This window comes from Paenibacillus dendrobii (assembly GCF_009807035.1).
Classification (GTDB): Bacteria; Bacillota; Bacilli; order Paenibacillales; family Paenibacillaceae; genus Paenibacillus_AQ; species Paenibacillus_AQ dendrobii.
This window is the reverse complement of the sequence record NZ_WUBI01000001.1, coordinates 346029-576714: the sequence shown is the minus strand read 5'-3', so window position 1 is coordinate 576714 and position 230686 is coordinate 346029. Positions and strand designations below refer to the sequence as shown.

General features: G+C 47.5%; 205 protein-coding genes, 1 pseudogene and 2 riboswitches (2 of these 208 only partly in view). Of the genes and pseudogenes, 67 read left to right on the top strand and 139 right to left on the bottom strand.

Features of this window, described 5'->3' with window-relative positions; all coding sequences use genetic code 11:
• A protein-coding gene (locus GRF59_RS02475; RefSeq protein WP_160498085.1) for a helix-turn-helix domain-containing protein crosses the window boundary here: on the bottom strand, nucleotides 1–278 show its 5' portion. Its footprint begins 256 nt before the window's first position; only the first 278 of its 534 coding nucleotides appear in the window; the start codon lies at nucleotides 276–278; its stop codon lies beyond the left edge, outside the window.
• Between the two features lie 838 nt (nucleotides 279–1116).
• Between GRF59_RS02475 and GRF59_RS02470 the strand changes: the two genes are divergently transcribed.
• The 4 genes from GRF59_RS02470 to GRF59_RS02455 all read left to right on the top strand — a co-directional run bounded on the left by GRF59_RS02470 (nucleotide 1117) and on the right by GRF59_RS02455 (nucleotide 4109).
• Nucleotides 1117–2010: a response regulator gene (locus GRF59_RS02470; protein ID WP_160496081.1), complete on the top strand. Its 894-nt coding sequence runs from the start codon at nucleotides 1117–1119 to the stop codon at nucleotides 2008–2010.
• A 411-nt stretch (nucleotides 2011–2421) separates the two neighbouring features.
• The gene (locus GRF59_RS02465; protein WP_160496080.1) at nucleotides 2422–2769 is read left to right on the top strand and encodes a winged helix-turn-helix transcriptional regulator; all 348 of its coding nucleotides are present in this window, start codon (nucleotides 2422–2424) and stop codon (nucleotides 2767–2769) included.
• 281 nt (nucleotides 2770–3050) lie between these two features.
• A complete protein-coding gene (locus tag GRF59_RS02460; protein WP_160496079.1) occupies nucleotides 3051–3797 on the top strand; it encodes an SDR family NAD(P)-dependent oxidoreductase in 747 nt (248 codons plus the stop codon).
• A 135-nt stretch (nucleotides 3798–3932) separates the two neighbouring features.
• Nucleotides 3933–4109 (top strand): hypothetical protein, encoded by a 177-nt coding sequence (locus GRF59_RS02455; RefSeq protein ID WP_160496078.1) that lies wholly within the window; start codon nucleotides 3933–3935, stop codon nucleotides 4107–4109.
• Between the two features lie 553 nt (nucleotides 4110–4662).
• Here GRF59_RS02455 and glpX read toward each other — a convergent pair.
• The 4 genes from glpX to GRF59_RS02435 all read right to left on the bottom strand — a co-directional run bounded on the left by glpX (nucleotide 4663) and on the right by GRF59_RS02435 (nucleotide 8318).
• Entirely contained in the window at nucleotides 4663–5637 is a 975-nt protein-coding gene (gene glpX / locus GRF59_RS02450) for a class II fructose-bisphosphatase (protein WP_160496077.1), read from the bottom strand.
• A gap of 56 nt (nucleotides 5638–5693) precedes the next feature.
• On the bottom strand, nucleotides 5694–6497 hold the full coding sequence (locus GRF59_RS02445; RefSeq protein WP_160496076.1) for a pyruvate, water dikinase regulatory protein: 804 nt from the start codon (nucleotides 6495–6497) through the stop codon (nucleotides 5694–5696).
• 13 nt (nucleotides 6498–6510) lie between these two features.
• Entirely contained in the window at nucleotides 6511–7128 is a 618-nt protein-coding gene (locus GRF59_RS02440) for a helix-turn-helix transcriptional regulator (RefSeq protein WP_160496075.1), read from the bottom strand.
• A gap of 218 nt (nucleotides 7129–7346) precedes the next feature.
• Complete coding sequence (locus GRF59_RS02435) at nucleotides 7347–8318, bottom strand: alpha-L-fucosidase (RefSeq protein ID WP_160496074.1); 972 nt, start codon at nucleotides 8316–8318, stop codon at nucleotides 7347–7349.
• Between the two features lie 328 nt (nucleotides 8319–8646).
• Here GRF59_RS02435 and GRF59_RS02430 point away from each other — a divergent pair, with 328 nt between their 5' ends.
• Together GRF59_RS02430 and GRF59_RS02425 are read left to right on the top strand one after the other, a co-directional pair.
• Complete coding sequence (locus GRF59_RS02430; protein WP_160496073.1) at nucleotides 8647–8877, top strand: hypothetical protein; 231 nt, start codon at nucleotides 8647–8649, stop codon at nucleotides 8875–8877.
• Between the two features lie 20 nt (nucleotides 8878–8897).
• Entirely contained in the window at nucleotides 8898–9206 is a 309-nt protein-coding gene (locus GRF59_RS02425) for a hypothetical protein (protein ID WP_160496072.1), read from the top strand.
• Nucleotides 9207–9293: 87 nt separating this feature from the next.
• On the opposite strand, the gene GRF59_RS02420 is transcribed toward GRF59_RS02425, so the two are convergent.
• From GRF59_RS02420 to GRF59_RS02385, 8 genes are all read right to left on the bottom strand, one after another.
• On the bottom strand, nucleotides 9294–10571 hold the full coding sequence (locus tag GRF59_RS02420) for a Gfo/Idh/MocA family protein (RefSeq protein WP_160496071.1): 1278 nt from the start codon (nucleotides 10569–10571) through the stop codon (nucleotides 9294–9296).
• Nucleotides 10572–10607: 36 nt separating this feature from the next.
• The gene (locus tag GRF59_RS02415; protein WP_160498084.1) at nucleotides 10608–12233 is read right to left on the bottom strand and encodes a type 2 periplasmic-binding domain-containing protein; all 1626 of its coding nucleotides are present in this window, start codon (nucleotides 12231–12233) and stop codon (nucleotides 10608–10610) included.
• A 47-nt stretch (nucleotides 12234–12280) separates the two neighbouring features.
• Entirely contained in the window at nucleotides 12281–13165 is an 885-nt protein-coding gene (locus tag GRF59_RS02410) for a carbohydrate ABC transporter permease (protein WP_160496070.1), read from the bottom strand.
• A 12-nt stretch (nucleotides 13166–13177) separates the two neighbouring features.
• A complete protein-coding gene (locus GRF59_RS02405) occupies nucleotides 13178–14143 on the bottom strand; it encodes an ABC transporter permease (protein ID WP_341479997.1) in 966 nt (321 codons plus the stop codon).
• A gap of 684 nt (nucleotides 14144–14827) precedes the next feature.
• Nucleotides 14828–15883, bottom strand: a complete 1056-nt coding sequence (locus GRF59_RS02400; protein ID WP_160496068.1) for a LacI family DNA-binding transcriptional regulator — start codon at nucleotides 15881–15883, stop codon at nucleotides 14828–14830.
• Nucleotides 15884–16046: 163 nt separating this feature from the next.
• On the bottom strand, nucleotides 16047–16766 hold the full coding sequence (locus GRF59_RS02395; RefSeq protein WP_160496067.1) for a YebC/PmpR family DNA-binding transcriptional regulator: 720 nt from the start codon (nucleotides 16764–16766) through the stop codon (nucleotides 16047–16049).
• Nucleotides 16767–16952: 186 nt separating this feature from the next.
• On the bottom strand, nucleotides 16953–19142 hold the full coding sequence (locus tag GRF59_RS02390) for a sialidase family protein (protein WP_160496066.1): 2190 nt from the start codon (nucleotides 19140–19142) through the stop codon (nucleotides 16953–16955).
• Nucleotides 19143–19411: 269 nt separating this feature from the next.
• Nucleotides 19412–20656, bottom strand: coding sequence for an MFS transporter (locus GRF59_RS02385; RefSeq protein ID WP_160496065.1), 1245 nt, complete (start codon nucleotides 20654–20656; stop codon nucleotides 19412–19414).
• 656 nt (nucleotides 20657–21312) lie between these two features.
• Here GRF59_RS02385 and GRF59_RS02380 point away from each other — a divergent pair.
• Together GRF59_RS02380 and GRF59_RS02375 are read left to right on the top strand one after the other, a co-directional pair.
• Nucleotides 21313–22668, top strand: coding sequence for a lytic polysaccharide monooxygenase (locus GRF59_RS02380; RefSeq protein ID WP_160496064.1), 1356 nt, complete (start codon nucleotides 21313–21315; stop codon nucleotides 22666–22668).
• Nucleotides 22669–22844: 176 nt separating this feature from the next.
• Complete coding sequence (locus GRF59_RS02375; protein WP_237391759.1) at nucleotides 22845–24152, top strand: lytic polysaccharide monooxygenase; 1308 nt, start codon at nucleotides 22845–22847, stop codon at nucleotides 24150–24152.
• 81 nt (nucleotides 24153–24233) lie between these two features.
• Here GRF59_RS02375 and GRF59_RS02370 read toward each other — a convergent pair whose 3' ends face one another.
• Both GRF59_RS02370 and GRF59_RS02365 read right to left on the bottom strand, forming a co-directional pair.
• Entirely contained in the window at nucleotides 24234–24557 is a 324-nt protein-coding gene (locus tag GRF59_RS02370; RefSeq protein ID WP_160496062.1) for a 2Fe-2S iron-sulfur cluster-binding protein, read from the bottom strand.
• 105 nt (nucleotides 24558–24662) lie between these two features.
• Nucleotides 24663–26057 carry an MFS transporter gene (locus tag GRF59_RS02365; RefSeq protein ID WP_160496061.1) on the bottom strand — a complete coding sequence of 465 codons (1395 nt, stop codon included), beginning with the start codon at nucleotides 26055–26057 and terminating at the stop codon, nucleotides 24663–24665.
• Nucleotides 26058–26300: 243 nt separating this feature from the next.
• Between GRF59_RS02365 and GRF59_RS02360 the strand changes: the two genes are divergently transcribed.
• From GRF59_RS02360 to GRF59_RS02350, 3 genes are all read left to right on the top strand, one after another.
• Nucleotides 26301–27155, top strand: a complete 855-nt coding sequence (locus tag GRF59_RS02360; RefSeq protein ID WP_160496060.1) for an SDR family oxidoreductase — start codon at nucleotides 26301–26303, stop codon at nucleotides 27153–27155.
• On the top strand, nucleotides 27156–28028 hold the full coding sequence (locus GRF59_RS02355) for an aminoglycoside 6-adenylyltransferase (RefSeq protein ID WP_160496059.1): 873 nt from the start codon (nucleotides 27156–27158) through the stop codon (nucleotides 28026–28028).
• Nucleotides 28029–28090: 62 nt separating this feature from the next.
• A complete protein-coding gene (locus tag GRF59_RS02350) occupies nucleotides 28091–28474 on the top strand; it encodes a RidA family protein (RefSeq protein ID WP_160496058.1) in 384 nt (127 codons plus the stop codon).
• A gap of 72 nt (nucleotides 28475–28546) precedes the next feature.
• Here the strand turns inward: GRF59_RS02350 and GRF59_RS02345 are convergent, their stop codons facing one another.
• From GRF59_RS02345 to GRF59_RS02315, 7 genes are all read right to left on the bottom strand, one after another.
• Entirely contained in the window at nucleotides 28547–28870 is a 324-nt protein-coding gene (locus GRF59_RS02345; protein WP_160496057.1) for an SCP2 sterol-binding domain-containing protein, read from the bottom strand.
• Nucleotides 28871–28887: 17 nt separating this feature from the next.
• Complete coding sequence (locus GRF59_RS02340) at nucleotides 28888–29325, bottom strand: PaaI family thioesterase (protein WP_160496056.1); 438 nt, start codon at nucleotides 29323–29325, stop codon at nucleotides 28888–28890.
• A 73-nt stretch (nucleotides 29326–29398) separates the two neighbouring features.
• Complete coding sequence (locus tag GRF59_RS02335) at nucleotides 29399–31093, bottom strand: AMP-binding protein (RefSeq protein ID WP_160496055.1); 1695 nt, start codon at nucleotides 31091–31093, stop codon at nucleotides 29399–29401.
• Between the two features lie 23 nt (nucleotides 31094–31116).
• Entirely contained in the window at nucleotides 31117–32898 is a 1782-nt protein-coding gene (locus GRF59_RS02330) for an acyl-CoA dehydrogenase family protein (RefSeq protein WP_160496054.1), read from the bottom strand.
• Nucleotides 32899–32977: 79 nt separating this feature from the next.
• On the bottom strand, nucleotides 32978–34162 hold the full coding sequence (locus GRF59_RS02325; protein WP_160496053.1) for an acetyl-CoA C-acetyltransferase: 1185 nt from the start codon (nucleotides 34160–34162) through the stop codon (nucleotides 32978–32980).
• A gap of 24 nt (nucleotides 34163–34186) precedes the next feature.
• Nucleotides 34187–36589 carry a 3-hydroxyacyl-CoA dehydrogenase/enoyl-CoA hydratase family protein gene (locus GRF59_RS02320; RefSeq protein ID WP_160496052.1) on the bottom strand — a complete coding sequence of 801 codons (2403 nt, stop codon included), beginning with the start codon at nucleotides 36587–36589 and terminating at the stop codon, nucleotides 34187–34189.
• Nucleotides 36586–38763, bottom strand: coding sequence for a heterodisulfide reductase-related iron-sulfur binding cluster (locus GRF59_RS02315; protein ID WP_202128579.1), 2178 nt, complete (start codon nucleotides 38761–38763; stop codon nucleotides 36586–36588). The genes GRF59_RS02320 and GRF59_RS02315 overlap by 4 nt, the downstream gene beginning before the upstream one ends.
• 237 nt (nucleotides 38764–39000) lie before the next feature.
• Here GRF59_RS02315 and GRF59_RS02310 point away from each other — a divergent pair, with 237 nt between their 5' ends.
• The 3 genes from GRF59_RS02310 (at nucleotide 39001) to GRF59_RS02300 (ending at nucleotide 41445) form a co-directional block, all read left to right on the top strand.
• A complete protein-coding gene (locus GRF59_RS02310; protein ID WP_160496051.1) occupies nucleotides 39001–39582 on the top strand; it encodes a TetR/AcrR family transcriptional regulator in 582 nt (193 codons plus the stop codon).
• 31 nt (nucleotides 39583–39613) lie between these two features.
• Entirely contained in the window at nucleotides 39614–40381 is a 768-nt protein-coding gene (locus tag GRF59_RS02305; RefSeq protein WP_160496050.1) for an electron transfer flavoprotein subunit beta/FixA family protein, read from the top strand.
• Nucleotides 40382–40470: 89 nt separating this feature from the next.
• Complete coding sequence (locus tag GRF59_RS02300; RefSeq protein WP_160496049.1) at nucleotides 40471–41445, top strand: electron transfer flavoprotein subunit alpha/FixB family protein; 975 nt, start codon at nucleotides 40471–40473, stop codon at nucleotides 41443–41445.
• 214 nt (nucleotides 41446–41659) lie between these two features.
• Here GRF59_RS02300 and GRF59_RS02295 read toward each other — a convergent pair whose 3' ends face one another.
• Nucleotides 41660–42478: a Cof-type HAD-IIB family hydrolase gene (locus GRF59_RS02295; protein WP_160496048.1), complete on the bottom strand. Its 819-nt coding sequence runs from the start codon at nucleotides 42476–42478 to the stop codon at nucleotides 41660–41662.
• Nucleotides 42479–42870: 392 nt separating this feature from the next.
• Between GRF59_RS02295 and GRF59_RS02290 the strand changes: the two genes are divergently transcribed.
• The 6 genes from GRF59_RS02290 to GRF59_RS02265 all read left to right on the top strand — a co-directional run bounded on the left by GRF59_RS02290 (nucleotide 42871) and on the right by GRF59_RS02265 (nucleotide 48770).
• On the top strand, nucleotides 42871–43512 hold the full coding sequence (locus GRF59_RS02290) for an FMN-dependent NADH-azoreductase (protein ID WP_160496047.1): 642 nt from the start codon (nucleotides 42871–42873) through the stop codon (nucleotides 43510–43512).
• A gap of 202 nt (nucleotides 43513–43714) precedes the next feature.
• Nucleotides 43715–43758: riboswitch (PreQ1 riboswitch) on the top strand.
• A 128-nt stretch (nucleotides 43759–43886) separates the two neighbouring features.
• Nucleotides 43887–44555, top strand: a complete 669-nt coding sequence (gene queC, locus GRF59_RS02285; RefSeq protein ID WP_160496046.1) for a 7-cyano-7-deazaguanine synthase QueC — start codon at nucleotides 43887–43889, stop codon at nucleotides 44553–44555.
• Entirely contained in the window at nucleotides 44552–45043 is a 492-nt protein-coding gene (queD, locus tag GRF59_RS02280) for a 6-carboxytetrahydropterin synthase QueD (protein ID WP_160496045.1), read from the top strand. Before queC ends, queD begins: the two co-directional genes overlap by 4 nt.
• On the top strand, nucleotides 45040–45801 hold the full coding sequence (gene queE, locus GRF59_RS02275; RefSeq protein ID WP_160496044.1) for a 7-carboxy-7-deazaguanine synthase QueE: 762 nt from the start codon (nucleotides 45040–45042) through the stop codon (nucleotides 45799–45801). The genes queD and queE overlap by 4 nt, the downstream gene beginning before the upstream one ends.
• Before the next feature lie 32 nt (nucleotides 45802–45833).
• Complete coding sequence (gene queF / locus GRF59_RS02270) at nucleotides 45834–46328, top strand: preQ(1) synthase (RefSeq protein ID WP_160496043.1); 495 nt, start codon at nucleotides 45834–45836, stop codon at nucleotides 46326–46328.
• A 258-nt stretch (nucleotides 46329–46586) separates the two neighbouring features.
• Nucleotides 46587–48770 carry a glycosyltransferase gene (locus GRF59_RS02265; RefSeq protein WP_160498082.1) on the top strand — a complete coding sequence of 728 codons (2184 nt, stop codon included), beginning with the start codon at nucleotides 46587–46589 and terminating at the stop codon, nucleotides 48768–48770.
• Between the two features lie 30 nt (nucleotides 48771–48800).
• Here the strand turns inward: GRF59_RS02265 and GRF59_RS02260 are convergent, their stop codons facing one another.
• Nucleotides 48801–49340, bottom strand: a complete 540-nt coding sequence (locus tag GRF59_RS02260) for a dihydrofolate reductase family protein (RefSeq protein WP_160496042.1) — start codon at nucleotides 49338–49340, stop codon at nucleotides 48801–48803.
• Nucleotides 49341–49444: 104 nt separating this feature from the next.
• On the opposite strand from GRF59_RS02260, the gene GRF59_RS02255 reads away from it, so the two are divergent.
• A complete protein-coding gene (locus tag GRF59_RS02255; RefSeq protein ID WP_160496041.1) occupies nucleotides 49445–50383 on the top strand; it encodes a helix-turn-helix transcriptional regulator in 939 nt (312 codons plus the stop codon).
• A 55-nt stretch (nucleotides 50384–50438) separates the two neighbouring features.
• Here GRF59_RS02255 and GRF59_RS02250 read toward each other — a convergent pair whose 3' ends face one another.
• On the bottom strand, nucleotides 50439–52190 hold the full coding sequence (locus GRF59_RS02250; protein WP_237391595.1) for an RNA polymerase sigma factor: 1752 nt from the start codon (nucleotides 52188–52190) through the stop codon (nucleotides 50439–50441).
• 162 nt (nucleotides 52191–52352) lie between these two features.
• Between GRF59_RS02250 and GRF59_RS02245 the strand changes: the two genes are divergently transcribed.
• The gene (locus tag GRF59_RS02245) at nucleotides 52353–52682 is read left to right on the top strand and encodes a hypothetical protein (RefSeq protein ID WP_160496040.1); all 330 of its coding nucleotides are present in this window, start codon (nucleotides 52353–52355) and stop codon (nucleotides 52680–52682) included.
• A 63-nt stretch (nucleotides 52683–52745) separates the two neighbouring features.
• Here GRF59_RS02245 and GRF59_RS02240 read toward each other — a convergent pair whose 3' ends face one another.
• The 6 genes and pseudogenes from GRF59_RS02240 to GRF59_RS02215 form a co-directional block, all read right to left on the bottom strand.
• Nucleotides 52746–54140 carry a protoporphyrinogen oxidase gene (locus GRF59_RS02240; protein ID WP_160496039.1) on the bottom strand — a complete coding sequence of 465 codons (1395 nt, stop codon included), beginning with the start codon at nucleotides 54138–54140 and terminating at the stop codon, nucleotides 52746–52748.
• Between the two features lie 275 nt (nucleotides 54141–54415).
• Nucleotides 54416–54751 (bottom strand): annotated as a pseudogene (locus GRF59_RS02235) (potassium channel family protein); the annotation flags it as partial.
• 116 nt (nucleotides 54752–54867) lie between these two features.
• On the bottom strand, nucleotides 54868–55386 hold the full coding sequence (locus GRF59_RS02230; RefSeq protein WP_160496037.1) for a hypothetical protein: 519 nt from the start codon (nucleotides 55384–55386) through the stop codon (nucleotides 54868–54870).
• Nucleotides 55387–55433: 47 nt separating this feature from the next.
• Nucleotides 55434–56720 carry an arsenic transporter gene (locus GRF59_RS02225; protein WP_160496036.1) on the bottom strand — a complete coding sequence of 429 codons (1287 nt, stop codon included), beginning with the start codon at nucleotides 56718–56720 and terminating at the stop codon, nucleotides 55434–55436.
• Nucleotides 56721–56767: 47 nt separating this feature from the next.
• Nucleotides 56768–57094, bottom strand: coding sequence for an ArsR/SmtB family transcription factor (locus GRF59_RS02220; protein WP_160496035.1), 327 nt, complete (start codon nucleotides 57092–57094; stop codon nucleotides 56768–56770).
• 251 nt (nucleotides 57095–57345) lie between these two features.
• The gene (locus tag GRF59_RS02215) at nucleotides 57346–59748 is read right to left on the bottom strand and encodes a YcdB/YcdC domain-containing protein (RefSeq protein WP_160496034.1); all 2403 of its coding nucleotides are present in this window, start codon (nucleotides 59746–59748) and stop codon (nucleotides 57346–57348) included.
• 131 nt (nucleotides 59749–59879) lie between these two features.
• Between GRF59_RS02215 and GRF59_RS02210 the strand changes: the two genes are divergently transcribed.
• Nucleotides 59880–60095, top strand: coding sequence for a hypothetical protein (locus GRF59_RS02210; protein ID WP_160496033.1), 216 nt, complete (start codon nucleotides 59880–59882; stop codon nucleotides 60093–60095).
• Here the strand turns inward: GRF59_RS02210 and pdxR are convergent.
• Nucleotides 60060–61532 (bottom strand): MocR-like pyridoxine biosynthesis transcription factor PdxR, encoded by a 1473-nt coding sequence (pdxR, locus tag GRF59_RS02205; protein WP_160496032.1) that lies wholly within the window; start codon nucleotides 61530–61532, stop codon nucleotides 60060–60062. The genes GRF59_RS02210 and pdxR overlap by 36 nt on opposite strands.
• A gap of 157 nt (nucleotides 61533–61689) precedes the next feature.
• Between pdxR and GRF59_RS02200 the strand changes: the two genes are divergently transcribed.
• Complete coding sequence (locus GRF59_RS02200; protein WP_160496031.1) at nucleotides 61690–62958, top strand: MFS transporter; 1269 nt, start codon at nucleotides 61690–61692, stop codon at nucleotides 62956–62958.
• 109 nt (nucleotides 62959–63067) lie between these two features.
• On the opposite strand, the gene GRF59_RS02195 is transcribed toward GRF59_RS02200, so the two are convergent.
• Entirely contained in the window at nucleotides 63068–63832 is a 765-nt protein-coding gene (locus GRF59_RS02195) for an SDR family oxidoreductase (RefSeq protein WP_160496030.1), read from the bottom strand.
• Between the two features lie 140 nt (nucleotides 63833–63972).
• On the opposite strand from GRF59_RS02195, the gene GRF59_RS02190 reads away from it, so the two are divergent.
• Entirely contained in the window at nucleotides 63973–64524 is a 552-nt protein-coding gene (locus GRF59_RS02190; RefSeq protein WP_160496029.1) for a TetR/AcrR family transcriptional regulator, read from the top strand.
• 71 nt (nucleotides 64525–64595) lie between these two features.
• Here GRF59_RS02190 and GRF59_RS02185 read toward each other — a convergent pair whose 3' ends face one another.
• Nucleotides 64596–65618 carry a DUF1835 domain-containing protein gene (locus GRF59_RS02185; RefSeq protein WP_160496028.1) on the bottom strand — a complete coding sequence of 341 codons (1023 nt, stop codon included), beginning with the start codon at nucleotides 65616–65618 and terminating at the stop codon, nucleotides 64596–64598.
• 589 nt (nucleotides 65619–66207) lie between these two features.
• Between GRF59_RS02185 and GRF59_RS02180 the strand changes: the two genes are divergently transcribed.
• The gene (locus tag GRF59_RS02180) at nucleotides 66208–67389 is read left to right on the top strand and encodes an MGDG synthase family glycosyltransferase (protein ID WP_160496027.1); all 1182 of its coding nucleotides are present in this window, start codon (nucleotides 66208–66210) and stop codon (nucleotides 67387–67389) included.
• A 177-nt stretch (nucleotides 67390–67566) separates the two neighbouring features.
• Here the strand turns inward: GRF59_RS02180 and mnmH are convergent, their stop codons facing one another.
• From mnmH to GRF59_RS02155, 5 genes are all read right to left on the bottom strand, one after another.
• Complete coding sequence (gene mnmH, locus GRF59_RS02175; RefSeq protein WP_160496026.1) at nucleotides 67567–68646, bottom strand: tRNA 2-selenouridine(34) synthase MnmH; 1080 nt, start codon at nucleotides 68644–68646, stop codon at nucleotides 67567–67569.
• An 11-nt stretch (nucleotides 68647–68657) separates the two neighbouring features.
• Nucleotides 68658–69710, bottom strand: a complete 1053-nt coding sequence (gene selD, locus GRF59_RS02170) for a selenide, water dikinase SelD (protein WP_160496025.1) — start codon at nucleotides 69708–69710, stop codon at nucleotides 68658–68660.
• Nucleotides 69711–69944: 234 nt separating this feature from the next.
• Nucleotides 69945–70997 (bottom strand): M15 family metallopeptidase, encoded by a 1053-nt coding sequence (locus GRF59_RS02165; RefSeq protein WP_237391594.1) that lies wholly within the window; start codon nucleotides 70995–70997, stop codon nucleotides 69945–69947.
• Between the two features lie 154 nt (nucleotides 70998–71151).
• Complete coding sequence (locus GRF59_RS02160; RefSeq protein ID WP_160496024.1) at nucleotides 71152–71694, bottom strand: NADPH-dependent FMN reductase; 543 nt, start codon at nucleotides 71692–71694, stop codon at nucleotides 71152–71154.
• Nucleotides 71695–71861: 167 nt separating this feature from the next.
• Entirely contained in the window at nucleotides 71862–72281 is a 420-nt protein-coding gene (locus GRF59_RS02155; RefSeq protein WP_160496023.1) for a globin domain-containing protein, read from the bottom strand.
• Between the two features lie 451 nt (nucleotides 72282–72732).
• Between GRF59_RS02155 and GRF59_RS02150 the strand changes: the two genes are divergently transcribed.
• From GRF59_RS02150 to GRF59_RS02140, 3 genes are all read left to right on the top strand, one after another.
• On the top strand, nucleotides 72733–73806 hold the full coding sequence (locus GRF59_RS02150) for an Mrp/NBP35 family ATP-binding protein (protein ID WP_202128472.1): 1074 nt from the start codon (nucleotides 72733–72735) through the stop codon (nucleotides 73804–73806).
• A gap of 20 nt (nucleotides 73807–73826) precedes the next feature.
• Entirely contained in the window at nucleotides 73827–74066 is a 240-nt protein-coding gene (locus tag GRF59_RS02145; protein WP_160496022.1) for a DUF362 domain-containing protein, read from the top strand.
• Nucleotides 74067–74187: 121 nt separating this feature from the next.
• Nucleotides 74188–74832 (top strand): helix-turn-helix transcriptional regulator, encoded by a 645-nt coding sequence (locus GRF59_RS02140; protein ID WP_160496021.1) that lies wholly within the window; start codon nucleotides 74188–74190, stop codon nucleotides 74830–74832.
• A 48-nt stretch (nucleotides 74833–74880) separates the two neighbouring features.
• On the opposite strand, the gene GRF59_RS02135 is transcribed toward GRF59_RS02140, so the two are convergent.
• Genes GRF59_RS02135 through GRF59_RS02125 form a run of 3 tightly spaced genes read right to left on the bottom strand, consistent with a single transcriptional unit; the run spans nucleotide 74881 to nucleotide 76038 of the window.
• A complete protein-coding gene (locus GRF59_RS02135) occupies nucleotides 74881–75216 on the bottom strand; it encodes an ArsR/SmtB family transcription factor (protein WP_160496020.1) in 336 nt (111 codons plus the stop codon).
• 2 nt (nucleotides 75217–75218) lie between these two features.
• Complete coding sequence (locus tag GRF59_RS02130; RefSeq protein ID WP_160496019.1) at nucleotides 75219–75644, bottom strand: SRPBCC family protein; 426 nt, start codon at nucleotides 75642–75644, stop codon at nucleotides 75219–75221.
• A gap of 19 nt (nucleotides 75645–75663) precedes the next feature.
• Complete coding sequence (locus GRF59_RS02125) at nucleotides 75664–76038, bottom strand: hypothetical protein (protein WP_237391593.1); 375 nt, start codon at nucleotides 76036–76038, stop codon at nucleotides 75664–75666.
• Nucleotides 76039–76313: 275 nt separating this feature from the next.
• On the opposite strand from GRF59_RS02125, the gene GRF59_RS02120 reads away from it, so the two are divergent.
• Nucleotides 76314–83015 carry a DUF7507 domain-containing protein gene (locus tag GRF59_RS02120; protein WP_480242648.1) on the top strand — a complete coding sequence of 2234 codons (6702 nt, stop codon included), beginning with the start codon at nucleotides 76314–76316 and terminating at the stop codon, nucleotides 83013–83015.
• Entirely contained in the window at nucleotides 83012–84691 is a 1680-nt protein-coding gene (locus GRF59_RS02115) for a COG1361 family protein (RefSeq protein WP_237391592.1), read from the top strand. Before GRF59_RS02120 ends, GRF59_RS02115 begins: the two co-directional genes overlap by 4 nt.
• 73 nt (nucleotides 84692–84764) lie before the next feature.
• On the opposite strand, the gene GRF59_RS02110 is transcribed toward GRF59_RS02115, so the two are convergent.
• Genes GRF59_RS02110 through GRF59_RS02100 form a run of 3 tightly spaced genes read right to left on the bottom strand, consistent with a single transcriptional unit; the run spans nucleotide 84765 to nucleotide 87575 of the window.
• Nucleotides 84765–85637 carry a sugar phosphate isomerase/epimerase family protein gene (locus GRF59_RS02110; protein ID WP_160496016.1) on the bottom strand — a complete coding sequence of 291 codons (873 nt, stop codon included), beginning with the start codon at nucleotides 85635–85637 and terminating at the stop codon, nucleotides 84765–84767.
• A 25-nt stretch (nucleotides 85638–85662) separates the two neighbouring features.
• On the bottom strand, nucleotides 85663–86520 hold the full coding sequence (locus GRF59_RS02105) for a sugar phosphate isomerase/epimerase family protein (RefSeq protein ID WP_160496015.1): 858 nt from the start codon (nucleotides 86518–86520) through the stop codon (nucleotides 85663–85665).
• Entirely contained in the window at nucleotides 86517–87575 is a 1059-nt protein-coding gene (locus GRF59_RS02100) for a Gfo/Idh/MocA family protein (RefSeq protein ID WP_160496014.1), read from the bottom strand. Before GRF59_RS02100 ends, GRF59_RS02105 begins: the two co-directional genes overlap by 4 nt.
• Nucleotides 87576–87734: 159 nt before the next feature.
• Between GRF59_RS02100 and GRF59_RS02095 the strand changes: the two genes are divergently transcribed.
• On the top strand, nucleotides 87735–88580 hold the full coding sequence (locus GRF59_RS02095) for an AraC family transcriptional regulator (protein WP_237391591.1): 846 nt from the start codon (nucleotides 87735–87737) through the stop codon (nucleotides 88578–88580).
• A 193-nt stretch (nucleotides 88581–88773) separates the two neighbouring features.
• Entirely contained in the window at nucleotides 88774–89097 is a 324-nt protein-coding gene (locus GRF59_RS02090; RefSeq protein ID WP_160498077.1) for a DUF4190 domain-containing protein, read from the top strand.
• 177 nt (nucleotides 89098–89274) lie between these two features.
• Here the strand turns inward: GRF59_RS02090 and GRF59_RS02085 are convergent, their stop codons facing one another.
• From GRF59_RS02085 to GRF59_RS02060, 6 genes are all read right to left on the bottom strand, one after another.
• Nucleotides 89275–90576, bottom strand: coding sequence for a pyrimidine-nucleoside phosphorylase (locus tag GRF59_RS02085; RefSeq protein ID WP_160496012.1), 1302 nt, complete (start codon nucleotides 90574–90576; stop codon nucleotides 89275–89277).
• An 87-nt stretch (nucleotides 90577–90663) separates the two neighbouring features.
• Entirely contained in the window at nucleotides 90664–91371 is a 708-nt protein-coding gene (gene deoD / locus GRF59_RS02080; protein WP_160496011.1) for a purine-nucleoside phosphorylase, read from the bottom strand.
• A 39-nt stretch (nucleotides 91372–91410) separates the two neighbouring features.
• On the bottom strand, nucleotides 91411–92595 hold the full coding sequence (gene deoB, locus GRF59_RS02075) for a phosphopentomutase (RefSeq protein WP_160498076.1): 1185 nt from the start codon (nucleotides 92593–92595) through the stop codon (nucleotides 91411–91413).
• Nucleotides 92596–92635: 40 nt separating this feature from the next.
• Nucleotides 92636–93814, bottom strand: a complete 1179-nt coding sequence (locus tag GRF59_RS02070) for a NupC/NupG family nucleoside CNT transporter (RefSeq protein WP_160496010.1) — start codon at nucleotides 93812–93814, stop codon at nucleotides 92636–92638.
• Nucleotides 93815–93939: 125 nt separating this feature from the next.
• Nucleotides 93940–94611, bottom strand: a complete 672-nt coding sequence (deoC, locus tag GRF59_RS02065) for a deoxyribose-phosphate aldolase (protein ID WP_237391589.1) — start codon at nucleotides 94609–94611, stop codon at nucleotides 93940–93942.
• A 254-nt stretch (nucleotides 94612–94865) separates the two neighbouring features.
• A complete protein-coding gene (locus tag GRF59_RS02060; protein ID WP_160496008.1) occupies nucleotides 94866–95801 on the bottom strand; it encodes a sugar-binding transcriptional regulator in 936 nt (311 codons plus the stop codon).
• 219 nt (nucleotides 95802–96020) lie between these two features.
• Here GRF59_RS02060 and coaA point away from each other — a divergent pair, with 219 nt between their 5' ends.
• On the top strand, nucleotides 96021–96944 hold the full coding sequence (coaA, locus tag GRF59_RS02055) for a type I pantothenate kinase (RefSeq protein WP_160496007.1): 924 nt from the start codon (nucleotides 96021–96023) through the stop codon (nucleotides 96942–96944).
• Between the two features lie 28 nt (nucleotides 96945–96972).
• Here the strand turns inward: coaA and GRF59_RS02050 are convergent, their stop codons facing one another.
• From GRF59_RS02050 to GRF59_RS02005, 10 genes are all read right to left on the bottom strand, one after another.
• On the bottom strand, nucleotides 96973–99063 hold the full coding sequence (locus tag GRF59_RS02050; RefSeq protein WP_160496006.1) for an MMPL family transporter: 2091 nt from the start codon (nucleotides 99061–99063) through the stop codon (nucleotides 96973–96975).
• A gap of 12 nt (nucleotides 99064–99075) precedes the next feature.
• Nucleotides 99076–100224: an NAD(P)/FAD-dependent oxidoreductase gene (locus GRF59_RS02045; RefSeq protein ID WP_160496005.1), complete on the bottom strand. Its 1149-nt coding sequence runs from the start codon at nucleotides 100222–100224 to the stop codon at nucleotides 99076–99078.
• A gap of 24 nt (nucleotides 100225–100248) precedes the next feature.
• On the bottom strand, nucleotides 100249–100983 hold the full coding sequence (locus GRF59_RS02040) for a methyltransferase domain-containing protein (RefSeq protein ID WP_160496004.1): 735 nt from the start codon (nucleotides 100981–100983) through the stop codon (nucleotides 100249–100251).
• Nucleotides 100973–102133, bottom strand: a complete 1161-nt coding sequence (locus GRF59_RS02035; protein ID WP_160496003.1) for a type III polyketide synthase — start codon at nucleotides 102131–102133, stop codon at nucleotides 100973–100975. Before GRF59_RS02035 ends, GRF59_RS02040 begins: the two co-directional genes overlap by 11 nt.
• A 280-nt stretch (nucleotides 102134–102413) precedes the next feature.
• A complete protein-coding gene (locus tag GRF59_RS02030) occupies nucleotides 102414–103553 on the bottom strand; it encodes an FtsW/RodA/SpoVE family cell cycle protein (protein ID WP_160496002.1) in 1140 nt (379 codons plus the stop codon).
• A 13-nt stretch (nucleotides 103554–103566) separates the two neighbouring features.
• Nucleotides 103567–104703 (bottom strand): putative lipid II flippase FtsW, encoded by a 1137-nt coding sequence (gene ftsW / locus GRF59_RS02025; RefSeq protein ID WP_341479994.1) that lies wholly within the window; start codon nucleotides 104701–104703, stop codon nucleotides 103567–103569.
• A gap of 33 nt (nucleotides 104704–104736) precedes the next feature.
• Nucleotides 104737–105249, bottom strand: coding sequence for a hypothetical protein (locus GRF59_RS02020; RefSeq protein WP_237391587.1), 513 nt, complete (start codon nucleotides 105247–105249; stop codon nucleotides 104737–104739).
• 111 nt (nucleotides 105250–105360) lie between these two features.
• The gene (locus tag GRF59_RS02015) at nucleotides 105361–106752 is read right to left on the bottom strand and encodes a sensor histidine kinase (RefSeq protein ID WP_160495999.1); all 1392 of its coding nucleotides are present in this window, start codon (nucleotides 106750–106752) and stop codon (nucleotides 105361–105363) included.
• Between the two features lie 3 nt (nucleotides 106753–106755).
• Nucleotides 106756–107460: a response regulator gene (locus tag GRF59_RS02010; RefSeq protein ID WP_160495998.1), complete on the bottom strand. Its 705-nt coding sequence runs from the start codon at nucleotides 107458–107460 to the stop codon at nucleotides 106756–106758.
• A 610-nt stretch (nucleotides 107461–108070) separates the two neighbouring features.
• Nucleotides 108071–109765, bottom strand: coding sequence for a M3 family oligoendopeptidase (locus GRF59_RS02005; protein ID WP_160495997.1), 1695 nt, complete (start codon nucleotides 109763–109765; stop codon nucleotides 108071–108073).
• A gap of 415 nt (nucleotides 109766–110180) precedes the next feature.
• Between GRF59_RS02005 and GRF59_RS02000 the strand changes: the two genes are divergently transcribed.
• Together GRF59_RS02000 and def are read left to right on the top strand one after the other, a co-directional pair.
• Nucleotides 110181–110420: a helix-turn-helix domain-containing protein gene (locus GRF59_RS02000; protein ID WP_160495996.1), complete on the top strand. Its 240-nt coding sequence runs from the start codon at nucleotides 110181–110183 to the stop codon at nucleotides 110418–110420.
• A 25-nt stretch (nucleotides 110421–110445) separates the two neighbouring features.
• On the top strand, nucleotides 110446–110958 hold the full coding sequence (gene def / locus GRF59_RS01995; RefSeq protein WP_160495995.1) for a peptide deformylase: 513 nt from the start codon (nucleotides 110446–110448) through the stop codon (nucleotides 110956–110958).
• Nucleotides 110959–111043: 85 nt separating this feature from the next.
• On the opposite strand, the gene GRF59_RS01990 is transcribed toward def, so the two are convergent.
• From GRF59_RS01990 to GRF59_RS01965, 6 genes are all read right to left on the bottom strand, one after another.
• Nucleotides 111044–111952 carry an aldo/keto reductase gene (locus GRF59_RS01990; protein ID WP_160495994.1) on the bottom strand — a complete coding sequence of 303 codons (909 nt, stop codon included), beginning with the start codon at nucleotides 111950–111952 and terminating at the stop codon, nucleotides 111044–111046.
• Between the two features lie 41 nt (nucleotides 111953–111993).
• Nucleotides 111994–113241: a DUF445 domain-containing protein gene (locus tag GRF59_RS01985; RefSeq protein ID WP_160495993.1), complete on the bottom strand. Its 1248-nt coding sequence runs from the start codon at nucleotides 113239–113241 to the stop codon at nucleotides 111994–111996.
• Nucleotides 113242–113345: 104 nt separating this feature from the next.
• Nucleotides 113346–113915: a nitroreductase family protein gene (locus tag GRF59_RS01980; protein WP_160495992.1), complete on the bottom strand. Its 570-nt coding sequence runs from the start codon at nucleotides 113913–113915 to the stop codon at nucleotides 113346–113348.
• Nucleotides 113916–113965: 50 nt separating this feature from the next.
• On the bottom strand, nucleotides 113966–114430 hold the full coding sequence (lspA, locus tag GRF59_RS01975; RefSeq protein WP_160495991.1) for a signal peptidase II: 465 nt from the start codon (nucleotides 114428–114430) through the stop codon (nucleotides 113966–113968).
• An 86-nt stretch (nucleotides 114431–114516) separates the two neighbouring features.
• Nucleotides 114517–114783: a metal-sensitive transcriptional regulator gene (locus GRF59_RS01970; RefSeq protein WP_160495990.1), complete on the bottom strand. Its 267-nt coding sequence runs from the start codon at nucleotides 114781–114783 to the stop codon at nucleotides 114517–114519.
• Between the two features lie 44 nt (nucleotides 114784–114827).
• Nucleotides 114828–115094: a hypothetical protein gene (locus GRF59_RS01965; RefSeq protein ID WP_160495989.1), complete on the bottom strand. Its 267-nt coding sequence runs from the start codon at nucleotides 115092–115094 to the stop codon at nucleotides 114828–114830.
• Between the two features lie 178 nt (nucleotides 115095–115272).
• On the opposite strand from GRF59_RS01965, the gene GRF59_RS01960 reads away from it, so the two are divergent.
• From GRF59_RS01960 to GRF59_RS01950, 3 genes are all read left to right on the top strand, one after another.
• Nucleotides 115273–116505, top strand: a complete 1233-nt coding sequence (locus GRF59_RS01960) for an aminopeptidase (RefSeq protein WP_160495988.1) — start codon at nucleotides 115273–115275, stop codon at nucleotides 116503–116505.
• Between the two features lie 293 nt (nucleotides 116506–116798).
• Nucleotides 116799–118028: an aminopeptidase gene (locus GRF59_RS01955; RefSeq protein WP_160495987.1), complete on the top strand. Its 1230-nt coding sequence runs from the start codon at nucleotides 116799–116801 to the stop codon at nucleotides 118026–118028.
• 127 nt (nucleotides 118029–118155) lie between these two features.
• On the top strand, nucleotides 118156–118917 hold the full coding sequence (locus GRF59_RS01950) for an SDR family oxidoreductase (protein ID WP_160498075.1): 762 nt from the start codon (nucleotides 118156–118158) through the stop codon (nucleotides 118915–118917).
• A gap of 6 nt (nucleotides 118918–118923) precedes the next feature.
• Here the strand turns inward: GRF59_RS01950 and GRF59_RS01945 are convergent, their stop codons facing one another.
• Genes GRF59_RS01945 through GRF59_RS01935 form a run of 3 tightly spaced genes read right to left on the bottom strand, consistent with a single transcriptional unit; the run spans nucleotide 118924 to nucleotide 121452 of the window.
• Complete coding sequence (locus tag GRF59_RS01945) at nucleotides 118924–119811, bottom strand: hypothetical protein (protein ID WP_160495986.1); 888 nt, start codon at nucleotides 119809–119811, stop codon at nucleotides 118924–118926.
• A gap of 17 nt (nucleotides 119812–119828) precedes the next feature.
• On the bottom strand, nucleotides 119829–120518 hold the full coding sequence (locus GRF59_RS01940; RefSeq protein ID WP_160495985.1) for an AlkZ-related protein: 690 nt from the start codon (nucleotides 120516–120518) through the stop codon (nucleotides 119829–119831).
• Nucleotides 120505–121452 carry a helix-turn-helix transcriptional regulator gene (locus GRF59_RS01935; protein ID WP_237391757.1) on the bottom strand — a complete coding sequence of 316 codons (948 nt, stop codon included), beginning with the start codon at nucleotides 121450–121452 and terminating at the stop codon, nucleotides 120505–120507. The genes GRF59_RS01940 and GRF59_RS01935 overlap by 14 nt, the downstream gene beginning before the upstream one ends.
• 295 nt (nucleotides 121453–121747) lie before the next feature.
• Here GRF59_RS01935 and GRF59_RS01930 point away from each other — a divergent pair, with 295 nt between their 5' ends.
• Nucleotides 121748–122230 carry a double zinc ribbon domain-containing protein gene (locus GRF59_RS01930; protein WP_160495983.1) on the top strand — a complete coding sequence of 161 codons (483 nt, stop codon included), beginning with the start codon at nucleotides 121748–121750 and terminating at the stop codon, nucleotides 122228–122230.
• 52 nt (nucleotides 122231–122282) lie between these two features.
• On the opposite strand, the gene GRF59_RS01925 is transcribed toward GRF59_RS01930, so the two are convergent.
• Nucleotides 122283–123293, bottom strand: a complete 1011-nt coding sequence (locus GRF59_RS01925) for an aldose 1-epimerase (protein ID WP_160495982.1) — start codon at nucleotides 123291–123293, stop codon at nucleotides 122283–122285.
• Nucleotides 123294–123410: 117 nt separating this feature from the next.
• Entirely contained in the window at nucleotides 123411–125729 is a 2319-nt protein-coding gene (locus GRF59_RS01920; protein WP_160498074.1) for a histidine kinase, read from the bottom strand.
• A gap of 300 nt (nucleotides 125730–126029) precedes the next feature.
• Between GRF59_RS01920 and GRF59_RS01915 the strand changes: the two genes are divergently transcribed.
• On the top strand, nucleotides 126030–126617 hold the full coding sequence (locus GRF59_RS01915) for an RNA polymerase sigma factor (protein WP_160495981.1): 588 nt from the start codon (nucleotides 126030–126032) through the stop codon (nucleotides 126615–126617).
• Complete coding sequence (locus GRF59_RS01910) at nucleotides 126598–127413, top strand: hypothetical protein (protein ID WP_160495980.1); 816 nt, start codon at nucleotides 126598–126600, stop codon at nucleotides 127411–127413. The genes GRF59_RS01915 and GRF59_RS01910 overlap by 20 nt, the downstream gene beginning before the upstream one ends.
• A 47-nt stretch (nucleotides 127414–127460) precedes the next feature.
• On the opposite strand, the gene GRF59_RS01905 is transcribed toward GRF59_RS01910, so the two are convergent.
• Nucleotides 127461–127976 (bottom strand): hypothetical protein, encoded by a 516-nt coding sequence (locus GRF59_RS01905; protein WP_160495979.1) that lies wholly within the window; start codon nucleotides 127974–127976, stop codon nucleotides 127461–127463.
• 175 nt (nucleotides 127977–128151) lie between these two features.
• Between GRF59_RS01905 and GRF59_RS01900 the strand changes: the two genes are divergently transcribed.
• Nucleotides 128152–128724 carry a nucleotidyltransferase family protein gene (locus GRF59_RS01900; RefSeq protein WP_202128467.1) on the top strand — a complete coding sequence of 191 codons (573 nt, stop codon included), beginning with the start codon at nucleotides 128152–128154 and terminating at the stop codon, nucleotides 128722–128724.
• Nucleotides 128725–128796: 72 nt separating this feature from the next.
• Here the strand turns inward: GRF59_RS01900 and GRF59_RS01895 are convergent, their stop codons facing one another.
• The 9 genes from GRF59_RS01895 to GRF59_RS01855 form a co-directional block, all read right to left on the bottom strand.
• Nucleotides 128797–129762: an ABC transporter ATP-binding protein gene (locus GRF59_RS01895; RefSeq protein WP_160495977.1), complete on the bottom strand. Its 966-nt coding sequence runs from the start codon at nucleotides 129760–129762 to the stop codon at nucleotides 128797–128799.
• Nucleotides 129755–130738: an ABC transporter ATP-binding protein gene (locus GRF59_RS01890; protein WP_160495976.1), complete on the bottom strand. Its 984-nt coding sequence runs from the start codon at nucleotides 130736–130738 to the stop codon at nucleotides 129755–129757. Before GRF59_RS01890 ends, GRF59_RS01895 begins: the two co-directional genes overlap by 8 nt.
• 14 nt (nucleotides 130739–130752) lie before the next feature.
• Nucleotides 130753–131682 (bottom strand): oligopeptide ABC transporter permease, encoded by a 930-nt coding sequence (gene opp4C, locus GRF59_RS01885; protein ID WP_160495975.1) that lies wholly within the window; start codon nucleotides 131680–131682, stop codon nucleotides 130753–130755.
• Nucleotides 131683–131700: 18 nt separating this feature from the next.
• Entirely contained in the window at nucleotides 131701–132657 is a 957-nt protein-coding gene (locus GRF59_RS01880) for an ABC transporter permease (protein WP_160495974.1), read from the bottom strand.
• A gap of 75 nt (nucleotides 132658–132732) precedes the next feature.
• Nucleotides 132733–134481, bottom strand: a complete 1749-nt coding sequence (locus tag GRF59_RS01875) for an ABC transporter substrate-binding protein (RefSeq protein WP_160495973.1) — start codon at nucleotides 134479–134481, stop codon at nucleotides 132733–132735.
• Between the two features lie 230 nt (nucleotides 134482–134711).
• The gene (locus GRF59_RS01870; protein WP_237391586.1) at nucleotides 134712–135461 is read right to left on the bottom strand and encodes an ArsR/SmtB family transcription factor; all 750 of its coding nucleotides are present in this window, start codon (nucleotides 135459–135461) and stop codon (nucleotides 134712–134714) included.
• Between the two features lie 303 nt (nucleotides 135462–135764).
• The gene (locus GRF59_RS01865; RefSeq protein ID WP_160495971.1) at nucleotides 135765–137057 is read right to left on the bottom strand and encodes a hemolysin family protein; all 1293 of its coding nucleotides are present in this window, start codon (nucleotides 137055–137057) and stop codon (nucleotides 135765–135767) included.
• A gap of 368 nt (nucleotides 137058–137425) precedes the next feature.
• The gene (gene gerQ, locus GRF59_RS01860; RefSeq protein WP_202128466.1) at nucleotides 137426–137893 is read right to left on the bottom strand and encodes a spore coat protein GerQ; all 468 of its coding nucleotides are present in this window, start codon (nucleotides 137891–137893) and stop codon (nucleotides 137426–137428) included.
• A gap of 96 nt (nucleotides 137894–137989) precedes the next feature.
• Nucleotides 137990–138412, bottom strand: a complete 423-nt coding sequence (locus GRF59_RS01855) for a cell wall hydrolase (RefSeq protein WP_160495970.1) — start codon at nucleotides 138410–138412, stop codon at nucleotides 137990–137992.
• Nucleotides 138413–138646: 234 nt separating this feature from the next.
• On the opposite strand from GRF59_RS01855, the gene GRF59_RS01850 reads away from it, so the two are divergent.
• From GRF59_RS01850 to GRF59_RS01840, 3 genes are all read left to right on the top strand, one after another.
• Complete coding sequence (locus GRF59_RS01850; RefSeq protein ID WP_160495969.1) at nucleotides 138647–139597, top strand: carbohydrate ABC transporter permease; 951 nt, start codon at nucleotides 138647–138649, stop codon at nucleotides 139595–139597.
• Between the two features lie 2 nt (nucleotides 139598–139599).
• Entirely contained in the window at nucleotides 139600–140418 is an 819-nt protein-coding gene (locus tag GRF59_RS01845) for a carbohydrate ABC transporter permease (protein WP_423802944.1), read from the top strand.
• A gap of 134 nt (nucleotides 140419–140552) precedes the next feature.
• Nucleotides 140553–141929 carry an ABC transporter substrate-binding protein gene (locus GRF59_RS01840; RefSeq protein WP_160495967.1) on the top strand — a complete coding sequence of 459 codons (1377 nt, stop codon included), beginning with the start codon at nucleotides 140553–140555 and terminating at the stop codon, nucleotides 141927–141929.
• Between the two features lie 89 nt (nucleotides 141930–142018).
• On the opposite strand, the gene GRF59_RS01835 is transcribed toward GRF59_RS01840, so the two are convergent.
• The 11 genes from GRF59_RS01835 to GRF59_RS01790 all read right to left on the bottom strand — a co-directional run bounded on the left by GRF59_RS01835 (nucleotide 142019) and on the right by GRF59_RS01790 (nucleotide 153016).
• Nucleotides 142019–143125, bottom strand: coding sequence for a hypothetical protein (locus GRF59_RS01835; protein WP_160495966.1), 1107 nt, complete (start codon nucleotides 143123–143125; stop codon nucleotides 142019–142021).
• Nucleotides 143126–143292: 167 nt separating this feature from the next.
• Nucleotides 143293–145083, bottom strand: coding sequence for a hypothetical protein (locus tag GRF59_RS01830; RefSeq protein WP_160495965.1), 1791 nt, complete (start codon nucleotides 145081–145083; stop codon nucleotides 143293–143295).
• Between the two features lie 325 nt (nucleotides 145084–145408).
• Nucleotides 145409–146158, bottom strand: a complete 750-nt coding sequence (locus GRF59_RS01825) for an SDR family NAD(P)-dependent oxidoreductase (RefSeq protein WP_160495964.1) — start codon at nucleotides 146156–146158, stop codon at nucleotides 145409–145411.
• A gap of 133 nt (nucleotides 146159–146291) precedes the next feature.
• Complete coding sequence (locus GRF59_RS01820) at nucleotides 146292–146729, bottom strand: DUF2500 domain-containing protein (protein WP_160495963.1); 438 nt, start codon at nucleotides 146727–146729, stop codon at nucleotides 146292–146294.
• Between the two features lie 148 nt (nucleotides 146730–146877).
• A complete protein-coding gene (locus GRF59_RS29290; RefSeq protein ID WP_202128465.1) occupies nucleotides 146878–147054 on the bottom strand; it encodes a hypothetical protein in 177 nt (58 codons plus the stop codon).
• Nucleotides 147055–147221: 167 nt separating this feature from the next.
• Nucleotides 147222–148514: a VPS10 domain-containing protein gene (locus tag GRF59_RS01815; RefSeq protein WP_160495962.1), complete on the bottom strand. Its 1293-nt coding sequence runs from the start codon at nucleotides 148512–148514 to the stop codon at nucleotides 147222–147224.
• A gap of 158 nt (nucleotides 148515–148672) precedes the next feature.
• Nucleotides 148673–150076 (bottom strand): branched-chain amino acid transporter BcaP, encoded by a 1404-nt coding sequence (gene bcaP / locus GRF59_RS01810; protein WP_160495961.1) that lies wholly within the window; start codon nucleotides 150074–150076, stop codon nucleotides 148673–148675.
• A gap of 214 nt (nucleotides 150077–150290) precedes the next feature.
• A complete protein-coding gene (locus GRF59_RS01805) occupies nucleotides 150291–150896 on the bottom strand; it encodes a nitroreductase family protein (RefSeq protein ID WP_160495960.1) in 606 nt (201 codons plus the stop codon).
• A 291-nt stretch (nucleotides 150897–151187) separates the two neighbouring features.
• Nucleotides 151188–151865 (bottom strand): SOS response-associated peptidase, encoded by a 678-nt coding sequence (locus GRF59_RS01800; protein WP_160495959.1) that lies wholly within the window; start codon nucleotides 151863–151865, stop codon nucleotides 151188–151190.
• Nucleotides 151866–151891: 26 nt separating this feature from the next.
• Nucleotides 151892–152038, bottom strand: coding sequence for a hypothetical protein (locus GRF59_RS30205; RefSeq protein WP_423802943.1), 147 nt, complete (start codon nucleotides 152036–152038; stop codon nucleotides 151892–151894).
• 75 nt (nucleotides 152039–152113) lie between these two features.
• Complete coding sequence (locus GRF59_RS01790; RefSeq protein WP_160498071.1) at nucleotides 152114–153016, bottom strand: tyrosine-type recombinase/integrase; 903 nt, start codon at nucleotides 153014–153016, stop codon at nucleotides 152114–152116.
• Nucleotides 153017–153438: 422 nt separating this feature from the next.
• On the opposite strand from GRF59_RS01790, the gene GRF59_RS01785 reads away from it, so the two are divergent.
• The 3 genes from GRF59_RS01785 (at nucleotide 153439) to GRF59_RS01775 (ending at nucleotide 155468) form a co-directional block, all read left to right on the top strand.
• Nucleotides 153439–153978, top strand: a complete 540-nt coding sequence (locus tag GRF59_RS01785) for an NADPH-dependent FMN reductase (RefSeq protein WP_160495958.1) — start codon at nucleotides 153439–153441, stop codon at nucleotides 153976–153978.
• Between the two features lie 199 nt (nucleotides 153979–154177).
• The gene (cdaS, locus tag GRF59_RS01780; RefSeq protein WP_160495957.1) at nucleotides 154178–154798 is read left to right on the top strand and encodes a sporulation-specific diadenylate cyclase CdaS; all 621 of its coding nucleotides are present in this window, start codon (nucleotides 154178–154180) and stop codon (nucleotides 154796–154798) included.
• A gap of 49 nt (nucleotides 154799–154847) precedes the next feature.
• Entirely contained in the window at nucleotides 154848–155468 is a 621-nt protein-coding gene (locus GRF59_RS01775; RefSeq protein ID WP_160495956.1) for a diadenylate cyclase, read from the top strand.
• Nucleotides 155469–155596: 128 nt separating this feature from the next.
• Here the strand turns inward: GRF59_RS01775 and GRF59_RS01770 are convergent, their stop codons facing one another.
• Nucleotides 155597–156289: a cyclic nucleotide-binding domain-containing protein gene (locus tag GRF59_RS01770; RefSeq protein ID WP_160495955.1), complete on the bottom strand. Its 693-nt coding sequence runs from the start codon at nucleotides 156287–156289 to the stop codon at nucleotides 155597–155599.
• A gap of 87 nt (nucleotides 156290–156376) precedes the next feature.
• Here GRF59_RS01770 and GRF59_RS01765 point away from each other — a divergent pair, with 87 nt between their 5' ends.
• Both GRF59_RS01765 and GRF59_RS01760 read left to right on the top strand, forming a co-directional pair.
• Entirely contained in the window at nucleotides 156377–157117 is a 741-nt protein-coding gene (locus GRF59_RS01765) for an HAD-IIB family hydrolase (protein ID WP_160495954.1), read from the top strand.
• Nucleotides 157118–157215: 98 nt separating this feature from the next.
• Nucleotides 157216–157758, top strand: a complete 543-nt coding sequence (locus GRF59_RS01760; protein ID WP_160495953.1) for a DUF1697 domain-containing protein — start codon at nucleotides 157216–157218, stop codon at nucleotides 157756–157758.
• A gap of 164 nt (nucleotides 157759–157922) precedes the next feature.
• Here the strand turns inward: GRF59_RS01760 and GRF59_RS01755 are convergent, their stop codons facing one another.
• From GRF59_RS01755 to GRF59_RS01745, 3 genes are all read right to left on the bottom strand, one after another.
• Nucleotides 157923–158756, bottom strand: a complete 834-nt coding sequence (locus tag GRF59_RS01755; RefSeq protein WP_160495952.1) for a carbohydrate ABC transporter permease — start codon at nucleotides 158754–158756, stop codon at nucleotides 157923–157925.
• Between the two features lie 82 nt (nucleotides 158757–158838).
• Nucleotides 158839–159729: a carbohydrate ABC transporter permease gene (locus GRF59_RS01750; protein WP_160495951.1), complete on the bottom strand. Its 891-nt coding sequence runs from the start codon at nucleotides 159727–159729 to the stop codon at nucleotides 158839–158841.
• 91 nt (nucleotides 159730–159820) lie between these two features.
• Nucleotides 159821–161212 carry an ABC transporter substrate-binding protein gene (locus GRF59_RS01745; protein WP_423802942.1) on the bottom strand — a complete coding sequence of 464 codons (1392 nt, stop codon included), beginning with the start codon at nucleotides 161210–161212 and terminating at the stop codon, nucleotides 159821–159823.
• Nucleotides 161213–161899: 687 nt separating this feature from the next.
• Between GRF59_RS01745 and GRF59_RS29930 the strand changes: the two genes are divergently transcribed.
• A complete protein-coding gene (locus GRF59_RS29930) occupies nucleotides 161900–166798 on the top strand; it encodes a S8 family serine peptidase (protein ID WP_160495949.1) in 4899 nt (1632 codons plus the stop codon).
• A gap of 95 nt (nucleotides 166799–166893) precedes the next feature.
• Here GRF59_RS29930 and GRF59_RS01735 read toward each other — a convergent pair whose 3' ends face one another.
• The 5 genes from GRF59_RS01735 to GRF59_RS01715 all read right to left on the bottom strand — a co-directional run bounded on the left by GRF59_RS01735 (nucleotide 166894) and on the right by GRF59_RS01715 (nucleotide 171306).
• On the bottom strand, nucleotides 166894–167241 hold the full coding sequence (locus GRF59_RS01735; RefSeq protein WP_160495948.1) for a hypothetical protein: 348 nt from the start codon (nucleotides 167239–167241) through the stop codon (nucleotides 166894–166896).
• A 128-nt stretch (nucleotides 167242–167369) separates the two neighbouring features.
• Complete coding sequence (locus GRF59_RS01730) at nucleotides 167370–167693, bottom strand: thioredoxin family protein (protein ID WP_160495947.1); 324 nt, start codon at nucleotides 167691–167693, stop codon at nucleotides 167370–167372.
• Between the two features lie 280 nt (nucleotides 167694–167973).
• A complete protein-coding gene (locus tag GRF59_RS01725; RefSeq protein ID WP_160495946.1) occupies nucleotides 167974–169584 on the bottom strand; it encodes an amidohydrolase in 1611 nt (536 codons plus the stop codon).
• A gap of 186 nt (nucleotides 169585–169770) precedes the next feature.
• Nucleotides 169771–170661, bottom strand: coding sequence for an aldo/keto reductase (locus GRF59_RS01720; RefSeq protein WP_160495945.1), 891 nt, complete (start codon nucleotides 170659–170661; stop codon nucleotides 169771–169773).
• Between the two features lie 138 nt (nucleotides 170662–170799).
• A complete protein-coding gene (locus tag GRF59_RS01715) occupies nucleotides 170800–171306 on the bottom strand; it encodes a GNAT family N-acetyltransferase (protein ID WP_160495944.1) in 507 nt (168 codons plus the stop codon).
• Between the two features lie 173 nt (nucleotides 171307–171479).
• On the opposite strand from GRF59_RS01715, the gene xerS reads away from it, so the two are divergent.
• Complete coding sequence (gene xerS / locus GRF59_RS01710; protein WP_160495943.1) at nucleotides 171480–172559, top strand: tyrosine recombinase XerS; 1080 nt, start codon at nucleotides 171480–171482, stop codon at nucleotides 172557–172559.
• 84 nt (nucleotides 172560–172643) lie between these two features.
• Here xerS and mobB read toward each other — a convergent pair whose 3' ends face one another.
• The 8 genes from mobB to GRF59_RS01670 all read right to left on the bottom strand — a co-directional run bounded on the left by mobB (nucleotide 172644) and on the right by GRF59_RS01670 (nucleotide 178739).
• The gene (gene mobB, locus GRF59_RS01705) at nucleotides 172644–173153 is read right to left on the bottom strand and encodes a molybdopterin-guanine dinucleotide biosynthesis protein B (RefSeq protein WP_160495942.1); all 510 of its coding nucleotides are present in this window, start codon (nucleotides 173151–173153) and stop codon (nucleotides 172644–172646) included.
• A 35-nt stretch (nucleotides 173154–173188) separates the two neighbouring features.
• Nucleotides 173189–174463, bottom strand: coding sequence for a molybdopterin molybdotransferase MoeA (locus GRF59_RS01700; RefSeq protein ID WP_160495941.1), 1275 nt, complete (start codon nucleotides 174461–174463; stop codon nucleotides 173189–173191).
• 125 nt (nucleotides 174464–174588) lie between these two features.
• A complete protein-coding gene (locus GRF59_RS01695; RefSeq protein ID WP_160495940.1) occupies nucleotides 174589–175359 on the bottom strand; it encodes a DUF4247 domain-containing protein in 771 nt (256 codons plus the stop codon).
• Nucleotides 175360–175369: 10 nt separating this feature from the next.
• Nucleotides 175370–175876, bottom strand: coding sequence for a DUF4178 domain-containing protein (locus tag GRF59_RS01690; RefSeq protein ID WP_160495939.1), 507 nt, complete (start codon nucleotides 175874–175876; stop codon nucleotides 175370–175372).
• 49 nt (nucleotides 175877–175925) lie between these two features.
• Nucleotides 175926–176330, bottom strand: coding sequence for a DUF350 domain-containing protein (locus tag GRF59_RS01685; protein WP_160495938.1), 405 nt, complete (start codon nucleotides 176328–176330; stop codon nucleotides 175926–175928).
• A 116-nt stretch (nucleotides 176331–176446) separates the two neighbouring features.
• The gene (locus tag GRF59_RS01680; RefSeq protein WP_160495937.1) at nucleotides 176447–177115 is read right to left on the bottom strand and encodes a PspA/IM30 family protein; all 669 of its coding nucleotides are present in this window, start codon (nucleotides 177113–177115) and stop codon (nucleotides 176447–176449) included.
• 95 nt (nucleotides 177116–177210) lie between these two features.
• Nucleotides 177211–177561 (bottom strand): prenylated flavin chaperone LpdD, encoded by a 351-nt coding sequence (lpdD, locus tag GRF59_RS01675; RefSeq protein WP_160495936.1) that lies wholly within the window; start codon nucleotides 177559–177561, stop codon nucleotides 177211–177213.
• A 155-nt stretch (nucleotides 177562–177716) separates the two neighbouring features.
• Entirely contained in the window at nucleotides 177717–178739 is a 1023-nt protein-coding gene (locus GRF59_RS01670; RefSeq protein WP_160495935.1) for an NADH:flavin oxidoreductase/NADH oxidase, read from the bottom strand.
• A 203-nt stretch (nucleotides 178740–178942) separates the two neighbouring features.
• On the opposite strand from GRF59_RS01670, the gene GRF59_RS01665 reads away from it, so the two are divergent.
• Nucleotides 178943–179770, top strand: a complete 828-nt coding sequence (locus GRF59_RS01665; protein WP_237391585.1) for a polysaccharide deacetylase family protein — start codon at nucleotides 178943–178945, stop codon at nucleotides 179768–179770.
• 98 nt (nucleotides 179771–179868) lie between these two features.
• Here GRF59_RS01665 and GRF59_RS01660 read toward each other — a convergent pair whose 3' ends face one another.
• The 4 genes from GRF59_RS01660 to GRF59_RS01645 all read right to left on the bottom strand — a co-directional run bounded on the left by GRF59_RS01660 (nucleotide 179869) and on the right by GRF59_RS01645 (nucleotide 183226).
• The gene (locus GRF59_RS01660; RefSeq protein ID WP_160495934.1) at nucleotides 179869–180531 is read right to left on the bottom strand and encodes a 3D domain-containing protein; all 663 of its coding nucleotides are present in this window, start codon (nucleotides 180529–180531) and stop codon (nucleotides 179869–179871) included.
• Nucleotides 180532–180539: 8 nt separating this feature from the next.
• Nucleotides 180540–180693, bottom strand: a riboswitch (cyclic di-AMP (ydaO/yuaA leader).
• A 276-nt stretch (nucleotides 180694–180969) separates the two neighbouring features.
• Nucleotides 180970–181692 (bottom strand): amino acid ABC transporter ATP-binding protein, encoded by a 723-nt coding sequence (locus tag GRF59_RS01655; protein WP_160495933.1) that lies wholly within the window; start codon nucleotides 181690–181692, stop codon nucleotides 180970–180972.
• Entirely contained in the window at nucleotides 181679–182338 is a 660-nt protein-coding gene (locus GRF59_RS01650; protein ID WP_160495932.1) for an amino acid ABC transporter permease, read from the bottom strand. The genes GRF59_RS01655 and GRF59_RS01650 overlap by 14 nt, the downstream gene beginning before the upstream one ends.
• 81 nt (nucleotides 182339–182419) lie before the next feature.
• On the bottom strand, nucleotides 182420–183226 hold the full coding sequence (locus tag GRF59_RS01645) for a transporter substrate-binding domain-containing protein (RefSeq protein ID WP_160495931.1): 807 nt from the start codon (nucleotides 183224–183226) through the stop codon (nucleotides 182420–182422).
• 627 nt (nucleotides 183227–183853) lie between these two features.
• Here GRF59_RS01645 and GRF59_RS01640 point away from each other — a divergent pair.
• Nucleotides 183854–185602, top strand: a complete 1749-nt coding sequence (locus GRF59_RS01640) for an alpha-glycosidase (protein ID WP_160495930.1) — start codon at nucleotides 183854–183856, stop codon at nucleotides 185600–185602.
• Between the two features lie 57 nt (nucleotides 185603–185659).
• On the opposite strand, the gene glgA is transcribed toward GRF59_RS01640, so the two are convergent.
• On the bottom strand, nucleotides 185660–187096 hold the full coding sequence (glgA, locus tag GRF59_RS01635) for a glycogen synthase GlgA (protein ID WP_160495929.1): 1437 nt from the start codon (nucleotides 187094–187096) through the stop codon (nucleotides 185660–185662).
• A 14-nt stretch (nucleotides 187097–187110) separates the two neighbouring features.
• Nucleotides 187111–189141: a 1,4-alpha-glucan branching protein GlgB gene (glgB, locus tag GRF59_RS01630; RefSeq protein WP_160495928.1), complete on the bottom strand. Its 2031-nt coding sequence runs from the start codon at nucleotides 189139–189141 to the stop codon at nucleotides 187111–187113.
• A 192-nt stretch (nucleotides 189142–189333) separates the two neighbouring features.
• Here glgB and GRF59_RS01625 point away from each other — a divergent pair, with 192 nt between their 5' ends.
• On the top strand, nucleotides 189334–190554 hold the full coding sequence (locus GRF59_RS01625) for a glucose-1-phosphate adenylyltransferase (protein ID WP_160495927.1): 1221 nt from the start codon (nucleotides 189334–189336) through the stop codon (nucleotides 190552–190554).
• Nucleotides 190555–190637: 83 nt separating this feature from the next.
• On the opposite strand, the gene GRF59_RS01620 is transcribed toward GRF59_RS01625, so the two are convergent.
• The 5 genes from GRF59_RS01620 to GRF59_RS01600 all read right to left on the bottom strand — a co-directional run bounded on the left by GRF59_RS01620 (nucleotide 190638) and on the right by GRF59_RS01600 (nucleotide 196121).
• The gene (locus GRF59_RS01620; protein WP_160495926.1) at nucleotides 190638–192083 is read right to left on the bottom strand and encodes a HAMP domain-containing sensor histidine kinase; all 1446 of its coding nucleotides are present in this window, start codon (nucleotides 192081–192083) and stop codon (nucleotides 190638–190640) included.
• Nucleotides 192080–192778, bottom strand: a complete 699-nt coding sequence (locus GRF59_RS01615) for a response regulator (RefSeq protein WP_160495925.1) — start codon at nucleotides 192776–192778, stop codon at nucleotides 192080–192082. Before GRF59_RS01615 ends, GRF59_RS01620 begins: the two co-directional genes overlap by 4 nt.
• Nucleotides 192771–194105: a hypothetical protein gene (locus tag GRF59_RS01610; RefSeq protein WP_160495924.1), complete on the bottom strand. Its 1335-nt coding sequence runs from the start codon at nucleotides 194103–194105 to the stop codon at nucleotides 192771–192773. Before GRF59_RS01610 ends, GRF59_RS01615 begins: the two co-directional genes overlap by 8 nt.
• Before the next feature lie 37 nt (nucleotides 194106–194142).
• Nucleotides 194143–194868 carry a phosphonate ABC transporter ATP-binding protein gene (locus tag GRF59_RS01605; RefSeq protein ID WP_160495923.1) on the bottom strand — a complete coding sequence of 242 codons (726 nt, stop codon included), beginning with the start codon at nucleotides 194866–194868 and terminating at the stop codon, nucleotides 194143–194145.
• Between the two features lie 65 nt (nucleotides 194869–194933).
• Nucleotides 194934–196121, bottom strand: a complete 1188-nt coding sequence (locus GRF59_RS01600; protein ID WP_341479992.1) for an MFS transporter — start codon at nucleotides 196119–196121, stop codon at nucleotides 194934–194936.
• 120 nt (nucleotides 196122–196241) lie between these two features.
• Here GRF59_RS01600 and GRF59_RS01595 point away from each other — a divergent pair, with 120 nt between their 5' ends.
• Nucleotides 196242–197159: an ArsR/SmtB family transcription factor gene (locus GRF59_RS01595; RefSeq protein ID WP_160495922.1), complete on the top strand. Its 918-nt coding sequence runs from the start codon at nucleotides 196242–196244 to the stop codon at nucleotides 197157–197159.
• A 13-nt stretch (nucleotides 197160–197172) separates the two neighbouring features.
• A complete protein-coding gene (locus tag GRF59_RS01590) occupies nucleotides 197173–197940 on the top strand; it encodes an HAD family hydrolase (protein WP_160495921.1) in 768 nt (255 codons plus the stop codon).
• A 140-nt stretch (nucleotides 197941–198080) separates the two neighbouring features.
• Here the strand turns inward: GRF59_RS01590 and GRF59_RS01585 are convergent, their stop codons facing one another.
• Nucleotides 198081–200402: a DNA topoisomerase 3 gene (locus GRF59_RS01585; RefSeq protein WP_160495920.1), complete on the bottom strand. Its 2322-nt coding sequence runs from the start codon at nucleotides 200400–200402 to the stop codon at nucleotides 198081–198083.
• 358 nt (nucleotides 200403–200760) lie between these two features.
• Here GRF59_RS01585 and GRF59_RS29285 point away from each other — a divergent pair, with 358 nt between their 5' ends.
• The 5 genes from GRF59_RS29285 (at nucleotide 200761) to GRF59_RS01555 (ending at nucleotide 209300) form a co-directional block, all read left to right on the top strand.
• The gene (locus GRF59_RS29285; protein ID WP_202128463.1) at nucleotides 200761–202530 is read left to right on the top strand and encodes a DUF6385 domain-containing protein; all 1770 of its coding nucleotides are present in this window, start codon (nucleotides 200761–200763) and stop codon (nucleotides 202528–202530) included.
• Nucleotides 202531–202644: 114 nt separating this feature from the next.
• Nucleotides 202645–204693: a glycosyltransferase gene (locus GRF59_RS01570; protein ID WP_160495919.1), complete on the top strand. Its 2049-nt coding sequence runs from the start codon at nucleotides 202645–202647 to the stop codon at nucleotides 204691–204693.
• On the top strand, nucleotides 204644–206257 hold the full coding sequence (locus GRF59_RS01565; RefSeq protein ID WP_160495918.1) for a glycosyltransferase: 1614 nt from the start codon (nucleotides 204644–204646) through the stop codon (nucleotides 206255–206257). Before GRF59_RS01570 ends, GRF59_RS01565 begins: the two co-directional genes overlap by 50 nt.
• Before the next feature lie 16 nt (nucleotides 206258–206273).
• The gene (locus GRF59_RS01560) at nucleotides 206274–208217 is read left to right on the top strand and encodes a tetratricopeptide repeat protein (RefSeq protein ID WP_160495917.1); all 1944 of its coding nucleotides are present in this window, start codon (nucleotides 206274–206276) and stop codon (nucleotides 208215–208217) included.
• Between the two features lie 24 nt (nucleotides 208218–208241).
• Nucleotides 208242–209300: a glycosyltransferase gene (locus tag GRF59_RS01555; protein WP_160495916.1), complete on the top strand. Its 1059-nt coding sequence runs from the start codon at nucleotides 208242–208244 to the stop codon at nucleotides 209298–209300.
• Between the two features lie 36 nt (nucleotides 209301–209336).
• Here the strand turns inward: GRF59_RS01555 and GRF59_RS01550 are convergent, their stop codons facing one another.
• Genes GRF59_RS01550 through GRF59_RS01535 form a run of 4 tightly spaced genes read right to left on the bottom strand, consistent with a single transcriptional unit; the run spans nucleotide 209337 to nucleotide 213144 of the window.
• Complete coding sequence (locus GRF59_RS01550) at nucleotides 209337–210104, bottom strand: class I SAM-dependent methyltransferase (protein ID WP_341479991.1); 768 nt, start codon at nucleotides 210102–210104, stop codon at nucleotides 209337–209339.
• A 7-nt stretch (nucleotides 210105–210111) separates the two neighbouring features.
• Nucleotides 210112–211242, bottom strand: a complete 1131-nt coding sequence (locus GRF59_RS01545; protein ID WP_160495914.1) for a glycosyltransferase family 4 protein — start codon at nucleotides 211240–211242, stop codon at nucleotides 210112–210114.
• Nucleotides 211239–211979, bottom strand: coding sequence for a glycosyltransferase (locus GRF59_RS01540; protein ID WP_160495913.1), 741 nt, complete (start codon nucleotides 211977–211979; stop codon nucleotides 211239–211241). Before GRF59_RS01540 ends, GRF59_RS01545 begins: the two co-directional genes overlap by 4 nt.
• Entirely contained in the window at nucleotides 211963–213144 is a 1182-nt protein-coding gene (locus GRF59_RS01535) for a hypothetical protein (RefSeq protein ID WP_160495912.1), read from the bottom strand. Before GRF59_RS01535 ends, GRF59_RS01540 begins: the two co-directional genes overlap by 17 nt.
• 183 nt (nucleotides 213145–213327) lie before the next feature.
• Between GRF59_RS01535 and GRF59_RS01530 the strand changes: the two genes are divergently transcribed.
• Entirely contained in the window at nucleotides 213328–214119 is a 792-nt protein-coding gene (locus GRF59_RS01530) for a hypothetical protein (protein WP_160495911.1), read from the top strand.
• Nucleotides 214120–214206: 87 nt separating this feature from the next.
• On the opposite strand, the gene GRF59_RS01525 is transcribed toward GRF59_RS01530, so the two are convergent.
• The 7 genes from GRF59_RS01525 to pdhA all read right to left on the bottom strand — a co-directional run bounded on the left by GRF59_RS01525 (nucleotide 214207) and on the right by pdhA (nucleotide 222423).
• Nucleotides 214207–215694: a glutamate synthase subunit beta gene (locus GRF59_RS01525; RefSeq protein WP_160495910.1), complete on the bottom strand. Its 1488-nt coding sequence runs from the start codon at nucleotides 215692–215694 to the stop codon at nucleotides 214207–214209.
• Nucleotides 215695–215863: 169 nt separating this feature from the next.
• Nucleotides 215864–216349, bottom strand: coding sequence for a dihydrofolate reductase (locus tag GRF59_RS01520; protein ID WP_160495909.1), 486 nt, complete (start codon nucleotides 216347–216349; stop codon nucleotides 215864–215866).
• Nucleotides 216350–216390: 41 nt separating this feature from the next.
• Entirely contained in the window at nucleotides 216391–217185 is a 795-nt protein-coding gene (thyA, locus tag GRF59_RS01515) for a thymidylate synthase (RefSeq protein WP_160495908.1), read from the bottom strand.
• Nucleotides 217186–217529: 344 nt separating this feature from the next.
• Nucleotides 217530–218951, bottom strand: coding sequence for a dihydrolipoyl dehydrogenase (gene lpdA, locus GRF59_RS01510; protein ID WP_160495907.1), 1422 nt, complete (start codon nucleotides 218949–218951; stop codon nucleotides 217530–217532).
• A gap of 3 nt (nucleotides 218952–218954) precedes the next feature.
• Nucleotides 218955–220280, bottom strand: coding sequence for a 2-oxo acid dehydrogenase subunit E2 (locus tag GRF59_RS01505; RefSeq protein ID WP_160495906.1), 1326 nt, complete (start codon nucleotides 220278–220280; stop codon nucleotides 218955–218957).
• A 32-nt stretch (nucleotides 220281–220312) separates the two neighbouring features.
• On the bottom strand, nucleotides 220313–221293 hold the full coding sequence (locus tag GRF59_RS01500; protein WP_160495905.1) for an alpha-ketoacid dehydrogenase subunit beta: 981 nt from the start codon (nucleotides 221291–221293) through the stop codon (nucleotides 220313–220315).
• A gap of 62 nt (nucleotides 221294–221355) precedes the next feature.
• Entirely contained in the window at nucleotides 221356–222423 is a 1068-nt protein-coding gene (pdhA, locus tag GRF59_RS01495; RefSeq protein ID WP_160495904.1) for a pyruvate dehydrogenase (acetyl-transferring) E1 component subunit alpha, read from the bottom strand.
• Nucleotides 222424–222679: 256 nt separating this feature from the next.
• On the opposite strand from pdhA, the gene GRF59_RS01490 reads away from it, so the two are divergent.
• Nucleotides 222680–223411: an alpha/beta hydrolase gene (locus tag GRF59_RS01490; RefSeq protein ID WP_160495903.1), complete on the top strand. Its 732-nt coding sequence runs from the start codon at nucleotides 222680–222682 to the stop codon at nucleotides 223409–223411.
• A 189-nt stretch (nucleotides 223412–223600) separates the two neighbouring features.
• Here GRF59_RS01490 and GRF59_RS01485 read toward each other — a convergent pair whose 3' ends face one another.
• A complete protein-coding gene (locus GRF59_RS01485) occupies nucleotides 223601–224065 on the bottom strand; it encodes a low molecular weight protein-tyrosine-phosphatase (RefSeq protein ID WP_160495902.1) in 465 nt (154 codons plus the stop codon).
• A 23-nt stretch (nucleotides 224066–224088) separates the two neighbouring features.
• A complete protein-coding gene (locus tag GRF59_RS01480) occupies nucleotides 224089–224757 on the bottom strand; it encodes a trimeric intracellular cation channel family protein (protein ID WP_160495901.1) in 669 nt (222 codons plus the stop codon).
• 141 nt (nucleotides 224758–224898) lie between these two features.
• Between GRF59_RS01480 and GRF59_RS01475 the strand changes: the two genes are divergently transcribed.
• Together GRF59_RS01475 and GRF59_RS01470 are read left to right on the top strand one after the other, a co-directional pair.
• Complete coding sequence (locus GRF59_RS01475) at nucleotides 224899–225540, top strand: thiamine diphosphokinase (protein WP_160495900.1); 642 nt, start codon at nucleotides 224899–224901, stop codon at nucleotides 225538–225540.
• A 299-nt stretch (nucleotides 225541–225839) separates the two neighbouring features.
• Entirely contained in the window at nucleotides 225840–226364 is a 525-nt protein-coding gene (locus tag GRF59_RS01470; protein ID WP_160495899.1) for a C40 family peptidase, read from the top strand.
• A 66-nt stretch (nucleotides 226365–226430) separates the two neighbouring features.
• On the opposite strand, the gene GRF59_RS01465 is transcribed toward GRF59_RS01470, so the two are convergent.
• The 4 genes from GRF59_RS01465 to GRF59_RS01450 form a co-directional block, all read right to left on the bottom strand.
• A complete protein-coding gene (locus GRF59_RS01465; RefSeq protein WP_341479990.1) occupies nucleotides 226431–227183 on the bottom strand; it encodes a response regulator transcription factor in 753 nt (250 codons plus the stop codon).
• A gap of 106 nt (nucleotides 227184–227289) precedes the next feature.
• Nucleotides 227290–228321: a thiazole biosynthesis adenylyltransferase ThiF gene (locus GRF59_RS01460; RefSeq protein WP_160495897.1), complete on the bottom strand. Its 1032-nt coding sequence runs from the start codon at nucleotides 228319–228321 to the stop codon at nucleotides 227290–227292.
• Between the two features lie 76 nt (nucleotides 228322–228397).
• On the bottom strand, nucleotides 228398–229951 hold the full coding sequence (locus GRF59_RS01455; RefSeq protein WP_160495896.1) for an ABC-F family ATP-binding cassette domain-containing protein: 1554 nt from the start codon (nucleotides 229949–229951) through the stop codon (nucleotides 228398–228400).
• Nucleotides 229952–230225: 274 nt separating this feature from the next.
• Nucleotides 230226–230686: the final stretch of a hypothetical protein gene (locus tag GRF59_RS01450; protein ID WP_160495895.1), read on the bottom strand. It continues 538 nt past the right edge of the window; 461 of the gene's 999 nt are visible here — the last part of the coding sequence; its start codon lies off the right edge, out of view; the stop codon is at nucleotides 230226–230228.

Here is a 230686-nt window from a genome sequence, read left to right as displayed (position 1 = left end):
TTAAAGATCGGCTCAATGATCCAATTTTTATGCTCACTGGCAAATCGCAGTCCTTGGCCAGCCCGGTAAATATTTACGGAGCTTTCTGATGTGAACAAAGTCATAAGGGGTAACGATATACCCTTGGATATCTTCCAAAGGATTCCAACGGTTGGGTTTGTTTCACCACGTTCAATGTTCCCCAGGGTGAGCTTGCTTACTCCAGTTAGCTCTGATAATTCTTCTAAGCTCAATTTTTTTTCTTTTCGAATTTTTTTAAGAGCTGCACCAACTTGCATTACAATTTGTTTTGTATCATCAATTTCCACTGAAACTCCACCTTTTACATAGCACTTTATGGCTAAGTATATTACCTTTTGTATTTCTTTTCAAAATGAGTACAAAAGAACAAGGGATTAGAAGAAGTAACGTGAGTAATCCAATGGATGAGTCGATTGTAATTTATATCTTAAAGAAGGTCGAAATGCTCTTCTTGACCTCTGTTAAAGGCAAAAAGGGGACCCAATTCCAGCATGTTTGAATGCTTATCCAGGCGACCGTGAGACTTAGCATTCGTTTGACCGACCGTTCGATACTGGCGGAATCGCCCCCTAATCATGTCCATTAACAGGAGGAGGGGAAAGACGCTACTTTGGGTTGTGTGGAGAGTATCCCAAGAAGTTCCAGCCAACAGGAATGACGTTTTCTAGTTGAATCACTCCATCAATTCGAAATTCGACCAAGCGCTCCAATTTTATGGGCTTTTTTTGTGCTTGAAATTAAGAGACTAAGTTCTTGTTTTATAAAGGATTTCTCCTATGACAAACAAATAGCTGAGGTGGGGTGTTATAAAAATATTTGTCGGAGGACTAGAACATAGTCCCATTAGAGCCCGCGCCCAGCGCGGGTTTTCTGTTTTAAGGCACCAAGTTCTGATAATCATCTAAACACTTGCTGAGGCGTAGTAAGGCTTATCTAATAAGATCATAGGCTGCAATAAAGTGGAATTTTTTATGAGAATGACGACATAAAAGGCAACTGTTCAAAGCTCCATTACCGGCATGACTAGAGGAACGCTGGCCAGACTCTCCATGCCCCTGCTAATTTCCAATCCATACCCGTCTGGAGGCGACGAACATGTGGAAGATTTTATTGGTAGAAGATAAGGTGTTCGTTGGGCGCAAGCTCATTCAATGGGTATTATTCGGATACACTGTCTCTGGAGAAGCCTCAAAAGGCAGAGAAGCGTTAGAGTTGATGGCAGAGGACATGCCTGACCTTGTTATCACAGATATTATGATGCCCGGTATGGATGGGATTGAACTGCTGAGAAATGCCCGGTCTAACGAGATGATAAGCCGGTTTGTTATGCTTACTTGTATGAATGAGTTCAAATATGCCCAGCAGGCGCTTGAGTATAGGGCGAGCGGATATATTCTCAACTTTTCCATGAGTATGCAATCCATGCACGATATCCTTGCTAAGGTCGCCAAAGAACTGACTGCTGCTAACGAGCAGAGACAGCAGGTGCTTTCGGAAAAATTCAACGTGTTCTATAAACAAATCCTCGATAGGATTAAGGCGGACAGACTGGAAGAGGAGGCTCTTCCGGGTGAGTTCACGGAGTACGAGACTGAATCCGGCTTATCCCGGCAGATCCCTGTCCTCAAGGGTGCAACTGTCGCCAACCCGGTCCAACTTCCTGCAGTCTTATCGCTAGCAGACTCTTTGCAATTGCCTTTAGCCGGTTTTAACCGCGTTTTTCTGGTATCTCTGATCGGAAACTATTCTTTGACTCCGGAGGAACTTCTGAAGCAGAGTATGATTGAGGCTAAACCAGGGATGTGGACGGGTTCCTATACGTCAGGCAGCGTAACTTCTTTATTCTTCTGGTTTCCCAGTGAGCCTGCGCTTGATTTGGAGAAGCTTCGTCTCCTGCCGGGGAAAGGCATTTACAGTCGGCCGTTCTCTCCTTGCCATTTAACCACTCACTGGAAGAGGCAGCTTAATCAGGTAAACCAGCTATGGTAAAATAGAGGTTATTAAGAGACCTATCCAAGCAGCAGTAAATGTAAATAGAAGTGGCAAAATAGTAAGGAGGTAAGGGCTCTAATGCCTTTACCTCCATTTTAGCTTTTGTCAAAATACAAAGCGTCTGATAAAGCGATTGCCCAAATTGTTGCTGAGAACCTGCCTGAATGACCCAGGACCTTGCGTGTTTTGGAGCAAAGGCTATGAGGGCACGTCGTAAGGAAGCTGTCGAGGTTATCCTTCAGGATATGACCAGCTACTGTATGATCTGAATATATAACTGTTTTAGAACTGTTCTTAAGCACCAACAAATGCTATCATGAATTGGAGTGGTAATTAATAGTGTACATGCTTTTTAATTATATAGTAGCTATAAAGTAATAAATAGAACCGGGGGCTGTTATTACTAATATGAAAACATATTATTGTGACCTTGAGGTTACGTTGGACATTATCGGAGGGAAGTGGAAGGGGCTTGTTTTGTATTATTTGATTAAAGGTCCAAAGCGCACGAGCGAGTTAAAGAGACTGATACCAGGTATTACTCAAAAAATGCTTATTCAAACGCTTCGAGACCTGGAAACGAGTGGACTGATACATAGAAAAGTGTATAAACAAGTCCCCCCGAAAGTCGAATATTCAACTACTGAACTTGGTCAATCTCTTGAATCTATTTTGAAAGATCTTTGCAACTGGGGTGGAAAATATGCAGAGGAAACATACGCACAGGATGAGTTCGAAATTTTGCACACGGATTAAAAATAGTATAAAACGAAAACCCCAGGGATATCATGCTTGGGGTTTTCGTTTATATAAATGGCTATAGAAGAGATTTAGCCCAACAACCTTACAATTGTTTCCTTTTAGTTACTATATAACAAAAAAGTACGTACTTCTTTTTCAGATATGTTTGATACATAATGTCATTTGTACGGTGGAATTACATCTTACACAAGTAAAATCGCTGCGTTGTTATGGTTTGGTTACTATAGCGGTACTAATATAGGCCATACGGCCTCAAGAGGGAGAGGACAGAAATCATGGGGAATTTCAATGGTAAGGTCGTGATCGTCACTGGAGGGACAAGCGGTATCGGACTTGCTACGGCACAACGTTTTGTGGAGGAAGGGGCGCATGTCTTCATAACTGGACGCAGACAAAACGAGCTGGACACAGCGGTGAAATTGATTGGGGAACGGGTCACTGGCGTTCAAGGTGACATATCAAATCTAAACGATCTGGACAAACTATTTGAAACGGTGAGACAGGAGAAAGGGCATCTGGACATTCTTTTCGCTAATGCCGGACTTGGCAGCATCCTGCCCTTGGGCCATATTACAGAAGAGCAATACCAGATCACATTCGATGTAAACGTAAAGGGTACTCTGTTCACCATCCAGAAGGCCCTGCCGCTGTTTCCGGACCAGACTGGTTCCATCATTCTTACGGGTTCGACGGCATCTACGATCGGCGACGCAGGGTTTAGCGTGTACGGAGGAACCAAAGCGGCGCTCCGCCAGATGGCGAGAAACTGGATTACGGACTTAAAGGGGACCGGAATACGAATTAATGTACTGAGCCCAGGAATGATCCATACGCCGGCTTACGACGATTTGTTTGGAGAGGCGTTGGATCAAGTCCTTGAATCCGCTAAGGATACCGTTCCATTGAGCCGCCTTGGTAAAGCAGAGGAGATCGCCAGTGCAGTGATGTTCCTTGCCTCGGAGGAAAGCAGCTATGTCAACGGCATCGAACTATTCGTAGATGGTGGATTGGCACAAATCTAAGCATTCGTTAAAGGCCGCTTAATCAGCGGCCTTTTTATTTGAATAAGTGAATATTATTCTATTTTGTTTAATTACAAAGTCGATATGGGTTAATAAATGGAAGTGATACATAAAATTTGGTGGGGAGGGGGGATTATGGGGCAAATGATAAGCTGTCTAGGCGTCTCTGCTCTGATTTCAAAATTGCATTTGGATCACGGTACGTTTATTGCTAAAAAAAGAAAAGTCGTGATTTACATATGTACAAAATACGAGTTTTGTGAAAATGTATTAGCGGAATTAACGAGAAAAGCAAGAATTCTCGCTCGCTAATCAAATTTTCACTAAATTAGATGTTTCGCATTGTTTTCTATATCTCTTCATTTATCTTTCCTAACTAAGTATTCTAATTAAGTATTCCTCGTATTTATTAATTCACCTTAGTTAATGTTTAATTAGTTATTTTTGATTCAACTTCATTGATCAAACAATAATCGACCTGATCGACTCTAAAAACTGCTCACATTTAATACATTTCCTTAATAATTTACTGATTAAAATTATTTTTATACATTATTCTGTATTTTATTCATTCAAATCACGGCATTAATACTTTTTAAGTGGTATAAATATTCATTTCTTAAATATATGCTCTTTGTTTATCCAAAAATAAATTGCTTGGATGTTATCATATTCTCATGTGAATTTAATCACATTATTTTCGAACCATTTACCATTTATTCGTTTTAAAGTCTCCTATTTATCAATAAGGATTTTCTGAAGATTGTATTGCACTAAAAAAGAAGCAGGATTTGATGTACATTCATTGATGTACTTTCAAACCGCGCTTCAATATCATTAATCCGAATGTAGTTATCTCCCTTATTTACATGGCTGCTTCAGCCGGAATCTCTCTTGAAATCGGCATCTTGTGAATGGTGCGCAAGAAGCTGATCGTCTGGTTCTGCGAATGCATGATGACAGAATGCGTCTCAGCCTTCTGATTCGGCAGGTAACGTACACCATTCAGAAGTTCTCCAGGTGTCACGCCGGAAGCTACAAACAGCACGTTATCATGTCCTACCATGTCTTCCATTGTCAGCAGACGGCGTGGATCTTCGATCCCCATCCGCTTGCAGCGTTCGAATTCTTCAATCCCGTCCGGCAGCAAACGCCCCTGCATTTCGCCGCCCATACATTTCAGCGCAGCAGCAGCCAGTACGCCTTCCGGCGCCCCGCCGGATCCTATGTACATATCGACGTCACTGTCACTCGCTGCATCAATGGCTCCCATTACGTCGCCATGGCTCAGCAGTTTGATCCGAACGCCGGCATTGCGGAGTGCAGCAATCTGTTCCTGGTGACGTTCCCGATCCAGAATAGAGATCGTCATATCGGACAACGGTTTATTCAGAATGCTGGAGGCTTTGGCAAGGGTTGTTTCAATAGGATCATTCAGAGACAAATGTCCTGCAAGCGCCGGTCCTACAGCCAGCTTCTCCATGTAGATATCCGGCGCATGCAGCAGATTGCCTTCCGGCGCGGCAGCGATAACCGAAATGGCATCATTGAGGCCGGCTGCCACGGTTTCCGTACCCTCCAGAGGATCGACGGCGATATCGATCTTCGGACCGCGGCGGTTGCCGACCTTTTCCCCGATATATAACATGGGCGCTTCGTCCATTTCGCCTTCGCCGATGACGACCGTGCCATCCATAGCTACGGAGTTTAATCTGCTCCGGATCGCCGTGGTTGCGGCCTGATCTGCGCTGTTTTTATCTCCTCTTCCCGTCCAACGGGCAGAATCGAGCGCGGCTTTTTCCGTAATACGTACCAACTCCAAAGCTATATGATGTTCCATTTCAAATCTCCCTCCATTTTGTTCAAGTATATAATCTATTTATCTCACTTCAATTTTTATAAATATTGCATGATCAGTCCTGCCGTTTCCTCAATCGCTTTATCCGTCACATCGATCACAGGGCAGCCTAAGGATTCGTATAAAGTCTGTGCGTACTCCAGCTCTTTTTCAACCCGCTCAAGTGAGGCATAATTGGCTTCTACCGGGAGTCCGAGGGCTTTGAGCCGTTCATATCGAATTTTCACCAACTGCTGGGCATCGATGTTCAGACCGAAGATTTTTCCGCTCTTGACCTCCCGCAACTGCGCAGGCGGCGTCAGTTCGGGAACGACCGGATAATTGACGACCTTTTTGCCTTTATGCGCCAGGAAGATCGACAGCGGGGTCTTGGATACTCGGGATACGCCTAGCAGGATAATATCCGCTTTGAGGATCGCTCCAACATCTTTGCCGTCATCGTTATTGACCGCGAACTCAACGGCATCAATCCTCCGGAAGTAATCCTCATCGAGTCTATGCAGCAGCCCCGGCAGGCGCTTGGGGGTATCGTTGAACGTATCGATGACGGCCTGCATCATGGGTCCCATGATATCGACCGTGCGGACATTTAGCCGTATGGATTCTTCCTTCATCGCTTCCCGCAGCTCCGGTTGTACGATCGTGTAAATGACCATGCCGCCGCGTCCGGATACTTCCTCCATGAGACGCGTAATTTCATCTTCATGCCGAACATTCATAATCCGTTTGATTTCCGTGTTCGTCAGCTCGAACTGCCGAAGTGTTGCCAAAGCCACCGCTTCAGCCGTTTCGCCAATGGCGTCCGAGCAAATGGCTATAACACGATTTGATGCCTGTATCATCCCATTCCTCCCATTAATTCTCTGCTAGCATCTCAAGTAACTTTCTGATGATATTGGTTTTGGAAATCCGACCGACCACATTTACGTCCCCATCGTGTCCGGAAGGTGCCGGTACGACAACAGGCAAACTGTCGATTTGATGCGTAATAATCTTTCGAGCCGCATCCAGGACGGAGTCCTCGGGGGAAACTGTCACCACATTGGCTCTGCGTGTCATGATAAAACTTACAGGCATCGCTGATGCCGCGGCATTTCCGAGCGTAACCTTCAGCATATCTTTGCGGGACACAATGCCTACAAGCTTGCCTTCTTCGTCCGTCACGATGAGATGTCCAACATTTTCCAGAAACAATGTCACTACCGCATCATGGATGGTTGTCGTTTCACGAACGATGACAGGCACGGCATGAATATCGCCAACTTTCATTTCAAACAGGTTTTGTTTATCTTCTTCCCCCATTTTCTTGCGTGTCCCCGGAAAATAGCCTACTTTCGGCTTCGCATCGATATAATCGAGGCTTACCAGGATCGACAGGTCCGAACGGATGGTTGGGCGGGTCAAATTCAGCATTTCAGCAATTTGTTCGCTCGTGATGGGAGCATGCTTTTTTACGATATCCAGAATTTCCAATTGCCGAGAAGTCAGCTTAATAAGGAATTCCTCCTCTCCGATGCAATATTACTGTCTGTATAATACGTCATATAAAACGATTAATCAATATATAATACGTCTTATATATGAATTAATTAAATGCATTTGGACGATTCAAGCACAAAAAAGCTCTCTATCCGTTATTAAAATAACAGCAGAAAGCTTTATATTGATCATGATTCAAGTGTGATTGGCCACTACTCCCGATACATCCAATGCTCCGGAATATGGGTTATTTCTTCAGGCTGCCGGTATCGTTCCCCAATCTCTTGAAAGCGATCCAGCACGTTAGGATCAAGCAGTCCTTGCCGGTTAGGAGCCCCATTTAGCAAAAAGGATACATTATGACGTCTCATTTCATCGAGTTTATCCAATACCCAGTCGGACGTTCTAAGTTCCATCGCCGTATCAGTCGTTCTCCAGAACCAGGTTTTCGTTAAAATATTGCAGCTTGCGCCCGGTCCGGCGAACGCCTCATCGACTTCTTGGCCTGCCGCATTTTCGTAAAAGACGATGTCCGTATGATTCAGATTGGATTCGCAGCTAATGTTCATCAGCAGGCATCCGGGTTGTAGACGCTTCACCAACTCATCGATTTCCTCGAAAGGCAAATCCTCGTAGTTCGGTCCGCCCCAATGCGCGTTCCAGCCGTCAATGATGAGGAAGGGAATACGGCCGTAACCCGTCAACAGCTCTTCCAGTTGATTTTTAATGAACGCCTTGTCCTCGGGAGTGCATTTCTTGCGGTTGATTTGATGGTGCAGATCCAGCATCGAAAAATACAAACCCGCTTCAATGCCTTCCTCGCGAAATGCCGCCAAATACTCGCTTACGACATCTCGGGTATTGGCCGCATTTTTGATGCAGTGTTCCGTATGCTTACTTGGCCACAAACCAAACCCTTCATGATGCTTGGCCGTCAGGGCCGCAAACTTCATGCCTGCCGATTTTGCTGCCTTGGCCCACTGCTTGCAGTCTAAATCCGCCGGGTTCCAATTTATAGGGTCGAATATGTATCTGCGGGGCTCATCGTTATTTTCATGCCCGTATTCCCAGTCTTCGATTTCGTGATCGGCGAACTGGAACGTCGCGCTGTTGAAATGAATGAACATCCCGAAGCGCTGATTCACGAACCATAGCTGCCTTTGTACAAGTTCTTCCGGATTCATTGTTAATCACTCCTGATTATTTGCAAATTTATTCGCTAATGTGTGGAGATAATTCCTTTAGCAATGAAAATATCGTATCATATTGAACGTTTTATGTATTTGCCGAAGTGTACTATTATTTATCATTTTATCCGCTCAGATATAGGTTAATTAAGGTGATAAGCTTGTTATAAAAAAGTTATCGGAAACGACTCCTTACATTGGTGATTTCATGCCATTATTTGTATAATTCAGCCTGAGCCGTTCCACGAGCTGGATATGAATATTTTTGTCGATTAAGTAAATCATATGAATTAATCAAAACGATGACAGGGGAGAAATCAACTTGATGTATACAGTATTGATCGCCATTGCTGTAATCGCCTGCGCAATCTCGCTATACATGTCCGTGTCCATCATGCGTAAACAACGAAAACAAAGATACGATCATATCAGTCCCACGGTCGCCAAGCATCCGCTGATCGCCAATCCCATCGTCATCCTCTATCTGGCCTTTCCGATCCTGGTCGTCATTGGCGGATTGATCTGGTGGTATCTCGAGGTCAAAGGATTAACTTAAATCGTTAGGAGTGTTTGTTCTTGGATAAAAAGACGTACTATATATCGGTACAATCCAGATACATTTCAGAACGCCAGGATGAGGCTCCCTATGAACTGGTCGTCAAGGCAACGCCGGAAGAGATTCAGCAGCTTCGAGACCTGTTCAGCTCCATGTATCACTTCGATATGGAGACCTATTTCCGCATGCACTATCCCGGCATCCCCGAGCACTACGACAACGATAACGACCTGTATGAGCGTGATCTAAAAGATATCTATCACATGTTGTACGATATCGGCACGAAGGAAACGAGAGAACATATCGCTTCCATGAACGTTCTGGAATAAAGCAGCTCCTACATGGCACAAAAAGATCTGTCTTCCCGTTTCCGGAATGAAGACAGATCTTTTTTCGATTCTTGCAGCGCGGCTTTTTTATTCTGCTTGAACAGCTCCTGCAGGAGCCAATTGCCGCATATAATCATTGAGTTCGATAGCCTGCCCGCCGTTTAACCGAGAGGATTCTGCGGCGAAAGCGATCATGTGGCTTCGGACGGAAGCGGATGCCGAGCTCTTACTCTCATCCTGACCGTTGTAGCCGCGCACCTGGTTCAGGAAATCGCGTACGATGCCACTGTCCCCGCCGCCATGTCCGCTCGTCTGAGCGGGAATATCGATCGTCGTTTTTTGATGCGTCAAAAAATCGTACAATGTGATCTTGTCCTCTTCTCCGCGAAGCTCGCCCTGCGTGCCCATGATCTGGATTCTCCGTTCCTGCTCATAGGTAAAGCCGCACATGCTGAACATGGCTGTCGCCCCGCCTTCGAATTCCATATTCACGACCTGATGGTCCACGACATTGTTGTCGCTGCGGAATACGCAGCGTCCATAGTCCGTATCCCGCAAGCCCTGTATGATATTTTGTCTCGTCAATTCCGGAGTAAAGTGGCCTGCCCAGCCCTTATATTGATCGCTGAGATAGAAACGGGGAGCGGAATATGCGCAAGTTGACTCGACGGCACAATCCAGGCAGCGGTCACCGGAGCCTTGGGGCGCTTGTTCTTCACGAAAATATTTCAGCGAACCAAACGAGCTGACCCGAAGGCAAGGACGGTCCATGAGCCAAGAGAGCACATCCATATCATGACAAGATTTGGCCAGAATCATCGGACTCGAAGTGTTGGAATTGTTCCAGTTTCCACGCACAAAGCTGTGAGCGATATGCCAGTATCCCACGTTCTCGTTCAATTGAATGGACACGACTTCGCCAATGCGTCCTTCCTGAATAACCTGCTTGATCTTGCTCCAAAAAGGCGTGTACCGCAGTACATGGCAAATGGTGAGTAAACGATTTTGTTCCCGGGCCATTCGTTCCATATCGATGCATTCAGCAGGAGTCGGCGACATCGGCTTTTCCAGCATCACATGGTAATGCTGCTTCAAAGCCAGCATCGTGGGCTCATAATGCATTTGGTCCTGTGTGCAGATCATCGCGATCTCGGCAAGCCGGGGCTGCTCAAGCAGCTGCTCCCAGGATGCAAAGCATCGTTCGGGAGGAATGTCATGGTCCTCGGCAAATCGCGCTCGGCGAATCGGATCGGCTTCCGCAACGGCTACGAACGTAAGCTCATGCGGGTAATCCAGCGCGTAGCGGGCATACCCTTTCGCGCCCCTGGCTCCCGCTCCGACTAATACAGCTGTCATTGGATTCATATGTTCTTTTCCCTACCTTTTCTATTGATTGTCTGTTCAGTCCGCCTTGGCAAATCGTTCCGCAGCAGACGCATAAATTGCGACATAGCGATCAACGCCCATTTTCTGAAGCGCGGCCACATATTTATCCCAGTTGTCGAACGACTCATTGCCCGTAATGAATTTATCCTTCATCTCCAACACGTAGGCATCGATGTCCGTTTGAATCGTGGTCAATTCGCTTTGCTCTTCCTGGGTGAAGTTGAACGGAGGCCAGATTTGATCTTGTGCCAAGGCATACGGCTCTGCTTTTTTCGCATTTTCGATCGAAGTCGGCATTCCTTCCGCACCCTTGAAGTATTTCTGTTTCACAAAACCCGGGTAATACCCGCCCAGCCACACCAGGTATTGTCCGACCGCCTGATCCAGCGTGAGACCGTTCGGATTGTTTTTAATATCCTCGGTATATTCCACATTACCGTCGGCATCTTCCACATAAGTCTCGTCCTTCCAGCCCATGAAGAACAGCTTGATTCCCTCATCACTGTAGAAGTAATCCATCCAGCGCATCATCGCCTCCGGATTTTTCGCCTTATCCGTCAGTACGAACATGCCGATGTTCCCGAGCGGAGATCCAAAGGCGTTGTAGCTCTGATCGCCATGCGGTCCTTTGAGCACATTCAGCCCTACGTATCCTTTTTGGTTATAAATCGCGACCGGATCAACGCTATCCGAGATACCGAGCAGACCTTGCATCCCTTTGGAGTCCACTTCCGTGCTTTTCACCGATACGATATCCTGCTCCAGCAGTCCGTCTTTATACAGCTTGTTGACGAATTGAAGCAATTCCTTGTAGCGGGGATCAGCGGGAATGAAGCGAACCTTTCCGGTTTCCGGATCGGTATCCACGTTGATGTTCGACGTGCCATGTGTATTCAGCCCGAAGGAACCTCGAAGATAATTGACGATGCCGGCTGTTCCGACCGCGCCCCAGCCAATTTCATCCTTTTGGCCGTTGCCGTTCGGATCATTGTCCTTGAATGCTTTCAGCATGCTATAAAAATCGTCCAGCGATTCCGGCTGCTTGAGCCCCAGATTATCCAGCCACTCCTGCTTCACCCAAGGCGTACCGTACAGAACGGATTTGAACTCCGGATCATAGATCGTCGGCAAACCGTAAATGTTGCCGTCCGGCATCGTGATGCCCTTGGCGATGATCGGATACTTTTCCATGAGAGCCTTGAAGTTCGGAGCATACTTGTCAATCAGGTCATTCAACGGAATGAAGGCGCCCTGTTTGCCATACTTCAGCAGATCGGACCTGGAGAATGCAGAAGCATAAAATAGCTCCGGATAATCGTTACCGGCAAGAAGCAAATTGCGTTTTTCCTTCAAGGCATCCGTCTGGACTGTATCCCACTGAACATGAATGTTGGTCTTCGTCTCGTAGTCGTTCCAGATTCGGATATTGTTCCAATCTGCATTGGCGAAAAATTTGGCGGCGAAAGCATTCACCGTCATTTTCTCGTTCACGATCGGAAACCCGGTTGCGTTGATTTGCGCCTCATCGGCCGCTTTGGCCTTCCCATCTCCAGATTCTGCCGTCTTACCGGAGCTGCATCCCGCCAGAACGGAAACTGTAACGAGACAGGACAGCAGCATCTTCCCCCTTTTGCTACTCATCATCTTGCATTCCTCCCTTTTCATATCATCATCTATCCATTCAAGGGCTACCCTTTGATGGCTCCAATCATGACGCCTTTCACGAAATACCGCTGCAGGAACGGATACAGGATGAGCACGGGAATATTGGCCACGACCAGCACGGCATATTTGATCCCCTCCACCTCACGCTGCTGCTTGATCGCCGATTCGGTCGACATTTTGACCATATCGCTCGTCTGTCCCTGAATGAGTATTTCACGCAGGATCAGCTGGAGCGGGAATTTGCTTTTATCCGACAGATACAGCAATGCATTGAAGAATGCGTTCCAGTGGCTCACGGCATAAAAGAGAATCATGACCGCGATAATCGGCATCGACAGCGGCAAAATAATGCGGCGTAGAATCTGGATGTTGGTGCACCCGTCGATCGTTGCCGCCTCCTGCAGCTCGTAAGGAATGGACTGCTGGAAAAAGGTCCGCATGATGATAATGTTGTAGATTGATACGGCATTCGGAATGATCATGACCCACAGGGTGTTCAGCATTCCCAGATCCTTGATCAGCAAATAGGTTGGTATCAGACCGCCTCCGAAAAACATCGTGAAGACGAATATTGCCATAATGGCATTACGGCCCACGAAATCTTTCCGGGACAGCGGGTATGCGCCCAGGATCGTCATGACCAGATTGATCAGCGTACCGATGGAAGTGTACAAAAGCGTGTTGGAGTAACCGGTCAGGATGTCATGGTTCTGAAAAATTTTCGCATAAGAGTTCAGGTTCACTCCCTTGGGCCACAGCAGCATCTCGCCGCGCAGCACGGTCTGCGGATCGCTAAAAGAAGCGCTGAGCACAAATACGAGCGGGTACAGCACAATGACGGTAATCACACTTAACACGATATAGATCATGACATTGAAAACGCGATCTCCACGGGATTCCAATAGCATGCGGCTTCCTCCTTACCATAGACTCGTTTCACTCATGCGTTTAGAAACCCAGTTCACGGTGATCAATAGAATGAAGTTAATGACGGAATTGAATAATCCGATGGCTGCGGAGAAGCTGTATTCGGCACCTTGGATACCTGCCCGGTATACGTAAGTGGCGATGATGTCGGAGGTATCCATGTTAAGGTTGTTTTGCATCAGGAGCACCTTTTCGAATCCGATGCCCATGATGCTGCCGATATTCAAAATGAGCAGGATGATAATGGTTGGCCGAATGCCCGGCAAGTTGATATGCCATATCCGCCGTATTCTCCCTGCTCCGTCCACCCGCGCCGCTTCGTGCAGCTGATGGTCAACGCCCGCAAGCGCCGCCAGGTATATAATCGAGCTCCAGCCCATTGTCTGCCATACATCGGAAAGAACATACAATGATTTGAACCACGCCGGCTCCGCCATGAAGTTGATCGGAGACCCTCCGAACATCGTAATGAAGTGATTCGCGATGCCGTAGCGGGGCGACAAAAAAATCATCATCATGCCGACCACGACGACCGTGGACAAAAAATGCGGCGCGTACGTAACGGTTTGCACGAATTTTTTGAACTTGGCCGATTTGGCTTCATTCATGAGGAGTGCCAGGATGATCGGGATGGGAAAACCTAATGCCAGACTGTAAAGACCGAGTCCCAACGTATTCTTGATCAGTCGCCAAAAGAAATAGCTGTGAAAGAAACGTTCGAAATGTTCGGTACCTACCCATGGACTACCGGTAATTCCTTTGGTCGCAATGAAATCCTTAAAAGCAATTTGAATGCCGTACATGGGCACATAATGAAAAAGAACATAGTACGCGATGACCGGAAGAATGAGCAGATACAGCTGCCAGTTGCGCGTAATGCGGCTCCATTTCAATTTCTTAGAGCCTCGCTTGACTTCCGGAGCAACATGGGCTAGTGCTGAAACCTTGATATTGGACACCAGGATCCCCTCCTTGATTCGAGCAGTGCATGTGAAGCCATCTTGCATATAAATTGAACTAAAGATAAGGAAAGTACTTCGCCAGTGTTCCGGATGAATGAAAGGAGAAGCAAGGTTAAACGCTAGTTCATTTTATATCGTTGATATCGTTCTTTAACGAATCACTCCCTTCACGGAATAAAGTTTAAGATAACGTGAATTCGCGAATCTCTATGTTATGTTAATTGACAAATTGCAATGTGAAATCTACATCATTTAGTTCGGAAAAAATCACATCTATTTTGGATTTATATTTGGATAGAGTTCAAAGTATTAGACGATGAATAGAGGATTAATGTACTGGAATGAAGGGCTGCAGATAGAGTAGGTAGTTATGCCTTAATTCAAAGACAACACGTATGTAAGCGCAGTCATAATGTGAACCGAAATGAAAACTTTTCAATAATACCTCGCCAAATTTTTGGATTAAAACGCCAAAACCATTTAATTTTTCTCATCATAATATAGAATAATTTGGATTGTCAAACATTATTTTTGGATCGTTTTGGATAAATCGCATTCATATTTGGTTCTGATACGACAAATAACCTGACACCAATGAAGGTTGTCAGGCATTTATATAGTATAAATAAGAATTTTGTGTTAGTATTCATTACATCAAGATTTGGCGTGATAATATTTTCTTTATGGGGTCTGCTGTTTCTCCGGTCGCTCATAATCGGATGATTCTCGGATGATCAATTCGTAAGGAAGCAGGATTTTGGGGAGTGCAGGATAGTCTCCATTCAAATAATCAATCATGAATTGCGCAGCCACTTTGCCGATTTCATATTTGGGAACATGGACGGAGGATAGCGGAGGATTCGTGTACTGCGCAAACGAAATATCGTCCATTCCGACAAAAGCAATGTCCTGTGGTATGCGCGCTTTCTGTTCGACGACCGCACGCATGGCGGGAATCGCCAGCATGTCGCTTGCGCAAAGGATGGCCGTTGGCCATTCCTCCTTCGGACGAGTGCTCAGAAGCTCGGTAAGCCTGCTGTAGCTAAGGTTCACATTCCAGCCGGTGTCGATGATCCACTCATCCGGGAGAGGAAGATCGGCTTCCAGCATTGCAAATTTATATCCGACGAAGCGTTCATCGTTGTCCATTTTTCTCGAATAGGCAGGGCCTCCGATAAAACTGATCCGGCGGTGTCCGCGCTCGAGTAAATGACGGACTGCGGCCCTGGCGGAGAAGATCCGGTCGCAGTCCACCACGGGCACTGTCAGCCGATCATCGTTCAGACTGACGCCAAGAACGGCAATCTTCTCTTTTTCAAGCAGCTCAATCAGCTCCGGATCATACCAGCTGATGACCACGATGCCTTTGATCCCCGTTTCCCTGATAAGGTTTTTGATCCGATCGGCATCACTGACTTCATCCGACGTACGAACGATCGCAGGAGGGTGACCCAGCTCGTCCATCCGGTCATGAAATCCGGCCAGCACCTCGGTAAAATAAGGATGATTCTCAATCAGCTGCTGCGGGACGACAATTGCGATATGTTTGGGAGCTCCACTAGCGGGAGAACTCGCATAGGTTTCCTCCTGAAGGCGGTACCCGAGTTCCCTTGCCGCTGCCCGTATTCTCTGCTTGGTTTCTTCGTTCACCGGCCGGTTCATATCATTGCTGATTGCGCGGGAAACGGTTGATATGGATACGCCAACCCGCTCGGCAATGTCCTTCAGCTTCGCCATGGCTTACCCTCTCCTCTCTTTTTTTGGTTTGTTTGGCTCCAAAAAGTTTACTCCGCATGATCATATCATATATTGTATAAATCTGACATGTGAATTACGGAACCTGCATAGAAAAAAAGGAAGCTGCTCATAGCAGCCTCCTTTTTGAAGCGTTCAATTCCAATTAATCTTCGAACTCAACGTTATGATATACCTGCTGAACATCTTCCAGATCCTCAAGCGTGTCGATCAATTTCTCGAACTGCGCCTGGGCATCTTCAGGAATGGTCAGGTAGTTCTGCGCCAGCATGGTCAGTTCCGCGACCGTAAACTCGGTTACGCCTGCTGCTTTGAAAGCATCCTGAACCGTTTGGAATTGATCCGGCTCAGCATAAACGATGACCGATTCGTCCTCTTCCACGATGTCGCGTACGTCTACGTCCGCTTCCATCATCAGCTCTAGCACTTCGTCGGCCGTTTTGCCTTCGATGCCGATCACTGCTGTCTGATCGAACATATAAGCGACGGAGCCGCTGACTCCTAGATTCCCTCCGTTTTTGCTGAACGTGGAACGTACTTCGGAAGCCGTCCGGTTCACGTTGTTGGTCAATGCATCCACGATGACCATCGAACCGTTCGGTCCGAAACCTTCGTAGCGGAGTTCGTCGTATACTTCATCGGAGTTGCCTCTCGCTTTTTCCAATGCGCGGTCGATAATCGCTTTCGGCACATTGTAAGTTTTGGCGCGTTCCAGAACGACCTTCAGTGCGCGGTTGGATTCCGGATCAGGCTCGCCTTGCTTGGCAACCACATAGATTTCACGGCCAAACTTGGCATATATGCGACTTGTATTTGCGTCTTTCGAAGCTTTCTTTTCCTTGATATTATTCCATTTACGACCCATATTTTCCGCTCTCTTTCGCTATTGATTCGTTACCTCGGTCTTATAAATACACTGGTATATTATAGCTCGAAATAGGCAGATGAACAAGTTTATGCCGTAGTTTGTAGTATTATGGCGTTTTCGAACCTTTCGAATCAACAGCAAAAGCCGCCTTGCATTTCTGCAAAGCGGCTTTTGTCCATAGGCTTATGGAGCTTCTACCCATGCTTTATTAAAGATGGCTAGAGCGATTTTTTGAGAAGCCGGTTTTTCATAGAAAACGTAGATGGTCTTGTTCGAACTGACGCCGATATCCGAGTAGCCGTTCGAACCTGCGTAAATTTCTTTGGATTTATACCATGTCGCACCGTCGTCATTGCTCATGCGGATCGTCATATGTGTGCGCGACGATGAATTTGCCGCGTTGGTGAACAGTATCGTTGAATCATCGTAGCGCTGAATGCTGGCTTCGTTAACCGGATCGATCAGAACCTGATCGGAATGAGGTGTACTCCAGGCACCCGTAACGCCGCTTGAAGTGGATATCGCACGGTAATTGCTGCCCGGATTTCTCATATTCGCCATCAGGCTGCCGTCCGAAAGCTCTACCATCATGTTTTCGTGAATTTTCGTGAATCCGGAAGGATTAGGTACTTTGGTACCCGCCTGCCAGGTCAGGCCGCCGTCATTGCTGTAGATCGTTGCTACGGTGCTGTTCGTCCAGTTCGGCGTCGTGAAATAGATCGGAACCATCAGCGTTCCATCCTTCAGTTGAATACCGTGGCCCGGCCCCATGCCGGCCCCGGACAGATTGGCGAAGTAATTCGGGTTGGCAGGATCCTTGTAGGCGTTCAGCACGCTGGTAATGTCTCTTGCCGCGTCCCACGTAACGCCATTATCATGGCTGGTGCGAATGAAGTACTGGCAATTGCCCCACTTCCAGCGGCTCCACAGCAGATGGACGGTACTGCCCGTATTTTCCGCCAGCAGCATCGGATTCATTTCTGCAAATCCCTGTGATTTCCCAGGTGCCAGAATCACGTTGTCAGAGAAAGTTTTACCGCCGTCCGTACTGCGTCTGAGCACGAGATCCGTTGGTGTTTGGTCGCCACCCGAACGTCCTTCGACAACGGTCAGAACCGTGCCGTCAGTCATGACCGCGATGCTAGGAATCCGGTACTGGGCGTACCCTTTCCCGTCGTTGATATCGAACAGAATGGTATCTTGAAATGTGCTGCTGATTTGCTTGATCTGATTATCGGAGAGCGGATTGGAATACAGATTAATGAAGTCCAGCTCGCCATTATAGAACCACTGGCTGCCGCCGTTGTCGACGTTTTTGCCGACCCACATGCCGCTGAGATTCGTTACGTTCGTAAAAAATGCGATAGACGGCGAAGTTACCTTCTCATATCCGTCAATATAAATTTTGCTGCCCGTGCTTCCTACATTCAGAATGGCCGTGTGCCAGTTCCCGTCGTTATAGGTACCTGCGGCGCTGATGCGGGTCGCATACGCATTATTTTCCCTGTTTTCAAAATACACTGTCCCGTTGTTCATCGTAAACGAGATATTACTGGACGGGTCCGATGTATCGGATGCGCTCAGGAAGGTTTTGGCCTGTGCCGTGCTGGTCGTTTTGAATTTCACGGCAATGGCTCCTTGACTTAGCCCCGAGACGACGCTTAAATCGCCCGTTTTGTCCAAGAAATCGCTTGTGCCGTTAAACGACTGATGGATTGTGTATGTCGCCACGAGGTCCGGAAGGGTTCCCGCAAGCTGCTGGGCTTCCGTGTCTGTAAGTGCGCGGTTATATACTTTTACATAGTCCATTTCGCCTCCGTAGAACCATTGGCTGCCGCCGTTATCAACGTTTTTGCCGACCCACATGCCGTTCAGATTGGTTACGTTCAACATGAACGCTGTTGAATCAGATGTGCCTTTTATGCTTCCATCCACATACATTTTTGTTCCTGAGCTGTTCACGGTTAGCACCGCGGTATGCCAGCTCCCGTCATTGTAAGCCCCTGATGCGCTGATTTGGGTGGCGTAAACGCCGTTCTCCCTATTCTCAAAGTAAACAGTCCCGTTGTTCATCGTAAATGAAAGATTGCTGGACGGGTCTGACGTATCCGAAGCGCTAAGAAAGGTTTTGGCCTGCGCCGTACTGGTTGTTTTGAACTTAACCGCAACCGAACCTTGGCTTAAGCCGGAAACCGTGCCCAGATCCGCTGTCTTATCAACAAATTCACTCATCCCGTTAAAAGCACGGTTTAGCGTGTAATCCAAAACTAGACCATCCGAAAGAGAAGCTTTGGCAGTTTGTGCCAAACCGACGATACTGCTTGCCAACAGACTGGCGCCTAACACGATACGCAACATATGACCGCATTTCATTTTGGACAGGACTCCTCTACGTGTTTTATAGGGTATGAATAAATGTAACAGTTCCTCCTCTCTCAAATATAAATAGAGCGCTTACAAAATGTAATATAAGCTACTTCTACCGATCATTAAATACCTCATTTTTTACTTTTAAGGCAGTATTTTGACCTCATTTGACCACACTGTGAGGAGGTTGCCTCAAATTCCTCACCTACATACAAAAACCCATCCGTTGTATCCGAATGGGTTAAAATTCGTTGAATCGTATCATGGACCGTGACTCATGCGCTAATATTGGCTCCAGCGTTAGATGTTGTCTCATCTTTAGATAGGAAAAAGCGGGTTCCCGCGGCTGAAAATGATTTGACGACCAATATCGCGCATACGATGATTCCGATTCCTGCGGCAATGCTGCATACCCATTGTACCGAAAACATGTCGGAAAGAACACCGACCGCAAGCGTCAGCACGATGGTAATGATGCTTTGTGTCATATCAGATAAGCTTCCAAAGCGCCCCATGATCGCCGCGGGCACATGTCTTTGAAAGAAGGTCGCATAACCGGAGCTGCCGAAAGACATCGAAAAACCTAGCACCATAAAGGCCGCCGTTGCGGACAGAATTCCGGAAGAAAGATAGAACCAGAGATAGCATACGGTTGTCATCGTAATACCTGCGCCGATAAACATGCGGTAGGATACTCGTTTCGCTAGCAGCGTCGCAATAAAAGAGCCTGCAAGCGAGCCAACGCCCGTCAGACTAAGCAGATTCCCATAATCTTTTTCGGAAAGCTGCAAATGCATCCTGATATACGTCGCTTCCTGCGAATCGATGGAAAACCCGATCAGCATCGTAACCTGGATGAGTATGAAAATACTTGTAAAAAAGGCGGATGTCTTCGCAAAACGAAAAACGACGAGCCTGTCATCCACCAGCGTGCGTAAACGTACCGGTTCGCTTAGTTTCTCATGATCTTCATCCACGTCTGGCAGAAGTGATATCAAATATGCACACACCAGAAAGCTTGCCGCATTAAACAAAATGCTGAAGGACGTATTCGTCAGATTAATAATCAAACCCGAAATGGCCGGCCCGAGCAAAAATGCGCCGGAGTTCGTCATGCTCATGATGGAGTTAAAGCGTTGACGCCGGTTATCCGGTATCAGCTTGGTGATATATACATTGGAAGCAGGCCCGAAAAAGGAACCCGCGACGCTCACCAAAAAAGTTACCGCATAAATCATCCAGATGGACGGCAGCCACGGAATCGTCGCAATCAACAATCCCCGGATGATATCGACGCCGATCATGAGTTTGCGGATATTCACACGGTCAATCAAGCTTCCGGACCATATATTGGTCAGCAGCATGGCCACAGGTTTTACGATAAAATACCCAGCTACCGCAGCTGCGGAGCCCGTCATCTGAATGATAAGCAGATTGATCGCTACAAAGTAAATCCAGCTGCCCAGATTGGAAAAACCAATTCCAAAAATCAGTAAAGCAAATCTGTTCCTCTCTTTCATCGATTACCTCATCCTTGTTGATTAGTTGATATGTATCATTCAGTTTACATAACTATTTTTCTGTTAACTATCATCCAATGATCTTTTTCTTTCAGAGCATGGTTCAGAAGGTATTTCTCCTCTGAAGCGAATCCCCTATCCCAGATGAACGACATTGTATTAAGCATGTAGAAAAAAACGTTTTCTTGTAAATCATGAAAAGTCTCCAAAACAAATTTTCATCTGATTAGGATATTGAATCGTCATTTATTATAGGAAATCGTTGATTAATATAATTGTAGAGGATAGAAATATACGTTATTTTAATATTATATCAATGTTAATTTTTACAATAAATAGATTTACATGTGGCATTTTGGTGAATTTTGAATTTATTGATGATCTACCCAATCATCAAGGGATGGTTAACATCTCTTCTACTTTCCCTACTTTAAATTATTCAAAACCGATCTTTATGTAAACGCTTTTATTGGTAATTATATAAGCTCTTTAAGAGTTTATATAGATGAACATCCATGAATTGACACAAACATATCGGACGGTCGGAATTACTCGATAGGAGTTTATTAAGGGAGGTGTTGCGATCGGTATTGGCGGGTTCATGATTGGCTTTAATCGCGCATTCATTTTTTTGAAAAATTCGAGGAGGTATTAGAATGACAGCACTTCGTTTACCAAACCAAAGATTTTCGAGATGGTTGATCGCTGGCGGTATGCTTATTTTTATGGCAGCCCTGATGCTGCTTATCGCCGACCGGGCTTCTGCCCACGGTTATGTTGAATCTCCAGGAAGCCGCGCTTATCTGTGTAAAACAGGCGTCAATTCCAACTGCGGCCAAGTTATGTACGAACCACAAAGTCTCGAAGCACCAAAAGGATTCCCGGCAGCGGGTCCTGCGGATGGAAAAATCGCAAGTGCAAACGGAGCTTTCCCTACGATGGACGAGCAGTCTTCCACCCGCTGGTCCAAAGTCAGCATGTCTCCAGGTACGAAAACCTTCACATGGAATTTGACAGCCAGACACTCCACAACTAGCTGGAAATATTACATCACGAAGCAAAACTGGAATCAAAATGCCCCTCTCACCCGTGATTCCTTCGATCTCACTCCATTCTGTTCGGTGAATTATACTGGTCAACCGCCAGCATCTTACTCCGACACTTGTACCGTTCCTAGCAGAACCGGATATCAAGTGATTCTCGCTGTATGGGAAATTGCAGATACGGCTAATGCATTCTACAACGTAATTGACGTTGATTTTGGTGGCGGTGGCGGTACTCCTACCGATACTTCCGCTCCTACAGCACCTACTAGCCTGGCAGCTTCCAACGTAACCAGCACCGGAGCGTCTCTCTCTTGGGGAGCTTCAACTGACAACGTTGGTGTTACCGGCTACAAAGTCTACAACGGTTCCACGCTGGTAACGACTACCGGAGGATCTGCCCTTAGCTATAATGTAACCGGCCTGACAGCCAATACTTCTTACACATTCACGGTTAAGGCAGTGGATGCAGCAGGTAATACCTCGGCTGCAAGTAACGCAGTCACATTCACGACGGCATCTGTACCATCCACAGATACGCAGGCTCCTACCGCTCCAACAGGTCTTCAAGTAAGCGGTACACCAACTTCCTCGTCCATTTCACTTGCTTGGAATGCAGCCACTGATAATGTGGGCGTAACGGGCTACCGTGTTTATAAAGGAACAACGCTTGCCGGCACAGTTTCCGGAACCACACTGAACTACACCGCTTCCGGTTTAACTGCAAATACGGCTTATACGTTTACAGTTCGTGCCATTGATGCAGCGGGCAATGAATCCGCCAACAGCAACGCAGTAACGGCGACTACCGCTCAAGCATCGGCAGCCGCTCCATGGGCACCAGGCGTTGCTTACACAACAGGTACCCTTGTGAGTTATAACGGTTCAACTTATGAATGCCGCCAGCCGCATACGTCCATCGTTGGTTGGGAGCCATCGAACGTTCCGGCGCTCTGGCTGTTGAAATAAGTCAAACCCTACGTTTAGATCAAAAAATCAAAGGTTATATGAGATCATATGGCAGAGTTACGGGCTAGCAATCCTTTAACTCTGCCAGAAATATATTCATAGATTATGATGTTAGGAGGAGAATTATGACAACCTATTTCACACTACAGTCCCGGGGGCTAAAGAAGGTGGCAGCGATGGCCGCATTTGCAGGCCTGGTACTGCTGATGTTCCTCATCGCAGATAAAGCCTCAGCACATGGCTATATCGAATCACCTGGCAGCCGTGGTTATCTGTGCGCAGAAGGCGTCAACAAGAACTGTGGCGCTATCATTTACGAACCTCAAAGTCTTGAAGCCTATAAAGGGTTTCCTCAAAATGGGCCAGCCGACGGCAAGATCGCCAGTGCCAGCGGTTTGTTCCCTGAGCTTGATCAGCAGTCGTCAACGCGCTGGAGCAAAGTCAATATGACACCAGGCACGACAACATTCAAATGGACAATAGAAGCTCGGCATGCTACGACAAGCTGGAAATACTACATCACCAAACAAAACTGGGATCCGAATCAGCCACTCAGCCGGGCACAATTCGATTTGACTCCATTCTGTTCCGTCGATTACAAAGGCAAGCAGCCTGGAGCCACATACACGGATACATGTACGGTTCCGAGCCGTACGGGATACCAGGTTATTCTGGCTGTCTGGGAAATAGCCGATACGGCGAATGCATTCTATAACGTTATTGATGCCGATTTTGGCGGTGGAGGAAGCAATCCGGCCGATACTACAGCTCCAACTGCTCCATCCAATCTTACGGCTGCAAGCATTACCGCTTCTGGAGCAACTCTTTCCTGGGGTGCTTCTAGCGATAATGTTGGCGTAACGGGATATAAAGTCTATAACGGCTCTACTCTGGTTACGACAACAAGCGGCTCTACACTGAGCTATAACGTAACCGGGTTGTCAGCCAGTACGGCTTACACGTTTACGGTAAAAGCGGTGGATGCAGCGGGCAATACGTCAGCAGCCAGCAATGCGGCTACGTTTACGACGTCCAGTCCTCCGCCAGTCGATACTACGGCTCCAACAGCACCTGGCAATCTTCAAGTCAGCGGAACGCCAACCTCCTCTACGATTTCGCTCATTTGGAATGCAGCCACAGATAATGTCGGGGTCACCGGTTATCAAATTTTCCGGGGAACGACATTGGCTGGCAGCGTATCGGGTACAACCCTGAATTATACGGCGACAGGTCTTGCAGCCAATACGGCATATACCTTCACGGTTCAAGCCGTTGATGCTGCCGGCAACAAATCCGCAAGCAGCAACGCGGTGACTGCAACAACAGCGCAAGCTCCAGCAGCTTCTGCTTGGGCTCCTAATGTGGCTTATACGACGGGCACGCTCGTAACATACAACGGCGCAACGTATGAATGCCGCCAGCCGCATACCTCGCTTATCGGATGGGAACCTACGAATGTTCCAGCACTCTGGCAATTGAAATAGATCAAGCAAAAAGCGGCATGCCTTCTCTTCTAAGAGATCGCTTGCCGCTTTTTTTTGTGCGTTTTTTTGTTATGGAGGTGATTATTCCTCTGGTCTTTTGCCCGCATCCATGCCAGTCTCGGATACGGTCATGACCGGCTTTACCGTTAGATCGCTATGTACACGAATCTGGCAGGATAGGCGAATGTTCGGTTCGGCTATTCCTTTTTTCTCAAGAATTTCCGCTTCCGCTTCCCCCATCGGTTCGGCATCGCCTTCCAGAATTTCCACCCGGCAAGTCGTACATCTCGCGTTGCCGCCGCAGCGGTGCAAAATATCGACGCCGTTATCTTCGAGTGCCAGCACCAGCTTCTTTCCCTCTTCGATCTCGATCGGTCCGCGGCCTTCAACAAGAATTGTTGGCATCATTTCTCCTCCTCTGCTGCATCAATGATTCGTTTAGAGTTGATCTTATCAACTACTCATTATTACCTGTTCGAGCCAAAAGTTCAAGCTTGTGTGCCTTTCGTCTTATGATGATGCTGAAACACGCGAGCGCTGTGGTCTCTCCTTGGGCAAATAACGACCGGATATCGCTACAGCAAGACATAATACACAGCAAATGCCAAAAAGCACGCGCAGCGGCATTCCGAAGCTTTCGGCAGCATGCGTTTGGCTCCCCATCGTTCCGACCAGCAAGGTCGCAAGTCCGATTCCGATGATTTGTCCGAGATAGCGAACCAAAGCCAGCAGACTGCCAGCCAGACTGCTCTTCTCGGCCGGAGCTGCGCTCATGACTTCAGCATTGTTAGTCGCGTGGAACAACCCCGTTCCAATGCCGAATACGGCGAGATGCAGGCCTATGCTCCAGGCCGAAATGGAGGGCATGAACACGACAAAAAGCATGGATGCCGCGCAAAGCACTGCACCGGCATTAATGGGAAAGTTCCCGCCGTATTTGTCCCTGAACCAGCCTGCAAAAGGAGCCACGATGCCCATGACCAGCGGCTGCAGCATCAGTATCGCCCCTGTCCACCAAGCGGAGAAGCCAAGCTCGCTCTGCAGGTAGAAGGTAACCGGGATCAGCGTTGCCGTCTGCGCGAGATTGATAATCAACGAAGAGGTATTCCCGAACCAAACTTTCCGGTGACTGAACAGCTCGCGGTCAATGATGCCATAATCGATTCTTTGCGCTTGAATGACTAGCAGGCACAGCAGCAGGATGCCGCTGCCTCCTTCCAGCCATACCTTCCATGAATGTGATCCGTCTTTGACTGCCTCGGCAGCCAGCATCAGCAGGCATACGCCCGCTCCCAATAAAATGGTGCCCAGGTAATCAAAAGGACTTTTAGCTGCAGTCTGCCCGCTCCGCGGAAACCACTTGAAACCGAGCCAGCAGGCAACAAGTGAAATCGGTACATTAATCCAGAACAGCCACGTCCAGTCAACAACCTCCAGCAGCAAACCGCCGAGCGCCGGGCCCGATAACGTTCCGACCGAAATGACGATTGCGTTGTAGCCAAGCGCCCTACCCCGCTCATGGTCGGGAAAAGCATGCCTGACCATGGCTTGGCTATTGGCCATAATCATGGTTGCTCCAATCCCCTGCAGACAGCGGGAAAGCAGCAGAAGCATGAAGCTGTGAGAAAGAGCAATACATAAAGAACCGATGCCGAAGATTAAAAATCCGTAGCTGTATACCTTTCTTCGTTCCATGCGGTCTGACATTTTCCCCATGAAAGGCAGCAGGACTACCATCGTCAGCAGGTACACCGTGGCCACCCACTGAATTTGCGCAAGAGATACCGAAAATTGGCTCGCCATCACGGGCAGGGATACATTCACAATGCCGACATCGAGCGTTGAGATCAGCGTTCCCATGTTAACGACCTGCAGTATCCCCCATTTGTTGCGTATACCGGACAATCAGATTCATCCTTTCCTGATGATGTGGGTCATTCACCTTCAAAACATGGTTGTCGACCGAACAACCAAGCGTTCGCAGGAAACTTTTTCATGTTTGAATTTATTGTACTGAACCCGATCCGGCTTGAAAAGAATTCATTTCAACGATTATCCTTCACAATGCTATACACTTGTTTTGAATTTCAGTATAGTTAAACCATGTATTCTATTTATTTCCAGTCCAGAAATCAGGGAGGTCTTCATATGGAGCCATTTTCGAGTGATTTGCTGAAGGATAAAGTCGTATTAGTTACAGGGGGAGCTACAGGACTCGGCCGTGCTATGGGAGAGAAGTTTCTGAAGCTTGGAGCGAAGCTTGCGATCACCGGACGCCGGGAAGAAGTATTGCAGCAAACATCTAGCGATCTTTCTGCAAGCGGTTACAGTGTGTTTTATAAACCCTGCGATGTCCGTGATCCTGCCCAAATCAGCGCTCTCGTGGATGCTGTAGAGCAGCATTATGGTGCCGTGGACATACTGGTCAACAATGCGGCCGGCAACTTTATCAGCCCAACAGAAAGACTCTCTACCCGCGCTGTAGACGCCGTCCTTGGTATTGTACTGCATGGTACGTTCTATGCTACCCTTGAAATAGGAAAACGCTGGATCGAGCAAAAACGCTCCGGCACCATGTTGAACATCGTAACGACCTATGCATCCAGCGGTTCTGGTTATGTTGTGCCATCTGCCGCTGCGAAGGCCGGCGTGCTTGCCCTCACCCGGTCGCTTGCGGTTGAATGGGCTCCGTATGGCATTCGCCAGGTTGCGATTGCCCCTGGACCTTTTCCAACAGAAGGCGCTTGGTCGCGGTTATCACCTACACCGGAGCTGGAAGAAAAAATGCTGGACCGCATTCCAATGAAAAGAGTCGGGGACAAAGAAGAGCTTGCGAATCTCGCAGCCTTTCTGATCTCGGATTATGCATCTTATATTAATGGTGAAGTGGTTACGATCGATGGCGGTGAATGGCTTCAGGGAGCGGGACAGTTTAATGATTTGCGTCAAGTAACCGATGAACAGTGGGATGTCCTCGCTCAGATGACCCGGAAAGGAAAATAAATGAGAACAAAGCAGGAAATGTTGGAGTTAATTTTGAATGTGGCGGGAAAAGACGAGCGGATCCGTGCGGTGGCCATGAACGGCTCCCGCACCAATCCACGCGCACCCGTTGATCCATTTCAGGATTATGATATCGTCTATCTGGTATCCGAAATGGATTCGTTTCTTCGAGATCCGCATTGGGTGGACGTGTTCGGTGAACGGATTATTATGCAGACGCCGGAAGATATGAATTTATTCCCTCCATCGCTCGGCGGACGCTTTACGTATTTGATGTTATTTACAGATGGAAACCGGATCGATCTTATGCTTGCCCCTGTCGAAGATCAAGAAGCCTACTGTCAAGAGGATAAGCTGACCCTTGTTCTTCTCGATAAAGATCAATCTCTCCCGCATGTACCTGCACCCACGGACGAGGATTATTGGATACAACGTCCTTCCAGCGAATTTTTTGCCGATTGCTGCAATGAATTTTGGTGGGTCTCAACTTATGTGGCCAAAGGTCTATGGAGACAGGAAATCCTGTACGCCCAGGATCATCTGCATCAGGTAATGCGGCCGATGCTGATCAAAATGCTCGAATGGCAGGTTGGAATCCAAACGGATTTCTCGGTGAGTGCGGGTAAAAATGGCAAGTATCTGCAGAAATATATGTCGGAACCTCAATGGAACGAGCTCCTCTCGACCTTTTGCAAGGGAGACTATGAAGAGGTATGGAGAGCATTGTTCGCCATGTGCAGGTTGTTTCGCAGCAGCGCATTTTTCGTCGCGGATCACTTCGGATTTGCGTATCCTCAACAGGATGATCAACGAGTAACTGCTTATTTGAAGCATGTGCACGCACTTTCGCCTCATGCCGAAACAATCTTTTAAATTCTCCGTTTATGCTATATAATTCAGCAATCATTTACTCAAGTTCATAAAGGAGAATCATGATGAATCGAAAGCAGGTATTTACGGGCTCACCCTGGGAATCACAGGTAGGTTATTGCCGTGCCATTCGCATTGGAAATCGAATTGAAGTTGCGGGAACAACCGCTATACAAGAGGGCGAGGTCATCGGTGCAGGAAGTCCCTACGAGCAAACAAAATTCATTCTGCAAACCATTGAGAAGGCGCTCAAAGAATTAGGATCTGATATGACTCATGTCGTCAGAACCCGCATGTTTGTTACAGATATTTCAAAGTGGGAAGAAGTCGGAAAGGCTCACGGGGAATTCTTCAAAGAAATTCAGCCTGCTGCTACCATGGTGGAAGTTAAAGCTCTGATAGATCCTCTGCTAATGGTTGAAATTGAAGCTGAGGCGATCATCGATTAACCACAAATTTCATGTAAAAGAAAAGCCCGATTTCTCTGTTGTAAACACAGAAATCGGGTTTTATCGTTCAAATTATACGTACTGTTTCAATACTTCCTGCAGCTTGAGCGCGAGCCCTAGCTTGCCATCGACCTTGAGCGAGCCTGTCATAAACGCCATTGTCGTATTCAAATCATCCGCCAGCAGCTTGTGGAAAGTCTTCTCCGACAATGTTAAGATGCAGTCTGCTGTACCTCCAGTTTCCTCAGAGACAATCACTCTGGCATTCTCGAATGCAACTTGGTATGTGCCGATTTCATGGATATGAAACCGATAAATGGCATGGAGTGTTTCGATTGGCCCGGGCCTTGCATTCATCCGATCTGCGAGCTGCTGAAGCTCCTCCTTGATGGACATGCGCCACCTCCTTTTTCTCAGGCTCCCGGTATGGGTTTATCAATTACACGGAAGGTTCCGGTGCCAAAAGCCAGCAAATCACCATTCTCCTTCCGGGCATAAGCTTGTGCCGTTATCAGCTTCCGGGAGCTGTGAATGAGTTCTGCTGAGACGAGTACGCGTCCTTCAGACGTCGGTGCCACATAGTTCATGTTCAGCCCAACGGTTACGACGCTGACGCCGGGGCGTGCCAGCATGACAATGAGTCCCATGGCAGAATCGATCACAGAAGCATGCATCCCTCCGTGCAGAATTCCGATCAAATTCAGATGATGCGGCTGAATGTCGAACGCAACAACCACTTTCTTTTCATCGATTTCAACAATTTCGCAGCCGATAAAGTCCCAGAAGGTATTCTTAGCGGCCCGCTCCAGGAGCTCCAGCTCCGGGATATTTCCGCCCGATGCGTGATCCATAGGCTAAATCTCCTTTACTCCTCAAATATGGTCTCCCTTCTGCAGAACATAATTGAGATTTTACAAACCTACCTTACAAATCTACTTTGGATTGATTCACGAGCTTTTCATTTTCCTCTTCAATCAACTTCCGCCGGAGCACTTTACCAACCAATGTTTTGGGAAGGGATTCACGGAATTCGTAAATTTTAGGTACTTTATAGACAGCCAGACGTTCTTTACACCAGCTTTTCAGCTCTTTTTCAGTGACGATAGAACCTTTGCGCAGGACAATGTAAGCCTTTACATTTTCGCCCCGGTAAGGATCATTAATTCCGGCCACAACCGCTTCTTCCACATCCGGATGCTCAAACAACACCTCTTCGACTTCGCGCGGATAGATGTTGTAGCCCCCGGCAATAATCAAATCTTTGCGCCGGTCGAGAATGTAGAAAAAGCCTTCATCGTCCATACGCGCTAAATCGCCAGTGAATAACCAGCCGTCTCTTAGCGTACGTTCGGTTTCCTCCGGACGGTTCCAGTAGCCTTTCATCACCTGCGGACCTTTGACGACCAACTCGCCGATATCACCAAGAGGCATTTCGTCACCCGTCTCTGGATGTACGACCTTAGCCACCGTATCGGGAAACGGTATACCGATGGATCCGGTCTTTCTCTTTTCCCAAATATTATTGGCATGCGTCACAGGTGATGCCTCCGTTAACCCATAGCCTTCGATCAGCTTGCCGCCCGTCATCTTCTCGAAACGTTCCTGAACCTCCACCGGTAGCGGAGCGGCTCCGCTGATACAAATTTGGATGGACGACAGATCAAAACGACTGACCTCCGGATGATGAATAACGGCAATATACATGGTTGGCGCCCCCGGGAAAACGGTTGGCTTTTTCTTGTGGATTGTTTTCAGCACCTCATCGATTTGAAAGCGTGGGATCAAGAGGAGCGTTCCGGCGATATACATCGCCTGATTGAGCAGAACCGTAAGTCCGAATACATGGAAAAACGGCAGTGCAGCGAGATAGGTTTCCTTGGCGATTTCTGAGCGGTAAAACCAAAGCTGTGCTTGAATGGTGTTGGACACCAGATTCATATGCGTTAACATGACGCCCTTAGCAAATCCGGTTGTTCCTCCAGTGTACTGGATGAGTGCGAGATCCTTTTCGGCATCCACCGGCACCTCAAATGACTTTTCGCTGGAGTTTTTGAGAAACTGTACAAATGATAAAACACGCTCATTATATTCTACATTAGCGGCCATGCCGTCTTTTTTGGCTTTAATCGGGTAGAGCAAGTTTTTCGGAAATGGCAGGTAATCCTTCAAGGATGTGACGATGATCCGCTCTAACGGATGATTCTCCATCGCTTTGTTGACCCGATCTACCAGCGCATCCAAGGTCACGATGATTTTCGCGCCCGAGTCTGTGAGCTGGTGTTCGATCTCGCGCGGGACATACAGCGGATTCGTCATCACTGCTATACCGCCGACAAGGAGTGTGCCGTAATAGGCAATCACTCCTTGTGGACAATTGGGCAGCATGACGGCAATCCGATCCCCTTTGCGAACGCCCATCTGGTGCAGGGCATTCGCAAAACGGTAGACATCTTTGAGCAAACTGGAATAGGTTATTTTCTTCCCCAGAAAATCAAGTGCGATATGCTGGGGATATAACGTTGCTGAATCAACTAAAAATCGGGCCAAATTTTGCTTGGGATAATCGTAACTGTGCGGGACCTCATCAGGATATTGATCTAACCATGGATTATTCGTCATCCAGGCCACCCCATCTCACAATATTACAAAACGTAGGATTCTGCGTCGATCACCTTCGCTGCAATTTCGCGCTTGATGCCTAGCACGTCAACCGGCGATTTACGGACCAGCTTTTTCAGAACGGACAGTTGGGTTCGGAGCGTGTCTCCGGATTCCATGGCTGCCAGCACTTCCTTGGCCCAGTTTTCGATTTTCACGAATTCTTCATGAACGAATACGGTCGTCATTTGAATGGCAAGATTCCCTTTGTCTTCGCCGGAACGGTCCATGATCTTCTGCGTGCGAAGCAGCGCGCTTTCCATCGCAAATACGGAAATCATCATGTCGGCCAGATCGCTTAAGATTTCCTGCTGCTCTTCGAGCTTCATTTGGTACTTCTGTACGGCCTGAGCGCCGCACATCAGGAAGATTTTCTTGGACATTTTGAGAAGATGCGTTTCCTGTTCCAGCGTACCGTCAAACAACTGGTTTGGAATCGGCTCCATCAGTTCGTTTTGCAGAGCCATCGCTTTTTGCATCAATGGAAGCTCGCCTTTCATGGCTTTCTTGACGAGGGAACCCGGAATCAGCAGGCGGTTGATTTCGTTCGTACCTTCGAAAATCCGGTTGATGCGGGAATCGCGGTAATTGCGTTCCACGCGGTATTCCTGCGTAAAGCCGTATCCCCCATGGATCTGGACACCTTCGTCAACGATGAAATCGAGCACTTCGGAGCCGAAGACTTTATTGATCGAACATTCGAGCTGGTATTCGGCAATCGCTTTCGCGGATTGGTATCCGACCTGCGGGCTGCTATGATCCACTTCGGCAAGGCCTACATCGAAAAGCCCTGCGGTACGGTAAACCATGCTTTCGAGCACGAAAGCCTTCGTGTTCATGTCCGCCAGCTTTTTGCCTAGAAGCGGGAAGGAAGAAATTTTGCGTCCGAACTGGGTCCGTTCATTGGCGTATCCGGCGGCGAGAGCAATCGTGTCTTTAGATGCTCCCACGCAGCCTGCAGCCAGTTTGAAGCGCCCAATGTTCAGGATGTTAAACGCAATGAGATGCCCTTTTCCGACTTCCCATAACAGATTCTCTACAGGAACCTTCACATCCTCCAGGATCAACTGGCAAGTCGAGGAGCCTTTAATGCCCATCTTCTTCTCTTCCGGTCCAATGCTTACGCCCTCCATCGTGCGTTCAACGATAAAGGTACTGAAATCTTTGCCGTTTACTTTGGCATAAACGATAAATAGGTCCGCGAAACCAGCATTCGTGATGAACTGCTTTGTTCCGTTCAAGACATAATATTCACCGTCATCGGATAAAGTTGCTGTTGTTTTGGCGCCTAGGGCATCCGATCCGGAGGAAGGTTCTGTCAAGCAGTAGGCTGCGATCTTTTCGCCGGTGGCCAGGAGAGGCAGATACTTCTGTTTCTGCTCTTCCGTCCCGAAGTACACGATCGGAAGGGTTCCGATCCCGACATGAGCTCCAATGGAGAGCGCAAATGCGGAAGCTTTCGTCAAATTCTCATTGATCAGCGTGGAGCTGACCTTATCCAGTCCCAGACCACCATAAGCTTCGGGCACATCAGCGCCAAGCAGTCCGAGTTCTCCGGCTTTACGCATTTTTTCTACCGTCAGTTCATAATTCAGTTTCTCGATTTCTTCATCATGGGGAACGATTTCTCCCGCTACGAAGTCAGCCGTCGTTTCCGCGATCATGCGGTGTTCTTCGGTAAAATCCTCCGGGGTCACGATCTGACTGAAATCGGTATCTTCAATAATGTAACTGCCGCCAATCACTTTGTTCATTGTTGTGCTCATGCTCTATCTCTCCTTATTAAAGGTTATTAAAATAAACTTCGAGGAATGTTACATTTGATATCGGCAAGCAAAACAACGTTTACTCGGGATGGACTTCAAACACCCCGGCGGCTCCCATACCGCCGCCGATGCACATGGACACGACCCCGTAACCACCGCCGCGGCGCCGGAGCTCGTTGATAAGTGTCGTCGTCAGTTTGGTACCTGTGCAGCCCAGCGGGTGACCCAGCGCGATCGCGCCGCCGTTGACGTTAACTTTCTCTTGATCGATGCCAAGTTCGCGGATGATATGCACGCATTGGGAGGCGAAAGCTTCGTTGATCTCAAACAGCTCCACATCATCCTGCGTGATGCCTGCCATCTGAAGTGCCTTGGGGATCGCCTTCACCGGACCGACGCCCATAATCTCCGGCTCCACGCCGCTGAGCGCGAATGAACGAAAGGTAGCCAAGGGCTTCAAGCCTAGTTCATCAGCTTTTTCCCTGCTCATGACTACAACCGCAGCAGCCCCGTCACTGGTCTGGGATGAGTTGCCGGCCGTTACCGTTCCGCCTAATTTGAATGAAGGTTTCAGTTTTCCGAGAACTTCTTCCGTCGTATCCGCTCTAACACCTTCATCCATTTGAAAGGCAAAGGATTTGGTATGCACTTTTCCTTTGTCGTCCACCTGTTTCAGTTCCACTTGTACCGGGATAATCTCGTCGTTGAATTTCCCTTCAGCGATTGCCCTTGCGGCTTTCTCGTGGGAACGGGTCGCGAAGCGGTCCTGATCCTCGCGAGAAATGCCAAAGCGTTCCGCTACTTCCTCTGCGGTATGCCCCATGCCCATGTAAACTTCAGGCATATCAGCAACAAGACGCGGATTCGGCGATACTTTAAAGCCGGTCATCGGCACATGGCTCATGCTCTCCACACCACCTGCGATCAGGACATCCGCAGACCCGAGCATGACGCGCTCTGCCGCGAATGCAATCGCCTGCAGGCCTGAGGAACAGAAACGGTTGATAGTAAGCGCCGGTACGGTGACCGGGAATCCGGCATACAGCGACATGATGCGGGCAAAGTTCAGTCCCTGTTCCCCTTCGGGCATGGCGCAGCCGATGATAATGTCTTCCACATCTTCTTTATTCAGGCCCGGCGCGCGGTCAATGACCGCTTCCAGGACGGCTTTTCCGAGATCATCCGCCCGGGTTTGGGCCAAGCTGCCTTTTTTGGCCCTGCCTATGGCGGTACGGGCCATGGATACGATTACTGCTTCTCTCATTTCGATTCACCCTCCCCTGGGATGTTAGTTTCGCAGTGCTTTGCCTTTGGTCAGCATATGATGCATGCGCTGCTGCGTCTTTGGTTCCCCGCACAGACTGAGGAACGCCTCGCGCTCCAGATCGAGCATATATTGCTCAGTGACAAGGGATCCAGCTGGAACATCGCCGCCTGCCAGCACATGCGCTAATTTTTTCGCGATCAGCAGATCATGATCACTGATATATCCGCCTCGCTTCATATCAATCGCGCCGAGCTGCAGTACGGCTTTACCTTCAGAGCCGACTACACGGATTTTTTCTTCCGGAATCGGCTTATAATCGGTATTTGCCAACCCGAGCACCGATTGTTTGGCTTCATAAATGGCGAAGTCCTGATTCGAAACAACACGGTCGGATGGACGGAGATATCCGAGCTTCTTGGCATCATAACCGCTGCTGGACACCGTAGCCGTTCCAACGGTTTGGAATACATGATTGATGAAGGGCTGCAGATCAACGCCATCCAAGCTCACCTGCTGGCTTGAACGGAGTGCAAATTCCTTACAACCTCCACCTGCAGGAATCAGACCTACGCCAACCTCCACAAGGCCGTAGTAGGTTTCTGCGGAAGCCACCACATGGTCGGCAGGCATGCACGCTTCAACACCTCCACCAAGGCACATCCGATGTGGAGCTGCCACAACTGGCTTTTCAAATCGTTTGACCTTATACATCGTGTTCTGGAATAAATGAATGATATCGTTGATTTCATCCCACTCTTCATCCTGGGCTTCCATCAATAAGAGCATGATGTTGGCGCCTACGCAGAAATTCCGTCCCTGGTTGGCAATGACCATGCCTTTGTAGTTCCTTCTGACTTCATCCAGGCTCTGCGTGATCATGCTCAGGATGTCTTCACCGATCGCGTTATTCGGCGAATGAAACTCCAGGCAAGTCACTCCATCTCCCAGATCAATGAGACTTGCACCGCTGTTGCCTTTGATGATTTTGTTTTGCTCTTTCAGGCTGCGCAGGTTGATGATTTCCGGGGCGAATTCCACCTCTTTATACTTGGAAGAGCCGACATGGATGGAATACAGCTTCCCTTCTTCATTGTTGTAGAAGGATGTATTGCCTGCCGCGATCCAATCCTTCACCCAAGCCGGAACGGTTAATCCTTCAGCTTCCATGCGCTCTACCGAACGTTTCAAACCGATGGCGTCCCATGTCTCGAACGGTCCGAGCTCCCATGAGAAGCCCCATTTCATCGCCTCATCGATCTCTTGGATGGAATCCGAGATTTCACCAACCTTTTCCGCAGAGTAGATCAGCACCTGCTTCAAAATATTCCAGGCCAGATCGGAGTAGCGATCCTTCGCTCCGAGCAATGCCTTCGTTTTCTCCTTGGCTCCTTTCGCCAGCTTGGCGGCTTCCAGCGAAGCCGATTTAGGCTTCTTCTGTGTCACATATTCCATGGTCGTCAGGTCAAGCGCGAGAATCTCGCTGCCGCCTGCGCTTTTTTTCTTCAAATAAAATCCTTGACCCGACTTTTCCCCGAGCCAGCCTTTTTCCACCATACTTTTCATGGCTAGGGGCACGGTAAAGATCCGCTGCTCATGTTCATCCGTGACATTGTGATATACGTTGTCCGCGACATGCACGAACGTATCGAGCCCTACGAGATCCAGCGTGCGGAAGGTGGCACTCTTCGGACGGCCCATCGCCGGACCGGTCACCGCATCCACTTCCTCGACGGTATAGCCGTTCTCCGTCATTTCTTTCAGCGTCACCAGCAAACCATAGGTTCCAATGCGGTTGCCGATGAAGTTCGGCGTGTCCTTGGCAAGTACAACGCCTTTGCCAAGGAGCTTTTCGCAAAAGCCCTTCATGAAGGTAACAAGCTCGGGATCCGTCTGCTGCCCGGGTATGATTTCGAGAAGCTTCATATATCTTGGCGGGTTAAAAAAGTGTGTGCCCATAAAATGTTTCTTGAACTCATCGCCACACGTGGCCACCATCGCATTGATCGATATACCGGAGGTATTGGAGCTGACGATCGTTCCCGGCTTCCACACGCCCTCAATCTGTTGAAGAAGGCCCTTCTTCACGTCCAGATTTTCCACCACGACCTCAATAATCCAGTCCACCTGGGCCAGCTGGGACAGATGGTCTTCCAGGTTGCCTGGCGTGATGCGGTCAGCAAATGAGTTGTCAAAAAGCGGAGCCGGTTTGGTCTTGGCCAGCTTGGCTATGGCATTGGCTGCAAGCCTGTTCCTTACAGCCGGATTCTCAAGGGTCAAACCTTTGGCTGTTTCTTCGTCCGTCAGCTGTTTGGGCACCATATCCAGCAGTAAGCACGGAATTCCGACGTTGGCCAGATGGGCCGCAATGCCGGACCCCATGATTCCGGAACCGATAACGGCCGCTTTGCGAATGGATTTGTTCATTTTGTGCTTGCCTCCATTTCTAGTCCTTTATTGTGAGCGGAATGGTCGCCGAATACGGATATCTCGAGTATTTCAGCGATGTCCTTCGCTTTCACACGGTCTTCGACTTCCTTCATTTTCGTCCCGTCCTCCATCATGGTCAGGCAGTAAGGACAGGCGCTGCTAATGATGCTTGGATTCACTTCAAGAGCCTGCTCGGTGCGTGCCAAGTTCACGCGTTTGCCGGAAGTCTCTTCCATCCACATCATGCCTCCGCCGGCACCGCAGCACATAGCGTTCTCCCGCGAGCGTTTCATTTCGACGAGTTCCACCCCGGGGATGGCTTTCAGGACATTGCGCGGCTGGTCGTACACATTGTTATACCGGCCGAGATAGCAGGAATCGTGGTACGTGATGCGTTCTTTCACTTCATATTGAGGAGTCAGCTTGCCCTCCCGGATGATTTGGTCCAGGAGCTGCGTATGGTGAAGCACCTCTACGCCCTCCAAGCCGAAATCCGGGTACTCGTTTTTGAATGTATTAAAAGTGTGGGGACACGCGGTAACGATTTTTTGGACGCCGTATTTCTCGAAAATTTCGATATTCTCCATGCATAGCTGCTGGAATAGCATTTCATTGCCCATCCGGCGCGGCGTATCGCCCGAATTCTTCTCCTCGTTGCCGAGAATGGCGTAATTGACGCCCGATTCGTTCAGCAGTCTGGCGAATGCTCTGGAGATTTTGCGGCTGCGGAGGTCGTAGGAACCCATCGAGCCGACAAAGAACAAATATTCAAAGGTCGGGTTATCCTTGACCGTCGGCACCTTGATGCCTTCCACTTCACCGCTCCAATTGGCGCGGTCGTTGCGATTCAAGCCCCACGGATTGCTTTGTCTCTCGATATTTTGCAGGGCGCGCTGGCCTTCAGGCGGAACGCTGCCCTCCATCAGCACGAGATGTCTGCGAAGATCAATGATTTTGTCCACATGCTCATTGCCGACCGGGCACTGGTCTTCGCAATTGCGGCAGGTCGTGCAGGACCAGATTTCTTCCTCGGTCATGATGTCGCCGATCAGATTCAGTTCCTGCGGATCTTTCTCCTGGTGCGTCCAGGTGGACTTTTGCCAGGCGAGGGTCGGCTTAATGTCCGTGATTCCGTCAGCGTTCCAGTCAGGTTCATTGCTAGAGGAAGATAATGCATGGGCGCCGCTAGTCGGGAAAGCGAATTCAGGCACGAACGGCGATTTGCCGGTGACTGCGGTTCCTTTTTCCGTTAAATGGTCCCGAAGCTTGACGATCAGGTGCATGGGAGACAGCACTTTGCCGGTACTCGATGCCGGGCATACGTTGGTGCAGCGGCCGCATTCTACGCAAGCGTAAAAGTCGATCATCTGCTTTTGCGTAAAGTCTTCGATCTTGCCGACGCCGAAGGACTCCGCTTCTTCATCCTCCAAATCTAGTTTGCTAAGTTTGCCGACGGGCTCGGAGCGGCCCAGGTAAATATTGACCGGAGCGGAAATCAGGTGAAAATGCTTGGATTGAGGTACATAGACAAGGAATGAGAGCAGAATGAGCAAATGCGCCCACCAGAATACGTAGAAAAGAACTTGTGCAACCGTAGCGGGCATGCCGCCGAACAAAGCAGCTATTATAGAAGAGATTGGCGCGTACCCCGTTGTTTCCTGGCCCTGCCACACTCTTTCGAAGCCCAGGGACAACACAACGGACAGCATGAGGAAAAAGATAAAGAAGATCACGAGGCTCGGCTTCCAGCCTTTTTTCAGTCTTGCGAGCTTCTCGCCGTACCGGCGGTATGCTGCATAGCCGATAGCAACCAGAATGAGGAAAACGGTAATTTCCTGCAGCAGTCCGAATACCTCATAAGCAGGAAGCGGCAAATGGCTTCCGTTCGTCAGCCCTTTAATGATGAGGTCCAAAGCGCCGAACTGCAGAATGATAAAACCATAAAAAACGACAAAGTGCATCATGCCGCTTTTCAAATCTTTAAACAGCTTTTTCTGCCCGAATACCTGTGAAAGAAATTCACCCCACTTCCCTTCGCGCTGCTTTCGGAAATCTGTCGGCTTGCCTAGCTTAACGTAGAGGATCCGATGGTACACGGCTTTGTAAAAGAGGTAAATTCCGTAACCTGCTACAGCAATGAACAAGAGTAAGTTAACCAATTGCCACACCATTTGCGATCCGTCCTTTCGTGAATTCAAAGGATTTTTGTAGCTTTTCCGCAATAGAAAGCGATTACATATGGATCTTAAAATCAAGATTCTGCAAAAATCGACCCTTCGCTGACCTTCACAAAATCCTCATCACAAATCTTGTCTGAATCATTGACAATTGACATCGTTTACCATAAGATTAAGAAAAATGAATGAGCATTCATTCAGTTAATTGAATTCTATCACTGGGGTGGCCTGATGACAAGTAGAAAATTGGAAAAATATGAGTTAATTTTGGATGCTGCGTTAAAAGTCATTGCGGAGAACGGATTTCACGGTTCCCAAATTTCCAAGATCGCCAAGGAGGCTGGTGTCGCAGACGGTACGATATATCTATATTTTAAAAACAAGGAAGATATCCTTATTTCCTTGTTTCAGGAACGGCTGGGAAATCTGGTCGCGATGTTCCACAGCAGCGTCAAGGAAACCAGTACGGCCGATGAAGCGCTGCGTAAGGTATGCGAGATCCATTTTACCGAGCTGGAAAATAACGTGAATCTCGCTTACGTCACGCAGATTGAACTCAGACAGAGCCAATTGGAGCTCCGCAAGGCCATCGGTCTTGTGGTGAAGCCTTATATTCAGCTGATTGAGCATATTGTGGAAAGAGGGATTTCGGAAGGCTCCTTCCGGAAAGACCTTGATGTCAAATTGACGCGTCACCTGATTTTCGGCGCCATGGATGAGGTAGTTACCTCTTGGCTGATCTCGGACCGGAAGTATTCGCTCTCCGCCCAGGTCGACAAGACGGTTGAATTCTTCCTGAAAGGCTTGAAATAATCCAATTCCATTATTGAGAGGAGCTTGGCACATGAATATCTTTGTACTTCTGAAGCAAACCTTCGATACTGAGGAAAGAATCGTCATTAAGGATGGAGAAATCTCCGATGACGGCGTGAAATATGTGATGAATCCTTATGATGAGTATGCTGTAGAGGAAGCGCTGCTTCAAAGAGACCAGCACGGCGGCATGATTACCGTAGTCGGCGTGGGACCTGACCGGACGGCTGAAGCGCTGCGGACTGCCCTGGCCATGGGGGCGGACGAAGCGGTACTGATCAGCAATGATGGTCTTGCTACGGATGAGTACACGGTATCCCGCCTGCTTGCGGCTTATTTCGGTCAACAGTCATATGATTTGATTATTGGCGGCAACTTCTCAGTGGACAGCGGCGGCGGTCAAGTCGCGGTAAGACTTTCACAGCTGCTCGATATTCCGCATACATCCTCCATCACGAAGATGACGATCAACGGGCAGCAGGTTACCGTAGAACGCGACGCCGAAGGCGACACGGAAACGCTGGAGCTCTCCCTCCCTGCCGTGTTTACGGCGCAGCAAGGCCTGAATGAACCTCGTTATCCATCCCTGCCGGGCATCATGAAGGCCAAGAAAAAGCCTTTCCATCGGATAGCGGTTGCCGATCTTGGCGTGAGCGATAGCGAAGCGGCAGCAAAAACGAAGCGTATCGCCCTCTCCCTTCCGCCGCAGCGTCAGTCCGGACGGATTCTGCAAGGGGATTACGCCCAGCAGGCTGCGGAGCTGGTTCACTTGCTGCGTACGGAAGCCAAATTGATCTAAGCCGGAATACGGCAGTACGGCAGCATGATGAACCGGCATTCAAACGTCTTACAATTCATGGGTCTTCATATACAAGGAGGAATCTGAAAATGGGTAAAACGTATGTGGTGGTAGCGGAGGTTCGGGGTGGTAGCCTGCGTCAAGTTGCTTTGGAAGCGCTTCAGGCAGTTTCAATCGCCAAACACGATGGGGACAGCACGGCTGCCGTACTGATCGGTTCTCAAATTACGCCGCTGGCCTCTGAACTGGCAAACTACGTGGAGGGTCAAGTCTATTCGATCGATCACCCCGATCTCGAAATTTATAATCCTGAAGCCTATTTGAATGTAATGAAAACCGTTTTTGAACGCGTGACCCCGGATGTGGTCGTGCTCGGCCATACCGCGCTTGGACGCGATCTGGGTCCGGCCATTGCCGCCCATCTGGATGCCGGCCAGATTTCAGACGTGACCGCGATTGAGAAAAGCGGTGATGACGTCATCTACACCAGACCGTTGTACGCGGGCAAAGCCTTTGAGCAAAAACAGTTTACGGGTGGTACGCAGGTCGTCACCATACGCCCGAACAATATCGATCCGGCAGCAGCTTCCTCCTCTCCGGCCGAAATCGTCGAACTGGAATATGCGCCTGCCGGCTCCCTTCGTTCGATCGTCAAAGACATCGTTCGCAAAACCTCTGGCAAGGTCGATCTGACGGAAGCCAAAATTGTCGTGTCCGGCGGCCGTGGCGTCAAAAGCGCGGACGGCTTCAAACCGCTGGAAGAGCTTGCCGATGTCCTGCACGGCGCTGTCGGCGCTTCCCGCGCGGCCTGCGATGCAGGCTACTGCGATTATTCGATGCAGATCGGCCAAACCGGTAAAGTGGTGACGCCCGAAATCTATATCGCCTGCGGCATCAGCGGTGCGATTCAGCATTTGGCCGGCATGAGCCAATCCAGGGTTATCATCGCGATCAACAAGGATCCGGAAGCACCAATCTTCAAGGTTGCGGACTACGGCATCGTTGGGGACCTGTTCGAAGTCGTGCCTTTGCTCACCCAGGAATTCCGCAAGGTGCTGGTATAAGAACACAACAAAAGGAACGCTCTGTCAGAGCGTTCCTTTTGTTGTTTCACGCAAGCGATGAATCACTTCAGATGCCGATAAATCAGCTCAACCTTATGACTCTCTCTCGAAATCACACTGGCAGAGCAACAATTCAAGAAACCGTTACGTCAATCATTCAAATGAAGTCTTCCTGCCTCCTCAAACCTTCACCCGCAAGCGCCTCCCAAGAATGTTATGCCTCTTGATAAGCAAGCACAAATTTTTCGATCACCTTCGCTACCCCATCATTCATATTGGTGTCCGTCACGTAATCGGCGGCATCCTTAATCTCATCGCGGGCATTGCCCATGGCTACGCCTAATCCGGCAAAGCGGATCATCGCCAAATCATTGAAGCTGTCGCCCATGGCGATCACTTCCTCCTGAAGTATCCCCAAATGACGAATGAGCTGGTGCAGGCTCGTCCCTTTGTCCACGCCAGCCTCCGTGAATTCCAGGAAAAACGGCTTCGAGCGCATGACGCTCAGTTCACCGGCCAGTTCCTCCTGAAGCTTCTTCTCTGCCTCCACCACTTTTTCCGGCGCATCCACCATGAGCACTTTGACGACCGGCTCCTGCACGGCCTGCACGAAGCTGTCGACCTCGCGGATGCTCATGCCCGTCAGTCCCGATTCGATATCTGTGTATTCATTGCGATCTTCGGTTACGATATGATCTCCCAAGTAAGTCAACATGGACAGCTTTTCCCGCTGGCTGATCTCGAACAGCTGTTGCACCGTGTCCACGGACAACGTGCTGCTGAATATTTCCTCACCTGTACGGCAGTTAATGATTTTGGCACCATTGAACGAAAGAATGAAGCTTCCGAATTTCTCCAGCTCCAGCTCCTTCGCGATTTCCTTCATTCCGAATGTAGGGCGGCCCGATGCCAATACGACCTTGACGCCTTCCTTCTGCGCGGTCATAAGAGCTTCCTTCGTGCGCGGCGAAATGCTCTGGTCATCGCGAAGCAGCGTATCATCCAAATCGAGAACGATCATTTTATATTTCATATACGTAACACCCTTTTCTATATGTCTAATGCAAATCTTGATTCTATAAAACTACTATATCACATTGGTGCAATAAGAAATGATACCCTGCCCCCGGGTCCATCTTGACGATTACGAAACGATCGGTTGACGACCGTTTTGCAAGGGAATTCCACGAACTTCGATCCATCGTTCACACGATAAAATCCAAACATTTTGTGAAAATATTTGCAAATGGATCAAAAAAGTTATTTATTTAGGGTTGCGGAATTTTCGAAAGTTGCTTACAATTCAACTATGCAACAATCGTTGTTGCGTAAAAAACTAAAACCCAACACAAGAGATCGCAAAACGGATATAATAATTGGCTGTTCGCATCATCTTCGTGTTCAATCATTGGAGGAAAATACAGCATGAACGTATTAGTCGTAAAAGCAAACAACCGCCCTGCATCGGAGGCCATTTCGAGCAAAATGTACGAAACATTCATGGAGGCCGTTAAAGGCGCCGAAAACCTGAATGTTACTACGTACGATGTATTTGCAGAAGATACGCCTTACTTTGGACAAGACCTGTTCAACGCATTCGGCAAACTGCAAAGCGGCGCAGAATTGACTGACGTGGAAAGCCGCATCTTGGCTGCCAAACAAAAAGCCATGGATGCTCTGACTGCAGCCGACGTTGTGGTATTCGCATTCCCTCTCTGGAACCTGACCATTCCGGCTAAACTGCAAACTTTCATCGATTATGTATACGCAGCCGGTTTTGCGTTCAAATATGATGCGGAAGGCAACATGATTCAATTGATGAAAGACAAAAAAGCGATCTTCCTGAACGCTCGCGGTGGATTCTACTCCGCTCCAGAAGCAGCTCCAATGGAGATGGCTGTCAATTATATGCGCAACGTCTTTGGCGGTGTATTCGGTATGGAAATCATCGGCGAAGTGATTATCGAAGGACATAATGCTCAGCGCGATAAAGCCGACCAATTCATTCAAGAAGGCCTTCGTCAAGTGTCTGAAATTGCCAACAAATTGGTACTTCAACAAGCATAATAACGAAGATCGCAGGCAACTAAACCAACACCAAACACCCTTAGGATCTGAACCCCTGTTCGGAACCCGAGGGTGTTTTTTTGGAGCATCACTGCATGGAAGAATGGGCCTTGGGTATTCACTTCTTCCGGAGCCGGTGTTATAATAGGCCCTGCGCCATACGCGCCAACAGAAGAAAGTCCGGATGCGGCCCATGCCGCCACCGGGAGAGGTTCGCGAACTCCCTCTATAAAAAACTAAGACTGCCCTTTATGGTCTTGTTTCCGACTGGGCTTGTTTTTTTACGGAAAGTTCATGAACCCTCTCTCTTCGAAGGTAGAAGCGGATATCGAATTCGCTTGTACAACACAATTTGAAGATGGAGAGGTTTTTTTATGCTTAAAAACGAAAAAGCGGTTGTCGTGTTCAGCGGCGGCCAAGACAGCACTACCTGCCTGTTCTGGGCAAAACAGCAATTCGGCGAAGTTGAGACGGTAACTTTTGACTACGGTCAGCGGCACCGGCTCGAAATCGAGTGTGCGCAATCGATCGCGAAGGAACTCGGCGTGAAGAACACCATTCTGGACATGAGCCTTCTCAATCAGCTTGCACCCAATGCTTTGACCCGCAGCGATATCGAGATTACGCAGGAGGAAGGCGAGCTTCCCAGCACGTTTGTTGAAGGACGCAATCATTTATTCCTTAGCTTTGCTGCCGTTTTGGCCAAAGTTTCCGGAGCAAGGCATCTGGTCACGGGTGTTTGCGAGACCGATTTCAGCGGTTATCCCGACTGCCGGGATTCCTTCGTGAAATCGCTGAATGTGACATTAAATCTGGCCATGGATTATAATTTCGTGATCCATACCCCGCTGATGTGGCTGGATAAAGCGGAAACCTGGGCGATGGCGCATGATTTGGGTGCGTTCGAATTTGTCCGTGAGCGTACGCTTACCTGCTATAACGGCATCATCGGCGACGGCTGCGGCGAATGTCCTTCCTGCCAGCTGCGGCGGCATGGACTGGAAATGTTCCTGCAAGGCCAGTCCCAGGAGATCGGACGATGAACGGGACGCCGGGAGCTTTCCGCATCGTAGACCGCTTGCAGCAGTTTGGCGAGGATATCACCGCCGCAGATCTAAAATATAAGCATTACCGCGTCATGGTCAGCAAGGAGTTCACGTTTGATGCCGCCCATCACCTGCACGCCTATGAAGGTAAATGCAAAAATCTCCATGGACATACGTACAAAGCCGTCTTCGGCATCAGCGCATATCCGAATGAGATCGGCATTGCGGCGGACTTCGGACTTGTGAAAGATATTTGGAAGCGAGACATTGAACCCTTCCTGGACCATCGTTACCTGAACGAGACGCTTCCACTCATGAACACAACGGCGGAGAACATGGTCATCTGGCTCTATGAGCAAATGGAAACAGCTCTCTCTTCAGAGCCTTATGCGAGTCAGATTGATCAAGGCCGCACGGAATTCGTGCGTCTGTATGAAACGCCAACCAGCTATGCTGAGTTTCGCCGGGAGTGGGTGGAATTATGAACGTGGTATCCAAGGATTCGTTAAATGCAACTCCCTTGATCCCGGTACTGGAAATTTTCGGACCCACGGTTCAAGGCGAAGGCATGGTCATCGGCCAAAAAACGATGTTCGTTCGTACCGCTGGCTGCGATTATCGCTGTTCCTGGTGCGATTCTGCCTTTACTTGGGACGGCAGCGGCGTAAAGGACATCCGGAAAATGAATGCTGATGACATATGGCGTGAGCTGAAAAGGATCGGTGGAGACCGGTTTTCACATGTTACGCTTTCCGGCGGAAACCCGCTTCTCCTCCCTCAGCTCTCTTCACTTGTCGCTCTGTTAAAAGCTTCAGGCATTCGTATGGCTGTGGAAACGCAAGGTTCGCGCTGGCAGGAATGGATTATGGATATTGAAGAAGTAACCGTGTCTCCAAAGCCGCCTAGCTCCGGTATGACAACCGATTGGAATCGACTCGACGACATGGTAGGCAGACTTGGTAATCGCCCTGAACCTTATGTATACAGCTTGAAAGTAGTCGTTTTCGATGACCGTGATCTGGATTATGCCAAATCCGTCCACAGCCGTTATCCCGAAGCACCGATGTACCTGCAAGTAGGTAATCCGGATGTGACGCGGATGGACAAGAACAACCATGCAGCCGAACTGCTTATGCAATATGAGGCACTGATCGAGAAGGTTGTCGAGTCAGATACATTGAACCAAGTGCGGGTCCTTCCGCAGCTGCACACGTTAGTGTGGGGAAACAAACGCGGCGTCTAAGACGCCAACCACCGAAGGAGGCTATATCCGAAATGACCAGACAACCCGATGAAATGAAGGATTTAACGCTTCTCGGCAACCAGGGAACTAAATATGTGTTTCAATACGCACCCGAAGTGCTCGAGAGCTTTGACAATAAGCATGCTTACCGGGACTATTTTGTAAAATTGAACTTCCCGGAATTTACGAGCCTTTGTCCAATTACGGGACAACCGGATTTCGCCACACTGTATATCAGCTACATCCCGGATGTGAAGATGGTCGAAAGCAAGTCGCTCAAACTCTATCTCTTCAGCTTCCGCAACCATGGCGATTTCCACGAGGACTGCATGAACATCATCATGAATGACCTTATTAAGCTTATGGAGCCGCGTTACATCGAGGTATGGGGCAAATTCACGCCACGCGGCGGAATCTCCATCGATCCATACTGCAATTACGGAAAGCCCGGTACCAAATTCGAGCAGATGGCCGAGCAACGCCTGATGAATCATGACTTGTATCCCGAGAAAATTGATAACCGTTAATATATTACTTATAACCAAAAAGCCGCTGAATCAGCGGCTTTTTGATTGTTCTTACGATCGGCGGTTTGCGAAGACAATTAATCTGCATACCAGTACGTAAAAACTATAATCGAACGCGGCATATATCCCCTTTTTTATGATCCCGAAATGGTGATTTACCCAAGCGGATATCCGCAGAGATACATATTTTGAACATAGACAATCGCTTAGGGAGGAGAATACCGCTTGAATAAATCAAGGAACAGAACCCGGAAGCCAATGATTAAAGCAGCAACTCCCCCGATTCCCAAGCCAAGACAAAGCAAAAAAGTGATTCCGAAAAAACGGCTGCATGTTCAGTCTCCGCTTCCGGATCCAGTTGACTCCCCGTATGTTCCCGATCAATCCGAGTTAGAAACGAATACAGTCGTATCCTTGAACGAGAATACGGAAGAAACCGAAACATCACGAATGCAGTCCCATGCCGAGGAATCCGGTTTGTATGACGTTTTCCGATTTCCGGTGATTGACTGGGAATCTAGTTGGCAAAGACCTCAGCAGTTCTCGCAGCAGTTTGCCCTCCATGGTCACCGTGTTTTTTATATGACAACGGGAGTCGCCGTGCTTCAGAAGGAGCATGCCACGTATGAAGAGGTATCCCGTCATGTCAAAATCAAACGGATCGAGCCTAACGTTTGGCTCATTACGCTCTGCGCAAACCGGCGTCTGGATTTGTACAGGGATCAAATGAGCGCAGCTGATATCCAATATTTGAAGTGGTCGACTGACTACGTCATGGACCGGTTTCACATTGAACATTTGGTATCCATCGTTGACCTGCCTTTCTGGACTCCTCTCGTAACTGCCATGGAGAACCACAAGCTCCTGTATGACTGCATGGATGAACTTCCTGACTTTTCTACCAATGACAAGTCAATACTCAAGCAGGAAGAACGTTTAGCCCGCGAGGCTGATCTCGTCTTGGCCTCATCTCAACTCTTATACGGACGGATGAACTTCCTCCATTCTTCCGTGCTTTTGCTTCGCAATGGCACCGATAACGAGGCCGTCGGATTAGCCTCCCTTGCAAGAACAACAGAGGATTTTGAGCAAGCGATTGAAAGATCCCTTCAAGATGATGATCCGGAGCAGATCGATGCGAGAAAACAATGTGCTGCGCAACATACATGGGAAATGAGGTACCAAGAGCTGCATCAGGTCATATTCGAGAAGTTGTTTCCCAAAGTGAGCATCGTCCTGCTCACCTATAATAACTGGCCATATACTCGGCAGTGTTTGCTCAGCCTGCAAAAGCCTCACCGTTACCCCAACCTGGAGATTATTATCATTGATAACGGTTCTACGGATGAAACGTTGCATCATTTGTCCGAACTCGATCCAGACCTTTTCAGGATTATCTATTCATCCTCGAATCTCGGGTTTGCTGCAGGTACTTCTCTGGGTTGCCGCAAGGCTACCGGCGAATATATCATTCTGCTGAATAATGACACGATCCCACCGGATGGAAGTTGGATTCGGCGATTAATCCGGCCCTTGGAACAAAATCAGGAGATCGGCATGACCGGACCGATGTCCAATCACGTCGGCAATGATCAGACGGTCGACCATTTTGCCGGCAATCCCATTGAAGGAGCCAATCCTCACTGGCTTCAGGATTTTTACGACTTGAACAAAGGATCCTATCGCTATACAGATGTATTGGGCTTTTTCTGTGTAGCAATGAAACGGAGCGTTTTCGAAAAGGTTGGAGGATTGGACAGTAATTACGGCATAGGCATGTTCGAGGATGATGACTACTGCGAGCAGGTCAAGCGAGCCGGGTTCAAACTGGCAGTGATTGAGGATGCCTTTGTATACCATCACGGCAGCTCTACCATTAAGAAGTTTACTTCTGATGAGCATGATACGTTATGGAAGAGCAGCAAAGCCTACTATGAACGGAAATGGAACAAACCATGGCAGATGCCCAAACGTCCTGATAACCTTTTTATCGGAGCAGACACTCCTGAAGAAATCGCTGCCCGCTTGAATAAGAATGATCATCCTTGCACACTTGTACTGGGAGGAGTGGATTGGTCCAGGCAGAATACGCGCTGGCAGCAAATAGTTAAGCAGTTAGCGGCTGATCAAGAGCGGATCATCATCGTGTACCTGAATAAATATCATCATCATGATATGATTGGTATCCGCAAAGCAGGTCCGCATCTGTACCTTACCAACAGATTAGATCTGTTTGCCCACGTTCCTTTCGAAAGTACGTTATATTGCGGTGAAACCAATGTTTTAGACGGTGTTCAGTCTCAGCGGAATGTCATTGACGCATGTTCCTATCATGCGCATCAACTGAGTGAATTAAGATCGAAATTGACGGCTCCTGCAGTATTTGAGGAACTTCAAGTTGCTTTTCTCGTTCGCCAGATTATGGAGACAACTCTCCTGTAGACCTCAAAAGGTATTCACCCGATCATATTTCTATACTTTATAGTGCAGCATCACAATATCCCCCCGCTGCTCAACGTCCCGTAGTTCGAATGTGCTTGGCAGCGTACCTTCCGGGAAGAGAGGTATTCCACGCCCTAGCACCTTCGGAATCACGGCAATGATTGCTTCATCCAGCAGCCCCTCCTTCATGAAGGCTTGGACCATCTGACCTCCACCGACAAGCCATACTGCATCTTCCGATTGGGCTTTCAAGCGCGGAACGAGCTCAGTCAGTGCTTCGTCCGTAAAAGTCGCATGCGATGTATTTCCGAATCTGGACGGATGTCGAGTTGTGACATAACAAGGTATATCTGCATAGGGAAAATCCTTAGAAAGTTTCAGCACGATATCATATGTCAGCCTGCCCATGATCACCGTCCCAACCGTGCCGTAAAAATCCGCATAACCATTGTCTCCTCCATCTCCTTTGACGTCATTGAGCCATTCCACCGAATCATCCGGTAGCGCAATATACCCATCAAGACTCATGGCGATATACAGCACGACTTTGCTGGTTTGTTCACTTTTCATCGTTAACCACTCCTTTCAGTTTCTATGGTACAATATATTTATGACATTCTCTGTCGTAGTTATCGGTGCCAGGAAAAAATTCTGATCACACAAGGAGTCCAAAAATGAACGAACGCAGAATAGCTCTCATGCGAATGTTGGATTCACGTAAAAAATACACGGCAAGAGAACTTGCCGAGCGTTTTGATGTGTCTGTCAGGACCATACAGAGAGATCTGGATTACCTACAGCAAATAGGATTGCCCCTATACACCGAAACCGGGCCGCATGGCGGTTACAGGGCACTGCCCAATCGGCTGCTCCCTCCCCTTCATCTTGCCCGTGACGAAGCTATGGGACTCTTCTTAATGCTAAAGTTCCTGGAGAATATTCCCGACATCCCCTTCGGTTCGGTTCGCGAGCATGTATCCGAGCAGTATTATGCTGAACTTCCCCCGGACGTCCAGGACAACATCGATCAATTGAAAAACTATGTATCTTTTAACATGCAGCCCGCATTCGCTGAAGCACCTTTTACCTCTCTTATTTTGGAAGCATCATTGCATACACGGCGTGTCAAAATGACGTACCGTTCCGCCTCCGGTAATACATGTTCTGAAGTCCATCCGATCGGACTTTACTTTGATCACGGCAACTGGTATATGCCAGCGCATAGCAGAGACAGGATCATTTTATACCGCGCGGATCGAATCATCGAAATGACGATGCTTGGAGAAACCATGTCCAATCTACCCACGCTTGTGGAATGGCTGGCCGCAGAGGATCCCCGTAAGGGAGTACCCGCGAAAATAAAATTCACGGAATTCGGCGTCCGTCTGGCTGAATCAGATCCTTTATTCCGAAATATTTCTCAGCTGGTATGGCAAGGGAGTGTGCCACCCGAGGAATTCGCATATGTAGCCAGACTCTTATTGAAATATGGGCCCGAAGCTGAAGTCATTTATCCGCTGGAACTGCGAGATCGGGTCAAGCAGCTTCTCCAAGACAGCCTGAATCCGTATCTAAGCGAAACAATCGCCAACATTGAAACAGAAGAGATTTGATCCTAAGGACCAAATCTCTTCTTCTTTTAGTTAATGTCATTAATTATAAATAGTATTAATTCAACGTCTTCAAGATTTGTTCCAGCTGCTGAACTCCTTTAATCTCAAGGCTCTTTGCCTGTTCCAAGAGCGTAATTGCCTGCGATGCGTATTCCTTTCCGTTGGGTTCACCACCAGTCGGATATGGGAATAACGCGTGCAGCTTACGAAATACTTCTGCAGTTTGCCTATAGGTTTCTGCGGCTTCTACCAGCAATTCAACCATATTGGCATGCGGATCTTCTGTAAGATTCCACGACGATGCGACTTCGCTTAAGAACTGGGCTGCATATTTCTTGCTGTCTCCGAAAACAGCGATATTGTACGCATTACCGTTAGGTTCGACCTTTTTGTTGCGGAAAGCCTCACACCACGCATCGTAAGCCGAAATCCCTTTGACTGCCCCAGCCGGTACATGTGCTTGGAGTTCATTGCCTTTGTAATGTTCGATAATCATATGAAAAGCTTCGCGCAGCTGATCTTTGAACGTGATATGTAAAGATGCATCTACTGCGAGAACAAAAATCTCTTCCAAAACCCCTCTGCCCAGATTATGATAATCGAGTGTATCCTTGCGGCCACATTCATTGATAAAAAGCACGCGCCGTTCATCATCATATCCATACACCATTCCAAACTCCGGAATGCAAAGATCCCAAGCCATTACCGGATATCCCCGATCCAAGGCATGATGAATAACGTCCAATGCTTCCGGAAGTGCATGGTGGATATCCCTTTTTTGTATGGCTTTAATGCTCTTTGCAGAGTCCTCCAATAAGTTTGCATTTACTCCAATCACTGGCGTCATCCCGTCCACAACCCGTGCGGTCAATCCCAAATTGCGAAGACCTCTCGGGAAGACATCTGCAAAATCATACGCAGTCGGTCCGGCAATATGCACATTCTCCGGAAGTATGTTCATCCGAAAAGCTAATCCGGTAAGGCCCATCACCATGGCCGGAGACACATTTTTCCCCGCAGCCTTCGCTAATGCATGCAGTACATTTCCTGCCGTCGACCAGGACTCCCCTTTTTCCTGTATAGGATCCTCCGATAAAATAACTTTGCTCATGATTCCCCAATCCCTTCTTGTCCGAATGTAGGAGTCAACGGTTACGCGGATTCGTTCCTGAATCACTTTTTTGCGGGAGCGGGACAGGATTTGATAGACATTTGCGGAAGACAGACTGAATTCCTTGGCGATTTCTTGGGGCGACAGTTGATTGAAGAAATGGGATTCGAAAATCTGCCGTTCCCGCGGTTTCAGACAGGAGATAATGTCGAGCAGCATGCGTTGTGTTTCCAAGCGCATCAGTCTCTCTTCCGGAATTTCATCTTGCAAAGATTTCTTCTCCATGGAAAGGCTGACACGTTCGAGGACGTAATCCAGCTGGTCCCACATCTCCGGGTGATCATGATTATGCGAAGCGGGAGCCCCCAACGTGGTAAAGCTCGTTTCCTGCCTCTGTCCTTCCCTTCTGAATCGGGACATCGCCTGATTGCGCACAATCCTGTGCATCCAAGGCAAGAAACGCTCGACATCCACGAGCTTGCCCAGATGCAGAAAGGCTCGGATCAGTGCATCCTGAACGATATCCTCCGCAGCGTGGACTTCCTGCACCATACTGCGGGCATAACCGAACACTTTGGAGCGATGCCGGCGAACAAGCTCGCCGAAGGCCTCCTGACTTCCGGTCTGTGCCTTCACAACCAATTCAGAGTCATCCATCGCTTCCCAGTCCACCATGCTTTCCTGCAAGTGACTCAAATCGATCCCCCTCTCATAACGTTGACTTACTACATAGACTTCGAAAAGATTTCTTTTCTGACAAAATTGAAGGATTTTTTTCGAAATATTTTGATGTATGGATCATTCCTTGATTACAATAGAATTATCATCTTAATTTCATCTAAATGGAGGTGAGAACGAATGATCCGATACTCGAGAGCTTCATTCTACATCGGATCGGCAGCAGCCGTGCTTTCTATTTTTCTATGGTGTATGCTGCATTTCTTCAACCCATATACGGACCGTTTTGAATCTGCAGCGGCGATCCGTACTTTTTTCCTCCTGTTTCTTCCTGCTTGCGCGGCCTTGGTCTCCGTATTGATGTCACGAAAATGGTTGATGCTTGCCGCGTTCATATGGTCACTTCCTGCAAGCTTATATCTGGCGTTGACACCTGGCGTTTTCGCGCTTTTCGGTGCAACATCCATTGCCTACATTATCTCTTATCTGTTTATGCGGGCCAAGAAATAAAACGGAGCTTCATTAATGGTATTAAAAAGGCCCGGACATGTTTGTCCGGACCTTTCTTGTGCGTTAGTCTGTGATAAGATTCAGTATTTTCGCGGCTGTTTCTTCCCCGTTGGCGATACAATCTGGAATACCGACTCCATAATAGGAGCATCCGGCTAACAGCACATTCGGAAAATGCTCTTCCATCTTTCTCTCGAGCGTCTTAACAATCTGGTGGTGCGTGATGTGGTAATTCGGCATCACTTCGTGCCATTTGGTTACATCATAGGATATCGGCTGACTCGTAATGCCCAAGCTCGCTTGAATATCTCCCATGCCCACTTGCAGCAATTCCTCTTCCGAGAGCTTCACCAGCTCTTCATAATGCGGATTGATGCTCTTGTAAAAGAGTCTGACCAGTAGCCTGCCGTTCGTGGATGTATGCTCCCATTTCCGACTGGTCCATGTGCAAGCATTGCATTTTACATCTTCGCTATTTGACGTAATAAATCCCGTACCGTCTGCCGGTAGCTCGCGATCAGGAACGTCAAAAGCCATATATACGCTGATAAGCGAGCTGTTCTTAAACTGGTCAAATTCCGCATCCAAATCAGCATTTCCAAGAAGTTTCTGGGCGGATGCGGATAACGTGCTGATGACAACCATGTCTGCATCCAGCGTTCTTCCGTCCATGAGAGTGACTTCATATCTGTCGTTGTCCAAGCGTTTCAGGAACTCAGCCGCAACGCCATGGATAATGTCGGAATCCGCCAGATTCCTCTCCAGCCCCTCAATCAGCTCGGAGACGCCGTCCTGAAATGACAAAAATTTCTTGCCTCCGCCGCTTTGAAATTTAGCTTTGTTTTCGGACATCCCTTTGATAATGCTGCCATATTCGTTCTTGTAATCAATAAGATAAGGAAGCGTGGAAGCAATCGTCAGATCGCTCAGCTTGCCCGAGTAAACCCCGGATAACACAGGCCCAATCTGCTTTTCGACGAATTCTTTTCCAAGAAAAGCTTCAAGAAAATCGCCGACAGAATCGTCTTTGGTAAAATGTTCATTAGGAGTATACAGGTCTTTGAGCGCTTCGACCTTGCCCTCTGCCGATACCAGCTCTGTCGTTGCCAGTGATTCAACACTCGTGGGAATGCCGAATACTGCATCCTTTGGAATTTGCTTCAGCTTTCCGTCCGAATAAATATACGATACACCCGTCGCATTATAAACCACGTTATCCTTCAGCCCTAATTCCTCGATCAGTTCGAGCGCATTCGTCTTGCGCGTCACGATCGAATCCGCCCCAGTCTCCATGGTGAATTCCCCGTCATGCACCGTTCTGATTTTACCGCCCAGCCGTTCGCTGGCCTCGACAACCGTGATATGTATCTCTTTACCGCTTTCGCGTGCATTTTTTTGCAAATAATAAGCAGTCGACAAGCCTGTAACGCCGCCGCCGATCACAACAACCTTTTTCAATTTCTGTGCACCTGCTTCCCGTCGTAATGTTCAATGGTTTTATTATATCACAGGAAAATTACCGCTTTGAAATGCCCATATGTGACGTTAATCTGACAAAAAAAGAAGAAACGGATATACCCGCCATTAGGCAGCATACCGTTTCCGTTTCATATCCCCAAAGGATGCGATGTACGCGGTTGAACCTCATCTTATTCCGAATCCGTGAGAGTCCGCGTTTTCTTTTTGTTTTTCCCTGGCTTATCGCCCTTATCGTTCTTTTTCTTATCCTTTTCTTCTTCATCTTCCCTTTGGCTGCTTTTTACAACGCCGTAAGCGATATATCCCATGAGTCCCATGAACAGGCCTGTACCCACGACGATATAGATCATCGTAAAGATTTTGCCGAACGTGGTTTGAGGTACGAAATTCGGATGACCCACGGTGCTGAGCGTAGAAATGCAAAAATACAGTGCGTCAACAACCGACAACCCTTCCTCACGGGTATAAAATAAGGTGCCTGACAGAAGCACGAATACAATCGATACAAACAACACCTGAAAGTTCTTATGCTTGAATGCATGAAAAAGACCGCTTAGAAGACGTTTTAAGGTCAGCAGAAATGAAATCATGGCAGCATGTTCACACTCTTTCTATGTAAAATTCATTTCAGCATTAGGGAAATGGCGCATTATAAGATTATGCAATTCCCGGCACTTTTTCCGGAGATGATCAGAATCTCATGAACTCAGCTCTCCGGATGATTAAACGGAAACGTAAGCTTTTGCTTCAAAATCATCGTCCCCGTCTTCTGGTCAGTCAGTTCAATCCATGCCTCATTCCCATCCCCAAGAGATCGCACGGGAACTTGCGTCCAGAGAACAAGCCGGTTATTTTCCGTGAAAAAGGTCGTTTCTTGTTCAACATGCCCAACTTTCAGATTGCTAGTCATGTCACCGAAAACAACTCCCTGACTGTCCGCTCCGATGAAGGCAATGCCTACTTGAGGATGCCGCGGGAGATCCAGATCCAAGATCACATTAATCGCATGATCGTCTATCCCATACGTAATGGATCCCAGATCATTTTTCAAAGTGCTCGCATCGGCAGTTCTAATGGTGTCAACCTCATTCAAGATTTTATACGCACTCGTTTCAGCTGAATTATCGGTTTGGTCTTGCACAGGCGCAGCCATGCTATAGCCGAGTATAAATACCGCGATGACCGAAGCACCCCAAAACACAGACGTGCCCTTCCGCTTCATCATGGATATACCTCCTGACGTTAGGTGATCGTTAAACCAAATTTATCCATTCAAAGGACGAGATACAAACCAATCAACGTAATCAATAACGTAGGAATCGTCAAAATGATACCTGTCCTGAAATACGTTCCCCATGTTACCTTGACCCCTTTGGAGGAAAGCACATGCAGCCACAGCAGCGTCGCAAGCGATCCGATCGGCGTAATTTTCGGTCCAAGATCCGAACCGATCACATTGGCATATATCAATGCTTCCTTGACCGCTCCGGTGACATGTGCCGCATCAATAGCCAGCGCATCGATCATCACGGTCGGCAAGTTGTTCATGATGGAAGACAAAAACGCGGCGATAAAGCCCATGGAAATCGTTGCTGCAAAGACGCCATGCTGCGCTGCACCCCGGATCACATGCGCAAGCATATCGGTTAACCCAACGTTACGAAGGCCGTACACGACGACATACATTCCAATGGAAAAGAACACGATGGCCCATGGCGCACCCCTCAGTACTTCCTTAACGGGAATCGCGCTGCTCCGACTAGACATGAACAGGAACAAGATAGCGATCACGCCAGCAACAATGGATACCGGAATATTCAGAAATTCGCTGACAAAGTACCCGATCAGCAGCAGAGCAAGCACGATCCATGACAGCCTGAACAGCTTCGGGTCCTTGATGGCTTCTGACGGTTTCTTGAGCTGCATCGTATCAAACCGTTTGGGAATGCTACGCCGGAAATAGAGATATAATACCGTGATACTGGCTAGTAATGCGAAAAGATCCGGTAGAATCATTTTTCCCGCGTATTGCATAAAGCTGATCCCGAAAAAATCGGCAGAGACGATGTTCACCAGATTGCTGACGACCAGCGGCAGCGAGGTGGTGTCTGCGATGAAGCCGCTGGCGATGATGAAAGGAAACACCTTCTTCTCATCGAGATTCAGCGCTCGGACCATCGCCAGAACGATAGGCGTCAGAATCAGTGCAGCCCCGTCATTAGCGAAAAATGCGGAAACAACTGCACCAAGCACCGATACATATACAAACATCCGAATGCCATTGCCTCGTGCAGCAGCCGCCATATGCAGCGCGGCCCATTCAAAAAATCCGATCCGATCCAAAATAAGAGAGATGAGGATAATGGCCACGAACGCCAATGTCGCATTCCAAACGATACCGGTCACATCCAACACATCATGAATGTTTACGACTCCGGCGATCAGAGCAAGCACTGCTCCCCCGCATGCGGACCAGCCAATCGACAGCCGCTTCGGCTGCCAAATGACAAAAGTTAATGTTACGATAAAAATAAGAACGGCAAGAATGACTGATAACAAAAGACAACCTCCAATTTCTGTCCCCCATGATTGTATATAACTAGAGATTAATTACAACACTGTCCTGGTTCCTTCTTATTCAGCAAGGATAATGTACCCGCCGTACCGGGCATATAATCAAGCACCGCTTGAATATATGGCTTATCCTGGATTCGCAGCGAATAATACACCCATTGCCCTCTTCTAGATTCATTCACGATACCATGCGATTTCAGCTTTCTCATATGCTGGCTAATTCCAGGCTGGGATATGGATAATACGTCTACAAGCTCGCAGACGCACCATTCCCGGTCTTTCAGCAAACAAAGAATCGTAAGCCTCGTCTTATCACCCAGAAGCTTTAGTTTCTCAGCAGCCTCCGCAATCTCATCCATGTTCTGCCCCCCTATGTTGTCATTTCATTATAAAGTATATAAGCATATAATTATATGATATATTCATTCAAATCATAAATCAATAGAAATAACAATTTAACAACCCACCAGCATGACTGCATCAAATGTTGGAAACATTCGAAAAATTAAAAAAGAGCCCCCATAAGAAGGCTCTGGTAATCCATTCAGATCGTTCAAAAGGGTCGATTCGCAGAATGAAGTCGCTCAGCCGCCATAAGTGGTTGCGATTGTCATCCGGATATCGGAGTATCCACTTTCCCTTGAATATGGGCAAGGCGTACAAGGATTTGCGCTGCTTCGGCTTTGGTAACCGTTTTCGCAGGTTCGAACTTTCCGCCATCGGCCGTCATCAGACCGAGTCTGATCACAAGCTCCACGGCTCCCTTATTCTGTATAGAAGCCGCATCCGATAAGCTCATGACTTTCGGATCTGCATCATAATACTTGGCCAACCGGTCGTAATGGAGGACCTTCACGATCGTTTCTGCCAGTTTTTCGCGCGAGAGTGCCTGCTCTGGATGAAGCAAGTCGTACGGGCTGCTCTGAAGCCATCCGCGATCGGTGAACATCTGAACGGCCTCCGCATAAGGACTGTCCGCAAGTACATCCTTATACTGCTTACCGAGGCGTCCATTGTCGTAATACATATGGTTTGGATACGTTGCCTTGGCAATCATGACCAGTAAGTCTCCATAAGCAAGCTCGGCGTCCGGATGAAGCAATCCATCGCTGCCTGGTGATAACACATTGTACTCCAGAAGCGTGGCTAAGTCTTTGCTGGCTTGATGCGACGCGGCATCTGCAGGGAGATCTCCCTTATTGCCCTTCTCGGTCGTATTCCACATGCCGTAAGCCTCCGCTTTGCCAGTCACGGCGTTCAGGAACGGAAGGCCCCGGTCTCCTTTAAAGGTCGGAATGTAACTGAGCGTCACAGTCGGTTCTAAATATTTGCTCTCCGTAAAATAGCCGCCATCAGACGTATATCTAAGCTCTGCTCCCAAAGAATCTTGATAAGTTTTGGTCGCGTCGGCGGACTTTATTTTCACGGACAAAGCATCCAGTGCTGTCTCGTCCTCCAGCGGTAATGGCAGTCCAGCACTATAACTGCGGAGTTTTCCATCGCCTTCCAGTACAACCGTTACCTGATTGTTATATACGGGTACATCCTTATGAAACTGTTGAAAGACGTATCGGTAGAGTGTTTTGCCTTCCGACTTTTGTGCGCCTGATTCATTGGATATCTTGAGATTCTTGGCCGCTTCCGGATAATAACTATTTACGAGTGCGATCGCCTTATCCCGAGCTTGGGTTTCGGTGATAAGTGCAGACTTGTTTTTGGCGCTATTATCGTCATTACTCTTCGCGCCATCGATGCTATTCATCACCATTGGATAGGAATTGATATTATAATTGATGAGCTGACCGGTGTCTGCCTCGACGACCATGTTGATGCTTTCACCCCCATAGCCCACGGAGTTGCGTTTGTTCCAGTTCAAATTCCATACCTGGTTACCCTCTGTGTTCCAATAACCGGAAAGAAAAGAGGACAACGAATAATCCTTGCTTGACGGGGCTATTTGGGCGTACAATTCTACCGTTTCCTTCGAACTTAGCGTCTTTCCTGCGTGAGGAATAAAAGACTTCGAAGTCGAGGTTGGGAAAGCAGCGTATTCCAGCACTTTAGGTACCGTGTTTTCCGTATCAGACCCTGAAGTCAGTCTTTTTCCTGTGTTGGCATCGACTGATGACAAGTAAGGCGAAGGTATGTATTCAAGACGCCAGTCTTTTTTTGATTTCGATGGATACATTTGATCATTAAAAGAAACATAGGCCAAAGTAAGGGATAAATCCTTTTTATAGGCGTCTACGGCTTGGGAAGAGGAGATACCCGGCTTGCCCGAGGGATATTTCTTGCCGAAGGTCATCCGGTTGTAGTTGATGATTCTCCCTTTCCCGTCGACATCGATATTGAGATTCTCCCCATCCGAAGGAATGCCGTTTACTTTGACATTATAACTAAAATTGTACATGACAGGTCCAAATAGCGTTTTGCCAGAGTTATACGACGTTTCGACAGATACAAGATCGCCAACAGAAACGGAAGATGCCGCTTTTGCGATGAAATCCTTCCCGATTGCTTCGGCTTGATCTTTCGAAATTTCCGGCGGATAGTAAGCATTGTCATCTCCAGTTAGGTAAAAAGGCTGGTTGTAGCTGAGTACGTCCCCTGTGATGGCATCTACGCCCGTGTTGATCGAATACGAGGAATTCCCCTTCGTGAACGTCCAATTTAACGTCCAGATGGATTGGTGTCCTGTCATATTTTCGCTTTCCGAGTAACTGGTTTCTTCAAGCTTGGCATCTTTTAACACAGGGAACAAAGCGAGCATTTTCTCAGCTGCCTGCTCTTTAGTTATTTTTGCCTTATCTTCCGAAGCATGCCCCTTGTCTGCCGAGCTTCCTCCGACCTGAACTGTTGGCGCAGTCGCTACCAAGCTGCCCGATTCGGCTGCCGCCCATACCGGAATCTGCAGAATACTGAGTCCAAGCGTGCCTGCAAGTACGGTTTTGATCATCTTCTTCGCGGATTTAACCCGGTAGGCTTGTCCGCCGGTTAATTTGCTTTCGTTCATTTTCCAACCTCCCAATTACCATATTAAACCAAAATAATTATAGCATACCATTACATTTTACGCGGATTACTTGAGTTCATGTTTAAAATGTTTTATGCTGTAACCGTAACTTCAGTAAAGGGGAGATTCTCATGAAAAAAACAAAGCATAAACCAGCAAAAACCGCACAGTCAAGCCATCCTACACCTGTTCTTGGAGGACGTGTAACATGGAGCCGCAAACCGATGACTCAGGTCGTCGCCAACAAAAAAGCGGAGCAGCGCCGCGCGTGGTGCCGGAAAGGCACAGACGACGGCGCTATTTTTTTGCCATTATCGCCCATACATTTCCTTCAGCAAACCGCCTAATCGATGGATCCCCCGTTCGATCTCTTCCATGCTTAACGATGCATAAGTCAGCCGCAGCTTTCCGCCCCCTTCTCCAAAAACGGAACCGGGATAAAAAGTGATTCCGTGCCTGATCGCCTGTTCGATCCAAGTCTTCTCGGTAAAGTCGGCCGCCGTTTCCTCTTTTAACCTCAGCCACAAATAATATCCGCCTGCAGGCGCATGGGGTGCCACTAGCTCAATATAATCTCCCGCTTCCCGTTGAATGGCCTGTAGCATCCGCTCTCTTCTCCGTGCTAATTCTCTTCTCACCTTATTCAAATGTGCGTCAAAGGCTTCATCTGTTAAAAACCGTTGTGCCAGTTGCTCTCCCATATGGCTTGAACTGTATCCTGTACGGTTTTTGGTTTGTGCCAGCTTGTCAATAACTTGCAAAGGTGCAGCGACGTATCCAATTCTCATACCCGGTGTGGCAAATTTCGAGAGTGTACTTATGTAAATAACATGCTGGCCATTTTCGTCCAGCGATTGGATGGAAGGCAGCGGCTTGTCTTCCTCCTCGAGATGAAGCAGACTGTAGGGATCGTCTTCGACAATGGGGATATTCAGCTGTTTGCATATCTTTAAAAGCTTTTGCCGCCGTTCGATCGACAAGCTGATACCGGTCGGATTCTGGTAGGTAGGGTTAGTAAATACCATTCTTACACCAAACTGCTGATACAGCATGGGCAGCTGTTCGGGTATCAAACCCTCTTCATCCACCTCCAGCTTAACCATTCGAAGTCCCTCTTCCGCGAATACCTGCATGGAATACAGATAAGATGGCCCTTCAACTGCAATCGCATCTCCCGGCTGCAACAGTGTGCGGGCTATTAAGGAGAGAGCATGTTTTACGCCATTGGTAATCAGGATGTTCCCAGGATTCGCTCGAATGTTCATCCGTTCCGCCAAAAAATGAGAGAGGGTTTCCCTAAGCTGTGCATCCCCGCGCCAGTCACTAAAATAACTAAAAGGTACATCAAAGCTTAGACATTGTGATGCATGTTCAAGCATTTCTTGCGGCATTAAATCCGGAGACAATTCACCACGGATCATATGAATGACATTTCCTTCAGGCAGACTTTCATGGATAAGATGGCGTAAGGATTCCGACATGTCGAACACTTTCCTGCGGATGCTCCGATGCCAATATGGATGACTTACAGGCTTTGTTTCCCACAAATAACCGCTAACGCGGGTACCGCTTCCCTGACGGGATTCAATGAGTCCTGAGGAGCGAAGCTCGTCATATGCAGTCGTTACCGTGCTTCGGTTTACAGACAGTAGACGGGCCAGTTCCCGCTCCGTTGGCAGCCTGGTTCCAGATAGAAGGACGCCGCTTCGTATCTGGCCTTCATAATACTCATAGATTTGCCTATATATCGGTAATTCGCTGGACATCTCGGGCTTCCAATTCATCGTTCCCCCTCCTCTGCTAACATTATATGCGCAAATGAAATTGGCTGGGGTAAAATTCTTCCAATTGGCTGGATGAGGCTATGTATAATCATTGTATACTGACGAAAAAAGAGATTAGCTGCATTAGATACGAGCAAACGGGGAGAGGAATGATGCGATGCTGTGGAAAGAGAGAAAATATGCCTGGTTTTTGCTTGCTTTTTTATGGTGCTTCGGATTCGCCGGGTCGTTGAGCCGATTCGTTATTTCTTACTATCAAGGTGAGATTACCGCAAGCCTTGGGGTAGGGAGGAATTTTCTCGGGACAACCTGGTCAACGGCCACCTTTATCGGTGCATTATGCGCACCTCTTGGCGGGCTGCTCGTTGACCGCTATGGTGTCAAAAAAGTCATGTTGCTTGTCAGCAGTTTCCAGATCCTTTCGATCACCGCCGTGATCACGATGCGTAATGAGCTTGGCTATTTTATTGGTAACGGGTTATTTGCCGGTTTTGTCGGCCTCGGCGCATCGACAAGCTATGTGCTGATCACGGGATGGTTCAAGCATCACCGGGCCAAAGCGCTCGCTGTACTCGGTAGCTCAACTTCTCTGGGTTTTGCGGTCATGGTACCGATCCTTGCCAATTGGCAAGGACTAAACTGGATCAAGGTATATGAGATCCTCCTGCTCGTCAGCCTGATTTTCATACCCTGCATTGTATTTATACTACGCGAACATACAGACAGAGAGATTGTCGCAGATGAAAAAGATGCCATGAATGAAGCTCCTACTCACGACTCTGCTGCCAAACCGCTTCTGAAATGGCTGAACACCGTACGCATATTCACCAACATGCTGCGGCATCCGGTATACCTGATCGTTGCTTTCGGAATATTCACATGTGGAATCAGTATGGGAACAGTGGAAATGAACCTGGTTGCGATTCACCAGACCGCCCATGTCTCGACCGGCATGATCTCATCGGCGATGAGTCTGCTCGGGCTGCTTGAGGTATTTGGCGGCATTACGTTTTCTATCCTTCTGGACCATACATCAAGAACCAAGGCGTTGGCCATTTTATATCTTTTGCGGACCGCAGCATTCACGTTTCTTATTCTTCATTTTCCGGTATCACCGATTTTATTCTCACTCCTCTTCGGTGCCACGTATGTCGGAGCCGTGCCAGGCGCTATTCTCGTCGCAAGGGAATCCCTCGCGGACGGGGACAAAAATATGGGACTGCATACGGGAATTCTCCTGCTGGTGCATCAGCTTGGAGGCGTGCTAGCCGCGCTGGCCGGAGGATTCAATTTCGATTTGGCACATAATTATCAGTTGCTGATCGGCTTCAATCTTTTACTGAGCTTGAGCGTGAGTACTTTATACTTCAAAGTTCAATCAAGGCACAAAAGAAGCGAAGCTGCAGCGGAATCCTTGGCTCAATAACGAATTTCGCACAATTGCAAACAGGGCTTCTTCTCTAGACTGTGATAGCAGTTAGAGAGAGAGCCCTGTATTCGTTCAAGTACCTTTCACGATACTTAAGACGTTATCATTAATATGCAGTCCAGCCGGCATCGGCTGTAATGACCGTACCATTCACGAAGCTTGAGTCGTCAGATGCGAGGAACAAGGCCACTTTGGCAATTTCGGATGGCTGACCGTTTCTAGGATTGAATCCAGCACCGGACATGGCTTTTTTCAGACCACGGCTTTCCATGTTCATATCGCCTGCATCTGCCATAATATTCGTTTCCACCCCGCCTGGAGCGATGGCATTACAACGGATACCCGCATCTGCGTATTGGAAGCCTACATTTTTGGTTAGACCCACAACCGCGTGTTTGGATGCCGTATATGCCGCACCCGCACGGGAACCATACAAGCCGCCGACGGAAGCTGTGTTTACGATCACGCCTTTACCCTGCTTGATCATGATAGGCAATGCTTTGCGAATCGCGCGCATTGGTCCGGTTGCATTGATGGAAATAACTCTTTCCCACAGCTCGTCCGTTACATCTGTAACCGGTGTCATTTTATCCATGATACCTGCGTTGTTCACCAACACGTCCAGGGAACCATAGGTATTTACGGCAGTATCGATCATGTTCTGCACGTCTTCTTCTTTGGCAACGTTTGCGAGAACGCCGACCGCGCTTCCGCCGTTATCTTTTACCTCAGCCACAACCTGATCCAACGTAGCTTGCGAGATGTCTGCTAATACCAGTTTGGCGCCTTCACGCCCGAAAAGCAGCGCCATTTCCTTGCCCATACCGGAGCCTGCGCCTGTAATAACTGCTACTTTGTCTTGAAGTTTCATCGTTTGTACCTCCCGCGGCTTTGAATTAGACAACATAGTGTCTATAATAATTGTAACGCTTGTACTTCACAGGCACAAACATCATTTTGCACCGAAATGTCTATTTCGAGACCAAGAGCTATTCAAGGGAGACGACAACAATGAATCCGCGAGTTCAAAAAACGAGAAGCTCCATCATGAACGCTTTCCTTAATCTGATGACCGAGAAAAAATATGAATCCATCACCATTCGCGATATTGTGCAGCGAGCAGGAATCAACCGCTCCACGTTCTATCTTCATTTCCTGGATAAAGAAGATCTGATGGAGCATAATTCAACCTATGTTCTGGGCAAGCTGCGTGAAGCGATGCAGTACCCTGCCTTCAATTTCGAAAAAGCACTCATGGAATACAACGAACGGCAGCAGCCAATATCCTCTCTCCTCACCATTTTCTTGCATATTGAGGAGTACTTCAAGTTCTATTCCGTGATGCTAAACGAGAAGCAGTTTCCCAAGCAATTGGATGAAATGATCAAGGAGGAGCTGTACAAGTTCTCGATTAACGAGATCCGTTGCGCTTACAATGCAGGCGGTCTCATCGGCCTTATCCGATACTGGATTTCCTCCGAAATGCGGGAATCCCCGGAACATATGGCAAAATGGGTCACTCATGTCCTTCTCTTCCCTCATGAAAATCACCCCGATGAATAAAGCTAGAGTGATACACCAGAAAGGCACATAACAGTTTGGATACTTTCAGGCGTTACGTGCTTTTCTTCTAGCTACATGTCCCGAAGTCTCACGCTGTACATACTGTAGTTGGTTGGCAACCCTTTATGCTCAAGCAAGCCGCTATCGATCAGATGCCATATCCGGTATTCAAGGTACTGAAAACTATCGCATAATTTCCGTTCAAATAAACGTCCGAGCAGGATGTGAGCTTTCACAAAACCGTCTCCTCCCTGTTCTTGATTCTCTTTTTGCAACATCCGGATGGTCTGCAGAATTGCTTCGTCGAACGCATTTTCCTCTAGATCCACAATCTTTCCATCCTCCCAAGTCCGCAGTGTACCCGTCGTCTCGGACAGAATTTCCCACTCCTTAATCAGCATGTTCTTGGTTTGTTCATCGATCGGAGGAAGCGAAGCGATCTCCTTCAACATTTCTTGCAAAGCTTCAAGCGGCACTTGGTTTAGCGATAGGGGTTCTGTATCGAAATGATGATCGATCTCTGTATAAATTTGGGACACATTCACGATATGAACATCGTTTAATTTGCCTCGAAGGGCATATAGAGCCAACCGGAGCGATACCTGCTCGTGAGCATTGTTTCCGCTCCATAAGTAAATCCGAAGGTGATCCGGGATGCCGTTCAACTGTTTCATGATATGAAGCATTTGATGCTCCAAGCTGACGAAGGGGAAACGCTCGCCCACGATATGTCCGCTCAACCAATTTTGGCGCTCCAGGTAGCTTTCATGGTTATGTATTCGAAAAATAGGTCCATAGGAAAAGTTATCCTCCCACGCCAACACGTTACTGCTTGCGTTTTGTCCGACTGTACTCCTGGCGACTTTGAGAGAGCCTGCCGCTGAGCAGTTAAACGCGACATGCACATGCGTCAACAGATCCTTAATCTCTTGCACTTGGTTGAGGTAACGATCCATATACCGCAGCATACTATCCGCCAGATCATATTGTTTAACCGTTCTTGCCGATTGTTCAGCTTGTTCGACTAATTCCATCAACACCGGAATAGCATAATGCGAATCCAGCTTAGCCAATCTGTTTTTTCTACTTTCCATGTTTATCCTCCTAGGTTCAGGACCAGGTTCATTTCTATTGATCACGAATTTTTACACTCTCCAAATACAGCGCATACGGTATGCCGTTAAAATCAAGTAGACCGCTGCAGATCAAGTTCCATATTGATCCTGCATACAACTGCCGTGATCAAATGATATTACGATCAAATAATTCTGCAACGACAACTCCGGCTATCAATTCATCAATGATTATTATCGGTTTAACAACATTTGCCCTCTTATGCATACATAAATTTCCTGTTATTCTATTACTAGTATAATATCATTCCGCCATCAATCTCATGGCAAAAATAAACTTCAAAAAACCTGCATGGATATTCTTTGGAATATCGTCTAATTACATAGAACAGCAATTTCGATAAAAGTTCCCCGACCTTGGTCCAGCACGAAACCAGTCCGCGGTCCGTTTTGAGAATTCGCAATCCATCATACACTTAACAATATAGGAAAACGTGACCGTACATAGGGTAAACTCCCGACATACTTAACAGGATAAACCATCCCGTTAGAACATAAGCTGCCTTCCTGACGAAGGAGCATCCAATATAAAGATAGAAGGTGAACATGTATGCGCAAGAAAAGAGTTTTGATCTTATCGGAAGGCTTTGGTAGCGGGCACACCCAGGCGGGTTACGCCCTGGCTGCAGGCATGAAGAGAATGAACCCGAATATTCAGACTAAAGTGATCGAACTGGGTTCCTTTTTGAATCCGACTGTTGCCCCCTGGATTCTCTCTGCTTACCGCCTGACCATTCACACGAATCCCGGGCTCGTCGGTCTGCTGTACCGCAAACAGCATGATAAGCCACTCAGCAAATTAACGACGATGGCTCTTCACCGGATTTTCTATCATCATACAGCGGAAGTCATCGAACATTTAAAACCGGATCTGATCGTGAGTACACATCCGATTCCGACCAATATCATCTCCAGATTAAAGTCTGCAGGACTAGATGTCCCGCTCTACACCATCATAACGGACTATGACGCCCACGCCTCATGGATCAATGCCCAAGTTGACCGTTTTCTGGTGTCAACCGATAGTGTGCGCAATCTCCTGCTTAACCGCGGCGTATATGCGCGTAATATTCAGGTAACCGGCATTCCGGTGCATCCGGACTTCTGGTCAACCGAAGATAAGACTTCCGTAAGAAGAACGCTTAAAATCAAAGACATGCCTACGGTATTCATTATGGGCGGCGGTTGGGGATTGGTCTCGAACAACCAGCTCATACAGCAGCTCCTCCGGTGGAAAGAACAAGTGCAGCTCGTATTCTGTCTCGGAAGCAATCAAAAGCTTTTGGACAAAATGAGACATGATCCAAAATTCCAGCATGGGAACATCGTTCTGATGGGTCACACAAGCGAGATCAGCAAATGGATGGATGCCTCCGATTTGCTAATCACCAAACCTGGCGGGATGACTTGCACAGAAGCTCTGGCGAAAGGCCTGCCCATGCTGTTCTGCGAATCTCTCCCCGGACAGGAAGAAATGAACCGTGAATATTTCGTCAACCGCGGATACGGCGAGGCACTGCAGAACGAAAACATCTTGGAAGATTGGCTGCGCAAGCTTGCCCGCGGTGAGAAAATCCGAATCGAACGCGGCTTCCAGCCCTCTCATTTCGACTACCCTGGAAGAGATGGCTACAACCCCAGCCGCTGTGCTTCTGAGGTCGTCAAACTGCTGGATTATTCGGAGCAACAGGCGAGCATTCTAAGCACTCATGGTATTCCTGTGGGTATATAATGTGTCATGAACTTAAAGCTCCTGATGAGAAAGAAGAAACCCTGACATTAAACATGATCAGGGTTTCTTTTTTTGTAGATTGGATAACATTGTTAACAAGATAAATATCTAGATATAAAAATAGCTGTCGATTGTTCTCGACAGCCTTGGAAGAGCCACTACGGCCCTCCCTTTATCTTATACGCCGGTTCGTACCTTGCTAACCTCTTTGTTCTGATCAAGCCATTCTTTAATTTGCTTCTCAACACAAGCAACAGCTTCATCGAGCATGTCGAATTGAATGGTTGGGATCTTGGCGAATTCATCTCCATAGGCGCTGGAGGTGTGGGTATATCTCGGGTCATAATAATATTCGAGAAGCAGCTCCACGGCCCTTCCGTATTGTCGGGTCAGCATGCTTGCTTCTATTTCAAGGGCAATCGGAGTATGAATCCGGGATTTGATTTGTTGAAATGCATCCATGCTCTCTTCCGCATGCTCTACCGGCTGATAATCGTTCAGTATGTTGCTTACCCGCAGTGAAGTTGGTGCTTTCAGCATGATGTGAGTTCCCTGTTCTTTTTTATTGACAAGAAATTCAGGCAAAACCACTTTGCCTATTCGCTTACTTTCCGCTTCTATCAGAATAAAAGGTTCATTCTTGTAACGAAGCATATCTTCCAGAAGCAATGAATCAAACGTCTTCTGGTTATGGCTCTTCATGCCAATCTCTCCGAAAATGGAGCCGCGATGTCCTGCAAGCCCCTCCAGATCGACGACTGGATAACCCTTCTCCTTCAGCCTTTTGAGAATTTCGGTTTTCCCGGTTCCCGTATTGCCATGAAGCACATATACCTCAGGTGCGAAATCCATCGTTTCCAACGTTTCGACAACCCATTTCCGGAAAGCACGATACCCACCGTCGAGTCGATGAACATGAATGCCCATCAAGGACAACACGGTAGCTGTCGTTCTGCTCCGCATCCCTCCGCGCCAACAGAACACCGTTTTATTCCCCGGAATTTCCGCGAAGCGTTTGACAAAAGCAGGCAGCTTCGCAGACATAATCTCAAGGCCTCTCTCTTTGGCCGTCTGCGTGCTGACCTGTTTATACAGGGTACCGATCTCAGCACGTTCTTCATCCGTGAAAAACGGAATATTGATGCTGCCCGGTATCGTCGAATCCGCGAATTCGGATGGCGACCGGACATCGATGACAGTCATTTCATTCTTGTTACGAAGCTCATTCAGCTTCTCTATGGATATGTCTTGAAACATAGGGCACTCCCTTACTCAATCACAATTTGTCCGGCGCCGCTGGAAGTAACCTCACCGATAATTTTGGCCTCTACACCAGCGGCTACCAGTTCCTGATGCAATGCCTCAGCTTCCGCTCCGCTCACTGAAATCAGCAAACCACCGGAAGTAACGGCATCGCATAGAATCCACCGATCAACCTGATCCATCTGTTCGGGGAAATGTACGCTGTCTTCAACATGCGCATAATTGTTCTTCGATCCCCCAGGCACCAGCCCCTGCTCAGCCAATTCGCGTACGCGCGGAAGAACGGGTACATCATCCTTGCGGATCCGGATTTCTACGCCGCTTCCCTTAGCCATCTCTAGCGAATGACCCATCAATCCAAAGCCGGTCACGTCCGTGCATGCATGAACATCATAGCTTTCCATGACCTCGGCAGCAGTTTTATTTAACGTGGACATCACTTGAGTTACGCGTGCAATTTCCTCCGTTGTAAGCTTGTCATTTTTAATGGACGTCGTCATGATGCCAACGCCAATCGGCTTAGTCAATATGATCTTATCTCCTACTTTGGCTCCTGCATTGCTTCGAACTTTATCAGGATGGACAAGACCTGTAACGGCTAAACCGAATTTGGGCTCCTTGTCATCAATGGAATGCCCACCGACCAGCGTCGCGCCGGCTTCCTTGACTTTATCGCCAGCTCCGCGCAAAATTTCGGACAAAATCCTTTTATCCAGCGTGGAAATTGGAAATGCCACAATATTTAATACCGTTAATGGTTTAGCTCCCATCGCATAAATGTCGCTGATCGCATTTGCCGCGGCAATTTGTCCGAAGGAATAAGGATCATCCACGATCGGCGTGAAAAAATCGAGTGTTTGTACCAAAGCCAGCTCATCATTCAGCTTGTATACTCCCGCATCGTCGCTTGTGTCGAGTCCAACCAACAGATTGGGATTCGGTTCTGCCGGAGGGAGATTGCGAAGGACCTGGCTCAGATCGGCAGGGCCGATTTTACAACCGCAGCCCCCTTTGCTGGATAAAGAGGTTAATTTGACATGGAGTTCAGAATCCATCATTCTGCACGACCTTTCATGGGTTAATTCCACATAGTTAATGATGTTAATTTTAGTTGTTCTTCTCTATAAAGCGTACACATGAGCCGGATAAAAGGCAAATTTTCCATAGGAGAAACCCGCCTCTCTCACAGCAAAGAACAGGATACCCGAATACACACATCATGATATGTGCAGCCGAAGATCCTGCCTTCAATACTTATATTGACTTTACAATATTATACCGTAATCTTCGCTCTATTTGGAGACTGGAACCGTATTTCCGAAATATTGCTCTAGCGTGATGGAGCGGCTGGACACAGCTTGTGCGATTTTAGTTCCTACGTAGCGAAGATGCCACGGCTCGTATTTATAGCCTGTAATCGAGTCCTTGCCATCCGGATAACGAATAATGAATCCGTACTCCTGCACATGCTTGGCCAACCACTTGGCCTCCTTGGTTCCAGCGAAACAGCTCTCAGCCGCACATTTGCCAGTGCTGCCCGCGACGTCGATGGTAAGTCCCGTCTGATGCTCGCTGTGCCCCGGACGCGCGCTGTACGTATCGGCAGCCTTCACGCCGTCACGTTTAACGTAGTTGTTGTACAATGTCGTTTGGCGGGATTCGGAACGGTAACCGGATACGCCAGCCAAACTAACGCCATCTTTCTTCGCACCGGCAAACAGCTTTTCAAGGGCAGTTGCCGCTTCTCTACGCATTTTGCGTTTGTCGATCTTTTCCGAGAAGGTAAATGGAACATTAGGATATACCAGATCCGGCGGTACATATCCTGCAGGAAGTCTATAGGTTTTATTCACTAGAACCGTTGTACTTTCCGGATTAGCCACGACGTGCTCTACATTATACGTGTTGACAAACTCCGCTTTGCCGCCGGTTTTACTGGATCCTTTGGAAGAATTGGTTTCTGATTTGGATCCTGCGGATGGGTTGGACACGTTTTTGTTACTCGCAGGTCGTTCTGCAGGGGCTTTCGTTGGCTTATTGCCTGACGAATTTTGGCTTGCGGAACTTGTTTTCTCCCCTGTTTGGGATTCCGGCTTATCCACCCCTTCCGTTACCGGCTCAGTGTCTTCTGACTTGCTTACCGAGTCTTTATCTGCGGTCTCTGTCGTGTTTTCCTGAACAGTAGCAGGCTTCTCTTGTATATTTTTCTGCTGTGATAATGCAGGTGTCTTCTCCACACTAGACTCTTCGGCAGCCGGCGTCCGATTTTTATCCCATGCCCAGAAGGCTCCCCCTACTATGAGAACAGCCACTATAAAAGTGACCACATATTTACGCATTTGCATTCCCCTCTCCCCCATGATGAATCAAAAGAATAACATGCTCACCATTCAATTCTTTGAAACTATGAATCTATCATTATCATTATACGACAAAAAAAGACCTGATCAAATGATTGATCAGATCTTTCCATCAAATTTCGACAATATGTATCTCTTTTTATTCTGCGGTCTTCAAACGTTTTTGCATAAACACCAGCTCTGCCGCAAGCCGTTCGATCCGCTCCAGAACGTCCGGGTCCTTAATTTCCTTAAACTCATTAAAATGGTCGTCATGTACGTATACATAACCTGGAGCGACATAAGATCTGAAGAAACCCGCAATAGGCTTCAATTGATTCTCAATAACCAGGTAATGTTGATAGGTTCCGCCAGTTGCCACAAAGCCGATAACTTTTTGCTGCAGCGCTGAGGGCGGGATGAGATCAAATAAATTTTTTAGTACGCCAGACATGGACGCTTGATATATCGGTGTGCCAATCAAACAAAAATCGCTTGAAGCGACGCTGTCGATTACTTTTTTAGTATCCCCCGTATATGCAGATGGATCACGTCCGTCACAAAACTGAACATCATATTCCTTCATATCCAGCAGTTCCGTTTCTATTTCCGGGTCGAGTTTTTTGACTTCTTCCAATACCTTTTGTACGACAATGGCCGTTTTATTCCCAATGATCGCACCTGATATTCCAACCAGCTTCATGAAGGCAGTCTCCTTTTCTGATGTAATTTGCTTGACTTTTGTCGGTAAATGGGAGATTCCTTCAGCGGTTGTCTGCCATTTCAGTCTGGATGCAAAAACTGCATCTGTTTCCCTTTTCCCGTCAAATCACAGCTCGATTACGTTTATCCTTAATTACAAGCCGACATTTAGATATCAGCCTCGTGTTCATCGGTATTCACAAAAAAGTATGCGGTCATCGCCAAACGTTCCATCATCTGCTCACGCAACATTTTATCCTCAATCACTTCGTCCATCGCCTGCTGCATACAGCTCAGCCATGCCGTTGCACGATCAGGAGTGATCGGAAACCGGATATGTCTTGCTCTCATGCGCGGATGACCTTCTCTCATCGTGTACAGCTGGGGTCCGCCAAAATATTGCGTTAAGAACATTTCCTGTTTCTCCATGACCGGATAGATATCCTCCGGAAACAATGGTGCCAGCAGCGGATGCTCCACAACTCTCGGATAAAAGGCTTCGACAAGTGCGCGAATCGTTGGTGCACCGCCCACCTGCTCATAGTATGATACCGGTCGTTCAGCGTTCGGATTTTTTTCAGTACTCAACGAGAAAATGAGCCTCCCTTCTTAAATTCACTTCTTATGAATTGTCATTTATATAGATTGAACGCAGTCTGTGATCGTCTTCGCTCGCTCTAATGGATATAAAATGAAACTAACTTCTGGCGCAATTATAGTATACATTTTCTTTAGCTCATTTTATTTAGTAAACATAAATGTATATTAATTATTATAATCCTGGAAACGCTTTGTCAAGAGCCAAGCGCGAATATTGTTTAACTTTTTATACATATATGTTGACTATATGCGATGCGTGTTCTACAATTACCGTGTCATAATTTGTACGGACGGAGCTGTTAGGATGGCTCTAATTGCCTTTATTCACTTGGCTTCCGCATCATAAACATGGTAAAGTCATTTTGATGCCGTGAAGATTGTACATTAATTATGGTCATACTGTATTTACAGATAGATAGAGAATTGAAGGTGAGAAATTTTGACAAAGGATGATTTGGTTGCAGCTATTGCCCATATCCAAGATGATGAACATCAACTGCCGCTGACTGAGATTGGTTTGATCCGGGATATTACCACGAACAAGGATCACGCCGCTCTAAGCGTACTGCTCGCTCCAAACTTAGCGTCACGAGAACAAGAACTACAGGAGCAGATCACCAGCGCGCTGCAAAAGTCAGGAATTACCGATGTTCATATACGCTTCAAACATATTTCAAATGAAGAAAAAAATGATATTATAGCTATAAAGCTAAATAAAACGGTACGCCGTGCTCCAACGTTGATGAATTCACCTTTGGTAGCCGGGGATTCCGGAGTCACTTTCATTGCCATTGCCAGTGGTAAAGGCGGAGTCGGGAAATCCACCGTAACTGTCAACCTCGCGGCTGCTTTAGTTAAGCAAGGAAAACGCGTGGGTATTATCGATGCTGATATTTACGGATATAGTATACCGGAGATGTTGGGAATTAAGGAACTCCCCCAGAAGCAGGGGAATCGTATCGCTCCAGTTGAAAGCCAAGGAATTAAAGTCATTTCGACCGGATTTTTCGTACAAGGTAACAAGCCTGTCGTCTGGCGCGGACCGATGCTGGGCAAAATGCTCGGCACCTTCCTGAACGAAGTAGAATGGGGCCCATTGGATTATATGATCCTGGATCTCCCCCCAGGAACGGGCGATGTGGCATTGGACGTCCATAACCGGATTCCGCAATGCGCGGAAATTCTGGTAACGACGCCCCATCCTACGGCGAACCATGTTGCTGCACGTGCCGGTGAAATGGCCATTCAAACCAATCATCCCATTCTCGGCGTGATCGAGAACATGTCCTATTTTACAGATCCTACGGGGGAGAAGCACTATCTCTTCGGACGCGGTGGCGGTCAAAAACTGGCTGATGAACTGAATACGAAGCTGCTTGCTGAAGTACCTATCCAGTCTTCGGATGCACCGGAAGGTTCTGGCTCCAGCCCTACCCTGTTCAGAGAAAGCAGCGAGCAGTGGCACATCTTTATGGAATTGGCAGCAAGCATTGTTTCAAAAAAGGTTGACTAAATCGAAAGGGTGAAAAGAACATGTCTTACATTATTACTTCGGCTTGTATTGATGAGAAAGCGGCCGATTGCGTTGATGTTTGTCCAGTAGATTGCATCGAGGAAGGTTCAGACCAGTACTTTATCGACACAGACATTTGCATCGAATGCGGCGCTTGCGAGGTTGCTTGCCCGGTTGGTGCAGTGTATTACGATACGGATCTACCTGAAGAAGAAAAGAGCTTTATTGCCAAAGCTGAAAACTTCTTCAAATCTAAATAATAGGTTACTCCATCGAATCATTCCGAGTCGTGACAGCCTGTTGATATCCATGTCGGCAGGCTTGTTTTATACTCGGGCAAAGACTTTATGAAATAAACGGCAGAACAGGCGGTGATGAAACATGGACCAACAACTGGATATATCGACCAGGGACAAAATCCTGCAGCTGCTGAAAACGAAAGGTGATCTCAGTGCCAAAGAAATCACCGAATTTATCGGTATCACCAGCATGGCGGTTCGCAGGCATATCAACACCCTTGAGAAAGATGGATTAATTGAATCGAAAACGATTCGTCAGCCGATGGGACGCCCTACTGCTATTTATCATTTAACGGAACAGGCTGAGACCTTTTTTCCTAATAAATATCATACCTTGACACTTGACTTACTTGGCGAGCTTGAACTAGATGCCGGTTCAGACATGGTGGATCGGTTGTTTGAACGCCGGGGAGAATCGCTCCGTAAGAATCATGCAGCCAAAATGCATGGAAAGTCTTTTGCCGAGAAGGTCGAAGTATTGGCAGAGATTCAGAATGAAAACGGCTATATGGTCGAGCTTCAAAAAAACAATGAACATGAATACACGTTAATGGAATACAACTGCCCGATCTCTCAGATCGCCAAAAAGTACAATCACGCCTGCACCTGTGAAATGAATATGTTCGAATCCCTGCTGGGTGCGGAAGTCGGTCGTACGGAATGCCTGGCCAAGGGCGATAAAAAATGCGTCTATACGATTAAAAACAAAAAGGAACTCTCGCATTAATCCGGAAATATTCCGGACATTCGATGCAGAGTTCCTTTTTTTGAATCTCTATTTAGCTGCCTCAGCCGATTCAACCAAGTGCTGCAAAGCTGCCATTTTATTCTCCCAGAAGCGGTCGAAGTACGAATACCACTGCTGCAGTTCACTAAGAGGTTCAGGATCCAGGCGAAAGCGGTTTTCCCGCCCTACCTTTCTCTCCTTCACCAGGCCCGCCTCGGATAAAATCCGCAGATGCTTGGACACCGCAGTCCGGCTCATCGGAAAATGACCGCTTATCGTCGTTATCGGCATTTCCCCATCGGCAAGCAGCTTCAGCATCCTGCGGCGGCTAGGATCTGCGATGGCTTGGAACACATCATGCTTCTTGACTTGAGGTTCGCCCATAATTACGCCTCCACGTATTCGCCCAGCTTCTGATGCAGGCCAGCCCATCCCTGATCCATAACGCCTCGCACGGCGGGATGCGGTTGACCGAACTCTGTGACCATATCCTCGTTCCATCCCGAATGAATGATGGTTACCTCCGTTTTACCATCCAATTCCTTCAGTTCAAATGTAAGCGTCCAGTCCTTCCCCCAAGTAAAAGACAGCAGCCGCGGCGGACCCACTTCCGTCACCTTACACGATGACATTCCATATGGACCTGCATTGATATGAAATTCATATCCGACAATCGGTTCAAAATCATTGGGCATGAACCATGCTTCCAGTCCTTCCGAAGTGGCAACCGCATTCCATACTTTTTGGATTGGTGCGTTGAAAATTCCTGTATGCCGGATGTCCGGCAGTGTATTATTGCTTGAAACGCTCATGAATGTATCCTCCCATTAATTAGCTTTTTTTGGATTGAATCCGATTCTTGTGCCGAAAACGCAGCGCTGACCATTTGTGGTCCACAGCCACGTTGCTAACCGGACGATAGGGAACCAAGGATTCTACGAGCTTCCATAAGCTGTCCCGGTTAATATCCGTTTTTATTTTGGAGGATCGCTTTGGATACGTGATCCAGAATACCCCGTCTTCAGCAAGTGTTGGTACGACTTTCGGTACCCATTCCCTAACTTGCTCGGCATCATGAACGAAAAGTAGAACAAAGTCAGCTTTTGGGTTCGAATCGCCCTCTTCCGGTTCTATGCCTAGAGAAAAACCTTCCGGAGCATTCAGCACGACCCCGTGTCCCTGTTTATAATGCAATTTCTTTAACAATTCAGTGTCTGGCATGTCATCTTCCTTCCTGCAGAAACGAAACCATTTGGTTACGCTTATTATTATATACAACCAAATGGTTTTATATCAAGCGTTTTTTACTTCCAATCATTTCCGAGGAATACTGTGAAATAACGATTATTTTTGCGATAACCTGGTCTCCCCGACTAATTTGCAAAAACGGCTCATAGGCTGAATATGGGGTATTTTTGATTTATATTTATAGCCTGCATTATGCCGTCTTGCCGCGATATTAGTGCTAAGGAGGTGAAATTATTCCTCTTATCGTCAGAGCAACATTTAATGCTACAGGTGCCGTTACGTTTACGGGAAATACGTTGGGTTTAAGCCGTTCAGACACCGCGGGTGTTCCTGGCACGCAGGACAGCATTGGTGGATTCATAACGACCAATACAGCCGCCCAGTACGGTACGTATCCAGCCGGAACGACAAGCTCTTACAACAATGACAGCTCATCGGCCCAACTGATTTTGCCCACGGGAAGCACGGTTTTATACGCCGAACTGATCTGGGGCGGATCCTACATTATTACTGGATCGATTAATCTCAGCAGCTTTATTAATAATCCGGTTACCTTTACGACTCCAGCGGGTACTTTCTCGGTCACTCCCGATCCGGCAACAGCGAATTCGATTGATTTCGGCAATAATATGACCGCTTATGTACGATCAGCCAATGTTACGACCCTCATTCAGCAAGGAGGCGGCGGCACTTATACGACCGGGAATGTCGTAGGTACCATCGTCATCCCGAATGATCCGACAGGAAATCACGCCGGTTGGACGCTAGGGGTCATTTATCAAAATCCTTCTCTTCCGTTTCGAAATATGTCCATCCGCGCAGGCGCGGTTTTGGTGCAGGCTACCTCCAGTGCGGTTACCACCACACTTACCGGATTCGCCACACCTATATCGGGTGCGCTTGGAGGAAGAGCCTTATTCAGTGCACAGGAAGGTGATGCGAACAGAACGGGGGATCAGGCGCTTTTCGGCCCTACATCGGCAACGGCCGTAGCCCTTTCCGGTCCCAACAATTTTGCAGCCAATTTCTTTGCTTCCCAGATCAATAATGATTCAGGCAATCTCGACACGACGGGTACCTTCGGTACGCGCAATCAGACCAATGGAGCACCCGGCACCAATATCGTCGGAGGCCGTCAAGGCTGGGATATTACCAACGTGGATGTATCGGCCCGCCTTGTCAACAATCAATCCTCCGCCGTTTTGATTCTAACGACCTCTGGTGATGCGTATTGCGTGAATGGAAACGCCATCCAGGTGGATATCAATGCTCCGAAAATCAATGTCGTTAAAAGTTCGAGCACAAGCAGTGCAATTGTAGGGGATACGATCACCTACACCGTTTCGGTAAACAATACAGGTACCGCAAGCGCAAACAGTGTCGTATTGTCGGACGCCCTTCCAACCGGTCTGACGTTTGTTTCAGGAAGCGTAACCGTAGCCGGCGTAGCCAAGCCGACGTATGACATCGTTGCCGGAGCTCCACTGGGAACGTTGGCGTTCGCTTCCTCCATTGTCGTTACATATAAAGCCACCGTCACATCCATGCCGGCTACCAGAACGCTTGTCAATACCGCAAAATCCGCTTTCACTTTTCAAAGCGTTGCCGGGGGTGACACAATTACCGGGGTCATCCCCTCCAATTCGGTAACCGTCACCGTATATGCACCAAGCTTGACGTTAACGAAAAGTGCAAATAAGACGAACGCAACGGTAGGGACAGCGCTGACTTACACCGTTCTGATCAACAACTCAGGGAATATTGGGGCTGCAGTAACGTTTAGCGATAATATTCCCACAGGCAGTACCTTCATCACCGGCAGTTTTACGGTCAACGGAACCTCCATTCCGGGAGCCAATCCCGCTGCGGGAGTCGCTATTGGCACGGTCGCGGCCGGAGCGACGGTACCGGTTACTTTTTCGGTCACGGTCAATAATCTGCCATCCCCTTCCCAACTCGTAGACACGGCGGTCGCTGCCTATACCTTCCAACCGCCTGATGGACGCACGATTTCAGGTTCTGCCAGCTCAAATACGCTCTCGGTTCCTGTTACACTGCCCAATGTCACGGTTGTGAAGAGCTCGTCCGTAACCGATGTGGCTGTCGGAGAGACGATGACATACACCTCTGTCGTCACGAACAGCGGGACCGAAGGAATATCGAATGCCATATTAACGGATATCATCCCAACAGGCACTACCTTTGTCTCGGGAAGCGTGACCGTAGGAGGAACCGCGCTTCCATCTGCGAATCCGGCAAGCGGCATTACCGTAGGAAGCCTGCTTGCAGGAAGCTCCGTCTCGGTAGCATTTCAAGTCAGTGTCACTTCCTTACCTAGTCCTTCTTCGCTGTCCAACAGCTCGAAGGTGTCCTACAACTCTGGAACCTTTGTCGGCACTTCCCTGTCCAATACCGTAACAACTCCCGTATATCAACCGGTAATTGCGATTACGAAAAGCGCCACGACCTCCAATGCGACCGTCGGTGACACCATTCAGTACACGTTTCTGGTCAAAAATACCGGCAATCTGGCTGCACAGGTCACCCTCACCGACAATATTCCAGCAGGTACCTCCTTTGTGGCAAACAGCGTAACCGTACAGGGAACAACCATTACCGGTGCTTCACCGATAACGGGTATTTCTGTTGGGACCGTTGCCGTTGGAGCCACCATAACCGTCACTTTCCAAGTCGTGCTAAACACGCTGCCCACGCCTGCTACACTGATTAATACAGCAAACAGTACCTATTCGTACCAGCTGCCTAGCGGAAGGAGCCTGACGGGAACCAGTTCCTCCAATACAATTACCATTCAGGCTTCCGCACCAAATGTCACCGTTGTAAAAAGTGCAAATTCGAGTGCAGCAGCCGTAAATGATGTTGTGACTTACACGCTCGCCATTAGAAACAATGGGATTGGAGCCGTTAACAACGTCGTCGTTTCCGATAATATTCCTGCAGGAACCACGTTTGTAGCCGGCAGTGTAACACTTGGCGGGGTAGTGCTAGCAAACGCCAATCCGCTAAATGGTGTTCAGATCGGCAATCTGGCAGCATCCGCTAACGTGTCCGTCACCTTTCAGGTACTTGTGTCTTCCTTGCCGAATCCTGCTCAACTGATTAATCAGGCCAGTGTCGCCTTCAACTCCGGAACCTTCATGGGAACTTCCATATCGAACACGGTCACCATTCCGGTTTACCAAGCGATTATTTCCATCATCAAAAGCGCCAGTACGACTAACGCAACAGTGGGTGACACGCTGACCTATTCTTTTTTAATCAGTAATACAGGCAATATTCCGGCGAACGTGACTTTGACAGATAATATACCTGCAGGAAGCTCATTTATAGATAACAGTGTCTTGGTTAATAACGTCCCTTCACCTGGATTGAATCCCATTACTGGCATTCCGGTAACGGTAGCTAATGGAACAACAGCCTCCGTGAGTTTTGTCGTGAATGTCACCTCCCTCCCGGCTTCTAGGCAGCTTGTTGATCAGGCGGCTGCCGTTTCTACATTTACGCTTCCCGGAGGCAGGCAGGTATCCGTCAATTCAGTATCCAATACGATCACGATTCCGGTTGCTATCCCTAACGTCAGCGTCGTCAAAACCGTATCGGCCATCGATGCCGTAATCGGAGACACCCTGACATTCACAAGCGTCGTAACCAATAACGGAGCATCCAATGTCAACAATGTGAGCTTAACTGATGCATTGCCTTCCAACGTGTCTTTTATTACCGGAAGCGTAATTGTGAACGGCGTATCGCGCCCGGCCGCAGTTCCGTCCGGCATTTCAATAGGTACCCTGGCCCCTGGCGCTGCGGCTACCATTACATTCGAGGTGAGGATAACCATGGCGATTCCTTCACAGATTAACAACCAGTCAACTGTTAGCTTTACATCGGGCACATTTTCGGGTTCCGCTTCGTCCAACACAACAACGACACCCGTGACGCAGCCGCAAATATCATTATCAAAAAGTGCCAGTACAACCAATGCATCCGTGGGAGATCCCGTCAACTACACCGTCACTATCAGCAATACCGGCAACCTGGCGGCGAACGTCATCTTCACGGACAACATTCCAAGTGGAACCACGTTTACTCCGAACAGCGTCGTTATTAACGGCTTTCCGTTCCCGGGTGAATCCCCCGCAACCGGGATTAGTCTGGGGAGCCTAGCACCCGGTGCGACCACCGTCATCTCTTTCTCCGTCGTCATTACCACGCTGCCTAATCCGCAGACGCTGAGTAACCAGGCGACAGCGAACTATACTTTTACGCCGCCAGACGGCAGAACGTTAACGGGATCAGCCGTTTCCAATACCGTGACGATACAGGTATCTGCTCCCAACGTTACCGTCGTCAAAGCGACTCCATCTACCGCTGCCACCGTTGGAGATACGATTGTGTATGCAGTCACGATGACGAACGCAGGCATTGAAGCGGTTAGTAATGTGCAGATGAGTGATCCCATACCTGCGGGTGCCACGTTCGTGTCCGGCAGCGTGACGATCAACGGCACGCCAGTGCCCACGGCGAACCCCGCTACGGGCATCACCATCGGCTCCATCGCTGCTGGCGCCTCCGTGAACGTGGTCTTTAGCATTCTCGTAACTTCCGTCCCTACGCCTGCAACGCTGGATAATACCGCAACGGTGACATTCACTTCGGGAGTTTTCTCGGGATTGACCAATTCCAATACGGTCAGCACTCCTGTGTATCAGCCCGTGATCGCCATCACCAAAAGTGCCAACACATCCAATGCTACGGTAGGCGACACGGTAAGCTACACGTTTAGCATCATCAATTCGGGCAATTACGGATCGCAAGTGACCATCACCGATAACATTCCTGCAGGAACTACGTTCGTACCGAACAGTGTGCTCGTAAACGGTACTCCGCAGGCTGGGGCAGATCCAACTACTGGTATTAATGCTGGGGTGGTAAGCCCGGGACAGCCTACGACCGTTATCTTTTCAGTGACAATCGACACGCTGCCTTCGCCGCAACAGCTGGTGAACCAGGGTATCGGAGCTATCGCCTTTACGCTGCCCGATGGAAGGACGATTAACAGAACGGCTTCTTCAAACGTTATCACGATCTCGGTTTCGTCACCGAACATTGCTGTGGTTAAGAGCACTCCATCCACCGCTCTCTCCGTTGGGGATACCATTACTTATACCACCACCATTACGAACAACGGCATCGCAGCCGTAAGCAATGTCCTCTTCACCGATCCGATTCCTCCGGGAGCTGCGCTAGTAAACGGGTCCGTCACGGTGAATGGAACGCCGCGCCCGGGAGCGAATCCGGCAAGCGGCATTATTATCGGCTCCATCGCGCCTGGCAGCGTTGTTACCGTTGTGTTTAACGCTTTGGTTACTTCCCTGCCGGCATCCACTACGCTTAGCAACCAGGCATCCGTGAGCTTTACGTCCGGCGCGTTCTCAAGTGTCACGTTCTCCAATACGGTGACTACGCCTGTCTACCAGCCGATCTATACCGCGTTAAAAAGCGCTAATACCGGGAATGCAACCGTGGGAGACACGGTCGTCTACACGATCAGCATATCGAACACGGGCAATTTCGGGGCAGCCGTTACGTTATCCGATACCATACCGGCCGGAACAACGTTCCAGCCTAACAGTGTACTGCTAAACGGTCAGCCTCTTCCCGGAGCCGATCCATCGACAGGCATTCCGCTTGGCGTCGTCGCCACCAGTGCGGTAGTGATGTTTTCGGTCGTCGTCAACTCCGTACCACCAGGACAGGTGCTGAATAACCAGGCTTCTGCAACTTACACGTTCACGCTTCCGGATGGCCGCATCATTAACGGTTCCTTTACCTCCAATAATGTTACTATTCCGGTTTCTTCGCCGAACGTGACGTTGGTAAAAACAAGTACACTTTCGGATGCCTCCTTGGGCACGGTTATTCCTTATTCGATCACCGTCACGAATAATGGAATTGCAAATGTTACGAATGTCGTTTTCTCAGACATGATTCCGTCTCAGACCACATTCGTTCCGGGAAGCGTCACAATTAACGGCAGCCCTGTACCAGCAGCGAACCCTTCTGCAGGCATCTCGCTCGGCACCATTGCCCCAGGCGCTACAACAACGGTCGCTTTCAACGTGACGGTGGTAAGTGTCCCTATCACCGGCCAGCTGGCCAACTCAGCATCGGCAAGCTTTACATCGGGCGTCTTCTCGGGCTCCTCCACCTCCAATGTGCTCGTTCTCCCAATTTATCAAGCGGTGATTGGAGCAGTGAAAACAGCGAACACAACCAATGCCACCATCGGTGATACCATTGTCTACACTGTTACTCTTACGAATACCGGTAATCTTCCGGCTCAAGCTACCGTCATCGATCCGATTCCCGCAGGAGCGGTTTTTGTGCCGAACAGCATTCTTGTTAATGGCGTTCCTCAGCCTGGCGCGGATCCGACGACAGGAATCAATGCGGGAAGCATACCCCCAGGGGCCACGATAACCGTCAGCGTAACGATGCAGGTCAGCGTGCAGACCCTGCCGCCGCAACAGCAGCTCGTCAACCAGGCAACGGTGAACTTCACTTTCCAACATCCGGATGGGGAAATTCTTTCCGGAACTTCGCTTTCGAACGTGTTAACGATTCCGGTCTCTTCGCCGAATGTATCCGTCGTGAAGAGCACCTCTTCCATTGATGCGGTTGTCGGGGATATTATCACGTATACCATTGGGGTGACCAACAACGGAATTGAATCTGTCAATAATGTAGTTCTGGTCGACCAGGTACCTGCAGGTTCCGTATTCGTCGCAGGAAGCGTGACGGTTGACGGAGTTCCAAGACCGGCGGGTAATCCTAATTCGGGTATCCAAATAGGTATACTTGCCGCTGGGGCTACCACAACCGTTACATTCCAGGTGCAGGTTATCGCATTATGAACCAGGATTTAAGGTCTGAATTCATTCTCAGAAATCAAACGATGGTCCGATTTCAGATCGGGGCAGCGGATGGGGTCGCTTATTCGAATATAGTGGATACCCCCTGGGTAGGTCCGATACTCCAATTAACCAAGGGAGCAAGCGAACAGCAACAGATAACCCTGAACCAGCCCGTTACGTTTTCTTTGACAGTAACCAATGAAGGCAACCGAGACGCCCAGATGACGCTTTTTGATATACTGCCGGAAGGGTTGGCCTATATCCCGAACAGCATTATACTGAACGGTGCTCCGCTGCCCGGGGCTGACCCTGCGTCAGGCATTCAAGTGGGCCTTGTGCGCAGTCTTTCATCGATTCAAGTTGTCTTTCAGGCGATTCTTGTCTCCATTCCAGCTTCTTTGGATCTCATCAATCAAGCAACCGGCACCTATTCTTTTCAGTCTTTGGAGGGGCGAACGATCACGGGTTCTATTACATCCAATGAAGTGAAATTGTCGGTTCTCCCCTTCTATGTCTCGGTTGTGGCCGATATCAGCACGAATCAAACGTTCGCGGGCGATGTGATCACCTACATGCTGACCATCACCAACCTGGGGAATGTTCCATTGCAAAATCTGGTAATATATATTCCATTACCGCCTGGCGTCACATTCGTTCCGGGAAGCGTCATGATCGGCGATGTCTATTATCCCTCCATTGATCCGGCGGACGGAATACCTATCGGAACCTTGCTTCCTGGGGCAACCATTGTCATTCGAGTTCAACTTCGTATCGGAAAAGTGACGGGAAGCAACCCATTTACCGTGCAAGGCATTCTGTCTTATTCGATCGATGGAGTCCAGTATAACGAACCAGCCAATCCGTTACTGGTCACCGTCATTCAACCGGAAGTAACCCTTCATAAAACCGTTGATAAAAACCGGGCAGCCCCAGGATGCGTGCTCCATTATACAAGTCAGATCCAGAATAACGGCAGTTTTGCAGTAGATGCGAGCTTTAAGGATACCCTGCCCTCTGAGCTTGAATTCATTCCCGGCAGCCTAATGATAAACGGGACACCCAATCATGGCACCAACCCGGCAGAAGGGTTCTTTCTGGGTACCATCAGGCCTGGAACGATGACTGAAATTTCCTTTGATACGGTAGTGCTTGTGTTCAAAGGAAGTTTGCCTGTTCGGGCCATTAATCAAGCATCCGCTTCTTTTACCTTCCGTCTTCCGGACGGGCGCGTGGTTCAGCAGACGGTTTTATCCGATCCAGCTTCGGTCAACTTGGTCACGCCAGATATCCATGTTAACGCCGTACCCACCCATTATGTGGTGGAACCGGGCGAACACTTATCATTTAAACTTACAATTATCAATCGTGGTTCACTCGCGGCTCAACTCAAACTCATCGGATGGATTCAGAATAAACCGGTGTTTGCGCAAGGCGTTGTGAAAATAAACGACATGCCTGTTCCTTATGATCTAGGATTTGATCTTGGCGTCGTAGATCCGGCTCAGCAGTTGACAGTAACTTACACTTCCTATGCGAGCGCCGATTTGCACCATACGATCGAAGAAGTGACCGGTAGCTTCCTCTTCACCTTCCATTCTCAAGTGGATGAATGCAGCTATAATGGTGAAGCGAGATCCGATTATATTACGATTGTCGTGGATTCCGGTGAAGAATAAGTATAAAAAAACAGTGGCATGTGTAACGGATATATTCCGTACACGGCCACTGTTTTTTAATTCGATAAGGATATTATGCTTTGAATTGCTTCAAAAACTGAACAGCTTTGGAGATGTCCGCTTCTGGATCTTCTCCCACTTCACGCTCAATCGTCAGATAACCCGTATATCCAATGTCCTTCAGAGCGTTCAGATACTGTGTCCAGTTCACGCCGCCTTCACCCAGAGGAACCTCGGCGAAATATTGACCCTCTCCTGGCACGAAAGTGTTATTCTCATTCACAGGAGCTTCATATCCAAGGGATTCATAAATATAATGGGCTGGAACTTCGCGCAGACGTACGCCATCTTTCGCATGGGTATGCACGATGTAATCCTTCAGGTTGTAAACGCCTTGGGCAGGATCGTCACCAGTAACCATGACCATATTGGCCGGGTCGAAGTTAACCGATACGCCCTTGGAGCCAAGTCCATCAAGGAACTGCTTCAGTCTGGCCGAAGGTTCAGGACCAGTCTCAATGGCGAAGAAAGCATTCATGCTCGTCGCATAAGCCGCAAGCTCCTCACAAGCATCATGCATGTTCTGGTAAATTTCACTGTTCGTGTTTTCCGGTACAATCCCAATATGGGTTGTCACCACAGGTGTTCCCAGTTCAACCGCCAGATCTAGGATTCGCTTGGATTTCTCAATCTTTTCCGCGTTCACGTTCTTATCCTGGAATCCGTAACCACCCAGATCACCCACAAGTGCGGAAATTTCAAGTCCCAGTGACGCGATATATTCTCTCAGCTCTTTGCGCTGCGCTCCAGACAGGTTTGCCGGGTCCATCTCGCCGCTGACAGCATAGATTTGAACGCCATCCGCCCCAACTTTTTTGGCACGCTGCAGTCCTTCTCTAACGCCTACACGGAAGCTGTCTACAATAACGCCGATTTTGTTGTTCATGTTTATATCTCCCTTCTATTCTTCTTTAGATTTCGTTCCAGATACGTTTCACGTTTTCTATCCCGATACGAGTTCCTTGATAAGCATCTTCCATGCCTTCGAATTCAATCGACAGATAACCGTCATAACCGAACTCTTTGATGGCCCGGATGGATTCGCGCAGATTGATGTCGCCATGACCGGAAATGGCACCTCTCAGATAATTGCCGCTGGCGGTTTTGAACCAGCCTTCTCCCGGATCCTGGGAAGCGGGGCGAAGATAGAAATCTTTAATATGAACGATGGATGCAAAAGGCAAGTTCTTTTGCACTGCAACGACCGGATCTTCATCAACGCACATAAAGTTACCTACATCAAGTGTGGTCTTAAAGTTGGAACGATCTACGGCCTGTACCAGCGTTTGCACGCGGTCACTGGCTTGAATGTAATAACCGTGGTTCTCTAAGCTTGTAGTGATTCCATACTGCGCTGCGTAATCCGCAATTTGACGGCAGGCATCTGCCAAACGAGCAACCTCGCTGGTGAACTGCTTTATGGATGTATCTTTACGTCCGGCCACATCGTGGCGCATCAGCTTCACACCCAGACGCGCTGCAATGTCGACTTCTTTTTTGACGCGTTCGATTTCATTGGCTACTTCCTCATCGCTGTCCACGCCAAAATTCGCATAGATCGCGTAGTTCGAGATCTCAATCCCGACTTCTTTCGCCTTGGCTACGATTTGATCCACCAGCTCGGGATTATCAGTCAACGTATAACCAACCGGTACGATTTCCACATGCTCCCCGCCCATTTCGGCGATTTTTTCGATCGCTTCGAGAACGGTAATTTCTCCGGCATGGATAGGACGGAACAGACTGTATGTGCTTACTCCGATTTTCATAACTGGATTTCCACTCCTTTTTCTGCGGATTCATAAATGGCGGTCAAGATCTTCATAAGCTCCAAACCATCTTCCACAGGGCTTATCGGTTCTCTGTTGTTCTCGATGTTAAGAATGAACTGATCGATTTCATTTTGGAATGCCGCTGCGAAGTTGAATCCTTTATTGTCGATCTGCGGTTCAATATTCATCATAACGTCGTTTTTTTCCGTCACGATAATCAGTGCAGGGTCAATTTCAAATCCGCCTTTGGTTCCGAAAATTTTGACAGCCGATTCATCCTGTTTGGCATGCAGCGAGAAGCTGACATCCACCATGAGCGAAGCACCGTTTTCAAAACGGATCAGCGCATTAGCCAAATCTTCGACCGTATTCTTGCTCGCATCGTAATCTGCCGCTTGGTAGAAAGACAGATGTTTCACGTTCGAGCGATTGCCAAGCTTATGATATACGTTGCCTGTAACCGATTTCACTTTCGGTCTGCCGAGCATGTACCAGCATAGATCAATCACGTGTACGCCAATATCGATCAGCGGTCCGCCGCCTGAGCGTTCTTTATCCGCAAACCAGCCGCCCGGATTGCCTAGACGACGCAGAATGGATGCTTTGGCATAATAGAGCTCTCCGAATTCGTCCTTTTCGATGAAGCTTTGCAGTAATCCAATATTCGGATCGTAACGGCGGACAAAGCCGACTTGCAGCAGCTTCTTACTGTCGCGAACGGTTTTCTGGATCTCAAGCGCTTCTTCTACGCTGCGGCAAAGTGGTTTTTCGACCAGTACATGCTTGCCTGCCTTGATCGCTGCGATGCTGATTTCCGCATGCGTGTTGTTCCAGGTGCAGATGCTCACTGCTTCCACTTCCGGATTCGCAAGCAGTTCATTGTAATCGGTATATGTTTGCTTGGCACCGTATTTCTGTGCTGCCGCCTTAGCTCTCTCTTCTTTCAAATCGCAAATCGCTACGATTTCTGCATTTGGGTTGTTCTGATACGAATTCATGTGTGATTCTGATATGGAACCTGCACCGATAATACCCACTTTAATTTTGCTCATTCGTATTCAACTCTCCTTTATGTCATCCTTTTGTGTTTCTTCATATTGAATTATAATATGAATAAGAAAGTCTGCCATGAAGAGCATTGCTCATTATTTAGACTATTGTGCGATTTAGAGGTGACAGATATGGAAAGACCCCTTGCCTTGCAAGAACCCATGGATATGCCTAACCGCTTCTTCCCGATCAAAGTCCATTACTGCACATCGGACGAATACGGTAAGACGCTGTTTAATCATCATTGGCATAATCACATAGAATTCCTTTATTTTACAAAAGGCTCCGCTATGATCGAATTAAACTCCATCCCTTATGAAGTGACCGAGGGGGATCTGGTGGTCGTCAACAGCAATGATCTTCATTATGGCGTCAGTCAATGTGACGATTTGGTCTATTATGCGATGATCGTGGACATCAAACTGCTGCATAGCCACTCCGTGGATGCCATAGAAACCAAGTTCATCACCCCGATTACGCAGAATCGGATTTTGTTCGCGAGCAAAATTACCGGTGATTCCGAGATCATAAGCTGCGTTTCTTCGCTGATTCAGGAATTAAGCCAGCGCGAACTCGGCTACGAATTGTCGATCAAATCGTACTTGTACCGTATTCTGACCATTCTGCTGCGCCGATATGGAACGAATAAAATGACTACAGAAGATGACCAGCTGCGACTGAAAAATCTCGAAAGATTCACGCCGGTTTTCCAGTATATCGAGGAACGTTACCAAGAGGATCTGACGATAGATCTGCTGTCTGGACTAGCCGGGCTCAGCAGATTCCATTTCAGCCGATTATTCAAGGAGCTGACCGGACGTACCGTAACGGATTACATCAATACTCTTCGAATCAACAAGTCGGAGTATCTGCTGCGCAACTCGCGCATGAACATTTCGGAGATTGCTTTATCTACGGGTTTTAAAGATATATATTACTTCAGCAGGTCCTTTAAGAAGTATAAACATGTTTCGCCATCCGAACTGCGCAAGAGCTTTCAAGGTTAGTCATCATTCGCGCTTCCTCCTCACCCTCTAAAAATTTTGTCGATATAAATTGGAATTTTGCATAGTCAATCTCCTTTTTTCTGGGTATAATAGTCCTGAATGTTTGATATCTTTTATACATAAAGTATGTTATTTGAGGAGGAACAGACCTTTGGATCCATATTCATCGGGACAATTTAACCAGTTTCAGCAAATGCCGCCTGTGCAGCCGCCTAAGACGAACGGGAAAGCTATCGGAGCGCTCGTTCTTGGAATTCTTAGCTTGGTGATTCCTTATGTAGGCTTTATTCTCGGCATTATCGCGATCGTACTTGCCAGCCTTTCCTTCAAGGAGATCAAGAGAAGAAATGAAGGCGGACGCGGGCTTGCCATTGGCGGTTTGGTGTGCGGAATCTGTGGCACGGCTTTATACGGTATCATGCTCGTACTCGTTGTCATCGCACTTATCTTTGTAGGAGCTTCTTATGACAGTTACTATGATGCACTTTCAACGATTCCGGATCTGAGAACAGCCTAATGATTCAAAGCTTGAACCATACGAATAAAAGGATTGAAGCATTTAGCTTCAATCCTTTTTCGTTCACTTCAGGTATTTTTAATGTCACGCCGAGGATTTCATTTACGATAGCCTAAAAAAATCCGTCCGCTCAAGAGATGAGCGGACGGATTTTCGTAAACCCTTTATATGTGAAGGTTATTCCGTGATGATGCCGTGTACCAGTACAGGCGCTTCGGCGTGATCGGCGATGCGGATGTTTTCATATATTTTGTTCATTACATCATCCACATTTTCGCGGTTCGCATGAATAGTGACAAGCGATTCGCCTTTTTTCACGGAATCACCGATTTTTTTGTTGAGCATGAGGCCCACAGCCAAATCGATTTCAGAGTCTTTCGTTGCGCGGCCGGCACCCAGCCACATCGCTGCTGTTCCGATCTCGTCCGCAACGATTTCAGATACAACGCCGTCTTCCTTCGCAGGAACCTCGATCAAATACTTCGCTTGTGGAAGCTTCTCCGGATGATCCACCACGTCAGGATTTCCACCCTGATTTTGAATGAATTCCTTGAATTTCTCCAGCGCTTTACCGTTACGGATCACTTCCTTCAGCATTTCTTCCGCTTCTTCCAGGGAATCAGCCTTATTGGCCAAGAACACCATTTGGCGGCCGAGTGCGAAGCACAGCTCTTCCAGATCCTTCGGTCCTTTGCCTTTCAACGTGTCGATTGCTTCCTTCACTTCCAGGGAGTTACCGATCGCAAGACCAAGCGGCTGGCTCATGTCCGAGATAACCGCCATCGTTTTACGGCCAACATTGTTGCCGATGCTAACCATGGCATGCGCCAGTTCTTTGGCATCGTCGACAGTTTTCATGAACGCGCCGGCACCTGTCTTAACATCAAGCACGATTGCATCGGAACCTGCAGCGATCTTTTTGCTCATAATCGAGCTTGCGATCAGGGAGATGGAATCAACTGTACCCGTTACGTCACGTAGCGCATACAGCTTTTTGTCCGCAGGAGTCAGGTTTCCGGTTTGGCCGATGACCGCGATTTTATGTTTGTTCACCAGGTTAACGAATTCTTCGCGCTCGATTTCCACATGGAAGCCTTCGATGGATTCGAGTTTGTCGATTGTTCCGCCAGTGTGTCCCAGACCGCGTCCGGACATTTTCGCCACAGGAATATCAAGTGCAGCTACCAGAGGAGCAAGCACCAGTGTCGTCGTATCGCCTACGCCACCCGTGGAGTGCTTATCTACTTTAACTCCTTCGATTTCGGACAAATCGATCGTGTCACCGGAGTTGACGATAGCCATCGTCAGATCCGCGCGCTCACGCTGTGTCATGTCTTTGAAGAAAATTGCCATTGCCAAGGCACTGACCTGATAGTCAGGAATATCTCCTTTTGTATAGCCTTCTATGATGAAATTAATTTCTTCTGTTGTCAGTTCTCCGCCGTCACGTTTCTTTTCAATCAAGTCGACCATTCTCATAGATGCAATGCCTCACTTTCAAATTTAAATGAATTCTAATCAGGGCTCAAAACTGAAAAATGTTCTTGCTATGAGCCCACATAAGTATTACAGGGTAATTGCGGTTTCGAGAGCCACTTCCATCATGTCGTTGAATGTGGTTTGACGTTCTTCCGCACTTGTCTCTTCGCCTGTCAGCAAGTGGTCACTTACCGTGAGTAGGGTCAGTGCATTGACGCCGAATTTAGCAGCCAATGTGTACAGAGCTGTCGTTTCCATCTCAATACCCAGAATGCCATGCTGCATCAGCTTTTCAACGACGGATTTGTCATCACGATAGAAGATATCCGAACTGAATACGTTGCCGACATGCAGTTTAAGACCTTTTTCCACGCCTTTATCATAAGCAGTTTTCAGCAGGTTGAAGCTTGCAATCGGAGAGAAATCATATCCATCAAAATAATGGCGGTTTGCACCAGAATCCGTACAGGAAGCTTGAGCCAAGATCACGTCACGCACATGAACGTCTTTTTGCATGCCGCCGCATGTACCAACACGCATCAGGTTCTTAACGCCATATTGGCTGATCATTTCATTGACATAGATGCTGATGGACGGGATGCCCATGCCGGTACCTTGAACAGAGATGCGTTTTCCTTTGTAAGTACCCGTGAATCCAAGCATGCCTCTGACTTCGTTATAGCAGGTTACGTCCTGCAAATAGGTTTCTGCGATGTATTTCGCCCGGAGCGGATCTCCAGGTAAAAGAATTGTTTCTGCGATATCTCCAGCTTTTGCTCCAATATGAGTGCTCATTGATTGTCCTCCTGACAGGTTATAGGGATGATGGATGATTTATTTCAAATCTTTAAGGAAGCTAGTGCCGTATTTCGGCATTTGTACGCCGAAGTTATCAGCAACCGTAGCGCCAAGATCCGCGAATGTATTACGCAGCGCAAGCTCGCTTCCACCGTTTTTGAAACGTGGAGAGTATGCGAGCAGCGGCACATATTCACGCGTATGATCCGTACCGCGATAGGTTGGATCGTTGCCATGGTCGGCCGTGATGATCAGAAGATCCTCGTCCGTCATTTTCGCGAAGACTTCAGGCAGACGCGCATCATAATCTTCCAAAGCCTGAGCGTAGCCTTGCGGGTCACGGCGGTGGCCGTACAACGCGTCAAAGTCGACCAGATTCAGGAAGCTGAGGCCTGTGAAATCTTCATCCATGGTGGCTATCAATTTATCCATTCCGTCCATGTTGGATGCAGTACGGATGGCTTTGGTAACGCCTTCCCCATCATAGATATCGGAAATTTTACCGAGCGCGATCACATCGAAGTTAGCATCCTTCAGCTCACTCATAACTGTTCTGTCAAAAGGCTTGAGTGCATAGTCATGACGGTTCGCTGTACGCTTGAATGCTCCAGGCTCACCGACATAAGGACGTGCGATAATACGTCCAAGCATGTACGGATCATCCAAAGTGATTTCACGGCAGAATTCGCAAATTTCATACAGCTCTTTCAGTGGAATCACATCTTCGTGAGCCGCGATCTGAAGTACGGAGTCCGCGGATGTATACACGATCAGTGCTCCTGTCTTCATCTGCTCCTCGCCCAGCTCGTCCAGAATTTCCGTACCGCTGGCCGGCTTGTTACCGATGACTTTGCGTCCGGTTTTCTCTTCGATACGCTGGATCAGCTCATCAGGAAAACCATCCGGGAACACGCGGAATGGCGTGTCGATGTAGAGCCCCATGATTTCCCAGTGTCCGGTCATGGTATCCTTACCCGCTGATTTCTCTTGCATCTTGGTGTAGTAAGCCAGCGGCTGTTCCGCCTTGTTGATTCCTTGGATTTCGCGGATGTTGGAAAGGCCGAGCTTACCCATGTTCGGCATCTTCAGGCCGCCGCGCTCTCTTGCGATATGTCCGAATGTATCCACATCAAAATCGTCAAACTGAGCGGCATCCGGAGCTTCACCGATACCAACCGAGTCCATTACTATCAAGTGTACACGTTTAAATTCTGCCATTATTTATCACTCCTCCGTTTAGAGTATAACTCATGCTAAGCGATTATAGAAACAGGCCGGCGAGTGTTGCGGACAACACGCTGACAAGTGTTGCGCCATAGAGCAGCTTAAGTCCAAAACGAGCAACCACGTTACCCTGCTTCTCGTGCAAACCTTTGACAGCACCGGCGATAATGCCGATGGAGGAGAAGTTCGCGAACGATACGAGGAAGATCGATACGATACCTGTAGCACGTGGTGACAAAGACATCTTGCCAAGTTCCAGCATGGCCACGAATTCATTGGATACCATTTTGGTAGCCATAATGCTGCCTGCATCCACGGCCTCTTTCCAAGGCACGCCCATCACAAAAGCAAATGGTGCAAAGACATAGCCGAGAATTTGCTGGAACGATATACCGAAGATTCCGTTGAAAATGCCGTTGATCATTGCGATCAATGCGACGAAACCGATCAGCATGGCGGCTACCGTAATCGCTACCTTAAAGCCATCCATAATGTATTCGCCAAGCATTTCAAAGAATGACTGCTTCTCCTGCTCTTCCTGAACTTCCAGTTTGTCTTCTTCAGGAGTCACTTTGTACGGATTCAAGATCGAAGAAATAATGAAGCCGCCGAACAGGTTCAGCACCAATGCGGTCACGACATATTTCGGATCGATCATGGTCATGTAGGCGCCAACGATGGACATCGAAACTGTAGACATCGCTGAAGCGCAAAGCGTATATAAACGATGCTTTGGCAGCAAACCGATTTGTTTTTTCACCGAAATGAAGACTTCAGATTGGCCCAAGATGGCAGATGCTACGGCATTGTAAGATTCGAGCTTGCCCATGCCGTTGACTTTACTGAGCACCAAACCGATGAAACGAATGATAATCGGGAGTACCTTAACGTACTGCAAAATCCCGATCAGAGCTGAAATGAAGATAATTGGCAGCAGCACATTCAGGAAGAATGGAGTTTGTCCTTCATTGGCAATACCACCAAACACAAAGTTGATACCTTCGGCTGCGTACGTCAGCAAATTCGTGAAGATATCCGAGAATCCCTTGATCAGCACGGTTCCGACAACCGTATTCAGCAAGAAGAACGCCAAAATCAGTTGCAGAACGATCATGATGATAATCGGGCGATAGCGAATACCGCGTTTGTTATTGCTGGCCACATAAGACAGTGCAAACACGACGAGTAACCCTAATATCGCAATCAAAAATTTCATGGCTGTCTCCCCAAGATGTAGTTTGTTTTGAAAATCTTTCATAAAGCGCTTCCAGAGTATTGATAGAAAAGCGGAAACGGCATATATGCGTCTCCAGCTTTTACTGAGGCAGTCACTTTAACAACTTAATAAGAAGCCGTAGATTGGCCGCCTTCCATAATTTTCACACCTGAGCTTGCGCCGATTCGTGTCGCGCCTGCTTCGATCATTTGATTCATATCTTCTAGGCTCCGTACACCGCCGGAAGCTTTGACACCAACATTGGGGCCTACCGTTTGACGCATCAAACGAACATCTTCAGGTGTCGCGCCGCCCGTTGAGAATCCTGTGGAGGTCTTCACAAAATCAGCCCCGGCCTTTACGGACAAACGGCTCGCGCGTTCCTTCTCTTCGTCTGTCAGAAGACAAGTTTCAATGATCACTTTTACAAGTGCTTTACCTGCAGCAGCATCGACCACAGCCTTAATGTCTTTCTCCACGACATCATCCTGCTTGTCCTTTAATGCACCGATGTTGATGACCATATCGACTTCCGTTGCACCGTTTTCGATGGCATTGGTTGCTTCAAAAGCTTTAACTGCCGAAGTTGTTGCTCCCAGAGGGAATCCGATTACGGTACATACTTTCACCTTGGTTCCGTTTAATTGTTCAGCAGCGTATTTTACCCAAGTCGGGTTTACGCATACGGAAGCAAACTCGTATTTCTTCGCTTCTTCCGTTAATTTGGCAATTTCATGTTGTGTTGCATCTGCACGCAGCAGTGTATGATCGATCATACCCGCAAGATTTGTCATCATGTCATCTCCTTCAAGAATCGGTTACCTTTTATTAATCCATTTCTCATGAAATGAAAAGGTTTTTATTGTATAGAATGCCTAAAGCAATCTTGCCTTGAGTTCATTCTACGTGATTGCAGAAATATCATATCACTCGCGTGAACATATGTAAATACACCAATGAAATTATGTTCAACGACAATTTTTGAAGCATTCATCTGCTTATTTTGCACAAAAAAAATCTGCCATATGTGTCTATGACAGATTTTGCACATTCAAGCTAAAAGAGCTTGTGCCGTAAATTGGTCCGTTACCAAGATGTTCGCGTACTTACCCGCTAGCGCAGCCTGGATCGCTTCAACCTTGCGCTGTCCGCCAGCCACAAGGATCGATTTCTCCTTCTTGCGCAGCTCATGCAGGTCGATACCGACCGTCCGGTTATTGATTTCGTCGCTGCAGATCTTTCCTTCTTGATCAAAAAATCTGGAGCAGATATCCCCAGCGCCATATTTCTTTAACAGTTTCTGCTCCTCTTCGTTAAAATAACCCAGACGGAACAACAGCGCGTCTTCTTTCACTGTTCCTACCGTAAACACGGCAACGTTAGCCTGCTTCCCGAGTTCGATAATGCGGTTAATATGCCTGTCTTCCTCCACGATTCGTTTCAGCGCGATGTTATCGAAGATAACCGGCAACGGCAAATATCTGGCAACCGTTTGAAAAGCTTCCGCGAACAAGTTCACCGTCTCCGCAGCGTAGGTATTCACGTGGGAGTGGCTGACACCCCCCTTGAGCTGCACCACCTCTACCCCTTTTACGGTTTTGGGCTGCAGCTGCTGGGCTACCGCATGCATCGTTGTTCCCCAAGTCACGCCGATAATGTCTTTATCCTGTATCGTCTCATGTAGATATTCTGCGGTTTGTTTCGTAATATGCTTTTTGATTTCTTCATACGTATTGAGCGGCGAATAACATACCTGTGCCGTATCCAGTCCGTATTTGTTCTGTAGCTGCTGCGAGAGAATATTCAAATCCTCATGCGGATCAACAATATCGATTCTGACATATCCCTGTTCCTTCGCAAACTGCAGCAGTCTGGATACGGTGGGCCTTGATACGCCAAGCCGCTGAGCTATATCCTGTTGGCTGAAATCGGATTGATAGTACAGTCTCGCCGCTTCAATCGATAAGCGTTGTTTTTCGTTGTCCATCTTGTATACTCACCCGTCTCTATGTCTATAATCGGTACTCTGTTTATTAGCAATTCCGGATCGCCGGCTAAATTCCTGCCTTTTGCAAGATATGCTTTTTCCGGGGCTGTTTATTTGATAAGATAGTAACTGCGGAATTTTCCGTTATGAATAGTATATCAAAAAAAAGAACCTGCGGGTTGCGTCAGGTTTTCAGCCTGGATAGAAAGCGAGCCTATCATGAACAATACATATTCTCCTTATTTTGAATTTGACCGAACAGCCTGGGCCTTGTCTCGCGATCTCCCTTCTTTGTCCTTATCGGAAGAGGAGTTCGAGAAATTAAAGGGACTGAACGAAAAAATTGCAATAGAGGAAGCCACTGAAGTCTATCTTCCGCTTGCAAGGCTCTTACATTTGTATGTAACTGCTTTCCAGAATCTTCAATCGAAGATGAATTCTTTCCTCAACATGCCGGCACCAAAGGCGCCTTTCGTCATTGGCATTGCAGGCAGCGTTGCAGTGGGAAAAAGCACTACGGCGAGACTGCTTCAAAACCTGCTATCCCGCTGGAATGAGCATTCCAAAGTCGACCTGGTGACAACTGACGGTTTTCTGTATCCCAACAAGGTGCTTGAGGCCAAGGGCATCATGAATAAAAAAGGTTTTCCGGAGAGCTATGACATTAATAAGCTCATGCATTTCATCAGCAGCATCAAATCCGGTGAACCTGCTCTGAAAGTGCCTGTATATTCCCACTTGGCTTATGATATTCTGGATGATCAGGCTCTGATGGTTGATCAACCGGATATCCTGATCCTGGAAGGCATCAACGTGCTTCAGGTTAATACGCAGGAACCTTTTTTCGTAAGCGATTTTTTCGATTTTTCAATATACATCGACGCAAACGAAGAGGATATCCGCGAATGGTATATTGAAAGATTCCTAATGCTGAGGGATACTGCTTTCCAGGATCCACGTTCATATTTCCATAAATACGCCTCCCTTACTGAACAAGAAGCCATTCATACGGCGACAAGGATCTGGCGGGATATCAATGCCAAAAACTTGAATGAAAATATTATGCCTACCAAGGAACGTGCCAAACTCATCATTCAAAAAGGTGCCAACCATATGATCGAACAGGTATTGCTGCGGAAGTAGCGTGATTCTAGAATACCGCGTCTGGCTCTCAGGAAGAACGAAGCCAGCGCGGTATCCACCAATTCACGTTCCCCAGAAGCTTCATCAACGAAGGAACAAGCAGCAGCCGAATAAGAGTCGCATCGATGAATACCGCAGCTGCAATGCCCGCCCCCAGCTGCCTCACACCTTCTACTTCCCCGAACGCAAACGGTAATGTCACTGCAATAAGAATGGCAGCCGCCGAAGTGATCAATTTTCCCGTTACAGCCATTCCATGACGTATCGCATGGTCAGAATTCCCCGTATCGTCGAAAGCTTCCGACATCCGCGACAGCAAAAACACCCCGTAGTCCATACTTACGCCAAATACCAGCCCAAAAACAAATACTGGCACCATAATAGCTATATCTTCTGAAGGTATGCCTGTGAGACACGTTTGAAAAACAAGCACTAATATACCAAAGGATGCTCCGATACTCAGCATATTCATGACCAATGCCTTGATGGGAATCAGAATTGACCGAAAAGCGGCAAACAATACAATCAAGTTAGAAAAGATAATGAATCCAAGCATGAGGGGCAGAACTTCGGTGATCGCATCCTTTACTTCCTGGCGGGACTTGGCTTCACCCCCCAGTAAAATATTCGCTCCTGAAGTTTCAGCGCTTTTTTCCGCTGCTCTCAACCATTCGTTAACTCTCGCGGAATCAGGATTTCCTCTGAGCAAGACTTGAAACATAGCGATACTCGGGGATAAACCTCTAACATATTCCATGTTTCGCAGTGGACTTACGCGAATGACCTCAGGATCATCCTTGATTTTTCCAAGCCATGAATTTGCTTTTTCTTTTTCTTGAATCGTCAAAAATTTCCCCATGGCTTGAACCACAACTAGAATTTCCGAAGTTCCTTCATGGTGAAAATATTGCCGAATCGCTGCATCAGCCTGTCTGGATTCCGTGTTGGGCGGTAGCGAGTCTGCATCCGGAACGGCGGTTGTCATGTGTAATGCCGGGATGAGCAGCAAGATGACGATAAAACCCGCACCTGCCAGCATGCGAATGGGTCTTCGCATAACCTTATCCGCCCAGGTTGACCATAGCCTGAAACTCAAGCTGGGAAACATGTTTCTTCTTGCCTTATTCTGCAGCACTGGAGCCAATAGCACGAGAAGTGCCGGGACCAAGCTCAAGTTAATGACGACCGCTAATGCTACAACGACCATTGAGCTGAGCGAGGCGCTTTCAAACATGGGCATCGGAATGAAACCAACGGCAATTAATCCACAAATAACACAGGCAGCGGAAAAAAACACGGCTCTGCCGGACGTGGACATGGTGGCTCGCAGGGCGCTTGCCGTGCTTCCCCTACCCAGTTCTTCCCGAAAGCGATTCGTGATAATAAAGGCAAAATCCAGACTTAATGCAAGTCCCGTCATAGGAATGACGTTCAAGATAAAATTGGACTGATCCAGATCATACCATCGGCTGATGATCACCATCATTCCCATCGCTGAAGTAACGGTGAGTAGTCCTGTAATGACCGGAATGAATGCGTATAAGATGCCGCCAAACGTCAGCAGTAATATGATGAACGCAGCAGGGATTCCCACGCGCTCCGCCATTTTGAAATCATGCATACTCGCGCGATTTACATCATCCTGTATAATTGATGCCCCGGTAAGCTGAATTTTCACCCCGGCGGTTTCCGACAGCAAACTTCGTATCTGCTTGACTAATGGCGCCTGCTGATAAGAAGGCTTGTTCAATGCAAGTACAGCGTACGCTGCTTGATCGCGTAAAAGGTCCCGGTGCTGTAGAGGCGATATAATCCGATTCACTCCGTCGAGGTTTCTTATAGCGTTAAGATTAGCTTCGATTACCGATAAAAATTCCGCACTCGTCGTATTGTTATGACGCTCAAACAGTACAAATACAGGATCTTCAGGTATCAATAGATGCTCATTCGCAATCTGCTGTACACGGCTTGCCGAACCATCCGCGTTCAATCCCGGCCCACGTACAACCGACGGAAGTTCAGCGGAGAATGACCCGAAGAAAATAAAAAACGCCGCCCAGCAGGCTACAATCACTACCGGATGGCGATATATAAGTGAAGCAAGCAATCGGTATACCATAACATCTTCCCCTTAAGGCAGCGGAGATTTCCCGTTCAATCGGGTTGCCTGGACCATATATTCAGCAAGCTGCGGAAATACTTTGGTCCCTGCTGTCCATAACCGGGGGATCACCGGCATGCTGCCAAGCGCCTGCAGCAAATGCCCCCACCGCAATATCGCATCATATTCCCTGCTCATATCCAAAAGATAAGCGTCCTTCCAAGATTCCATACTCCGATCCCCACGGAGAAATTGATCCCCGTAAGAAGCACATATTCTGGCCGAACGGAGTGCTGCCGACATCCCGTCCCCGAAAAGCGGAGGAATCATGGCTCCTGCATCGCCAACCTGAGGAATGATGCTCCATGCACTCGGTTTTCCGGATAAGTAAACCGGGGCGGCCGAGACTTGAGTATCAGGAATGAGTATCCCATCCTGAAGTCTGTTCCACAGTTTTGCGTTCTCCGCCGCAGCTGAGAGCAGCAATTCTGATACGGAGCTTCCTTTGCCTCTTGCCCAATCCAGCGGAAGTAGAGCCGCAATGTTCGCCCTTCCATTCTCAACCGGCGAAATACCTACATAGCCTCCACGAACAAAGTAAAGCTCTACGGTCTGGTCCAGACCGATTCCTGTAAAATGAGCTTTGAAACCGATATATGCACGCCTTCGCTTGTCATTTACAACCTGAGGCTCCCCCATGAGATCCCCGCGAGGATGAACCCCCCAAGCGGCATATACGCTCCGGGAGTGCAGAATTTCCGAAGCTCCTCCGGTTCGTGTCCCAATACGGAATCCTTTTATTTCGGCAGCAACACTGGAAACGGCCGTACCGGTCCGTACTTCCACGCCTGCTTCTTCGGCAGCCTGCAGCATAACGGAATCCAATGCGTATCTGCTTAATCCCCAAGCCGGTTTACTCAGTTCAGCTTCGACGGCTCCCCCATGCCTGAATATAATCCGAGATTTGAGAATACGTGCCGGCTGAAGTGCTTCCAGTTGTTCCATGACTCCCAGTTCGCGGAACATCTCTTGGGTCTCAGGAGAAAGGAACTCTCCGCAGGCTTTGTGGCGCGGAAACATTTGACGGTCGAGCAACACGGTATTCCAACCTAGGTTTGCAAGGCGGATAGCCAGACTGCTTCCGGACAGGCCACCCCCAATGATCACTGCGTCCGGCATCCAATCCCCTCCAATCCGGCACCTTTAATGTTCGTTGTGCTCATTATTTTTGGATATCACGACGCTGTATCGAAACAACGGCTTCCAAGAATACTCCAGCATGTAGTCACCATAAAAGCTCAGAGCCTGACTTAATCTTTTCCAATCCGACGATTGAAATCCCTTGGCCACCGATAAGGGGCCGTCATGACGAATATATCGATTGGTGGAAATAAGATGCGCGGTGAGCCATACGGCGGACCAAGAAATCCAGTGGCGGTGAATATCGCTGATGACAATACCGTACCGGGAAGAACGCAGCATATGGCCTGTGACTTCCGGAAGCTCGCTATCGCTGAAATGGTGCAGGAATTGGGAGGATATAAGCATATCTGCTGCATGCTCCTCAATATCAAACACGTTTTGCCGAATAGCCTCGACTCTGGGGTCATCCTTAAAAATCCTTCGGGCTTCATTGCATGCTTCTTCGGTCATGTCTACCAGCGTGATTCGAGCTTCGATCCCTACCCGGTCTGCCCAACGCAGGATATGGCGATTGATCTCTCCGGATCCCGCCCCTATATCCATCAGATGCAGTTTTGGGGGCTGGCCGGTACGGATCCATAACTCTTTGATGCCGTATAGCAGCGGTCCAGCCGCACCAAATATCCGGTTCAACCTGCGGAGATGACGAAGCGCTTCCGATAATTCTTCTCCGCCTGAGCTGAAATCGTCCATATATTCATCTTTTACCGAGCGTCTGTTCAGTTCATTGAACATATGCTGCATCCTTACCGGCTAAAAAAGGTTTCCCTGCGGTTTGGATATACGAAAAGTTGAGCAATTCTGCGGTCAGTCCGGGTCCGAACGCAAGAGAGATCCCTTTTGCCCGTTCCGTCCCTTGCTTTATCAGATGTTCTCTCATACTCTTCAGAACAAACAAGATCGTAGCTGAAGATAAATTGCCATAGTGCTTCAGGATATCCCGACTGAATGTAACCTGGTCGTCCTTAAGCTCGAACATCTCCTGTACAGCATCAACGATGCCTCTCCCACCTGGGTGCACAGCCCATAAAGCAGGCAAAGATTGTTCACCCAGCAGCAGCTCGACTTCTTCTCTAAGAAAAGTTTTTAGCAGCTTCGGAATGGCAGGCGAAAGATAGAGATCAAACCCATGATCCCCCACCTTCCAGATCATCTCTTCCTCAGAATCCGGAATAATTACGGAATGTCCCTCTCCCAGCATAAATACATGTTCTCTTCCATCCGAAACACGACTGACGACACAGGCTGACGCCCCATCGCCGAAGAAAGAAGCACCAAACAGCGCTTCGCGTGAAGCCGGGGGTTGAAAATGTATCGTACACAACTCGACGCAGACGACGAGCACGGTGGAAGGGTTGCTTTCGACGATATCCTTAGCTAGTTGAACGGCTCTTAAGCCGGCGCTGCAACCTTGAAATATCAGTGGCATTCGGCATATCCGTCGGGATAATCCGAGTTCCTTAGCGAGTACGGTATCCAAGCCCGGCAGGAACTGCCCGGTACAACTGACGGTGACGAGATGTGTGACACTGGATGGACTTAGTCCCGCTTCCGCCATGGCCTCCCTTGCCGCCTCGACGGCGAGTGGAACAGATTCCCTTTGGTACACCTCCATGCGCTCGGAAGTCGTCGGTACCACGGCTCCTTCATGGTCGGGCAAATAACGGCATGCTCCTGCCTGTTCCAAAAAATCAGGTTCGCAAGTGTACCGCGTTTCCACACCACATTGTTTGAAGATCCTTCTGGCCCAGCGCACGACATCCGAATCCTTTTTGCAGGATTGCTCTATTCTCTGAAACACTTCATTTTGCTCAAGCCTGTTCGGCGGGATGCTTGTACCAATTCCGATAATTCCCGCTCTCCCCTTAAATATATGATCCTCCATCGCTTATCCCACCTCGCTTTCCTCGTTATCCCTATTTAAAGTACCTCACGAAATCAGATCATTAAAATCAAATCATGAAAAAGAAGACATCGTGAGACAAGTCTATTCCTGAATAACCGTAATTATGCAAGAATCTAGTAAAATTCATGGACGGCTTTAGCAGGAAGCCAAAATACTAACACGTATTCACTGAGGTGCCTTCAAGGTATATTGGCAAAAGAAAAGCACCTGCTTACGATGCAAAGAAAAAGCCACCCGATGCCGGGTGGCTTAAATCGCTTCATATTGTTACGGAGTCACCTAAAACCACATCATCCCTATGAGCGTGTACGCTCAGAATCAGTCCCACGGCTATCATATTGGTTAACAAGGAACTTCCTCCATAACTGATAAACGGCAATGAAATGCCCGTCAAAGGTAAAATCCCAATATGCATTCCGATATTAACAGAGACCTGAAAGACCAGCATGCCCATCAAACCGATAACGAGATATGTACCGGACAACTCTTTGCTCTCCATAGATATATGGATCATGCGATACATGAGCAGCAAATAAAGCAGCAACAGCACGGCAGAACCTATAAATCCAAATTCTTCTCCAATAACCACATAGATTGAATCAGAATACACGTAAGGAATAAAACCTCTTCGGACATAGACCCCGTCGCTGCCGCTCAATCCTCCCGTACCGATCGCCTTCATTGCATTTTTCACATGCCATGATTTATCGGGATCGTTGGTTGGATCAAGGAAAGCCTGAATTCTCGCCATCTGATGGGGCTCCACGATCTTGGACAACAGTTCGAAATTGGCATAGTAAAGCCATAATACCATGCCAATGATCAGAATCACGATACTGATGAATAATATCATATACCATGACCGGATATTGCCGATCCACAGCATGCTTAGCAGGATACCTACAAAAACGAGAGACGTTCCTAGATCCGGCTGCTGCATGATGAGAATGAATGGTATCGCAAAAACAAGGCCAACTGGCAGCAAATCTTGAATAACTTGGAGCTTCCGTCCCTTCCGCTGACCCAATAAGTGAGCAATCAGCAGAATCGTGAATATTTTAGCCAATTCGGAGGGCTGGAGTTGAAAGTGACCTATATTCAGCCAACGGGACGCCCCGTTAATATTTTCTCCGGCAAACCTAACCAGAACGAGCATCACGATGCCGATACCATACAAAACGTAAGACAACCTGCCTAAGAGAATCCGATAATCCATCAAGGAGAGTATCAGCATAGGAATACAAAATGCAACGAAAAGAACGATATTGCTGATGTGAAGCCCTTCCAAATGCGTGCCTTCTGTGGCTCTGTATATCGCGACTGTTCCAATGGAAACCAGACAGACCAAGACCATCAGAGTTGATTTATCCAGCTTTGAAATGAGGCGAATATTAAACATAAGATGAAAACCTCTATTTTGTTGAATTTCTTTCTTGACGCCTTTTAGGGTTTGAACGTGAAATGTTAAGCAGGATGCCGGTACTAGCCAAGCATAAAATGAGCGATGAACCCCCATAGCTGATAAAGGGAAGCGGTACGCCCGTGATGGGCAAAGCGCCGATGGCGGCTCCGACATTCAGCAGGAATTGCACAAATATCATGGTCACGATTCCTATTCCGAACATAAATGCGAATGGATCGCCACTCCTAATTGCAGCGGTAAAGCCCCGCCAAATGAAAAGAAAAAACACGATGATAAGCAGAGATGTGCCGATAAACCCCAGTTCTTCACCAATGACAGCAAAAATAAAATCGGTATGCGCCTCAGGCAGATAGAACAGCTTTTGAATGCTATGGCCGATTCCTGTTCCGGATAGTCCTCCATGCTTAAACGCATCAAGAGACTGGATCAGTTGATACCCCGAACCTTTCGGATCATCCATCGGGCTTAGAAAAGAATGGATCCGCTGAAGACGGTAGCTTTTGCTGAATGCAAGATACAAGAACACCGGAATCAGCGCCGTGCCCAGCAGAAACATGTGGCGAAGATCCACATCGCCGACCAGCAAAATGGTCACGGCAATTCCGGACAAGATTAGAACTGTGCCGAAATCCGGCTGCTTCAGGACAAGCAGCAGAATGAGGCCTACCACCGTCATAACAGGCATCAGGCCTCTGCGGAAATCACGGATTTGCTTCCCTTTTTTGCTTATGATCGCAGACAAATAAACGATAAGGGTTAGTTTAGAAAATTCAGACGGCTGCAAGGTAAAACCTGCCACAGTAAACCAGCGTTTCGCTCCATTGATATTTCCGCTCCCTATCAAAACGAAAGCGAGCATCCACAGCGAGATCAGCAGCAGTACTGGCGAAGCCTTCTTCCAGCGCGTAAGGGGTACAGACATACAAGTGAACATCACAAATAAACCAATAGACGCGGAAACGCTTTGTTTCATGACGTAATGCCATGGAGTATTATACTTAGCGATCGCTACTGGATAACTTGCGCTAAATATCATCATCAGACCAAATCCAACTAAGAAAAAAGTCATAAAAAGAAGAAGAAAATCCGGGCGGCCTCTTGTTTTATGGTTCAATCTATCAGACACCTCCCGGTATAGAGAGTTACATGTACAGGCGCTCTATTTCAGGTTCAGTTCCGTCTTGCCTTGATACACCTTCTTGGAAAGCAGTCTTAGCCCGTCTTCCCGCCACCCGTAAACATCCAGACCACTACCCGCTTCTCCCAAGGACCAACCAAGAGCCAGCTCTGAACGGCCGTCGTGGTTGATATCCAAGATCCCGGCATAATCCAGACCGTATCCGAAACCTTCGACCTCCGATATCTTGTGCCACTGTTCCTGATGCTGTCTGAATAGCGCTGCTTTGAGCAATTTGCCCGTCTCATTCTTTTCTTCATATACAATGACCGCTTCCTCGATACCATCCCCGTCAAGGTCTCCATAAGAGATGTCATTCCTCTGTTTTTCCTGCTTAGGCGACAGAATTTGGGCCTTATGAGGCAGCAGTTTCATCAGATCGTGACTGACATTTCCGTTTTGAAGGCTTATTTCCGGTGCAGGAGATTCAATTAAATCCACGGGAGTTGCTGGAACTCCGCATCCTCCAAGCAGCAATAGTATTAATGTTGACATCAATTGGATACCCTTGAATTTTCTCGACATTTTCGCTCCAACTCCCCGCCCGCAAGCTCATTTACTATCATATCTTCCAACACACATAAAGTGGTTATGAAATAGTTAAAATTACTCTCCCCCTATCGGTAGACAGATTCGGACTATCGTTCCGCTGTCTGCCGAACTGGTTATACTCAATTGGCCGTGATGAAGTTTCACAATCTGATCCGATATGGCCAGGCCTAAACCGCTGCCGGGAGCATGCGGATCACCTTTGTAAAACTTTTGCAGTACATTTGCCAACTGATCTTTCGATATTCCTGAACCCGTATCCGTAACGCTAATAACGACTTGCTTGGGTTCGGTGCGGGCATGTACCGTAATACGGCCAGAGGCATCCGTGAATTTAAGAGAATTATCAATCAAATTAATCAATACTTGCTTTAAGCGGTTCTCGTCTGCTTGTATGACAGGAAGACCTCCATCTGCCTGCATATCGAGAGTAACTCCTTGCCGTAATGCTCTAGGAGCAAGCTGCCTGCCAATGTGATTCAACAAATCGGTCAAATTCACCGGGGCGAAATGCAGGGTAATTCTGCCGCTATCCAATTTGGAGAAGTCCAGCAGTTCATCCACCATTCGGCTTAACCTGTCACTTTCGGATTCAATGATTTCAAGACCTTCATGAAACAAGTCCGTATCAACGGACCCATTTGATTTCATCGTTATGACCCAACCTTTGATCGATGTTAACGGTGTCCGCAGTTCATGCGACACGGATGAAATAAAATCATTTTTAAGCTGTTCGCTTTTCACGATTCTGACGGCCATTTTATTTAACGTATCTCCTAAAGAACCCAGCTCATCCCGGTAACGCTTCTGGACATGGATGCGGAAATCTCCTTCAGTCATCCTGTCTGCGACCTGTTTAAGATCCCTAATAGATCTGGTAATGGTAGCCGATAGGAATATCCCAAGTGTGGTAACGATCGCAACAACAGCGAGACCCACGCCGATCAGCAAGATCATAATTTGATTCACTGTTGCTATGGTACCGTTCAATGAAGTAACGAATCTGACTGCCCCAACAGTGAGATGGTGAGCCTCTAAGGGATAAGAAACCGACAGAACAGCTTCATGAGTGAAAGGGTCTTTTCCTCTCCATGTCCCCGGTTCTCCGGATATCGCTGACTGCACATCGGCATATTGATTCATGGTCATCCCGGGTTCGAATCCGGCCGAGTCCCGCAAGAGCCGGCCCGATGGATGAATGATCTGCACTTGTGCATCAGAATGATAGCCAAATCCTTTCAGCAACCGATCCGATTGCTCTTCCAGGTCCTCATCCGTAAAATACTGCTGAAAAAAAGAAGCGGATAACTCCGCTTGGTTCATCAGGATTCGCTCCATATTATGAAAATAATAATATCGGACAGAAACGATAAGAAAGATTTCAAGAATGAGCACCGTTAGAGAGATGACCACAAAATAACTTCCGACGAGCCTTTTTCGTATGCCCATTGTCTAACCGTCCCTCCTCCATCGGTATCCAAGTCCCCATACCGTCTCGATCCAATACGGTTTGGAGTCGTCATCTTCTATCTTTTCTCGTAACTTTCGCACATGGACATCTACTGTCTTGGAATCTCCAACATAATCCTCTCCCCATACGAGATTCAACAATTCGTTCCTGGATAGCGCCGTATCGGGATGCTCCATGAAGGTTCTGATCATTTGGAATTCCTTTGGCGTTAAATCGATAGGGACATGGTGTTTGAACACTTTATTAGAACTCACATCCATCCGAATCGGACCAGATTCCAGCGTATGTCTTTGGTGGCCCAAGGAAATATCCGTACGCCTCAATATGGCTTTAATCCTTGCAACAAGCTCTAGCGGATTAAACGGTTTGACAATATAATCGTCGGCACCAATTTCGAGTCCTTTGATTCTGTCCATATCCTGGCCAGATGCTGTTAAGAATACAATAATGACCTTAGAGTCCTCTTTTCTCAGCTCTTGGCAGATTTCGAATCCATTGGCATCAGGGAGCATGATATCCAAAACGATGATATCCGGCCGATTGGCCCTATAGCTTCGTAACGCTTCCTCTCCATAAGCCGCTTCATGCACTACAAAGCCGTTATTGATCAGATTTATCGATATAAAACGTCTGATATTGGCATCATCTTCAACAATAAGTACTCCATTACAATTCACAGTATCCACGATTCCACCTCCATAAGCTAAGCGAATTAACGGCAATTCCGAATGAAATTTATGCTACACCCTTCCTCTAACTTGGATCGGCCGAAAATAAAAAAACTCTTCCGGTTAAGAAAGAGTTGTGACGTTCGATTTATGGGATTGCCATGCATGCTAGAATTATCCGGCTAACATATAACGCCGCAGTACATCAAGATGGGCGCAAAGCAAGAAAACACAGGAGGTCCCATGGAACATAGTTCTTTCCTTTATCAAAATATATTCGTACTACTGACATATCTTTTCGTCTCGCACTACCTTCCATGGATAACACCCCCTTTTATAAAATATAAACCCTCTAGCAATCCTAGAGGGCATTCATAACGCCAGGAAAACATCTTTCGGTTCCATGATCGAGTTAAGGTACCATTCATCTTAAAGAGAACTTGACCACTATATGAAGAGCCTTGCAGTAGGAGTCCGCCTATAGAGGAAGTATATAATTTCTTAGACATCGTAATCCTTGACCATAGGTTTGTCAATAAGTTTCACTTTACACCTTCCATTAATCCAGCTGCAAAAAAACCGCCTGCCTTAGCATCAAGGACAGACGGTTTTTTTCAAAGTACTGCTATTAAAGGGCCTTATCGTCTATTTGATTCAGCCATCCTTCAATTTCCCCGATGACGGAAGCGACGCATCCATCCTCGAAAGGAGATTTGAGTCCGGCATACTCGACGAGTCCCGTGAACGATTTGCTGCCTCCTGCCTGGCACAACTTCAAGTAGTCGGCCCAAGCGGATTTCCAGTCTTCGTTCATGCGTTTCCAGAACTGGAATGCACAAAGCTGTGCAAGCGTGTAGTCGATGTAGTAGAACGGCGATTGGAAAATATGACCTTGCTTCTGCCAGAAGCCGCCGCGTTCCAAATAATCATTGTCACCATGATTGCGGTGAGGAAGATATTTCTTCTCGATATCGCGCCATGCCTGCTTCCGCTCCGCTGGCGTGGCATCCGGGTTCTCATATACAAAATGCTGGAACTCATCCACCGATACACCATAAGGCACGAACAGAAGCGCACTGCTCAGGTGAACGAATTTATACTTGTCCGTATCTTCCTCGAAGAACAAGTTCATCCACGGCCAAGTGAAGAATTCCATGCTCATGGAATGAATTTCGGCCGATTCGTTCGTTGGGAAATGGTATTCGGGAACTTCGAATTGTTTGCTGGAATATACCTGGAAGGCATGCCCCGCTTCGTGAGTAAGCACATCAATGTCACCGGAGGTTCCGTTAAAGTTAGAGAAAATGAACGGAGCCCCGTATTTGCTGATAAACGTGCAGTATCCTCCGCCCTGCTTGCCTTTTTTGCTGACCAGATCCATCAGGCCGTTTTCGACCATGAACGAGAAGAACTCATTCATTTCAGGAGACAGCTCGGAGTACATTTTTACTCCCTGCTCCAGAATAAAGTCCGGGTCTCCCTTCGGCGTGGCATTACCGGTTTTGAAGCTGAAATTTTCGTCGTAGAAATAGAGCTGGTCCACGCCTATGCGTTCACGTTGGCGTTCTTTCAGCTTGGTGGCTGCCGGGACGATATACTCCTGAACTTGTTTGCGGAAATTGGCTACCATATCGGCATTGTAGTCCGTACGGTTCATCCGTGCATAGCCCATTTCAACGAAGTTTTTATAACCGAGCTTTTTGGCCATACGCGTACGGGTTTTCACGAGTTCATCGTAAATACGGTCAAAATCAGCTTCATGCTCAGCCATGAATTGATATCTTGCCTCAGAAGCTCTGCGGCGCAGATCACGGTCCGTTGAGAGTTCAAACGGTGTCAACTGGGTCAAGGTACGGTCTTCTCCCTCAAACGGGATCTTCGCAGATGCAATCAGCTGCGTGTATTCCGTTGCGAGCTTGTTTTCCAGTTGAAGATCTTCAATGATCTCCGGACTAAAGGACTTGAGTGCCATTTCGGCGAGCATGAACAGCTGCGTTCCCCACTTGCTCTCGAGCTCTTTTCTGAATTTGGAATTGACCAATACACGGTAATAATCCGTTATGTACTCCTGGTAGACCGGACGAACCTCGTCCATGTAGTCCTGCTCCGCTTTATAAAATTCATCGTTGGTATCGATGGAATGACGGATTAACGCGATCTCAGACATGGACTCCACTTCGCTCCGCAGGCGATTGATTTCGCTCATGGCCTGTTCCTGATCCGCAAGAGTTTCGGCCGTTTCGAATGATTGCACAAGCTTCTGGAACTGCTCCTTGATGAGCTGAATATCCGGACGCTCATATTTGTATTCGTTGAATTTCATGTCATGACACTTCCTTTCAAAACTAGGATTATGCTTATTATACATGGAGATGGGAAGAAGATTCTACCACCGTTCAAAAAAATTTGACGTTTATTTTGTTAAATTGATTAACCGGCTATCCATAAGATAATCACGACGGCAATTTGAACGCTGAAAAATAAAGCAAGCACGAATAAAAGAGTCAACGCAAAACATTTTCCCGAAAACAGAAAATATTTTTTCCATTTTAACCTTGTCATCCGTCCAACCCCCAGAATCATACATTACATACTATTAAATACTTTCCAGCTTCATTTCGTCAATTTAGGAATTGATATTTATTTTGTTCATTGATATATTAAAGCGGTACATTATTTTTTTAGGCATTGCCTAATATTCTGTGAAATTCATAGTGTGGAAAGGTGACGTGAACCCAATGCTTGTCTGGATGCTTAGACAGGTCATGGCACAAAAAGGCATATGGTCAGGTGCCGAATTGGCGCGGCTGCTCAAGGAAAAAGCAGGGTATGACCTATCCCCTCCTTCAATCAGCGCCCTGCTCCGGGGGCAACCGAAACAAATGAAAGCCAATACTTTAGATGCGTTGTGCACAGCCCTGGAATGTACGCCGGGTGAATTATGGGTACATACGCCGCCCCATATTCAAGGCGGATAATACAATGTCAGAGGAGGCATGAATCATGGCAGAGAAAGAGATACTCCCTTTTGGAGATCCAGTCCTCAGAAAAAAGGCTAAGCCCGTTGAAGAACTGACCCCCAAAATGCTGAGGATTCTGGATGATATGGTGGATACCCTTTATGCAGAGGAAGGCCGTGCAGGTTTAGCTGCCCCGCAGATCGGCATTTTGCGCAGGATGATTGTCATGGATTGTGGCGAAGGACTCATTGAGTTGATCAATCCGGAAATTCTGGAAATCCAAGGCGAGCAAATCGGGCCAGAGGCATGTCTTTCCTACCCGGGATTTACCGGTATCGTGGAGCGTGCGGATTATGTGAAGATAAAAACGTTAACCAGATCCGGCGAATGGATGGAACTTGAGGGCCACGATTACTTAGCTCGCTGCATCCAGCACGAAATCGATCATTTAAATGGTATTTTATTCATTGACCATGTCAAAGAAGGACAGCTATATAGAGAGCAAACCAAACAGAAGGCGGACCTGATTCAGGCACTCAAACTATCGCTGAAATAAGCGTCCTTTCTATATAAGAAACACCGCCCTGCTATAGCAGAACGGTGTTTCTCTCATTTCCGGGTTAGGGGACGTAACGGCCATCTTAACGATGTGCCGTGTAGACATTGGCGCGACTGATACTCCGAATCATATTCAATTCTTCCGGGCTGAGCTTCGGCGACTCGGAAGCTTCAGCGTTGTGAACCAACTGCTTTAAAGAACTCGCTCCCGGTATGGCTGCTGCCACCACAGGCTGTCCTAACGAATAACGGATGGCCGTCTGCGACATGCTTCGTTCAGGTTGAACGAGTGATTCCAACTTCCCTCTGATTTGCTGCAGCTCCTCAGGGGAGTAATCCAGGTAACCCTTTCCTACTTTCCCTGCCCCCGCCTCCGCTAGTACTCCGGATGCCACGGGTCCGCGAGCAATCACGCTGATTTCTTTTTCCGCAAGCAGCGGTAGCACCTCTTCCTCGGGTCTTCGATCAAGAATGCTGTATTGGCTCATGACGGACACGATATGCGAACGTTTGACATACTCACGGATGACGTTAGGACGAATGGAAGATATGCCGTAATTTCGGATAACTCCTTCCTGCTTCAACGCCTCGAATGCTTCAATGGTCTCATCAATCGGGTCGTCCAGCGTACCTCCATGGAGCTGATACAAATCGATATAATCCGTTTGCAGCCGCTTCAGGCTTTCCTTTACTGCGGACATGATATAAGCTTTGGACGGATCCCAGCTTAAGCCTTCTTTCCCGGGAATACGGCGGTTACCGACTTTTGTAGCAAGAATGACGTCACAACGCCGTCCTTTTACGGCTTTGCCGACAAGCTCCTCATTAAGGCCCCCATCGTACAGATCGGCCGTATCCAAAAAATTAATTCCGCGATCCAGCGCCTCGTGAACCAGACGGGCAGCCTCTTTTTCCTCCGTTCCCAGGGACATGCAGCCCAGACCGATTTCGCTGACATACAGATCCGATGTTCCAAGACGATTTTTTTTCATGATCAAACTCCTCTCCGCGTTTTAAAACAAACTGATTTCCATTAAGCAATGAGCATATGAACGACTGTCAGTACAAGTCCGATCAAAAAGCCGCAAATGGCCCCGTTTACCCGAATCCATTGCAAATCGCCGCCGACCTTATCCTCAAGCATCTGGACCAGCGATTGGTCATCCAGCTGATCCAAATTATCACGAACCAATAGACCGATTCGGTAATAGTTAGCTTCGACCGCTTTGACGACCAGAGACAAAATTCCTTGCTCCCAGCGTTCCACCATATCTTCCTTGCCCCGAAGAAGGTCGGACAACCAGCGATACGCCTTAATGACGCCGCGTCCTCCATTCTTCTGCTCTTGCTCAAGCATCAGAAGCACGCGTGCCCTTATCTCTTCAAGCTTGCGAAGCATCCATTGTTCGGAGCTGGGATCACCCAACTTGTTCCCGATCAGCATTTTTAAGCGCTCGGCCACCTCTGGATTCTCTGTAAAGTCAGATACCTGCTGGCGTACTTCGGACAGAATGCGCTGCCGGAATGGACTGTCTTCATACGACATTTCGTGTATAGAGGATAGAATCAAATTTTTCAAAATATTTCCGAGCTTATCCTCGCTCAAAAAACCAAGCATCGCTTGCAGCGCAAAGCCCTTCATGCCGCTAAGCTGAATCTCCTGTAACTTATTGCTTGCGAGTTGTCCAAGCATATATTCATTCTCCGGACGACTCACCCATTTGCCGGCGAAGCTCAGAACATAATTCAACGCCTTCTCATCCAGCTGACTGTGAAAGGCTTGACGGGAAGCGGCATTCAGAAGTGGTGACAAGTCCTGGCTTTGCACAAACTTCACTAAGGCCTGTTGTACGGATGGCGTCATCTGTTCCAGTGGAACCTGGCGTACGACGTCGCTTAGCGAATTCACGATTTTCAACCGGTTTTCCTTCTTGCTTACGAGCTTCAGTATACCGGTGGACAAGCCTTTGAACAGCTTTAACTGGCGAAGTCTTTTTGTAATGCTGTCCTTGTTCAGAAGCTCTGTTTCTAATGCAGAAACAAGCGAGTTGACGATTTTATTGCGGTTTTGCAGCAGCAAAGACGTATGGGGAATCGGTATTCCCATGGGATGACGGAATAGTGCGGTAACTGCAAACCAGTCGGCAAAACCTCCGACGAGTCCCGCTTCAAACCCTCCCTGCAGCAGGCGAACCGCAAGATTTTGCGGCAAAAACAGGGTAATCAGAAAGCCTGCCCCCATGACCGCAAGGGAAGTCCCTGCCAAATATCTGGTTTTCATGTTGAATCCCTCCGCTATGTATATAACCACATTCTATCCAAGATTGAACTGAAAATGATCTCCGTGGAATCGAATGAATAGAAAAACTCCCGATCGACCGGGAGCTACAGATCATATTTCGGCTCATAAACCGTGAACTTCTCCTCTGCAGGAGTTCTGGGCTTGCCTTCGGGCGTTTCATCGAAAAATCCAAGATGGATGAATCCTGCAATTCGTTCTCCGGGCTGCACCCCCAGCATCTCCATCACATTCGGATCATAGATATGCATATTCGTTTTCCAGACTGAACCCAGACCCCGTTCCCAGGCAAGCAGCTGAAAATTCTGAATCATGGAGCTGACTGCGCCGTAATCTTCATCTCGCTGTTTTTGATTATCGCTATCCGTCATGACAATAATCAGGTAAGCGTCGGGCTCATTAAAGTACTTGATCCGATTCTCAAACATATCTTCCGGGTAATGCTGGGCCATCTCGAGCGCAAACAGCTGCTTGGAAGCTGTAGGCACAAAAATAAACCTCCACGGCTCACGCAGCTTATGATTGGGTGCATATACCGCATCATTAAGCAGCTCAAGAACGAGCTCCTGCGGAACGGGAATATTTTTATACCCCATCTTAATGGACCTTCTTTCCCTGATGATTCGAGACAAGGCCGATGTCTTGTTGTTATTCATAATTTCCTTTCCTCTTCAGATGAAGATTAAACGTTAGTTCATTGTATCGCTCATTTAAAAGAATAAGACCGTCTCTCACACCAACTGCGAAGCAGCATGCCCACAACGAGAAGCACCACTCCGGCATTAATGGCTATGTCCGCAACATTCATGATTCCGGAACCTGAGCCCCATACGATAAAGTCGGTGACCTTGCCGTAAATGAGCCGGTCGAGCGCATTCCCGATGGCACCTCCGGCAAGAAAACCCGCGGCCAGATCCATGACGATTCCGCTGAGTGCGCCTTTAATCCGGTAATACACAATCACTCCTACCACAACGATTGCCAAATAAGCGAACCACTTGCCATAGCCTTGGAAAGAACTAAAGGCTGCTCCTGTGTTTTGATAATGTTCAAAATGAAGATAGGGATCAAAAACGCTTCGGTGTTCACCGACCGACATATGATCTCGCACCCACCACTTTGAGCCTTGATCGATGAGCACGACGATCAGCGTCAATATATAAAACAGCAAATCTCTCCCTCCTTTTCCCTCTGCACCTATAGCAGTACCGGCAGAGATGCATGACTCCCTGTCCTATTTAAAAAACTGACGCGCCATTAACGGCTTTTGATCAAAAGCTCCACCGCTTCTTTTACAAGTGCGCCGGTATCATTCCCTTTGGCATGCTCCTCCAAAATACATTGTTCCAAGTTCATGGCAACGATATATGCCATCGCCTTATCCGTCGCGCTTCGCACGGCAGACAGCTGAGCCACGACGTCCTTGCAGTTTTTTCCTTCTTCCATCATGTTCAGTACGCCGCGGACCTGCCCTTCCAGCCGCTTCAGGCGTCGAACGACATTATCATCATAATTCATGTTCATTCATCCTCTCCTGGCCCCTTCAGGCTTCACATTTGCAAGGGTATTTACTGTTCCATGGTTTCAAGCGCGGCATCGACCAATGCGTCAAACAAATCGTCATTTTCTTCGAGCTGCTCATCCGCCTTCAGGAACTCTTCCTCATTACCGGACTCGCCAGCGAAATTCAAGCTGTAATCCCATTCCTTTCCCTTCTTGCTGAACAGCGTAATTTCATACTCAGCCTTGTGTCCCGACAACGTAAAGGTCACATGCCCGAGGTAATGCTTGTCCTCATCCTGCTTCATATCTGCTTTAACTATTTGAAAATCCATGTAAACATATCTCCTTTACTTCTATCTCGATGATTATATAGTATACCATGTGCGGTATTCTTTCCATCCAGTGCGCACACATTTTCAATATGTCGTCCAATTTAGTACAATACTATTCGGGGATGGGTTGAATCCCGCATCCAAAATGCATGATTAATTATACTGGAGGTTTAAGTCCATGGCAGATTTTCAGGAAAATCTAAACAAATACGCCGATCTGGCTGTTAGAGTCGGTGCTAATGTCCAACAAGGTCAAATTCTCGTCGTCAACGCACCCGTTGAGTCGGCAGAATTCGTACGCATGATTACAGAAAAAGCCTACAAAGCCGGTGCCAGCGAAGTTCGCGTGAACTGGAACGATGAGAAAATCACTCGGCTGAAATACGAGCATGCGGCAGATGACGTATTCTCCGAAGCACCGAAATGGTATGCAGGCGAAATGACGGAGCTCGTAGAAAAAGGAGCAGCCGTGCTTCATGTGCTTGCCGAAAATCCAGATCTGCTGAAAGGCATCAAACAAGAACGCATCGTCGCGAATCAAAAAGCCAGAGGACAAGCAATGACCAAATATCGCGCTTATCAGCAAGCTGACAAATTCAGCTGGTGTCTGATCGCCGTCCCTTCTCCGGAGTGGGCAGATAAAGTATTCCCGGATGCCCCGCAGGAAGAACGCGTACAGAAGCTATGGGATGCCATTTTCCATACCGTTCGCGTGGATCAGGTCAACCCGGTTGAAGCTTGGACCAAACATCTGGAAACCTTGGACCACAAATCAAAAGTGCTGAACGAAAAGAAATACAAGAAGCTGCATTACATAGCTCCGGGCACGGATCTGACGATCGAACTGCCTGAAGGTCATATCTGGGCTGCCGGTGAAAGCTTTAACCAAAACGGACACAGCTTTGTTGCCAACATGCCGACGGAAGAAGTCTTTACGGCTCCACTGAAAACAGGAGTTAACGGCTATGTCAGCAGCACCAAGCCTCTCAGCTACGGCGGCAACATCATTGACCGCTTTACCATCACTTTTGAAAATGGTCGAATTGTCGGTGTCAAAGCCGAAGAAGGACAAAAAGTGCTTGAGCATCTGGTCGAAATGGATGAAGGTTCACACTATCTGGGCGAGGTTGCCTTAGTGCCTCATCAATCGCCGATCTCGGATTCCAATATCCTGTACTTCAATACTCTGTTCGACGAAAATGCATCCAATCATCTGGCCATCGGCAGTGCCTATGCCTTCTGTCTCGAAGGCGGCAAAGACATGAGTCAAGAGCAGCTTACACAGCATGGTCTGAATACCAGCGTAACGCATGTCGACTTTATGATCGGTTCCGGAGAAATGGATATTTTCGGAGTGACAACAGATGGTAAAGAAGAACCTGTATTTAAACAAGGAAACTGGGCATTTTAAATTCTGACTTCAAAAAACCATCAATGCATGTACTTTAGCTTCTGCATAAGATGCAACCCTTGGAGTCATGTAGAGTCTTTCCTGCAGATGCGGGAAAGACTCTATTTCTAGATATCGAATAGCATAACCCAAGAAAAACAGCCGATTAAACTCATTCATATGACGATCAGGAGATAAGTTTAAGTACTATTTGACCCCTGGTTGATTTACAATAGTAAAATAACCCATAACGATCTAATGAATGGGTACACACTCTTTTACATAATCCAATCGCTATTCAGGAGGAATGAACCATGTTAACTTTTGAAGAGAAATTAAATAACTACGCTGAACTGGCAGTTAAAATCGGTGCCAATGTCCAGCCGGGTCAAACCCTGGTTGTCAGCGCTGCCATTGACGCTGCGGAACTTGTGCGACTGATTGTGAAAAAGGCTTATGAAGTCGGAGCCAATATGGTTAAGGTCAATTACACCGATGAAGCCGTTACACGCCTCCGGTATGACTTGGCACCGGAAGAATCCTTCCTGATTCCTCCAACCGCTCAAGCGCGTGAGTGGACCGAGCTGGCTGAACAGAACGCGGCGTTTTTGACCGTAATCTCCTCCAACCCGGATCTCTTGAAAGGTGTCAGCCCGGAGCGGATCGCCAATAACCAAAGAACCTTCGGAACAGCTATGGCTAAATATCGCCAGTATCAACAATCCGACAAAATGAGCTGGACAGGCATTGCTTTCCCTTCCCCGGATTGGGCTTCCAAGGTATTTCCGGACGCACCCAAAGAAGAGCAAGTTGCGAAACTGTGGGATGCCATTTTCTACGCCGTACGCGCAGACCAGGAGAATCCTATTGGAGCATGGCATAAACATATTGAAACGCTTCAATCCAAATCCGATGTGCTGAATAACAAGAAATATCGTAAGCTTCACTTCGTGGCCACCGGAACCGATCTCACGATTGAACTTCCGGAAGGTCATATTTGGGCACAAGCAGGCAGTGTAAATGAACAAGGAACCACTTTCGTTGCCAATATTCCTACGGAGGAAGTGTTTACGGCTCCGCTCAAAACCGGCGTTAACGGCTATGTAAGCAGCACCAAACCGCTGAGTTACGGCGGAAACATTATTGACCGTTTCAAGCTCACCTTCGAGAATGGGCGTATCGTAGACTTTACTGCCGAGGAAGGTCAGGATACCCTTGCCCGCCTCATTGGCATGGATGAAGGCTCCCATTATCTCGGGGAAGTGGCGCTCGTTCCGTTCCACTCCCCGATATCGCAAAGCAATATCTTGTTCCTGACGACCCTCTTTGACGAAAATGCTTCTTGTCATTTAGCTATAGGCAGCTCCTATGCATTCAATCTTCAAGGCGGAAAGACCATGTCTAAGGAAGAACTGGACGCCCATGGCATGAATGCCAGCATTACGCACGTCGATTTCATGATGGGCTCTCCTGAAATGAATATTACCGGCATTACCCATGACGGCAAGGAAGAAGCCATTTTCGTGAACGGAGATTGGGCTTAATATAGTTTCGATTTGAATAGCAAAAACCGAGCCATAGGCTCGGTTTTTCTGTTCCATTCGTTGACGCTGATCCGAAACCAGTGATACCATTAGACCAATTTATGATTGAAGGAGTGAAGAAGAATTGATCCCCATTGATTTATCGGGTAAAACCGCTCTTATCACCGGCTCTACCGGTCAACTCGGCCGGGTTATGGCGCGTACTCTTGCCCTTGCAGGTGCAGATATAGTTCTGCATTATCATGGTAATGAGGCAAAGGCAGTCCAGCTGAAGTCTGAGATTGAAGCTCAGGGCAGAGCATGTGTCACGGTCCAAGCAGATATCACTAATTTCCAAGCCGTACAGCATTTGCGTGATCAAGCCATCAGTACCATGGGCAAGGTGGATATTATCGTTGCCAACGCCGTCATCCAGTATGAATGGACCAGTATCCTGGAACAGCCCATTGAGGATTACCGGAGCCAGTTCGAATCCTGCGTTCTACAGAGCGTCCACCTGGCCAAAGCTTTCGCACCGGACATGATTGAACGAAGACACGGACGTATCATCGGCATCAATACGGAATGTGCGATGCAGAACTTCCCCGGACAATCTGCCTATACTGCCGGAAAGAGAGGCATGGATGGCATCTACCGCGTACTGGCCAAGGAGATTGGCGAGCATGGCATCACCGTCAATCAGGTCGCACCAGGATGGACCATTAGTGAGAAGGATCGGGAAAACCATAGCGAAATTCAGGAAACCTACTCACAGCATGTTCCTCTTAAACGCCGCGGGACAGATCAGGAAATAGCTAATACCGTGCTTTTCCTTGCTTCTGATTTGGCCAGTTATATTACGGGAGCCTATATACCGGTCAGCGGCGGCAATGTAATGCCCGCCATTTAGTAAGCCTCAGGGTCGCCCGTAAGCCTGTAGCGTAATGAGATGGTCTAGCGTTATCAGGCTGCGCCACTCGGCTTCATTTCCTGGACTTAACGCGGGAAAACTCATCCCCCACCCTCCGTCCCCTTGCTGATGCCGGATCAAGTATTCCAAGTGGAGCCGTACATCTTCATCTTTGATCCATTTTTTCGCGTAGCTGCCGGGAGCAGGAGCCCACTCCAATACCTTATGTACATATCCTTCCGCTCCCGGATCCAGCTCGATCGTCCCTGGCGACTGCAGCCACTCATCCACTTGCGATATGATCTCCGATGCTCTTTGCCGATCGGGCGTATGTTCAAGAAATGTAATGCAATGAATCAGATCATGATAGTCCGACTTGTCCGCAAACGGTATGCTTCTCCAGACAAAATCAACGCATTTCGTGAACCACTCTTCCCCTTCCCATCCCGTGATCACTTGCTGTTTATATAAAAGAGCGAGGATTCTTCCCGTCGGATTCAAAGACCCGCTATGGTCTTCGTCCGTCGTCCACCAGGGAGCATGAGGATATTCATTTACGCAAGTCGTGGCTCGCGGCAGACCACCTTCCGCTTTCGCTATCGTTCTCAAGTAATTCAATACGCCGGTTAACATTTCTGCATCCCATAAGCCAACTTCATCCATAATCATCAACGCATATTCCGTGGCGATCGGTTGGCTTTCCGGCGTACGCATATCCGGCTCAAGCGCATTTCCGAACCCGCCATCCTGATTTTGATATGGACGAAGCGCATTCAATACGGACACCGCAGTCCCATTCGCAAAATGATATTCATATCGTCTGCGATCGAGAAGCCTGCCGTTGGCATAAATAAAATCCCTTGCTTGCATCCATTGAGATTGGCTAAGTTTCATAAGATCTCCTCCTAGGCTTAAACTTGAAATACCTTTTTGAAAAAGGCGATGGACTTGTCACTGCAGTTGTCCTGTAATCTGGCCATTATTTCATTGCAAGCTTCTTCCTTGGTACATTCGGCAGCCTTTAACCCATGTTGACTCATCCAGTGCGTCGCAGTTTCATAAGCTGTGCTGTTCCATCCATTCGGCTCGCCGTCTGCATTCACCCTTTCTTGAACACCGGAAATGACTATGAGGAGAGAGTCCTGCAGCTCTATGACCGCTTGATCAAATGCCTTCTTGTCCTCTTTGGCTTTCATCTGCGCGCGTTCTCTCAATACACGGGTATCAATCCCCTGATCGATGTTAATCAGTTGATAAAGCTGCCATGCCGTTCTGGACAACATGCCATCTCGATATAACTTCTCCGCATCTATTCCTAAACCCAGACAAGCATGGACCCAAGGAAACCATTCTGTCGATATCAGAACCGCCTTTTTCCTAAAAAACTTCCCGTAAGCTGCCTTTCCCTCCACCGGAAAACGCACTCGCCAACTCCAAGGATCTTGTTCCGTACCGCTATACCAACTTTCCTTCGAGGTTATGCTTTCAAGAGACGGATAATCCGGAATGATTGAAGCGAGCGGAAGAATGCCAATACGATGGATATAATTCGACGCTTCTTCAAAATGTCTGACGAAGATTTCTTTTTCATTTGCACTCATTACATGGCTCTCCTCTGTCTCTGGCATATTCATAACGGTTAAGCAGTTCGTGTGCTCTTACACGGATGGAGTCGCGTAATTCATCCGGCTTGATGACCTCGGCTTCCCGTCCCAGCGAGAAAAACAACTGCACGACCCAGTCCCACTCGCTTTCCGGAAGATGAAAATCCGCGATCCAGCAATCTTCACTTACCGCCTCGATACATTCTCCAATATGCTCGTCTCGCTCGACCTTAAGCATCCCTTTATAAGTAAGTTCTGCCCGGATATGAACGGTTGAAACTGAATTCCCGCACTGCTCAGGCTCTTCATAATCCTCCGGAGCCGCGACTTCGGCGATGTCGCTTATGCGGTCAATGCGCAGCCGTCTTTTTTCGCGATGCGTATACGATATGCAGTCACAATACCAGAAACCATGTGCAGCAAAAATCTTGATGGGTCTGATGATCAGATTTCGTCTGTGATTCATGGATTGATAGAATACAGAAATCCATTGCTCTTGCGCCGTCAACCCCAGCAGCATCTCCAAATGGGGCAGATGATAGACTCGTTTCGGAACCTCAACCTCCATACTCTTCAACAGCGGATCAATGCTTTGGGCCGTATCCTGCGGAAGAACGCTCCGGATTTTGTCCATCACCGTCCACCTTTCCCCGTTAAACGGAGTATCCGTGTAGCCTGTCAGTCCCTGCAAAGCAAACAGTACGCAAAGGGCTTCCCTGGAACTAAGCTGAAGCGGCGGCAGCTGAAAGCCTGCCATCAGAGTGTAGCCTCCGTTAGGACCGCTAACCGCTCCTAGAGGAACGCCAATCTCTGACAGTGTCTGAATATCGCGCAAAATCGTGCGCCTTGATACCTCCAATTTATCTGACAGTGCGGAAGCCGTTTGGCTGCCATGCTGCAGTGCCATCACGATTGCCATCAGGCGGTCCATCTTTTTCAAACCGTCGTCCCCTTTCTTGTGGTAACCCCATTATAACAATCCATTGGTGACATCTTATATGTCACTGATTATTTGATGGACAGGATTTTTTCAATAAAACGAAATGGGGCAAAAAACAGGTATTCCCCTCTTCTATGTACTCGGTTATAATGCCATAAGATAAGCCATACACTATTACTACCATGAGGTATCCATAAGCAAAAGAGCCTGGATGACCCTATGCCCGGCTTTCTTTGGCGTCATGAAAAAGATGGATACAGAACGGATGAAGGAGGAGAACCCCGTTATGTCCAACTTTTTAAACAAGCTTAAACAGGGTGTGTCAGATGCGGGCAAAAAAGCCCAGCAAACCGTGGAATCCACGACATTAAAGTTCCAGGTGTCATCCAAAGAAAAGGATATCGAAAAAAACTATACTGAAATCGGACGCATCGTGTACCGATCCCTTGAGACGGAGTCCAGCTTTATTCCGAACGCGGAGTTTCAAAAGTACAGGGAGTCCATTCTTGGCCTTGAACTCGAGATCGAGGAACTGAACAAGAAGATTCAGCATCTGCAGAATCTCAAAGAATGCGGATGTGGAAAAATGCTGCCGGCAGACGCATCCTACTGTCCTTTCTGCGGACAACAGTTTCAAACCGTCGTCGTGCAGCCCGCAGCCGTGCAAGCTTCTCACACAGACAAAGCGGCTTTCTGTCCGCGCTGTGGCGAGCCGGCAGCCCATGGCGATCATTTCTGCCGCGGGTGCGGCTTCCAATTAAGCGAGTAAGATGAAAAACCGCCTTTCCTTCCTGGATAGGCGGTTTTTCGTATTCATCCTATTATTGCTTGCGTTTGATGGCGTAGAACGAACTGGTTTCTTCCCATCTCTCGCCAGGTTCAAGCCCTATAAGGCCAATTTCCTCCGCATTCATTCCGGAGATATTCGGTGCGTTCACCAAATTGATCTGCGGCTCCGGACAGAAGAACTTGCCTCCGGCGCCATTGTTCCATATCATCCAGTGTTTGTAGGCTGTGCCAACATCATAGACGAATACATCGCCTGTACGTTGATCCGTCAGTTCCATCCGGTTGCGTCCATCCTGGGGTACTGCCGTATAATGGTTATCCATCGATTCGAAATATGGACTTACGCCCGTGGTCTTCATCTGCTCTTCCGCAGGACTCAGCGGTTGGAAAGCACCTGTAGGCAGCATCCGCTCGCTCATTTCCCGGCGCTGGCCGATCGTGACTTTAAAGGAATAATCGGATGCCTGGCTGCCAGGTACGAAAGGAGCGTTGATTGTTGTATGGAACGCCAGCAGATTCGGCATGCGCTCTTTGCCATCGTTTGTCACCGTGACTTGCTGCTGAAGACCTTTCCCGCTCAGTGTATAACGAAGCGTTATCGTGAACTCAAACGGGAAATACTGTTTATACAGATGTCCGTCCCGTACCTGCTGGGAAAGGACAACCACGCTCTCATACTCATCGCCCTTGAAGTAATCGACCTTCCATGGCAGTTTGTGCATAAATCCATGAAGATGATTGCCGCGGTCCGTTTCGTTCACGGGAAGCTCGTAAGTCTTGCCCTCCCATAAAAACTTTCCTCCATCAAAACGATTCGGCGGAAACAAAACCGGAATACCGTAAACCCCGGGATTGCCTTTGAAATCCTCCATTTCATCTGCCTCCGGTTCACGCAAATACCGGTAACCGTTCTCAAGATCACGAAACAGGATCAAATTAGCGCCCAGTTCGGGCAGAACTGCCGCTTCATATTGACCGTGCTTAAGCCAAACCGCATGTTCCCCATTAAAATCGCCATTGTATGCTGCAAATTGTGTCTCCATGATTGCCTCCTCTTCAGGTATCGTAAAACCTATGCTTGTAATAATATAACATGTTACGCAGGCCTGCGAAAACGATATTAAAACAAACTCCTGCACTTCTCTATGAAGAATTACGACCTATGACGGCTGCGTATTTTCCGGATTGGAAACAAGGAGCACGTCCAGATCACGCGCCAGACGGATCAGCTCGCGGACCACCTTACGGCGTCGGAGCGTTTGACCATATACCGCCTGCCCAACGATGATTTGCGTTGCTTGCACCGCGTTGGTCTTGCTCATGACATGACCGGGAACTTCTTTCCAACCGTCTAACGTCGTCACTTCAAAAGAGCCTCCGAAACTCTCCGTAAGTTTGCGGCAGGCATCTATTTTCGAAAGTTCTTCTTCCGTCGCTGCATGTTTTGTTTGTATATAGCTGACATACCAAGTGGCTTTCAAGCGGTACGCTATGCGGAATCCCCGTCGGATCAAACGCTCGCTGTTAGAGCCGGGCAAAATGCATACATAAATCGCTTCCTCTTTTCTCCAAGGCCCCCTCAGTGAAAACTTCCTTTCCCAGGCTTCCAGTCTCTCATCGACATCATCAGCAATTTCACGCAGAGCAAGCTCGCGTAACGCGATCAAATTACCGGTTTTGAAAAATGAACTTAGTGCCTGCTCCACTTTCTCTGCGGCATAGATCTTGCCGTCTCTCATTCGCTGTTGGAGTGACTGAGGGGTAATGTCGATCAGTTCAACCTCATCTGCCATGGAAAGGATATAGTCAGGAACCGTTTCGCGCACGCGTATGCCGGTTATTTGTTCTACAGCATCATTCAGGCTTTCCAGATGTTGAACATTGACCGTCGTGATTACCGAAATCCCATGCTCTAACAGATAAGCAATATCTTCATATCTTTTCTTGTGGATACTGCCGGGGACATTGCTGTGCGGGAGCTCATCCACCAGAACCAGCTCAGGATCTCGTGAGATGATAGCTGCCGTATCCATTTCTCGCAGTACCGTACCTTTGTATGGGATTTGTAGCGCAGGCACCGAATCAAGATCCTCCACTTGGGAGGCAGTCTCCGCACGTCCATGTGTTTCCAGCCAGCCAATGACTACATCGATACCCTTATGCAGACTTTCATTCCCCTCCATGAGCATCGTGTACGTCTTGCCAACGCCCGGAGCAGAGCCGATATAGATTTTAAACCGTCCACGTTTAATACGTTCTACCTTCTTCTCGATCTCTTCCTGGCTGAGCCGGTGGTACCACTCGCTCTCATCCCGCTGTTGTCTGCGTGTCGGCAAGATTCTCGGTTCGCCTTGGGCCGTGCGATCGGCTACCCAGAAAATATCGATGCCTTTTGCCCGTTTCAATATTCCATCCGTCACGGACCCCTGCCAAAATTCCTCCCAGCGGCTTTTTTTGGAATGACCAAGCACGATGCGCGTCACTTTTTTCTCCACTGCATACCGGATTAACATATCGGGAAATTGCCGGGTTGAACGCAGAGAAAGCTCTTCCATCATGGCATCCGTCTTCTTCGCCATCTTTTGCAGGGAACGCTTGAAGGCTGAAGCTTCTTTCGTAAGCTTTCTCTTTTCAAGCATAAAAATAACAACCAGCAAATCCCCGTTCAACCGCTTCGCGATCTGCTGCCCTCTGCGGATGTAAATCGAACCATTCCAGTGGTACTGTGCCGAAACCAAGATCCGTTCAGAAGCACCGGACGGTCCGAGCAAGCCTTGTTCTTCCCTATGTTTCTCCAAGGTGGTGTTGACATCCTCCGCCACCAATCGCAGAGACAATTCGCGGAGCACGGCCAGATCCTTGCGGGTGAACAGCCCCTTGTCCATGCTCAGCTCTAAATGCCCCTCCTCCAATCTGTTAATCAACGTCTCCGGGGTAACATCGATCAGTCTCACTTCATCGGCGATGTTCAACGTTTCAAGCGGTACCGTTTCCCGTGCCTGCATTCCCGTCCATTTCCTGGCCAGGTCATGAACGCCTTCAAGCTCATATACATTCAGCGTCGCAATGACGCTAATCCCTTTTTCAAGCAAATATTCAATATCCTCCAGACGGTTTGGAAAACGGGCCTCTCTGCGATTCCGGTGCGCCAGCCCATCCACAAGGACCACTTCCGGATTTCGTGCGATCAGTCCTTCCAGATTAAGATCCTTGGTTTCTTTGCCCTGATCCATCCAATGAATGCTTGGTACACGCTCCAGATCAGCCAGCTGCTTGACCGTTTCCGGACGCTGGAGCGTGGATACCGCACATATGACCACATCGATCCCCTGGCTTTGCAAAATCTGACCTTCCCTCAGCATATGATAGGTTTTGCCGCTGCCGCTGACAGCCCCAATGATAATTTTGAGGTTGCCCCGCTGAAGCTTTCTAATATCATCCAAAATCTGCTCTGGTGTTTTTCTTTTATATCCATCCATGATTTCCGTCTCCCCTACATCCAGCTCTTGAGGTGAATCGTAAGCCGGAATGGCATTTAAGTAAAATCCGTCATGCATGATTTGTGGCATGTAGTACGGAATATTCCGAAATATCGACTTTTTGCCAAGGGAAAAACATATATTTGGAACGTTAACTCGTTATTGCTTGATTTATCGCATCTTTATCGCCTGTTCCTCAAAAAAAATTAATGCCAAATATTAGGCCATGTATCCAGAAATATTGTAAAATAGAATGTAAGTGAAAAAACAGAAGACGGGGGTTTCGGGAAGGGGAATACCATGTCCAATATGATCAGACTGCTAGCAACAGCAGATTTCAGCGATATCAGTCAGGATCTGCAGGAAGAGATATATTATGAATATTATGATTTTGCATATGGCATGATTTTCTATATTATTAAAGATCACGCGGCAACCGAAGATATCATACAGGATTCGTTCATTAAAGTCATCAAGAACAAGCCCGTTTTCGAGAACGAGGGCAAACTGAGAGCATGGCTCAAAGTCGTCACCAAAAATACCACCATTAATTATTTGAGAAAAAATAAAAACTACCGTAACCAATTGGATGTTGAAGGTGTTTTTATGTATAAAGAGGAAATTCCTCAATCTCCCGTATCGGTAGAAAATACGGTAGAAACCAAGCTAATCGAAGAATCTATCATGGAATACCTGCAGCTTTTAAAGCCTGAATACAGAGTTTTACTCCAATATCGCTGGAAGCAAGGGCTGACATACAAAGAAATATCAAATTTGTTGGACCTGAGTGAAGATGTCGTCAAGCAACGTCTCTTCCGCGCTCGGGAGAGTATCAAAAAAATGCTGTTTAAAGAGTGGGGGATTAAGGATGAAAAGCGAAAAATATGAAGAGTGGTTTAATGTCGCTTTCGACCGCGCTGTTTCTTCATCCTCGTTAACGTCCGATGAAAGCAAACGAGCATCCTGGAAAAAGGTTCAAGAGCAGCTCGAACAAGTGAACCATAAACGGAAACGAAGACGCCGTATTCAACTTAGCGGTATCGTGGCTGCTTCTTTTTTGGCCGGAGCCATACTGTTTAGTCCACCGGGTGTGACAAAGGCGATCTCTCCTATCGTAAAATCCGTTGTTGATTTGGGCGATGGAATGATCAGCATTATTATCAGAAACGGTGACACGCCGCAAAGTCTGGTAACACCGAAAACGGAGAATCCTGAGAAGACCCTGGGCCAGGAAAACGAAAATGATAATTTTGCCCGTTTGGAGTGGTCTGAAGAAAGGAAAAGCGAAAGCTCACCTCTGCAATTGGAGGACGCAAAATCCAAACTATCGTTTGCTCTACCTGATATAACACAGGTACCTCCCGAATATCGTTTTGACAGTTACACTATTTCTTACCCATCCGAGAATGGAAGCAAATTTGACCGGATCTCGCTGAAATACGTCGATAAAGAGAAACATAATCTTTGGATTGACATGATGAAATTAAAAACATATCAGTCCACCATGACAACCGTTCCCAAAGATACGGAAATGATACAGTTGGGCGATGATGAGTTATACTTTAGCCCTGGGGTATATAATCAGCTAATAGGAATGCATCAGACGGTTATGATTCAAATTGGCAGTGATCTGCCGAAGGATGAATTGGTTCGGGTGTATAAAGATTTCCTGAAAATCCAATAGATATAATTAAAGCGGCAAACTGAGTCAGTTTGCCGCTTTTGTTATGATTAATATGCCAATACCATGCCTGAATATTCAATGCTTTGCTCATAAAGTCCGCCTTTATTGATCGAATGCGTGCAGGCAACTCGATAATAGAAGCCTTTCACCCCGGTAAACATGGCATCCCCAAATACATAATCGGATGAACTATTTGTAAATGTAGTGCTGGATACATCAACCCAGCTTGTCCCGGTGTATCGTTGAAGCGTTACATAGGCTTTAATCGTATCTACAGGTGATGATGCTCTGGTATCTGCATTTACGCTTAGCTGGCCATTGCCAACTGCTGAAATATACGCGCCCCCTGCTGCTAGATATTTAAAATTACCGGTGATACTAAGAGTGTTGAATTCTTGAGGTGGAGGTGGTGTCAGAGCGCCAGGCTCGTTCACTGCAGAAGAAGTAGAAACAATGTCGTCGGCTGCGATGGATTCGGCTCCTGCTCCGGTAGCCAGCATCATGCTGAGTACGGAGACAGCAGCGGTCATGGTTAAAAGTTTACGATAATTAGAATTCTTCATACTTTCACCTGTCCTTTAATTGGGTAATATTGGAATACACTACTTATAACGTTTCAGAAGCAGACAAGTTGCGACATATTCAAAGATTTTTTTTGTTTATTCGCTTTATTTCATTCTCCTCTCGCTCTTACATGTTGTAAAATAATAAGAATATATGTTCCAGGGAGGGATACATTTGATTCTAAAAAACGAAAAAGACATCATTCAACTCGTTCGAGATGATGCCTGGATGATGGATATTCTTCATGCCGCCAAAACTTTAAAGCTACCGGATTGGTGGGTGTGCGCAGGTTTTGTTCGTTCGAAAATATGGGATGTGCTGCATGGTTTTACTGAGCGTACCCCGCTTCCAGATGTAGATGTCGTTTATTTTGATCCCGGATGCTGTGATGAAGCCATTGAGAAGGAACTTGAAAGGGCTCTGTTCTCCATTAATCCCCATATCCCTTGGTCGGTAAAGAATGAAGCCCGCATGCATCTCATTAACAATATGCCTCCTTTTACTTCATCCGTGGATGCCATTGCGAACTTTTCCGAAACAGCGACGTCCCTAGGAGTGACCTTGGATGAAAACGACGAGCTTAAACTGACCGCACCGCATGGAGTTCAAGATGCGATCCATATGATCGTAAAGCCTACCCCCTACTTTCTCGAGACTCAAGAACATGCACAAATCTATGAACGACGTATCTCGAAAAAGAATTGGAGTACTACCTGGCCTAACGTGAGAATCGTACATATTCAATAGACAATCGATAAATACGGCAAAAAGGCATGGTCTCATTGGACCATGCCTTTTTCATATGAACCCGCAAGTTAATTATACCAAATGACAGGCTACAAAATGGCCTGCACCCGCATCGCGGAAAACGGGTACTTCTTCCTTGCATCTCGCAACCGCAAACGGGCAGCGTGTGTGGAATTTGCAACCACTTGGCGGATCGGCAGGGTTTGGAATGTCTCCCTTTAAGACAATCCGTTCCCGCTTCAGCTTTGGAATCGGAATCGGGACGGCCGACAATAACGCTTTGGTGTATGGGTGCAGCGGATTTTTGAAAAGTTCATCCCTTGACGCGGTCTCCATCATGGAACCCAGATACATGACCCCGATCCGGGAACAGAGATGCTCTACCACGCTGAGATCATGAGAAATGAACAAGTACGCAAGCTCCCGCGTTTCCTGAAGCTTGCGGAATAGATTTATAATCTGGGCTTGAATGGATACGTCCAAGGCAGATACGGGTTCATCCGCAATGATCAGATCCGGATTCAAAACCAGCGCACGCGCAATGCCGATCCGCTGACGCTGGCCTCCCGAAAATTCATGTGGAAAACGATCAATATGATACGATGATAAACCACATGATTGCAAGACATCAAGTACTCGGTCGCGGATCTCCTCTTTCGGCACAAGACCATGATCCAGAAGCGCTTCACCTATAGCATCCCCTACCCGAACTCGCGGATTAAGGGAACTGTACGGATCTTGGAATATCAACTGCATGCTTGGACGAATCTTGCGAAGCTCTTGGGGAGACAATGTATACAGATCCACGCCTTTGAACTTTATCTCGCCCTCTGTCTTTTCAGTCAGCCGGACGATCGTCTTGCCAACGGTGCTTTTCCCACTTCCCGACTCCCCCACAAGTCCGAACGTTTCACCCTTTTGAATCGAAATGCTGATATCATCGACTGCTTTCACATGGCCGATGGTCCGGTTTAGCAACCCTTTATGAATCGGAAAGTATTTTTTCAAATGATTGACTTCAAGCAAAGTTTCAGCCATGAACAAGCGCCTCCTCATACAACCAGCAAGCGGCTTTCTGCTGCAAAGCGACTTCCTTCAGTTTGGGCTGTTGGGTTCTGCAAATGTCCATGCAGTGCTCGCAGCGGTCATGGAAATAGCAGGATTCCGTCAGTTCAAGCGGATTAGGTACCTGCCCTGGAATGGAGTACAGCTCATCCTGGCGTTGATTTAGTACCGGTTTCGATTTCAGCAAGCCTTGCGTATACGGGTGTTGGGGTGACTCGAACAGTTTGACGACCTCACCCTCTTCAACGATTTTCCCCGCATACATGACGATAACATAATCCGCCATCTCGGCCACAACGCCGAGATCGTGAGTGATCAACATGATGGACATGTTGGACTGTTCCTTAAACTGGCGGAGCATATCCAGAATCTGTGCCTGAATTGTCACATCGAGCGCGGTAGTCGGTTCATCGGCAATGAGCAGTTTGGGATTGCTGGAGATAGCAATCGCTATCATGATTCGCTGCAGCATCCCTCCGCTCAACTCATGCGGGTAGGAATCCACGATTTGTTTCGCTCTGGAAATCCCCACCTGCTCAATGAGCTGAATCGCCCGCTCACGCGCTTCCTTCTTACTTAATTTCTGATGTATGATCAGTGGCTCCATAATTTGCTCTCCGATTTTCAGCACCGGATTCAACGAAGACATCGGTTCCTGAAAAATCATTGATATATCGTTTCCGCGGATCGTCCGCAATTCATTTTTGGTTAATTGTAGCAAGTCTTTGCCGTCAAAATGGATTTGGCCGTTGACTACCTTGCCGCCCGGCTCTTCCACAAGCCCCATGATGGACATCGCAGTCACACTCTTGCCGCAACCCGATTCCCCGACAATGCAGACGATTTCCCCCTCACGAACACGCAGGCTGACATCGTCAACAGCCTTGACCTTTCCGCTTTCGGTGTTGAAATACGTGCTGAGATGGTCTATTTGAATGAGATCTTTCATCGGAAGACTTTCACCTACCTCTTCTGTTTAGGATCAAGAACATCCCGCAGCCCATCACCGAAAATATTAATCGCAATCACGGTTGCGAAAATAGAGAAGCCCGGAGGAATCCAGAGCCAAGGATGTTCCTGAAAATCGATCAGGTTATTCGCAGCATCGATCATATTGCCCCAGGTGGGAGTTGGCGCCATGACGCCCAGACCGAAGAAGCTAAGCACCGACTCGCTGAGAATCGAGCCGCCGATATTCAATGTGGCAATGACAATGAGCAATGGGACGATATTGGGAAGCAGATGGTTAAACAATTTGCGACGGTCGTTAAGTCCAAGAACAACCGCAGCCTGCATGAATTCGCGCTCACGCAAGCTCAGCATCTGTCCACGGACCATCCGCGCAAGCCCCGGCCAGTTCACAAAACCCAGCATGAACATGACGATATACATTCTGTATTCTGTGGGCACCTTCCAGTCCGATAATAACGCCCCGAAAATAAACAGCAGCGGCAGTCCTGGAATGGTCAGCAGTAAATCCGCAATTCGCATGATGACTTGATCGGCAACCCCCCGGTAATAGCCGGCGATAGCTCCGAGAAGCGCTCCGATAAACACAGACAGTACCATGGACGCGAGTCCAACCGTCAACGAAATGCGGCCAGCCTGCAGCACGCGCGTCAGAACGTCCCTTCCAAGCGCATCGGTCCCAAGCCAATGCTTGATGTTCGGCGCCTTATTCATCACAGCCATGTTCACCTTATTGTCTGTGTATGGCGAAAAGAAAGGCCCGACAAAACAAGCCAAAAACATGATAATAACAACCACTAGTCCTGAAATGGCAAGTTTATTCTTCATAAGCCTGCGCATCGATTGCCCAAACAGGGAAGAAGATTTCGTACGGGGCTTCGTCCCCCCGACCGCCCCAGGCAGCGGAGTGCTGTTCAGTGACATGAAATATTTCCCCTTTCTTTAATGCAGCCGCACGCGCGGATCGGCAATATGATACAACACGTCGGAAATGAGCGTTCCAATGACTGTCAGTACGGCAAGCAGCATGGTAAAGCCCATTAATAGAGGATAATCCCGCAGACCGAAGGATTGCATGTACAGTTGGCCGATCCCCGGCCAGTTAAAAATCTTCTCAATAATCAGAGAACCGCCGAACAAAGCCGGAAGCTCGAATCCCACCAGTGTAATCGCAGGCAGCAGCGCGTTGCGCAGGGCATGCCTGAACAGGACTTTGCCTTCTTTTAATCCTTTGGCACGGGCCGTGCGGATATAATCCTGTTTGATGACATCAATCATATTACTGCGGAAGTAACGCGTCAGAGAACCTACCCCGAGCAGCGTCATAACCACGACCGGCAGTGTCATGTGCTTGATGACTTCTTTGGCGTAAGCCCAGCCTACGGCGTTGCTTCCCGTGGTTAGCATGCCTCCGGGCGGGAGCCATTTCAGGTCCACTGCGAAAATCTTAATCAGAAATAAGCCTATGAAAAAGGATGGCAGCGACATCGCCGCAAAAATCAAAACCATGACAAGCGTGTCAAACCATGAATACTGCTTATAGGCTGACACGACTCCGATAATCACGGCAATGAGCCAAGTCAAAAACGTAGATACGGCCGCCAGTAAAAATGAATTCCAAATATATTCGTTGAACAGCGTTAATACCGGCTTTTGCTGCGCCAGGGAGTAGCCAAAATCGCCGTGCAATGCATTTTTCATCCATATGCCATAACGTTCCAGCATGGGCTTGTTCAAGCCGTAAATCTCTCTGAGCTCCGCTTTGCGTTCAGGAGTCAGCTTGATATTGTTGCTGATAAAATCCCCCGGCGTCAGCGCATACAAACTAAATATCAGCAGTGATGCTGCCAGCAGGATGATCAACATGTAACTGATCCGTTTTGTTAAATAAGCACTCATCATTAGCCTCCTAATCGCATTGTCCCCCGTCCGCAGTAAAGCTGCTTTCGGACGAGGGACGACATGTGTGCTGGATTATTGTGCCGGCTTCAGCGACCAGTCCGGAAGACTGTTTGCCAGACCAACAAACGGGCTAACGGCCAGTTGATCGATCCGTCCATTATAGCCATAGACGGTCTTCTTATAGCTGGTAAAGATAATCGGAAGTTCATCGTTCAGAAGCTGGTAGATCTCTTTGTATATTTGTTTGCGTTCTTCAATGTCCGAAGTGGCCAAACCTTTTTCATACAGCTCTTTCAGTTTCGGATTGTCGTATCCCTTAATCTCACCATCCAGGAACTGTACCAGTCCGTCTGAAGGATCCGTCAGCATCGGCGTCGAGAAGGATACGAGGTCGTAATCTCCGCTTTCCACTTTAGATACCAGCGAGTTAAAGTCTGCAAACACTTCTGGCTCGAATTTCACGCCGATTGCCTGGAAGTTTTCCTTCGCGACCGCAATGAAGATATCCGTTTGTTTGCTCTTCGAACCCAGGAAGTGTATCACTAGCTGTTTACCGTCTTTCTCGCGGATACCGCCCGCCCCTTCTTTCCATCCGGCTTCATCCAAAAGCTGTTTTGCTTTTTCCGTATCGAATTTGTAAGGGTTGATTCCGTCTTCCGTATACGACCAAGAAATCGGGGATGATGGAATGTTGGCAACCGAACCCGCACCTTGGTTAGCATCTACAAAAATGCTTTGACGGTCCAGTCCATAGGTCAGAGCCTGACGGACCTTTTTGTCCTTTAATGCTTCATGTTCCAGATTCACTTGCAGATATCCATAAGTGCTTGGCGTATATGGAATGATGTTTACGAATCCAAGGCTTTTCAGTTTATCGATATTTTCTGTCGTGGCACTGAATGAAGCGTAATCCACCTCACCCGTTTCGAGATACTGCCAGGTGTCGCCCTCAGCGGTTTTGTAGATGAAATGTTCTGTTTTCGGTTTGCCTTTGTAGTAGTTCTCGTTCGCCACAAAGCGTACTTCCTGCCCCGGAACGAATTTCTCAAGTTTATAAGGTCCGTTGCCTACCGGGTTCGAATGAAGTTTTTTGATATATTCCAGTTGGCCAAACTTATAATCTTTACCGTAGTAGGCTTTGGACAAGACTTTATCGCCTAACATAACGAGTGCGGTAGCGTTTGGTTTATCCAGCGTCACGGATATCGTCAGCGGATCGATCACTTTAATGCCGTCGACGCTCTGGGCCTTGCCTTCTTTATAAGCTTGAGCTCCCTTTACGGGAAGCGTTGGAATCATGGAGTCGCCGTCATAGGACTTGTCGAACAAAATGGTCCATGTGAATGCCACGTCATCTGCGGTCAATGGCGATCCATCGCTGAATTTCAAATCCTTGCGGAGATGATATGTATAAGTTAACTGGTCATCCGAAACATCCCATTTCTCCGCCAAGTCCGGGATTGGCAACCCCTTCTCATCTACGGTTACCAAAGAACTGAACAGAAGGGAATTCACGTTGCCGTCATAACCGCTCTGGGTAAAATATGGCGTAAACGCCCCGCTCGGATCTGTCAAACCAACGATGATCGTATCCGTACGCTGCTTTGCTGCCGATGGAAGCTTAGCCATATCCGCTGCGCTATAAGGTTCGGTAAGTCCCGAATCCCCTGCAGGAGTCGAAGCCGGCTTATCTTGTGAGCCTTGCTCGGTTTGAGTTGTGCTCGTGCCCGATGATGCTGTTTCTTTGGAATCGGAGCAAGCAGAAAGGAGCAAAGAACCAACAATCATTAATGATGTTAATAAGTAAACGCCTTTTTTCATGAAAAACCTAACCTCCCAATTTTTCGCCTTATCTCACATATCCGATAAGTTAAGTATGATTTGACTCGTTTTTTATTAATTATAGGGAGCAATTGGAGTTCTGTAAATAGAGAACTGCAAAATATTTTCAGAATTAAATTCACTGTTCTTGTTCCATAAAAAAAAGACCCCCTGATTGCATCCAAGCAATAAGGAGGTTCCATACATTCAAATAATATGAAATACGGCAACTATTCTGCTTCAATATAACGAAATAACCGGTCTTGCAGCTGATTCAGCGCTCTATTTCTCAAACTGTATTCCGTCAGGTTCTCGCCTTCAAAATGCGCATACAAAACCCCGGCGCTCCGAAGCTTGGAAATGTGATCATGGGTAATGCCTTTGGAAATTTTCAGGTGTCCGACAATCTCCGTAAACGTTCGGGGGCCTTGATGCAGGAATCTCAGAATTTTGAGCCTATTCTTTTCGCCGAGACTGCGAAGCAAACGAAGATCATGCGTTGGAATCAGGTCCTTGTCCCCCAAATAAATGCGCGCGTTATAATGGCAGATGATTTGGTTCCCGTATTGGTTCACGATATTCAGAGGCTGAAAATGATACTGCGGCACCAATAACAACTCGTTGATCCCTGGGAGGGGTTTAAAAAGCATTCCATTGGTCGTCTCATCCACAAATGCTTCTCCCGAATTGTCTGAAAGTTGAGAAAGCCTTGCTTCCTTCTCTTGTTCCAAAGCATGGAGTATCGCAGGATCCACATCCTTAAAATATTGTTCATTCCACTGTTGGAACATGGCTAAAATTCTGTTTCGGAAGGATTCGATCTCTTCCTGAGGGAATTCATTCCCATTCGTTGCGTACAGTTCGATCAGATCATGAGTACTTAAATGCTCCAGCCAGATAAGAAAACCATCGACCCCCAGTCCCTCCGGAACGAGAAACGCGAGCAGATAGGCGAATCTCCAGTCTCCATTGACTAGCATATCGTCCAGAGTCCGCGCGAATTCGGGTGTAAGACTTTCTTTCGTCTCTTGGGCCCAACAGGGAGCTAGATCTATTTTCTTATGAGACTTACGGCATATGTATGAATGTAGGCTATTCATGAATTCATGAACGGGTTCAAACTTTAGATCTATGGAATAACTCAATCTGCATCTTCTCCCTTCTATCTGTTTCACTGTCTCCATTATAGCGTGAACACTTTAAAGCATTCCACTCTTTTCAAATGAGGCAAAACGAAAAGACACGATGCAACATGCACCGTGCCTCTTTTTATATATTATACTTTATGCGCCCGCTTCCTCCACCATTAATTGCGGTTTCAGCAGCTTGATCCTTGCTATGCGCTTGTGATCCGTTTCTTCCACTATGAAAATATGACCATCGAGCTCCGCCGATTGACCCTTTTGAGGAGGGATGGCTTCGATACGGGAATACAACCAACCGCCGACGGTGTCGTAATCAGTCGTATCGAGCTCAAGTCCAAACCGGTCGTTCACTTCATCAATGAGCATTAATCCGTCAATCGAATATTCATTCTCATGAATCTTTTCAATGCCAGGACGTTCCTCATCAAACTCATCCTGGATTTCGCCGACGATTTCTTCCATAATGTCTTCCAGGGTAACAAGCCCGGATGTGCCGCCATATTCATCAATCAGGATGGCAATCTGGGTCTTGCCCCGCTGCATCAGCTTCAGCAGTGCGCTGATCTGAATGGATTCCGGTACAGCTAGGATTGGACGAATCAAAGTATTGTATTCAGTCGCAGTGGAACGCAGCAAATCTTTGATATGAATAAATCCGATAATGTGATCTTTATCGCCATCGCAAACCGGGTAACGGGTTCTCATGCCTTCATAGGCAATTTCGAGATTCTCTTCGCGTGACATCTGCGTGTTCAGACAAATCATTTCCGTACGGGGGATCATGATCTCGCGGCCGGTCGTTTCGGCAAAATCGAAAATATTATCAACTAGTGCTAGCTCCGTATTATCAATGAGTCCGTTTTTATTGCTTTCCTTCATCAATACCCGAATTTCTTCCTCAGTATGGGCGGAATCGGATTCCGATGCGGGAGCGATGCGCAACATGCGCAGCAATGCATTGGCGAGTCCGTTGAGCACCCAGATGAAAGGATACATTAGCTTGTTAAAATACACCATTGGAGCCGCTGACATCAACACAACGGATTCCGCTTTACGGATCGCCATGGATTTAGGTGCGAGTTCTCCAAGCACGATGTGCAAAATGGTTATCAGGATGAAAGCGATGACGACGGCAATGCCGTGTACAGCAGCTTCTCCAAAGCCCAAGGCATGAATCAGAGGTCGAACCAAACTTGCTATGGCAGGTTCTCCAAGCCATCCAAGTCCGAGCGATGCAAGCGTGATGCCAAGCTGGCAAGCAGACAAATAGGCATCCAGGTTATTTACGATCTTTTGCGCGAATAAAGCGCCTTTGCGTCCTTCGTCAACCAACGTTTCCACGCGGCTGCTCCGGATTTTCACCATAGCGAATTCCGCAGAAACAAAAAAGCCATTCAGTATTACCAATACCACTACCCAAATCAAATTCATCAAACTCGGTAAGGGGTCAGTCAATCGTCTTCCTATTCACCGTATTTCTTAACCGGCAAATAGGTACACCTCCTTCGTATAGTAAAGTTGTAAGACATGCCAAGCATGTATGAAGGAATCAGCATCAACTTCCCAATGGATCCATCTCCTGTCTCTGTGTATTATTTTGGTACATATCTTTAATTATATAATTATACACTACACAGTCAAACGGCAAGGTATGACTGTATATTACAGCGACCCGTTGTTTTTTTAAGCAAACATCCGGTTAACAGGCTAAAAGAGCCGTCCCCTGTCATTTATGACAGCAAAGACGGCCATTTCGGCTTTTTATAGCAAATTATTTATTAATGCTGTGAACTATGTTGTTAACGTCCCTGTCCAGGATTTCCGATAACACCTGGATATTGGTAAATCAGCGGTTCGTTAAATGTAATGTAATCCAGATTGAGCGTCAGCAAAATAATGCGCTGGCCAGTCGATCTTTCGGAGATAATAATGTGATCGCGACCTGCGGCTTCAATCACGCCGGTGAATATTTTTGCATTCCACTGGGAGTTATTTTCATAGGTCATGTAAAAGGTTCCCGTCTTACCCAGATTCAGTCGCAGGATATTCTCGATGTAGGATTGCTCGAATTGCTGCTGTGGCGGGGCTTGCACAACCGTCCCCATTGGACCCATCGGACTGCCGCTGGTCACTTGCGGAGGGATCGTCCCCTGGCCGCCCATGCTTCCCATCGTCATGCTTCCAGGCATGCCCATGCCGCCACCGGATATACCAGGATATCCATTTCCCATATTATAACTGGCCGGGCGAAAATGTTGAGGCATCATTCGTTAAAAACCTCCTTATAAGTACGTTTCCAATCAAACTTACGTAATTAAGGTGTGTTTCATACGTCTTTCCATTCCAATGAAACATGGTTTTACTCAGTATACATTCGGGCAATCCGCACTCGTGGGACTAAAGAAGCAATGTGCCTTAAACCGTCCCGTATTCTCCTGGTTATACCAGGTTGCCGGGCATTCGGCTGTGGGACGGAAAAACCATAATGCATTCGAAGCCGGCCAATACCGTTCGCCATTGATGGCGCGTTGTGCGAGCCTGATATCCGAATCCCTAGCCTTTTGATAGAAATACCCCTTCTGCGGGGCTTCAAAACCGCCTGGACTTTGGAAGACCATATCCTGAATACTGCGGATATTGTTGAAATCCAAACAATTTCCCAAGATACGGTTCACACCGACGTTTCCAACCATCAGCATGCCAAGATTTCCTTCTCCCTCGGCTTCAGCCCTCATCAAACGAGCGAGCAGTCTGGTTTGCTCCGAGTTCGTTTTGATAACAGCCAAGATCCTACCTCCCTGCATGATTGATTTTCATTATAAGTGTATGTGCATTCGCCCAGTTGAGTGACAACAAATCTTGCATACTTGTACTTTATTGCGACAGAATTTATGCTCTCTTGACAATTTGACTAAAATGGAATGAAAGCTTTACACCCGTCTGACTCCCCCAAAACACCTGGACCTTATACTGATGACGATTGATAAACATTCATCCGTAAAGCGAGGTCGTTCATCCCCATGGAGAAAAACATTTCACTTGTTTCCCCGCTCCCGCGGGAAAGTTCCCGACAGGAAGGCATTGCTTCGCTTCGGACAAGCCGCTGGAAGGAAAGAGCTTTAGCCTATTTCTTTTTGGCACCTTCGTTGATCCTGTTCGGAATATTCCTCTTTTTTCCGCTGCTCAAATCCGTCTACCTTAGTATGTTTTTAACAGACCCGCAAGGCAGAGTCGCTTCCTTCGCAGGAGCAGACAATTTTACAAATATCCTGACCTCTGAAGTTTTTTACAACAGCCTGTGGATTACAGTCAAATTCATACTTCTCACCGTACCGACCGGCGTCGTCGCCGCACTCTTGCTGGCTGCCATTTCGATTCCGAAACTTAGGCTCACTAAGCTGTTTCAATTCTTCTTCTCTCTGCCGATGGCCGTATCCGTAGGTACTGGTTCCATCATCTGGATGGTGTTGTACCATCCAACCTTAAGTATCCTCAATTATGCTCTAAGTCTCATCGGGATTTCCCCCATCGCCTGGTTGACCGATCCCAAATGGGCGTTGCTGTCCGTGGCTTTGATGACTGTATGGCTCAACCTCGGATTTAACTACATTGTCATGCTGAGCGGCATGCAAAGCGTGCCGGAGGATCTGTACGAGAGCTCCAAAATAGACGGTTCAGGTCCATTTCGTACCTTTTTCCGCATTACGCTTCCTTTAATCTCTCCTTCACTGTTTTTCATCGGAGTCGTATCGATCATCAGTGCATTTCAATCCTTCGCCCAAATTAATATTCTGACCAAAGGCGGGCCTATGAACAGTACCGATGTGCTCGTGTACAACATCTACCAGGATGCGTTTATCAATTACCGGTTTGGTATCGGCAGTGCGCAGGCTTTGATCCTGTTCGTGCTGATTACGCTGCTGACGATTGTCCAATTTAAATTCGGCGAAAAGAAGGTGCATTACCAGTGAGCATTCGAGCTGTCAATCAGACCATCCTTTATGTCCTGTTGAGTGTTGCTGCGCTACTGATACTCTTTCCCCTTCTTTTTACCTTATCATCCGCTTTTATGAGCAGCGCCGAATCGGCTACGTATCCTCCAAAGCTGATCCCATCCGGAATGCATTGGGACAACTTTCTTCAAGTGGTGGAGACGGTTCCCGTCATTCGGTTTATAACGAATAGTTTTGTCGTTTCCGCCGCCATTATGGTGGGGCAATTAATCACGGCCAGCATGGCTGCATATGCTTTCGCTTTTCTGCGATTTCCGGGTAAAGCCATGATCTTTTCACTATTCCTGTCCACCATGATGATTCCATGGGAAGTCACGATGATTCCTAATTACCTTACTGTCCGAAGCTGGCACTGGCTTGATTCCTATCAAGGCTTGATCGTACCTTTTCTGGCCTCTGCGTTCGGAACGTTCCTTCTAAGACAATACTTTCTTCAACTTCCGAAGGAGCTTTTCGAAGCCGCGAAAGTCGATGGTTGCGGACAAATCCGTACTTTCATTCAATTGGTTCTGCCGCTGTCCACGCCGTCATTGGCTACGCTCGCCGTATATTCGTTTCTGACCAACTGGAGCAATTATTTGTGGCCGCTCTTAATCACGAATAAAGAAAGCATGCGTACGGTGCAGATTGGCATCGGCATGCTCCAATTTGAGGAAGTAACTGCCTGGAATGTGGTGATGGCCGGTATTGTCATCATGCTTCTTCCTTCGCTTATTCTGTTGATTGCAGGTCTGAAACCTTTGGTTCGCGGCATTACGGCTGGAGCATTAAAAGGTTAATAACATTAATGATTAAAGTTATTAATTTAATTCTCAGCATTGTTATTCGTGTTGTCATTACAGACTCCGCTTGTCGCGGCAGCTTGTAATTTCATCATAAAAATCAATAAATCAAAAGGGAGAGAAGAGAAAAAATGAAACCATTTGGAAAGAAAACATTGGCCATGCTCCTGCTGTCCTGCATGATGCTGGTCGCCGCGGGCTGCGGCTCAAACGGCTCGCCTACCCAAGAGGACACTGCTTCTGCAGCTCCGGAAACTTCATCCAAACAAGAAGAACCGGTCAAAGTGGTCTGGTGGCATTCCATGAGCGGGGATGTCGGCAAAGCGGCCCAGCAATTGGTCGATGAGTTTAATGCCGAGCATAAAGATATTGTCGTACAAGCGGAATATCAAGGAAAATACGACGAAAGCTTGAATAAGCTTAAAGCTTCTCTGGGCTCTGATAGCGGTCCCTCCCTGATCCAGGTCTACGAAATCGGCAGCCGCTTCATGATCGACAGCAAGGCGATTACGCCGGTTCAGCAATTTATTGATGCAGACAAATATGATACTTCCAGGCTCGAACCTAATATTCTGAACTACTATACATTCGATAACAAGCTCTACTCCATGCCTTTTAATACTTCAAACCCTATTCTTTACTACAACAAAGATGCTTTTAAAGCAGCTGGGCTTGATCCCGAAAAGCCTCCAGCGACCTATGAAGAGGTTGCCGAAGCTGCCAAGAAACTGACCAAGTCCGGACAAGCAGGCGGTTCATTTGCCATCTATGGCTGGTTCATGGAGCAGCTGTTTGCCAATCAAGGGGCCGAGCTTCTCGACAACGGCAATGGACGCACGCAAGCAGCCACCTCTTCCCTTCTAGGAAGCGATGCCGGTGTTAAGACGCTGGACTGGTGGAAGAGAATGGTCGAGGAGAAATCCATGCTTAATTTGGGGCGCAAAACCGATGATACCTCCAAAGCTTTTGCTGCCGGCCAAATCGCCATGACTCTGGATTCCACCGCATCCCTGCGCAGTATTGTTAAATCTGCCGAAGGCAAGTTCGAAGTCGGTACAGGCTTCCTGCCTAAAGCAGACGCGAATGTCAAAGGCGGTGTCATTGTAGGCGGAGCTAGTAACTGGATTCTGAATAACCGTCCAGAAGCTGAGCAAAAAGCCGCTTGGGAATTCATAAAGTTCTTGGCTGAACCCAAATCCCAAGCCGAGTGGCACATCAACACAGGTTACTTCCCGATCACGCAAAAGGCATATGACGAGCCAATCGTTAAAGAAAATATGACTAAATATCCTCAGTTCCAAACCGCTGTGGATCAGCTTCACCAAACGACTCCAAGCCTTGCGACGCAAGGAGCCGTGATGGGCGTGTTCCCTGAAGCCAGACAACTGACGGAAACGGCAATCGAGGAAGTCCTGAACAACAAAAAATCATCCAAACAAGCGCTGGATGATGCTGCCAAAGCCATTACAAGTAAAATCGAAGAATACAATAAAACGGTTAGCAAATAAACAGCATCTCTAACACCCCTTTTCATCCATTTCAAAAAGGGGTGTTTTATTTTATGCAAATTAAGTTAACATAACTGGTGTTATGTCAATTATTCTTCTGTTAAAGCACTTGTATTCGTCAATTCATCAATCTGATTGATGATCAAGCTTGCAAGAACCTTTAATGATTTCGGATCCATAGCGGCGTCATATTCTTCCCATACCTCATCACGGATCCGTTTCACATCGGATAACAAAGCGATAGAATTTTTCATAAAGGAAGTATATCTGGCGCGGATTTCTGCAATTTCATCGGCAAATGCCTCATCTGTACCTTCTTTGATCGCCAATTCATACACGTCGAGAATGCGATCGCCTTCGCGGCTAGGAAAATGCTCATGCGGAGCTGTGCTGTCGAAGATCGCCAGACTTAGCTCCGGAAAAATGAGCATATCCAGACTGTTCGGATCAAAGCCGCAGTGGTAAATTTCCGTATCAATACCTCTTGTTTCCGCTTCCTTTGCCAGCTTTTTGAACATGGTGGATTTACCCGAGCCCGGACGTCCCTTCACAAAAATACGCGTTCTTAACGAGTCCGTTAGATTGGGAACGTAATCAACTGCCCCCTGCCATGTTGCAGCACCCAAGAAACGCCGGGTAATTTTCGCCCCTTTGGAACGTACAGGAATCAGATATTCATCCGCAAAATCAGAGGTAATACGGTTCGCTGCTTCCCGATCCAGATTATCGATGTAGAACTTCTCCCATTCGTCGTGTATGCGGAGTGTTCTTAAGAAAGATTCATACGCATTTTTATAAAGTCCGGCCATTTCCTGCTCTTGCTCCACCGTTCCTGCTTCCGCTTCTTCCAAAATCTCACTGCGGAGAGCCTCGCTTATGTCCACAATACGAATTTCCGTTCCATCCAGTACCGGATCCGCGCTCCAAGCATTTCCGTCTACGATTCCAATTCGTGCTTCCTCCAGAATAATCCCTTCAAGCCGTTCGTTATCCAGCGTTTCATGTATATAGTGCTTGGTCCAGACGTTATCTCTCCATGCTTCTGCCAACTTGCCGAGCAGCTCAGACGTTCCCGATCCACTCCGCCCGTTGATCACGAATACGGTGTCCAAGCCACTTAACACGGAGTCATACAGCGTATATAACCCCTCAGCTGTATTACCACGTGCAAAATAATGCTTAACTTGACCTGCCATTCGAATTCACGCTCCTTCATCATCCTCACTTGCTAACACTTTATGTTATGCACGCTCTCTTTTCTGTGTGAATGCCCAGCTGGCCGAAGGCTCTAAGGATAATAAAAACAACCCCTAACCATCTCCAATGGAGGTGGCAGGGGCTATTAATCTTTCTTCCAAATTACTTAGGGTTTGGCATTTTTCCAATAATTATAAGCATGCACTACATTACCGGTATAAGATGAGGAATCCTTCAGCAGATCAGGCAGCTTCGCCAATTCCCCCTCCATGTACTCCTCTCCCTCTTCAAAAAAGGTAATATGGTTTCCTTCATGGCTCTCCTTCATCTCCACAGAGATTAGGATCGGTTTGCCGAGTTCATCCGCAAAGGCGATTTCTTCCTTCGATACGCTGACAATACCATTGGAACCGTTGGCACTATCACGGAAAGCCATTAATGACACATGATCCATGCGATCGATCATCCATTTGCTAAGCGATATATCTTCGCCTGGGACCTTGTATTTATCCAACCAAACCGCGAGATCCATGCTAGCCTGCAAGCTGGAGTCCTTTTTCAGCTCCGTGACGAACGCATCCAAGTTGGATGTCCACTGTGAGATAACCCCATCGGGATCTGCTTTCCATTCTGGCAGCACATATGGCTCGATGTCCAGGTGAATGCCGTGAAAGCGCTCGTCTCCCTCGGCAGCGCGGTTATATTCTTTAACGTACTTGACCAATTTGAGCATTTTCGTCCGGTTTTCCTGCAGAGCCCAGATGGGATGGCCTCCCATGGCATGTACTTCTATTCCTGCCGCAGAGGCTTGTTTAACAAATGACCTGTAAGCACTGAATGGCTGCTGCAGATCTAGTCGGACATACAACCAGTTTAGCTTCTTTTCTTTGGCAAAATCGAGTATTTCCTGACTGTTCTGCAGTACTTCATTTGCTTCCCATATATAGGTGCCTCTGACGGTTTGATCCCGGATGACCGGATCTGCATCCGGGACCCTATCACCCGCTCCCGGGCCCGGATCCGGGTCCGGATCAGGTTTTGATCCAGGCGTCTCCCCACCCGGGTCGGAACCTTCTCCCCCGCTGTCGCCAGGCATGTTCTCCCAATTACGGAAATCATGAACGGCAAGTCCCGCAAATGATGAATATGAACTCAGTTGTCCTGATAATCTGTTCAAAGATTCATCCATCTGTTCTTTCCCGCGTCCATAAAAGCTTGTATATGCTTCACCAGGCATTTCCTTGGTGTTGACGGCCACCAGGACTTGTTTGCCCAGCCTGTCGGCAAGTTCGAGTTCATCCTGCGAAAGTGTAATGATACCATGCTCGGAATCCACTTCATTGCGGTATGCGAGCACAGTCACATGATCATAGGAATTCATCAGCCATTCGTTCAAGCTGCCTCCCTCTGAAGTTAGGGTTTGGTCAAACCAAAAAGGAATGTCGATTCCGAGTTCCAGCGAGCTGCCGGAAGTCTTGTCGAGAAAAGCCTTCAAGTTGTTCTCCCAGGATGTGATGACTGCACTCTGATCCGTCTCCCACTGGGGGAGGACATATGGTTCTATATCGAGATGGATGCCGTCGAACCGGTTTTCCTCCGGCACGCTGGCATTGTAATTGATCGTCCAATCTGCAAGTCCGAGCATTCGTTCCCGATGTTCCTCCAGTGCCCACCCAGGATCGCCCCCCAAAGCATGAACAGCGATTTTCTCCTCGTGTGCATGCTGTATAAACGTTTCATAGGTTGCATTAGGTAAATCCCGATTGATTTGCAAGTAGATTAGATTAATGCCTTCCTGCTGGGCAAAATCAAGCAGCTTTACTCCACCATCCTCGATCATTTCGGTTTGCCACACCCAGGTCGCTTTGACTCCATGCGCGGGTGACTGAAAACCCACCAGAAGCGCAGCGGCCACAAATAACAAACCTGCAAGCCATCGAGAATTTTTGACAATCATAATTTCCCTCCATTCCTATGCGAGGACTTAGGCAGCCCTCAATTCTATAAAAAGAGCCAAAATGATGTGCAGTGCTCATCTCATTTCTTTTTGATATATTGAGATTCGCGCATTTGTTTTAGCTCAATTTATATCGTAAACGGAGTTATTATAGCATTGATCTAAAAAAAAGAGATGAGCCCATGTCCTTATAGGACGGTCTCACCTCCATTTTCGAAACGCCGCACTGCACAAAAGGAACTATTCCCCATTTGGAATATTTATCCTATTCAATCGTGATAGAGAAATTATGGAAGGCTTTAGTGCCAACTGCTCAGGAGTAAAGTTACGGTTCGTAAATCATTTTGCGGGTCATCCCGCCATCGACCACCAGATGTGTCCCGGTTACGAAGGTATTGTCCGGATCTGCCAAATACAGGCAAGCCTTTGCGATATCATTCGGTCTTCCAACTCTCCCGGCAGGATGCTGCTCATGGTCCGCCGGCTTCAGGGATTCATATTGCTTCGTTTCGATCCATCCCGGACTGATACAGTTCACCCGGATTCCATCCGTACCAAGCGATACGGCCATGGCATGGGTAAGCGCCACAATGGCTCCCTTGGAGGCTGCGTAAGCTTCAGTATCCGGTTCAGACATCAGGGCACGCGTAGACGCCATATTAATAACCGCACCGGATCCGCCTTGCTTTTTCATGTAGCGTGCAGCTTCACGTGTCGCAAGAAAACAGCTTCGCACATTGGTATTTATAATATCATCCCATTCCTGAGCTGTTAGTTCATAGGGAGATTTCCAGCGGGATATACCCGCATTGTTAATCAGAACATCAATTTTACCGTATTCCTCCTCGGCAGATTTCATTAATTGCTTAATCTCTTCCTCTTGGCGGACATCACAGGGAATAAAGATCGCCTGTCCCCCTTCATTCCTGATTTCCGCCGCGGATGCGGCTCCTTGTTCTTCATTCACGTCACTCATGACCAGCAAAGCACCTTTTTCGGCAAAAGCCTTGGCTACTCCCAAACCAATGCCCTGCGCAGCTCCGGTAACGACAACAACAAGATTTTCATAAGACATTTCCATTCCTCCTTGTTCAAATCCGCTGTCTCTACTTTAAATTCACCCGGTGTCTCTAATCAAGAAACATTTACATTTCATGAATAACAGAAAGACCACATCCTGAAGGATGTGGTCAAAGATTCGGTAATAACTAGAATCGTTCATAATCGCGATAGCGGGTTGCAGACTGTACTTCCCGCGCAATACGCATATTCCGTTCAAATCCTTTGAACCGGGTTCCCTGAAACGTGAGCTTCCCGGAATCACCCTCGGCACATATCCCGTACTGCTGCCCGTCTACATTAAATTCCATGCGGTCGCCGCTCTCTACCTCGAAAGTAATAAAATATGTCGTATTCGTATGACTGGACATATGATCGTTTGGTTCATGATGGTGATGCTGCTTAATCTCCGTGCGTTTACTGACAATCCGGGAGTCCACGGTGAGAACAGGCTGTTTATTATTCCGCCCCCATTGCAACAATCCTCTGCCGGCAGACAAAACGATGATTCCAATAATGACTACAAAAAAGATCGGCATGACTTTACCGAAGAAGTCAAACATCCAAAATGACGGTTCTCCTGGCATGCTTCTCCCCCCTCTTTTGACATTGGCTAAGGCGATGGATTGATCTTAAGCGGGCATGTTCATAACATGTATATGCAGCAGGAATGACAAAAAAACCTCCACTTCGCTTTTCAGCTTGTGGAGGTTTCAGGATGAGCCGTTCAGGGTCTTACGCATGGACCTGGTCCAGCAAATAACGCGTTTCATCCTGCTCTCTGTCCAAAAGTCCTTGGGCACCCCAGCATTCCCTGCATTTCTCTTCTGTATCACAGGTACATGCATGCTCGCAGTTGTAGCAAAATTGGAGCAGGTATTCCGTCGTTTTGTCCTCTGTAACCTTTGTCATGATTCTCACTCCCGTTGTTTTTTTATGCTCTCCTTACACTCTTAGAATAGCACACCTCAAGGATGTACATTGTGATTTAATTCACATTTTATTTAAATTTTTAGGATTTTAACGTTCTATATTAACCATAAAACAGAAAAAGCGGAGAACCTGAGTTCTCCACCCTGTCATAATACACGCCACGTGACTCCGCCATCAATGGTCTGGAGCAGGCGTGAACTTTTTTGCTCATTGTTCTGAACCAGCATCCATCCTACTTTAGAGGAAGAAAACTGCAGCTTTACTACTTCAGGATACTCCTGAAGTTTATCCTTGATGATCTCGTTATCGGATACGATACCCCATGTTTTACCTTGATCCACCGTGTGGTAAAGTAAGCTTCCAATGAGTGCCCACCCTTCGGTAGGGCTGATAAAGTTGGGTCTAAGAGTCTGATTTAACCCTTCGCTTTTGGCTAGTCCAAAATTGGCAAAGTTCCAGGTAACACCGCTATCGTTCGTAAAATAACCGTTATACTTAATCGTGTCGCCTATCTTGCATCCAATCGATATCCAGCCGTTTTTGCGTTCCGTATCAAAAAATTGCGGACTGTCCGATACATAGGATACGCAGTTTTTAAATTTCTCCCTGTTAAAAAAGGAAGGGCCGGACGTCCATTTTCCCCCTCCATCCGAAGTACGGTAGAGCTTCGGTTCACCCAATTCCTGAACAGCTGCAAACCCGGTCATGGAATCTACAAAGTTGATCCCGAGCATATATCCCAAATGGGGGATTGGACTGGTTAGATTTGATTTATTCGGATTGAATTCTGTATTTTGCATCACGATCTTCCAGGCTGAGCCTCCATCATCCGTCCGATAAAGTACCTTGAGCTCTTTGCCGGGAGTAGAATCCTCGGAAGTCATCAGCCAGCCGCGTTGCGGCGAACTGAAGGTAAGAGCGGATATTTTATTCTTTTGGGGGATGGATGCGATATCCCAGGATTCTCCTCCATCGTTCGTATGAAGAATAATCGTTTCAGACATTCCAGACGGATCGCGGACTATCCAGCCGTTCATCGGGTCCGTAAAATAAATATTCTTTCCGTAACGCGGATTAGACGGAAACTGCACATTTGCCGAAGGAGAAATGTTCACCCACGTTTGACCGTTATCCTCTGTTAAATATAGCCGGAGTTCATTACGGGTAAGTCCCCAGGCAATCCCTTTCGTCTCGCTTAAGAGCTGGAAATCCGCCAATTTGGTTTGAATCTGATACTTGCCTGAATCCTTGCTGCTTTGCTTAACGGTATCCGGAGTGACCATGGTCAGAGTCTGCCCCTGATCAGCCGTAGCCTCCGCAGAATCCTGAATGGCAGGAGCCGCATCGGGCATTACGGTTTCTTCCTCACTGGAAGAGCAAGCACTCAAGAATACACTGAATAATAAAGTGATTCCTACAAGCTGTTTGTACCATTTCATTCAAGTTCCTCCTCTCCTGAGGACAGCTTGTCCCTTCAAAAGAAAACCCTCCAATTCAAATAATATAACATAATCAGGGGTTAGCGCCAGTTCAAGCCGGAGAAAGGAATGAAATGCTAAGAGAATCCGCACATAAAGTTTACATAACTTTCATTATGTTATGATAATTTATCTATATTGGATACATTGTTCAAAGCGCTATGCTTTTTCCCATACGCGATGTATATAATCAATCCGATCAACATCCATATCACAAAGCCAATCCAGGTAATAGCCTGTAAATTCATCATTAAGTACACACATGCAGCAGCGCTCAGCAGCGGCAAAAATGGCACCCATGGTACCCTAAACCCTTGTTTGACCTTGCCTGCATCGTTTCTCCTCAGAGCAATAATGCCAACGGACACCACGGCAAAAGCAAACAATGTACCGATGCTCGTCAAATTCGCCAGCTTATTCAGAGGCACGAAACCCGTCAGAAGCGCGATGAGCGTCCCGGTAACCCAAGTGCTTTGCGTTGGTGTTTGGGATTTGCCGCTTACTTTAGACAGTTTCTTTGTCAAGAGCCCATCGCGGGAAATCGCGAATAACAGACGCGTCATTCCAAACAACATAACCAGCAGCACGGTTGTCATGCCGGCAATGGCTCCTATGGATATCAGTCCGGCAAGCAGATTCTGATCCACGAATCGGAGTGCAAATGCAACCGGATCTCCGACGTTCAGTGAAGTGTAGGGCACGATTCCTGTCAACACCAACGATACGGTAATATATAGCACCGTGCAGATGGCCAGTGATGATATGATGCCGATCGGCAGATCTCGCTGGGGTCTTTTCACTTCTTCCGCGGCTGTTGCGACTGCATCAAAACCGATGTAAGCAAAAAATACCGTTGCCGCCCCGTTAACGACTCCGCCGAAGCCAAAGGGCAAAAATGGTGACCAATTCGAAGGTTTGACATAAAATGCCCCCACTCCAATAAAGAGCAATACGACAATCAATTTAACGATGACCATCACCCCGTTAAATCTTGCGGTTTCTTTGATTCCTCTGTTCAGCAAATAAGTAATCACATAAATGATGATCACGGCTGGCAAATTAATAACCGAACCTTTCGAAGCATCATAAGCTCCTGAAAGCGCAGCCGGCAGATGCAATCCGAACCCGTCTAACAACCCGTTAAAATAAGAGGACCATCCACTGGCGACGGCTGCTGCAGCTACTCCGTATTCAAGGATCAAATCCCAGCCCAGAATCCATGCGATGATTTCACCAAATGCAACATAACTATACGCGTATGCACTCCCCGATACGGGCACACTGGAAGCAAATTCCGAATAACAGATTGCCGATAGCACGCAGGTCAGCGCCGCAATCACGAATGAAATCATCAGACCCGGCCCGGCGTGGACCGCTGCTGCAACACCTGTCAGGACGAAGATTCCCGTTCCGATGATGGCCCCTACGCCCAGCGCCGTTAAATCTAATGCGCTCAGTGTTCTTCTGAGCTTTCCAGCCGTTTCATCCACGCTTTCAACCGTTTTTTTACGAAAAATATCCATGTTGTTCTCTCCTCGTTGTTGTTTCTTTTCGCTTTAAACGGTTAAAGCTATTTAGTTTATAGGGTATCCATTATGAACTCGAATGTATTTTAATGTCAATCTGCAATCGCTGGTAATCTTTCACATTCCATCATGGTTTACGCCAAAAAAGCGCCTAATTCCCCGTGAGGGTTTAGACGCTGATGTAATCGGAGTTTCAGATGACCTTCGAGAACTATTTAAATACCTTCACGCGCTGCTCAATTGCCATGAATTCTTTTTCCCCTGCGGGAGCCGTCGGTTTGCCGAATGGCATTTGGGCAATCAGCTTCCAGGATGAGGGGAGATTCCATTCCTTTTGCACCTGTTCGTCAATGAGAGGATTATAGTGCTGAAGCGAAGCCCCGAATCCTTCTTGCTCAAGCAACGTCCACACAATCAGCTGGATCATGCCTGAAGTTTGGTTGGACCAGACGGGAAAATTATCCTTATACAGTGCAAATTGATCCTGTAGGTTCTTCACGATATCCATGTCTTCAAGAAACAGTACCGTTCCATAACCGCTTTTGAACGATTCGATCTTCTGATCGGTATTTTTGAACGCTTCTTCGTTATTGACGACCTTGCGAAGCGTTTCCTTCGTAAGATCCCACAGCTTGTCATGGTTTGCCCCAAGCAGCAGAACGACGCGGGAGGTTTGTGAGTTGAAGGAAGAAGGAACGTACTTAACCGTTTCTTCAATGATTTGCTGAATACGCTCATCGGAACTAACATTTTCTTTGCTGATGCCATAAATGGAACGTCTTTGCTTAAGGGCTTCGATTACGCTGCTGTTCGACATCCGGTTACTACCTCCGTATTCTATGCGAATGATGATTTCTGAAATTAGGACCTGATCAAAGGCCACTAGCTCTTAAGCTCCCCCACTTCTTTTCAAATATGCCTTGTTGGCCTGTGTGATTTGCTTCCAGTAAAAAACGGTTCTGCAATCGCTCCGGAGAGCGAACAGAACCGTTGAATGAACATGTTTTGATTTTCTAATGAGCAAAACTTCGCGCCTTTGCGCTATCCGCTTGCTGTAGATGATAAGGAATTTCTTCATTATATACGGTCATTATGTTCGAAATACGATTTACTGCTTCACCCAGGCGGTCCGCAAGTCCATTTCCCGGATACATTCCGAGTCATCATGATCGTCATTGCCGATCAGCGGCGTAACCGGATAAAAATCCATATCGCTATCGGAATAGGTCTGAAGGAGCGAGCTTAACGAATGAAAAGCCGTGTTTTCCTCGTTCAGCCAGTCTTTAATAGCATCCTGCGGCAGAATGGCCGGCATGCGCGTTTCCTCAAAATTGCCGATGAGACGATTGGCATCCGTCATCACGAGCGTACAGGTCCGAAGGGGATCCCCCTTGTAGTCTCTCCAAATTTCATACAGCCCTGCCACGCCGAACATCTCGCGATTTTTCAACACGACGCGCACCGGATGCATTTTCTTGCCTTCTTTTTTCCAATAGTATAGCCCGTTGCACGGAATGACGCAGCGCTGCCGTTCAATCATTTTCCGGTAGGACGGGTTCTCTTTGACAGTCTGCAGGTCGGCATTGACCGCATCCTTTCCCCAGTAGGGAATGAATCCCCAGCGGAACTCATCCAGCACCCGCTCGCCGTTCTGCTGAAGCAATACCGGAGCCGATTGGGTCGGACTGATATTGTAACGGTTCTTGTAATAGTACATCACACGGTCAACTTGAAAATGCTCCAGCACGACCGGCAGGTCGGCCGTCATTGAATAACGCTGGCACATGCAGCATCACCCTCCTCTATGTGACGTTAATGTTCGCTTAAAGGAGGAAAATTATGCATAGCTGGCCCTATTCTGCTTCTTCTTCCGGTTATTCCTCGGTTTCTTATTCCATCTTTGCGCTTGGCAATCCGGGAGAATTCTCCGTCGAGAAACTTTTTGATCTGGCTGCTCATATATTCTTCTTCATCCAAGGTCTGATGATGCTTATAAGACTTGTCTGCACCCTTTGTTGAGATAAAGTAGGTAAATTAGAACGGAAGAATAACCTCAAGCCGTGATATCGCCTCTTCCTTCTCCCGGCTCGTCACGTGCGTATAAACCGTTGTGGTCTGAATCGACGAATGGCCGAGCAGTTCCTGCACCGTTCGAAGATCCGCGCCCTTGCGAAGCAGCATGGTAGCAAAAGAATGGCGGAGCTTATGGCTGGAATACGGCAGTCGCTGACGCTCCGGCAAATCCGATTGATAGCGATCAAACGTGTCCGCGGCGATTTGCTGGATGTTGCGAATAGACAAACGTTGTCCTTTTTGCGATATGAAAAACGCATCTTCCTTTTTGCGCCAAGGCGTGATCCGCTCATCGATGGCCCGCTCCAGCATGACGCCTACCGCTGTCGGTACCGGAAGCGTTCGCCACTTCCTGCCTTTGCCGAACACATCAAGCGTGTGCCGCTCCCGATTATAATCAGTCAGGTTCAACGTATGAACCTCCCCAACGCGAAGACCCATATAAGCCATCAGTAAAAAAACGGCCAGATTCCTTGATCGATATTTTCCTTCTACGCTTTCAAGAAAGCGAGGCAGTTGATTCTCATCCAAATACACGGGTGTGCGGTTCTTTTCCGTCTTGGATTTCTTAATGCCCGCTGCCGGATTGGCATTCGCCATTTCGAGCTCGATCAATGCCTTAAAAAAACAATTCACCGCCGCATGCTTCCGGTTCCGCGTTGTATCACTCACCCCCTGCTCCCTGACAGAAGACAAGTAAGACATGACATGGATCTTTTTGACTTGTTCCAATCTTTTGTCTCCGATCGATACCAGAAACTGCTGCACATCCCCGAGATAGGATTTTTGCGTATACGACGTAAACCCCGCATCCTTCATCCAGATTAAAAAAGCATCCGTGTACTCCTCAAAGTTGTCATTCATTTCTTTCAAGCTGGAATTCCCTCCCCGAAAACAGAATATACCGTATAAATAGACATCCATATCTCAACACACATTTTTTACGATATATAACAATAATTAGGATGAATTGCCCATCATCAGGGCTGTATAACTCGACATAAAGGACCAAAAAAATCGTTTAGAATGAAAACTGCGCATAATTTATGTTATGCGCAGTTTTTTAAGGTGTTTTTATTGTAACACAATCGCCCATCTCTTGGAAAAAAAGAAGTGCCTGAATACTCGTTCTCTTGCCAGAGTCGTTACAGAATAAGAGAATGTATCACCTATAAAATAATTTTATAACAAACTTTTCGTAAGTTGATTGACAAAGCATACTAACTGTTATTATTATGATTACAGCAACCTACTTAATCATGAGATTCGTCGAGGAGGAAATTACGATGTCCAAATTAAATATCGGCATTATCCTGGGTAGCACCCGCCAAGGTCGCTTGAGCCCACAAGTCGGTGAATGGGTGAAACAAATCGCCGATGCGCGCGGAGACGCGAATTATGAAATCGTAGATATCGCCGAGTATAAACTTCCGCTATTCGGAGAATCCGATGCTACAGAACAGGCGACAGCTTGGAATACCAAACTTGCAGGTTTGGACGGTTTCGTATTCATCGTGCAAGAGTACAACCACAGCATCACCGCTTCCCTCAAAAACGCACTGGATTACGCGCGTGACGCCTGGAACAATAAAGCTGCCGGGATCGTAAGCTATGGTTCAGTAGGTGGTGCACGTGCCGCAGAGCATCTGCGCGGTATTTTGGGAGAATTGTCCGTTGCGGACGTCCGCGTTCATCCAGCGCTATCGTTGTTCACTGATTTTGAGAACGGCACGGTTTTCAAGCCGGCGGATCTTCATCTCATCAATATTAATGGAATGCTTGACCAAGTACTCGCTTGGAGCGGTGCTTTGAAAGTCCTTCGCTAAGATTCGAATAAGAGCTGCCTTGATCGTCATGTTCATGACGTTCGGGCGGCTCTTTTTTCATTTAGATTTATAAATTTCCGGGATCCCGGCCAAGTATCTGAGTGGACTTCGGGGTATTGCCCCTTTGAGGGATTGCTTTTTGTTCCGATAATTGTATCCATTCGTGGGAATAACTATAGGGAGATAAGGAGGGCATCATATGGAATCGGAAGAGCAATGCAAAGATCTAACTCCGCAAATGCATGAAATCAAAACGCGGCTGGTAAGCATATCCAAGGATGTCCATACTTTAATCTCCTCCTTGGATCAAGAAGACATCGATATTCTAAAGGATCTTAAAGCACTTTCGAAAAAAGTGACGGATATGGCAAATGTGGCGTCTACATATCATTTAAATCGCTTACTGGCTCCCTACACCAATAAATGCAATGTCATTTTCAGCGCCGTACGGCAGTTAAGCTCCAAACGTAAAGGTGCACTGATCGTCATTCAAAGGCAAGATCCGATTGAGGATCTGATCACGAAAGGCATCCCCCTTTCCGCAGAAATTTCAAGCTTGCTATTGGACTCCATTTTTCATGTGGGCACCCCACTCCATGATGGAGCGGTTCTGATTCAGAATGATATCATTTATTCGGCAGCGAACATTCTCCCGCTCACTCGCAAAACCTATAAGCATGTTAAATTAGGAACCCGTCATCGTGCGGCCATCGGTTTATCAGAGAAATCGGATGCATTAATTTTTGTCGTATCCGAAGAGACAGGCAAAGAATCCTTTGCGTACCATGGGTCGATTTATACTTTTCAAGTTCCAACATGAATCCTATCCCAACAGGAAACTACCATGCTTTTAGGAGTGATATTCAAGAATGGATAAAAATTACTGTACCGGAGATTATCCATTGTTACGAAACGATCTGACGGACAAGCTTGCGCATATCTCAACCATCCTGGAACAGGATATCGCTACGCTGGAACAAAATGAAATTCAAATTTTGAATGATATCGAGGAGATTTCCAAAGGTTTGTCTGAACTCGAATCCATCACTTCCACTTATTTTTTGAACTGCCTGTTAGCCGAATATTCGGATCATAGCAAGGAGATCTCCCGTTCGATACATAAGATGAGTTTGAAAGGTCAACAAGCGCTGATCGTGATTGAAAAAAACGATCCTGTAGCCCCTCTGATCAAAGACGGGACGCCCATAAACGCCAAAATTTCAAGCCAACTGATCGAGTCCATCTTTCATCCGGAAAGCCCACTATCTCAGGGAGCGATACTCATTCAATCCGACATGGTGGTGTCCGCATCGAATGTGCTGCCGGTATCAAGCCAAATCTTTTGGGATCGCTTCTTCGATATTCGCGAGCTTTCGGCCCTTGGACTATCAGAACTGTGCGATGCGTTAATTTTGCTCATTTCCAAAGACAAATCGACGTTGTTTTGTTTGAATGGAACTATGTTTCCTTTTTCAACGAACTCCCTTTAAAGCGTAATGCCTCTTCCCCATCCAGTCGTGTGCACCATAGAAATCCGATGAGAAATCCCGATTATGTTACCTGTCCAGTCCGTTTATCCGGCTGGGCTTATTTTGTTTTCATTTCATCCTATGTTCATTTACTCATACCGAAGACCATGCGAGATTTCAGTTAGCCGACTCTCATCTACGACCTGGATGGCATCCCCTACCTTGCGGATGAGGCCTTGATCTGACAGTTTCAGAATAACCCGGTTTAAATGCCTGGAGGTCGTGCCGATTAAATCCGCGATCTCCTGAGTGTTGTTCGTCCGGATTTCTTTGCCGAATTCATTTTCCTCCTGCAGGGTGGTCAGCAAATAACTCGCAAAGCGGTTTTCGACTGAGGCTAATAAATTCACGCGGGAAGCCGTTGTGCAGGTCTGAAGTTTATAGGTGACATGTGTAAGCAATGACATCAAAAACTTCGGGTCACCGATAAGATGATCATATATGTAAGTAAAGGGAATTGCGACGCAATAGACGCGCTCGACGGCTTCAACCTGCGATTGTACCGTGACTTTTTGAATGAGCTCAATATCGCCCATAATCGCAAAGGGCTCGCAAAAAAGGAGCAGCAGCGCTTTACCTGTTTGCACGCTGGATGAGATTTTCACCTTACCTTCCACGAGAAACAAGATGGCATCCATCCGCTCTCCTTCTTGGAGTATAAGCTCATCTTGCTCATAACATCGGAGTTCAAAAGGGATGCCGTTTGGAGAAGTAAATAGACTCATCATATCGAATTGCTGTATTTGGGTTTGCAGGAGATCGGTGTCGCGAATCATTTTCATGTCATTTCTATCCTTTCAGGACATCTGTCCTTTGCTTTGATCGGGAAGCCGCTTATGATGAAATCAAAAACAGCAAGGAAGTGCCATATGAAATTCGTATTTGATCTAGACGGAACGATTTGTTTTCGAGGGCAACCACTGAGTCAAGTCATCGTACAAGCGCTCGACAAGCTGACGCACCAGGGGCATGAGGTTATTTTTGCTTCTGCTCGCCCGATCCGTGACCTGCTCCCTGTCCTCCCTTTGCATATGCATACTTATCCAATGATCGGAGGAAATGGTGCCTTCGTAGCTAAAGACAAGAATATCATTTCAACCGTTCATTTTGAAGAAGAAGTGAAGAACCATATCCTCTCAATCATTGAGTCCCATAGCCTCAACTATTTGATCGACAGCGAATGGGACTACGCCTTTACCGGATGTGAAGACCATCCCATCAGGCGTAATGTCGATCCGGAGAAGCGGGCAAGACGGATTCCTTTGGCTGCCATGAACATCATCGTAAAGATCGTGTTGCTCGAGATTCCCGATTACCATTTGATTATGGATAAGCTCTCCCTTTTACCTGTTGTCGTGCATGAGCATGGAAATGAAGGCATTTTGGACATCAGTCCTATGGGGGTTGATAAATGGAGCGGACTAATGAAGCTGGGACTTGAAGATCAAACCTATATTGCCTTTGGCAATGATGCGAATGACATTACCATGTTTCAGCATGCCCATGCATCTGTCATGATCGGCTATCATCAGGATCTTGAGCATTTTGCAACGGAGCTGATACCGGCTGATGAATGTCTTATTTCTGAGAGGCTGTTGGCTTTTTTGTGACCACAATGAATCATATTCCCTGCATCCGAATTGCGGTGCCATCCATGATACGATATATTAAAACTACTTACTTTAGATCGAAGGAGATAGACAGGATTATGACTGTATACGCCGCCCTGCTCCGGGGCATCAATGTCGGAGGACATAACAAGATCAAGATGGCTGAATTGCGTGAAATTCTGGAAGCCGCCGGTTGCAAGCAAGTACAAACCTACATCCAAAGCGGAAATGTCGTATTAACTTCTGATCTCGACGCTCCTTCCCTGCAACGACTAATCGAAACGGAGATTCAGAACGCTTTTGGACTCAACATTCCCGTCGTGATTCGCAGTTCTTCGGATTTCGAAGCGATCATGCGTCAGTGTCCCTATGACGAAGCCGGACTGCAGGAAGGGGAATCCATCCATGTGTCAATGCTCTCGGGCATTCCCCAGGAAGCGGGTCTCCATCGATTGGCAGCAACGGAACGCGGTGACGATGAATACCAGATCATTGGCTCTGATGTACATCTCCTTTTCCGCAAAAGCATTCGCGATTCCAAGCTTGCCGTCAATTTGGCTAAACTCGGCATTCCCGGCACCGTGCGCAACTGGAACACGATGAAGAAGCTGTCGGATATGATCTCGAAGACGGAAAGTTAATGGTAAAACAGCGAAAGCGTCCGGAGTTACTTGCTCCCATCCCCACTTTATTGCCGCAAGAAGACGACATAGAGCACAATGGATTCGAATGAAAAAAGACGAACTGGATGCTTCGATCCGGTTCGTCTTTTTGTAGTTCCATTTTCATTGGGATGTCGCTTCCGTCATCCCTTCGTCCCGCCTTGCATGCTGAACCCCTTGGACATAAACCGTTGCGACAGGATATAGAGCACAATGGAAGGTAACGCGTACATCACGGAGAACGCAGCGAGTTTGCCGTAATCAACCATGCCATATTGTCCAAAGTATTGGTATAGCTTTAAGGATGCCGGGAACTTCTCGGGAGTTTGCAGCAAAATGTAGGGAACGAAGAAGTTGCCCCAGCTGCCGGAAAACGTAAAGATGGCCACCGTACATATTCCCGGAACCATCAGCGGTGCAATGATTTTGCGGATGCCGGCTAAGACCGAGGCCCCATCCACCCACGCAGCTTCCTCCAAATCTCCTGGAACGGAATCCATGAAATTCTTGAGCATCCAGATCCCGTACGGCATGGATGATGCGACATAAAAGAGAACCACGCCCACATTGTTATCATACAGTTTCAGACTGAGGAACAGCTGATATACAGGTACCATAACGGCTGTGATGGGCAGAGAAGTCATAAACAGAATCGTCAGCATAAACGGCTTCTTGTACTTAAGCTGATAACGGGATAGCGGATAGGCTGCCAAAAGCGCCAGCAGGACCACAATGACAGCTTGGCCCAAAGACATCAGCAGACCGATGACAAAAGCACGCTGGTTCTCATGGCTGGTCAGTACATCCACGTAGTTCCCAGCCGTGATCTGCTTGGGCATTTTTAGCGATTGCATCGCATTGGGATCCACAGATGCCACAAGCACCCACAAGAGCGGCAGCAGAAAACAGATCCCGATGAACGATAAAATGATGTAAGGAAGGATTCGGTATATGAGCTTGCGCTGATTCGTATTCATACGAAATCTCCTTTATGCATAAAAAATTGAATGAAAGAATCATTCAGCTTTAATTCATTTAGCATGAATTCATTTTATGTAATTACTCTTTTAACGAACGGATATAGAACAGACTGAGAATGATCCCGATCAGCAGCAGGAGCAGCGAGATTGCAGTTCCATAACCGAGCTGAAAGTTGACGAATGCCTGGTTATACATGAAGATCGGCAAAGTCGTCGTCGAAGTTCCCGGCCCGCCTCCTGTCATCGCATAGATGAGTCCGAATACGCCAAGCGTCTGCAGGGTGACAAGCATCATGTTCGTTGTGATCGTTTCTTTGATGTAAGGAATCGTGATACGGAACAGGATTTGAAGCCGCGATGCTCCATCCACAACCGCCGCTTCTTCGATTTCATTCGGGACATCATCCAGCGCCGCCTGGAAGACCAGCATGGAGAATGCTGTGCCATGCCAGATGTTACCGACGATAACCGTCAGCATCGGGACGGTAAACAGCCAAGTGACTTCCGATATGCCGAAAAAAGAGATGATGGCATTCAAGGTTCCTTCATCGCCGAAAAAACTGTACAAGCATAAAGCGCACACGATTTCCGGCGTTACCCATCCAGCCAGCACGACAGTACCAATGATGCGACGGAACACTTTGCTCTTGTGTTTCATGAGCAGCGCAATCAAGAAACCCAGCACCTGCTGCCCGATGACAGCCGACCCAATGAGGAAGACAAGGGTATTCCAAATACTGATGCGAACCGTGGGATCCTGAAACATCCGGATGTAATTATCGAATCCGATAAATTTCAATTGCTTGGCGGCTTCCCCCGTCAGAGCAAGATTAGTAAAGGAATAGAAAAACGTAAGGAGAATCGGATAGATAAAGAACAACAGCATAATGGCGATGGATGGGAGCAGAAAATAGAGCCATGTATAGCTTTTTCTTTTGATATGTGGCGTTGATACTGAAAGTCCGCCCATGGATGTCTCTCCTTTCTTTCTTCTATGACTGAGAACACCGCATGCCCGCGCTTCGCACCGATGACGGGCAAGCGCGGGCATGCAGCCAATATTATTTTTCCAGCGTTTTATCCTGACCGACGATACGGGTTACATCCTGCGCGTATTTCTTCGCCGCGTCCGCTGCCGACGTGCCGGAAGCGACCGATTCGACCATCGTTTGGATTTGTGTTGAAACTTCTGGGTATTTGTCTTGTGCCGGTCTGAATTCGGCGTTTTTCAAATATTCCGTCGAAATTTCGTTGAACGGCATTTTGGTGTATTCCGGATCTTTGGCTACATCCGCCCGGACGGTAATATTGCCGGAGGCAATGACGAGTTTTTCCGTGTTCTCTTTGTTCAATGCGAATTGAATAAAGTCCCATGCTTCATCCTTATGCTGAGCATTCGCCGGAATGGACAACGCCCATCCTCCTGCGAGCGTAATGGAGCCCGGAGCCTGACCTTTGCTCGTCGGCATCGGTGCAAAACCAAGCACATCCTTGTATTCAGGCCATGGCGCTGTGCCGTTATCCAAATAGTTGCCTTGAATCCATGAACCGTCCAGCGAGATTGCGAGCTTGCCTTTTGGCAGATATTCGCGCGTTGCCGTATTCCCTGCCTGACCATTCAGTACTTTGGAGAGTGGCGGACCCAGTTTCTCCTTCGCAATGGTCTCGATGAAAGTCAGCGCATCATTGATGCCTTGACTTTTGGTGATCCATTTGCCGCTTGCGTCATCATACAAGCGCTCACCTGTACCATAGAGCAGCATTTCATAAGTCTGCATAGATGTGGCTTCACCGGTTGCTTTGCCAAGGTTCATCCAGATCGGTACAACATCTTTGCCCGCTTTTTCTTTAATCGTTCTGGCTGCGGCAAGGACTTCATCCCAGGATTTCGGCTGCCAATCTTCCGGAAGGCCTACTTTCTTAAAGATATCTTTGTTGTACCATAGACCTCTTGAATCGGTGTTATAAGGTACGCCATATACCTTGCCATCACTTGCAGTAACGCCTTTTTTCATCGCTTCGATAAACGAGCCGTTCGTCCAGTCCCCCCAGCCTTTCAAGCGCTCATCCAGCGGTTCTAGGAAACCGGCACTCGCATCCGAATTGAGCATGAACGTATCCTCAGTTACGATATCCGGCGCGGTATCTTTGGATTTAAGAGCCAAAGCAATTTTGGCAAAATAATCGCCTTCCGATGCCTGAATCGGAGTTGGTTTAATCTCTACATCCTTATTCGGATATTGAGATGCGACATCTTTGATCCACTTGTACAGCGGTACTTTTTCCCCTGTTCCGTCATCGCGGTAGGTAATCGTAATCGTTTTCTTGGCCGTCTCCGTTGTGCCTTTGTCACCGTTGTCTTTGGATGGAGCGGGCTCATTTCCTGTGTCCTTCGGAGTTGAACCCGAATCTGTACCTGAACCTGAACTTGAGCTCGAGCACCCGACAGTCATCGCCAGCAACAATGCCGATGACATCAGCGCCCATTTTCTTTTGGCATGTTTCATCTTTAACCCTCCTTCGTTCGAAACCGTTTCCACAACTAATCCTTATTTCGCTTCATTCGCAAATATTCAATAATCCTTCAAAACTTGAAAGAGTCAAAATAATCGCTGGTATATTTGCAAAATCCTTACATTGGAAACACGAAACTTCCTGTTGGAACGATATACCGAACCAAAGACGCGGCAGATGATCTCTTACAATGTAGCGTTAGACTGTATCAAAGGCTTTAGCTGAAATTATTGATAGAAGATGAAATACAAAAAAATGAGAATACACTCTCTCAAAATATAGGTTCAATTTAAATACTTATGACGAAAAAGATAGATTTTACGTTCCTTTTCCCCTTCTCCCCCATGTCCAGAAGACTACATTTTCACACTTACTGAACCCAGCCATATGAAGTTAAGAACATGTACGAACATTTTCTTGCAGGAAAACGTTGTTTGCAGTCATTTTCCAACACATGGAATTGTCAGCAATCGACAGATGTAGTTCTTTCAGACTGTCAGTCTTCAGTCTCATAGCACCGGAATGTAAAAAATGTAAAATAAAAGTGTATTTTACTAGTGTTCAATTAATGTAATGCAAAGGGGGACCGCATTGTCTGAGGATACTCAATTAAAGGAGGATATGATTTGAGTAAACGACCATCGAAAATCCGTGCTTACTCCACCCTATTCCTAAGCACATTACTTGCTGTCGGCATCACTTATCCGAATGCTGCATCTGCTTCATCCATCAAGCTTCCGCATAACGCGAAAATCCAACTGGATTCGCTGTTAAAACAAGGCAACCTGCAAAAGAGTTTAATCAATCATGCAGAGGTATCCGATCTAAAAGCACTAATCGGTTCCGAAAAACCGCAAAACTACGTGGAGGAAACGGACAGCAATGAGCCCATCACCGTCATCGTTCAGCTCAAAAATGACCCTATCAAAGTATATGAGGCCAAGCCATCCGTAAGATCCCGTTCGTCCGTGAGCACCTACAACAGTATATTGAATCAAGAGCATCAGTCATTCAAAAGCGCCGCCCTATCCAAAACTGGGGCCAAATTCAAGCGTGAATACTCCAAAGTTTTCAACGGGTATTCCGTTACTCTGCCTGCCAACCAGGTTGACACTCTTCTGACTTTGCCAGGCGTAAAGGCTATATTCCCGAATGAGGAAGTTCATGCTCTGCCCATAGCCGACGGACATGAATTCAATCCCAACATGGATGAAAGTGCACCGCTGATAGGCGCTGGCGACATGTGGAACTCTGGTTATGATGGAAAAGGTATCAAAGTTGGGGTCATTGACACTGGTATTGATTATGAGCATCCCAGCTTGAAGGATGCATACAAGGGCGGATACGATTTCGTGGATAATGATCCGGATCCGATGGAGACCAAGCCTGACGCTACCAAACCTCCAAAAGGTACGACTACATACGACACATACCATGGTACTCATGTCTCGGGCACGGTAGCTGGACGAGGAGATCCTGAGCATCCGGATGCAGGCAAAGGCTGGGTACGGGGCGTCGCTCCTGCTTCCGACCTCTACGTTTACCGCGTGCTTGGTCCATACGGCAGCGGCAGCAGCGAGAATGTCATCGCAGGCATCGAGAAAGCTGTGACGGATGGCATGGACGTGATCAATCTGTCGCTTGGATCAGATCTGAACAATTCGTATTCACCTGATGCGATCGCAGTGGACAATGCTGCACTCGCCGGCGTAACGGTCGTCTTATCGAACGGTAACGAAGGACCGGAAGCTGAAACCGTAGGCAGTCCGGCCGCGGCACAGCTCGCCATTTCCGTCGGAGCATCCACTCCGCCGCTGCAAACTCCGATCTTCAATTCCAACAGTCTGGGCGTCATCTATGCTCAGCTTGCAGCAACGTCTTCGAAACTGGATCAAGTCGATGAAGATCTAGAACTCGTATTTGCGAACCTCGGCGACGTTAAAGATTATGCAGGTCTTGATGTCACCGGGAAAACCGTTCTGGTATCCCGCGGTGATATTACCTTCGCAGCCAAGGCCGAGAACGCCGCAAAAAATGGCGCCAAAGCAGTGATCATTTACAATAACAAGCCGGGAGAAATCGGAGGCGCTACCATTGAGGGTGCCACGCAGTCTGTCCCAACTTACACGATAGACCAGGAAAGCGGTCTCCGGCTTAAAGACGAAGTACTAAAAGGAAATAATCACGTAACCTTTAATTACAAGAAGGAGCAGGATCTGCTGGCTGACCTTAGTTCTAGAGGTCCTTCTCTTCCGAATTACAGCATCAAGCCGGATATCTCAGCTCCGGGCGTAGGTATCAAATCCTCCATTCCGGCGTTCAACCTGGGTGGAGATTATACCAATGCTTATGAGGAATTGCAGGGAACTTCCATGGCCGCTCCTCATATCTCCGGTTCTGCAGCCCTATTGCTCGAAAAAACCCGCAAAGAAGGACTGGCGCTCAAGCCGGATCAGATCAAGTCCTTATTAACGAACAATGCGCTGCTGATGAAAGACCGTCAAGGCAAGCAATACAATGTAAATGAGCAGGGTGCCGGCCGCGTAGACTTGAAAAGTTCAGCCGCAGCGCAGGCGATCGTCAAGGTTCAAGAAGATCTCCCGGTTCAGCTTCAGGATGAAACACATCTAACCTCATATTCCGGAAGCTTGTCCTTTGGCCAGTTGGGTGCTGGCACAACGACAACAAGGCAGTTAAGCATCGACAACATCGCGCACGTGGATCAGCGTTATGGCGTATACGTGAATTGGAGCAGCAGCAGTACTTTATCTCTGATTCCGGACAATTGCGATATTCATATTCAAGCTGACCAAGCATCTGCAAGCTTATCCGTTACGCTTACGATTCCGGAAGGAACTGCCGAAGGCATGTATGACGGACAGCTTGAATTCACGCAAATGAAGACGGGTCATAAACTGCATGTTCCTTTTAGTGTGTTTGTAGGTGAGAAATATACCCGGGATGACATTACGAACCTGGAGCTTGATCCGGAGTATCTCTCTACGACTGAAGATGGACATGGTGCGACAATCTATTATGCCCTGAATAAAAAACTTGAAGATTATGCATTCTTTGTTTTTGGTGTCGATGCTGCAGGTAATCTGATTGAAGATCCTGTCGGTTATATCCATAATGATGATTTCCCAACATCGCTGGCTCCCTTCTATTATTCATTTGATTGGGATGGATCGGTGTACACGGGAAATGAAACCAAAGAAAAATTGAACCCTGAAGGAACCTATGTCTTGATTCCACTGGTCTTTGAATCGGATGAGGACGAAGGTACACTATTGGTGGATTCTCATAATATCTTCCTGGTAGATAACACCGCTCCTGAAGCGACGCTTCCGGAGGATGTAATCGTGAACCCGGACAAACCAAATGTGGCTGTGCTGAGTGGCAGTATTGAGGGTGATATGCTGATTGATGAGTTGTACGATGGCACCAATCTGCAGAATCTGATTCATGTCAAAGCCAAAGCCGGTTTGGACACGGATAAAGAACTTACCGAATACACGGGTACCATTGACGCTACAGGCGACTTCAGCGTAGAAATCCCCCTGAAAGCAGGCTTGAATAAAATTCAGTTATTCGTATACGATGATGCGGGCAACGGCTTGTCTCAACCTGCAAAAACTTACGAATACAATACTGAAAAGGCTCCCGTCGGGCAGCCGACAGCAGTCGGACTCAAGACGGACTCTGGTACAGTGAATGTATCCGATCCGATCAAGGTCAGCGTTGAGTTTGATGGACAAAATGCCGTCAAGTCCATGGATGTCGACGTGGAATATGATGGCAAGCTCACAGCCGGCATTCCTGTTCCAGTTCTGGAAGGTGCAGAAATCGAATCCGCAGATGCAAAGATAGTCCCGCAGAACGATTCCAATCCAGAACATAAGATCGTTCATTATGGATTTAATTTCACTAACCCGGTTGCAGCAGGCACTCTCGCCAACCTGTCATTCAATGCTGCAGAAGCCGGTACTTATTCCTTTAACATTGCGCATGTTGAATTGAAAGATGCTGAAGATAAGGAAATCGCGTCTAACGTATCCGAGAGTATTACAGTAGAAGTCACGGCTGCGAATGACGGAGGTGGTTCCGAGAATCCTCCTGCCGAAACTCAACCAAATCCAGAATCGCCAACGACAGATCCTTCAGATTCTTCCGCTGATTCAGGACAAGACCCTGCCTCATCTTCGGACGAAAGTCAGGAACCAACTCCTGGAACTGAACCTGCTCCGGTGGCAGACCAGGTTTCCGCTTCATATTTTGTGAAAACGGCCAAGCTGATGGCAAGCTCCAATGAAGAACTTTCTGCCGTGACATCTGTTTCGCCGCCACTCAGTCCTTGCCCTGTACCGAAACCTGATCCGGGGACTGATCCTGGCACGAATCCGGGGAACGGCTCTGGAGGCGGATCGGCTGGCAGTGGTGGGTCTGCTGCTGCACCGGCTCCTCAAGGCGATAAGCTGAAAGCCGGAACTTTAAGCGAAAAAGGAACTGGCGATCAGAAGTCGGCCGTTCTGAATATTGATTCTTCATATGTCACAGCCCAATTGAGCAACGGAAACAACCAAAATATTACGTTGGATATCAGTGACGTCGCTGTGGAAACCTATCACCCGCTGAACGTTCAGCTAAGCAATGCTTTGACGGATCAGTTGTTGAAAGCCAATAAGCCTCTTATTATTCGGGGTAAGGGATTTGAAATTTCCATTCCAGCTAATGACGTGAAGAGTTTCGTGACCAAAGACGGACTGATTGTGGGCATCCGTTATGTCAGTGCACCAACAGGTACGCCGCAAGCACCAACTGGCGGAAGCGTTAATTTCGTATCCGGGGCTTTGACAATCAACGAACCGGCAGCTGCGCTCGTATCTCCGGTGACGATTACTCTTGCACTCGATCCAGCCAAAATAAAAAACCGGAGTAAAGTGGGTATCTTTGCGCATAACAATGAGAACACCTGGAGCTACCTCACCGCAGGTAACACTAAACCTGGAGTGGCTGGGTTCCTAGTAAACAAGCTTGGTACATTTAGTGCGGCTGAGGTTTCCAAGTCCTTTGCTGACATCGCTAATCACTGGGCTAAAAATGAGATTGAAGTCATTGCCTCCCACTATTTGGCTAACGGCAAGGACTCGTCAGACATGTACAAGCCAAATGATCAAGTGACCCAAGCTGAATTCCTTACTTTGCTGGATCGCCTGCTCGGAACAGGGAAAACCTGGAGCGAGCGTGCGGCAGAAGCCAATTCCAGCCACGCCTTGACTCGTGAAGAGCTCGCTGTTCTTCTAGCCAATGCACTGGGCGCTGATGTAACCGGCACAGAAGCAACTTTTTCATTTAAAGATCAGGATCGTATCCAAGCAGCTGCCGTCAAAGCTGTCTCGTATGCTGTACAAAAAGGCTATCTGAAAGGGAATCCGGATCACACCTTCAATCCGAAAGGCAAATTAACCCGTGCAGAAGCCGGTGTCATCCTGTACCGCATTCTTCAAGACCTTCAATCCAAGTAAAAAAGATAGTTAGTAAAAAGCAGCAGGCAACCCGGAGTGAATTCTCCGGTTCGCCTGCTGCTTTGGTTATTCATGGCATTTGTTTCTCCCGTTCTCTACTTCTTATCCACCTGCAGCAGCGTAATCTGCTTCAGTGCATACGTATCCTGAATCCGCTCCTCCTTGATGACCCCCAGCTTAATCAGTCCGGCAATCTTCGAAGGATCGGATTTGGACAGCATACGCCACAGCTCCAGATCTGGCAGTGCTTCATACAGCTTGAGATCGTCATATTCCTTTCGGGACTGCGAAACGAGCTTTACCCGGTAAGGGCCTGCAGCAAATTCCGAAGTTTCCTTTTCATCGCAAAAGGCCATGATTTGATCCCGAAGCTCCTTGAGCTCTTGCTCGGTCTCCTTCTGCTGCTGTTTCAGCTGATAGTATCTTTTAACAATCTTGTCCATGTCTCCATCACGCTCCCCTCTTCTACATCTATATGCAGAATAAGGCTCGAAATAGGACTTGAGATGACGTAAGAATAACGGCTATTTCGCTCCATTCAATGACAAGTACGGTATCTGTTTGATCCGCCTCAACGCAGTGCCTCGCTCCAACCTTGGAGCTGCTTCTCCACTTCCCTCATAATCACAAATCGGGATTGTCGGAAAACTTCTCTTCCTTCTGCAAATAGAAGCAGCGTCGGTGCCGTAAAGACGAGATACTCACCGGACACTTCCGGCGCGTCTTCCATCCGGATGTACATGCCTTGCACGCCGGGAAAAGACGGTAACAATTCATCCAGCTTCGCCTTAACACTGTCGCATACACCGCATTGCTCCGTTTTGATCATCAGCAAAGACAGCGACCCTTGCTGAATCAAGCCATTGATTTCTTCCAGACTGGTTACTTGCTGCAAAACAAGCACCTTCTTTCTTTTGTATCGGCACAAAATACCCTATGTGGTATTCTCCGAGTGTACGCGTCCATGTCAACTTTGTCAATGAAATTAGTTTACATAACTATTATTACGTATCCTTAAAGATGCCTTTTTCGATAAATGGGTGATTAGACACGAATATAGTTTGGATTCATGTGCATGAATTAGGTAGAACAAATATGTTTTACTATTATGAATTTTTCATATGATGATATTTTTACATATTATTTCAGTTTTAGCCTTTTGCTAAGGAACGGTTCTAGATTTCGTCCATTTTACTGACGTTCTTGTATACGATATGGCCATTAATCACAGTCATTTGCACCACATCTTCGAGAAGTATATCCGGCCCTTCTCTGAATGGATCCTGTTTCAATACGGTAAAGTCCGCTGCATAGCCTGCCTCAAGGATTCCTCGATCGGATTCGTGGACGCTGGCATATGCGCTTCCTTTGGTATACAAAGAAATGGCTTCGTACATGCTGAGACGCTCATCTTCCCCATAGACCCTTTCATGCTGTGGTTTGGTTCTAGTTACCGCCGCATGAATACCTTCGAGCGGAGAGACCTTCTCGATTGGTGCGTCAGACCCGCCCGCGCAAGGAATGCCTTGCTCAATCAAAGATTTCCATGCATAGATCAGCAGGTTTCCGGGCTCTCCAATCCGGTCCATTACCCAAGGGAAATCCGAAGCTACAAAGCTCGGCTGAATATCCGTAATGACCGGCAGCCGTTTCATTTGTTCTACTAGCTCCGACCGCAAAATTTGCCCATGGATCAGACGGTCTCTCTTCCCTTCCGGACATGGATGCTTTTCAAGGTAATGAAGCACCATCTCCGCTGCTCCATCTCCGATCGCATGTGTCGCCACGGCCATCCCCTGCTTTCTTGCCCGTATAACTAACTGCTCCAGCTCCTCGTTGCTGTGAACTGCAACACCTGAAGTGCTTGGATCATCAGCGTATGGCCGACTGAGCCATGCCGTTCTGCCCCCAAGTGCCCCATCTGCAAACAGCTTCATCGCTCCGAATTCGAGCATGGGCGACTCCTTGCCCTTTCCTTTCTGCGCGTTCAACCATTCATCAAGCGCTAAGTGATGGACCAGAAGATGTGCTCTAAAATGCTTTTGGTTCTGGTGGATCACGGTATCAAAAGCATTCATCGTTCGAATGCAGCTCCCGTAATAGCTTAGATCCTCCGTATGGCAGCCGGTTAAGCCTTTGGACCAGCAATCTTCTATGGCCGCGGTCAATGCTGTTACCAGATATTCCTCGGTCACGCCAGGTACAGCAGATAGTACCAGCTCCTGGGCCAACTCTTTGAATATTCCATTCAGCTTTCCGTCCGCGTTTCTGCCCACCAATCCGCCCGCCACGTCGGGGACATTCTCGTGGATACCGCCAGCTTCCAGTGCAGCGGAGTTCACGGCGATGACATGCCGGCATACTCTTCTTAGCAGAACGGGGTGTTTCGGTGCCACAAGGTCCAGGGACTTCCGCTCCAGCCCTTCGGAATTCTTCCATTCATTTTCATTCCAGCCTTCTCCGATCACCCACATGCCTTCTGGCAGCAGCTCCGTTTGCATCCGGACGGCTTCCAGTACTTGCTCCAAGCTTGTACAACCGCCGAGCTGCAGCTTGAGGAAGGTCTCCCCGTGACCGATTAAATGCATGTGACTGTCGACCCATCCCGGAAACATAACGCCCCCGTTCAGGTCTTGTACCTCGGTGATGTCTGTATGATATTTCTGCTGCAGCTCATGCAGGTCACCGAGATCCTTGATGATTCCCATTTCCTCATATACTGCCTCGACGGTTTGAAGCTCTTGCTTCATCGTGTAGATCGTACCGCCCTTCCATATCGTTCCCATCGTATCTCCTCTTTCTTCCATCGTTATTGTAATTCCATCTTAAGTTTGCTTTCAGCATTTGTTATAGTCGTATGGAGCAATTCACTATTGTGAATTTTTCATGTATTGAATTTTTGTTATACTTTGGTTAAAAAAGCTTGGCCTGTACAGGCCAAGCTTTTTGCGGGCTTTAAGCGTCCAGAGCATCTAGGTTTTGCCTACCCAATCATCCCCCGCAACCTCTTTCCACCGAATGCGGATCTCCTCATATTCCAGAGCGGACAACGTACTGTTCTCCAAAATCTTGGCATTTTCCGACCATCTTCCGGGTTTCTGCGTACCGACAATGGCCGTATCCACGCCCGGAATGGTGAGAGCAAACCGCAGTGCGGCAGCAACCGCTTTTTCATGGTCCGCGAGGAATTCATACTGAAGCTCCTTTAATCTCTGCCAATACACATACGGGTACGCTTTTTCCGATAACGTGTCATAAGTCCATGCAACGTTGGCAACGGGGCGCTTGGCCATAATCCCCATACCTTTCTCTCTGGCTTCCGGCAAAATCAAATCGATGGCTTCCTGATCGGCTATATTGAGCGAAATCATCAAGCTATCGAATAATCCGGTTTGCACCGCGTAAAGCGCATCCGTCCTGTCTCCGCTATAGCCGATGAAACGGGTTTTCCCCTTTTCCTTCGCCTTCTGCAAAATTTCGATAACCGCTCCCTGCCGCAAAATCTTCTCTGAGCAGCTGTGCAGATGAATCACATCTAAGTAATCGGTATTCAGCCGCTTCAGGCTTCGGTCGATACTCTTCTCCAGCATGCCCGGTTCCCAGTCTTCTTCCTCAAAACCGGTTGCATGCCCGCATTTCGTGAATAAATAATAATCATCTCTACGACCTGCCAATGCTTTTCCGATCAACGCTTCACTATCGCCGTAGCATTCCGCCGTATCGATAACGTTTAACCCCTCATCAAGTGCATGATTCAGCAGCTTTTCCACTTTGGACAGATCCTGTTCCTGACCGATTTCCGAGCCGCCGAAACCTAAAATGCTAACTTTCATGCCGGTATTGCCAAATGTACGCTTTTCCATTTTCCTGCCTCCTTATTCATAACGTCAACGATATGAACCAGGTGTCACTCAATCGGTGAGCGTCATGCGGAATTTTTAAAATCGTAAATGCTCATTCCCCCGTCAACAAGTTCATTTCATATGTTTGTAAGTACCCATTTAGTTTATGGTGTTAATCTTTTGTGACGTAAAATACTGACTGATATGCCCCAGGACTGGATTGATCCGTTCCTCAAACTGTTGATCCGTATATGTACCGATAACTTTCCGCCAGAATGCCTGCGCTGGCGTATTCGACTTCACCTGCGTCACTTTCCATCGACCCTGAAACCGCTCAAACAGCTCGCGTGCGGCCCAGCTTCCTAAGCCAGATCTGCGGTATTTCTGCATGACAAAAAATTCAGTCATATAATAATCGCCTTCCGCTGGATCAATCAAACGGTCGACCAGAGCAAACCCGGCCGGCGTATTTCCGTTCGTCATCAGAAAAGGATACTTTCCCGTTCCCTTTTTCCAGTAATCATCCAAACCCGGATAGTCGGGAAACGCGCCATCCTGATTCACATCCAAATTCTGAAACAAGGTGAAGTCATACAAATACAGCTGCATCAAGCTGCTAATCACCTGTTTTCTCCGTGCTGGAACCAGATCCATTCTGAAATCCATGAGTCCACCTCATTTATGTACATCGTATCATATTCACTATATAACTTTGAGCATTTCGGAGCAAGGTTATACCTTCTTCGAAAAAGCTCCATCCGTTCGGGGCAGATGCCGATTCAATATGATAATATGGTAAAATACGTTATATACTATTTTAAACAAGAGGTGATGCCCGCATGAACGTACAAAAGGAACACGACCGCATCAAGCTGGATGACAAGGTACTGGGCATGCCGTGGTTTGTCCAACAATTCATCGACTATAAGCTGCCGGACCTGTCCCCCTCTACACTCCTGGAATACGTGAGAGACTATGATACGTTCTTTAACTGGCTCCGAGGCGAAGGATTGTCTGCGGCAGACAAAAATAACGAGGTTACGCTAAAAGAACTTGAAGTGCTCCGGATGGAGAACGTGGTCAGTTACCGTATCTTTCTCACGACCAAACGCGAAGGGACGAACTCGAGGATCACCGTATCCCGCAAGCTGTCTTCTTTACGTTCCTTGTTTCACTATCTGAGCCAAATCGCCGAGGATGAAGAGTTTTACCCGCTCCTCAAGCGGAACATCATGGCCAAAATCGAAATCAAGCGGATACATAAACCGAAGGATACGGCAGCCAAGCTCAAGGGCAAAATTCTGGAAGAAGAGGAGCTGCTTGAGTTTATCGGTTATATTCTCGAAGGATATGCGAAGGATGTCGAGAAAAACAAACAAGCTTTATACGCCCATGGGCTGAATAAAGAACGCGATGCCAGCATCACGAGCCTCATTCTTAACTCCGGTCTGCGCGTATCCGAGGTCGTGAATCTGAATGTCGATGATATCGACACGAATAATAAAATGCTATATGTCTACCGTAAGGGCAATAATGACGAAACCTTCAAAACGCCGGTATACTTCCGGGAGCAGGCCAAAGATGATTTATCTGCCTATATGAACCTGCGCCAAAGCCGTTATAAAGCGCCGAAGAAGGAAAAAGCACTGTTTCTTGCGCTGGCGAATGGTCAAACCGAAGGCAGCCGCATGACCAAACGGGCCATCCAGGCCATGATTATCAAATATGCCAAGCGGTTTGGCAAGCCTTACCTGACCGTCCATAAACTTCGGCACTCCTTTGCTACCGATTATTACCTACAAAATGATATCTATAAAACTAAAGAACAGCTTGGTCATGCATCCACTGAAACGACCGAGGTTTATGCTCATCTGACGGATAAAACCATGTCCGAAGCGATTGAGCGACGTACGGAATAACCGGTTATTTCTATGCCACCGTTCTGTCCTCGAATGAAAAAGCAGGCTTCCTGGAGAAGTCTGCTTTTTCATTTTTCTATTTTTTTATATCTGCTGTTGAAGCCAATTCGTTATATGACCGATATCATCTTTCCCGAAAATAGCCATACGACCTGCTGCTTCTTCATCCACTCCCGCTAAAGTCTCCTCCGCCGGCAGCCAGGTCACCACACCTTTAACGGACTTCAGACTGCAGATGAGCTCTCTGTCTTCATCTCGGCGTATCATGATAAGCTTCGGATAGCTCTCCTGCTTGAAGCCTTCAACCAAAATGATATCGTAATTCGAAAATCCCTTCACGAGATCATCCAACTGGATTTCCTCTTCACGGATCACAGCGGTCTTTCGGGGAGATACCAACGCAATAGCGGAAGCACCGGCTGCACGATGCCGGAAAGAATCGGTACCTGGGTGGTCCATCTCGAAATCATGAGCATCATGCTTGATCACAGCCACCCGAAAGCCTTGTTTCTTCAGCTTTTCGACCAGGGAGCAGACCAACGTCGTTTTGCCGCTGTTTTTATATCCGACTATTTGGCATACAAATGGCCGCATCTTCGATTGTTCTACACTTCCCTTATTCAACAGGCTCACAGTGTATTTCCTTTCAACAACAAAACCTTCACTTTTTCACCTGCCGGCGTCACGTTTTTAGCCGGAGGGATAACAATCAGACAATCGCTGTCCTTGATGGTTACCATAACGCTAGATTCGTCCACCTTGGCCGGAATTGCATACAGCATGCCATCCCTTGCTTCCAATCTTCCTCTAACGTAACGGGTAAATGCGTTTACTTTGGTGTAATCTTGATCAAGCAAGGCTGTCCACTCCGTCAAATAAGGTTTGCCGCTTCCAAGCATACGCTGGATGAATGGCCGGACAAATAACTCAAAACCTACGAAACAAGCCCCAGGATTACCGGAAAGGGCAAAAAGGAGTTTTCCGTTTTTGGCTGCAGCCGTCGTCACGCTTCCTGGTCTCATCGCAATTTTATTATAGAGCATCTCTACACTGTCGCTGCGAACAAAGTCGCCCATAATGTCATAATCGCCTACAGACACCCCGCCGCTGGTAACCACCGCATCATACTCCTGAAGCGCTTGCTCTACCTTTGCTTTCGCCAGGGGCAAATCATCCATCACCGCGTCAAGTATAAACGGCTCTCCGCCTGCTTCGCGAACCTGGGATGCCAGCATATACGTGTTGCTGTTACGGATTTTACCCGGCTGCAACGGTTCGTCCACGTTCAGCAGTTCAGAGCCGGTTGAAAATATCGCGATGCGGGGTTTTTGATAGACACTTACCTGATGTACCCCGAAGGAAGCGAGAACAGATATTTCCCCCGCATGGATTCGGCGTCCAGGGCGGAGCAAAACCTCCCCTTCCTTCACCTCGAACCCGATTGGAGTAATATTCTTGCCGGATTCGATCATGCGCTTAAGTCCCATTTGAGTTCGTCCCTCGTATTCGCGGTGCTCGGTCATTTCAAGCATGACAACAGCATCTGCTCCTTCGGGAACCTCTGCACCAGTCATAATGCGCGCTGTCGTGCCTGCTGTAATGATTTTATCGGAAACGCTGCCGCAGGGGATTTCGTCTATAACATCCAGCCAAACCATGTGGTCCGAGCTGCAGACAGCGGTATCTTCTGACCTGACGGCGTATCCATCCATGCCTGAGCGGCGGAAACGCGGAAAAGGATGTGTAGCCTGTATTTCTTCGGACAAATAACGTCCATGGCTATCCTGTAAAGATATTTGCTCAGTATGTCCAGGCTTGCCGTATACGGACAACAGTTCCTGTGCCGCCTTCACCTGCAGCGGCTTGCGGTGAAATTTATCGAATTCATCATTGGTTTGTTTCATGACGTAAACACCTTCCTCTAGTTCAATGCATCATTGGATCGATCGATGCAGCAAATATGTAAACACATATTTATATCATGACACAAAAAAACGCACGAATCCATGCTTCGTGCGCTGTTTTTGTATCATCTCCGTGACCGCCGGGTGATTTTACCCGAGCCTACCCTGGTTTTGGGCTTGGTATAGGATTTCTTAGGTGAGTCGAATAACCCGCCTGAGCTGCCTTTCCCCCGGGAGATGCTTCCCTTGCTTGATTTGGAGGAATCGGTTTTCCGGTCAAAAATGCTTCCTCCCGACCCTACGCTCGAGTCCCCGTTATTGGTGCCGCGTCGGAAGATCGAGCCTTTCTTTTCCACGGTTAACGGTGGCGCGATTTTCTTATCATTGGTGGTCGGCGCATGGTATGTCCCTTGTTTCGGCTGATAAATATCACGGCTGGAGTAGCCCCGATATCCGCCCATTCCGCCTCCGAACGAATCAAAAATCTGTCCGATCACGACCGCTGTAAGATAACCCTTGAGGAAGCTGGAATCGTAATTCTTCTGGACGTATTGCTGCGAGTCTACCTCAATTAACGTGTCGCTTTCTTTCTTTGGATCTTTTTGCAGATGGTAATACTCTTTACCGTAAACGAGGAACATTCGCTCCGTGTCTTCCTTGGAGACCTGATCCGGCTTTTTCTCGTCCGTTAGCTCTTTCGCCACTTCCGGGACGGTCTTGTCCGCAGCCCGGTAAACGTATGAGGTCGCACTGCCGTCGCGGTTCACCGATTCCAAAGGATAAGTTTCCTTTACGTTAGGCGAACCGATTCCGCACCCGCTCAGCAGTGACATGACAAGGCTGAGAACGAGTGCAATCTTGAGACTTAGCAGCGACCGTCCCTGCCATCCCTTCATATGATCACTCCTAATTGGCCCGGATGACTTTCACATCTCCCGGCAGTACTTTCTCTCCTTCATACAGCATAAAGCGTCCGTTCTGCCATTCAATGCGTACCAAGCGGTAATCATCGGACTGATACTGCCATACATGCTGCTCCCCGCCTTGTGTAAAAGGCGTTTTACCGTTCACGAGCACATGGCCTTCATACTCCTCTTCCAGAAAAAAGGTTCTGTCGTCCAAATCAAGTTCCGTCGGGACTTCGCTCGGATTATCCAGCCTTCCATCCAGCGGATTGTACAAGGCGTATTGAAGAGTTTCGCGTTCCTCGATATGCAGATACATAATCGTATTTCCGTCTTGAAGTGTCAGCACCACCGCGTTACGGCCGCGGTTATGAACTCGTCCCGTAACTTCGTAGGTAACTAGCGACACTTCGCAAATATCACCAGGCGTCAGAGCCAGCATGCTTTTTTCGGCTTTCGGAGGCTCCGGTTTGGCAAACAAATTGCCGATTCGTTTAAATACACCCATATGTGTTAACTCCTTATGTTCCGTACTTAGTCTGTGACGAACCTATCCATTATAGGCACGAGGTAATAATTAACGCTCCTACCATATGCAGCGATCCTGCAAATATCCCATATCCCACTTTGCCTTGTTGTGTGCCCACATCCAGTTCGAGCTTTGCCCATAAACGCAGCAAGACGCGGACGATTGCTTCCAGAACCAGCAGGATCAGAAAGGAAACAATGGATACCACCACGGCTTCGAGCAATTTGTTGGATGTGCTTATGGATACCGAGAGGATATAGCCTTGTGCCAACAGCTTTAATACAAGGCGCGCGGTTACCGCCATATTACCGGCTTTTACTTCCTCGAAGTCATTGTATCTTGTAAACAGGGAATCCACGAACATAAGGATGAAAAGGAGCAGCGCTCCGCATCCCGTCCAAACCAAAATTGCAATAATCGTATTAAAGTCCATGAAAACGAGCCTCCGCCTACTCAGGTTTTATCATAAACAGCAGGACAGCGAAGGAGGACATTGGTATGTGATCCCCTTCGCTGTTTATAAAATCTACGCTTTGTTAGCCTCAGTTATTACTTGTTTTCATATTGCTTCATCAGCGCAGCGAGCTCGTCTTCAACCGCTTTGTCCGTACCGAGCTTTTCGAATTCGTCGTCTAGGGATTTGCCTTTGGAGGACATTTCGTTGCTGGCTTCCGCCTGCGCCTCCATCTGCATCATTTTCTCTTCCATGCGCTTCATGCCGCTTGATGCACTGTCCGCGCTGAAGCCTTGCATTGCTTTATTAATTTCGGTCTGCGCTTTGGCAGCATTATAACGGGCTACCAGTGTTTCACGCTTGTTTTTCATTTCGGTCAGCTGCTTGCGCATTTCATCCAGCTTATCGCGAAGATTATCAGCGGCGGCTTTGTTTTGATCGAAGCTAACTTTGTATTCCGCCATTTTTTGCTCAGCAGATTTCTTTTCCTCAAGTGCACGGCGGGCGAGCTCAACATTTTGTGCCTGGGCTGCCGTATGTGCTTGCTGCGTACGTTTTTCCACCAAAGCTTGCTGTTCTTCGTAGAGCTGTTTGAATTTTTTCTCGATCGCGATTTGAGCAGCTACCGCTTTTTCCGCATCTTCAAGATCTTCCGTCATGTCACGGATATATTGGTCTGTCATTTTAACCGGATCTTCCGCTTTGTCGATAATTGCATTGATATTAGACATTGTAAGGTCGCGTAATCTTTTGAAAATAGCCATTTTGTTATTTCCTCCCAGAAAGGTTTAGTGTTCTTCTTATGATATTCATTTACGCATCATCTTTGAAGTCGTTTCAAATTTCGAAAAATTTTTTTTCATTCTCTCTCCGAAACCTTTTTCATCAAGTACTTTTCAAAAGCTGCATGAGTCTCTGAGACAACGTCCGCAATCTGTCTCCGGTCTATGCCATCGTAATGGATTCCTGCCACAATGGTCACTGTTTTGTCCAAAACCGCTGCCGCTTTTCCAGCCATCTCTGCCGTAAGATCACGCTCACGATGTCCAGGGAGCCCCATTGTCTGTACCGCAATCCCCTTAGTCTCATCGCTTGCGTATGCAGTAGACACAGATCCGATGTGAGCCGCTCCTCCGGTGACAATGATCATCAGATCTTTTCCAACCTGAAGCTCCTCGATCCGGATACCCCATTTTCCGTCAGGCTCCATTTCCCGCATCCTCATTTCACAGATATCGTAGATATCATCGTATTATGAGTACTATATTCCATTTTATAGGATAAATCACATTCCGTACAACGATTGTGATCCAAAAAAGGCACGGACAGTTTCGATTGTCCATGCCGCCAATTTCATACACAATTTCAGAAACCGCGAAGATATTGTTTCGGAATCTTTTCATCTCCTTGCAGAGACTGGGACGCATGCAGCGCCCAATACGGATCCTTCAGCATTCCCCGGCCTACGGCAACCAGATCTGCTTTGCCATCCAGAACTACCTTCTGAGCATCCTCATAGCCTTCCAGGCGTCCAACCGCTATGACCGGTACATTCAGCTTCTCCTTCATGCTCTCGGCAAGATCTACTTGATAACCCGCTCCCGCTTTCGGACCGCCGTTGGCACCGATATGGCCTTCTCCACCGGAGGAAATATGGAACACGTCCACTCCGGCCTCCTGATAGCGTCTGCAGACCTCTGCGATATAATCCACATCATAACCGCCGTCCACGTATTCTTTGGCGGACACGCGCATGATTACCGGCATATCTTCAGGAACTACTTCCCTGACCGCCTTGACCACTTCCACGCCAAACAACGGCAAGTCTTGTCCATAGACATCTTCTCGGCGGTTCGTAATAGGTGAGTGGAACTGGTGAATCAAATAACCATGGGCACCATGGATTTCAACCGTGTCAAAGCCAGCTTCCACGGACCGTCTCGCCGCCTGTTGATAGGCGTGTACCATTTCCTTGGCTTCTTCGGTAGAAAGTGCACGCGGTATTCGGTATTTCTCATCAAAACGGATCGCCGACGGGGCAACCGGCGGATTCGCATCCTCCGCTTTGCGTCCGGCATGTCCGAGCTGGATTCCGATCCGTGCTCCATAGGTATGTACCTCATCCACAATTTTACGGTAGGCCGGGATTTGTTCATCGTTCCAGATGCCTGTATCTTGATTAGTAATCCGGCCGTCAGGATGTACTGCTGTCATTTCCACAATAATCAACCCTGCTCCGCCTACCGCCCGGGATACATAATGTACAAAATGCCAGTTGTTCGGAATGCCGTCCTCCGCTTGTACCGAATACTGGCACATCGGTGGCATCACAATCCGGTTTTTCAAAGACAATCCTTTTAGAACATAGGGTGTAAATAAATCCGCCATGCTTCTTGTCTCCTTTCAGTAAGCTCACCATGTATTATACACGTATCAGGATCAGTATTTCAGGATCAAGATCGATAAGCATTCTTATCATCTCCATCTCTGCAGTATTTTGATAACCCATCATAATTCTTTCCAATTCGGGACATAACAGTATAGACTATCACCCTTGCTTACAGCAAACGTGGAAAGGAGCTCTTCACCGCATGATATATCCCCATTTCGGCAGATTCTACGCGATCATGCTTGTCATGTGCCTGCTCTGCCCTGATACCGCAGTGCATGCGGCCAAGCCCGAAGATACGATCTCTTCCCCATCCGTACAGGAAACAAGCAGCATTGAAAGAGCGGAGAAGGAAAAACGGCAGGAGAAGCAAATCCTAACGCTGGGGCAACTGATTAAAAAATACCCGGACACATTTAAAATCCACGGCCCCCATGTGAAGCAAATCGCATTAACCTTTGATGATGTTCCTGATCCCAGGTTCACGCCGCAGGTCCTTAAGATCCTGTCTGAGCAAGGAGTTAAGGCAACCTTCTTCGTCGTCGGAAGCCGTGCCAAAAAACATCCCGACCTGGTGGCCCGGATTGTGCGTGAAGGACATGTCATCGGGAATCATTCCTATAACCATCCCCAGTTTCACAAGCTGACGATGGTCGAATATACGGATCAAATCATCAAAACGGAAAAAATACTTTACGGGATCACGGGTTACAAGCCGAAATTGATCCGTCCACCTTACGGCGACATTACGGAAAACCAGTTGCGTTGGGCTAAACGGGAAGGTTATAAAATCGTCAACTGGAATGTGGATTCACTGGACTGGAAAGGCATCAGCAAGGAAGCTGTAAAGAGAAACATCATGACCACCGCAGGCCAAGGCTCCATCATTCTGCAGCATGCCGGCGGTGGCAGCACCTCGGACTTGTCTGGTACCATCGGTGCATTGCCGGAAGTTATCCGCGAGTTGAAAAAGAAAGGATACACCTTTGTTACGCTACCGAGGATGCTAAAGGTACAAAAGGACAAATAAGAAAAACAAGCAGCCCTTTCCATCCTGCAAATGGTAAGGTCTGCTTGTTTGCGTAAAAGCCGATCAGGGTATATATGATTATGTCAGTAATCTTGTAACTATTTGATGAAGTATAGCTCGACGTCCTGGAAGCCAAAATTGCTGACGGACTGCTGGCTGCCTGGAACAAAGATATCAATGCGGTTGCCTTTGATGGCGCTGCCTGTATCTCTTGCCGTTGCCACGAATGCTTTTTTAGGAAGACCCGGAAAACTGTGTCCTGTGACAAGCACTTTGGTGCCAAGAGGAATAATGGACGGATCTACGGCAATAGTACCGAGCTCTAGCGGATTACCGAAGTAGTCGACCGCTCCCCATTTCCCGTTCTCGCTTGCTGCCGCAGAATAGGCGGTTGCTTTAACTTGCAATGTTTTATTATAAGTAAAGGATTTTCCCCATGCTTCTACGATTTTTTGGTTTGAATCTACATTGAGAGAAGCTGTTGTAATTGTGGAGGCCGATGCAGGATCTGCGTATGCTTTCATGGAATCCCCACCCGGAATGTTCAGCTTCAATCCGTCATAAATATTAGTCGCTTGTACGTTAGGATTTGCATTCATCAGCTGGTTTAAATTAACACCGAATTGTTTCGATAATGTGTAGAAGGTATCGCCTTCTTTGGCCACATGTACAGAATCCGCGTGAATTGGAACGGCTTGTATCGCCAAAGTAATACCCAGTGCTGCTGCAAACATTGTTACTTTCTTAAATCTCTTTTTCATAGTTCCTCCTTAGAATCCTTCAGTGCCTGCGAGGTTAGCTGTCGGGTTCGGATTGAGGAGACAACCCTACGTTTAATACCGATTCACCCCGAGTGAATGACTTCATCACGGTAAAAATGTTCCCCCGCACTTTGCGTTTCAAAGTTTTGGCTCAATCAATATATCACAATTTTGTAACCTGTGCGCATGAAAATGTTACCATATTGCAACCTGTGAAAACCAAACTTCTTATATCAGCTGTATAAGGCCACTCTGAACCCCGCAAATGAATGTCATTTGTATCAATCAAAAGATTACATTTTATTCATTCAGTTAACATCATTTGTATTATGTAAACTAATTCAAGGGACCGTTGAAGATTTATTTTTATTTCCGTTTCACAGTAAAAAGCTCCGCCAAGGTAAAGACCTTGTACGGAGCCTTTTTTCATGTTGATGATTACAGCACCTTGCCGAGAAAGTCTTGGGTTCGAATGTTTTGCGGATTACCGAATACCTGAGACGGAGTTCCTTCTTCCATGATGTGACCGCCATCCATGAAGATGATGCGATCTCCGACTTCTCTGGCAAAGCCCATTTCATGAGTAACGATGACCATGGTCATTCCGCCTTCGGCCAGCTTCTTCATGACCTCCAGCACCTCGCCGACCATTTCAGGGTCAAGGGCTGACGTTGGTTCGTCAAACAGCATCACATGAGGCTGCATCGCAAGCGCACGGGCAATGGCTATACGCTGCTTCTGACCACCTGAGAGCTGTGAAGGATAGGCATCCCTTTTATCGGAAAGTCCCACCGTTCTTAAAAGATCCAACGCGATCTTTTCCGCTTCTGCTTGAGGCATCTTCTTCACTTTAACCGGTGCTAGCATGATGTTCTGAAGCACGGTTTTATGGGGGAACAAATTGAATTGCTGAAACACCATCCCCATTTTTTCACGGGTCAGGTTAATGTCATGCCTTTTGTCCGTGATCGATTCGCCTTCAAACGTAATTTCTCCGCTTGTCGGTTTTTCCAGGAGATTAAGGCATCTCAAAAACGTACTTTTACCTGATCCGCTGGGGCCGATCACAACGAGCACTTCCCCCTTGGCTATTTCGATATTCACGCCTTTCAGAATCTCGAGTTTTCCAAAAGACTTATGCAGATCCTTAACGGTGATCATCCGTATTCAACCTCCTTTCGAACAAACCAAGCACCTTGGACAATGTAAAGGTCAATACGAAATATATCGCAGCGATAATCAACAATGGTTTGAGTGATTCATAAGTAATCGTAGTTACAGCTTGTGCCTGATACATGAGATCCGTGACCCCGATAAACGATACGATCGATGATTCTTTGATAATGGTAATAAATTCGTTGCCGATGGCCGGCAGCACGCTTTTTACGGCTTGAGGCAGTATGATGTGTCTCATCGTCATTCCTCTTGTCATACCCAGTGAGCGAGCAGCTTCGGCCTGTCCTCTGTCCACGCCTTGGATTCCGGCACGAAATACTTCCGCCAGGTAGGCAGAGCTGTTAATCGAAAGCGTAATTGCTCCGGATTCGATAGGCGTAAGCTTGATCCCGAAGGATACCAAGCCGTAATGGATAATAAAGAGCTGCACCAGCATCGGCGTGCCCCGCAGAAATTCGACCCACAAGGTTCCTACAAAACGCGGAAACCAGAATCGGGACATCCGCAGCATCGAAACGAGCATTCCGAGGATAAAACCGCAAACGACTCCAATCGCAGCCAGCAGCAGCGTGTACTGGATGCCGGTGGCGAAGTACGAACGGTACTCCCAGAAAGTCTGAAATATGTTCATGAATTCCTTGAATCCTCCTTTAATGTTGCAACCAAAAAATAGCGAAACGCACATTCCGCTATTTTTCGGCATTTCGTTTGATTACTTGGAAGCAGCCAGATCACTTGCTTCAGATACGAATTGATCTATTTTCTTTTCCTGATTCAGACGATCCAACGTTTTATTGATTTGATCCACAAGCTCTTTATTTCCCTTTTTCACGCCGATCGCATAGCCATCTTCCTGATAATCAGGCACTGCGTTCGCAATTGCCAACCCCTTCACGTTTTTGATGAAGGCCTCAGCTACAGGCTTTTCCATAATGGAGGCATCCACCCTGCTCGAACTCAGCTGCATAATAATATCGTTGATCTTTCCAAGACCGGTAATTTTCGCGCCTGGAATCGTTTTGGCAATATCCTCTTGAATCGAACCCGTTTGGATCCCGAACGACACCCCTTCGAGCGACTTCATAGTCGTGTATTTGGCCTTGTCTGCTTCTCTTACCACGACAGCCTGCTGCGCTTTGTAATAGTTATTGGAGAAATCCACTTCTTTCTTGCGGTTCTCATCCGGCGTCATGCCGGAAATCACAAAGTCTACACGCCCGCTGGACAATTCGGCCAGCAGAGCTTTAAAATCCATGTCCTTTACTTCCAGATTCGCTCCCATATCGGCAGCAATCTGCTTCGCAATTTCGATATCGAAACCAACGATCTGGTCCTTGCCGTTGATCATTTTATGAAATTCATATGGTGGAAAATCTGCGCTTGTCCCAAGGACGATGGTCTTTCCTTCGGCCTTACCATTATCGGAAACGGATGCCTGATCCTTGTTTTTCTCACCGCAACCGGCAAGCAAGCTTCCTGCTAGCACCAGACATACCGTTAAAATACCCCATTTTTTCATGATCTATCTCTCCTGTCTTGATCTTCGCTGTTATGTTTGTCCTTTAGTATGAACATGATCGCTGATCGTCATCAGCAACCGGAAAACATGTTTTATAGTACAACACCATGCATGAATATGCAATGTAATTTTCATACAAATGCATTTATTTTCAATAATTACCTTGAGTAGTTGGAATTTATATAACATTGGTCAATATACCGTGCAAGCAATCCAATTCCTAATAAATCCGTGTAAAAACTCTAATATTTATTAATTTAGTTAGTATTTTAACTTTCTTTAATCATACAGTTTCTCGATCTGATTCAATCATTTTATTGGTATTTATTACCATATTTACAACCTTGTCTATTCCTGATACATTTCATAAAATTGAAAATCAGTTGTTTAAAAACCTGCATAATTCACTTTTTTATGCATTTTTATTATGCTTCACAAGAAAATTTTTTTAAGACAAATGAAGCCATTGAAGCATTGAGATATCCAAGAAATGAGCATAATAAATACAAATCCTTGAAGAATGCATAGCCCATGGTTCATTGATCCGAATATCCGGTTATTAAATAGCTAGATAAATTGAACTAAAACTTTGGTTCATTTTATGTAGATATTCATGGAGGTGTTGTCATGCTGCTCGAAGCACTATATCATGTGCCCCGCGACAAATGGGCCTATGCTTACGATCCAAGAACTATTCATCTGCGTGTCCGCACCAAAAAAAATGACGTTGATACCGTTGTCGCCATGACGGGCGATAAATACGATTGGGACTCGACTTATTTTGAAATTACGATGGAAAAAGCCGCATCCGATGAGATGTTTGATTTCTGGGAAGCTTCCGTTCTTCCGAAATACAAACGTTTAACCTATGCATTTCGCGTAACGGCGGGAACGGAATCGATTTATATGCTGGACAGCGGAATTTATCATGATTGTCCTGCCCCTACGGGCGGTTATTACGAATTTCCCTACATACATGAAATCGATGTGTTTAAGGTTCCGAATTGGGCAAAGGATGCCGTCTTTTATCAAATCCTACCCGAACGTTTTGCCAACGGAGATGCCGAAAATGATCCGGAAGGTACTCAACCTTGGGGAGGACAGCCCAAAACCGATAATTTTTTCGGCGGCGATTTAAAAGGGGTCCTGGATCATCTCGATGATCTGGTGGATCTGGGGATCAATGCGATTTATTTTACGCCCCTGTTCACTTCACCCTCGAACCATAAATATGACATCGTGGATTATAAACAGGTGGATCCTCATTTTGGTGACAATGCCCTGCTGAAAGAGGTTGTCGAAGCATGCCATGAAAAAGGGATCAGAGTAATGCTGGACGCAGTGTTCAATCATTGCAGCGAGCTGTTCCCTCCATTTCAGGATGTGCTCAAAAACGGTGAGAAATCCAAGTACGCGGATTGGTTCCATATCAATCAGTTCCCTGCCCGTGTAGAAAACGGTATTGCTACCTATGATACTTTTGGTTTTTTTGGCAACATGCCCAAATTCAATACAGCCAATTCGGAAGTAAAGCAATATCTGCTGGATGTCGCCGAATATTGGATTAAGGAAATTAAACTCGACGGCTGGCGTCTGGACGTGGCCAACGAGGTGGATCATCACTTTTGGCGTGATTTCCGCAAGGTCGTCAAAAATGCGAACCCCGAGGCTTATATCGTGGGTGAAGTCTGGAGTGATTCACTATCCTGGCTTGTCGGCGACCAGTTTGATTCCGTGATGAACTACCCCTTTGCGGATAAAGTGCTTGAATTTTTCAACGGCGGAATGGACGGAGCCACCTTCTCAAACCGCATGAGCTCCCTTCTAATGCGTTATCCGCAGCAAACCAATGAGGTCGTCTTTAATATGCTATGCAGCCATGATACCCCCCGTCTGTTGACCCGAGTCGGAGGCGACAAGCGCAAACTGAAGCTGTCTGTCGTGTTCTTGTTCACGTATATGGGAACACCATGTATTTTCTATGGCGATGAAGTGGGAATTACAGGCGGGGGCGATCCTGACTGCCGCAAATGCATGATCTGGGATCCTAAGAAACAGGACCGGGAGCTTTATGATTTTTACAAAATGCTGATTAACCTCCGTAAAACCCATAAGGCTCTGCGTGAAGGAAGATTCCGCTTCCTGAAAGCCGACCTTGGTAACCCGTGCATCATTTATGAGCGTGCGGATGACTCCATTCATTTCACGATCTGGATGAACAATACGGATCAGAAACAGACCCTTTCCCACCCCATGGTGACTACGGATTGGCGGGATGCATTGACGAACGAAAAAGTGATGCCGGTCAATGGAACAATGAACGTCACCCTTGATCCTTTCGGATATCGGATTTTGTTTCGGAACATCAGCAAATAATTGTCGCTGTAAAAGAAAAAAGAGCATTCCTTCGCGGAATGCTCTTTTTGCACATCGTTAACTTTTACCTGCAACTCGTTCATAAATGTCCTTGTATTCTCCCGCAGAAACATTCCAACTGTAATCCCCGCTCGTTGCATTCTTCACCAGTTTATTCCAATGCTCCGGCTCATGGTAGAACGAAACCGCCCTGCGGATCGTGTGCATCATATCGTGGGCATTGATGTTCGTGAAGGTAAAGCCGTTTCCCTGCCCCGTAAATTCATTATAAGCGTGAACCGTATCATTCAGCCCGCCTGTTTCCCTGACCACCGGTATACTGCCGTATCGTAATGCCAACAGCTGGCTGATCCCGCATGGCTCGAAGTTAGACGGCATAAGAAAGATATCGCTGGAAGCATAGATTTTCCGGGACAAGGCATCGCTGAACGTAATTTGAGCGGATAGCTTGGAAGGATGACGATGCTCCGCTTCCCTGAACCATTGCTCGTAATGGCTGTCGCCAGTGCCCAAGATCACCAACTGAATATCGTCGAAGGTCAGCATCTCGTCCAGCACTCTTTCGACCAGATCCAGTCCCTTAGAATCCACCAAACGCGTAACCATGGCAATCAGTGGAATATCAGCGGATATGGGCAAGTTCAGTTCTTCCTGCAGCCGAATTTTGTTTTCCTTTTTCTTAGAGATACTGGACCGGTATTTAAGCTCAAGCTGAGCATCTGTGGCTGGATTGTAGCTTTTCGTATCGATACCATTGACGATGCCGCTCAATTTGGGTCCCAGGGAAGCGAGCAGTCCTTCCAATCCATAGCCATAATGCGAGGTTTGAATTTCACGGGCATATGTCGGACTAACGGTCGTTACATGATCGGAGTACACGATTCCCCCTTTCATGAAATTGACTTTTCCGTAATATTCCAATCCATTCATTGTAAAGTAACGGTTATCCAGTTCAAGCAGTTCACCCAATACCTCATACGGAAAAATCCCCTGATACAGCAAATTATGTATCGTAAAAACAGTACGCATCTGGTAATAAAATAGATCATGGCGATAGTGGGCATCCAAAAGCACGGGAATCAGAGCTGCATGCCAGTCATGGCAGTGAATAACATCGGGCTGAAAATCAATCGCTTTTAGCAGCTGGAGCACTGCACGGTTGAAAAAGCCAAAACGCTCTCCATCATCCATATATCCATAAACCGAATCTCGGCCAAAGTAGTATTCATTATCCACAAAATAATAAGTAATCCCGTCATGTACACATTTTTCGATCCCGCAATATTGGTTTCTCCAGCCTACCGGAACGTAGACTTCGCCCAAATGCTCCATTTGATCACGATATTTCTCCGGTATTCCTCGATACTTGGGCAGCACGACCCGAACATCGATCCCGCTCCGTTGCAAAGCTTGGGGTAGGGCACCGATGACATCGGCTAACCCACCGGTTTTGATAAATGGTACCGATTCTGCTGCTGCAAACAATACCTTCATTGTCCATTGCCTCCCTAATCCATATTTATCGATGTCGCTGCATGATCATCACTTTCCGGCACAGACTTCTTACGGGAAACCATCTTCAAGCTCTTCGTCGATCTCCCAGTGTTCAGATCAGTGGAATCCGCTTTTCGGCTCGCTGCTACCCGTTTCAAAACCGTAAAACTCAGCGGCGGCAACGTTAGTTCCAGACTGTTAGGCTGCTCATGCCAAGCGATTTTTTCGGTTGGGAGCGGCCCCGTTAATGATGCACCTTGTCCTCCGTATTTTTTATCCTCGCTCTGAAAAACAGGTGCATAACTACCCGCTCGCGGCACGCCAATCCGGTAATGTTCACGTTCTGTCGGCAAAAAGTTGATGAGGATAATCAACGTATCCCCGACTTTTTTCCCTTTTCTCATATATGAGATGACACTCTGCTTGGAATCATGCGGACTGACCCATTCATATCCCTCAAGCTCATGATCCCGCTCCCAGAGCGCCCTTTCCTCTAGATACATCCGGTTCAAGTCAGCGGTATACGTTAGCATTTCACGATGGGTGTCATATTCCAGCAGCAGCCAATCCAGCTCGTACTGGTCCCGCCATTCAATGAACTGTCCGAATTCGCCCCCCATAAACAGCAGCTTCTTGCCCGGGTGAGTCATTTGATATCCAAGGAGTATTCGAAGACCGGCGAATTTCTGCTCATAATCGCCCGGCATTTTGCCAATCAAGGATTTCTTACCGTGAACAACCTCATCATGACTTAAAGGGAGCGCGTAATTCGCCGAATATGCGTATGCAATCGGAAAAGTGAGCAGATGATGCTTAGACGGCCTCTTTTCATAAGGAGTCTCCACATAATCCAGCGTATCGTTCATCCATCCCATATTCCATTTATAGTTGAAGCCAAGCCCATCTTCATCTACCGGAGAAGTCACTCCGGGCCATGCACTGGACTCTTCGGCCATCATCAATGTATATGGATAATATTGAAATACTGCAGTATTAAGCTGTTTTATAAACGCTATTGCCTCCAAATTTTCGACTCCACCATGTTCATTCCGATGAAACTGGCCTTCCTTTTTCTCGAAATCAAGGCGCAACATGCTGGTAACGGCGTCTACGCGAAGTCCATCGATATGAAACATATCCAGCCAGAACAAGGCGTTGGAAATCAAGAAAGAGCAAACTTCAGGCTTGCCGTAGTCAAAACTTAGCGTACCCCAACCAGGTTTCTCGGCTTTCAATGGATCCTCATATTCGAACAATGGAGTTCCGTCAAACATGCGTAATCCATGGGCATCCTTGGTGAAATGCGCGGGTACCCAGTCGATAATCACCCCGATATCCGCTTGGTGACATGCGTCCACCAGATACATAAAGTCCTGCGGCGAACCATAGCGGCTTGTCACTGCAAAATACCCTGTACATTGATATCCCCAAGACAAATCATATGGATGCTCTGCAAGCGGCATGAATTCGACATGAGTATAATTCATTTGTTTCAAATAAGGAATCAATATCTCCGTGAATTCGCGATAGTTGTACAGCGTCCCATCTTCCTTCTGCCTCCAAGTACCCAAATGGACTTCGTATATATTGACCGGCTTGTTGAATAGTCCCTTTTTCTTTCGACGCCAAGCAGCGTCCTGCCAAGCATAACCGTTTATATCAGTCACAATCGATGCCGTCGCAGGACGTACTTCGGCTGCAAAAGCATAGGGATCTGCTTTCAAAAAACGTTCCCCATCGGGACCGGATATATCGTATTTGTAAAAAGTACCTGTCGTTACACCAGGAAAAAAGCGAGTCCAAATGCCTGAATCGGGTATCTTATGTAGTGAATCCAAAGCTCCGTTCCAACCGTTGAAGTCGGATGCCAAGCCGACATGCCGAGCATGCGGAGCCCAAACGGTAAACCGGACGCCTTCCAACCCATCTTCCACAGCAGGATGAGCGCCCAAGATTCTGTAACTGTGGTAGGAGGTTCCTTCATGGAATAAGTATATATCTTCATCTGTAGGCGGCAGTCCGGGTAATTTTTTCAATTTAGCCATCAAGATCACCTGCTTTATAAATAAATATGGTGCACTTAAACCATTACCCCATTGTAGCGAGAATAAACGCAAAAATGAGTCCTGAAAAATAAAATGGTAATTTTTCATGATTATTTCAATATAATCGTTTCAGATGGGCTGACAGCCGTTTATGTATGTACTACATTGACAAAATTTTGGGAGGGAAACGACATGAATAAGAAAGATTGCATCGCCATGTTGCTTGCCGGGGGTGAAGGCCGTAGACTTGCACCTCTGACATCGCAACAGGCAAAGCCGGCTGTACCCTTTGGCGGCCGCTACCGTATTATCGATTTTCCTCTCAGCAACTGCGTAAATTCAGGTATCAATACCATTGGTGTCCTAACGCAGTATGAGGCAGAATCGCTCCATAAACATATCGGAGAAGGTGAACCATGGGGGCTCCAACATCAAGGAGATAACGGCATTACCCTTCTGCCTTCTTACAATGCAGGATCCGCAGAATACTTAGGAACAGCTGACGCCATCTATAAAAACATTGAATATATTGACCGTCAACATCCAGAACATGTTCTTATCTTGTCCGGCGACCATATTTACCATATGGATTATAACAAAATGCTGCAATTCCATAAGCAGGAGAATGCCGAAGCCACAATTTCCGTCATGGAAGTTCCTTGGGAAGAAGCTAGCCGTTTTGGAGTCATGAGCGTAAATGACGAGCATCGCATTTCCGAATTTGCGGAAAAGCCTGCAGAGCCGGAGAGCAACTTAGCCTCCATGGGCATATACCTTTTCCAGTGGGACTATTTGCGCCGTCATTTGCTGGAGGATGCCGCCAACGATACATCCAGCCATGATTTCGGCAAAGATCTGATTCCTAAAATGTTGGAAGAGCAAAATCGGATGTTTGCTTACCGCTTCGATGGATACTGGAAAGATGTCGGTACGGTAAACAGCCTATGGGAAGCTCATATGGATCTTCTCGCCAACGACAATAACTGGAATCTGCATAATAGCGAGTGGCCGATGTTTACCCGTCCGTGGCGTACCAAAGTGAACGCCCATAAGGCCAAATCCGGAATGACGGCCAACTGCCTAATCTCCGAAACCACCGTCATGGACGGAGCTGCACATCAATCGGTGGTATTCTGCGGAGTAGAAGTTGGCAAATTCTCAGAAATCAAAGACAGCATTGTGATGCCGAACGTGAAAATTGGACGCAATGTCCACATTGAACGGGCCATTATCGGCGAAGGAGCCGTCATTAAAGACGGAGCGGTTATCAAAGGCACCGCCGATCAGGTGGTTGTGGTAGCTCCTCAAGAAACCGTTCTTCCAAAACCAACGGTTCGTACCCAGCCTTCCCGCTTGTTGCAGGAAGTATACGAGAAAACCGGCCGCCTCCGTGCCGAAGGCTTATCCTCATAACATGAGGCACAACAGGTTCATATATACAAAAGAGCGAAATCCGCTTCTGCGGTTTTCGCTCTTTTCATGCTGCTGGATATTTACTAAGTGATGCTGCCGTCTGGCAGCTGTACCGTACTAAGTGAGCCGCCAGATCCTTCATCCTCCAGCAGTCTGGGCAGTCTCACAATAATGGTGGTCCCCACTCCCAAATCACTCTGAATGAGCAGAATTCCGTGATGAAGCTCAACCAACTGTTGGGATATGGCTAAACCAAGCCCTGTTCCGCCATTCAAAGGGTCCACTTGGAAGAAACGGTCCTTCACCTTAACCAGATGGTCTTCACTGATGCCAATCCCGGTATCATGGACCTGAACGACCACGTTATTCCCTTCGAAAGTTACGTGCAAATCAATCGACGAGTTTTCGTGGGAGAATTTAATGGCATTATCCACCAAATTCAGGAATACCTGTTTGAGCCGGTTGGCGTCCCCCTCTACAAGAGGTTTATCGACCGATTCAAGACGAAGTTCAATGGTTCGTTTTTCTGCTTTGGTCCATAGATTCAGCATGATCTCCTGAAGCAGTTCCTTGAGGTCTACCCGGGCGAATGACACTTTCATCTCGTTCTGCTGCAGCTTCGAGAAGTCAAGTATTTCTTCCACCAGGCCGATCAACCTCTCGGTTTCCTTCGTGATGATTTCCATGCCGATTTTGGTCTCATCGGGATCATATCCACCAGAGTTAATGGTCTCGCTCCAACCTTTAATACTGGTAAGTGGTGTCCGCAGCTCGTGGGAGATGGACGAAATAAAGTCATCCTTCACTTGATTACTGCGTACAATTTCCTGTGCCATGTAATTAAGGGTCGAAGCCAGCTCTCCCAGCTCATACTTATAATTCCCCTTGATTCTGGCGTTGAACTTCCCTTTCGCCATCTGCGCTGATACAGCCGTAATCGTATTCAGCGGTTTGACAATCGAGTTGGCAAGCCCCAGGCTGAATGCCAGCACCAGCGCCAGCACTGCCGCCGCAACCGCCGTAGCAATCAAGGTGACATTAAACAGCTTCTCGTTCACTCTTTCCAGTGACGTTACATATCTGACGATATACGAATCCTGTCCGTTCTCCTGCTCCATTTTCGATACGGCCATCACGTTTTCCCCGGTATTCGGCTGACGACCCACCCAACGTCCAATGTTGCCGGATTGAGCTTGGGAGATATCACTGGTCTTGACGGTCTCGTCAGGCTGGAATTCAGAGGAGTTAATCAGAACATCACCCTGAACGTTGAGGATTTGCATTTCGGTAAAACTCAGCTTATAGATCGTAAGCAGATTACCAAGGTCATCCTTGCCTTCGCTCGAGGTCGTGCTGAATTTCTGGTAGTCCTCCACCTGAATAATGTGTTGTTTAATATGGCTATATATGCTGCCGTAATAATAGCTTCGTATTGCCAGTAAAAAAATGACTTCAGCCAGCAGCAGGGTCGAAAACACCACGATAAAGTAGTGCATGACGATCTGCCGGCGAATGCCTTTCTTAATCATTGGCCCTGACCCTTCCATTTATACCCGTGACCCCATACGGTCTGGAGAAACTCGGGCTCGGAAGGGTTATCTTCAATCTTTTGGCGAAGACGGCGAATATTCACGTCAACGATCTTCGGATCGCCCATATACTCTTTGCCCCAAACGTGATCCAGCAGAACGTCCCGGCTGAGCGGGGTATTTTCTTTTTCTAGGAAAAACTGAACCAGCGAAAATTCCGTTGGCGTCAGCTCGATGCTGTGCCCATTCTTCTTAAATTGCTTGGAGATGAGGTCCAGGGCAAACGGTCCCGACTGAAAGCTCACCTTAGCGGATGTCTCGCGGTGTACATTAACTCTCCGCAGAAGAGACTGGATTCTGGCAATCAGCTCCGTAGGGCTGAAAGGCTTGCTGACATGATCATCAGCACCAACCGATAATGCATAGACCTTATCTTGTTCCTGTACTTTGGCGGTCAAAAAGATAATCCCTAAGCGTTCATTTGTCTCTCTGATCCGGCGGCATACCTCAAATCCGTCAATCCCCGGAACCATAACGTCCAAAAGGGCGATATCGATATCCGGCGTACCCATCAATATCTCAAGCGCCTCGTTGCCGTTGGATGCCTCCAACACTTCAAAGCCGTTGCGCTTCAAGTTGATGACAATAAAACTGCGGATGGAATCTTCATCTTCCAGAATCAATACTTTACTCACTTTGCTTGTCCTTCCTTTCTATCGGCGCTACATCTTTATTGGTTTTGTTCTTGTTGTTATTGTTCAGGTCAAAATCAGCACTTTTCTTGTAGGCGATGACCTTTTCACTCGTCCTTAAAAGGTATTTCCAGTCATCATGCTGTTTTTCCCATTCATATGAAGAGAAGAACTTAATTTCAGCAACGGTTTTGCCGGAATCAATCATGACAAACCGCAAATATTTATTCATTTGGGATTTCGTATCCACGGTGATCTTGTTATGCCACTGCGGAGGGAAAAATCCAAAATCAAAATCATACTTGAAATCATGGTACTTCTCTTTTACAAACTTGAGACCGTTTTTGCCATCCCACTGATAATAAGAGCAGAAATACGGGATATCATCCTGGTTCTTGAAAAAAGACCAGCCTATCGGCGGATTAAGCAGCGGTATCTCAATAATGCCGTCATTATTGATATCTTCGCTGTACACCCTGTAATTTCGATATGTCTGCGTCTGTTCGGGAATGACGGATTTCAGTTTGCCATCCTGCATAATAATAACGGATGTAAAGGACGCATCCCCAACCGAAGAAAGCGTGGCATCCAAAACAATGCCGTCAATACTGTTACCTTCTTGGTCAACGAACACTTTACCTGCGACAATATTGTAATAATCGTAAATATACGGCTTCATCTCAAGCCTGTCCAGTTCTAAAAAGCTGCCGTCGTCGTATTGAAACGTCGTGATGAAATTGCTTTCGCCGTGTTTCAATTCAACGATCGTGAGGTCGTTGATATGATCTTTGTTCATGTCGCTGATGACGAAATTCGTGTACGGATGTTCCAAAACCCGCTCCACGCTTTTGCCGTTATAGCTATAAATAAAGATCCGATTCTGGGTGCCCTCGTTGCCCATGGAAAAACCGGCCACGATATCCACTCTTCCGTCATTGGTCATGTCCTTGAAGTACAAAGATTCGAGCACCTTGCCTACGCCGTCAAAGGTAACCTGTTTGACCCAGTTTTCATTGATCTTTTTAAAAATCATGCCATGAATACCTATGGTCTGATCCGGCGTTTCGTAGAACACGATCGCTTCGTTGACGCCGTCGTTATCGAGATCGACAAAGTGGATAACATTGGTGTCATCCTCCTCGTTGGAACGGATCAGGCTGGCATCCTCGGGCATCTGGGACATTACGATAGACCGCAGCGATTCCTTTTCAGCAGACAGCTGCGGCGTTTTCATCATCAGGACGGGATCGCTGATAAATGAACATCCGCTTAACAACAGCATCAGAAACAATGCGGCAGGGACATAAATCCAATAGCGTTTTACCAACATGAATCACTCTCTTCTATCCAAAGCCTGCATGCAGGCTTTATAGCATATTTCGTTCACGGACCGTCAGGCGCCGTCCGGCAATATCAAAAGCGAATTCTCCGCCCGACAATCCTATGATCCGCGTTGCATAACGTTCTGCAAGTTCAAGCGGGAGGACCGTAAGCACGGACACGCGCTCCTCAACGCAAAGCTGCTTCAACGTTTCCATAACACTTTCCTGCGATTTGGGATCCAGGCCAACCACCGGCTCATCCGCAAGAATAACTTTGGCTCCATGGACAAGGGCACGAGAGATCGCAATTCTCTGACGCTCTCCGCCGCTGAGCTTGTCGCATTTTTGATGCGCTTTTTCCAGCAACCCCAGCTGCTCAATCACGTCCATTGCCCCCATATAATCATCAGACCTTACCATTCCGGTTGCCATTCTCCATAGGGGAGTCTGCCCCGCTTGTCCGATCAGCACATTTTTCAAGGCAGTGCGGTTCAGGTTGAGATGCGGGTTCTGTTCTAAGTATGCCCATTCACGTCTGATTTTTCTTTTCCCGGCAAACGGGTCCTTTAAGATGTCCTGTCCATCAACCACAAAATTGCCCTTATCCCATTTTTCTTTCAGAGCAAGGCAGCGGAGCAGCGTACTCTTTCCGCTTCCGCTGGCTCCAACGAGCGCTATCAGCTCCCCTCGCTGAAAATCTAGCGAAATGCCCTTAAGTACAGGTATTTTATCTACTCCGACGGACTTGGTTAAATGCTGGATTCTAATCATGACATTCTCCTCTGGTCTCTCGTTCTCTTTCTACTATCATAAAGCATTCGGTTTCAGGAGTACAGCTATAGCCTCCCATCCGCCGTTGAGGACTTTTTACGTGTTGCAATGCCAATAAAACTGAAGATGATGAACCCTGATCCGAGAACGACAAACACCCCCGAATTCCAGCCGTACTGCATCAACGTTCCCCCAATATTGGGACCCGCGATGCTTCCTATATTAAAATGAAAGGATGCTATGACATTTGCTGCCGGAAGCAAAAGCTTGGGAAGGATATCGGCTGCGTATGCAAGCCCCAAAGAGAAAAACGAACCGATCATTCCTCCTGCAAGCATAAGTAAAATCATTATCAAAGCTGTCGAAGTACCTGCCATGGGTACCATGGTAAACGCCAAACCGCCGATCACCCCGGAAATGATCAAAATTCTTTTTCTGCCGAACCGATCACTTAGCATACCCAAAGGCAGTTGCAGCACCAGGCCACCGATGCCTATAAAGGGCAGCAGGAACGCGATTTGCTGCTCGCTGAGTCCCGCACGTAGGCCGTAAACAGGGAAATTACTGTTAATTCCGGATTCCATATAACCGTATAGCAATGCAGGAATGAGCGCATACCAGGCCAGCGCATAGCTGCGGCGGAATCTTTTCGCAGGACGTTCCTCCCCTTTGAGCTTTTCCGGACGAAGGTCCGGCAGCTTCAGCAGTACTATGAGCAATACCAGCAGCACCAAGACGGCAAGAGCAATGAATGGCACACTGTTGCCGAATTGGAGCAGTTGTATGCCTAGCGGACCCAAGCTGAATCCGAGCCCATAAGACATGCCGTATATTGAAATATTTCTCCCCCTGTTCTCCTCTGGTGTGACCAGGAGTACCCATAGCTGAGCCGCATAATGGACCGCACTGTCACCGATACCTACCAAGAGGCGAAGAACAAACCAAAATTTCACGCTTGGAAAGATCGGAAACAAAATGACGGAAACCAGGACCATGACCAGCCCGATGCTGACCAGCTTTTTAAAACCGAGTGCTCCAAGCGTCCGCTCTGCCACCAGTGTCATGGCAAAGGAACCGACATAAAGTGCGGCTGCGTTCAAACCGTTCATGGCGGATGACACGCCCATTTTTTCCAGAAAAATCGATAATACAGGCAGCAAGAGTCCCTGACTTACCCCCGCCGCTACAATTACGATGAGTAATATGACATAATGAAAAGACGAGCTGCGATTCATGCTGTTCGATTGTGACACTTTAAAATTTCCTCCTTCAATAAATCCGGGCAAACTACTTGAACATTATAGTGGACAACCCGACACTCAACAAGCCATAATGAAGGAGATGCACTGATTTCATAGGAGGTTACCCTTTTCATGAACTATGAAGTGAAAGTTGACGTTTCACCCATATACGAACTGCTCGGCAGTTTTATGGTATATACTTCCAAAAAATGGGTCCGGAATCTGGATATTGGACCTGAATGGATCAGTGAGGTAAGCAGCAAGCTCTCCCCGGAAGTCTCCGCTGCGCTTTCGCAAACTGCGGCATGGCCGTTTGATGACTACGACGTTCTCTACGCCTGGGCTATACACCGGAACAACGGGGATTCTGTCATCAGCTTTCTGAAGTGCTTGCAGGAAACTTCTGAAGAAGTGCTGCTTTCGGCAGCATCTCCATACTTGCCTAAACTTACGTTGGAAGAAGCTCGGCGGATCAGGGATCAATATACCCCATTGCTAGAGCTTTGGTATGAGCATTACTTTAAAGATGTGGAAGCAGGCATCATCCCGCTCATCGAAGAGGATGCCCGGGAAAAATGCATGCTCCTCACCAAAATGGATCCGATGAGCCTGGTCGAATACGCTTCCGGCGGGCTGGTCATCGAAAACGCACCCGAGATTCAGACGATCGTCCTATTCCCGACAGTTCATAACCGTCCGATCAATACGTATTGCTTTTATAAGAAAATGATGCTGATCCAATATCCTGTTGATGTGCCTGAAGAGGATGAGGACGAGCCGCCAACCTGCTTGCTGCGGATGACTCATGCCCTGTCCGATCCCAAGAGACTGCGGCTTCTCCGTTATGTGGCCGAGAAACCCCATTCACTTGATGAAATGATCCGGGACCTGGACCAGACCGAAGAATTGCTCAAACATCACCTGATGATCCTGAGGGTAGCAGGACTTTTGCGCATTCACCTCGGAGCAGAAGATACAGAAAAATTCAGTATCCGTCCGGACGGTGCGTCGGAGCTCCAGATGTTTCTGGAATCTTACATGCGTCTATAAGGAGTGAAGCTTTTTGCATAATACGTTAAGACAACATATTTTATTTGATTTGGATGACACGCTCATCCATTGCAATAAATATTTTGGACTTGTTCTGGGTGAATTTTTCGAGCTGATGCATCACTGGCTGGGAGATCAGCGTCTCTCTACCGATGAGATCCGCCAGAAGCAAATTGAAATCGATGTTGCTCAGGTAAGCCGTACCGGCTTCAGCAGCGGAAACTTCCCTAACTCACTGATCGAAACCTATCGTTTTTTCTGCCGAAAATTCAACCGTCCGATCCATTTGGAAGAAGAACAACAGTTGAACAAGCTTGGTCTCAGTGTTTATGAACAAGAGGTCGAACCCTATCCAGGCATGGTGGAAACGCTGGAAGCCTTGCAAAACGATGGCCATCATCTATATCTCTATACCGGCGGGGAAACGGCTATTCAACAAAGGAAGATAGACCAGATGAAGCTCAGCACTTATTTTGACGATCGGATATACATTACGCAGCATAAAAATGAATCCACGTTGGAGCAGATTTTGCGCCAGGGTTCCTTTGACCGATCCTTGACATGGATGATCGGCAATTCACTTCGGACGGATGTTGTACCGGCGCTCACTGCCGGATTGCAAAGCATATATATCAAACAGTCCAATGAATGGATATACAATATGGTCGAATTGCAGCAAGAACCGGGAAGTTCGTTTTATACCGTTTCTTCGATCGAAGAAATACCGGATATTATTGACATCAAGATCAAGCAGGAACAAAAACAACGGACCCTCCAATAAGAGGATCCGTTGTTTTTTTGTGTATTACTATGAGAAATACGTCTATCGACGTACCTTCGTAGAAGACAGACCGCGTTTAGATGTCGTTGTTCTTAAGATATTGAATAATTCACTTCATTCATGTCCTGGTAAAGAATAGTTCAATTGAGTCCAATCGTTCCCGTGTTCGAATCCAGCAGAATGAAATGCCCCTCCCGCTGCCGCCCGTCATCTTCCACTAGGAAGGCTTTTTTCGTTTTTCCGATTGCAGCCAAGGAAGCAATATCTTCCGGCTCAAGCGAGATACCAAACTGGTCTTTCCAAATCACGAACTTACAGCCCTCTTTGTAATGAGAGCAGCCAAAGCCGCGTCGGCCCATGATGAGCGTTCCATGGCAGCCCGTTCTCGGACAAGGTGCAATCCCCATCTTCGTAGTTCGCTGTTGCTCCGGAGGCGCTTGATCGGCAGACAGGTTCTGAGATGGTTCGGAGCTGACCGTTACGCTAGCTTTTTTCGAAGAAGTTTTTTTCGCTGTACCTGTTTTCGCAGCTGATTTTCCTTCTCCAGTGTTCGGTGCCGTTTTCTTTCGGGTTCGGGATGGTTTCGTTTCCTCGGAAGGCTTTTCTTCAAAGGATTCTTTAGCGACTCTGGACTGTACCTTGACTTTGCTGATAATCATCGTAGCAAATTTCTTCACATTCGCCATAAACACTTCATCCGAAGCAGATCCCTTTGCAATTTCATTCAAACGACGCTCCCATTGCCCTGTCATTTCTGGCGAAGTCAGCAGATCGACCCCCGCTCCTCGAATCACCTCGACAGCCATCCTGCCTTTTTGGGTTATCACAATGCGTTTACCCTTCATTACCATATATCCTACTTGTTTGAGGCGTTCAATGATTGCGGCGCGTGTTGCGGGCGTGCCAAGTCCAGAATCCTTCATCGCATCACGCAGCTCGTCATCTTCAATCTGCTTCCCCGCACTTTCCATGGCTTTCAGAAGCGTGCCTTCGGTATAAGGCTTGGGCGGTTGCGTCTCTTTTTCCTTCGCTTCGCTGTTGATGCACAAAACGCCTTCCTTCGCATTCAATTGAAAAGGAGTCGTGACTTCCTCTTCGCTTTGAGATTCATCCTCGTCCTCTTTATCCTTTTTGGCACGGCTTTTTTTGGCGTCTTTTTTCTGATCCGCATAAACGACCTTCCAGCCTTCAGACAACAGCTGTTTGACCGTGGTCTTAAACTCTTCCTTTTCGACTTCGGTCATGACCGTGTGCACTTTATATTCGGCGGGCGGGAAGAAATGGGACAAGAAACGACGTACGATCAGATCATAGATCTTCGCTTCGTCAGGAGCCAAATTCCGTGCCATTTTGTTGGTTGGCAAAATCGCATGGTGGTCCTCGACCTTGGAAGGATTACACACCGATTTATTATTTTTATGAACATATTTCTTATCAGCCTGCTCGGCAAACTTCACGTAATCTGTTCCGCGCAGTTGGTCCAAAGATTTATGCATCTGGGGAATATTTTGTTCGGTCACATAGTTAGACGTTGTTCTCGGGTAACTGATGACTTTATGTTTTTCGTACAGTGCCTGAGCCAAGTCAAGCGTCTTTTTGGCCGAGAAGCTGTATTTCGCATTAGCCTCACGCTGTAAAAGGGTTAAATCGTACAGCTTGTACGGGTATTCCTTCGTATCCTTCATATCATAGCTCTGGATGATTCCTTCTTTACCCCGAACTTTTGCAGCGATTGCTTTGGCTTTCTCTTCATCCTGAATCCGATCGCCCTGCCATAATCCTTTGTATTCAGAATCCCCTTGCTTAAATATGGCTTCCACGTCATAGAACTTAGCAGAGTTAAATGCATCAATTTCCTTTTGACGGTCATATACGAGCGCAAGTACAGGAGTCTGAACACGTCCGACGGATAGCAGCACGTTATGTTTGGTGGTGAAGGCACGGGAACCGTTCATCCCAATCAGCCAATCCGCTTCGCTTCTTGCTCTAGCCGCTTTGGACAAGTTCTCATACTCAACACCGTCCTTCAACTCGTCGAAGCCTTTTTTGATTGTTTCCGGGGTCAAATCCGATATCCAAAGACGTTTCACTGGCTGTCTCATTTTCAAATGCTGCTGGATCAATGAAAATATATGCTGACCTTCACGCCCTGCGTCACATGCGTTAATAAGCTTATCACTGCGCTTGGCTAGTTCCGCAATCACCTTCAGCTGATCCTTCGTTTTAGGATTTGGCTTCAGTTTGAAATGTTCGGGTATAATCGGCAAATCATTAATATTCCATTTTTTGTATTTATCATCGTAGGCATCCGGTTCGGCCAAACCGATGAGGTGACCGATCGCCCATGTGATGATGTAATGCTCGCCTTCTATGTAAGTCCGGGCATTCTTCGCTTTCGGTTCAATGACTGCCGCAATGTTTCGTCCCATATCCGGTTTTTCAGCAATGACTAAAGTTTTCAATAGTACCGTCTCTCCTTGATTGGACGTTCATATTCCCATGAAAAAGGCCGAGAAAGGAAGCCTCCCCCGGCCGTGGTTCGTTCATTTTATAGATTAGAATACTCATTATGATAGCACAGAAGCCCTTTTGTTTCAACGCGGTCACACGCTTACAATGCTGCAAAATATTATTTCTACGTGCACACGCCGTTTCTCTCAAAGGCACCTAGCCATATACATATTCAAAGACTCTGTTTGTCTAAGGAGGGATCATTCTATATTGGGCAGTCCGAACACATATTTGAGCTAAAAAGGTTTCAGAGTCTTAGATATTTCATTGAAAGGATGATTTCTTACTTTGTCATAAAGGAATGATGATATGCCAAACTACAATGTTTTTCAGAATGATCCTAACAATTTGCGGACGCTCATTTACGGACGGGACGCCACCAATGCTAACCATGTCATTGCCACCGATACTTCCGGGAATATAACATCAGTTATTCTTGGAGGGACGATTACCAGCGTGCTTGGTGCGACCATCACGGCGGGGACTCTCTCCTCCGCGGGGACCGTCACCAACATTCTCAACGGTACCATCACTAGCGTACTCGGGACGACCATTACCGCGGGGACATTAACTTCTGCGGGCACGGTCACCAATATCCTTAACGGCACCATTTCTAACGTACTCGGGGCCACCATTACCGCGGGGACATTAACTTCTGCGGGGACCGTCACCAACATCCTTAACGGTACCATCACTAGCGTGCTCGGGACGACCATCACGGCGGGGACCTTAACTTCTGCGGGGACCGTCACCAATATCCTTAACGGTACCATCACTAGCGTGCTCGGGACGACCATCACGGCGGGGACCGTCACCAATATCCTTAACGGCACCATTTCTAACGTTCTCGGGGCCACCATTACCGCGGGGACATTAACTTCGGCGGGAACCGTCACTGACATCCTCAACGGGACGATTACCAGCGTGCTTGGTGCGACCATTACGGCGGGGACGCTAACTTCCGCAGGGACCGTCACTAACATTCTCAACGGTACCATTACCAACGTGCTCGGAGCAACCATTACCGCTGGGACCATCACTAATATCCTTAACGGCACCATTTCCAGTGTCCTTGGAGCGACCATCACGGCGGGGACTCTCTCTTCCGCAGGTACCGTCACTAACATTCTCAACGGCACCATTACGAGCGTGCTCGGGACGACCATTACCGCGGGGACGCTAACTTCCGCAGGGACCGTCACTAACATTCTCAACGGTACCATTACCAACGTGCTCGGAGCAACCATTACCGCGGGGACCATCACTAATATCCTTAACGGCACCATTTCCAGTGTCCTTGGAGCGACCATCACGGCGGGAACGCTATCTTCCGCAGGTACCGTCACTAATATCCTTAACGGTACCATCACCAACGTGCTCGGAGCAACCATTACCGCGGGGACGTTAACTTCAGCGGGGACCGTCACCAATATCCTCAACGGTACCATCACCAGCGTCCTTGGTGCGACCATCACGGCGGGGACGCTCTCTTCCGCAGGTACCGTCACTAATATCCTTAACGGTACCATCACCAGCGTACTTGGGGCGACCATCACGGCGGGGACGCTCTCTTCCGCAGGTACCGTCACTAACATTCTCAACGGCACCATTACCAGCGTCCTTGGTGCAACCATTACCGCGGGGACTCTCTCTTCCGCAGGTACCGTCACCAATATCCTCAATGGCACCATCACCGCCGTTCTCGGCACAACGATCACTGCGGGTACTTTGAGCAGCATTACTTCCATATCGCAAAAGAGCTTTATCGAGCAGCCTAGCATCGGTATCACGACAGCCAATGCATTGACACCGCTTCCTGCCGTCACGACCAGTGTGCTTGGCGTTTATTCCTTCTTCGTGTATAACAGCGGCGCAAATCCGGTGAACACCCAAATCGAAATCAGTGCCGACGGCACGAATTATTACGTTGATACGACCGGAGATAATCCGCTAGCCTCAGGTTCCGTGGATGTATTGGTGCCCGCACGTTTCCTTAAATATACTCGCGTGTCCTATCAGTCAGCTACGGCAGGTCTGCCATCCACCATCAATGTCATCCTCAATGCCCAAGGAACTTAAATCTTCTCCCAATAATACAATACAAAAAGGGATGATGCATCATCTTGTCAGTTTGCTTAAGGAGTATACGGGGGACACCGTGTACTCCTCCTTAAGGAAGGAGTAATAGATATCATGTTGTCCACTATTGGAATCCATCTTATCGCTCGGGACGAATCCGAAGTCATCCGGACTTGCCTGGAATCCGTTAAACTTGCTGATGAAATCGTATTGGTTGATACGGGCTCCTCTGACGATACCGTCGACATTGCTCGGCAATACGGCGCCCATGTCGTTTCTATGAAATGGCAGGATGATTTCTCCATGGCCAGAAATCATGCATTGCGCTATGCAACAACAGACTGGATACTGGTTATCGATGCTGATGAAGAACTCCTCACAAGCTTGGATGAAATCAGGATGCTAATCGACGCAACTGATGAAGTCGAAGCTTATGACATCACCATCGCCAATATGTTAAGCGACTCAGAAGCACAAACACTGTATCACCGCTCGCTTCGACTGTTTCGAAACCGTCAACAATATCATTTTGAAGGAAAAATCCATGAAGAAATCGAACCTTCCATTCTTCTCTTTTCCGGCAAGGATAAAATCAAGGGTTCCCCTATCCAAATAAGACATACGGGATACCTATCCCCGAACATATGGAACAAAAACAAGCTGGACCGGAATTACCAAATACTTATGAAGGCTTTGGAGGAAGAACCCGAACAACCGTACTATCTATACCATCTGGGTATTACACACTGTCAAAGCGGAAACATTCCCGAAGCCAAAAAATACATGCTTCTGGCAAAAGAACATACGCCTTTGACAGCTTCTTTCCGTCCGACCTTAATCAAAGATTTGGCTAAAGTCATGCTGGAACTCCACGAGGTAGAACAAGCGAGCCTGCTGTGTCTTCGTGAAGCACTGCATTATCCGGATTATGCTGATCTTCATTTTGTTCATGGTCAATCTCTGGAAGCACAGGGGCTCTGGGAAAAAGCATTCGAAGCTTACCGCCAAGCAGCTGATTGCACATCTTCCTCTTATGTAACGGAAAAAGGAATCCATAGCTACAAGGCTTTGAGTAACATGGGAGCGATCGCTATTAAGATGCAACGGTTTGAAGAGGCAGCAAGACTTTTTTATGAAGCCGTCCAGTTACAACCGGATTATGCTCCTGCAGTCAACGGATTGGCAGCCTCTTTTTACAATTTAAAAACCACTGATCGTGAGATCAGCACACTCTTGATAGAAACCATTCAGCCCCGGGACAAGAAGAAATGGAGCTTATTGCTCCATTCACTCGATAGGATTGGAGCAGATCAGGAGATCATTCGGCTCTGCCCTCCGCAATGGATCACCGAAGATGATTTAAGTACCCTCTATGGCATCTCCTTGATTCGCTTGAACAAACTAAAGGAAGCTCATTCCTTTTTATATCATGCAGCGGTTACGGACTCTGCACCGAATCCTGATCGCGAAATGTTGCATATTCTTATACAGTGGCAGCTTATGGGTTCACTCGAACCTCACATCTGGGGCTTCATTCAACACCATAAACGCGAGCATATTGAGCGAATCGAGAGCCTCCTCTTCCACCACCCAGAAGCAGACGATCAAAGCGGTGCTACCGTTCGAACTGAAGAAAGCCTTTTGATCCACACACTCATTCAGCGCTCCGTCTTTATCGGTCTAATTGATCTAGGAAAAAGATTGTCTGTTGTACTGGATGAAGCAGGATCTAACACGTTTGCCAAAGCACTGTACAAGGAAGGATATGTGTTTGAAGCCGCGGATTTGTTGATCACTTTACTAGAGGCGCAAACACTGGGCGATGAAGGGGCACTTATGCTTGCAGAAATTCTCTACGACAAGGGTCATTACATGGAAGCGGTACGACTATTCGAAAATATCAAGCTGAATGATGCATCCATCCATCAAGCTTCGATCGGGGCCGCCATTTGCTATTTGCTTTTAGCAGCCGACTTACTAGATCAGGCGCATGGTGAATTACCCGGAACGGCAGCTCTTCCTCAGGAAGCCAGGCAGATTCGGTCAGCCGTACAACAGCTGCAGCGGACTGGATGGCAGACGAATTGGGATGACAGGCAAAGGAGATGCATCGATGAGCAGAACCGCAACCGGAATCTCCCTCTGCATGATCGTTCGGAATGAGGCAGCCAATCTTGCCCGTTGTCTGGAGAGCATCCATAAAGCTGTCGACCAGATGATCATAGTCGATACAGGCTCCACCGACGACACGGTGCAAATTGCACACCGGTTCGGAGCACAAGTTCTCCATGTCCCATGGGATGGCGATTTTGCCAAAGCCCGGAATGCGGGAATTGAACTTGCCCGCAATGCATGGATCCTGTTTATGGACGCCGATGAAGAACTTGAAACGGGCGATATCGCGGAGCTGCGCCTGTGTGCCCAGCATCTGGAGTTTGAAGGTTTTTTCTTGCAAGTGCACAATCACGTCAGCAACGATATCCGCTCTACCACAGCTACCGTCAATCCCCTGCTCCGTATGTTTCGAAGGCGTCCGGAACATCGTTTCCGCGGAAGAATCCATGAACAAATAGCCGCTTCCATCATCGAGCATCGCCCTGCTGCCAAGCTTCACATTACCAATATCAAAATTCACCATTACGGATACAGCAGCGGCATGGTCGCCTCCAAAAATAAAATCCGCAGAAATATGGAACTGCTCCAGCTAGCATTAGAGGCAGAGCCTGAGGAACCGTTCCATCATTACAACATGGCGGTGGAATATATGCGCTTGAACGAACATGAGCCTGCGCTGCATCATATTCATCAGGCCAAAGATTTGGCTGCGCCTGAAATCAGCTACTACCATCTTCTGTTTAAGTACGAGTCTCGCTGTCTGTTCGCCCTGGGCCGCGCGGAAGAAGCCATAGCTGCATGCAGCAGCGGGCTTGTTCAATATCCGGATTATACCGATCTGTATCATCTGAAAGGCGTTATTTCTCTCGCCGCAGGGCAACTGATAGAGGCAGAACAGGCATTTCTGAGAGCCATCGAAGCTGGGCCGGCACCTATGCATTATCACACGGAGAATGGCGCCGGAACCTACCTGTCTACATTGGGATTAGGTCAAATGAATGAGGATGCCGGGGATGACGAGCAGGCCATTCGCTGGTACGCCGAAACGATCAAGCATGAACCGGGCATGCGAATACCCTTGAATAAGATCATCATGCTGATGAAAACAAATCTTCAGGAACGTCTGCTCCCCTCCTTTATGCATGATCATTTTAAAATAAACACCGCTAAACAAAAGAACATCATAATCAACTTGCTCAAGGCCAACCGCTGTTATCACGCGGCGTACATGCTGTTGAAGAATGTTCAGCTAGACGCCTCCCGTGAGAACGAAAACGAAGCGGAGCATATCCTTTACAATGAGCTATTCGAGACAACTAAACTTCAAAAACCTGGAACATTCGATGAATCCAGCACACTGAATCCCTTGAAGCAAATTGAGCTCACCTATGATTCCGGAAAAACCGAAGATGCTCTGAACTCACTTCATGCGCTACTCTCCACTCTACCCGCCGCCTCAGCTACACCTCCTTCGGATCCAATAGCGTCTGTCAGTCGCGTGCTGACCGCTTTCGCAGAAGCTCGTTTGCTTCAGGAATTAAAAGATCAACCATATCAGTCCATCATACGCAGAGCTTTACGTATGCTGCCTATGTATGAGGAATACGAATAAAGGAGCCGCGCACATCATGCCGCCCCAAGATATATCGCTTTGCATGATTGTTAAAGATGAAGCAGAACATCTGGATAAATGCCTCCGTTCCGTGCGGGATTGGGTTTCTGAAATCATTATCGGGGACACGGGTTCCTCGGATCAGACCCGCTCCATAGCCATGAAACATGGTGCCCGCGTCATTGATTTAGAGTGGAATAACCATTTTGCCGAAGCGAGAAATCGCGTTTTGGATATGGCCACTTGTTCCTGGATTCTGGTTCTTGATGCCGATGAAGAAGCCGATGGGTGGGATTCAGACGCGTTGCACAAATTGCTGGTACATGAAGACAACATCGCCGGCTTTTTTATCCCCGTCATCAGTTACTATGGAACCTTATCCGAAGATTCTTTTTTTTCGGATTACGTTTGCCGGTTATTCCGCAACCATCCGAGCATCCGTTTCCGTGGCCCCATTCATGAAAACATTGCTGAAAGCATTCTTGAGCTTACCGACCATCCTATTCCGTATGCTCCATTCCCTATTAAGCACTACGGCTACTTACATTCAGAAATAGATCGGAAAAACAAACATTCACGCAATCTCGGGCTTATTCAAGCCTCCCTGCAAGCCGATCCATTGAACGTTCAGCTTCGGTATGCCTTGGGAGCGGAGTATTATCAGTCTGGCCGATATGAGGAATCGCTCCAGCATTTACTCCCCGTACTAGAACAAGATCCTGAATCCGGCATGATATCCGACGTTTACCTAAAAGCGGCATATGCCCTTCATATGACGGGACAACATGAATTAGCCGACGTCATCACCGAACAAGGGATAAAAAAGTATCCGGGGTTCACGGATTTATTGGAGTTCAAAGGCATATTGCTTACGCAGAAAGAAGACTACGACCAAGCCTATCGCTGGATGCTCCTAGCCTCTATCCAAGGAACAGCTCAGCCCATGTATTCCACCACATCCGGATGCGGCACATACCGCACCTCATGGCTCTCCGGCAGGCTTTCAGAGAAAATGCTGCATGCAGAGCGCGCGCTCTTGCATTACCAGCATGCTTTATTTCTCAAGAATGATTACATGCCAGCTTGGACGGATGCACTGCATTGCTCCCTCCTACTCGGAAAATCGCATCCCCTACCGGATTGGATCATCCCAAGTAGAACCTCTATGTTGCCAAAACAGCTGGACCTCCTTATTCCCGCTGCCTTAAATACAGGTAATGGGGAATGGCTGGAGTTCATCGCCAAGTCATCTTCACTTCCCGAACAACGGCAGCTTTGGATTATGCTTATGCGGAGATATGCATCAGAACCAGGCAAGCGCTTATATTCGGAGCTCGTGGCTTCCTCGGCCGGCCCCACCGATACCAATGACCCCTTCTGGTTATCCTATCGATGGTCTGCTGCCTGGAAATCGCAGGATCTGGATGATGCAGATCATGAGGCGGAAAGGCTGCAGCTGATCCATTCACCGCTAGCATCGATACATGCATATCTGACCGGCCGAGATAAGGAACTCCCTTCGGAAAAAGATTGTTCTAATGCGCTTCAGCTCCTGCTCCAGAGCCAGGCTTATCCACAGGTCCTTCAGCTGCTTGCCGGTTTATTTAAACAGTCATCGGTTCCGTCACTACCTGTTTCCGTCATTGCCGGTTTGCTGAATGCACCTGTTCAAATTCTCCAAGTAGGGTGCTTAAACTGGGTACAGTCCTTTTTCAATGAAAAACAGCGAGTCCCAGTCCTTGAGGAAATTTTGTTATTCGCAAGTCTTGCCGAACGATGTTCTTCTTCAGCCTGCCTGAATGCTGCAGCGCAATGGCTCGACAGCTATTCCACCAACCCATATGCTCTTGCCGCTAAAGCAGTCTGTCTGACTGAAGACGTAAGGCTCCAACATGTTATCCCTATCCAATCTTCCGTCCGCTTGCCGCTGTTGCTTCGAGCTGCCACGATGAGAATCTAATACTCCAATAAGGAGGGTCAAATGATGACGGAACCGTTAACCATGCCGCCTATTCTCTATCTCCCCTGCTTCGATTACCAGGTACACCGCCAGCGGCCTCAGCAGTTGCTTTATCACCTGAGTCTGCTTGGTTTTAACGTGATATACTGTAATGTTACGCAAGACCGAGAACATCCATTTGTCATTCTGAACGATCATTTCGCGGTATGCCAGGATACGGAGGCTTTGGACCTTGGCCGTCCCTATGTCATGTGGCTTACACATGGTCCCTATGTCGATAGTCTTCCAGGCTTTAACGCCAGTCTGATTATCTCCGACCTGGCCGACACAACTGAAGAGGAATTTGCTCCTTTTGCCGTATGGGAAGACCGGAAAATCCAAGCTGCGGACATCGTGCTCTGCGCTTCTCGCATCATTTACGAAACAACGGCCCCAAAACATCCACAAGTACATCTGGTCCGCAACGCGGCGGATTACGCCCATTTCGCTCAAGCCGTACAGAAAACGCCTCTTCCGATTCCGGATGAAAAAGATCAGCAGTTATGCCGCGCTACAGAGCCCATCATCGGCTTCTGGGGTGCAGTCGCTTCCTGGCTGGATTATTCATTAATCCGCATGATTGCAGCAGAGCGACCTCAGTATACCTTTATCTTTATTGGTCAAATCACTTGTCATGGGCCTGATTCACTGTCTGACCTCCCTAATGTCCATTGGCTTGGCAACAGGGACTACGAGAGCCTGCCTTGGTTCGCCAGTCATTTCGACGCAGCTATCATTCCGTTTGAGATAAGAAAGGTTACGAATGCAGCGAATCCGGTTAAAATGTACGAATACATGGCCGCAGGACTGCCCGTGATCAGCACCGATTTACCTGAAGTCCGATTGCAGAAACATGTCCGAATCGGCCGTTCTCCTGCCCAATTTCTCAGGCATCTGGATGAAGCACTTCTTCAAGACCGTTCCCCCGAATTGATTCAAGCAAGGCAAGCGACGGCACAAGAGGAAAGCTGGACTCAACGCGCAGAGTTCATTAAGGAGCGTATTATTGAAACATTTTTGAGGAAATACGAAAGCTCCGATTAGAAGGAACTTCCCTTCCACCGGAGCTTCATCGTGTTTCTAGATTATAATCCCATGAGTCAGCAGCAAATAGCCTGGAAACAACCGCCGCTCCTCCATTTCCAGGCTTGCATACCATTGTCTCAACCCGCTTTTTACATGAAGTCCGTCCGGGATGAAATCAAGGAAATCCAAGCTCTCCAAAAAACCGATACACCGTTCTTCACTCATCTGTATCCCGGCTTTACCAAAAGCATCCTTTAACGACTCCACTGGCATTTCAACGCCATATGGCCATGTGCCCGATTGCTCTGCAAAGGCTTTGCCCATCCGGTAAGGCAAACAACCGCTGTATGGGACAAGAACGACGATCTGTCCACCTGGTTTAGTAATCCGGGCCATTTCCCGCAATATATTCACCTTTTCTTCATTTGAAAAATGCTCCAAAACTCCGGCATTCCAGCAAACTTCATACGCATTTTCTTCTAGCGGCATCGAACGAATGTCCGACCTTACAAACTGGGCCATTCTATTTTTCATCCTAAAGGCCAGCTTGGATTGATCCAGTGCCTGTTTCGCATAATCAACCAGCGTAACCTCCGCTCCTTCCATCGCCAGCCGAAGCGATATTTTTCCTGTACCGGATCCCGCTTCTACGATTCGTTTTCCATCGAATGAGCCGATTGTCTCCCGCAACGCATTGAATACGAGCTCACTTAATGAATCCCATCGATAAGATACGTCTTTACTCCACAACTTCTCCCAAACCTGCTTCTGATCCTCTTCATGGTCTCTTCCGATAGTCTCTGCATCCCTTTTAATGTCCACGATCGGTTCAAACCTCCTGTTCCAGGTAGGAGCACAGTATTTCTTTCCACTTCTCTCTCCAAATTCGAATATCAAAAGCGTGGGCGACGGCCCGTGCATTGGCTCCTACATAATGGCGCAGCTCGGAGTTCTCCACCAAACTTGCTATGCATTCATACAGCTTTTCCTCGGTAGGAGCTACGGTAAAACCGTTATATCCATTTATGATGAGATCATTGAGTCCGCCGACATTACCTGCCACGACAGGCAGACCACAGCTCATGGCTTCGAGACAGGAATAAGAGGTCCCTTCCGAAAAAACAGTAGGAATTACAGCGATATCCGCCTTTTGATATGCCTCATTCATTTCCTGAAAGGTATAACATCGGTGTATGATCCGGTCTCTGTCAGGACTGCTGTCCATCCATTGCCGGAACGCTTTGGTGATCAAGTTGTTATTTATGACTTCGCCGGCAAATTCGATGTGAACCTGAGGGTAATTTTGCAGCAGCCGATCTGCCACCAGCATCATCGGAATGATCCCCCGTTCAAGACTGACGCGCCGCGGATAGACGATGCGGATAGTTTCTTCCTTGCGCTGAAGCCCTCTCCATCTGGTTCCGGGCGTATACCACGCGGTATCCACCGCATTAGGAAGCAGCACAATTTGGTCCGGGTCCGGATATTGGCAAACCGCTCGACAGAAAGTCAGAAAATGAGAATCGACCGATACAATTCTTTTCAAATGCCCGAGAGCATGCTGTATATTTCGCCCGACCTCCGCTTTGTGTTCAGCCGATGCTGCGTGATAATCCCAGTTGATTCCATGACATATTCCCAGGCTTCCCGCCTTATATTCTATGGCTTCCCAAATAAAGCTGGAGTAAATGATCGGCCCCTTTGCCTCTATGGTCATCCGGTTAAAGACCTCAATACTGTCCCTGTGATTGCAGTCATAGCCATGCACTCGAATGAATCCGATTTCCTTCTCGAAATCGCCGCAATAAGAGAGCTGATATATGACAGGCTTCCAGCCCAGCTCTGCAATCATCCCGCATATTTCATGCAAATACCGCTCCAACCCGCCGCCATAAATGCGATCGATATTGCCATTATAAGCATCCAAGAAGCTGTGGGTTAATATGCTGACTTCATTCATAGGCCTTCCTCTTTCCACTCCACCAGCGTTGGATGCTCATCCAGAATTGACCGATACTGCTGTATGTCCCCCCAAATCCCATCCGGATCACGCTGCATGTAGCGTTCATATTTCTGCTTCAGCTTATCGCGGCCGACAGCCCAGCCATAATGCTTAACCCTCAGTTCAGCCAAAAAACCCGGCAGTGCGGCATAACTTAATGGCAGTCTGGGCACATGATGATCCATCTTCGGATAAAAGTAATAATAGCCCGGAATGTAGCGTACGAGCGTGCGCGTGTGCCTACGGTGTATATGCCAATGCTCATCTTCGCGGTAATGGGTTCTACCTCCCCAAAAGTCAAAAAGCCGGAATCCTACCCAGTCGAACTGATCCTGATCCAGCAGTTCTCTCATATGCTCCTTGGCTCTATCTTCATAGATTTCATCCGCATCCACGGACAAGATCCAATCCGGATCGGTCGAGCAGGCGAGCTCCCAGAGCTGCTTGCGCAGCAGCCACTCCTTATTGAATTGGGAATTCGGAAGAGTCAGGAGATGAGCGACCTTGGGGAACTTCCTGCAGATCTTCGCAGTACCATCGACGCTGGCATCATCCACGATAACAATATCATCTACGAAGGAGCTCAGATCGCCCAATACCTGCTCCAGCATTCCTCCCTCTTCGTCGCGTACCTGCATGATGGCAGTGAGCCGGTTGCCCCGGCTCTTACGAAGTTTATTAAGATCCAGATCCATGATTTAACCTCTCCTTCAACCGGTGACATGCCTGCTCCAGCAGATCCGTCTCTGCGAATGTCGCCAGGACATTCCAATCCTTCATTGAAGCCCTAAGCAGATCCAACGTCGCCTCATGCTTCTGGTTATGGGACCATAACAGTGTTGCCCGAACCTGTTCCCGTGAAATACCATTCCTATAGGGAAGTTGAAGGCGTTCCATCTTTTCCAGCCCTTTGGTCCACATCCATTGATCAAGATACAAATCAGCAAGCAAAAGATCTGCCTCTTCCGATCCATCCTCTTCACCGGCATCTGCGGCTCTTCTGTAATCATCATTGACAAGATATAGCTCGGCTTTCAGCAGCTCAAGCCTGTCCTCGGCCGCCCATTTTTCCATTCGCGCGATGATCTCTTTTTCATGTGGCAGTACAGCAGTAATTGCATAAGTATATACCGCTCTTTCCAGATCTCCCTGCTGAGTCTGTATAGCCGAAAAAAAACGATAATGCGAATGCAGACTTCCGTTACTACGTTCCCGTAGAAGCACCATTTCGAACGCTTCTCTTAGAGCCTCGTCCGCTTCTGCTCTCCCCAAAAAATACAAATACGATGCAGCAAGATATCGGATCGTCTCATGAACTCCCACCTGAGCATCCAGTCTAGAATATGCATGCAATCTCTGTTCCCACTGTTTCATCATTAAAGGTTCCATAGAATGATCCTGGTTCATGTATCTCATAAACAATCGCAGCAACGCATGGTTCTCTTCCGTATGCTCATGTCCGCTATCCCACCAGTAGACATTCCTTCTGCGCAGGCATTGCTCTAAATACGTTTTTTCCGCAATTGTGATCACGAGATTCGCCGCTTCTGCCAGTAAACCGCTGTATTTATCCCATAACTGACGGTCTTCGTTGATGGGACAAGGTTCCATGATAAAAACCACATTTCGGAATCCGCCGCCGAGCGCCTGCTGAATCCAGAAAGGTGAACAAACGATGGCAGTTTGCTCGCTACATTCAGGCATATTCAGAACTTGCAAATTTGCAAAACGAATATTTAATGTCCCTTGCTCCGTACCTTTTCCCATAAAAATAACTTCCTCTGCATCCGGCATATGCCGCAGCAGATCTTTGTATATGAAATCTTCCCAAGGCAGATTACCCCATACCACGTATTTCATAGGGACACTCCCGACACACATATTTTCCGTCATTCATGATATGCGGAGACAAGGATCAAAGTGAATCGGTGCAAGATAGCCTTTTTATTGCTTCAGCCCTCAAAGCTTTATTTTTATTTCATATATTGAAAAATAAAGCATGTTACGCTGCAGTCCTCACTTTAAATGTTAAGGAGGGATTTTATGCCGGTACTTACAACGGAGGTCGTAGCCAATGTCCCGCAAACGGAAGGACGTCGCTATTCTCAGTATTCGATCATTCTGGTTAATAATAGCGGTTATTCTGCGAACGTATACCTTGTAGGATTCAGTGTTGCCGGAGCTAAGGACATATTTGCCCAAGAAACGTTCACGATGCCTCCGAATGGGGTTAGCATATTCAATTACCCCGCATTAATCGACTTCGCCCAATTTATCTTTTACGAATCCATGAACAGAGTGACGGTCCAGATGTTTGCGATCAACGAAAATAACGATTACATCGATATACCTATCTCTCCATCGGTTGCTCGCCGGATTACGTCCGATTTTAGAGAAAATATCCTACTTACGGCTGCTGAACAGGCTGTGCTCAGTTACCGCAGAGTCCCAAGCTTCACTCTTCCGGAACAGTTTGGAGCAGCTCTTTATGCACAAGGTGTCGAGATTATTTCATCGCTTCCCGTCCGTTACCGAATCATCCAGGGTGGAACGATCGACGGTTCATTTCAGTTTTTTCCGACCCCAACGACAGCCATCCCAGCAGATCATACCGCATTACAGGTTAACTTTACTTGTACTACTGTCATTGGTGGCGAAGTCGTATTTGAAGGACAAACATACGGCGCATCGGAAGCTTATTTCAATGCGATCATTCCTTTTGAAGACAATACACTGGCTAATTTACCGGAGGAACAGCCCTTAACCCTTGTGGTGAGCGCAATGGACGGTCCCGATCAGATTTTCGTTACATTCCGGATGCTCGAAGAATGGTAAGAAACCATCGAAGTTTATTTAAAGCTAGATAACAAAAAAAAGACCTCCCTTATATCGGGAAGTCTTCATCATTTTGTATGCGTTGCGTTAAACGAGAACGGTGGAACCCATCAAATATTTATCTACTTCACGTGCCGCCTGACGTCCTTCGTTAATTGCCCAAACGACAAGGCTTTGGCCGCGGCGCATATCTCCGGCAGCAAACACTTTATCCACATTCGTCTGATACTTACCATAAGGAGCCTTCACGTTGGATCGGCGATCCGTTTCGAGTCCAAGCTGATTAACGATCGTTTGCTCCGGTCCGTCGAAACCAATGGCAATCAGAGCCATTTGCGCGTTGAATACCTTTTCCGTTCCTGGAACGGGCTGATAGATTTTACGTCCGGTCTCATCAACGATCCGTCGGATTTGCACCGTATGGAGTTCCTTGAGATTGCCTTCCTCATCCCCGACAAATTTTGTCGTCATGATGGAGAACTCGCGCGGATCCTTGCCGTACAGCGCTTTAGCCTCTTCTTGTGCATAATCAAGTGTATATACGTTAGGAAACTGCGGCCATGGATTATTAATCGGATCACGCTCAAGCGGAGCCATATCATGTGTACCGAACTGCGTTACGCTGCTGCATCCGTGACGTAGCGCCGTGGCCACACAGTCGGATCCGGTATCCCCGCCGCCAATGACGATGACGTCCTTACCTTCTGCGGAAATATATTGACCGTCAGACAGCCCGGAATCCAGCAAACTCTTGATGGTTCCATTCAGGTACGTCATGGCGTAATGTACGCCTTTCAAACCGCTGCCCTCAATGTTAAATTCACGAGGTTTGGTTGCTCCTCCGCAGAGTACAACGGCGTCGTAATCGTCTACCAGCTGCTCAGAGGAAATATCCTTACCGATTTCAGTGTTGGTAACAAAGCGGATGCCTTCGGCAGCGAGCAGATCTACACGACGCTGAACCACGTCTTTTTCCAGCTTCATGGACGGGATGCCATACATCAGCAGTCCGCCGATTCGGTCGGAACGTTCATACACCGTCACCGTATGACCTGCTTTATTCAACTGGGCAGCGGTAGCAAGACCTGCAGGTCCAGAGCCAACCACGGCAACGCGCTTGCCCGTACGTTTCTCAGGCGGATTCGGAACCACCCATCCTTCTTCGAATCCTTTATCAATAATCGCCTGTTCAATCGTCTTGATGGTTACCGGCTGACCGATCAGGCCCACCGTACAAGAGCCTTCACAAGGAGCCGGGCAAATGCGGCCCGTAAATTCCGGAAAATTATTCGTTTTGTGAAGGCGTTCCAGAGCTTCACTCCATAACCCGCGATATATCAAGTTGTTCCATTCCGGAATCAGGTTGTTTACCGGGCATCCGGAGGTTCCCCCTGCCATGTCAATCCCCGTGTGGCAGTAAGGTGTGCCGCAATCCATACATCGTGCTCCCTGAGTACGCAGTTCTTCTTCAGACAAATGCTTATGGAATTCTTCCCAGTCTTTTATACGTTCAGCCGGTTCGCGATCAGCCGGCAGTTGACGGCTGTATTCCATAAAACCTGTTGGTGTAGACATGACGTGTTCCCCCATCCGTTCTTTTCCTGTTGATTCTATCAAATAACGACGCAGGTGATATTTCAATTATAGTATCATCTCAATCTTTGAATATTAAATGGATTATCCGAATAATTATTTGTATTATTTGACACGATGTTAACATTCGGATGGAAACTATTCGCATATTCTACACGCGGACATACGTACAAAAACGGTAATTGTATGGATTTTTCTCGTCGCGGATTCCTTGTACTTCCTGAACACATTTCCACTCGGCTTCATTGATTTCCGGAAAGAAGGTGTCACCTTCAAATGATTCCTCAATTTCCGTAACCAAAAGACGGTCGGCATGCGGAAGGAGCGTCCGATAAATTTCCGAGCCGCCAATAACCATCAATTCTTCTTCGACTCCAAGCTTCAGAGCCTCATCTATGGTATGGATAATCTGGGCGCCAGGTGCTGAATAGTCGGGATCGCGTGTCAGAATGATGTTCGTGCGCCCCGGCAGCGGTTTTCCGCCAAAGGATTCCCACGTCTTACGTCCCATCAGAACTTTCTTGCCTATGGTTTGCTCTTTGAAGAAGGCCATGTCCCGAGGCAGGCGCCAAGGAAGCGCATTATTTCGCCCTATCACCCTGTTCTCCCCCATAGCCCATATAAACGTCATACTCAAGCGCCTCAACTCCTTGATTAGGATTGGTATATACTTTGCCGTTACACGGCTACCGGCGCTTTAATGCCCGGATGATGCTTATAATTAGCGAATTCAAAATCTTCAAATGTATAATCGAAAATGGAATCCGGTTTGCGTTTGATCACGAGTTCCGGAAGCTCATATGGTTCGCGTTCAAGCTGCGTCTTCACCTGCTCCAGATGATTCGAATAAATATGCACATCTCCACCCGACCAAACAAACTCACCTGGTTCAAGTCCGCATTGCTGCGCTACCATATGCGTCAGAAGGGCGTAGCTGGCAATATTGAACGGCAACCCGAGGAATGTGTCTACCGACCGCATGGTGAGCATACAAGACAGCTTGCCGCCCGCTACATAGAACTGGAACACAAAATGGCAAGGAGGGAGCTTCATCTCTTCAATCTCTGCTACATTCCAAGCGCTGACGATATGTCTGCGGGAATCCGGGTTGTTTTTAATAGACTCAATCACATTGGCAATCTGATCGATATGCGTCCCGTCCGGCGATTCCCAGTTCCTCCACTGTGAGCCGTACACCGGCCCCAAGTCTCCGTTCTCATCGGCCCATTCATCCCAGATCGATACACCATTCTCCTTCAAGTAACGAATATTCGTATCACCGCTAAGAAACCACAGCAGCTCATGGACGACTGATTTGATATGAACCCGTTTCGTTGTCAGCAAAGGAAAACCCTTCGAGAGATCAAATCTCAGCTGTCTTCCGAAAACAGATAACGTGCCTGTTCCGGTTCGATCTTCTTTTGGAGTCCCATTTTCCAAGATGTCTTCAAGTAATTCCAGGTAATTTCGCATGTTTCGTCCACCCTCTCGTTTCCCGTAACTTTCTTTCTAGTTGAATCGAAATAAAGAAAAGACGTCAAGTCCGTTCTTTTATCATCTCACTCTGTATTCTTTTTCATGAGATGCCTACCTTTGATTTAGTGCGTTTTATATTAGTTTACCATGCTCCAAAGTCCTGAGAAATAGCAAATTAAAACCTTTCATATTCCTTTGGATTGCAAACAACGGATTTCGCTCGCAATTTTCCGTATATTTAACGCTCGAACTCAGCGATATAATCGGATAATTCAAAAAAAGAAAGAGCCCCGCTCTCGCAAGGCTCTTTCTTATCGATACTGTATATTGTGTTGAATGTATTATTTACGTGGTGCGATCACGTGAATTGGATTGCCAAGCGCAAGCTCAGCTGTTTCCATCACGATTTCGCCAAGCGTTGGATGCGCATGGATGGTTAGGGCGATATCTTCAAGAGTAGCACCCATTTCAATCGCAAGACCCAACTCAGCGATCAGGTTGGAAGCTTCGATACCTGCGATGTGGCAACCCAGAACCAGTTGAGTTTCTTCGTCGAAAATCAATTTCACGAATCCATCAGCATTGTTCAGGGAAAGCGCACGTCCGTTACCCGCAAACGGGAACTTCGCAGCTTTAGCTTTGTAGCCTTTTTCTTTGGCTTCTTTTTCCGTGTAGCCTACGCTTGCGCATTCAGGATCAACGAACGCAACGGCAGGAACTACTTTATAATCCACAACGGATGGATGGCCGGAGATGGCTTCTGCAGCCACTTTACCTTCGTAAGAAGCTTTATGTGCCAGTGCAGGACCCGCAACGATATCACCAATTGCGAAGATGTTTGGTTTGTTCGTACGACCTTGATGGTCTACTTTAACCAGACCGCGATCGGTCATTTCGATACCAACCAGATCCAAACCAAGGTCTCCGTCTGTATTCGGACGACGTCCAACCGTTACGAGCAGGTAGTCTGCAGTAACTTCTTTCGTTTCGCCGCCTACAGAATATTTAACCGTAACTTCTTTATCCGTTTGCTCAGCACTTTCGGCTTTTGCATTCGTGATAATTTCAACGCCGGTTTTGGTCATGCTCTTCACGACCAGCTTCGTCATGTCCGGATCAAATCCGTTCAGGATCGTATCCAATCCCTCGAGGATGGTTACTTTCGTGCCGAATTTGGAGAACATTTGACCCAGCTCTGCACCGATGTAGCCGCCGCCGATTACGACAAGGCTCTTCGGAATTTCAGGCAAGCTCAAAGCTTCTGTGGAAGACAAGATGCGTCCGCCAAACGGGAATGTTTTAAGCTCGATTGGACGGGAACCCGTCGCAATGATGCAATGTTTGAAACGGTAACGTGGGGATTCATGTTCGTTGAAGCAACGTGCTTCGTTTTCACTGATGAACATGCACTCGCCATTGAAGACTTCAACCTTGTTGCCTTTCAGAAGACCGGCAACGCCGCCAGTCAGCTTTTTAACAACGCTGTTTTTGAATTCTTGGGTTTTCGAGAAATCCACTTTTACATTTTCTGCAGTTACGCCGAATGCTTCGCCATGCTTAGCAGACTCATATTGATGAGCCGCAGCGATCAGAGCTTTGGAAGGAATACATCCGCGGTTCAAACACACGCCGCCAACTTCGGATTTGTCTACGATGAGAACCTTTTGACCCAGCTGTGCAGCACGGATTGCTGCAACATATCCACCAGGACCAGCACCAATTACTAATGTATCGATATCGAGAGAAGCGTCGCCTACTACCATATCTTACACCTCCATAACCAACAGCTCAGGATTATTGAGCAGTGATTTAATGTAATTCATAAAATGTTGTGCAGTTGCGCCATCGATGATGCGATGGTCAAAGCTCAAGGACAGGGCCATTACAGGAGCGGCAACAATTTCACCGTTCTTCACAACCGGTTTTTCGGAAATACGTCCGGTACCCAGAATCGCAACTTCTGGGAAGTTGATGATTGGAGTAAAGAACATACCGCCAGCGGAACCGATATTAGTAATGGAAATCGTGCTTCCCTTCATTTCGTTAGGGGAAAGCTTGCCATCACGGCCGCGTGCTGCCAGATCACGAATGCTGTCAGCAATCATCCAGATGCTCTTACGGTCGGCATCCTTGATAACCGGAACGATCAGACCGTTGTCTGTATCGGTTGCGATACCGATATTGTAGTATTTCTTGTAGACGATCTCGTTGTTTTCTTCGTCGATCATCGCGTTCAAGGCAGGGAATTGGCGGGAAGCCGCAACCAGAGCTTTGACGATGAAAGGCAGGTAAGTGATCTTGGTGCCTTTTTTCTCGGCGATTGGTTTCATGCGCGTACGGAATGCAACCAACTCGGTAACGTCTACTTCGTCCATGATGGTAACATGCGGCGCCGTGTATGCCGATTTAACCATGGCATTGGAGATCGCTTTACGAATACCTTTGAATGGAACGCGTTCTTCTTCAGCACGTGGATCCACGGCTGCGGAGGAAGATGCGGATGCTGCAGGAGCGGCTTTATCTTCGCTCTTCTCGGCAGCAGCCGGAGCAGATGCCTGGCCTCCGCCATTTTTGAAGGCTTCTACATCTTCTTTAGTTACTTTTCCGTTATTGCCGGATCCGTTTACTTGAGCGATGTCAACGCCTTGCTCGCGTGCAAATTTGCGAACGCTAGGAGTTGCGAGCACTTCTTTGTTTGGAGCTGCAGGAGCAGGTGCGTTTTCTCCGCCCTCTTTCGCAGCTTCAGGGCTGTTTTGCGCAGGAGAAGAAGTCGTGTCCGCACTGCCTTTAGCTGCGTCCGCTTCCTGGGAACCATGGTCACCCGCAGGTGCTTCCTGTTCAGGAACTTCGCCTTCTGCATCAATAATAGCAACGACTTCGCCGACGCGGCACACTTGTCCGTCCTTTGTCAGAACTTCCTGTACCGTACCGTTAACCGGGCAAGGAACTTCAACAACCGCCTTGTCGTTTTGTACTTCCATAATGATGTCGTCGTCTGTTACTTTATCGCCGGGTTTGATGTGCATTTTGATAATTTCGCCTTCATGCAAACCTTCCCCCAGCTCAGGGAATCGATATTCAAATTTTGCCACCTTTACTACCTCCTATCAAATGACTGCTTTTCTTAGAATTCCATGACTTTGTTGACTGCAGCAATTACGCGAGCCGGTGTTGGAAGCCATGTATCTTCGATTTGCGCGAATGGATAAACCGTATCCGGACCCGTCACGCGAAGAACAGGAGCTTCTAGATGCAAAATAGCCTTTTCGTTAATTTGAGCAATGATTTCTGCGGCTGCGCCGGAAGTTTTTTGCGCTTCTTGAACCACGATTGCACGGTTCGTTTTCTTGATGGAAGCCACAATCGTATCGATATCCAAAGGACTGAGCGTACGCAAGTCGATAACTTCGGCTTTGATTCCTTTAGATTTTTCAAGCTCTTCAGCAGCTTTTGTTGCTGTATGAACCATCATGCCGTAAGCAATAATCGTCACATCAGAACCTTCGCGTACCACGTTGGCTTTACCAAGCTCAACAACATAATCTTCTTCTGGTACTTCAGCGCGGAACGCATGGTACAAGTTCAGATGCTCCATGAAGAAAACAGGATCGTTGTCGCGGATAGCGGCAATCAGAAGGCCTTTGGCATCATAAGGATTCGAAGGCACTACCACTTTAATACCCGGAGTCTGGATCGCCAAACCTTCCAGGGAATCCGTGTGCAGCTCAGCTGCTTTTACGCCGCCGCCAAAAGGTGTACGGAACACGATTGGGGAATTGTAGCGACCGCCGGAACGGAAACGCATACGTGCTGCTTGAACGAACATTTGATCCAGAGCTTCATAAATAAATCCGACGAACTGAATTTCGGCTACAGGACGGAACCCTTGGATACCAAGACCTACAGCCATGCCGCCAATCGCGGATTCTGCAAGCGGAGTATCGAAAATGCGTTCCTCACCAAATTCTTTTTGCAGACCTTCCGTCGCACGGAACACGCCGCCGACATTACCTACGTCTTCACCAAACACAATGACGTTAGGGTCACGTTTCATCTCCACGCGCATTGCGTCGCGGATCGCTTCTTTCATATTCATTTGTGCCATTGCTTCATTTCCTCCTTAAACATTCACTGTTCACGTTGCTTAAGCAATACGTTTTATTCGATTTATTGGAAATCGGCTTTTTGTTCTTCCAAATGTTTCGGGGTTTGCTCGAACATGCTGTCGATCAGGCCTGGAACCGTCATCTTAGCTGTTTGTTCCGCTTTTTTGATCTCTTCGTTTACTTTCGCTTTGGCTTCATCTTTCACGCGGGCCGTGTCTTCTTCAGTCCACAAGCCTTTTTTCTCCAGATATTTAGCCATGCGGGTAATCGGATCTTTTTCGTTCCACTCGCCTTCTTCGTCCTTCGTACGATACTTGGTAGCATCATCCGACAGGGAGTGAGGACGGAAACGGTAAGTCACAGCTTCGATCAATGTAGCGCCTTCGCCTTTACGGGCAAGCTCTGCAGCTTCCTGAACAGCACTAATGACAGCAAGCACGTCCATACCGTCGATTTTCACACCGCGGATACCGGCTGCTACTGCTTTGTGAGCAATAGACAATGCTGCTGTTTGTTTAGCGAAAGGAGTTGTGATGGCATAGCCGTTATTTTGCACAAAGAAAATGACTGGCAGCTTGAAACGTCCAGCGTAGTTCAATCCTTCGTAGAAATCACCTTCCGAAGAACCGCCGTCGCCAGTGTATGTGATCGCAACTTGTTTTTGTTTTTTCAATTTAAAGCCCATAGCAATACCCATCGCATGCAGAATTTGCGCACCGATGATGATTTGCGGCATCAAAACGTTGACGCCTTCAGGGATCTGTCCACCATGCTGGTGACCACGGGAGTACAGGAACGCTTGGTACAATGGCAATCCATGCCATACGATTTGCGGCATGTCACGGTAGCCGGGACAAATGAAATCTTCTTTTTCCAGAGCGTATTCGCTGCCGACCATAGTTGCTTCTTGACCGGATACTGGAGCATAGAAACCAAGACGACCTTGACGGCCCAAATTTACAGCACGGTCATCCCAAGTACGTGTAAATACCATACGGTACATAATTTCTTTTAACTGTTCATCAGTAAGGTTAGGCATTTTATCTTTGTTAATGATTTCACCTTCGGGAGAGAGCACGGAAAGCGCTTCGACTTCCTCGGTATACACTTCATAAGGCACCTTGCTCATTATCTTCACCTCAACAAAAAAATTTGAATATCAAGTGCTGCTGTTATAGAATTATTATACACCTGTTTTATTCGATTCGTCAAAGCTATTGCGGAAAAATTTCGAAATAATCAAGCTTTGTATGTATAACAGCATGCAAAGTGTGGTATAACAGTAATCGAAAATTTGACAGGTTCGTGAACATTACCACAATATGGTTATCAAATGATAACGCTTTTTTCAGGGCGAAAAATCAACTGTGAGAAGGGTGAATGGGATGACGGATTCAAAATATTTGAAACGCACCATCAATAAGGAACAAATCGATAGTACATTTTTAAATGAAACACGAAACCTACGGGTATATCTCCCACCTGGTTATAATGAAATTTTAAGCTACCCGGTCGTCTATTGTCAGGATGGCGAGGAGTTTTTTAATTTTGGACGCATTGCGACGACTGCCAACCATTTAATTCTGGACGGTGAAGCAGAGCCATTCATAATCGTGGGCGTTGAAGTCGATACATCGGTACGCACCGAGGAATATGCTCCGTTTGGCAGCCGATTCGACGCTTATACCCGCTGCTTCGCAGAAGAGATTATTCCCTTCATTCAAGCCAAATATCCTGTACGCAGGGAAGCCTCCGAAAGGGTTCTTGCAGGCGACTCTCTTGGCGGGAGCGTATCGCTCCATCTGGCCATCCGATATCCTGACCTGTTCCAGCGCATTATTAGCCTGTCTGGAGCTTATTATCCGGCTTCTCAGGATATATATGAAGCACAGGATGACTTGTCCAAACTTGATGTATATATGATTGTCGGTCTCCAGGAAACCGCATTCGAGTCGGATCATGGAATCCATAACTTCGTCGAATTAAACCGTCAAACACGCGAACTCCTTCTGGACCGTGGCGCAAAAGTGGCGTATTCCGAGAAAGACGGCAAGCATATCTGGGGCTTCTGGCAAAAAGAGCTTCCAGATGCGCTTATGTACTTTTTACACGCCTGACCGTACTATAAACATATAAAGGTGAGCCCACTGACAAAACCCTGTATGCAAACTGCGCAGAAGAATGTCCTTGGTTCACCTTTTTGTTTTCAATAAAATGATTGCGTTTTCATTGTTTTTCCGAAAAAACGGCAATTAAGCCGTCTTTTCATGGAATCGGAATTTCATGATCCCCTTATACCCGCAAGATCATAACTTTTCGCTTCTGATTTTAAGGATAAGTGCCTCGCAACCTGCTTCCATCAAATCATAGACCTGTTCAAAATTCCCCGTATAATAAGGGTCCGGCACTTCTCTGAGCTCATGTTCCGGTAGCAGATCCATAAATTTAATCAATTTTTCCTCTTTGGCACCGGTAAGCTTCTTCACATTGTTCCAATTGCTGTCGTCCATGCAAACAATGTAATCGAACTGATCGAAATCCGCAGACGTGAATTGGCGCGCACGAATTCCCTCATAGCTTACCTGATGCTCATCGAGCTTTTCCTTGGTTCCCTGATGCGGTTCGTGCCCGATGTGCCAATCTCCGGTTCCGGCAGAATCGACTCGGATGCTGCTCTCAAGTCCAGCCGCGCTGACCTTATGTCTCATGATCGCTTCAGCCATGGGCGAGCGGCAGATATTCCCCAAACAAACAAATAATACAGATATCATGTTGTATACGCCTCCTTCTTCCATTATGCAGTCTTCCGTTTGTTTTTGCTCTGAGGGTTGTCGCTGACGGATAGGCCGGTTGAAGAAGACATGTGCAGCGTACGCCGTGGAAGCTTCCATTTATAGAAGACGGAAAACATACGAAACATAACGATGACCGCAAATAGGACAACCGCTTGCCAAGTCGTATGAATCCAATTCAATCCGATCACCACTCCGGCGATGACCGCCCATACTGCATAAATCTCATCGCGAAGCACGAGCGGTTTGCGTCCAGCTAAAAGATCACGAATGATCCCCCCGCCAACGCCCGTCATCATGGCAGCCACCGCTACAGCCGACAACGGATGATGCATATCGGCAGCGTACAATGCTCCTTGGATCGCGAACGCGGATAGTCCGATGGCATCAAACCAAGCTTCCGTACGCTTCCAATGCTTAATCCAGCCTGCAGGAAGCAGGAATGCAATAATCACTGACAAGATGGCCAGTTTAATCAGCAGCCCTTGGCTCCAGAGTGTAGTTACAGGAACGCCGATCAGGATATTCCGGACGACTCCACCGCCAAAAGCCGTAACCAGGCCCAACACCAGTATGCCCAGGATGTCGTAATCTTCCTCCATCGCGACGAAAGCACCCGACATCGCAAAAGCAATCGTCCCGATGATGCTGAAAATTTCAAAAGCATGCATGTCCAATTTCTCTCTAACCTCTCCCCTATCATATGTCTCCCCTATTGTAGTCGCGGCTGGCTAAATTGTGCAACTATGTTTTCTCATTTATACTGAAGTAACAATCTAATAGGAATGAATTGGATTTAGGGGGAAACAAACATGAACCAAAAACGTGTCGTTATTTTTTCCGGGGGTGAACTTCATCCTCAATATATAAAGGAAATTCAGTCTGGTGATTTTATCATTGGCGCCGATAGAGGGGCGCTTTTTCTCGTAAGTCATCACGTTAAACCCGATCTGGCCGTGGGCGACTTTGACTCGATATCATCCGAAGAATTGAAGCTGGTTCGTTCGATGAGTGAAAAAATTGTGGAATGCGATCCGATCGACAAAAATCTGACGGATACTGAACTTGCCTTTGAGATGGCTATAAGAGAACAGCCAGAATTCATCCTGCTCGTTGGCGGCACCGGAAGCCGAATGGACCATACCCTTGCCAACGTCCAAATGCTTAACCGCGCTCTCCAGCATCATATTGCTTGTGCCATTATGGACCAGAATAATTACATTACATTAACAGGCTCTAAAATTGTGGTCCTTGACCGGGGCTATAAATACGTATCGCTGTTGCCAATGACACCCGAAGTGACGGGAATAACGCTCGAAGGTTTTCAATATCCTCTCACAGACGCCACATTAAAGTTCGGAGAATCTCTTGGAATCAGCAATTTACTCCTCGATGCGAGTGGCAGTGTAAGTATTTCAAGCGGACTTTTGCTGGTCATTCAAAGTCATGACTAGAGTGTTCTGAAACTGAAGGGATCACCCATCCTTCTTCACTTTTGCTCCACATCAATACGGTTTTGTTACCAAATGACCGATGCCGAAAAACCCTTGTATATCAAGGGTTTTTCTTGTTTCTATAGAATGTCCAGCGGCTATTTCTTAATTTTTTGTAACTTTTAATGGTTTTTTAATAAAAGGGAAAATCCCCTAGAACTGCAAGGGTTTGATGGGCGCCATCCATTATTTAGGTTGTTACAAAACTGTTATACTCGGAAACGAGCCAGACAGAAAACGAAATTTGGAGGTAATACAACATGAAGCAAAAACAAATAATCCAAAAATTAGTAGCCGTAGGGCTATGTGCATCGATAGGTTTTACAGCGATGATGGCAACCGGAGCAGACGTTACGGAAGCATCCTCATCTAAATCCGTATCCGCATCTTCCGCTACTTCATCCAAAGGAACCACTATTGTCAACTACGGTAAAAAGTTTATGGGAACGCCATATAAATTTGGAGCATCTACCAGCACAACGAAAGTATTCGACTGCTCTTCGTTCATGAAATATATCTTTGGCAAATACGGCGTGAAGCTTCCTCGTACGTCTGCACAACAATCCAAAGTAGGCGTCGCTGTATCGAAATCTAATCTGAAACCGGGAGATCTCGTCTTTTTCTCCAGCGGTAGCAGAGCCAACGGCAAGAACGTAACACATGTCGCCGTGTATGCAGGTAACGGTAAAATCCTGCACACTTACGGTTCTCCTGGTGTAACCATTTCTGATCTGAATTCCGGCAACTGGAAAAGAACATACCTGAAAGCACGCCGGGTGCTTTAGGTTATTACTTTAGGTTATTGCTTTAGGTTATCCATGAAGGAAGGCGATAAGTTTGCATACGCGGACTTAATCGCCTTCTTTTATTATATAACCCACGCCGCGTACGGATTGAATCAGCTTTTTGCTGAAACCTTTATCCATTTTTGTGCGAAGATGCCTGATGTAGACATCGACCACATTAGTTCCCATGTGAAAATCATAGTCCCACACCTTTTTGAGGATTTCTTCGCGTGTACATACTTGATTCGCATGCCTGGCCAAGTATAGGAGCAAGTCAAATTCCTTGACGGTCAGTGAGATTAGTGTCTCTCCCCTCATCACTTTCCGGCTTCCAGGATCAATGACCAAATCTCCGACCATAACTGTTTGATTGTCTCGCTCATTCTCGATACGAAATATCCTAAGCAGATTCCGAACACGCGCGAGCAGCTCTTTTCCCTCAATGTTCTTAGAGACCACATCATTGGCCCCGGCTCCCAATCCTTCAATCACAGCTTCCGCGCTTAGGTACTCCTGAAATAAAATAATGGGAAATGGCCTGTCTCCCTGTTCCCTTAGCATTGCCTTCATGATTTTATGTAAGGAGCTGAGATGATACGCCGAACCGTCCAGCAGGAGCATATCCACAGGCTTCTCGTTTATGGCTCTCATTGCCTCATGCTCTGTTAAAACAATCTGCACAGCATATTCATCTTTCAGGAGAATGTCCTCAAGACCGTTGTTTCTTAAAAAAGGTTCAAGTACCAACAGCCTTTCATGCATTGCATCACCCGGTTTCCGTTTTAGATACGAATCTGCCTCTTCATAGGTTTGCCGCACATGAAATAAAACATTCCTCAAGTATTTCTGCTCACGTGGTAAGTGAAGGCAATTCGTGGATGTCTTCAAACAATTCAAAAAATGAAGGTGAAAACAAAGTGAACTTTCATCCGAAATAACGGTGATATATGGTTCTCGCTTCAGAGATATCCTTCGTTCCATGAATCAACGCCCTGCCGTCGGCAAAAACAACAAGCCGCTGAGCGCCCGTTGTGAATGAAACCAGGAACGGGTTGCTCTCCACTAAACCTTCCCCGAGCTTAGAGAGCCTCTCAGCCGTTTCTTTCAGATTCAAGGTTTGTTTCTTGCCGGGACGAATCTGCACGGTATCTCTACCGCATAAGACATCTGTCTTTTCAAGATTGGAAGCCGATAGATAAGGGTACGTCCGGTGTGTCCCGCAAGAGAGGCAGTCTTCTTTCTTAGCATGCTTTACTCCCATAGACATCGACTCGTTTCGCCATAGATCAAATGTCAGCAACTTGTCACGCAAGGCTTCCGTATGCCCGCTGAGCAGCTTCATAGCCTCTATCGTTTGATGGGAGGTAACCATTTGTACCGCTTGCGGAATTATGCCCGCCGTATCGCAAGTATCACCACCGAGCGGAACAGCTCCCAGTAGACAGTTCAGGCATGGGGTCTGTCCAGGGATGATTGTATACGTGATCCCATAACTTCCGACACATCCGCCATAAATCCACGGAAGATTATATTTTTGTGCAATATCGTTCATCAATAATCGGGTGTCAAAATTATCTGTCCCATCCATAATCAGATCCACGCCGTTGATTAGTGACTCCAGCTCCTCTACCTTCACATCCATCACGAAGCTGTCGATTTGAATGGAGGAATTGATCTGCTGAAGCCTTTGTTTGGCAGCGACAGCTTTGGGCAATCTAAGGCTCGCGTCTTCTTCAGAGAAAAGCTGCTGCCGTTGAAGATTGCTCCACTCCACATAATCTCGGTCCGCTATCGTCAAGTGCCCTACACCAGCTCGTGCTAACGTCTCGGCAATCGAAGTCCCCAAAGCTCCCGCTCCGATAATTAATACATGGCTTTCTCCCAGCTTCCGCTGGCCTCCCGTTCCAAACGGCGTGAAGCGCTCCTGCCTGGAGTAACGATCTTCTCCGATTTTCATAATTACATCTCCTTCGATAAAAAACCGCATTCCCAACAGGGAATACGGCAGTTTTCTTGTCCTGAAAAATGACCAACTATGCGTTCTGATGCGACCATTCTTCTACGTTCCATGTTTTCGTTACCCAATCTTCATAAAAATCCGGCTCGTGGGACACGAGCAGAACGGTTCCTTTAAACTCCTGCAGGGCACGTTTCAATTCGGCTTTCGCAACAACGTCCAAATGGTTGGTAGGTTCGTCAAAGAGAATCCAGTTCGATTCATGCATCATCAGCTTGCATAATCTGACTTTTGCTTGTTCGCCACCGCTCAGCATGTTCAGCGGACGCGTGATATGCTCGTTCTTTAAACCGCACCGCGCCAGATGAGCACGCACTTCATGCTGGTTCAAATAAGAGAACTCATTCCAAACGTCGTCGATCGGGGTGATATTACCGGGACGAACTTCTTGCTCGAAATATGCAGGCTCCAAATAATCTCCGAGATACGTCTTACCGCTGATTGGAGGAATCTTTCCCATAATCGTTTTCAATAGTGTTGACTTACCCACGCCATTACAACCCACAATCGCGATTTTCTCACCGCGTTCAATGGTCATACTCATTTTCGGAAGTAACGCATATGTGTAGCCGATCTCAAAGTCGATTCCTTCAAATACGGTTTTTCCGCTCGCACGGGATTCTTTGAAGTTAAATATCGGTTTGGCCGCTTCCTCAGGCTTGTCTAGACGATCAATGCGATTCAACTGCTTCTCACGGCTCTTTGCTCGTCCTGAAGTAGAGGCACGGGCTTTGTTTCTCTGAATGAAATCTTCCTGCTTTTTGATGAATTCCTGCTGTTTCTCATAGGCATCAATATGTTGATTCTTAGAAATATCAGCCATTTCCAGAAACTTATCGTAATTGGCAGCATATCTTGTCAGCTTGGCAAATTCCAGATGATATATCACATCCACGACCTGATTCATGAATTCCGTATCATGGGAAATCAGCATGAAAGCATACGGATATGACTTCAGGTATTGCGTAAGCCAGTCAATATGCTCGACGTCGAGATAGTTTGTCGGTTCATCCAAGAGAAGAACTGTTGGCTTTTCCAGCAAGAGCTTGGCCAGGAGAACTTTCGTACGCTGACCTCCACTAAGGGAGGAAACATCCCGATCCAGTCCAATGGCTGATAAACCCAGACCATTAGCCATTTCCTCGACTTTGACGTCAATCATGTAGAAATCACCCATCTCAAGCTGTTCCTGGATGTCACCCATCTGCTCAAGGAGCAGCTCCAGCTCATCTGGAGAGGCTTCTCCCATCTTGTCTGTGATTCCCATCATTTCCTGCTCCAACTCAAGCAGTGGCAGGAACGCATCCTTCAGGACATCGCGGACTGTCTTTCCAGGTGTCAGCTTAGAGTGCTGATCCAGATAACCGTAGCGGACTCTAGGCGTCCATTCCACCTTACCGCTGTCTTTAAGCAATTTTCCTGTTAAAATATTCATCAAAGTTGACTTGCCGACACCATTCGCACCCACCAAACCGACATGCTCGCCGGCCAGAAGGCGGAAGGAAACATCTCTAAACAATGTACGTCCCCCGAAATTATGGGAGACATTTTCAACGGTCAATAAGCTCATAAATACGTTCTGACTCCAGTCTATGTTGAAAAATTCTTATTACTGAGAACGATCGTAATCGGGTATTCAATATATCATTGTAACATAAGTTAGAGTTTTCCGAAAACAGGAAGATCCATACCATTTCGTATGTTACAGAGCAATGGTCACAGAACGATCTGAACTTCAGACCCAAACATGCGATACGATACATGGAAACACCAATAAATAGCACACTCTCTTTAAAAAGGAAGGTCAGAACTGTACGCATATCATTTGAATTACAATGTCCATATTAATTATAAGGCGTAACGTCTTTGCGGCAGTTTCTCTCAAAGTATCCCCTCGTCGCAGCTTGCTTCGCGGAAGCGAATGTTTCTTCAATGATTAGTCCACTCTGGCAATCCCCACGTTCAAAGTAACGGATACCTGTCACCGGATCGCTTCCTGCGTGAATGTCCGGTTTTTTCACCAGCCTGCCTCCACCCAGCGCATAGTTATTGATATAGTCTTTCCCGACGGGTATTCCCTGTACAAACGCTATTAAACCAATATCGTTAACGGAGTTGTTCCACTCCTCTTCAGAGATGGACGGGAGGGTGAAATCGTACGATACACCGTTTTTAACGGCATACTCATTGTGTCGGTTTATGACATTGGCCAAGTCATCCTCAATGGTTTGGACGATTGTTGTCCGTCTCACCTGTTCAAATAATTCAGAATGGGCAATTAAAGACACGCGTGTTGAATTTATCA

Coding starts and splice junctions, on each gene's coding strand:
- GRF59_RS02385 (WP_160496065.1), bottom strand. CDS start 20,656: ATGAAAGAGAGGAACAGATTTGCTTTACTGATTTTTGGAATTGGTTTT.
- GRF59_RS02390 (WP_160496066.1), bottom strand. CDS start 19,142: ATGAAATGCGGTCATATGTTGCGTATCGTGTTAGGCGCCAGTCTGTTG.
- GRF59_RS01680 (WP_160495937.1), bottom strand. CDS start 177,115: ATGGCTATTTTCAAAAGATTACGCGACCTTACAATGTCTAATATCAAT.
- GRF59_RS02040 (WP_160496004.1), bottom strand. CDS start 100,983: ATGTTCAATGAACTGAACAGACGCTCGGTAAAAGATGAATATATGGAC.
- GRF59_RS02255 (WP_160496041.1), top strand. CDS start 49,445: ATGAACGAACGCAGAATAGCTCTCATGCGAATGTTGGATTCACGTAAA.
- GRF59_RS02420 (WP_160496071.1), bottom strand. CDS start 10,571: ATGAATCCAATGACAGCTGTATTAGTCGGAGCGGGAGCCAGGGGCGCG.
- GRF59_RS01700 (WP_160495941.1), bottom strand. CDS start 174,463: ATGAAACAAACCAATGATGAATTCGATAAATTTCACCGCAAGCCGCTG.
- GRF59_RS02400 (WP_160496068.1), bottom strand. CDS start 15,883: ATGGCGAAGCTGAAGGACATTGCCGAGCGGGTTGGCGTATCCATATCA.
- GRF59_RS01750 (WP_160495951.1), bottom strand. CDS start 159,729: ATGGGCGGACTTTCAGTATCAACGCCACATATCAAAAGAAAAAGCTAT.
- GRF59_RS01525 (WP_160495910.1), bottom strand. CDS start 215,694: ATGTCTACACCAACAGGTTTTATGGAATACAGCCGTCAACTGCCGGCT.
- GRF59_RS01715 (WP_160495944.1), bottom strand. CDS start 171,306: ATGGATTTCAGAATGGATCTGGTTCCAGCACGGAGAAAACAGGTGATT.
- GRF59_RS01895 (WP_160495977.1), bottom strand. CDS start 129,762: ATGGCTGAAACTTTGCTTGAAGTCAATCATTTGAAAAAATACTTTCCG.
- GRF59_RS02230 (WP_160496037.1), bottom strand. CDS start 55,386: ATGATGAAGCGGAAGGGCACGTCTGTGTTTTGGGGTGCTTCGGTCATC.
- GRF59_RS02070 (WP_160496010.1), bottom strand. CDS start 93,814: ATGAAATTTTTGATTGCGATATTAGGGTTACTCGTCGTGTTTGCACTG.
- GRF59_RS01640 (WP_160495930.1), top strand. CDS start 183,854: ATGCTGCTCGAAGCACTATATCATGTGCCCCGCGACAAATGGGCCTAT.
- GRF59_RS02355 (WP_160496059.1), top strand. CDS start 27,156: ATGAGAACAAAGCAGGAAATGTTGGAGTTAATTTTGAATGTGGCGGGA.
- GRF59_RS01660 (WP_160495934.1), bottom strand. CDS start 180,531: ATGAAAAAGAGATTTAAGAAAGTAACAATGTTTGCAGCAGCACTGGGT.
- coaA (WP_160496007.1), top strand. CDS start 96,021: ATGAACAATACATATTCTCCTTATTTTGAATTTGACCGAACAGCCTGG.
- GRF59_RS01695 (WP_160495940.1), bottom strand. CDS start 175,359: ATGAAGGGATGGCAGGGACGGTCGCTGCTAAGTCTCAAGATTGCACTC.
- GRF59_RS02460 (WP_160496079.1), top strand. CDS start 3,051: ATGGGGAATTTCAATGGTAAGGTCGTGATCGTCACTGGAGGGACAAGC.
- GRF59_RS01930 (WP_160495983.1), top strand. CDS start 121,748: ATGTCCAACTTTTTAAACAAGCTTAAACAGGGTGTGTCAGATGCGGGC.
- GRF59_RS01775 (WP_160495956.1), top strand. CDS start 154,848: ATGGATAAAAATTACTGTACCGGAGATTATCCATTGTTACGAAACGAT.
- mobB (WP_160495942.1), bottom strand. CDS start 173,153: ATGCGGCCATTTGTATGCCAAATAGTCGGATATAAAAACAGCGGCAAA.
- GRF59_RS01475 (WP_160495900.1), top strand. CDS start 224,899: ATGAACCAAAAACGTGTCGTTATTTTTTCCGGGGGTGAACTTCATCCT.
- GRF59_RS02375 (WP_237391759.1), top strand. CDS start 22,845: ATGGCCGCATTTGCAGGCCTGGTACTGCTGATGTTCCTCATCGCAGAT.
- GRF59_RS02190 (WP_160496029.1), top strand. CDS start 63,973: ATGAATCCGCGAGTTCAAAAAACGAGAAGCTCCATCATGAACGCTTTC.
- GRF59_RS02000 (WP_160495996.1), top strand. CDS start 110,181: ATGCTTGTCTGGATGCTTAGACAGGTCATGGCACAAAAAGGCATATGG.
- GRF59_RS02085 (WP_160496012.1), bottom strand. CDS start 90,576: ATGAGAATGGTCGACTTGATTGAAAAGAAACGTGACGGCGGAGAACTG.
- GRF59_RS01650 (WP_160495932.1), bottom strand. CDS start 182,338: ATGAACATATTTCAGACTTTCTGGGAGTACCGTTCGTACTTCGCCACC.
- GRF59_RS01880 (WP_160495974.1), bottom strand. CDS start 132,657: ATGAGTGCTTATTTAACAAAACGGATCAGTTACATGTTGATCATCCTG.
- GRF59_RS02245 (WP_160496040.1), top strand. CDS start 52,353: ATGATCCGATACTCGAGAGCTTCATTCTACATCGGATCGGCAGCAGCC.
- GRF59_RS02100 (WP_160496014.1), bottom strand. CDS start 87,575: ATGAGCAAAATTAAAGTGGGTATTATCGGTGCAGGTTCCATATCAGAA.
- GRF59_RS02445 (WP_160496076.1), bottom strand. CDS start 6,497: ATGATACAGGCATCAAATCGTGTTATAGCCATTTGCTCGGACGCCATT.
- GRF59_RS02030 (WP_160496002.1), bottom strand. CDS start 103,553: ATGTTTAATATTCGCCTCATTTCAAAGCTGGATAAATCAACTCTGATG.
- GRF59_RS01980 (WP_160495992.1), bottom strand. CDS start 113,915: ATGAATAACAACAAGACATCGGCCTTGTCTCGAATCATCAGGGAAAGA.
- GRF59_RS01760 (WP_160495953.1), top strand. CDS start 157,216: ATGACTGTATACGCCGCCCTGCTCCGGGGCATCAATGTCGGAGGACAT.
- GRF59_RS01470 (WP_160495899.1), top strand. CDS start 225,840: ATGAAGCAAAAACAAATAATCCAAAAATTAGTAGCCGTAGGGCTATGT.
- GRF59_RS01890 (WP_160495976.1), bottom strand. CDS start 130,738: ATGAAAGATCTCATTCAAATAGACCATCTCAGCACGTATTTCAACACC.
- GRF59_RS01935 (WP_237391757.1), bottom strand. CDS start 121,452: ATGGACCGCCTGATGGCAATCGTGATGGCACTGCAGCATGGCAGCCAA.
- GRF59_RS01990 (WP_160495994.1), bottom strand. CDS start 111,952: ATGAAAAAAAATCGTCTTGGAACATCGGATCTGTATGTCAGCGAAATC.
- GRF59_RS02320 (WP_160496052.1), bottom strand. CDS start 36,589: ATGAACAAATCCATTCGCAAAGCGGCCGTTATCGGTTCCGGAATCATG.
- GRF59_RS01800 (WP_160495959.1), bottom strand. CDS start 151,865: ATGTGCCAGCGTTATTCAATGACGGCCGACCTGCCGGTCGTGCTGGAG.
- GRF59_RS02145 (WP_160496022.1), top strand. CDS start 73,827: ATGTCTTACATTATTACTTCGGCTTGTATTGATGAGAAAGCGGCCGAT.
- GRF59_RS30205 (WP_423802943.1), bottom strand. CDS start 152,038: ATGAGCAGCCAGATCAAAAAGTTTCTCGACGGAGAATTCTCCCGGATT.
- GRF59_RS02050 (WP_160496006.1), bottom strand. CDS start 99,063: ATGGTATACCGATTGCTTGCTTCACTTATATATCGCCATCCGGTAGTG.
- GRF59_RS01460 (WP_160495897.1), bottom strand. CDS start 228,321: ATGAAAATCGGAGAAGATCGTTACTCCAGGCAGGAGCGCTTCACGCCG.
- GRF59_RS01870 (WP_237391586.1), bottom strand. CDS start 135,461: ATGCTAGTCAATGGAGACTGGAGATTCGCCTATCTGCTCGCGTTTCTC.
- deoD (WP_160496011.1), bottom strand. CDS start 91,371: ATGAGCACTCATATTGGAGCAAAAGCTGGAGATATCGCAGAAACAATT.
- GRF59_RS02415 (WP_160498084.1), bottom strand. CDS start 12,233: ATGAGTAGCAAAAGGGGGAAGATGCTGCTGTCCTGTCTCGTTACAGTT.
- GRF59_RS02015 (WP_160495999.1), bottom strand. CDS start 106,752: ATGGGCATACGAAAAAGGCTCGTCGGAAGTTATTTTGTGGTCATCTCT.
- GRF59_RS01840 (WP_160495967.1), top strand. CDS start 140,553: ATGAAACCATTTGGAAAGAAAACATTGGCCATGCTCCTGCTGTCCTGC.
- GRF59_RS02395 (WP_160496067.1), bottom strand. CDS start 16,766: ATGGGTCGTAAATGGAATAATATCAAGGAAAAGAAAGCTTCGAAAGAC.
- GRF59_RS01485 (WP_160495902.1), bottom strand. CDS start 224,065: ATGATATCTGTATTATTTGTTTGTTTGGGGAATATCTGCCGCTCGCCC.
- GRF59_RS29290 (WP_202128465.1), bottom strand. CDS start 147,054: ATGACAAAGGTTACAGAGGACAAAACGACGGAATACCTGCTCCAATTT.
- GRF59_RS01655 (WP_160495933.1), bottom strand. CDS start 181,692: ATGATCACCGTTAAGGATCTGCATAAGTCTTTTGGAAAACTCGAGATT.
- GRF59_RS01910 (WP_160495980.1), top strand. CDS start 126,598: ATGAAAAGCGAAAAATATGAAGAGTGGTTTAATGTCGCTTTCGACCGC.
- GRF59_RS01940 (WP_160495985.1), bottom strand. CDS start 120,518: ATGAGTGCAAATGAAAAAGAAATCTTCGTCAGACATTTTGAAGAAGCG.
- GRF59_RS01625 (WP_160495927.1), top strand. CDS start 189,334: ATGAATAAGAAAGATTGCATCGCCATGTTGCTTGCCGGGGGTGAAGGC.
- GRF59_RS01955 (WP_160495987.1), top strand. CDS start 116,799: ATGTTAACTTTTGAAGAGAAATTAAATAACTACGCTGAACTGGCAGTT.
- bcaP (WP_160495961.1), bottom strand. CDS start 150,076: ATGGATATTTTTCGTAAAAAAACGGTTGAAAGCGTGGATGAAACGGCT.
- GRF59_RS02135 (WP_160496020.1), bottom strand. CDS start 75,216: ATGGGCGAACCTCAAGTCAAGAAGCATGATGTGTTCCAAGCCATCGCA.
- GRF59_RS01620 (WP_160495926.1), bottom strand. CDS start 192,083: ATGATTAAGAAAGGCATTCGCCGGCAGATCGTCATGCACTACTTTATC.
- GRF59_RS01670 (WP_160495935.1), bottom strand. CDS start 178,739: ATGGCGGATTTATTTACACCCTATGTTCTAAAAGGATTGTCTTTGAAA.
- GRF59_RS02410 (WP_160496070.1), bottom strand. CDS start 13,165: ATGCTATTGGAATCCCGTGGAGATCGCGTTTTCAATGTCATGATCTAT.
- GRF59_RS01490 (WP_160495903.1), top strand. CDS start 222,680: ATGACGGATTCAAAATATTTGAAACGCACCATCAATAAGGAACAAATC.
- GRF59_RS02465 (WP_160496080.1), top strand. CDS start 2,422: ATGAAAACATATTATTGTGACCTTGAGGTTACGTTGGACATTATCGGA.
- GRF59_RS02180 (WP_160496027.1), top strand. CDS start 66,208: ATGCGCAAGAAAAGAGTTTTGATCTTATCGGAAGGCTTTGGTAGCGGG.
- GRF59_RS02260 (WP_160496042.1), bottom strand. CDS start 49,340: ATGAAAAGTGAACAAACCAGCAAAGTCGTGCTGTATATCGCCATGAGT.
- GRF59_RS02035 (WP_160496003.1), bottom strand. CDS start 102,133: ATGGAGGATCATATATTTAAGGGGAGAGCGGGAATTATCGGAATTGGT.
- GRF59_RS01825 (WP_160495964.1), bottom strand. CDS start 146,158: ATGTCTTATGAAAATCTTGTTGTTGTCGTTACCGGAGCTGCGCAGGGC.
- GRF59_RS01970 (WP_160495990.1), bottom strand. CDS start 114,783: ATGAACATGAATTATGATGATAATGTCGTTCGACGCCTGAAGCGGCTG.
- GRF59_RS02115 (WP_237391592.1), top strand. CDS start 83,012: ATGAACCAGGATTTAAGGTCTGAATTCATTCTCAGAAATCAAACGATG.
- GRF59_RS02345 (WP_160496057.1), bottom strand. CDS start 28,870: ATGTCCATCAAGGAGGAGCTTCAGCAGCTCGCAGATCGGATGAATGCA.
- GRF59_RS02160 (WP_160496024.1), bottom strand. CDS start 71,694: ATGAAGCTGGTTGGAATATCAGGTGCGATCATTGGGAATAAAACGGCC.
- GRF59_RS01820 (WP_160495963.1), bottom strand. CDS start 146,729: ATGCCAGGAGAACCGTCATTTTGGATGTTTGACTTCTTCGGTAAAGTC.
- GRF59_RS02340 (WP_160496056.1), bottom strand. CDS start 29,325: ATGGATCACGCATCGGGCGGAAATATCCCGGAGCTGGAGCTCCTGGAG.
- GRF59_RS02165 (WP_237391594.1), bottom strand. CDS start 70,997: ATGCAAATGCGTAAATATGTGGTCACTTTTATAGTGGCTGTTCTCATA.
- GRF59_RS01570 (WP_160495919.1), top strand. CDS start 202,645: ATGTTGTCCACTATTGGAATCCATCTTATCGCTCGGGACGAATCCGAA.
- GRF59_RS02210 (WP_160496033.1), top strand. CDS start 59,880: ATGAAAAAAACAAAGCATAAACCAGCAAAAACCGCACAGTCAAGCCAT.
- GRF59_RS01875 (WP_160495973.1), bottom strand. CDS start 134,481: ATGAAAAAAGGCGTTTACTTATTAACATCATTAATGATTGTTGGTTCT.
- GRF59_RS01850 (WP_160495969.1), top strand. CDS start 138,647: ATGGAGAAAAACATTTCACTTGTTTCCCCGCTCCCGCGGGAAAGTTCC.
- GRF59_RS02470 (WP_160496081.1), top strand. CDS start 1,117: ATGTGGAAGATTTTATTGGTAGAAGATAAGGTGTTCGTTGGGCGCAAG.
- GRF59_RS01965 (WP_160495989.1), bottom strand. CDS start 115,094: ATGGATTTTCAAATAGTTAAAGCAGATATGAAGCAGGATGAGGACAAG.
- GRF59_RS01685 (WP_160495938.1), bottom strand. CDS start 176,330: ATGGACTTTAATACGATTATTGCAATTTTGGTTTGGACGGGATGCGGA.
- selD (WP_160496025.1), bottom strand. CDS start 69,710: ATGATGGATTCTGAACTCCATGTCAAATTAACCTCTTTATCCAGCAAA.
- queE (WP_160496044.1), top strand. CDS start 45,040: ATGAACGTGGTATCCAAGGATTCGTTAAATGCAACTCCCTTGATCCCG.
- gerQ (WP_202128466.1), bottom strand. CDS start 137,893: ATGATGCCTCAACATTTTCGCCCGGCCAGTTATAATATGGGAAATGGA.
- GRF59_RS01785 (WP_160495958.1), top strand. CDS start 153,439: ATGTCCAAATTAAATATCGGCATTATCCTGGGTAGCACCCGCCAAGGT.
- GRF59_RS01830 (WP_160495965.1), bottom strand. CDS start 145,083: ATGATTGTCAAAAATTCTCGATGGCTTGCAGGTTTGTTATTTGTGGCC.
- GRF59_RS02360 (WP_160496060.1), top strand. CDS start 26,301: ATGGAGCCATTTTCGAGTGATTTGCTGAAGGATAAAGTCGTATTAGTT.
- thyA (WP_160495908.1), bottom strand. CDS start 217,185: ATGCGAAATTACCTGGAATTACTTGAAGACATCTTGGAAAATGGGACT.
- GRF59_RS02335 (WP_160496055.1), bottom strand. CDS start 31,093: ATGACGAATAATCCATGGTTAGATCAATATCCTGATGAGGTCCCGCAC.
- pdhA (WP_160495904.1), bottom strand. CDS start 222,423: ATGAGCAAGGTGCCTTATGAAGTGTATACCGAGGAAGTCGAAGCGCTT.
- queC (WP_160496046.1), top strand. CDS start 43,887: ATGCTTAAAAACGAAAAAGCGGTTGTCGTGTTCAGCGGCGGCCAAGAC.
- GRF59_RS02105 (WP_160496015.1), bottom strand. CDS start 86,520: ATGAAAATCGGAGTAAGCACATACAGTCTGTTCCGTCCTATCCATGCC.
- GRF59_RS01920 (WP_160498074.1), bottom strand. CDS start 125,729: ATGGATGGATATAAAAGAAAAACACCAGAGCAGATTTTGGATGATATT.
- GRF59_RS01985 (WP_160495993.1), bottom strand. CDS start 113,241: ATGAAAACCAGATATTTGGCAGGGACTTCCCTTGCGGTCATGGGGGCA.
- GRF59_RS01770 (WP_160495955.1), bottom strand. CDS start 156,289: ATGAAAATGATTCGCGACACCGATCTCCTGCAAACCCAAATACAGCAA.
- GRF59_RS01960 (WP_160495988.1), top strand. CDS start 115,273: ATGGCAGATTTTCAGGAAAATCTAAACAAATACGCCGATCTGGCTGTT.
- pdxR (WP_160496032.1), bottom strand. CDS start 61,532: ATGAATTGGAAGCCCGAGATGTCCAGCGAATTACCGATATATAGGCAA.
- GRF59_RS01925 (WP_160495982.1), bottom strand. CDS start 123,293: ATGGAGACACAATTTGCAGCATACAATGGCGATTTTAATGGGGAACAT.
- GRF59_RS01555 (WP_160495916.1), top strand. CDS start 208,242: ATGACGGAACCGTTAACCATGCCGCCTATTCTCTATCTCCCCTGCTTC.
- GRF59_RS01540 (WP_160495913.1), bottom strand. CDS start 211,979: ATGGATCTGGATCTTAATAAACTTCGTAAGAGCCGGGGCAACCGGCTC.
- GRF59_RS02380 (WP_160496064.1), top strand. CDS start 21,313: ATGACAGCACTTCGTTTACCAAACCAAAGATTTTCGAGATGGTTGATC.
- GRF59_RS01905 (WP_160495979.1), bottom strand. CDS start 127,976: ATGAAGAATTCTAATTATCGTAAACTTTTAACCATGACCGCTGCTGTC.
- queD (WP_160496045.1), top strand. CDS start 44,552: ATGAACGGGACGCCGGGAGCTTTCCGCATCGTAGACCGCTTGCAGCAG.
- GRF59_RS02185 (WP_160496028.1), bottom strand. CDS start 65,618: ATGGAAAGTAGAAAAAACAGATTGGCTAAGCTGGATTCGCATTATGCT.
- GRF59_RS02430 (WP_160496073.1), top strand. CDS start 8,647: ATGTATACAGTATTGATCGCCATTGCTGTAATCGCCTGCGCAATCTCG.
- GRF59_RS02265 (WP_160498082.1), top strand. CDS start 46,587: ATGATTAAAGCAGCAACTCCCCCGATTCCCAAGCCAAGACAAAGCAAA.
- GRF59_RS02310 (WP_160496051.1), top strand. CDS start 39,001: ATGACAAGTAGAAAATTGGAAAAATATGAGTTAATTTTGGATGCTGCG.
- glgB (WP_160495928.1), bottom strand. CDS start 189,141: ATGGCTAAATTGAAAAAATTACCCGGACTGCCGCCTACAGATGAAGAT.
- xerS (WP_160495943.1), top strand. CDS start 171,480: ATGAACGTACAAAAGGAACACGACCGCATCAAGCTGGATGACAAGGTA.
- mnmH (WP_160496026.1), bottom strand. CDS start 68,646: ATGTTTCAAGACATATCCATAGAGAAGCTGAATGAGCTTCGTAACAAG.
- def (WP_160495995.1), top strand. CDS start 110,446: ATGGCAGAGAAAGAGATACTCCCTTTTGGAGATCCAGTCCTCAGAAAA.
- GRF59_RS01595 (WP_160495922.1), top strand. CDS start 196,242: ATGAACTATGAAGTGAAAGTTGACGTTTCACCCATATACGAACTGCTC.
- queF (WP_160496043.1), top strand. CDS start 45,834: ATGACCAGACAACCCGATGAAATGAAGGATTTAACGCTTCTCGGCAAC.
- deoC (WP_237391589.1), bottom strand. CDS start 94,611: ATGATGACAAATCTTGCGGGTATGATCGATCATACACTGCTGCGTGCA.
- glgA (WP_160495929.1), bottom strand. CDS start 187,096: ATGAAGGTATTGTTTGCAGCAGCAGAATCGGTACCATTTATCAAAACC.
- GRF59_RS02045 (WP_160496005.1), bottom strand. CDS start 100,224: ATGCCGGACGCAGTGATCATTGGGGGTGGCCTGTCCGGAAGCAGTCTG.
- GRF59_RS02295 (WP_160496048.1), bottom strand. CDS start 42,478: ATGAAATATAAAATGATCGTTCTCGATTTGGATGATACGCTGCTTCGC.
- GRF59_RS01560 (WP_160495917.1), top strand. CDS start 206,274: ATGCCGCCCCAAGATATATCGCTTTGCATGATTGTTAAAGATGAAGCA.
- GRF59_RS02195 (WP_160496030.1), bottom strand. CDS start 63,832: ATGAAACTTCAAGACAAAGTAGCAGTTATTACAGGCGCAGGCTCCGGT.
- GRF59_RS01765 (WP_160495954.1), top strand. CDS start 156,377: ATGAAATTCGTATTTGATCTAGACGGAACGATTTGTTTTCGAGGGCAA.
- GRF59_RS01645 (WP_160495931.1), bottom strand. CDS start 183,226: ATGAAAAAATGGGGTATTTTAACGGTATGTCTGGTGCTAGCAGGAAGC.
- GRF59_RS01720 (WP_160495945.1), bottom strand. CDS start 170,661: ATGGAAAAGCGTACATTTGGCAATACCGGCATGAAAGTTAGCATTTTA.
- GRF59_RS02020 (WP_237391587.1), bottom strand. CDS start 105,249: ATGTCAACATTAATACTATTGCTGCTTGGAGGATGCGGAGTTCCAGCA.
- GRF59_RS01805 (WP_160495960.1), bottom strand. CDS start 150,896: ATGTCGAACAGCAGCGTAATCGAAGCCCTTAAGCAAAGACGTTCCATT.
- GRF59_RS01530 (WP_160495911.1), top strand. CDS start 213,328: ATGCCGGTACTTACAACGGAGGTCGTAGCCAATGTCCCGCAAACGGAA.
- GRF59_RS02370 (WP_160496062.1), bottom strand. CDS start 24,557: ATGCCAACAATTCTTGTTGAAGGCCGCGGACCGATCGAGATCGAAGAG.
- GRF59_RS02290 (WP_160496047.1), top strand. CDS start 42,871: ATGAACGTATTAGTCGTAAAAGCAAACAACCGCCCTGCATCGGAGGCC.
- GRF59_RS02435 (WP_160496074.1), bottom strand. CDS start 8,318: ATGAATCCGGAAGAACTTGTACAAAGGCAGCTATGGTTCGTGAATCAG.
- GRF59_RS01790 (WP_160498071.1), bottom strand. CDS start 153,016: ATGAATGACAACTTTGAGGAGTACACGGATGCTTTTTTAATCTGGATG.
- GRF59_RS02110 (WP_160496016.1), bottom strand. CDS start 85,637: ATGAACAACAAAATCGGCGTTATTGTAGACAGCTTCCGTGTAGGCGTT.
- GRF59_RS01500 (WP_160495905.1), bottom strand. CDS start 221,293: ATGGCACAAATGAATATGAAAGAAGCGATCCGCGACGCAATGCGCGTG.
- GRF59_RS02325 (WP_160496053.1), bottom strand. CDS start 34,162: ATGAGAGAAGCAGTAATCGTATCCATGGCCCGTACCGCCATAGGCAGG.
- GRF59_RS01565 (WP_160495918.1), top strand. CDS start 204,644: ATGAGCAGAACCGCAACCGGAATCTCCCTCTGCATGATCGTTCGGAAT.
- GRF59_RS02060 (WP_160496008.1), bottom strand. CDS start 95,801: ATGGACAACGAAAAACAACGCTTATCGATTGAAGCGGCGAGACTGTAC.
- GRF59_RS02455 (WP_160496078.1), top strand. CDS start 3,933: ATGGGGCAAATGATAAGCTGTCTAGGCGTCTCTGCTCTGATTTCAAAA.
- GRF59_RS02090 (WP_160498077.1), top strand. CDS start 88,774: ATGCCGCCTGTGCAGCCGCCTAAGACGAACGGGAAAGCTATCGGAGCG.
- GRF59_RS02130 (WP_160496019.1), bottom strand. CDS start 75,644: ATGAGCGTTTCAAGCAATAATACACTGCCGGACATCCGGCATACAGGA.
- GRF59_RS02140 (WP_160496021.1), top strand. CDS start 74,188: ATGGACCAACAACTGGATATATCGACCAGGGACAAAATCCTGCAGCTG.
- GRF59_RS01545 (WP_160495914.1), bottom strand. CDS start 211,242: ATGAATGAAGTCAGCATATTAACCCACAGCTTCTTGGATGCTTATAAT.
- GRF59_RS02315 (WP_202128579.1), bottom strand. CDS start 38,763: ATGGTGTGGCAATTGGTTAACTTACTCTTGTTCATTGCTGTAGCAGGT.
- GRF59_RS29285 (WP_202128463.1), top strand. CDS start 200,761: ATGCCAAACTACAATGTTTTTCAGAATGATCCTAACAATTTGCGGACG.
- opp4C (WP_160495975.1), bottom strand. CDS start 131,682: ATGTCACTGAACAGCACTCCGCTGCCTGGGGCGGTCGGGGGGACGAAG.
- GRF59_RS02330 (WP_160496054.1), bottom strand. CDS start 32,898: ATGAGCACAACAATGAACAAAGTGATTGGCGGCAGTTACATTATTGAA.
- GRF59_RS01745 (WP_423802942.1), bottom strand. CDS start 161,212: ATGACTGTCGGGTGCTCGAGCTCAAGTTCAGGTTCAGGTACAGATTCG.
- GRF59_RS01535 (WP_160495912.1), bottom strand. CDS start 213,144: ATGAAATACGTGGTATGGGGTAATCTGCCTTGGGAAGATTTCATATAC.
- GRF59_RS01835 (WP_160495966.1), bottom strand. CDS start 143,125: ATGGCAGGTCAAGTTAAGCATTATTTTGCACGTGGTAATACAGCTGAG.
- GRF59_RS01455 (WP_160495896.1), bottom strand. CDS start 229,951: ATGAGCTTATTGACCGTTGAAAATGTCTCCCATAATTTCGGGGGACGT.
- GRF59_RS01690 (WP_160495939.1), bottom strand. CDS start 175,876: ATGGGTGTATTTAAACGAATCGGCAATTTGTTTGCCAAACCGGAGCCT.
- GRF59_RS02215 (WP_160496034.1), bottom strand. CDS start 59,748: ATGAACGAAAGCAAATTAACCGGCGGACAAGCCTACCGGGTTAAATCC.
- GRF59_RS01725 (WP_160495946.1), bottom strand. CDS start 169,584: ATGGGAACGATATGGAAGGGCGGTACGATCTACACGATGAAGCAAGAG.
- GRF59_RS01815 (WP_160495962.1), bottom strand. CDS start 148,514: ATGAAATGGTACAAACAGCTTGTAGGAATCACTTTATTATTCAGTGTA.
- GRF59_RS01480 (WP_160495901.1), bottom strand. CDS start 224,757: ATGCATGCTTTTGAAATTTTCAGCATCATCGGGACGATTGCTTTTGCG.
- GRF59_RS02300 (WP_160496049.1), top strand. CDS start 40,471: ATGGGTAAAACGTATGTGGTGGTAGCGGAGGTTCGGGGTGGTAGCCTG.
- GRF59_RS02095 (WP_237391591.1), top strand. CDS start 87,735: ATGGATATGCCTAACCGCTTCTTCCCGATCAAAGTCCATTACTGCACA.
- lpdA (WP_160495907.1), bottom strand. CDS start 218,951: ATGGTAGTAGGCGACGCTTCTCTCGATATCGATACATTAGTAATTGGT.
- GRF59_RS01945 (WP_160495986.1), bottom strand. CDS start 119,811: ATGAAACTTAGCCAATCTCAATGGATGCAAGCAAGGGATTTTATTTAT.
- glpX (WP_160496077.1), bottom strand. CDS start 5,637: ATGGAACATCATATAGCTTTGGAGTTGGTACGTATTACGGAAAAAGCC.
- GRF59_RS01915 (WP_160495981.1), top strand. CDS start 126,030: ATGTCCAATATGATCAGACTGCTAGCAACAGCAGATTTCAGCGATATC.
- GRF59_RS01610 (WP_160495924.1), bottom strand. CDS start 194,105: ATGTTGGTAAAACGCTATTGGATTTATGTCCCTGCCGCATTGTTTCTG.
- GRF59_RS01755 (WP_160495952.1), bottom strand. CDS start 158,756: ATGAATACGAATCAGCGCAAGCTCATATACCGAATCCTTCCTTACATC.
- lpdD (WP_160495936.1), bottom strand. CDS start 177,561: ATGGAGCCTGACGGAAAATGGGGTATCCGGATCGAGGAGCTTCAGGTT.
- GRF59_RS01665 (WP_237391585.1), top strand. CDS start 178,943: ATGATATATCCCCATTTCGGCAGATTCTACGCGATCATGCTTGTCATG.
- GRF59_RS01865 (WP_160495971.1), bottom strand. CDS start 137,057: ATGAATTTGATTTGGGTAGTGGTATTGGTAATACTGAATGGCTTTTTT.
- GRF59_RS02220 (WP_160496035.1), bottom strand. CDS start 57,094: ATGGATGAGATTGCGGAGGCTGCTGAGAAACTAAAGCTTCTGGGTGAT.
- GRF59_RS02200 (WP_160496031.1), top strand. CDS start 61,690: ATGCTGTGGAAAGAGAGAAAATATGCCTGGTTTTTGCTTGCTTTTTTA.
- GRF59_RS01735 (WP_160495948.1), bottom strand. CDS start 167,241: ATGGACAAGATTGTTAAAAGATACTATCAGCTGAAACAGCAGCAGAAG.
- GRF59_RS02005 (WP_160495997.1), bottom strand. CDS start 109,765: ATGAAATTCAACGAATACAAATATGAGCGTCCGGATATTCAGCTCATC.
- GRF59_RS02350 (WP_160496058.1), top strand. CDS start 28,091: ATGAATCGAAAGCAGGTATTTACGGGCTCACCCTGGGAATCACAGGTA.
- GRF59_RS02305 (WP_160496050.1), top strand. CDS start 39,614: ATGAATATCTTTGTACTTCTGAAGCAAACCTTCGATACTGAGGAAAGA.
- cdaS (WP_160495957.1), top strand. CDS start 154,178: ATGGAATCGGAAGAGCAATGCAAAGATCTAACTCCGCAAATGCATGAA.
- GRF59_RS01605 (WP_160495923.1), bottom strand. CDS start 194,868: ATGATTAGAATCCAGCATTTAACCAAGTCCGTCGGAGTAGATAAAATA.